The organism is Plantactinospora sp. CNZ321 (assembly GCF_004217235.1).
In genome coordinates this window covers 5182425-5412591 of record NZ_SHKQ01000001.1, presented here as the reverse complement: position 1 = coordinate 5412591, position 230167 = coordinate 5182425, and the positions used below count along the sequence as shown (strand labels likewise).

Sequence of the window (230167 nt, the reverse complement as noted above, 5' to 3'; positions counted from 1 at the left end):
CCGGTCGTCGGACGAGGCGTCCCAGAGCAGGGTGAGGGTCTGGCTCCCGAACACGCTGCGCGGGTGTGCCGGGATGGTCGGCGGGCTGACGTCCGGCCCGCCGTCGGAGCCCGGCACATCCATGGCCGCCCGGGCGGACGTGGGAGGCGGCAGCATCGCGCCGCCGAGCGTCAGTGCCGCCGCCAGGGCCACCGCACCCGCCCGGCGTCGCGTCAGGATCGTCATGGGAACACATTAATAATGTTCGATGTCAACGGCAACCGTCCCCCGTCCGCCGGGGCCGGAATCACCGTGACCACGCAGACCGGGCGGGCTACGGTTTCATCGATCGACAAGGCCGGGCACCGGCGGCGCGCCGGCACGGTGGCGGCACGAATCCGCCCGGGCGACGGGCCGGAAGAGGAGTGAACGTGGCACAGCGCAGGGCACTGGTGGTCCGCGGCGGGTGGGAGGGGCACCAACCGGTCAAGGCGACGGAGCTGTTCATCCCGTTCCTCGAACGCAACGACTACGCGGTGCGGGTCGAGGAGACGACCGAGATCTACGCCGACGCCGCCGAGCTGGCCGGCACCGACCTCGTCGTGCAGTGCGTGACGATGTCACAGATCACCCCGGAGCAGTTGGCCGGGCTGAGCACCGCCGTCGTCGCCGGCACCGGTTTCACCGGCTGGCACGGCGGCATCGCGGACTCGTTCCGGGCCTCCTCCGACTACCTGCACCTGGTCGGTGGCCAGTTCGCCACCCACCCGGGGAAGGAGCCCTGCGAGCGGCACGGCGGGGAGCAGGACAACTTCCTGCCGTACCGGGTGAACATCACCGAACTGGGCCGGGAGCATCCGGTCACCGCGGGGATCGAGGACTTCGACCTGGTCACCGAACAGTACTGGGTGCTGCACGACGACCTGATCGACGTGCTGGCCACCACGACACACCCGACCCGGGAGTGGCACCCGTGGCCCCGGCCGGTCACCTCGCCGGCGATCTGGACCCGTCACTGGGGTGCCGGGCGAATCGTCGTGACGACCCCCGGACACAGCCTCGACGTGCTGGAGCACCCGAGCGTGCGTACCGTCATCGAGAGGGGGATGCTGTGGGCGACCCGCACGGCGTCGGCATCGTAGGGCTCGGGGTCATCGCCCGGGCGTACCTGAGCACGCTGGCCGACCTTCCCGGGCTGCGCATCGTCGCGGTGGCCGACCTGGACGCCGCCCGGTCGGCGGCGGTCGCCGCCGCGCTGCCCGGCACCGAGGCGCTCGGCGTCGAGGCCCTTATCGACCATCCCGAGGTGCGGACGGTGCTCAACCTGACGATCCCCGCCGCGCACGCCGAGATCTCGCTCGCCGCGATCGACGCGGGTCGGAACGTCTACGTCGAGAAGCCGCTCGCCGTCACGTTTCCGGACGGTCGCTCGATCGTCGAGCGGGCCGGCTCGGCCGGGGTCCGCCTCGGGTGCGCGCCCGACACCGTGCTGGGCACGGGTACCCAGACCGCCCGCGCGGCGATCGACGACGGCCTCATCGGGCGCCCGCTCTCCGCCTCGGCCGTGATGGTCACGCCGGGGCACGAGCGCTGGCACCCGCACCCCGACTTCTACTACGCCCCCGGCGGCGGTCCACTGCTGGACATGGGCCCGTACTACATCTCCGCCCTGCTCCACCTGCTCGGGCCGGTACGCGCGGTGGTCGGCGCGGGCAGCCGGCTGCGCGCCGAGCGTGTGATCGGGGCCGGCCTGCGCGGCGGCCAGCGGATCCCGGTCGAGGTGGACAGTCACGTGACCGGCGTGCTCGAACACGTCAACGGCGTCCTCTCCACCATCACGACGAGCTTCGACGGGGTGGCGACGACGGCCGCGCCGATCGAGGTGCACGGTGAGACGGGCAGCCTCGCCGTACCCGACCCGAACCACTTCGACGGCGAGGTCCGGCTCTTCCCGCTCGGCGGCGCCGGATGGCGGACGCTCGAACCACGAGCCGGCTACGCCGACGGCTCCCGAGGACTGGGCCTGATCGACCTGGTCGGAGCCGACGACCGCCGTCCGCCACGGTCCGGCGGCGAGGTCGCGCTACACGTGCTGGAAACGATGACCGCGCTGCTGCGGTCGGCCGCCGAAGGCCGGCGCATCGAGCTGACGACGGTGGTGGAACGGCCGATACCGGTCGGCTACACCCGGGCCGAGGACTGGCGGGGACAGCCGGCGGTCGCGAACTGAGCCGGGCGGACGGCGGCGGCACGCCGGCCGACCAGGCTCCGGCGCCGGGACCGGCGCCGAAAACCGGTTGCCGTGGCCGGCGGGCGGCAGCAGGGTGGGGGCATGACGTTCTGACGGGCACTACCCCGGTCGAGTGAAGCTCCGTGCCCCCGCCGTGCCGTCGCACCCCGGGGAGCCGTAGCGCCGTCCGTCCCTCCCCGCTGGAAAGTGAGCGTCGTTGTCCCAGCAGAAGTCCCGGCCGGATTCCGCAGCGTCCGCCAGGCCCGCCACCGTCACCGTCTTCGCCTCCGCCCGCAGTTGGATCGAGTCGGACGCCGTCGACCAGTGCCACCAGGTGGCCGCGCTCGACGGAATGGTCTCCGTCGCCGGCATGCCCGACCTGCACCCCGGCAAGGGCGCCCCGATCGGCGCCGCGATGGCCTCGACCGTGCTCTACCCGTTCCTGGTCGGCTCCGACATCGGCTGCGGCATCGCCGTGTTCCCGGTCGGTCTGAAGCGGGTCGTACCCGAGCAGATCGCCCGCCGGTTTCCCGACCTCGACGTCCCGCTGGACCCGGACCGGGACGCCGACGACCCGGCCTGGGCCGCCGTGGACGCCGAGATTCCGGCCGGCTACCTCGACGGCCTGGGAACGGTGGGTCGGGGCAACCACTTCGTGGAGCTGGCGCGGATCCAGACCGTCCTCGACCCGGGCCACACGGCCCGGCTAGGGCTCGCCGCCGACGACCTCGTCCTGATCGTGCACAGCGGCTCGCGAGGGCTGGGCGAACGGATCCTGCGGGCACACACCGAGCGGCACGGCGCCGGCCCGGCCACCGACCCGGCCGACTACCTCGAACTGCACGACGCCGCCGTACGCTGGGGGTCGATCAACCGTCGACTTCTCGCCGCCCGGGTGCTGCACGCCCTCGGCGCCGAGCCGACCGACCCGATCGTCGACCAGTGCCACAACCTCGTCGAGTTCCGCGACGGGGCCTACCTGCACCGCAAGGGAGCCGCGCCGGGCGACGGCCGGGACGTGCTGATCGCCGGTACCCGGGGCACCTGCTCCTATCTGGTGGCCGCGCATGCCGGACCGCACGCCAACTTCTCCGTCGCGCACGGCGCCGGTCGCAAGATGTCCCGGGCCGACGCGCTGCGCCGGGGGCGGACCAAGCACACCGTCGCGGAACTCCGTCGTACCCCGGTCGGGTCGCTGGTGGTGTGCGGCGACCGTCAACTGCTGTTCGAGGAGGCGCCGACGGCCTACAAGCGGATCGAGCAGGTGATCGCCGACCTGGTCGAACACGGACTCGCCACCCCGGCCGCCACGACGGTTCCGCTGGTGACGTACAAGACGATCGACAGGGGTGGCGACGCCCGCCCCCGGCGGGACCGGAACGACCACCGCCGGGGCAGGGGGCGGTGGTGAGCGCGGCGGGGCACCGACACCATCTGCTGATATCGGCCGGACGAGGCCCGCAGGAGTGCACCTGGGCGGTCGCCCAGTTCCTGCACCGGTTGGAGGCGGACGCCGGCCGGCAGGGTCTGGACACGTCCCGGGTCGAGACCGTCCCCGGCGACCGACCCGGCACCTACCGGTCGGTGCTGCTGGGGATCTCCGGAGCCGGTGCCGGGCAGTTCGCCGGCTCGTGGACCGGCACCCTCTGCTGGCAGGCGCCGAGCCCCTACCGGGCGAGCACCGGCCGGAAGAACTGGTACGTGATCGCCCGCCCCTGCGAGGTCGACGTTCCCCGGACGTCGTTCGCGGAGACCGACGTCGACATCGTCGGCTGCCGCACCGGCGGCCCGGGCGGGCAGCACCGGAACAAGGCCAGCACCGCCGTACGGGCCACCCACCGTCCCTCCGGGATCGTCGTGGTGGTCGACACCGAGCGGCAGTTCAGTCAGAACCGTCGCATCGCCCTGGAGCTGATCCGGCAGCGCCTGGCGGACGGCGACCAGGCGGCGGGCCGGGCCGTCGACACCGCCCGCTGGCGCATCCACGACGAACTCGTCCGCGGCGACCCGGTCCGGGTCGAACGACCGGACTCCCGGGCCGGCGCGGTTGCCGGCGGACCGCACCGGCAACGCCGCCGCCGACCTCTTCGGCCAGGATGAGATCTTCGGCATTCCCGGCCTGGTGCTCGGTGACCGGACCGGTCAGGGTTGCGGTGGCGGCGACGTGCTCTCCCGGACGATGAGGGTGGTCGCCAGTTCGAGCCGGGTCTGCGCCGGCGGTACGCCCGAGGCCAGCGCCAGGACGAGTCGGGCCGCGGCGGCGCCCATCTCGGTGAGCGGCTGCCGGACGGTGGTCATCGGTGGACCGCACCACCGGGTGTAGGAGATGTCGTCGAAGCCGACGACGCTGAGGTCCTCCGGGATCCGGATCCGGGCCTGGCGGGCCGCCTCGTACACGCCGAGGGCCTGCAGGTCGTTGCCGCAGAGGACGGCGGTGGGCGGGTCGGGGAGCCGCAGCAGTTCCCGGCCGTGGTTGAGGCCGTCCTCGAAGGCGAACCACTGACCGGTGCGGACCAGCCGGTCGTCCAGCGGTACCCCGGCGGCGTCGGTCGCGGCCCTGGCACCCTCCAGGCGGGCCCGGGCGGAGAGGCGTTCGGTCGGTCCGGTGATCACGGCGATCCGCCGGTGACCGAGGTCGAGCAGATGCCGGGTGGCGGCGATGCCGCCGCTCCAGTTGGTCGCACCCACCGACGGGACCGGGTGTTCCGGCTCGCCGGTCGGGTCGAGAGCGACCAGCGGAATGCCGCTGGCGGCCAGCGTGGCGTGGTGTTCGGGGGTGAAGCCCAGGTGTACGGCGACCACGCCGGTGGGACGCCGGGCCAGCAGGTCCTGCGCCCAGGAGCGACCGGTCGACACCTGGTGGAACACGTCGCTGAAGACGACGGCCAGCCGGTGCGGGCCGGCCACCTCCTCGACGCCCTGCATGATCTGCACCGCCAGGTGGCTCTGCATGCCGTAGAAGAGCACCTCGATGCTGGCGGCCCGGACGCCGCTCTCCGGGCGGCGGTAGGGGTGCTCGCGCAGCACCGTCTCCACCCGGGCCCGAGTGGCCGGCGCGACGTCACGACGCCCGTTGAGCACCTTGGAGACGGTGGGTGCGGAGACCCCGGCGAGGGCCGCGATCGCGGCCACCGTCAACTCGCCCTGCCGGCGCCCGCGCTGCCGGCCCGGCGCCGGCTTGCCCCGCCCCGGCGGGACGGTTGGGATGGTGTCGGCGATCTCGGCGGCTGCCCGCCGGTCGGTGAGCCGATGGCTGGAACCGGCTTCGACCGGGTGATCCGGGCGGCCTGGAGCACCGCGCGGACGTCCGGACGCGGCTGGCCCGTCCGTGCCGGCCGGTGCCGGGCGGTGGCGGGATTCGTCGACCTTCGCGAGCAGTCGGGCCCGGACCGCCTCGGCGTCGCGTGCGGCGGTCGGGCCGGCGGGGACCGTCTCCACCAGGTAGCGCCGCTTCCTGGTGACCGGGTCGAGCCCGGCGTAGACCCGCACCCGGAGTGACCCACTGGGCAGCGTCTCGACTTCGCCGCGGGCGCGCCGTGGCGAGGAGGGGGCCGGCATGGAGCTAGGCTAGCAGAAATCCTGCTCCTCAATTGACGGATCTGGCTCCACGAATTGCTCCACCTGAACTGACGTGCGCGAATATCCGACGTCCTCGGGTGAGGCTGCGGCAGCGGGATTTCCCCCAGGTCAGTACGACATGCCTGGCGCGGGCGATCGCCGATACCTCGGCCGTCGACGCTCTGGTGTGCCGGCGGGTTTTGATCCGAACACTTTCGAATCGGATTCCTAAATGCTCAGACCACCGGGACGGACCATCCGGTCGGTGATCTCCGGAGGTGGCCGACCGGTAGCTCTGGCGTTTCCGCAATGGCATGCTTGGCGTCGGGAAGCAACCCGGAGGTGTGGGGTGAGCGGATCGGCACAACCGGACGGATCCGGCGACGGCCCGATGGCCGTACGGATCCTGGTCGGAGCCCAATTGCGACGACTGCGTGAGGAACGGGGACTGACCAGGGCGGAAGCGGCCGAGCCCATTCGCGCCTCGGAGTCGAAGATCAGCCGGATGGAGCTGGGCCGGGTCGGCCTCAAGGAGCGAGACGTCCTGGATCTGCTGTCGCTCTACGGCATACACGACGAGCGGGAACGGGCGACGCTGCTGGCCCGGGTCCGCGAGGCCAACACGTCGAGCTGGTGGCACCCGTACAGCGACGTCACGCCGAACTGGTTCCAGCGGTACCTCGGGCTGGAGGCGACGGCGACGCTGATCCGGACCTACGAGGTCCAGTTCGTTCCCGGGCTGCTGCAGACCGAGGAGTACGCCCGGGCGGTGGTGCGGCTCGGTCACGGCTCCGCCCGGAAGGACGAGGTCGCGCGCCGGGTGCGGCTGCGGATGGAGCGACAGCAGTTGCTGAGCCGGCCGGATCCGCCGATGCTCTGGGCGGTGGTGGACGAGGCCGCGCTGCGCCGCCCCGTCGGCGGCACGCGGGTGATGCGCGACCAGCTCGAGTCGCTGCTCTGCACCGTCACGAAGATGGCGAACGTGCGGCTGCAGGTGATCCCGCTCGCCGCCGGGGGGCACGCCGCCGCCGGTGGTGCCTTCACCATTCTCCGCTTCCCTCAGCAGGAACTGGCCGATCTCGTCTACATCGAACAGTTGACCAGTGCGCTCTACCTCGACAAGCGCGAGGACGTCGACCGCTACTTCGAGGCGGTGAACCGGTTGTTCGTCGAGGCCGCGCCCCTCAAGGACACATTCCAGATCCTGGATCGGATCATCCGCGACCTCGACGAGACGCCCCGGTGACCGCAGGTATCCTGGGCCACCGCCACATTGTTCGGCCGACCGGAGGGTTTCGCCCGTGACCGAGGAGATTTCCGTGCCCGGCGAGGACCAGACGTCCAAGCCGAATCTCGACGCCACCGTTCCGCAGACGGCTCGGGTGTGGAACTACTGGCTCGGCGGCAAGGACAACTACGCCGTCGACCGGGCGCTCGGCGACGAGATCGCCAAGGCGTTTCCGATCATCGTAGAGATCGCTCGGGCCGACCGCGCGGTACTCAACCGGGTGGTGCGCTACCTCGCCGGCGAGGCCGGGGTCCGGCAGTTCCTGGACGTCGGCACCGGGCTGCCCACCGCCAACAACACCCACGAGGTGGCGCAGGCGGTGGCCCCGCAGTCCCGGATCGTGTACGTCGACTACGACCCACTCGTCCTCGTGCACGCCCGGGCCCTGCTGACCAGCGGGCCGGAGGGTGCCACCGACTACATCGACGCCGACATCCGGGACACCGAGACGATCCTGCGTGAGGCGGGCCGGACCCTCGACTTCACCAAGCCGGTCGCGCTCATCCTCTCCGGGATCCTGGCCCACCTGTCCACCGTGGAGGAGGCGCGGGCGGTCGTGCGCCGGATCATGGACGCGCTGCCCGTCGGGAGTTACCTGGTGGCCGTTGACGGCGCCGACACCAACCCGGAACTCAACGAGGTCATGAAGATCTGGAACGAGTCGGCCAATCCGCCGTACGCGATGCGTACGCCCGAGGAGATCGCCAGCTACTTCGACGGTCTGGAACTGGTCGAGCCGGGGCTGGTCGACGTCACCCGCTGGCGGCCCGACCCCGGCACCGACGTACCGCCGCGCCCGCTGGACAACCTCGTCGGCGTCGGCCGCAAGCCGGGCTGACCCGGAACGTGACGGTGCACCGATCCGGGCCCGGTGGTGGGCCCGGGTCGCGGGTCCACCACCGGGCGACCCGGATCGTGGGCGTGCGGTCGGCGACGGCGGTGGCTATTACCCGGCCGTGACAATGCGCAGACCGCCTCCGGACATGGCGGTGGCAGCTTCGTCCGGGTGAGTTCGGAGCCTTGCCCGCCAGCCCGGCCGGGCGCCGTCCGGTCGGCGCCCCCGGGAACGCTGGGCCGACGTCGTACCGCCGGGGTGGCCCGGACGAGCACGCTGGCCGAGGCCGAGGTCGACCTGACGGCCGTCGCCGCCAACCTGGCCACGGTCGCGGACGTCGCCGGCACCGGGCTGATGGCGGTGGTGAAGGCCGACGGGTTCGGGCACGGCGCGGTTCCGGTCGCCCGGGCCGCGCTGGCGGCCGGCGCGAGCTGGCTCGGGGTGACCTCGACCGGCGAGGCGCTCGCGCTGCGCGCCGCGGGGCTCACCGCGCCCGTCCTGAGCTGGCTGCACCATCCGGACGACGACTTCGGCCGGCTGATCGCCGCCGATGTCGACCTGGGCGTCTCGACCGTGCCGCACCTGCACGCGATCGCCGATGCGGCGAGCCGGTCTGGCCGGCCGGCGACGGTGCAGCTCAAAGCCGATACTGGGCTGTCCCGCAACGGTGCCAACCGCGAGGACTGGCCCGATCTGGTCGGCTGGGCCCGCAGGTACGAGGTCGCGGGGAGCGTCCGGGTGCGGGGGATCTGGTCGCACCTGGCCGATGCCGAGACGCCGGACTGCCGGTGCGTCGGCCGACAGGTGACGGCCTTCGAAGAGGCGCTGCGGATCGCCCGGACGGCGGGACTTCGGCCGGATCTCGCGCACCTGGCGAACTCGGCGGCGGCGCTGGCCGCCCCGGCGACCCGGTACGACCTCTGCCGGATCGGACTGGCGCTGTACGGCGTCGACCCGTTCGGCGGTACCGGTGCCGGGGCGTACCGGCTGCGGGCCGCGATGACCCTGCGTTCGACGGTGGTGAACGTCAAGCGGGTGGCGGCCGGTACCGGCGTCTCCTACGGCCCGGACCGGGTCACCGAGCGGCCGACCACCCTGGCGCTGCTGCCGCTCGGCTATGCGGACGGGCTGCCCCGGGCAGCCGAGGGACGGGCCGAGGTGTGGCTGCACGGCACCCGGCGGCCGGTCGTCGGGCGGATCGCCATGGACCAGTGCGTGGTCGACGCCGGGGACCTGCCGGTGGCGATCGGCGATCCGGCGGTGGTCTTCGGTCCGCTCCGGGGGACCGACCTGGACGACGGCGCCGTCGACGGCGGCTCGGACCGGGCGGCCGATGCCGGCTGGCCGACGGTGGCGGAGTGGGCGGCGTGGGCCCGGACCAGCCCACACGAGATCTTGACCGGCATCGGTGCGCGGATCGCCCGGCGGTACCGGACGGCGGGGGAGGCAGCGGACCGACCGGGTGGGTCGGTGGCTCCGGTGCGATCGCGCCGGACGACCGCCGGGAGCGAAGGGGAGTGTCGGGGATGAGTGTCCGGCTGGCGGTGTTGTACGGCGGGCGCAGCGGTGAACACGAGGTGTCCCGCCGGTCGGCGGCGAGCATCCTCGCCCACCTGGACCGGGACGCCTACCGGGTGACCGAGGTACTCGTCGAACGGGACGGCCGGTGGCAGGTCGACGGCGTACCGGCCACACTGCCGGCGGCGCTGCGCGCCCTCGCCGCCCAGGACGTGGTCTTCCCGGCCCTGCACGGCCCGTACGGCGAGGACGGCACCGTCCAGTCGATGCTGGACTGGCTCGGCGTCCCGTACGTCGGTAACGGGGTCCTCGCCAGTGCGGCCGGAATGGACAAGGAGGTGACCAAGAAGCTGCTCGGTGCCGAAGGGTTGCGGGTTGCGCCGGGCGTGACGCTGCGGGCCGGCGAGTACCTGTCCCGGACCGAACAGCAGCGGTTGGGCCTGCCGGTCTTCGTCAAGCCGGCCCGGGCGGGCTCCAGCCTCGGCGTGTCCCGGGTCGACAAGTGGTGGCAACTGCCGACCGCGCTCCGACTGGCCCGCGACGCCGACCCGAAGGTCCTGGTCGAGCGGGCCGTACCCGGTCGGGAGATCGACGTCGGTGTGCTCCAGTACCCGGACGGGCGGGTCGAGGCCCGGCCGCCGCTGGAGATCGAAGTCCCGCCGACGGCCGCCTTCTTCGACCACACCGCCAAGTACGACGGCGGCGCCGTATTCCGGATTCCGGCTCCGCTCGACGCCGCCACGACCCTGGTGTTGCAGGACCGGGCGGTCCGGGCCTTCCACGCGCTCGGCTGTCGAGGGCTGCTCCGGGTCGACTTCTTCCTGCCCGACCCGGACCCGGCCGCGGGGTCACCCGGCACCCCGGCGACGGGGGGCGACGCGGTGACGGACGGCATGCCGGGAACGGACGGCATGCCGGGAACGGACGGCACCCCGGTGGAACCGGTGGTCAACGAGGTCAACACGTTTCCCGGTTTCACCAGTGTGTCGCAGTACCCGCAGATCTGGGCCCGGGCCGGGATCGCCTTCCCGAGCCTGCTCGACATCCTGATCGACGGGGCCCGGAGCAACCCGGTCACGCGCTGACGGGGCTCAGTTGTCCGAGGGAGTAATCCAGGGTATGGCGGGCCTGAGGCCGGGTGGCGGGCACCGGACCGGACCGGAGAGGTCCTGGGGGACCGCCTCGGGCTGATCCGGGCAGTCCATCGCGGCGCAGCCGTGCGACTCCCGGCTGCCGTCCGGGCCGGTGACGGTGACGGTGATGAAGGAGCGGTCCACCGGCCCGCCGACGGGCAGCGCGTACCGGACGGTGCAGACGATCTGGTCGACCGCCGCTGCCGACAGTCCCGTCACGTCGGTACCGAGCCGTACCGTCGTGCCCGACCGGTCGGACCTGGTCACTGTCGCCGGCCCGGCGTCCGCCGGAAGCTCGGTGCGGTAGCCCTGCTCCCGCTCCGTCGGGCTCGGGCCGGCCAGCAGCAGCGCCAGCGTGCTGGCGACCGAATCCGGCGACGTGGACGGGCGCAGCACCAGCGCGAGCCGGTCCTCCGCCACGAAGAAGAGGCCGACTCCCCGGACCGGCCCCACCGGGGCGGGGTTGCCGGAGATGACCACGCTCGGGCGTACGCCGCACCCGGCGACGAGCGTGCTCAGCAGCGCGACGGCGACGAGCGAGGTCAGCGTGACGGAGCGGAGTGGCACCCGCCGCCGGAAGCGGGTCACCTCCGTCCCCTCTCCGGCCGGTCCCCGCCGGGCGGCGCCGGATCGCCACAGCGGCGCGGCAGCCGGAGCGTGAAGACCGCGCCGCCGGCCGGATCGTTCGCCGCGACCAGGCTGCCCCAGCGCGCGCCGGCCCGGTGCAGCCGGGCGTTCTCCCAGGCGATAGCGAGGCCGAGGCCGCTGCCCTCGGAACGGCTCCGGGCGCTGTCCGCCTTGTAGAAGCGGTCGAAGACGTGCGGCAGCACCGATGGGTCCAGCCCCGGACCACGGTCGCCGATCGACAGCACGATCCAGTCCGGCTCGGCGCCCAGCCGTACCGACACCGGCGGGGCGCCGTGCCGGAGCGCGTTGCCGACCAGGTTCGCCACGATCACGTCCAGCCGGCGCGGGTCGAGCCGGGCCAGCACGCCCGGCGGCAGGTCGGCCACCACCCGTTCGGCCCAGCCCCGAGCCCGCAGGGTCGCCCGTACCGCCGCCGCCACGTCGACCTCGTCCAGGGTGAGCGCCGCCGTGCCGCTGTCGAACCTGGTCACCTCGATCAGGTCGTTGACCAGCCGGGTCAGGTTCTGCGTCTCCTGGCTGACCAGCCGGGCGGCCCGACCGGCGTCGCCGGGCAGCCGGGGCGCCTCCTCGTCCAGTACGTCGGTGACCGCGGTCATCGCGGCCAGCGGCGTACGCAGCTCGTGCGAGACGTCGGCCACGAAGCGCCGGGCGTCCGCCTCCATCCGGCGCAATTCGCCGACCTGCCGTTCCAGCCGTTCGGCGGTGTGGTTGAAGGTACGCGCGACCCCGGCGAGCTCGTCGGAACCGCGTACGGCCAGCCGGGTGCTCAGATCACCCTCACCAAGCCGGCGGGCCGCCCGGCCGAGGTCCCGGACCGGCCGCAACACGCCCCGGGCGGCGAGCAGCGCCAGCAGTACGGCGAGCACCAGCGACAGCCCACCGGTCAGCCAGGCAGCCATCGCGAGCTGGTCGATGCTGGCCTGCTCGGCGTGGAGGCCGTGCAGACGGTAGACCTCCAGACCGGACGGTCGCCGCGTCCCGTCCGGCTGGCTGAGCATCACCTGGGTCCCGATCACCAGGTACGGAAAACCCTGCGTGGCCTGCCGTTGCCAGACGACCCGGCCCCCAGCCACCGCGGTCCGCAACTCCGGGGTGAGTACGGCGGAGACCTGGTCGCGGCTGGAGCTGTACCCCTGGTACGTCGCGATCACAGCGTCGTCGTGGTCGGACAGTTCAGCGGCGATCGCGTCGAGGTCGGCCTGGCTCGGCGGCAGGTTCCGGATCGGGGTGAGTTGGGCGATCTGCTCCGTGAGCGTGAGGACGGCCGCGTCCTGGGCCTGTTGCAGGATGACGTTCCGGGCGTGCACGTAGCTGACCCCGGCCACCACCGCCGTGGTGGTCAGGCCGAGCGAGGCGAAGGCGAGCAGGAGCCGGACCCGCAGGCCGACCCGCCAGCGCAGCCGGTCCAGCAGTACCGGCCGCGTCACGAACCGGGCGCGGCTCACAGCGGGCCGAACCGGTAGCCGAAGCCGCGGACGGTCTGTACGTAGACCGGGCTGGCCGACTCGTCCTCGATCTTCGCCCGCAGCCGCTGCACGCAGGCGTCGACCAGCCGCGAGTCGCCGAGATAGCCGTGCTCCCAGACCGCCTCCAGCAGTTGTTGCCGGCTCAACACCCGGCCCGGGGCGCTGGAGAGTTCGAGCAGCAGGCGCAGTTCGGTCGGGGCGAGGCCGATCGGCGCCCCGGCCTTGCTGACCACCAGCGCCGACCGGTCGATGGTCAGCGCGCCGTACCGCTCCACCGCCGGCTCCGGGCCGGGTCGCCGGGAGTCGCCGCCGGCCCGCCGCAGCACCGCGCGGATCCGCGCCTCGAGTACCCGGGCCTGCACCGGCTTGACCACGTAGTCGTCGGCGCCGGCCTCCAGTCCGGCCACCACGTCGATGTCGTCGTTGCGGGCGGTGAGCATGATGATCGGCAGGTCGCCCGCCGATCGGATCCGGCGACACACCTCGAAGCCGTCCATACCGGGCAGCATGAGGTCGAGGACCACGACGTCGGCGCTGTCGGTAGCCAGCCGGGCCAGGCCCTGCTCGCCGGTTGGCACCGCGTCCACCGTGTGACCCTGGCGGGTCAGGGCCAGCTGGAGGCCCTCGCGCACGGTCTGGTGGTCCTCGATCAACAACACCCGAGACATGTCACCAACTATCGCATTCCCGCTCATGTTGCCCTGTCGATCATGGTGTTCGGCACGGATCGGGCCTCGGCTGGCGTACTGTCCGATTCCGTTACCGGCCGATAGCCCGGGACGGGGCCGGCAAAATCCGCCGAACGCACCAGGACCAGGATCGTGGCGACGACCAGGAGGACGAGCCCACTTCCGGCCGCGATCGCCACGAAGAGCCCGCGGGTATCGCCGAGCGTGGCGTGCGGGATGAGTGACGGCACGCCGACCAACAGCCCGAGCCCGAGCAGCCCGAACAGCCCGAACAGCGACACCCCGCCGGGTAACCCGGTGACCGGCCCGGTGACGCAACCGGCCGGAGCGGCAGCACCCGCGCCGGACCGGGCCAGCACGGCAGCGGCCAGGCAGAACAGCGCCGCCGCCAGCAGCACGCCGCCGAGCACGTCGCTGAACCGGTGCCAACCCGCGATCATCGTGGCGGCGGCGACCGTGCAGACGCCCACCGTGCCCGGGACGGCGCACCACGGGCGGGCCGGTGCGGGGACCACCAGCAGGACCGCGAGCAGCAGCGCCGTCGCCGCGGCGACGTGACCGCTGGGGAAACTGTTGTGCGTCGTCGAGGTGGCCACCCCGAGGTCCGGCCGCGGGATCAGCTGCTTGGCGACGCTCGCCCCGAGCACCGCGGCGCCGACCAGGCCGACACCGGCCACTCCTGCCCGGAGTCGCCGGCCGAGCACAGCGAGCAGCAGCACGGTGACCAGCAGCAGACCCAGTACGACCGGATCGCCGAACCAGGCCAGTACGCTCCTCGCCGGCTCGACCAGGGCGGTCGGCTGCTCGTATCCGCCGCCCCGCTCGGCCCGGGGCGGGAGCAGCTTGCCATCGAGGAACTGACCGGCGACGGTGCCGACGGATCCGGCGGCGGTCAGCACGAAGGCGAGCAGGTACCCGAGCCCGGCGCGGCGTAGCCGGCGGGCCGGCCCTCGGTCGACGGGCACCGACCGGCGGTCGGGCCGCCCCGCCGGCCGGAGCGGTGTCGTGGACGGGTACGGCGATACCGGATGCACGAGCCAAGGATGGATCGCCCCGGTCCGCAAACCATGCGGGTCCTGTCATGGTTCTGTCACGGTGCCGGTGCCGGTGCCGATGCCGGTGGCCGCGGGTGCGACCCCGTACACGATGCCCTGCGAGTCTGGCGGATGGACTCCCTTGCGGAACCGCATCCTGACCGCCTTCGGCCCGGGGAGCCGAGCGGGCGCCGGCGGACCGGTCAGGGGGCGCCGGCGCCGTCGACGCCCGGTGTGCCCGGGAGCGGAATCGCCGAGCCCGGACGTCAGGGCTTGCGTCCGACGCCGCCGTACCCGTCGACCGGTTCGGGGTCGGCGCTGTCCGATCGCCACTGCGAGATGGAGACGATGCCGGGCTCCAGCAGGGTCAGTCCGTCGAAGCAGCGCTCGATCTGCTCCGGGCTGCGTAACACGTACGGGACGGCGCCGGTGTCGTCGTAGCCCTGCTGGGCCGCGTCGAATCCCTCGGTGGTGTTGGTGCTGTCCCAGAGCACCAGGTAGCTGCCGCTGGGCACCGCCGCCACCATCCGGGCCACAATGGACTGTGCCTCGTCGTGCTCGGCGACGTGCCCGAGTACCCCCATGAACATGACCGCGATCGGCTGGGTGAAGTTCAGGATGTTCTTGGCGTCGGCGACGATCTGGTCAGGGTCGTGGAAGTCTCCGTCGACGTAGTCGGTGACCCCCTCCGGAGTGGTGTTGCTGAGCAGGGCGCGGGCGTGCGTCAGCACGAGCGGGTCGTTGTCGACGTAGACGACCCGGGACTCCGGAGCGGCTCGTTGGGCCACCTGGTGGGTGTTGTCCAGGACCGGCAGGCCGGTGCCGATGTCGAGGAAGTTGCGGACCCCCTCCTCGGTCGCGAGGTGGCGCACTGCCCGGATCAGAAACTGCCGGGACTGCTTGGCCAGCGGCACGATGCCCGGGAACTGTCGCCGGTAGGCGTCTCCGGCCTCGCGGTCGGCGGCGAAGTTGTCCTTGCCACCCATCCAGTAGTTCCAGATCCGGGCGGAGTGTGGCACGCCGGTGTCGAGTCCGTCCGGCCATGCACGGTGTGGCGGCGGGGCTTCCTTCGTCACCTGGCTCCCCAGGATTCCCGTAGTGAACGCGGCCGGTTCCACCGTAGGCTGTCGATGTTTCGTCCGCATCCTCCGGCCGAGCCGGGTACGGCTCAGGTGGCCAGGATGATGGTCATCCCGAGGTAGGTGGCGAGCAGCAGTACGCCCTCGAAGCCGAGCCGCCCCCAGCCGCAGGTCTGCCGGACGAGTAGCCCGGCGAGCAGGATCGCGGTCATGAACAGCCCGCTGGTGGTGATGAAGAGGTCCTCGCTGCCGGCGGCGTGATAGATGGAGCCCTGCCGGTACGCGATGTCGCCGACCACCAGCGTGATCACGTCAAGGATGTTCCCGCCGAGGACGGCGGCGATGGCGAGGGTGACCGCACCGCGCCGCACGGCGGCGATGGCGGTGACCGTCTCCGGCAGCCCGTTCACGATGCCGAGCAGGACACCACCGGTGAATCCGGTGGTGAGGCCGGTGGTCTCGACCACGCTCTCGGCGGCCAGCGACACCGCCCAGCCGCTGGCCGCGACGACGACTCCGACCAGCGCAAACCGCCCCCATAGCGTGCCCATGCGCTGCCTGTCGAGCGCACCGTGGTCCTGCGGTACGTCAGGTTGCGTCTCCTTGGTGCCGACGGCCTGCCACATCGGTCTGGTGCCGGCGGTCCGGATCAGCCGGAGCCCGCCGAGGTAGCAGGCGACGATCACCACCGAGATCGGATGGACGCCGCCGATGGTGACGTTCGGGCTGTAACTGCCCAGCAGGGCGAGGGCCAGCAGGGCGATCAGCAGACAGCCGAAGAGCAGGTTCGACGAGGAGGCGGCGGCGTGTTCGAGGTTGACCCGGCGGTGGAAGGCGTCGGCGACCGCGACCGCGGTGGTCTGGGCGGCGATCCCGCCGACCGCGTTGCTGTAGCCGAGTTGGGGATGGTTACCGGCCGCCGTGACGGCGGTCATCACGATTCCGGAGAGTCCGGTCGCGACGCCGAAGAAGACCACCCCGAAGACGGCCTCGCCCCAGCCGGTCCGGTCGGCCAGGGCGTCGCCCAGGGCGACGAGTCGGATGCTGCCGAGGATCGTGATCAGTCCGGCGACGGCGAAGACGCCGACGCTCGGTCCGAGCGGCCAGGGCGTGGCGGGGAGGAATCCCAGCATCGGGCGGGTATTCCCGGGTTACCGGCTCCGAAGCGTGCCGCCGGGGGACCGGTGTCTCGGTACCGGTTGGGGGTGGTCGGCGGCCGGACGGTGAACTCGGCGTCGGGCAGTTCGTCCTTGTTCGTCACGTACCGGTGCGCCAGGCTGCCGCCGCAGTCGCGCGGTCCGGCCGCCGGTCCGGCGACGCCGTACCGGCCGATTGCCGAGGGGACGAACCGGCGGCGCGGATTCGTCCGCGCCGCCGGTGAGCGGTCGATCGTCCGACAGGGCGTCGTTGCCCCGCCCTCGCGGGATGCGGTCCCCGGTGTAGTGGTCAGAAGGTCAGATCATCCTTACCGGGCGGCAGAGGGTCCGCCGAGCCGATGAACGTCTGCTGGGGCTCGTCGTCCACCGGAACGATCTCCCGGACGACCTGCCCGGTCAGGTCCAGCACCTGTAGTAGGTCCCGTTGCTCCGCGCCCTCCGGGGCGGAGTCGCCGTAGACCCGGACCAGCAGGTGGTCGTCGCCTACCCAGCCGATCAGCTGGGCCGGTCGGCCGGGGTCGACGGTTGCCTGCAGGGCCCCGGTCGCCGCGTCGGCGATCGTCACCACCGAAGCTCTGCGGCTCCGATCCACCAACGCCAGCCGGCTGCCGTCCGGGGAGATTCCGGTGGCGTCCACCAGCGATGCGCTCGCCGGGACGGAACCCACTCGCCGCCCGTTCAGGTCGTAAAAGCGGATCTCGGTGACCTGGTCCGGCACGGCCTCGCCGGCACTGTGGCTGACGGTCATGGCGAGTCCGGTACCGTCGGGCTTCCAGATCAGGCCCAGGCCCTGCGCGTTGTCGGTCGCGACGTCCGGCAGCGCCACCAGACGGGTCCGCAGCGTCGCCGCGTCGACCAGCAGGAATCCGTTCTGGTCGCCGAAGCGGGGCCGATAGGTGAAGAGAAGCTGCCGACCGTCCGGTGACCAGCTCCCCATGTCGGTGTAACCCCAGACGTTGGCCGCCTCGAGGTCGGGGTCGGGAATCCATCGCACGTCGCCGCTGGCCCGGTCCAGGATGCCGACCTGCGACGGATGGGCGGCGCTGTTGTCACCCCGTCGTACCAGGACTCGGTCCCCGGCCGGATCTGGCCTGGCGTAGCTGTAGGGAAGCCGGTCGTAGCTGCCCGTCGTCGGGTTCAACAGCAGGGAATAGTTGAACGCCGGGCTCGGGTCGTTGACCCGCACGTCCCGTATCCCGCTGTAGGACGTGACCACCGAGGTACGGCGGTAGCCGGCTGCCTGGTCGGGAGCTCCGTCGCCGGCCGGCACGATAGCGGCGACCACGCCGACCATCGCGGCACAGAGGACGGCGGCCAGTCCACCCCCGAGGCCGAGCCGGGCGATCCGCTGCCGCCGGGCCCGGGCGAGTGTGGCCCCGGCCAGCCCGTCCGGCGGTGGTGCCGAGTCGGCGAGTTCCTCGAACACATTCCGGATAGCTCCGGTGAGCTGGGAGTTCATCGCTTCACAACTTCCTTCGGCTGGAGGTTGGGCTCTTCCTTCGGCTGGAGGTTGAGCTCGGGGGAGAGCTCGCGGAGTCGGGTCAGGGCTCGGGCCGCCTGGCTGCGCACGGTCGACTCGGAGCAGCCGAGGATCTTGGCGATCTCGCTGTCCGGCCGGTCCTCGAGGTAGCGCAGCACCAGCACGGCGCGGCGTTTGGCCGGCAGTTGCGCCAATGCCTGCCGCAGCGCCAGCCGCAGGTCGACCCGAGCGGTGTCGTCGGCGGTGGCGGGTTCCGGCAACCGCTCCGCGCTCACCTCGGCCGGACGTCGCCGTATGCGGCGCCACCAACTCGTATGCTCGCGGTAGAGCGCCGTCCGCAGGTATGCCTCGGGGGCGCCGGTGCGGATCCGGGCCCAGTGCCGCACCCCGCGGACCAGCACCGTCTGCAACAGGTCCTCGGCCTGCTGGCGATGGCCGGTGAGGGCGAGCGCGGTGCGGAACAACGTGTGGGACCGGGCCTCGATGAACTCGCGGAACTCGCGTTCGAGATCAGCGTTCACGGTTGTGCCTGTCAGTCATACCGATTCCAACGCCAACCCGCCGACATCCGCTGCCCGTACCGCACCGGGAATTGTCGGCCGCGGGCCGGGGACGGCGCCAGGTCGCGGGCCCGGCCCCGCCGGAGGGTTGGGACGCCGGGTACTGATCGTCCCGGCCACCCCGCTCAGTGGCCTTCAGGTGTATGATCCGCCGGTTGAGCCCTACCCCTGCGGCGTGTGCCCCGGACGCCGGCACCGGGCTCGCGACCATATGGAGGATGGCGCATGTCCCAAGGCCAGGAGCTATTCGACCTGCACGAGGACAAGACTTCGCGACCCAGCTTCGAGACCACACTGCGCGGTTACGACAAGCGGCAGGTGGAGCAGTACGTGGCGCAGACTGCCAACGAGCTCTCGAAGCTGGTGTCCGAACGCGAGCAGGCGTTCAGCCACATTCAGGGGCTGACCGTCCATCTCCAGCAGGTGCAGACCGAGTTGACCGAGCTGCGGGACCGTCCGCCACAGGTCGACCGGGCGTCGTTCCGCGATCTCGGTCCGATGGTGGATCAGATCATGACGCTGGCCGAGAAGCAGGCCGGGGTGATCGTCGACGCCGCCGCGCAGCGGGCGACCGAACACCAGAACGAGGCGGAGCAGCTCCTCGCCGACGCCCGGGAGCAGGCCGAGAAGTTGGTGGCCGAGGGCGAGGCCAGCCGGGAACGGGCCGAGCAGGACGCGCAGCAGGTCCGTGAGCGGAGTGCCCAACAGGCCGAGCGGGCCCAGGCACAGGCCGAGTCGATGCTGGAGACGGCGCGCAACCAGATCCAGCAGGAGATCGAGGCGGCCCGGGCGCGTACCCAGCAGGAGCTGGGCCAGTGGCAGGCCAACGTGGAGCGGGAGCTGACCGAGCTGCGCAACACCACCGAGGCGGAGCTGACCCGGCAACAGAAGCAGGTCGAGGAGGAGAACGCGAACCTGCGGTCGGAGGCTCAGCAGTACGCCGCCGAACTGCGGCGGCGGGCGGACGAGCAGGCCACCGCGCAGCAGCAGCAGCTGACGGCCCTCCAGGAGGAGATCGAGACGCGACAGCAGTCGCTCAGCCAGTTGCAGGCCGCGCAGGAAACCGCGCAGCAGCGCCTGGCGCAGGCCCGCCAGGAGGGGGTTGCCGCAGAACAGGAGTTCGCCCAGTTGCAGCAGCGGCTCGGCGAGGTGCGCCAGGACCTGACCGCCGAACTCAACCGGCTGGACGAGGCCCGGCGGGCGGCGGAGCAGGCCGAGCGGCAGGCGGCCGAGGTACGGGCCCGGACGCGGCGTGAGGCGAAGCGGCTGGCCGACCGGGCCGCCGCCGCGGTGATGGCGGCAGCGGCGATCAGCGGCGAGACCGGCGAGTACCAGATGGTGGCCGTGCGCCAGGAGGCCGACCGAGGGCCGGCCGAGGTGCTCGCGGAACCGATCGAGCAGCCGGAGCAGCCCGAGCTGCGCGAGCCACCCGAGCCGCGCGAGTCACCCGAGCTGCGCGAGCCGCCCGAGCTGCGCGAGTCACCCGAGCAGCCGGAGCCGGCGGTGAACATGTTCGAGCCGCAGGACAAGGCAGAGCCCGCGGTGAACATGTTCGAGCCGCCGGAGCGGGCGGAGCCGGCGGTGAAGATGTTCGAGCCGCCCGAGCCGCCCGTGCACATGTTCGAGCCGCAGCAGCCACCGCACCACCCGCAACACGGGCACGCGCCGCCCGTGTACAGCCCGAACGGCGGCGACCCCACCCGCTACTAGTCAGCGGCAGCCCGCGTAGTCACCGGCCGGCCCTCGTCGGCCGGCCGGGCGCTCAGCCGCCGGCCTGGTCGGGCCACCGGCTGTCGGCCACCGCCGCAGGCGCGTCGGCGAGGGAGAACCGTTCCCGCAATCGGGAGTAGAACCGGGACGGGCGCAGCCGGACCAGGTGGGCCGGTTCGCGCGCCGGCAGCACCGTCACCCAGTCCCCGGGATCGAGTACGCCGCGCAACTGCCCGTCCACGCTGACCGCCACCTGCCCGGACTGGTCGAGGGCGCGTACCGTCACCGCCTCCTCGGCGGCGATCACCAGGCTGCGGTTGAAGACCATGTGTGGGGCGACCGGGGTGAAGACCAGCGCGGCGAGCCGGGGGGAGAGGATCGGGCCGCCGGCGGCGAAGTTGTAGGCGGTGGAGCCGGTCGGGCTGGCCACTACGAGGGCGTCGGCGGAGTAGGACGCGAAGAGCGTCTGATCCAGGTACACCCCGAGGCTGGCCTGTCGGTCGCGGGCCAGCTTCTCGAAGACGATGTCGTTCAACGCGGTGACGTCCAGCGCCACGCCCGGCTGGTCGACCGGTTCGGCGGTACGGGGCAGCGGCGGGGGCGGCGGCAGTAGCGGCCCGCGCCCGTAGCGCAGCAGCGCCGCCATCCCACCGGGGATCTCCAGCGGTCGCGAGGCGCAGAGCGTCAGCATCAGCCGCTCGTCGAGCTGGACCCGGCCGGAGAAGAACGCGTCCAGCGCGGTGTCGATCTCGGTGGGCTCGATCTCGGTGAGGAAGCCCACCCGGCCGACGTTGATGCCGAGCACCGGTACGCCGTCCTTGGCGGCGATCCGAGCGCCTCGCAGGAAGGTCCCGTCCCCGCCGATCGTCACCACCAGCGCCGGATGGCCGGCGGCCTCGGCCTCGTCACCCGCGTTGCGGCGCTGCCGCTGCCCCCAGGACGGCTCCCAGACGTCGATGTCGCTGACCCCGATCGAGTGGTCGGCCGCCCAGCGCCGGACGGTTCCGGCCGCCTCGACCGCCGCCGCCCGGCCCTCGTGCACCACCAAGCCGATCCGCTGATCCGTCATACTCTCGTCTCCCACCTGGCGCGCACGCCACCGGCCCGCGGGGGTAATCGTCTGGTCGCGGTCCCGGCCACTGCCTACCACGAACACCGTCGCCCAGCCCGGAGCGATTCCCCGTGTCGCGGGGCGTCCGGTAGGCCTGCCTGGCCGACTTTCCGGCGCCGATGTCCGGAGTGTCGTTCCTCCGCGGCGAACCGGCACCGTAGCCGCCCCGCACGGCCCACCCAGGCGTGGCTGACCCCGGTATGGAGTGCGAGCATGGCCGCCATGGAAATCTACGAGGACGAGCGTACGGTGCCGCGCGCGGACCTGGCCGGCTGGCTGCGTCATCTGGCGAACCAGCTCGAATCCGATGGAAAGATCTTCTTTGGTGCCGCCGGCGCGGTCACCGTCGCCGAGCAGGTCGACTGCGAACTGGAGATCGAGCGCGACGGCGCGGAGATCTCCGTCGAGATCGAGTTCTCCTGGCGGGACCCGGCCGCCGCCAGCGCCGACGACGAGAACGATGACGAGGAAGAAGACGAGGAGGAGGACGAGGAGGAGGACGAGGAGGAAGAAGACGAGGAAGAAGGAGGAGGAGAAGACGACGACGAGAAGGGCGGGTCCGTAGAGGACGAGGAGCCCAGCCGGGCGGCGGCGTCCACCGAGCCGGTGCAGGCCGGCGTGCCGGTGTCCGCCGAGTCGGGCGACGACCGGACGCAGCCGAGCCCGCCGGTGTCTGCCGAGTCGACGCACGCCCCGGCGACGGCCTCCTGGGCGGCGCAGGAGGCCAGCGAGCCGGCCAGCACGCCGGCCACCACCACGGCCGAGCTGACCAGCAGCACCGGGCCGTCGGACGGCGCCGGATCGTCCGAGAGCGCCGGGTCGTCGGACGGTGCCGGGTCGTCCGAGAGCGCCGGGTCGTCGGACGGTGCCGGGTCGTCCGAGAGCGCCGGGTCGTCGGACGGTGCCGGGTCGTCCGAGAGCGCCGGGTCGTCGGACGGTGCCGGGTCGTCCGAGAGCACCGGGTCGTCGGACGGCGCCGGGTCGTCCGAGAGCAGCGATCCGTCCGGCGACGCCGACTCCTCCGGCAACACCCGGCCGTCCGGCACCACCGACCCCTGGGGCTACGGTCGGACCGGCGGAGCGGCCTGACCCTCCCAGCGGGACGGCCGCCGGGTGGGTCACCCGGATCTCCGGACCGGCCCACCCGGCGGCGTCGAGCTGGAATTCCGGCCAGGAACTGACCGCAGTACTGCCTACCGTGGCCCCATGACCAACACCGCACACCATATCCGCCCTTTCCACATCGACATCGCCGAGGAGAAGCTCGACGACCTGCGTGCGAGGCTGGCCAACACGCGCTGGCCGGACGAACTCCCCGGGGTCGGCTGGAGTCGGGGCGTACCGCTGGGGTACCTGCGAGAGCTCGCGGAGTACTGGCGGACGACGTACGACTGGCGGGCACACGAGGCGGCGCTGAACGCGTACCCGCAGTGCGTCAGCGACGTGGACGGGCAGAACCTGCACTTCCTGCACGTACGCTCACCCGAGCCGGACGCCACCCCGCTGGTTCTGCTGCACGGCTGGCCGGGTTCGGTCGTGGATTTCCTCGACGTGATCGGGCCGCTGACCCAGCCGCGTTCCCACGGTGCCGATGCGACCGACGCGTTCCACCTGGTCATACCGTCGTTGCCCGGGTTCGGCTTCTCGACCCCGCTGGCCGGCCCGGGAATGGGTCCGGCCCGGATGGCCGGGGTGATCGCCGAGCTGATGTCCCGACTCGGCTACCAGCAATATGGCGTCCAGGGCTACGACACCGGCGCCTGGGTCGGTCCCGAGCTTGCCCGGCTGCACCCTGACCGGGTGATCGGGCTGCACGTCAACGCCCTGCTCACCTTTCCGGCCGGTGTCGACGGGGAGATGGACGGGCTCACCGAGGTCGAGCAGCGCCGTTGGCAGGCGATGCAGGACTTCAACGACGGGTACCTGCAGTGCAACTCCAAGCGCCCGCAGACGGTGACGTACGCGCTGCACGACTCACCGGTCGGCCAGCTCGCCTGGATCGTGGAGAAGTTCAAGGAGCTCACCGATCCAGCGGACGGCCTGCCGGAGCAGAGCATCGATCGGGACCGGATGCTGACCGAGGTCAGCCTCTACTGGCTGACCGGCACCGCTGGCTCGGCCGCGCAGGTCTACTACGAGGCGATCTCGGCGGGCGACTGGAGCGCCGTCGACAGCGCTGTCGACGGGAGCGCCGAGGACGGGAGCGCCGAGGACGGGAGCGCCGAGGACGGGAGCGCCGAGGACGGGAGCGCCGACGACGCTGCCGACTGGAGCGCCGGCTCCGGCGCCGAGGGCTGGGCAGCACCGGCGCGGGGTACCGTGCCGACCGGAGTCCTGGTCTCCACCCACGATGTCACCATCCGGCGTTGGGCGGAGCGGGACCACCACGTCGTACGCTGGACCGAACTCGACCGGGGCGGGCACTTCCTGGCGATGGAGGCACCGGAGCTACTGGTCGCCGACGTCCGGGAGTTCTTCCGGCAGCTGCGCTGACGGGCGCCTTCCGGCCCGGCGCGGCGGTCACTCCCGGAGCTTGTCGCGCAGGACCGCCGCGTCCGGCGCACCGAGTTCCTCGTAGCCGGCGAGGGCCTGTCGCCACACCGCCCGGGCATCCTGGCGGCGTCCGGCCGCGTGCAGGGCGTCGCCGAGCCGACCCAGGGTGGCGGCCTGGTACCAGCGGTCGCCGAGGTCCCGGTAGATCTCGACGGCCCGCCGGTAGTGCTCGATCGCCGCGCCGTGCCGGCCCAGCCGGCCGTGCGCGGTCGCGGCGGCCTGCAGCGCGCGGGCCTCCCCCCGTCGATGACCGAGCGACCGGAAGATCTCCAGCGACTCGGTGATCACCGGTACCGCCTCGGCGGGTCGCCCGGCGACGGTCAGCGTCCGGGCAATCTGGTACAGCGAGATCGACATGTTTCCGAGCTCGCCGTGCGCCCGTTCCAGCGCGTACGCCTGCCGGCTGCACCGCAGCGAGCGGTGGTGTTCACCGGTGTCCCGGTACGCGGCGCCGAGGTTGCTCAGCACCGTCGCGATGCCCGCCGGGTCGGCCACCTCCCGGAAGATCTCCAGCGCCCGCTGGTGGGTCTGCACCGCCAGCCCGGTCTGTCGAGTCGACCGATAGGCGGTGCCGATCCCGCTGAGCATGTGCGCCTGGCCGATCCGGTCACCGGTTCGCTCGGCCGCGCGCAATCCGGCCCGGTGGGTGCGGATCAGGTCATCCCAGGCGCGGGTCAGGTGCAGGTGGACCCAGGTGGCGTAGGCGAGGCGCCAGCAGAGGTCGTCGAAGCCGCGGACCTGCGCCAGTTCCACGGCGGCGATCAGATTGTGCCGCTCAATCTCGTACCACTCCCGGGCCTGGCGCTCGCCGGAGAAGGTCAGCGGCGTGACGTCCCGGGCCGGTTCCGGCACCGTCACCTCGGATTCACTCGGCTGGAGCAGCGGCCGGGCTCGCAGGGCGCTGCGGGTCAACCAGTCGACGAGCCGGCGCTGGCCGGCGATCCGCAGCTGTGACGTGTCCTGATCGGCGGTGAGTTCGGCGGCGTACGCGTGCAGCAGGTCGTGCACCGCGAACCGCCCCGGGACATGCTCGCTGACCAGGTGCGCGGCGGCGAGTTCGTCGAGCAGGACCCGGTTCTGCGGCTCGGTGGTCCCCACCAGGGTCGCGGCCGCCGGGGCGGACAGCTCTGGTGTGGGGTGCAGGCCGAGTCGCCGGAACAGCCGGGCGGCCGGTGTGCTGAGAGTGCGGTACGACCACGAGAAGACCGCCCGTACGTCGACGGCGGTGTCCGGGACGGCGAACCCGTCCAGCCCGTGCCCGGCGTCCGCGAGTTGCCGGTCCAGTGCCGCGAGTGGAAAGGCGGGACGGGCGGCGGCCCGGGCGGCGACGATGGCCAGCGCCAGCGGTAGTCGGCCGCACGCGTCGACGATCCGGCGCACCGCCTCGGGTTCGGCGTCGACCCGCGCCTGACCGAGCCGGGAGCCGAGCATCTGCCGGGCCTGGTCCGCGGTGAACGGTTCGAGCCGTACCGCCCGGGCTCCCTCCGTCACGATCAGCGCGGACAGCTCGCTGCGGCTGGTGACCAGCACGAGGCACCCGGTTCCGCCGGGCAGCAGCGGCCGGACCTGCTCGGTGTCGCCGGCGTTGTCCAGTACCACCAGCATCCGGCGACCGTCCGTCAGGGACCGGTACAGTCCGGTCTGCCCGTCCAGATCGGCGGGGATCTGCGCGGCGGGCAGCCCGAGCGCGCGCAGGAACAGCGTCAACGCGTGCTGCGGGGTCACCTTCGCCCGGTCGTCGTAGCCGCGCAGGTTCACCCAGAGCTGGCCGTCCGGGAAGTGCTCGGCGATCCGTCGGGACCAGTGCAGCGCCAGCGAGGTCTTCCCGACCCCGGCCGTGCCGATCAGGACCACGACGCCGGGCGCGCCTCCGGGGCGGAGGTCGCGGCGGTCCAGCAGGGTGTGCAGCCGCTCCACCTCGGCGGCCCGGCCGGTGAAGCCGGAGACCTCCGGCGGCAGCTGCCGGGGCACCGGCGGCAGCCGCACCCCGTCGCCGGGTGCGGTCGGGCTGCAGCCGAGCACCTGCGCGTGCAGCCGCTGGAGATCCTCGCCCGGATCGAGTCCGAGTTCCTCGGCCAGGTGCCGGCAACCCTCGTGGTAGGCGTCCAGTGCCTCCGCCCGGCGCCCGCTGCGGTGCAGTGCGGTGACCAGTTGCAGCCACAGCCGCTCCCGCAACCGGTCCCGGGCGGTCAGCCCGCGTAGTTCCTCGACGAGTTCGGCGTGCCGGCCGAGCCGGAGGTCCGCGTCGATCCGCCGCTCCAGCGTGCGGAGTCGCTGTTCACACAGGCCGGGGACGCTTTCTCGGTGCAGCAGTTCGGAGGGTACGTCGGAGAGCGCGTCACCGCGCCACTGTCGCAGCGCCGCGCGCAGCGCGGTCGACTCACCCTCCAGATCGGACCGCTGGGCCGCCCGGTCGGCTGCCAGCAACCAGTGCCGGAACCGCCCGAGGTCCACCACATCGGTGCCGACCTCGATCAGGTAGCCGTCGGAACCGGTGGCGATCAGCGGTGGCAGGCCTGCCTTGTCGAACAGCGCGCGCAGTCGGGTGACGTGCAGCTGTGCGGTCCGCCGGGGGTTGTCCGGCTGCGCGGTGTCCCAGATCGCCTCGGTCAGCCGTCCAACCGAGACGAGTCGGCCCGGTTCGAGCAGCAGCGTCGCCAGCAACACCCGGCACTTCGGCGACCGGACCGGCACCGACCGGCCCGCCACCCGCACGTCGATGGGCCCGAGCAGCCCGAATTCCACCCCGTTGGTCATCGCCCTCTCCGCCCCCGTGTCTTTCGTAGGTTGACACAGCGGCCGGCAACAGAAAATACGCAGCCTGAAGTACACATACAGGGCCGCGGAGAGAAAGGGTATCGATTTCCCGACGCGATAATGATCAATTGTTTGACCCATTGCGGATCAAGTTCTCGCGGCCGCTACACCCGGCCAGCGCATCCACCTCGCCCCGGGCACCTACCGTGGCTCGTTCGTGACCCAGCGGCCCGGCACCGCCGCCGTGACCGCTGCCTGATCTGCATTCCGACCGTTCCGCCGCCGAGCGGTGATGCCCGTCATCCCGTGGTCAAAGCCGCGTGGTCGTCGGTGCCAGCTTCCGGGCGACCCCGGCGGCGACCTTGAGCATGGTCGGCGGGGACTTCTCGTCCGGCCACCAGTCCTGGATGTCGACGACGCCGGGCGGGAGCAACTCGAAGCCGTCGAAGAACCGCTCGATGTCATCCCGGCGCCGGAACGTCATCGGCGCGGGGGAGTTCACCGAGATCTCCTCCAGCTTCGCCCTGGCCGCCGGGTCGCTGCCGTCGAGGCAGAACTGCGAGATGCAGACGTAGCTGCCCGGGGCCAGTCGGTCGCGGAACCGCGCGATCAGCGTCGCCGGATCCTCGGCGTCGGTGACCAGGTGAAACAGGCCGATGAAGAGCAGCAGCACCGGTTCATCGAAGTTGATCAGCCGCTGTACCTGCGGGTCGTCGAGGAGCGCGTCCGGCCGGCGGACGTCGGCCTGGATCGAGGCCACGTTCTCGTCGGTGGCCAGCAGGGCCCGGTTGTGGATGAAGACGATCGGGTCGCTGTCCACATAGATCACCCGGGCGTCCGGGATGATGGCTCGGGCGGTCTCGTGCACGTTCGGCGCGGTGGGAATGCCGGCGCCGACGTCGAGGAACTGCCTGATGCCGGCGTTGGCACACATCTGGGTGACCCGGAGCAGGAATTTCCGCTGCGCCTTCCCGAGGGCGGGCAGATCCGGGGCGAGTGCGATGACCTGCCTGGCCGCCTCCCGGTCCACCGCGAAGTTGTCCTTGCCGCCGAGCACGTAGTCGTAGGCGCGGGCGTGACTCATCTGCGAGGTGTCGATCCCGGACGAGATCGGGTCCTGATCGGTCACGGGCGCTCCCGGGTTCTGGGGGTTCGAGGACTGCGAACGGCGAGCAGGAGTAGTGCGGGTGGCGGGCCGATCCTAGCCAATCCGTCCGGTCGAGTCGCCCCGCGGATGGCCATGGAAAGGGGGTTGAACCGGCGACCGCCGCGCGGTACCTTCTTCTCGAAGTGAGAAAGACTCAGTCTGAGAATAACTTGGGGGGCGACGATGCGCGCGGAGTCCACGTTCCTGGCCGGCTACGACCCGACGGCGTTTCCCCCGGTCGCGGTCACCGTCGACATCGTGGTGCTGACCATCCGGGACGGTGCGCTGCACGTGCTGCTCGTCGAGCGGGCCGAACACCCCTACCGAGGGCGGTTGGCCCTGCCGGGCGGGTTCGTCCGGGACGAGACGCTGGCCGAGGCGGCCCGCCGCGAGCTGGCCGAGGAGACCGGGTTGCGCCCCGGCGAGGCGGCCCTGGCCAGGGTCCACCTCGAACAGTTGCGCACCTACGGCGACCCGGGGCGAGACCCGCGGATGCGGGTGATGTCAGTGGCATACCTCGGGTTCGCGCCGAGCCTGCCGGACCCCCTGGCCGGCGGCGATGCCGCCAGCGCCGCGTGGCGGCCCGTCGACGACGTTCGGGACCTGGCCTTCGACCACGACATCGTGCTCGCCGACGGACTGGAACGGGCCCGCGCCAAGCTGGAGTACACCCCGCTGGGCACGGCGTTTCTCGGGCCGGAGTTCACGATCGGGGAGCTGCGCGCCGTCTACACCGCGGTCTGGGGCGAGCCGCTGCACCCCGGCAACTTCCACCGCAAGGTGCTGTCGGTGCCCGGCTTCGTGGAGAGCACCGGCGGGACGACCAGCCGGGGCGGCGAGCGGGGCGGGCCACGGGCCCGGCTCTACCGGGCCGGCGACGCCACGCTGCTGCATCCGGCCCTGCTCCGGCCCACTCGGGAGGAGCAGGTCCGGTGAAACAGCCGCACGGTTCCGCAGCGGGGCGCCGACCCGACCGGGCGGCACCGCCGGGCCGCGACGGCGGCTGCCGGCACACCCGGCCTGGTCGGCGGAGCAGCCCCGCAAGCCGGCCGGAAGGGGAGGGCGGGATGGACTTCGACGAGGCGGTCGCCCTGGTCGAGCGGGCGCGAACCCCGGCCGAGATATTCGTCGACGGCGCGACGACGTACCGCGGATTGGTCAAGATCCTGCACCCCGACGTCGCGCCGGCCGGACGCACCGCGACCGCGACGGCGGCCCTGGCCCGGCTCGGCGCACTCTGGGCCGCGACCAACCTGGTCATCCGGACCCGGCGCCACCGCTGGGCCGTCGGCGCCGACTTCGCCAGCGGCGACATCGGCACCCTCCGGGAGGTCACCGACGGGCCGCTGCGCGGCCTGCTGAAACTGCCCCGCGACCCGGCCGACGGCGACCTGGCACGCGCCGAGATCGACGCCCTCGACCGGCTCTGCCGCCGTGGCGAACACCGGTTCCGGCCCTACGCCCCGAAACTGCTGGACACCGTCAGTCACGAGGATCCGGCGACCGGGATCCGGCGCACCGGGCCGGTGCTGGAACGGCTGAACGGGTTCGTCAGCCTCGCCGAGGTGGCCCGCCGGTACCCCGGCGGGGTCGACCCGCGGGACGCCGCCTGGATGTGGCGCCGGCTGCTCGTCGGGCTCGGCTGGGCACACCGGGCCGGTCTCGTGCACGGCGCGGTACTCCCCGAGCACGTCCTGATCCACCCCGCCGAGCACGGCCTCGCCCTGGTCGACTGGTGCTACTCCGTACCGCCCGGCCAGCGGATACCCGCGCTCGTCGCCCGGCACCGCGACGCCTATCCGCCCGAGGTGCCCGGCCGCCGGCCCGCCACCCCGGCCACCGACATCTACGCCGCCGCCGAGCTGATGGCCCGGCTGATCGGCCCGCGGCTGCCGCCCGCGCTGCGCCGGTTCGCCGACGGCTGCCGCCTGGAGCGCCCGACGATGCGCCCCGACGACGCCTGGCGGCTCCTCGCCGAACTCGACGACCTCTACGGCCCCCGCCGATTCCGACCGTTCGCCATGCCGGCCTGACCCGTCAGGCCCGACCGAAGGGACACACCATGGGGAGTGGACGCTGGTCCACCGACGTGTACTCGGCCGCCGCGAGCTACCGCGCGGCCACCGGGGCGAGTCCGTTCGCCTACAGCGACGGCGGTGCCCGCACCGCGCATCCCGACCTCAGCCCCTACCGGGTGACCGCCCGGGAGAGCCGGGACAGCGACGAACACCCGCACTCGACCCCGATCGCCGTGCTCTTCGACGTCACCGGGTCGATGCGCAACGTGCCCCGGGTACTCCAGGCGAAGCTGCCGCAACTGCTGGGGCTGCTGCTGCGCAAGGGTTACGCCCGGGATCCGCAGATCCTGTTCGGAGCGGTCGGCGACGCCACCTGTGACCGGGTGCCGTTGCAGATCGGCCAGTTCGAGTCGGACAACCGGATGGACGACCAACTGGCCAACATCGTCCTGGAGGGCGGCGGCGGCGGTCAGCAGACCGAGTCGTACGAGCTGGCGATGTACTTCATGGCCCGGCACACCGAGCTGGACAGCGTACGCGGGCGCGGCCGGACCGGCTATCTCTTCCTGATCGGCGACGAGATGCCGTACGACCGGGTCAAGCCGGCGGAGGTCCGCCGGGTGATCGGGGACCAGCTCACCGAGCCGATCGCGGTCACCGAGATCGTCCGCGAGCTGCGGCGCAGCTTCGAGACCTACTACATCCTGCCGGGCGGGTCCAACTACGCCGGCGACCCCCGCACCCTGAACGCCTGGCGGAAGCTGCTCGGCCAGAACGTCCTGGAACTCGACGACCTCGACGCGGTCTGCGAGACCATCGCGCTCACCGTCGGGCTCGGCGAGCAGGCCATCGACCTCGACGCCGGGCTGCGGGATCTCGACGAGGTCGGCTCGGCGGTCGGCGCCAGCGTCGGCCGGGCGCTGGCCACGATCCGCCGCGACCCGGTCGACAGCTCGGTCGCGCTGACCGGCCTCGACCACGGCACCGGCGGGAACCTCCGGCTGTGAACCACACCGTCGTCGTCGACCTCGGCTACGGGGACGCGGGCAAGGGCAGCACGGTGGATTGGCTCTGCGCGCGGGCACCGGTCACCGCGGTGATCCGGTTCAACGGGGGCGCGCAGGCCGCGCACAACGTGGTGGCGCCGGACGGGCGGCACCACACCTTCGCCCAGTTCGGCTCCGGCACGCTGCGCGGCGTGCCCACCCACCTGTCGCGGTTCGTCGTGGTCGACCCGCTGGCCCTGGCGGCCGAGGCGGCGGCGCTGGCCCGGTCGGGGGTACCGGATCCGTTCGGGCTGCTGACCGTCGACGGCGACGCACTGCTGGCCACCCCGTGGCACCGCGCCGCGAACCAGCTCCGGGAGCTGCGGCGCGGCGCCGACCGGCACGGTTCGTGCGGGGTCGGGGTCGGCGAAACCATCCGGTACGCCCAACAGCACCCCGACGCCCCACGGGCGGCGGACGCCGGTGACCCGGTACGCCTGCGCCGGCGGCTCACCCGGCTGCGCGACCGGCTCACCGACGAACTCGGTCCGCTCGACGCCGCGCCGGGCGGGGCTCCGCCGGTCGACGACGTACTGGCGGCATTCCGGGCGTTCGGCGAGGCGGTCGAGGTGGTGGACGGGATTGCCGTCCGGCGGCGGCTGCTGCGCGACGGGCCGTGCGTCTTCGAGGGCGCCCAGGGGGTGCTGTTGGACGAGTGGCGGGGCTGGCACCCGTACACCACCTGGTCGACCACGACCTTCGACAACGCGGCGACGCTGCTGGCCGAGGCGGAACGGTCGGCGCTGCGGCTCGGCGTGGTACGGACGTACACCACCCGGCACGGGGCGGGGCCGTTCGTCACCGAGGATCCGACGCTGCGCCTGCCGGAGCCGCACAACGGCACGGGACCCTGGCAGGGCCCGTTCCGGGTCGGGCACTTCGACGCGGTCGCGCACCGGTACGCCGTCCAGGTCTGCGGCGGGGTCGACGCGCTGGCCGTCACCCACGCCGACGCGCCGGACCGGGAGCCGGCGCTGCGGGTCTGTACCGGTTACGAGGTGGACCGGGCGCCGCTGTTCCGGCTGGTTCCCGGGCCGGCGCGGAATCTGGCCCACCAGGCCGAGCTGACCGCCCTGCTGCGGCGGGCCCGGCCGGCGGTGCTGTTCCGGCCGGACGACTGGCCGACGACGATCGGTGCGCTGCTCGACCTGCCGGTCCTGGTGACCTCGTACGGTCCGCGGGCCACCGACAGGTCTCCCGGTCCGGGGCGGGCTGCCCGGTCGCCGTCGCCCGGCGGGCGGCTCCGCGGCCGGACGGTCCCGGCCGGCGTCACAGCTCGGTGACCACCAGGTCGAGCTGGCGGGGGCGGCCAACGGCCACCGACCGCTCCTCGACGGTGTACTTCAGGTCGCGCAGCGCCTCGACCAACCTGCCGGTGGACCGGGGCGCCGCGCCGGCCAGCAGCAGGTCGCGGACCAGGCGACCCTTGCTGGCCTTGTTGAAGTGGCTCACCACGGACCGCCGCACCTCGCCGCCGACCACCTGCTCGTGCAGCACCCGGACCGTCACGGTGCGCTCGGCCAGCCGGCCGGTGGGCCGCCACGTCGCCGCGTATCCGCTGGAGCGGAGGTCGAGCACCGGCCCGCCGCCGGCCGCCTCGGTGAGCACCGGGTCGAGCAGCCCGCGCCAGTACGCGGCCAGCCCGCCCACCCCGGGCAGGTTCACCCCGATCGCGCAGCGGTACGCCGGGATCCGGTCGTCCGTCCGGAGCACCCCCCAGAGCCCGGAGAGGACGAGTACGGAGCGCCGGGCCCGGGCCCGGGCCGGACCGGGCAGGGTAACCAGGCCGAGCGCGTCGTAGAGCACCCCGGTGTAGACCTTGGCGGCCGGCTGGGCCGGGGCGGTACGCAGCCGGGCGTTGCGGTCCACCTCCTCGTCCTGCCCGGGGCTGAGCCCGAGCACCTCCCGCGCCCGGTCCCGGTCCGGGACGGAGCAGAGCGTGACGAGCGCGTCGAGGACGCGTTCCCGGCCGGGAGCGAGCGCCGGCTGGCTCAGCGCGTCCGGGTCGACCGGCCGACCAGAGCGGGGCGCGGTCTTCCCCTCGGAGGGAGGCAGCAGGATCAGCACGACCAGCAAGCCTACGCAGCGGGCCGCGGTACGCGTACGGGGCGGGCCGGACGGCCGCCCCGGACGCGTACCGGTCGGCGCGGCAGTCAGGCCACCTTGTCGAGGGCGTGCTGGGCCAGCAGTTCGCCGTGCTTGTCGGCCGAGGCGTGGCCCGCTTCGAGGTGCTGCCGGGCCAGGTCACGCAGCGGCTCCATCGCCGGGATGACCTCGGCCAGGGTCAGCTCGACCTCGCAGAGATGCAGGTCCAGCCCGAGCAGGTCGCCGAAGATGCGGCGGTAGTACGGCGTGGCGTGGTCCCAGCCCTCCCGGGGCGTACCCGGGCCGTAGCCGCCGCCCCGGGTGACGATCAGTGCCGCCGGGCGGCCGCGCAGCGGCGACTCCTGGCCCGGAGCGAGCCGTGGGTCGGTGAGCAGCAGGTCGACCCAGGACTTGACGTGCTGGGAGACGCCGTAGTTGTAGAGCGGCACGGCGAGCAGGTATGCGTCGGCCGCGACGAGTTCGTCGACGTAGGTCGAGGCGAGGCCGACGGCCCGGGCCTGGGCCTCGGTGCGTTCGTCTGCCGGGACGAATCCGGCGGTCACCGCCGCGGGCCAGGCGTCGACCGGGACCGGCGAGGCGAACAGGTCGCGTCGGACGACCAGCCCGGACGGGTGGGTACGGGTCCACGCCGCTTCGGCGGTGTCGGCGACGGCCCGGCTGACGGACTGCTCGCCGCGGATGCTGGCGTCGAGTCGGAAGAGGCTCACTCTTACCTCCGAGAGAAGTTCTGCGATCGCGACCAAACTAATCGCAGACCAGCGACACAACAGCACAACTGTGACTTATATTATCTCCTGAAAAATATTTCGGTCTCACAGAACATCTCAGGAGCGATGATCTTTCCGGCGGGTATGCTGGTCAGGTGCCCGACGCCGCAGCTCCCGCACCATCCGCCGCCAGTCCCGGGGACGGCAGCGGACGGCTCGCGGCGGAGTTGCTCAAGGACGACTTCGCCTGGGCGCTCGGGGTGATCATGCGGCGCTACCTCCGTGCGGCAGAGGAGGTCGTCAAGGACGTGCCGGGCGGCCCCCGGGGCTACCAGGTCGTCGCCTCGGCGAGCCAGAACCTGGCCACCAACCAGGGGGCGATGGCCGCCCAGCTGGGCATCGACCGGACGGTCCTCACCTACCTGATCGACGACCTGGAGGACGCCGGACTCGTCTCCCGGCAACCCGACCCGGCCGACCGGCGCAGCCGCCGGGTGGTCGCGACCGACGCCGGAAAGGCGCTCTGGCAGGAGCGGCAGGCAGCCCTGGCCGGTGCCGAAGCCGAGATCCTCCGCGTACTCGGCAAAGACGAGTCGGCCTTCAAGGAGCTCCTGCAACGCGTCGCGATCCACGCGGACCGGCTCGACCCCATGTACAACGCCTGCCAGGTGGTCGAGGAACTGAACGAGCGGGACACCCGAAGCCGCCGTCGGCGCTGAGATCGACGGCCCGATCCGATCCGACCGGCGCCGGTCGTCACGGTCCGCATCGTGACCGTCACATCGACTTTCGTCAGATCGTGCTGGTCCAGCTAACCCATCTCGCAGAACGGTGGGTTGCCGGTAGTGATCCCCAGGTCCTCGCAGCGGTATCCGCTGCCCTGGCTGTGGTACCGCCAGCCCGTGCCGGCCCTGTACTGGAACAGGTAGATGCCGTCGCCGACGGTCGGACCCTCCGGGCTGGCCGTCGCCCAGTTCCGCCAGCACTGCACGCGTGAGGGAACGAAATGCCAGTCCTTCGGCAGGTCGGCGAGCCTCTCCAGGGCCTTCGCGGAGGGGCAGTCCGGATATCGAGGCCGATTACTGGTACGGGTGGACGGGTCCGGCGACGGTGACTGCGGTGTCCTGCTGGGGGCCGCGGGAGTCGGTGCGACGCTGGGCGCCGCCGAGGTCGGACCGACGCTCGGTGACGGTGCCTGGGTCGCCACCGGGGCCGGCGGATTCGGCCGGTTGGCGGTGGCGAGGGCGACCGCACCACCGATGGCGAACACCGCCACCCCGGCCGTGGCGGCCGTGGCGACCCGGGCGCGTCGTTGCACCTGCCGGGACCGGTGCAGGGACCGCTCGTACATGTCGGCGCTGCCACCGTGCTCGGCCAGATCGGACATGGCCTGACGCAGCGGCCCGAGGTTGTCGGTCATCAGGCTTCCTCCATTACGGCCGAAAGCAGTTCGGGCGCCATCTCCCGGATGCGGGCCAGCGCCTTGCTGGTCTGGCTCTTGATCGTGCCGACCGAGCACTGCAGCAGGTCCGCGGCCTCGGCCTCGCTGCGATCCTCGAAGAAGCGCAGCACCAGCACCGCACGTTGCCGCCGGGTGAGCCGGTCGAGGGCCTGATGCAGGGCGAGCTTGAGATCGGTACGGCGGGCGTGGTCACTGCCCGGCTGAATCACGTCGGTGAGGTCGCCGGGGAGGGACTCGGCCACCTTGCGGCGTCGCCACCAGCTCACGTGCTGGTGGTACATGGCCGTACGGGTGTAGGCCTCGAAATGGCCGGGGTCATCCAGCCGATGTCGGCCCCGATGGGTACGGGCCAGCGCATCCTGCACCAGGTCCTCGGCGAGGTGGCGGTCACCGGTCAGCAGGAACGCCGTCCGCAGCAGCGCGGGCGACCGGGTTCGAACAAACTCGCAAAAAAGGTCGTCTATGGAGTTGGACATCCTCGGCTCCTGCTCCCGATGCGCCGAATTTCGCCCAGGCGGCGGCGATGTCGGCACCTCCGGCTGCCCGTGCCGTACACCGTAGGCGGTGCGGACCATCGCGCTCCCCCTCGGTCGCCGAGCTCAGGGGTACTGGCAGAACGGCGCATCCTCGTGGATGCCGAGGTCCCGGCAGTGGTAACCGCTGCCCTCGCTGTGGAACCGCCAGCCCGTGCCGGCCTCGTACCGGAAGAGGTAGACGCCGTCGCCGACGCTCGGCCCCTCGGGGTCGGCCGTCGCCCAACCCTTCCAGCACTCCACACTCGACGGGACGAAGTGCCAGCCCTTCGGCAGGTCCACGAGCCGCTCGAGGGTCTTGGCCGAGGGGCACTTCCCGGCCCCGGCTCCGGCCGGCGACTCGGTGCCGGCGGGGCGCGCCGAGGCGGGAGCACGCTCCGCCGGAGCAGCCGAGGCCGGAGCTGCCACGGCGGAGGCGGGAGCCGCCGGGGGCGGGGTAGTCGAGATTGGAGCGGAAGCCGACGTCGAACCGCAGGCGGTGAGCCCGAGGGCGATGGCGGCGACGGGCAGCAGACCGTGACGTGCGGACATTTTCGAGCTCCCTGATGGTGATGGTGTTTGCTTACATCCGGGTACATGCGATCCGAGCCCCGCAGGTTGCCGCCGGCCGAGAAAATTCTCGATGACTCGTCGAGACGGTGCGGGATGCACGGAGGCGGCGTCCGTCCTACCGTGGGGTGATCGCCTACCGGAAGGTGCCGTGTGCCTGCTCAGGGCTGGTTTCTCACCGAGGCGGAGCGGGACAACCCCGACTCCGCCCTCCCCGTCTGGACCGAGGGCAACCTGGTCCAGCCGCTGATCCACGGTGCCACCTACTTCGACCGGCTCGTCACCGAGGTCGAGGCTCTCGACGAGGGTGACCACCTCTTCTTCACCGACTGGCGGGGCGATCCGGACGAGCGGCTGCGGGAGGGCGGTCCCACCATCGCCGAGCTGCTCTGCGCCGCCGCCCGGCGCGGCGTGGTCGTCAAGGGGCTGATCTGGCGCTCCCACCTCGACCGGTTCGCCTACAGCCACGAGGAGAACCGGAATCTCGGCGAGGCGGTCGAGGCGGCCGGTGGCGAGGTACTGCTCGACCATCGGGTCAGGCGTGGCGGCTCGCATCACCAGAAGCTGGTCGTACTCCGGCATCCGGCCGAGCCGGAGCGGGACGTCGCGTTCGTCGGCGGCATCGACCTGTGCCACAGCCGGCGCGACGACGCCGAGCATCGCGGCGACCCGCAGGCGGTGCGGATGGCCGGGGCGTACGGCGACCGTCCGCCCTGGCACGACGTGCAGCTCGCGCTGCGCGGCCCGGTCGTCGGCGCGCTCGACCTCACCTTCCGGGAGCGCTGGACCGACCCGGCGCCGCTGGACCAGCACGGGCCGGTCAGCACCGTACGCGACAGGCTGCGCGGCGCGGACCTGCATGCCGACCGGCTACCGCCGCAGCCGCCCGACCCGCCGCCCTGCGGCCCGCACCGGGTCCAGGTGCTCCGGACCTATCCGGCGATGCGCCCGGCCTACGAGTTCGCGAGGCTCGGCGAGCAGACCGTCGCCCGGGGCTACACCAAGGCGATCAAGCGGGCCCGCCGGCTGGTCTACCTGGAGGACCAGTACCTCTGGTCCCGGGAGGTGGCGAAGCTCTTCGCCGACGCGCTGCGCGACAACCCCGACCTGCACCTCGTCGCCGTCGTGCCCCGGCATCCGGACGTGGACGGCCGGCTCGCGCTGCCGCCCAACCAGGTCGGCCGGGAGCAGGCCATCGCGCTCTGCCGGGAGGCCGCCGCGGACCGGGTGCACGTGTACGACGTGGAGAACCACGCCGGCACTCCCGTCTACGTGCACGCCAAGGTCTGCGTGGTGGACGACGTCTGGTGCAGCGTCGGCAGCGACAACTTCAACCGGCGGTCCTGGACCCACGACAGCGAGCTCTCCTGCGCCGTTCTCGACGACACTCGGGACGAGCGGGAGCCCCGCGACCCGGCCGGCCTCGGCGACGGCGCCCGGCGTTTCCCACGTGACCTGCGGCTGGCTCTGCTCCGCGAGCACCTGGACCGGGCGTCCGGTGACGACCGGGATCTGCTCGACCCCGACTCGGCGATCCGCGCCATCGACGCCGCCGCGAACGCGCTGCGGGACTGGCACGCGGGTGGTCGGCACGGTTCCCGGCCGCCGGGCCGGCTGGTTCCGCACGAAACCAGCCGGCTACCGTGGCATCAGCGGCTCTGGGCCGTCCCGGCGTACCGGCTGGTCTACGACCCGGACGGGCGAGCCTGGCGGGACCGCCGCGCCGGCAACTGGTAGACCCGGAGCCCGGAAGCGGGCGGCCGGTGCCCGAAGACGGGCCGTCACGGTACGCGCTTTCTCGGCGTACGCCGGTGGAACCTTTCCAAAGGCTCACGTCTGCTGTGGACTAGCCGTCCCGTTCCCGCAGCGGGTACGGGATGAAGGTGCTCCGGTTCTCGTCGAGGTCGAGTTGCCGGCCGATCGGTTGGGCGGCCCGCTGTGGGCAGGTCATCCGCTCGCAGGTCTTGCAACCGGGCCCGATCGGGGTGGCCGCCTCGGTGGCGTGCAGGTCCATCCCGGCGGAGTAGACGAGCCGGCCGGCATGCCGGGTCTCGCAGCCCAGCCCGATCGCGAACGTCTTGCCGGGCTGGCCGTACCCGCCGTGGTGCCGGGTCACGGTGCGGGCGATCCACAGGTAGCGTTGGCCGTCGGGCATCGCCGCCACCTGCGTCATCACCTGGCCGGGCGCCCCGAACGCCTCGTAGACGTTCCAGAGTGGACACGTGCCGCCGGAGCGGGAGAACGGGAAGCCGGTCGCCGACTGGCGCTTGGACATGTTGCCGGCCCGGTCCACCCGGACGAACGAGAAGGGCACCCCGCGCGCCCTCGGCCGTTGCAGGGTGCTCAGCCGGTGGCAGACGCTTTCCCAGCCCATCGCGAAGTGGTCGGTCAGCAGCTCGATGTCGTAGCGCATCGTCTCGGCTGCGGTGAGGAATTCCCGGTACGGCAGAATCAGCGCGGCGGCGAAATAGTTCGCCAACCCGACCCGCATGAGAATCTGCGTCTGGAGGTCGGCGACGTTTTCCTCCTCGATGATTTCGTCGATGACGTCGGCGAATTCCAGCAGCGCGATCTGCGCACCCATCCGGATCGCCCGCTGGCCCGAGCGCAGCGATGTCGACAGGTGCAGGGTGCGGGTCTCCGGGCGGTAGCGGTGCAGGTCGCCGGCGAGTGAGTCCGGGTCCTGCCGGACGATCCGGATGTCGTGCCGGCCGGCCAGCCGGTCGCTCAGCGCGGCCCGGGTCTCGCCCCGGCGGATCCCGATCTGCCCGGCCAGCGCCTCGGCCGCCTCGTCCAGCTGGGGGACGTAGTTCTGCCGCCGGTAGAAGAAGTCGCTGACCTGGTCGTGCGGACTGCGACCGGGCATCAGCCCCCGGTCGCCGACCACCTCGGCGAGCTGGTCGTCGACCTGGCGGTAACGCCGGTAGAGGTCGATCACCGCCTCCGCCACCTCGGGCAACTTGCCGGCGAGTTCGGTGAGATCGGGCAGGCTGGCCCGGGTCGGCAGCGCCTCGCGCAGCTCGGCGACGAGCCGGGGCGTGTCGTGCGGTGCGAAGTATGTGGTGTCGACACCGAAGACCTCGGTGATCCGGATCAGCACCGGGACGGTCAGCGGGCGGGAGTCGTGCTCTATCTGGTTGAGATAGCTGGGCGAGATGGCGAGCTGCCGGGCGAGCTCGATCTGGTTGATCCCGTGCTCCTCGCGCAACCGACGCAGCCGCGCACCCGCGAACGTCTTGGCCACGGCATCTCCCTTCCCCGTCCCGTCCTGCCCTTCCTCCTCCTCCGGCGCCGCCGCCGGATCCAGTCACATTAACACACCTGTAAAGAAGCTCATTTGCAACTTCGCAAAATGCGGCCGGGACTTTTCAATAGTTGGCTGCTTCCGTGTCTCGACCCGTCAGTCACGCCCATGCCACAGTTTCGACAAGTCCTGGTGGACGGTGAGTCGTCGATTATCGACCGAACCTCGGAGGAGGCTTCCATGAGCACGCCGGCAGAGCGGTTGCGTACCGAATGGGCCACCGACCCGCGTTGGCGGGGCGTCGAACGCACCTATCGCGCCGAGGACGTCGTCCGGCTGCGCGGCGTGGTGCAGGAGCAGCACACCCTCGCCGACCGGGGCGCTCGGCGACTCTGGGAACTGCTGCACCGGGAGGACTTCGTCCCGGCGCTCGGTGCACTCACCGGCAACCAGGCGGTGCAGATGGTCCGGGCCGGACTCAAGTCGATCTACCTTTCCGGCTGGCAGGTCGCCGCCGACGCCAACCTCTCCGGGCAGACCTATCCGGACCAGAGTCTCTATCCGGCCAACTCGGTGCCGGCGGTGGTACGCCGGATCAACAACGCTCTGCTGCGCGCCGGCCAGATCGAGACCGTAGAGCGCCGGATCGGGACCGCAGAGGGCCGGATCGGGACCGCAGAGGGCCGGATCGGGACCGCAGAGGGCCGGATCGGGACCGCGGACGGTCGCGGCAGCGGGGGCGACGACGCCGGGATCGACTGGCTCGCCCCGATCGTCGCCGACGCCGAGGCCGGGTTCGGCGGCCCGCTGAACGCGTACGAGCTGATGAGCGCGATGATCGTCGCCGGCGCGGCCGGGGTGCACTGGGAGGACCAGCTCGCATCGGAGAAGAAGTGCGGGCACCTCGGCGGCAAGGTGCTGGTGCCGACCGGACAGCACATCCGGACCCTCAATGCCGCCCGGCTCGCCGCCGACGTGGCCGGGGTCCCCTCGGTGATCATCGCGCGTACCGACGCGCAGGCGGCGACGCTGCTCACCACCGACGTCGACGAGCGGGACCGCCCGTTCGTCACCGGCGAGCGGACCGCCGAGGGCTTCTACCGGGTCCGCAACGGATTCGACGCCTGCGTGGCCCGGGGACTCGCCTACGCCCCCCACGCCGACCTGCTCTGGATGGAGACCAGCACTCCGGACCTGGAGCTGGCCCGCCGGTTCGCCGAGGAGATCAGGGCGGTGTACCCGGACCAGTTGCTGGCCTACAACTGCTCGCCGTCGTTCAACTGGCGCAGGCATCTCGACGACGCCACCATCGCCAAGTTCCAGCGCGAGCTCGGGCACATGGGCTACCGCTTCCAGTTCATCACCCTGGCCGGCTTCCACGCGCTGAACTACTCGATGTTCGACCTGGCCCGGGGCTACGCCACCGACGGCATGCCGGCGTACGTGTCGTTGCAGGAGCGGGAGTTCGCCGCCGAGGCGTACGGCTACACGGCGGTCAAGCACCAGCGCGAGGTCGGCACCGGCTACTTCGACCTGGTCAGTACGGTGCTGAACCCGGCCGCCGAGACCACCGCCCTGCGCGGTTCCACCGAGGAGGAGCAGTTCTGATGCGGATCGTGGTGACCGGGCCGCTGCGGGAGCGGTACGACGAGATTCTCAGCCCGAAGGCGCTGGACTTCCTGGTCGCGCTCGACAGCGAGTTCGCGGCCCGCCGGGTGGCCCTGCTGGACACCCGCCGGGCCCGCCGGGCTCGCTACGCCGACGGCCAGCTCCCCGGCTTCCTGCCGGAGACCGAGGCGATCCGAGCCGACCCGAGCTGGCGGGTGGCGCCGCCGGCACCGGGCCTGCACGACCGGCGGGTCGAGATCACCGGGCCGACCGACCGGAAGATGACGGTCAACGCGCTGAACTCCGGCGCGAGGGTGTGGCTGGCCGACTTCGAGGACGCGCTCGCGCCGACCTGGGAGAACGTGATCGGCGGGCAGCTCAACCTGGTCGACGCGATCGACCGCCGGATCGACTTCACCGCGCCCGGCGGCAAGCGCTACGCCCTCGGCGAGGAGCTCGCCACCATCGTGGTCCGGCCGCGCGGCTGGCACCTGGTCGAGAAGCACATCGTGGTCGACGGGAGGGCCATCTCGGCCACCCTTGTCGACTTCGGGCTCTACCTCTTCCACTGCGCCGGTCGGCAACTCGACGCCGGCAGTGGCCCGTACTTCTACCTCCCGAAGCTGGAGAGCCACCGGGAGGCACGGCTGTGGAACGACGTCTTCCGGTTCGCGCAGAACTACCTCGGCATCCCGCAGGGAACCATCCGGGCCACCGTGCTGATCGAGACCATCACCGCCGCGTTCGAGATGGACGAGATCCTGTACGAACTCCGCGAGCACTGCGCCGGGCTGAACGCCGGGCGGTGGGACTACATCTTCAGCATCGTCAAGAACTTCGGCTGGCGGGACGACTTCGTACTGCCGGACCGGGCCGAGGTGACGATGACCGTGCCGTTCATGCGGGCGTACACCGAACTGCTGGTCCGAACCTGTCACCGGCGGGGCGCGCACGCGATCGGGGGGATGGCCGCCTTCATCCCGAGCCGGGATCCGCAGGTCAACGCCGTCGCACTCGGCAGGGTCCGGGCGGACAAGGAGCGGGAGGCCGCCGACGGGTTCGACGGCTCCTGGGTGGCCCACCCCGGGCTGGTCCCGATCTGCCGGGAGGCCTTCGACACCGTCCTCGGCGACCGTCCGCACCAGCTCGACCGGCGTCGCCCCGAGGTCACCGTCGGCGCGGACGATCTGCTGTCGGTCGACCGTACCCCGGGCCGGGTCACCGACGCGGGACTGCGCGGCAACGTCGCCGTGGCGCTGCGGTACTTCGACGCCTGGCTGGGCGGTACCGGCGCGGCGGCCATCTTCGACCTGATGGAGGACGCCGCCACGGCCGAGATCGCCCGCTGCCAGGTGTGGCAGTGGCTGCACCACGCGACACCGCTGGCCGAGGGCGGCCGGGTCACCGAGGAACTGGTCCGGTCGATCCTGGTCGAGGAGGTGACCCGGCTGGCCGCGGAGCGGTCGGTCACCGACCGGGACCGGCTGACCCGGGCGGCGGAGATCTTCGTCCGGACCGCGCTCGGCGAGGAGCTGCCGGCCTTCTTCACCACCGAGGCGTACGCCCGGCACCTGGTGACCCCGGCGGTGTCCGCCCGGTAGCGGATCGGCGCCCGCGACTGCTCCGGGTCGTCGGGTCAGGCGATCCGGGCGACGGCTCCGCCCGGCGGCTCGGGCACGGTGCCCGGGTGCAGGATCGCGGCGATCGCCTCGACCCCGTCCACCAGGCGCGGACCGGGGCGGACCACCAGGCCGTCCGCGTCGACCGCCCAGACCGCGACCCCGGGCAGCCGGCGCGCGACGACCTCGGCCTGCCGGGCGGCGCCGTCCAGGTGGAAGCCGCACGGGGTGACGAGCACGATCTCCGGCCCGGCGTCGGCGAACTCCTGCCAGGTGGTCTGCACCGACCGCGCCCCGGGGCGGGCGGCCACCGGCTCGCCGCCGGCCGCGCGTACCAGATCGGGCACCCAGTGTCCGGCGGTGAACGGCGGCTCGACCCACTCCACCACCGCGACCCGGGGGCGGGGCCGGCCCCGGACCGCCGAGGCGACCGCCGCGAGCCGGTCCCGCAGCGCGCCGACCAGCGCCTCGGCCCGATCGGGCACGCCGGCCCGCGCGCCCACCGCCAGGATCGTCCCCAGCACCTCCTCCAGCGAGTACGGGTCCAGCGACAGCACGTCGGCCCGGCAGCCGAGATGATCGAGGGCGTCCTCGACGTGCTCGGACGGCAGTGCGCAGACCCGGCAGAGGTCCTGGGTCAGGATCAGCTCCGGCTCCAGCCCGGCGAGGGCGTCGGCGTGCAGGGTGTAGAGGTCGCCCCCCGCCGACATCTGTGCCTTCACGTAGTCGTCGATCTCGGCGGGTGTCATCCCCCGGGTGTCCCGACCGCCGACCACGACCGCCTTGTCGGTCCGGGCCGACGGCGGCTCGTCGCACTCGAAGGTCACGCCGACGAGGTCGTCGCCGAGTCCGAGGGCGTAGACGATCTCCGTCGCGGAGGGCAGCAACGACACCATGCGCATACCGCCATCTTGACCGATGACCGGCCACCCGCGGCAAACCGATCTGCCCCGGCCGGATTGTCCGAATAGGTGGCTGACCCTCCGGAACTTTGCCACTACGTTTGGTGGACCGCATCGACGATGGGAGCGTTTTGATCCACTTGGCAGTCGAGGCCGTGCCCGGGCGAGGACCGATCAAGATCGAGGTGGCCGAGCCAGCCGGTGCGGCCGACCTGGCGGAGATCTACCACGACGTACCCACCAGGGACAGCGTCGGCGATCGGGTGATCAGTGCGAGCCGGCCGCTCTTCACCGAGGCGCTGGAGTTGGTGGAGTCCTGCGCGGCGGCGGTTTCCGAGCGCCTGGACCAGATGGCGGCGTGCCGGCCGGACGAGGTCGAACTCCAACTCGCCGTCAAGCTGGACGGCAAGGTGGGCGCCCGGATCGTCGAACTCACCGCCGGAGCCCAGCTCCAGGTCCTGCTCCGCTGGAAGACGGGCGGAGCCGATGCCTGACCGCTCCGCCATCCGGATCCTGCCGTTCAGCTACCTGGTGGGCCAGCATGCGCTGCGGACCGCGCTCGAGTTGGCGTACGTCAACCCGGCGGTCGGCGGCGTACTGCTCAGCGGCGAGCGCGGCACCGCGAAGTCGACCACCGTCCGGGCGTTCGCCCTGATGATGTACGGCTCGCTGCCGGTGACCCTGCCGGTCAACGCCACCGACGACCGGGTGCTCGGCGGCTGGGACGTCGAGGCACTGCTGCGCGGCGAGTCGCTGCGCAAGCCGGGCCTGCTGGAGCGGGCCAACGACACGAATCTGCTCTACATCGACGAGGTCAACCTGCTCGACGACCACCTGGTGAACATCATCCTCGACGTGGCCGCCATGAACGTCCTGGTCGTGCAGCAGGACGGGATCGACCAGCCGGAGCTGCCCGTCTCGTTCACCCTGGTCGGCACGATGAACCCGGAGGAGGGCGGTCTCCGGCCCCAACTCCTGGACCGGTTCGGGCTGATGGTCCCGGTGCAGACCGACGCCTCGGCCGCCGGACGCGCCGAGATCCTCCGCATGGTGCTGCGGTTCGACCAGGAGTGTGCAAAGGAGGAGTCGACCTGGCTGCGGGCGGGTGAGGCGGCGGACCAACGGCGGGCCGCGATACTGCGCGAGGCCCGGGCCCGCTTGCCGGACGTGATCGTCGACGACGCCATGCTCGAACTCTGCGCGCGGATCGCCATCGAGTTCGACATCGCCGGGCATCGCGGCGAGAAGGTGATGGTGGCCGCGGCCCGGGCCCGGGCGGCGCTCGACGCCCGGCCGATCGTCCGGCGCCAGGACATCGTCGCGGTCGCGCCGCACGCGATCATGCACCGACGGCGGGGACTCTTCCAGGGTGAGGACATCCCGTGGCAGGCCGACGACGACAAGCTCCTCGCCGCACTCACCGGGACGGATCGTGTCCGACCCGCTGGCTGACCCGGCCGTCGACCGGGCCACGGTCGCGCTGGCCTGCGCGGCGGTGAGCGCCGAACTCGGCGGGGTGCTGCTGGTCGGGGCCGAACCGGCGTATCTCGTCCAGTTGGCACGGTGGTGGTCGACACTCTGGACGGCGAGCGACCGGGGCGGGGCCACGATCATCCTGGCCGGGGCGGCCACCACGGAGGAGGAACTGTGGACGCGGCTGCGGGTGGGAACCTGGAACGGCCGCGCCGCGATCCGGGTCCAACCGGGTCCGCTGATCACCCCGGCCGGTCCCGGAGCGGCCAGCTCCGCCGACGGTGCCGGCCCGGGTGGCGGCCACGGCGTGATGTCCGGCGACTCCGGTCCGGCGGACCCGCCGGTCGTGGTCGTCGTCCCGGACCTGCCCAGTGCGAGCGTGGCGGTGAAGCAAGCTGCGGTGACGACCCTCGGCGCCCCCGTGGCGCACCTGGCCCGCAACGGTTTGGACGCCACCTGGCGACCGAGGGCCCGATGGATCGCGGCCTGCCCGCCGGTCCAGCTCGGCCAGCTTCCCCGGCACCTCGTCGACCGGTTCGGCGTGATCGTCCCGGCTCCGCTGGTGCGGCCCGGACCGGACGGCGGGCTGCCGTGGCCGGCGGCGCCGCCGGCCTGGCACGCGGCGGTACGACGGTCGACCGTGCCGCCACCGGCCGCCGGGACGATCGAGCGGGTGGTGGAACTCCTCGACCCACCCGACGGCGGCTGGCGCGATGTCGCGCTGGCCCGGCTGGCCGGCGCGTACGCGGCGCTGCACGGTGCCGCCGAGACGACCGCGGCACACGTCGACAGCGCCGCACGGTTGATCGGCCTGTCCGTCGGTTCGGCGCCGTCCGGCCCGGACCTCGACCGGCCGTCCCATCCCGACGCGGTGCTCCGGACGAAGGCACCCGCCGCCCCGGCCGATCTGGATGTCCCGGCCGGTGTGGATGGCCCGGCCGTCATCGGGGGCGGGATCGTCCGCGTCGCGGATACTCCCGAGGTGCTGCCACCGGTCCCGCTGGCCGCCCCGGATGCGCCGGTCGGGGAGTCCGGGACGTACCGGACGGAGCGCACCGACTCGGTGCTGCGCGCCCAGCCCGCCCCGCGCCGGCCACCGGCGCCCCGGCGCCGGGGCGGCCGGTCCATCGGGACCGGGACGCTCAGCCAACTGCGCGACGTCGCGATTTTCGCGACCCTCTGTGAGGCCGCGAAGTTCCAGGCGGTGCGCGCGGCTCCGGCCGGGACCGCCGCGTTCCGGATCGAGGCGTCCGACCTGCGCGTCCACCGCCGCGCCCGGCGCACCGAGCCGCTGTTGGTGCTGCTGCTGGACCACACCTGCCGGCGTGACTCGGCCTGGCTCGACGGACTCGCCCCCTACCTGCGCTGGGGCTACGCGGTACGGTCCCGGATCGGGGTGGTGGAGGTCGGTGCCGCCGCGCCCGATCCCGGATACGCCGCCCGGGCGTTCACCGTCCGTGGTGTCCTCGACCCCCGGGTGGCGGAAGCGCTCGACCGCCCCGCCGGGCCCGCCACCCCGCTCGCGCACGGGCTGTACCTGGCGCGCGACCTGCTACGCCGGGAAGAGCCCCGGCAGTTGGACAGCCGATCGGCGACCGTGCTGGTCGTCGTCACCGACGGCCGGGGCAACATTCCGCTGGCGTCCAGCCTCACCGGGGAACCGGCGACTTCGGTCGGGGTACGCGGCCTCACCGACGCGTACGCCGTGGCGCGGTCGATCAGGACACTGCGCCGGGCGCGTACCGTGTTGCTCGATCCCGGTGCCGAACGCGACGACCTGCGGCACCGGCTCGCCGTCGAACTCGGCGCGGAGGTGGCCGGCCGTGCCGGCGGGCCGACCCCCGCCGGCCCGGCCGGGGACGGGGGGACCAGGGTGGACCTGCGGTGAACGGCCCGCGCAGCCGGCTGTCCCAACTGCTCTTCGGCCGGGGCCGAAGCTGGGTCGGCACACCACCGCGGCCACCGACGGCCGGCGGTTCGGAGCGCCCGGCGCCGCGCGACGGCTCGGAGGCTCCGGCGGCCGGGCAGGCGGGGGTGCTGGACCTGCCCACCGGACCGTCGACCGGCCTCGGCGCCACCGAAGTGGACCCCACCGCCGCCTATCCGCCGGGCACCGCCGTGCTGGAGGTGACCCGGGTGTACGACCCGGCCGGCGGTGAACGGTTCGCGCTGACCGGCACCTGCTGCTGCGCCAGGCTGCCGTACACCGCGCCGGACCGGCACGGCCGACCGCCGATGATCGAGCTGGCCCGCCTGATCGCCCGGGACGGAGAATCGCCGGCTCGGACCTTTCTGCGCCTGATGGACTGGTCGAGCACCAAAGTGGAGTTGCGGCAGTGGCTCCAGACGGTGCACGCCGAGCATCCCGACTCGGTGAATCTGATCATCCGGGACAACACCGACTTCGGCATTCCGTGGGAGCTGTACTGGCTGCCGGGTGTGCGGCCCGGCGGCGTGCCGGCGCCCTCCCCGCCGAACGGGTCGGACCCGCCCTCGGCGTCGGACCCGCCCTCGGCGTCGGACCCGCCCTCGGCGTCGGACCCGCCCTCGGCGTCGGACCCGCCCTCGGGGGCGGAACCGGTGGAGGGCGACTGGCTGGGCAGCCTGGCTACGCTCAGCCGGTGGACCGCGATGGTCCGGGCCGACGAGCGCATCCGCTACCTGCCGAGACCGGCACTGGCGCCCCGGGGCGGGGTGCTGGCGTACGTCGCGACCGGGCCGATGTCGGCCGACTCCGAGGTGTTGGCGACGGTCGGCGCGTACCTCACCGGGTCGCTGTGGGAACTGCTGGACCGCCTCCGGCAGCCGGGCGATCCGCTGGCGCTGGTCTACGTCGCCTGCCACGGCGAGTACGGCCCGCACGGCGACTCGGTGTTCGACTTCCGGCTCGACGACGAGATCACCGTCGCCGACGTCGGCGCGGACGGCTTCCCGCTGCTCGGCGGCCACAGCCCGCTGGTCTTCGTCAACGCCTGCCACTCCGGACGGCTGCTCTACGACCGCCAGTACAACGACGCGACACTGCGGGGGTTCGCCGAGGCGTTCCTCCGGGCGGGCGCGGCGGGTTTCCTCGGCGCGATCGGCGCGGTTTCGGAGAGCCAGGCCCGGATCGTGCTGCGCGAACTCGTGGCCCGGTTGCGCCGCGAGCCGGACGTACCGGTCGCGGTCGCCCTGCGGGACCTCCGCCGGACGTACGCGGTGCGCCGGGTGCCCCGGTCCACCGACGTACGGGCCGCGAAGGCGCTGCTGCCATTCTTCCACACGTTCATGTACGCGTACTACGGCAGCGCCGACACCGCCGTACGGCTGCCGGGGGCTGGGTCGTGACCGGGGCGGCGCCGGGCACACTGCTGCTCGAACCGGTCGTCCGGTGGCCCCGCCGGATGGCGCCCCGCCAGCGGTACCTGGTGGAGGTCGACCTGCGGGTCGCCGACCCGCCCGGGGCGTGGCACCACGACCAGGAGGAGTTCGTCTTCTCCTGCCTGCTGGAGGGCGCACCGCAGTTGCGGGTCGAGGCCGGCGGAGACCATCGGGTGGTGGTGCACCGGTACGGCGGCAGCTACGGACCGGCCCGGTTCGTGGTCACGGCGCGGGGCCCCGCCGGGCCCCGGGCGCTCTGGCTGACCATCTGCACCCGGTCCGGGGTTCCGGTGCGCACGGCGGAGCTTCCGCTGCTCGTCGCGGCGCTCGACGAGCGGGCCGAGCCGACCGACACGGGTCTGCCGGAGCATGGCTCGGCCGGTGAACCGGAGTACGGAGCCCGGGTGGTGGTCCGGCTCCGCACCGACCCCATAGACCGGGATCTGGTCCAGTTGGACGTCTGGGGCTACCACAGCGACGGCTCGGGGGTCGCGCTTGTCCGCGGCGAGGAGCCGGTGACCCAGCGTGAGGCGGCGTCGCGGCTGCCCGGGATCCTCGGAGGCACTCCCTGGGCCGACGACGGTTCGGCGGTGGACTTCGTGTTGCCCCGGCGGATCCTCTCCTGGCCGGTGGACCAGTGGCACTGGCCGGCGACCGGTACGCCGGTCGGCGCGGTGCGCCCGGTGTGGGTACGCGCACTGAGCCGGATGCCTGGTCCCTACGAGCTGTGGCGGCGACGGGCGGTGCTCCGCGAGTACGGCTGGCGCGAGTCGCCGGCACTGGTGCACCGGTTCGATCCGCGCGGCGGACGGTCGCCGTCCGGCCCGGCCGACTGGTCCCGGGCGATCTCCGCCGAGGCGGTCTGCGTGCTGCTGCCGGCCCTGCCCGAGGCGTGGAGCGGCCGGTCGGATCCGCTCTCCGCACTGGTCGACGCCGGGGTCCCGGTGGTCCTGCGGGACCGGCGGTCCGGCGACGCGGGCGGTGCGGACCAGATTGGCCGGCTGGCGACCGGGCCACTGCTCGGGCTGCCCGACCGGGTCCTGGCGCTGCGCCGGGCCGCCCTGGCCAGCGGTGACCCCGGGCATCCCGGCCGGCATCTGACGTTCTACTGGGACGTCGGCGGCCCCGATCCGGACCCGCCGCTTGCGGCACCGTGACGGCGTGACTGGCACCGACCTGACCAAGTCCTCCCATCTCGCAGAACGGCATCCGGCATGGCACAGGCCAGCGACCCAGACCAGAACTGGTGGATCTACCGCGGCACCGGCAATCCGCACGACGGGATCTCCCGACTGCCGGCGCCGCCGCCGTGGCGCAGCTTCGACGGCGTGCCCTACCCGGAGGCGCCGATCACCACCACCGAGCGGGCCGGGTTCGGGCGTGGCCGCCAGGACCGGGCCCGCAACTACATGCCGACCGAGGACGTGATCGGGGCGGTGAATACGGCGCTGCTGCTGCGGCGCCCGCTGCTGGTGACCGGCCGGCCGGGTACCGGCAAGTCGACGCTGGCCTACGCGGTGGCGTACGAACTCGGGCTCGGCCCGGTGCTGTACTGGCCGATCACCACCCGTTCGACCCTGGGCGACGCCCTCTACCGCTACGACGCGATCGGCCGGCTGCACGACGTCAACCTGCGCGGGCTGTCGTCCGGCCGGAACGGCGGGCAGCCGCCGAGCATCGGCGACTACATCCAGTTGGGGCCGCTCGGCACGGCCATACTGCCCCGTCACCTGCCCCGGGTCCTGCTCATCGACGAGCTGGACAAGAGCGACGTGGACCTGCCCAACGATCTTCTGAACATCTTCGAGGAGGGGCAGTTCGAGATCCCCGAACTGGCCCGACACGGCGGGGAACCGGTCGTCCGGGTCCGGACGGCCGACGGTACAGCAGAGGTCGAGCACGGTTTGGTGCGCTGTCACGCCTTCCCGTTCGTGGTGATCACCAGCAACGGTGACCGGGAGTTTCCGGCGCCGTTCCTGCGGCGGTGCATCCGGTTGGAGATCGCACCTCCGGATGGGGAGCTGCTGGCCCAGATAGTCGCGGCACAGCTCGGTCCGGACGTGCTGCGTGAGGCCGCTCCGGTCCTGGAGCAGTTCCTCGATCTCAGGAATCGAGGCGAGCTGGCCACTGACCAGTTGCTGAACGCCGTCTACCTGGCGAGCTTCCGGCGCTGGTCCGATCCGGACCGCAGGGAGCTGGACCGGGTCCTGCGTCATCTCGGAGACCAGTGGTGAACATCGAACGGCTGGTCGAGGCGCTGCGGGCCGGGCTCCCCGAGCTGGACGCGGAGGAACTGGCCGAGGCGATCTGGTTGGCCAGGCTCCTGCCGGAAGAGAAGCCGTCCCGGCCGCCGGTTGGCCGGCCACCGACCGGGGAGCGGGCAAGGAGCGCCGCGGCGGCGGAACCGACGGAGCCGCGCTCGCTGCCGACCGTCGACGAGCAACCGGAGCCGGCCGCGCTCGGGCCGCCGGAGATCGGACCGGACGGCGTGCCGGAGCCGGTCACGACCATCCGGCCGGGCGGGCCGCGCCGGTCGGCCCGGACGCCGTTCGGCGGGCACCCGGCCGAGCTGGCCAGGGCGCTCCGGCCGCTGCGCCGGACCTCCAGGCCCGGCCGGACGGAGCTGGTGGACGAGGTCGAGACCGCGAACCAGATCGCCGCGCAGGATCTCTGGGTGCCGGTGATGCGGCCCGTCCGGGAGCACCGGTTCAACCTTGCGTTGCTCGTCGACCAGAGCCTGACCACGATCGCCTGGGAGCGCGAGGTCTCCTCGCTGCTGCGGGAGATCACCTCGGCCGGTGTGTTCGGTGACGTCCGCGTCTGGTGGCTGGAGAGCGACCTCCCGGACCGGACTCCGCGGTTGCGTGGCTCGGTCGACCCGGCGGGGACGTGGCAGGATCCCCGGGGCCTGATCGACCCGGTCGGGCGCCGGGTGGTCTGCGTGCTCAGCGACTGTACCGGAGCGACCTGGCGGACCGGCGGGATGCAGCGCCTGCTCGAACTGTGGGGCAGGGCCGGGCCGGTGATGGTCGCACAGCCGTTGCCGTACCGGATGTGGGCGAGCCTGCTGCCCGGGATCGTCGAGGTGCGCTGGCAGACCCGGGTACCGGGCGGCGTCGACCATCGACTCTCCGCCCGGCCGTACGCCGACCAGCCGGCCGAGCGACTGCCCGGGCTGCCCGTACCGATCCTGGAGCTGCGACCCAGGTGGTTGCGGCCCTGGGCCGAGCTGATCGCCGGGGCCCGGACCGCGGCCGACGGTGTCGCACTCTTCACCGGGGCGGTGGAGTCCGGTCCCGGCCGGCCCGATCCGGAGCCGGGCGGCCTGGCCGGACGGTTGGCACGCTTCCGGTGCACCGCCTCGCCCTGGGCCTACCGGCTCGCCACCCACCTCGCGGCGGCGCCGCTCGAGGTGCCGGTCATCCGCCGGGTCCAGCTGTGGATGCTTCCCGAGACCGGTCCGGCCGAACTGGGCGAGGTCCTGCTCGGCGGCCTGGTCCAGCGCTCCACCGGAGCGGACGGCGGTACCCCGGCCCGCCATCCCGGATACAGATTCGGAGCCGGCCTGCGGGAGCGGTTGGTGGCGTCGTTGCCGACCGACCGGCTGACCGAGGTGGTGTGCCTGGTCGTCGACTGGGCAGCCGAGCGGGCCGACCCGGCCGACCGGGGCGACAAGGCGGGCGCCGCCGCCGATCTGCTGATGGAACTCGACCCGGAGTACGCCTGGTTCGCGCGCGGCGTGCTGGAACAGTCGGACGGGTTCTACCGCGACGTCGCCGGAGCGCTGCGGACGCGCGGGTCCGGCACAGGGGATCGGAACCTCCCGACCGCCACCGGCGACCGGGACCCGGGCGGTCCGCCAGCGAGGGGACTGACCAGCGGGGCGACCGACCAGCGGGGCGACTGACCGCACCGGGGCGTCCCGCGTACGGTGGCATCTTCCACGCCGCCCACCCCAGACCGCTGGAGGATGTTCGATGCCATCCGACCCCGACCCGGCAATCAGGCAGCACCGGACCGCGCAGGTCACGCTGACCGTGACCGAGGACGGCGCGCCGCTCGCCGACCGCGAGGTGACGATCGCCCAGCGCGACCACGCGTTCCTGTTCGGCTGCACCGGATTCGAGTTCATCCCGCTGGCCAACGGCGAGCTGACGGCGGCTTCGGCGGGCGGCCCGGGCGGCGAGCCGGGCTCGCTGGGCGAGGCCGACATCACCCGGGTCGAACGGCTGGCGGAGCTCTGGCTCGACCTGTTCAACTTCGCCACCCTGCCGTTCTACTGGGGACGGTTCGAGCCCGAGCGCGGCCGGCCGGACACCCGGCGCCTCCAGGCGACGGCACGCTGGTTCGCCGACCGGGGCTGCCAGGTCAAGGGGCACCCGCTGGCCTGGCACACGGTCAGCGCGGAGTGGCTGACCGAGCTGACCAACCCGGAGATCGCCCGGGTGCAACTGGACCGGATCCGCCGGGAGGTGTCCGACTTCGCCGGGGTGATCGACACCTGGGACGTGATCAACGAGGTCGTGATCATGCCGATCTTCGACAAGTACGACAACGGGCTCACCCGGATCTGCCGGGAGCTGGGGCGGATCCCCCTGGTCCGGATGGTCTTCGACGCGGCCCGCGAGGCGAATCCCGGCGCCACCCTGCTGCTCAACGACTTCGACATGTCGGCCGCGTACGAGTGCCTGATCGAGGGGGTGCTGGAGGCGGGGATCCGGATCGACGCGCTCGGCCTGCAGAGCCACATGCACCAGGGCTACTGGGGCGAGGAGAAGACGCTCGGCATCATCGACCGGTTCGCCCGGTACGGCCTGCCGATCCACTTCACCGAGACGACCCTGCTCTCCGGGCAGCTCATGCCGGCCGAGATCGTCGACCTGAACGACTACCAGGTCCCGGAGTGGCCCAGTACCCCGGAGGGGGAGCAGCGGCAGGCCGACGAGATCGTCCGGCACTACAAGACCCTGCTCGCACACCCGGCGGTGCGGGCCAGCACCTACTGGGGAATGGTGGACGGCGGCTGGCTCGGCGCGCCGGGCGGCTTCGTCCGGGCCGACGGTACGCCGAAGCCCTCCTACGAGGCGCTGCGCGCGCTGGTCAGGGGGGAGTGGTGGCTCCCGCCGACGCGGCTGGGCACCGACCCGCAGGGGCGGGTCGGGTTCACCGGCTTCCTCGGCGAGTACGAGGTGACGGCCGGCGGCCGTACCGCGACGTTCCGGCTCGACGAGCCGGGGGCGACAGCACTGGAGGTGGCGCTCTGACCGTCCGGCCGCGAATCCGCCCGGACCGGTGCCGGTGCCCGGGGAACCGACGGACGGCGTCGGTTCCCCGGGCGGGTCGCCCGACTACTCGCCGGACGGTGCGGTGAGCTGCACGCCGAGCCGGACCGGGGTGCCGAAGTTCGGGGTGCCGTCGCTGTTCCAGGTGAACTTCTGGGCCCGGGTCGAGCGGTTCATGTCGCAGCCGCCGCCCGCCGAGTCGTTGGCGTGGTAGACGATCCAGTCCTCGGTGCCGTCCGGTGACTTGAAGAAGCCGTTGTGGCCGGGCGCGAAGACGCTGTTGGCGTCGCTGCGCTGGAAGACCGGGTTCGGGCTCTTGGTCCAGGACGACGCGTTCAGCGGGTTGCTGCCGGTCAGGGTGAGCAGGCCGAGCTTGTAGTCCGGTCCCCAGCAGGCGCTGGCGGAGTAGACGACCATCGTCCGGCCGTTGCGGTAGAGCGGCTCGGGACCTTCCGTCACCGGGTGGGTCTGCCGCTCCCAGCTCAGCGTCGGCGAGGTGAGCCGGACCCGCGACCCGCTGATCGTCCACGGGTTGCTCAGCGGGGTGATGAACAGACTCTGCCCGTAGCTGCCGCCGGCGTTGTAGGTGCCGAGCAGGTAGAGGCTGTTGTTCACCCGCAGCACGCTGGCGTCGAGCTGCCAGTCGCCGCCCAGGTCGGCCTTGAAGGTGTACGGGCCCATCGGGTCGGTGCCGGCGCTCTCCAGTACGTGCAGCCGCTGCGTCGGGTTGAAGTCGCTGACGTTCTGCCCGGCCACGTAGTACAGGTACCACCGGTTGCCGTTCGGTCCGTTGATCAGGTGGAACTCCGGCGCCCACATGTTGCAGCAGCCGTTCGGCCGGTTGGCGAGGTTGAAGACCACCTGGTCGGGGGCGCTGGCCAGGCCGGCGAGGGTGGCCGACCGGCGCATGGTGATCGTCGAGTTCCAGGTGGTGGTGGCGAGGTAGTAGTAGCCGTTGTGGTGCTGGAGCCAGGGGTCCGGCCCGTTCCGCTTGATCGGGTTGGTGAAGGTGCCGGGAGTTGGGTTGCCGCCGCCGACCGAGCCGACGTTGACCATCTGCCACTGCTGGTTGGCGCCGTCCAGGTCCTGGTACTGCGAGACCATCGCGCCGTCCGCGGTGGACCACTCCCAGACGTCCAGCGCCTTGCCGCTGGCCCGGTTGATCAGGCGTACGTAGCCACCGGCCGAGTCGGCGAGCCGGAAGTGCTGCCGGCTGCTGCCGCTGTCGGTGTTCTGCACCAACTGCACGCCGTCGTTCGAGTTCGGCAGTTCCAGCACCTTGCCGCTGTGCCGGGACTGCACCCGGTAGTAGCCGCCGCCGGCGTCCAGGAACCGCCACTGCTGCCAGTTGCCGTCGTTGCGGGCGTACTGGTTGATCGGGGCGCCGTCGTTGGTGGCCAGGTTGTAGACGTCGAGGGCCTTGCCGCTGTGTCGGTTGACCAACACGTAGTAGATGTTCGGGTCGGCGGTGGCCGCCGAGGCCGGTCCGGCGGCGACGAGGACTCCGGTGCCGGCGACCAGGGCGGTGACGCCGACGGCGAGCGCGGCCCGCCAGCGGACCCGACGCGGATGCGAGGGTGTCACGGGATGCTCCCTACGGTGGATGGGGATGCGGTCAGTAGACGTACGGCCAGCCGGCTCAGTAGACGTACGGCCAGCCGGCGGCGTCGTAGCCGATCCGGTTGATGCCGAGCAGCGAGGCACCGTTGTTCGCGTAGTAGTGGTAGACGAGGAGGTCGCCGTCGGTGTCGGAGAGCACCGTCTGGTGACCCGGCCCGTGGATGTCGCCGTGCGAGGCGAGCACCTGGGTGCCGCCGCCCGAGGTGAGCGCGGTGCCGTTCCGGTCGACGAAGGGTCCGGTCACGCTGGTGGAGCGCCCCACCATCACCCGGTAGGTGCTGGACGCGCCCTGACAGCAGCGGTCGAAGGAGACGTACAGGTAGTAGTAGCCACCCCGCCTGACCAGGGTCGGCGCCTCGATCGCGCCGCCGCCCCGGCCGGCGATGGCCCGGATGGTGCTGTCCGAGCGCTTGCCGGTGGCCGGGTCCAGGGCGACCAACTTGAGCCCGGACCAGAACGAGCCGAAGGCCAGCCACCAGCGGCCCTGGTCGTCCACGATCAGGTTCGGGTCGATCGCGTTGAAGTTGTCGGAGCTCTGTGACTCGATCACCAGCCCCCGGTCGGTCCAACTGCCGGAGTTGCCGGTGGGGCTGGTGGCCAGGAAGATCGCAGACCGGTTGGAGCCGAAGGTGGAGGCCGAGTAGTACAGGTAGTACTGGTTGTTCCGGTACGAGATGTCCGGCGCCCAGAGGTTGCGGCTGCCTCCGGTGTAGGCGGTGGTCCACGGCGCGCCGTTCGGGAAGACCGATCCGGCGTTGCGGTACGCGACCCGGTCGGTCGAGGTCTTCAGCGAGATGTTGTTTCCGGTGTGCGCCACCAGGTAGTCGCCGCCGGGGCGGCGGACGATGGTCGGGTCGTGCACCCCGACGTCCCCGGTCACCCGCATCGGTGCCGGGTACCCGGCCGGCGGCGTGCCGGGGGTGGGGGTCGGGGTCCCGGGCCCGCCGTCCGAGCCGACCCGGACCAACTGCCACTGCTGGTTGGCGCCGCCGGAGTCGGTGTACTGGCTGATCCGGCCGCCGTCGGCGGTGGACCACTCCCACACGTCGAGGGCCTTGTTGCTGTTCCGGTTGATCAACCGGACGTACCCGCCGTCCGAGTCGGCGAGCCGGAACTGCTGGTCGGTGCTGCCCTGGTCGGTCCACTGGATCACCTCGGCGCCGTCGGCGGTGGAGGAGTCCCGGATGTCGAGGACCTTGCCGCTGTGCCGGGACCGGAGCCGGTGGTAGCCGGCGCCGGAGTCGACGAACTGCCACTGCTGCCAGGCACCGTCGTTGCGGGCCCACTGCACGATCCGGCCACCGTCGGCGGTGGACCGGTCGTAGACGTCGAGGGCCTTGCCGCTGTGCCGGGAGACCAGGACGTACCAGGCGTTCGGGTCGACGGTCGCGGCCGAGGCGGACCGGACCGGTAGGGCGATGGCGGCGCCGACGAGGGTGGCGGCGACCGCGGTCACGAGGGCGGTACGGACGAGCCGGGTACGACCCGGCGTTGCGGTTCGGGGGGAAGCAGGTGTTCCCATCGTCTTCCTTCCGTCGGTCCGGTCCGGGATCCGTCAGGTGGATGGTGCCGAGAGCCCACGGTGCGGTGGGACGACGGTCCCGCGGGTTGACAGTGCGGTCGTGGTGCTGGATCGGCCTGCGTTCGGTGGGGTAGCGCTGGCCGCCGGCTCGGAACAGCGTGCCGGCGGGCGTCTGCCGCAGGGCCCGGATGCCCGGTACGCGCGGCCGGCGTTGTGCGGGTGGCTCGGCCCGGACGTATCGATGATGTTTACGCTAACATCGGTCGATGTCAAGGTGGAATACGCTTTCCTCATCCACCGGACAAGTCTTGACGAGCATCTATGTTAACGATCACACTGTGCTTCTAGCACCTGTTCGTGACCGACACGGACCGGCCGCTGTCGACCGCCGTAACCGCTGACGCCCGTTGGGATCGACGAAGGGTCGCAGGTAATGAAGCCGATGCCGCGCAGGATGTTCCGCCAGTCGCTCCGGATGCCCGGCATCGGCCCGGCCGAGGGCGCCGGGTCGACCGCCCGCCGCCCCGATCGAGGGCTGGCCGCGCCGGCCTTCGCCGCGCTGGCCACGGTCTTCGCGCTGCTGGCCGGCCTGCTGCCGGCGGTGCCGGCCGTTGCCGCCTCGCCAGCGGTCAACTACAGCAACCCGCTGGCGAACCAGCGCGCCGACCCGCACATCTTCAAACACACCGACGGCTACTACTACTTCACCGCCACCGTGCCGCAGTACGACCGGATCGTGCTGCGCCGGGCGACCACGCTGGCCGGGCTGGCCAGCGCCGCCGAGACGACGATCTGGCGCCGGCACACCAGCGGCGAGATGGGCGCGCACATCTGGGCACCCGAGATCCACTTCATAAACAACCGCTGGTACGTCTACTTCGCCGCCGGCCGCACCGACGACATCTGGCGGATCCGGATGTACGTACTGGAGAACGCCAGCGCCAACCCGCTGACCGGATCGTGGACCGAACGCGGCCGGATCAGCACCCCGTGGGACACCTTCGCGCTGGACGCCTCCACCTTCGTCGCCAACGGCGTCCGCTATCTCGTCTGGGCCCAGTCCGAACCGGGAATCTCGACGAACTCCAACCTCTACCTGGCCCGGATGGGTGCCAACCCGTGGCAGATCACCGGCACGGTGACCCGGCTGACCGTGCCGACGTACGACTGGGAGACCCGGGGTTACCGGGTGGCCGAGGGACCCGCGGTGATCCAGCGCAACGGCCGGATCTTTCTGACCTACTCGGCCAGCGCCACCGACGCCAACTACTGCCTCGGCATGCTGACCGCCTCGGCGACCGCGAATCTGCTCTCCGCCTCCGCCTGGACCAAGAGCCCGACCCCGATCTTCACCAGCAACGCCGCGACCGGCCAGTACGGCCCCGGGCACAACTCCTTCACCGTCTCCGAGGACGGCCAGAGCGACATCCTCGTCTACCACGACCGCAACTACCGGGACATCAACGGCGATCCGCTGAACGACCCCAACCGGCGTACCCGGATCCAGAAGCTGTACTGGAACTCCGACGGCACCCCGAACCTCGGCATCCCGGTGCCGGACGGCGCGACCCCGGTCCGGCTCCGCCCGCACGACCTGACCGCCTCCTACCTGCGGCACTACGACTACCGGGTCCGGGTCGACGCCGACGTGGCACCGCTGGCCGACTCGCAGTTCCGGATCGTGACCGGCCTGGCCGGCTCCGGCACGGTGTCGCTGGAGTCGACCAACTTCCCCGGCTACTACCTCCGGCACCGCAACTACGAGGTCTACGTCGAGCGCAGCGACGGCTCGGCGCAGTTCCGGGCCGACGCCAGCTTCCTGCGGCGTACCGGCCTGGCCGCCAGCGCCGGCATCTCGCTGGAGGCGCAGAACTTTCCCGGCCGGTACCTGCGGCACCGCTCCGGTCTGCTCTACATCGAGCCGGTGACCTCCACCGCCGAGCAGGCGTCCGCCACCCTCCACCTCGAATGAGACACCACCTCGGTCCCTGGCCCCAACGCATTGCCGTCGACGTCGATCAGGTGCGTCGGCTTGTTGCCGACCGGTTCCCGCAGTGGGCTGGCCTCTCGGTCCAGCCCGTAGCCAACGGTGGCTGGACCAACTGGACCTTCCACCTCGGCCCACGGATGTCGGTTGGAGCGGAGGGCGGTGTTATCTGCGGACGAACCGGGCACGCAGCCCGGCCGGTACCAACAGCGCCTCCGGCCGCATGACCACCGTCTCCCGATCGACCACCGAGACGTCGTAGTCGCGTGCCAGCGCGGCGACGGCGAGCACCAGTTGGAGCAGACCGAGCTGGTTGCCCAGGCAGATCCGAGGTCCGGCCCCGAACGGCAGGTACGCGAACCGGGCGTGCGGCTGCTGCGTTCCGAGCCATCGGTCGGGCAGGAACTCCTCCGGACTCTCCCACCACCTCGGGTCCCGGTGCATCAGATAGACGGGCATCATGATCTGTTGGCCGGGCTGGAAGGTCCACCGGCCGAGCGTCGCGTGGGTACGCACCTCTCGGCCCAGGAGCCAGGTCGGGATGTACGCGCGCAGCAGTTCCTTCACCACCGCTTCGGTGTAGGGCAGGTCGTCGACGGTGATCGCGCGGTGCGCCCGCTCCGCCAGCACCTCCGCCTCGACGCGGATCCGGGCGGCGATTCCCGGTTCCCGCGCGAGCACCAGTACCGCCCAGGCGAGGGCCGTGCCTGGTACGCCGTGCGAGGTCCGCAGCATCACCGAGAGGGTCCGGTAGACGGCCTCGTCGTCAAGCGGTTCGACGTCGCCGTCGAGCATGGTGTCGAGCAGATCGTCGACCGTGTCCCGGCGTTGGGCGCGCCGCTGCCGGATGAGGTGATGGAGCAGTTCGGCGAGCCGCCGATTGGCCGCCTTCGCCGAGCGGACCGCGCGGACCGGCAGCCAACTCGGCAGGGACAGCGAACTCGACATCAGGGCGGTCGAGCGCTCCGCTGCCGCCGCGACCGCAGCGGCAACCTCCTCGGCGGCGGCTACCGCGTCGACGTCGGCGCTCTCCTCGGCGCTGACCTTTCTGACCTCGCCGCCGAGGCAGTAGTCCGTGGTCGCGTGGATGATGAAGGACCTCATCACCGCCGCGACGTCGACCTCATGGTCGAGTATCCGGCCCAGCTGGGCATGGAAAATGTCCACCAGGCGCTGGCTGTGCGCGTCGACCGCCGCCCGGCTCACCCCTGGTCGGCTCTTCTTCCGCCCGGCCATCGCCGTCGGGGTCTGCCGCGCGATCTCCTCCGGCGGGGCGTCGTCGAAGAGGGCGACCTCGATACCGAAGTCGGTGTTCGTGCGTACCAGGATCTCGTGCACGAGGACGGGGTCGGCCACCACGCTCGCCCGAGGGCTGAACGCGAACACGTCACCGTAGTCGTGCTGGCACCGTCGGAGAAACCCGATCCGGTCCTGCTCGTAGTCGTACCGGTTGCCGACCAGGCGCCGCCCGCGCGGGCCGGCCGGATACCCGCCTGTGGACATGTTCGTGATCCCTCGCGCCTGGACAACCCGGACTGTCTGGGCGGCGGCGGACCGGCCGCCGCGGTGCTGGCCCGCGCCACACGGCGCGCCCGCGACGGTGGCCGCCTGGCTGGCCGGCCACCGTCCTCCTTGGATCAGGGCTCCCACGGGTAGCGTCCGCCCATCCGGCCGCGGTCGAGCCGCACCAGGCGGGCAAGACTCATCAGAGCGAGCTTCGCCATCGCACTTCACCTCCCCCGGTCGTAGTCACGTCGCGAGTGACATTCACGTTGCCATCCGGATCAGGTCCGAGTGATCGATTTACCGTTCGGATCTGTGCGGATTCGTTCGGAACAGGGGGCGTGGCGTGACTCAGCGACACCGGTGGGCCGGGCGTGGCGTACGCCGACGCGCGGCAAAGTCGTGATCCTGACTAACCGGCAGCTTGCCGAACGAGTTTCGCCTGGTGAGCGCCGGTGTCGGTAAGGATGGAGGCATGCCTTCGCCACTGTCCAAGCCCCGTCATGCCGTGGTCATCGGAGGGAGCTTCGCCGGCCTCTGTATCGCGCGTACCCTTGCCGGTTTCGTCGAGCGGGTGACCGTCCTCGACCGGGACCGTTTTCCGGACGGGCCGGTGCTGCGTACGGGCATTCCACAGGCACGCCACCTGCACGTCCTGGTCACCTCGGGACAGCGGGCCCTCGACCGGCTCTTTCCCGGCCTGATGGCCGAGCTGTACGACCGCGGCGCCGTCCCGGTCGCCGCCCCGACCGACCTGCTGTCGCTGAGTCCGAACGGCTGGCGGGAGCGTTTCCCGGCCACCCACACCCTGGTCGGGGCCAGCCGGGAGCTGTTGGACTGGACGATCCGGCAGCGGCTCGCCGCCGACGGGCGGATCCGGTTCGAGACCGCCCGGGAGGTGGTCGGACTCTGCTCCGGTGCGGACGGCGCCTCGGTCGCCGGGGTGCAACTGCGGGTCCGCAACGGCGGGAGCGAGATCCACCGGTGTGCGGCCGACCTGGTCGTCGACGCGAGCGGGCGCGGCTCGCGTACCCCGGAGTGGCTGGCCGCGCTCGGCTACGGCCGGCCGGAGGAGACCAGGATCGATGCCGGGCTGGGCTATGCGAGCCGGCGGTACCGGCTGGCGCCGGGCGTCGCCGACGGCTGGAAGAACATCATGGTGATGCCGAAGCCGCCGCAGGTCTCCCGGGCCGGGGTGCTCTATCCGATCGAGAACGGCCGCTGGATGGTCACCCTCGGCGGGTTCGGCGACGAGACCCCGCCCACCGACGAGGCGGGCTTCCTGGAGTTCACCCGCAGCCTGCGCAGCCCGTTGATCTACGAGGCGATCCGGGACGCCGAGCCGGACGGGCCGATTCACGGGTTCCGGCGGACCGGCAACCACCGCCGGCACTACGAGACGATGCCGCGCTGGCCGGAGGGATTCCTGGTGGTCGGGGACGCCGCCTGCGCCTTCAACCCGGTCTACGGCCAAGGGATGAGCGTCGCCGCGCAGACCGCGGTGGTGCTCGGCGAGCACCTGCGGGCCCACCGGGGGCGGTTCGGCCGGGCCGCCCAGGCCGCCGTGGCCGGGTGCAGCGCCACCGCCTGGACCATCGCCACCGGTAGCGACCTGCGATTCTCGGCCGACGCCGTCCGGCCGGGGCGGCGTGGCCGGCTCTCCCACTGGTATCTGGACCGGGCCTCCGACGTGGCCGACCGTGACCCGTACGTGCTGCGGGTGTTGACCGACGTGCAGCACCTGGTCCGGCCACCGGCCGCGCTGGCGCATCCGAGGGTGGCGCTGCGGGTGCTGCGCGGCCCGACCCGCCCGCCACTGTCGGCCCCGCCCGTCACGGTGCCGGATCGGCCGGCATCCGGAGGGTGAGCGGCCTGGCCGTCACCGTGCCGGGTCGGCCGGAGCCCGGACGGTGAGCACACCGGCCAGGTCGATGTCGTCGGCGCGGCCGTCGAAGCCGGACTCCGAGATCAGCCGGGCGCCGAGGACGGTGCTCCAGAAGGTGCGGGCCTCGACGTCGGCGGGACGGTCGATCACCCAGCCGTGCCGGTCGAGGATCGCGACGAGATAGCTCTGCGCCTTGCGGAACAGCACGGTGAGGCTCTGCTCGGCCACCGGTCGCAGCTCCGGGCGGCGTCGGGTGATCGACATCGCCTGCACCGCGATCGGCACCGCGGGCAGGGTCAGCGCGCTCCGGGCCAGTGCGGTTCGGAATGCGGTGGGGGTGCGCCGGCGCCGGCCGACCGGCTCCAGCCGTTCGGCGTCCCGGAGCAGCAGCATGAACGCGGCATGCACGAACAGCCCGTCCTTGGAGCCGAAGTAGTAGGTGATCTGGTGCGGGTGGGCCGAGGCGGCGGCGGCGATCTCGGCCACGCTCACCGCGTCGAAGCCGCGCTCGGCGAAGAGCGCCGCGGCGTGATCGAGGATCTGTGCCCGGGTGCGCCGGCCACGGGCCCGGGGCGGCTCGGTGGCCATGTCATAGTTGTATGGGATACAACTAACGGCAGGCAAGCCGGCACACCGCGACGACGAGGAGGAGTCAGCATGAGCGGCCGGGAGGCGGTCGTCACCGGACTCGGCGCCACCACCCCGCTCGGTGGGGACGTCGACTCCCTCTGGCAGGGCATGCTCGACGGGCGTTCCGGCGTACGCCGGATCGACGACCTGGTGGCGTCGTTCGCGCACAGCGACGACCTGCCGACCAGGATCGCCGCTCCGATGACCGTCTCGCCGGACTCGGCGCTGACCCGGGTGCAGGCACGCCGGATGGACCGCTGTCAGCAGGCCGCGCTGGTCGCCGCCCGGCAGGCCTGGGCCGACGCCGGCAGTCCGGAGGTCGATCCGCTCCGCCTGGCCGTGGTGATCGGCACCGGGATCGGTGGCGTCAACACCCTGCTCGACCAGGATGACCTGCTGGAGCAGAGAGGTCCGGCCCGGATCTCCCCGCTCACCGTGCCGATGCTGATGCCGAACGGGCCGGCGGCCTGGGTCAGCCTGGAGTTCCGCGCCCGGGCCGGCGTCTACACCACCGTCTCGGCCTGTGCGTCCGGCGCCGAGGCCCTGGCGCTGGCCGTCCGGCTGATCCGCTCCGGCGAGGCCGACGTGGTGATCGCCGGTGGTGCGGAGGCGGCGATCACCCCACTGACCATCGCCGGCTTCGCCCAGGCGCGCACCCTGTCCAAGCGCAACGACGAGCCGGAACGGGCCTCCCGACCGTTCGACGTGGACCGCGACGGCTTCGTGCTCGGCGAGGGGGCCGGAATGATGGTCCTGGAGCGGGCGGACTTCGCGGCGGGCCGGAATGCCCGGGTGCTCGGCCGGCTCGCCGGCTACGGCATCACCGCCGACGCGCACCACATCACCGGTCCTGACCCGACCGGTGCCGGGCAGATCCGGGCGATCCGCAATGCGGTGGCCGACGCCGGGCTGCGACCGGGCGATGTGGGGCACGTCAACTGCCACGCCACCTCCACGGTCGTCGGCGATGTCGGGGAGGCGAGCGCGATCCAGCAGGCGCTCGGCGACGACGTGATCCTCACCGCGCCGAAGTCGAGCCTCGGTCACCTGGTCGGCGCGGCCGGCGCCGTGGAGGGCATCCTCACCCTGCTCTCGGTCGCCAACGGAGTGATCCCGCCGACGCTCAACCTGGACCGCAAGGATCCCGAGGTCCGGTTGGAGGTGGCCAGCGAGGGGCCGCGTGAGCAGCGGCTCGACGCGGCGATCTGCAACTCGTTCGGGTTCGGGGGACAGAACGTCTCGCTGCTGTTCACCGCCAACTGACCGTCGGCTCCGGCCGACGGGACATCGACCGTGCATGGCGAACCTGCCGTCTGACGGACACGCCCCCACGTCGAACGACGGCAACCACGCGACCCCGGAAGGTTGAAAAGTTTCACGGAGGTTGGTTGAATTCGGCAAGACTTTACCGTCGATCTTGGAGCGTTCGCCGTGCCAGTCTCCCGCCGCGCCGTCCTGTCGACGATCCCCGCCGCCGGCCTGCTGGCGCTGGTCACGCCGTTGCGGGCGAGAGCCGCGACCCCGCCGGATCGAGGGCCCGCCGCGGCCGAGCACGACGTACTGCTCGGCAACACGGTCGCGATCTTCGCCGGTACCGCCGATTCGAACACCCGGCCCGAGGTCGCCGCCAAGCTCGCGGCCATCGACTCGACGGCCCGGGCAAGGCTCGACGCCTGGGCGGGCGCCGGACCGGGGGAGCTGTTCCAGGGTGTACCGCTGGGCAGCAGCGATCCCAACCTGACCACGTCGTTCCGGTACCTCTACGAGATCGCCCTTGCCACCCGGGTCCCCGGCGGCAGCCTCGACGGTGACACCGCCCTGCGACGCCGGGTCGTCGACGGACTCGGCTGGCTGTACGAGCGCTACTACGGCGACCAGGCGGCCGGCTACTACGGCAACTGGTACAGCTGGGAGATCGGGATCTCCAACCACGTCAGCCGGACCCTCGTGCTGCTCGCCGACGAGATGGCGGCGTACCGGCCGGAGCTGGTCGAGGCCTACGTGACCGCCATGGACGCGTACCTGCGCAACGGGAAGGACGGTGACGTCGACCTCGACTCGCGGTTCCACACCGGCGCCAACCTCGCCGACATCACCACCAACCGGGTCCTCCAGGGCGCCGTCCTCGGCGACGACGCCCGGATCAGCAAGGCACTGGCCGACCAGTTCACCGTCTTCGCCACCATCGACCCGTACGCCCTGGTGCACGGCGTCACCGACGGCTACTACGCCGACGGGTCGTTCATCCAGCACGCCTCGGTCGCCTACACCGGCTCGTACGGCCGGAACCTGCTGGCCCGGGTGGTGCAGACCGTCAAGATCCTGCACGGGACCGGCTACGTCCAGGGTGCGGAGCTGGTCGACGTGGTCCGGGGCTGGGTGGTCGACGGGTTCGCCCCGCTGATCTTCGAGGGCTGGATGATGGAGATCGTCAAGGGCCGGGCGGTCTCCCGGACCACCACCGGCTACGCCGACGTGGCGGGCGTGCTGGAGGCGGTCGTCGACCTCTCCGGCCACGCCAGCGGTGCCGACGCCCGTGCGCTGGCCGGCTACGTCAAGTTCGTCCGGCAGACCTCGCGGGCCGCGCTCGACCCGAGCACCTTCGTCTCCCCGGTCAGCATCGCCCGGTACGCCGACATCATGGCCGACGCCGCGATCCCGGCGGCCGACCTGAACCCCGCCCGGCGCAGCGTCGCGTTCAACGCCATGGACCGGACCGTGCACCGCCGCCCCGGCTACGCCTTCGCGCTCGCCCGCAGCTCCGACCGGATCAGCAAGTACGAGTACATGAGCGGCGAGAACCTGAGGCCGTGGTTCCAGGGGGACGGGGCGTACTACCTCTACCTCGCCGGGCAGGACCAGACCCAGGCGTACGGGGTGGACTACTTCACCACCGTCTCGCCGTACCGGCTGGCCGGGGTCACCGCGCCGGTCGAGCACCGGCACACCGTCCCCGAGCTGTACGGCACCGCCTGGTACGACAACCCGGCGCGCGGCTTCACCGCGTCGTCGGAGTCGCAGAACACCTACGTCTACTTCCCGCGCGGCACCAACCGCTACTCCGGCGGCGCCACCCTGGACAGCTACGGGGCCGCCGGGCTGGTCCAGTCCGACGACGCCGCGTACGCCGCGAAGCGGGCCGGTCAGCTCCCGGACGACTTCGTCGCGTACCGCAACGCCAGTGCCACCAAGTCGTGGTTCCTCTTCGACGACGAGATCGTGGTGCTCGCCGCCGGGGTCGGCGATCCGGCCGGCCGGGCGGTCAGCACGACGATCGACAGCCGGATCGCCGAGGAGTCCGATCCGGTGACGGTGAGCGGGCGGCTGCGCGACGGCCGGCCCTTCACCGGCACCGGTACCGCCCCGCTGGCCTGGCTGCGCTACGCAAACGCCGCCGGGCAGGCCTCGGTGGGCTACGTCTTCCTGGCCGGGCCGCCGCCGACGGTCAGCACCGAGGTGGTGACCCGCAGTCGCCGGGTGGTCCGGACCGCCAACCCGGACACGATGGTGCGCAAGCGGGTCTTCTCCGTCTCGGTGGAGCAGGCCGCCGGTGCGCCACTCGGCTCGCTGGCGTACGCCCTGGTGCCGAACGCCTCGGAGCACCGGCTGCGGGCGTACCGGGGCAGGCCGGTCCGGGTGCTGGCGAACGACACCCGATTCCAGGCGGTCCGGCACGCCGGGCTGGGACTGGTCGCCGCGAACGCCTTCACGCCCGGCCGGCACGCCGCCGACCGGCTGGTGGTCGACGGCCCGGCCTCGGTGCTGTTCCGGCAGGCCCGGGACGGCAGCGTCGCGGTCGCGGTCGCGGACCCGACCACGGACCGCGGCACGGTCTCGGTGACGCTGCGCGGTCGCTGGCGCCGGGTGGTCTCGGCAGACGACGGGATCCGGGTCCGCCGGGTTGCCGGCGGCACCCGGATCGAGGCCCACACCCGGCAGGCGTACGGCCGCAGCCTCCGGGTTGAGCTGCGCTGACCCACGTCGGGCGCGCTTGCCTCCGGGATCGGCCCCGTCCGGGCGCTCCGAGCGTCACCGGGCTTCGACATGGCCTAGCGGATCGGTGCGCTCGGTCAGCTTGGCACTTGCCACCGACCAGCTGGGGTCGGCGGGGTACAGCGCGCTGCGGAGGAAGGCCCAACTGAGCCGCTGGACCAGGGCGACCCGTTCGGGGCTCTCGTCCGTCGTCTCCGTCGAGTCGTACCCGGAGATTCCGCCCAGCGAGTGCTCCGCGCCGAAGAGGGTGAGCAGGCTCTTGGGGCCAGGGCTCAGGAAGTACGGATCGGTGAACCACTCGGGCCCCCGGACGGTCAGGGCGGACCGGTCCTTGTCGCCCGCGACCACCAGGGCCGGTGTGGTCATCCCGGTGAAGTCCGGGTTCATGAAGGAGAGGTGTTCGGCGGCGAACGGCGTCAGGTCGGCGCCACCGGTGCCGGGTGCGGCGAGCAGTACGCCCGCCCGGATCCTCGGGTCGGCCAGATCCTCGCCCGGCACGCCCCGGGCGTCCAGGACCCGTGCGCCCAGCAGCATGCTGGCCGTCTGGGCGCCCCACGAGTGGCCGGCTGCGGCGACGCGGCTGCGGTCGATGCGTCCGGCGAGGCCGGGAACGGCGGCTTCGATCCGGTCCAGGTGGTCGACGACGCGGATCAGGTCGTCGACCCGGAACCGCCAGATCAGCGGGTGGCGTGGGTCGTCCGGCGGGACGTCCAGGGTCCGCGAGTCGAGGTGGGTGGGCTGGACGACCACGAAACCGTGTGCGGCCCAGAAGTCGACCAGCGGGGCGTAGCTGTCCAGCGATCCGCCGAAGCCATGGGAGAAGACGATGACGGGCAGTCCGTCGCCGGTCGTGGGAGCCGAGACCCGCACCCGGAGGTCCTCGTCGCGGCCCGGGGCCGGCAGCGGTACCGGGCGGATCGAGACGACCGGAACGGGCGCGCTGACGAGTTCGTCGGGGTGGCACATGGGATTCTCCTTGCGAGCCGAGGTGCGGGGTGTGAGGTGCGGTTAGTGCGGTTCGAGGGGTGCGGTTCGAGGGGTGCGGTCGGTGGTGGCGCTGCGAGGCCCGGTTGGTCAGGGGAGGGCCGCTCTGGCAGCATGGGTACCGGATCCATGTTCCGTTTAGACGATACGGAACGGCGTTCCGGTTAGCAAGCCGAGTGACGGAGGCAACGGCGCAGTGACTGAGATCGGCAGCGGACCGGCATCGGCGGCCCGTCCGAAGCGGGCCGACGCCCGGCGCAACGAGGGGACCCTGCTCGAAGCGGCCGCCGCGGCCTTCGTCGCCTCCGGCGTCGACGTGCCCGTACGGGACATCGCGGCCAGGGCCGGCGTCGGCGTCGCCACGATCTACCGGCACTTCCCGACCAGGGCCGATCTCATCGTCGCCGTCTACCGGCACCAGGTCGAGGCATGCGTCCAGGCGGGCCCGGCCCTGCTGGCGAGCGGCGGCTCGGCGCACGGCGCCCTGGTCCGCTGGATCGATCTCTTCGTAGACTTCCTGGTCACCAAGCACGGGCTTGCCGAGGCGCTGCAGTCCGACGATGCCGCCTTCGCGGCCCTGCACGCCTACTTCCTCGACCGGCTGGTGCCGGTCTGCGCCGAGCTGCTCGACGCCGCGGTCAGGGCAGGGGAGATCGGTTCCGGCATCGAGGCCTTCGCCCTGATGCGGGGGGTCGGCAACCTCTGCATCGGCGCGGACCGGGACCCGCGGTACGACGCCCGTCGGATGGTCGAGGTTCTCCTCGCCGGGCTGCGCCTTACCTGACCGTCAGCCGCGGCTACGCGGCAGGCAGCACTTCTTGTACTTGCTGCCCGATCCACACCAGCACGCCTCGTTCCGTTCCGGCGGCCAGGGAAGCTCGTCACCCCGCCCGGCGAGTTCCGCCGCGTAGCCGGCCCGGGCCGGCTCGCTCGTCGGGTCCGCGCCGGTGCGTTCGGCGTATCCGGCCAGTCCCTCCGTCGAGCCGCGCAGCGGGCCGAGTCCGATCCGGCCCGATTCGGTCAGCCGGACCAGTTCCCGCTGGACCCGGGCCCGGTGCCCAGCCCAGTCCTGGCCGAGCCTCTCGGCCAGCTCGGGCCAGCGCGACCGAAGGAGGTCGAACTCGCCCTCGGGCAGGAAGAGCCGGGCCTCCGGGCCCGACTCCGCCGCCGTGGTCGCCTCGCGGAACAGTTCGTTCTCCAGCCGGTCGGCCAGGTTGTCGTTCTGGTCGTGCGGCAGGTCGAGTTCACGGCGTACCCGGTGGCGCTGTTGCAACAGGAAGAAGAGGAGCCCGGAGGCTTCCCGCATGCCCGGTTCGGCGGTCGCGGTGGTGTCGTCAGCCTCGGCGGTCGCGGTGGCGTTCGGGGTGGCCCGGTTGCGCAGCGCGGTTTCCACCGCCTCGGTCAGCCATTGCTCGGCCAGGTCGGTCCGGCCGCCGACGTCCAGCGCCGCGCTGAGGTACGCGGCCGCGTCGGGCTGGGAATCAAGGAGCGGCCGTAGCGAGGTGAGCTCGGCGAGCGCCTCGTCGGCACGGCCGGTCCGGAACAGGATCCGCGCGTGCAGCGCCCGGGCGAAACCGGCGTCCGGCTCGGTGTTGTCCCGGTACGCCGCGACGGCGCGGTCCGCGTACCGCCGCGCGGCGTCGAGCTTCGCCCGGGTCTCGGCGATTTCGGCGGCCAGCGTCAGCGCCCGACCGGCGTCCGCCGGATCCGCGAGCCGCCCCTGCTCGACCGCCTCGGCCAACTCGGCGGCGATGCCCAGCGGGTCGGCCGAGCCGAGCGCGGACCGTCGCAGATCGCTCAGGTCTGCACTGGTGAGAATGTCTTTCGTCGGCACGGCTTCACGGTACTGCGGCAGGACGCCACGACCGGCGTGGTCAGGGTGTAACCCGCCGCACGGGAGGCGGGCGGGGTGTCGGCGGGACGACCACCTCAGTCGAGGTCGGTGAGCCCCAGGAGGTCCCGCAGCGCGGCCCGGCCGCTCGGGGTGGGGCGCACCGCGCGGCCGGACCCGATCCGGGCTATCCAGCCGTTGCCGAGGAACGTCTCGCAGAGTCGCGCCCCGGCCGACCCGGCGAGGTGCTGCCGCCGTTCCGTCCAGTCCAGGCAGCCACGTGCGAGGGGCCGATTGCCGGACCTCAGCGCTGCCGGACGCACGCCGAGCGTTTCGGTGAGCCAGCCGAGCCCGGCCGGGGTCAGGGCGAAACCGCCGCGCTGGTCCAGCAGCCCGGCCCCGGTCATCGCGTCGGTCACCGCGACGCCGAGCCGTCCGGCGAGATGGTCGTAACAGGTCCGGCCGCGCCGCAGTGCGGCGCTCGCGGTCGCCGCCCGCAGACCTCGCGGCGGGGCCGGGCGGAGGTCGAGCCCGGCCACCAGACTCTCCAGCAGATGTGCGACCGAGGGATCGGCGAGCTGCACGTACCGGTGCCGTCCCTGGCGCCGTTGCACGAGCAGGCCGCCGTCGACGAGGCGGTGCAGGTGCCCGGTCGCGGTGGAGGGCGCGACCCGGGTGTGCGCGGCCAGCTCGCCGGCGGTCCACGCGCGGCCGTCGAGCAGCGCCAGGCAGATGGCGGCCCGGGTCTCGTCAGCCAGCAGTCCCGCCAGCGACGCCAGGTTCGAGGCCGAGATCACCCACCCAGTCTAGGCGGCGATACTTCGGCCGCCGCCGAACGATGGTGGCCGTAGGTTGCGGCTCATGCAGCGGATCAGCGGCCACGACGCCGCCCTCGCAGTCCTGACCGACCCGACCTTCGTGGTGCCACCGGTCCCGCCCGCCCGCACCGGAGTCGGCTGGCTCCGCGCCACGGTCGGCCGGTTCAGCACCGGCGAGGCACACCGGCGACGGCGGGCACTGGCCGTCGCCATCCTGGACGCGATCCCGCCCGAGATCCTCCGGGCCGCCGGCCCGGCGCATCCGGTTGCCATCCTCGCCCGTGGGATGGGCATCGAGGGGCCGGTGGTCGAGCTGGTTCGGGACGTCGCGCAGGCGTACCAGCCGGGCACCGGAGACGAGCCCCGGGCCGACGCCGCCGTCGACCGGCTGGTCACGTTGCTTGGCGGTCTCCGCGACGAGCCGACCGCGGCCCGCATCGGGGTGCTGGTGCAGGCGTGCGAGGCCACCGTCGCGCTGACCGAACGGGCCCGGCACCGCCGGGTCGAGGACGTACTGCGCGACGAGCCGCCGGTTCCGCAGACCAGGCGGCAGGCGTTGGTCACCACCACCGTCGGCGGCGTCACGATCGAAGCCGGCGAGGTGGTGTGGGTCGGCCTCGCCGGCGACCTGGCCTTCGGCGCCGGAGCGCGCCGCTGCCCCGGCCGGGCGCACGCCCTCGCCCTCGTCGAGGCGGCCCTGCGGTGACCGGCTTCGCCGCACTCCACCGCAGGGGTGCCCCGCTCGTGCTGCCGAACGCCTGGGACGTGGCCTCGGCCCGTACCCTGGTCACCGCCGGCTTTTCCGCGATCGGCACCACGAGTCTCGGCGTCGCGGCGGCGGCCGGCCTGCCGGACGGGCTCGGTGCCACCGAGGCCGGGACGCTGCGCCTCGCCCGCAGCCTGGCGGCGCTTCCCGTACTGCTCAGCGTCGACCTCGAGGGAGGCTCGGTCGGTGCCGCGGCCGCGGTGGCCGAGGCCGGGGCGGTCGGGGTCAACCTGGAGGACGCCATGGGCCCGGTGGCGGACCACGCCGCGTTGATCCGGTCGGTGAAGCGGGAGGTGCCGCACCTGTTCGTCAACGCCCGGACCGACACGTTCTGGCAGCGGCCCGGAGACCTGGCCGAGACGCTGCGCCGGGTGCGGCGGTACGCGGACAGCGGCGCCGACGGCGTCTTCGTTCCCGGCCTCGCCGAGCCGGCCGACATCGCCGCCGTGGTGGCCGCGGTCGACGTGCCGGTCAACGTCCTCTTCCTGCCCGGCCGGCACACCGTCACCGCCCTGGCCGATCTGGGGGTACGGCGGATCAGTACCGGTTCGCTGATCTTCCGGGCCGCCCTGGCCGCCTCCGCGCAGACCGCGGTGGCGGTTCGCGACGGCCTCGCCGTCCGATCGGACCTGCCGTCGTACGCGGCGGTGAACGCCGGGCCGGCGGCGGGGTGAACGCCGGGCCGGCGGCGGGGTGACGGACGCCGACGGCTCGGGGCCGGAGCGGTCGGAAAAGGCTCGACATTAAGTTAGGTTCAGATCGTAGGGTCGTCCGCATGAGCGCGATCCGGGGGGACCGAACCACCTTCTACCAGCTACTCGGCAACACGCTGCTGGTGTCGGTGGTCAACTACACCGTCTGGTTCGCGATCACCTTCTACGTCTACCTGGAGACCCGATCGGTCTTCGCCACCGGGGTGATCTCCGGGATCTTCCTGGTACTGACGGCGCTGACCGGCATCTGGTTTGGCAGCCTGGTCGACCATCACCGGAAGAAGACGGTGATGCAGGCGTCGGCGGTGGTGTCGCTCGCGCTGTACGCCGTGGCCATGGTGGTGTACCGGCTCGCCCCGCACGGCTCGTTCGGCGACCCGGCGAGCGTGCCGCTCTGGATCCTGGTCGTGCTGGTGATGATCGGGGTCATCGCGGGCAACATCCGGACCATCGCCCTGCCGACCCTGGTCACCGTGTTGATCGAGGAGGAGACCAGGGACCGGGCCAACGGCCTGGTCGGCAGTACCACCGGGGTGGGTTTCCTGGTGACGTCGGTGATCAGCGGCGTACTGGTGGCGATCGGCGGGATGTTCTGGGTGCTGGTCCTGGCACTGACGGTGATCGGGCTCGCCGTGCTGCACCTGGCCCTCGTCCCGGTACCGGACCGGCCGTCGGCGCCGGCCCCCGCCGTCGGGCCGGCGGTACCCGGGGAACCGCTGGTCACCGCCGAGCCGGCGGCCGCGCCGAAGCGCGCGGTGGACCTGCGCGGCACCGTCCGGGTGGTCCGCGAGGTGCCGGGGCTGACCGCCCTGATTCTCTTCTCGGCCTTCAACAACCTGCTGGGTGGCGTCTTCATGGCGCTGATGGACGCTTACGGGCTGTCGCTGGTCTCGGTGCAGACCTGGGGGCTGCTCTGGGGGCTGTTGAGCACGGGCTTCATCGTCGGCGGGCTGCTCATCGCCCGGACCGGCCTGGGCCGGAACCCGCTCCGGCTGCTGTTGCTGGTCAACCTGGTGCTGTGGGCGGTCACCATGCTGTTCCCACTGCGATCCTCGATCGTGCTGCTCGTCGTCGGGCTCTACGTCTACATGCTGGTCGTCCCGTACGCGGAGGCCGCCGAGCAGACGATCCTGCAGAAGGTGGTGCCGTACGAGCGGCAGGGTCGGGTCTTCGGCTTCGCGCAGAGCGTCGAGCAGGCCGCCTCGCCGCTGACCGCGTTCCTGATCTCTCCGATCGCACAGTTCGTCTTCATCCCGTTCATGACCGACGGGTCCGGTGCCCGACTGATCGGCGACTGGTTCGGCACCGGGGCCGACCGTGGACTCGCCCTGGTGTTCGTGCTGACCGGCATCGTCGGCCTGGTCGCCACCGGACTGGCGCTGCGCAGTGGCCCGTACCGGCGGTTGAGCCGGCGGTTCATGGCGGGGCCGGCGACCGGGACGCGGTCGGGCGAGCCGGAGCTGAATCCGTCCGGCGTCGCCCCGTAGCGGCGACCGGCCACCCGGAGGCCGTGGCTGACCCCGGGGCGACCGGTCGCGTCGTCGCCGTGCGCGCATCTCAGAGCACGCGCCGCACCGCGCCGTTGGTGTTACCCGTCGACGAGTGAGCAGCATCGAACCACACCGGCCGTGGACGCGACGTGGAAGATCAACAGCGGTCACCCGCCAGACCGGCCGGCCAGGCGGTGGCTGGATTCCCGGACGACGAGTTCGGGTTCGAAGACGACCTGCTGGTGCCGGTGTGCGGCCGCCTCGTCGACCTCGCCGAGCAGCAGCGCGGCGGCGGTCTGGCCGAGCCGCTGCCGAGGTTGGCGTACCGAGGTCAGCGGTATGGCCGCCGCGGCGGCGAACTCGATGTCGTCGTAGCCGACCAGGGCGATGTCCTCGGGGACCCGAATGCGCTGCCGGGTCAGCTCCTGGAGGACGCCGAGCGCCAGCAGGTCGTTGGCGCAGAACACCGCCGTGGCCCGGTTCTCCCTGGGTGCGCCGAGCAGCCGGGCCGCGGCGTCCCGGCCGGCGGTGACGGTCGAGGCCGAGGTGTCGAGCCAGAGCAGGCTGTCGTGGTCGAGTCCGCCGTCGGTCATCGCCCGGATCGCACCGGCGTGCCGGTCGCGTACCTGTTGCAGCCGGACCGGGCCGCCCACGAAGGCGATGCGTCGGTGCCCCGCCTCCAGCAGGTGACGTACCGCAAGTTCGCCGCCGAGCCGGTCGTCCACCGAGACGGAGCAGAGGTCGGCGTTGCGGGACCGCCGGTCCAGCAGTACGACGTGGACGCCACGGTCGCGCAGCCGGAGCAGCCGGGCGCTGGCGTCGTCGACCGGGGTGATGAGTACGCCCCGCACCCGCTGCTCCCTGAGCAGGTCGAGGTAGGCGTCCTCCCGGGTCTGGTCGCCGTCGCTGTTGCAGAAGATCAGTGCCATCCCGGCGGTGCCGATGGTGTCCTCGACGCCCTTGGCGAGGTCGGTGAAGAACGGGTTCGCCACGTCCAGTACGACGAGGCCGACGGTCCGACTCCGGCCCCGGCGCAGTTGCCGGGCGGCGTGGTTGGGTACGAAGCCGAGTTCGTCGATCGTCGCGAGGACCCGGGCCCGGGTCGCGCTCGACACCAGGTCGGGTTGGTTGAGCACGTTGGAGACGGTGCCCATCGAGACCCCCGCGTGGCTGGCGACGTCGCGGATGCTCACCACGAGGTCTCCCGCACGGCTGTCCTCCTCCGCGTCGACGCGCTCGACTGAATCGTGTCAAGGACTCCTGGCGGCTCTGGCGGCGGGGGGTACCTGACCAAATCTGGCCTGTCCGGCGCCGACGTTCGACGCCGACCGGGAGTTCGGGGTCGGCGCTCGTGGCATCGGTGCAGTCCAGGGCGGTGTTTCGGTGCAAGGAAAGGCCTTACCTCGGAGTAACGATTCGGTAACCGCCTTCAGGGACTTGACCGGCCGGGAAGTCGGCCCTTAGCGTCTTCATCACATTGGAGATGAAACGTTTCATGGCTGGAGGGCCGGATGCCCGAGCGCGCAGATCCGGGTACGGCGAGACTGGCCCTGTCCGGCGTACGGAAGTCGTTCGGCGCCGTGCAGGCGCTCGCCGACGGACGCCTCGAACTGCGGGCCGGCGAGGTGCACGCGCTGGTCGGGGAGAACGGCGCGGGCAAGTCGACCCTGGTGAAGATCCTGGCCGGGGTGCACGCCCCGGACGCCGGAGAGGTGACGATGGACGGTGCACCGCTGGCCCTGACCGGTCCGGCCGATGCCCGGACGGCCGGGATCGCGGTGATCTACCAGGAGCCGACGCTCTTTCCGGACCTGTCCGTGGCGGAGAACATCTTCATGGGTCGGCAACCGCTGCGCGGTCTGCGCCGGATCGACTCCGCGGCGATGCGCCGACGCGCGGCGGAGCTGTTCGCCCGGCTCGGCGTACCGCTGGATCCGGACCGGCCGGCGCGCGGGCTCTCCATCGCCGACCAGCAGCTCGTGGAGATCGCCAAAGCGCTCTCATTCGAGGCCCGGGTGCTGGTGATGGACGAGCCGACAGCGGCGCTGTCGGGGATCGAGGTGGAGCGACTCTTCGCGGTCGTCCGGTCGTTGCGGGAGGCAGGCGCGGCGATCCTGTTCATCTCGCACCGCTTCGACGAGGTCTTCGCGCTCAGCCAGCGGATCACCGTGATGCGGGACGGGCGCTGGGTCTCGACCGACCCGACCGGGGACCTCGACGTGGCCAGAGTGGTGCGCCGGATGGTCGGCCGGGAGATCTCGCAGCTCTACCCGAAACAGCCGACCGAGGCCGGCGAGGTCATCCTCCGGGTGCGCGGGCTGACCCGGCGCGGCGTCTTCGCCGATGTCGGCTTTGAGGTACGCCGGGGCGAGATCGTGGTGCTGGCCGGCCTGGTCGGGGCGGGGCGTAGCGAGGTGGTCCGGGCGGTCTTCGGCATCGATCCGTACGACGCGGGCGAGGTGCTTGTCGACGGCGTACGGCTGCCCCGGAGCCGGCCGGCGGCGGCGATGGCCGCCGGGGTGGCGCTGGTGCCCGAGGACCGCCGCCAGCACGGGCTGGTGATGGAGCTGTCGATCGAACGGAACGCCACGCTGACCCGGCGCTGGCCGCTGGCCCGGTGCGGTCTGCTCGGCCGGGGCGCGGAACGAACCGCCGCGCGGACCTGGACGCGGCGGTTGCGGGTGAAGGCGGGACGGCTCGACGACCCGGTCTCCACGCTCTCCGGCGGCAACCAGCAGAAGGTGGTACTGGCGAAGTGGCTCGCCACGATGCCGAAGGTGTTGATCGTCGACGAGCCGACCCGGGGGATCGACGTCGGTACCAAGGCGGAGGTGCACCGGCTGATGTCGCAGCTCGCGAGCGAGGGGGTCGCGGTGTTGATGGTCTCCAGCGAGCTGCCCGAGGTGCTCGGCATGGCGGACCGGGTGCTGGTGATGCACGAGGGCCGGGTGGTCGGCGAGATTGCCCGGGACGCGGCGACCGAGGAGTCGGTGATGCTGGCCGCGACCGGGCAGGGAGGGACGCCGTGACGACCACGACCCGCCCGGACCCGGGGCCGGACGCCGCGGTCGGGGCCCGCGGTGGCGGGCCCGGGACCCGGCTCGGCCACCGGCTCTTCGTGGCCCGCGAGGTCGGCATCGGACTCGCGCTGATCCTGCTGATCGCGGTGACCACGGCGGTGAACCCGAGATTCCTCTCCGGACAGGGCCGCCGGGACCTGATGCTCGGCGCCACCATCCTGGTGGTGCTCGCGGTCGGCCAGGCGATCGTCATCATCACCCGCAACGTCGACCTCTCGGTCGGGTCGGTGCTCGGCTTGGCCGCGTTCGCGACCGGAAAGCTGTTCCTGGCGATGCCGGACGCGCCGATCGCGCTCGCCGTGCTGGTCGGGGTCGGACTCGGCGTGCTCTGCGGCGTGGTCAACGGGGCGCTGATCGCGGTGGCCCGGGTGCCGGCCCTGGTGGTCACCCTCGGTACCCTCTACGTCTTCCGGGGCGTCGACTACTCGTGGGCGGCGGGACAGCAGATCAACGCCGCCGACATGCCCGACGGCTTCAAGTCGATGGGCACCGCCGACCTGCTCGGAATCCCCCTGCTCGCCCTCTTCGCGGTGGCGGTGCTGGTCGTCGCCGGCTTCTACCTGAGGTCCTACCGCAGCGGCCGGGAACTGTACGCGATCGGCTCCGACCCGGTGGCGGCCCGGCTGCACGGGATCCCGGTCGGCCGGCGGGTGTTCGGGGCGCTGGTGGTCAGCGGCGGGCTCGCCGGCCTGGCCGGGGTGCTCTACGCGGCCCGGTACGGCACACTCGACGCGGCCGCCGGCAGCGGCATCGAGCTGAACGTGGTCGCGGCGGTGGTGGTCGGCGGAGTGGCGATCTTCGGCGGCAGCGGCTCGGTGTACGGGGCGGCGCTCGGCGCCGTACTGCTGAGCACCATCGGCAGCGCCCTGCCGGTGCTGAAGGTGAATCCGTTCTGGCAGCAGGCGGTGGTCGGGGCGCTGATCCTGGCCGCGATCGGATTGGACCGGGCGCTCGCCGCACGGGTGGCCCGCCGGCTACGAGGAAGGAAGGCCCGTGGCGCCTGAGAGAACGGGCCGGCCGGCCCGCTGGGTTTCCACGTTCGGCACCTGGGACGTGCTGGTGATCGTCGTGCTGGCCGTGGTGGTGATCGGCGCATCGGTACTGGTCGAGGGCTTCGCCACCGCCCGGTTCTGGGGCTTCCTGCTGCTGGATGTCGTCCCGATCGCGCTGATCGCGCTGCCGATGACGCTTGTTGTGATCACCGGCGAGATCGACCTGTCGGTAGCCAGCACGCTGGGACTGGCCAGCGCGGTGCTCGGCCAGCTCTGGGTGACCGGCCTGCCGCTGGCGCTGACCGTACCGCTGGTGGTGCTGCTCGGCGCCCTGCTCGGCGCGGTGAACGGGCTCTTCGTCGCCGGGTTCGGGCTGCCGTCCCTGGCGGTGACGATCGGCACCCTCGCGCTGTACCGGGGACTGGCGTACGTGGTGCTCGGCGACCGGGCGGTCGCGGACTTCCCGATCGGCTGGACCGGCAAGTCCATCGAGGCGCTGCCCGGCACGACGGTGCCGTGGGTGGTGGTGCCGCTCGCCGTCCTGGCGATCGGGTTCGGGGTACTGCTGCACGCCACCCCGATCGGTCGCGGCCTCTACGCGATGGGCAACAACGACCAGGCCGCCACCTTCGCCGGCATCGCGGTGGCCCGGACCAAGTTCTGGCTCTTCGTCGTCACCGGCGCGGTCGCCGCCCTCGCCGGAGTCTTCTGGACCATGCGGTACGCCAGCGCCCGCGCCGACAACGGAGCCGGGCTCGAACTGTCGGTGGTGGCGGCGGTGTTGCTCGGCGGCGTCTCCATCTTCGGCGGCCGGGGCACCCTGATGGGCGTCCTCGCCGGGGTACTGCTGCTGATGACCCTGCGCAACGCCCTGCAACTCGCCGACGTGCCGGCCGACACCCTGACCGTGGTCACCGGCACCCTGCTGATCATCTCCGTCGTCGGGCCGAACGCGGCCGGCATGCTCCGGGCGCGGATGCGACGGCGACGACCTGCCGCACCGCCGGTGGCGGGCGCCGATGGCGCCTGACCACTTCCCACCCCTGTAACCACCCCGATTCCCACCGGCCCGCGAGATGGGCAGTTCTATCCGAAGGAGGACCGGTCATGACCGTCACGAGATCCAGAGGCGTACGGGTGGCTGCCGCCGCCGCGACGCTCACCGCGTTGTTGCTCGGCGCCGGTTGCGCGAGCGACGACGACGGCACCCCGTCGGGCGGTTCCTCCGCCGGTGGCGGCGGCTCGATCAAGGAGGGGCTGAGCGTCGCCTTCCTGCCCAAGCAGGTGAACAACCCGTACTTCACCGTCGCGGACAACGGTGGCAAGGCGGCGGTGCAGGAGTTCAAGGGCGAGTACAAGGAGGTCGGTCCCTCCGAGGCGAGCGCGTCCTCACAGGTCAGCTACCTCAACACCCTGACCCAGCAGGGTAGCGACGTGATCGTCGTGTCGGCCAACGACCCGAACGCGATCTGCGGCGCGGTCAACCAGGCCCGGCAGGGCGGTGCCAAGGTGGTCACCTTCGACTCCGACACCAACCCCGACTGCCGGGACCTCTTCGTCAACCAGGTGACCGGGCAGGGGATCGCGGAGAACCAGGTGAAGCTGATCTCGGACGCGATCGGCGGGCAGGGCAAGATCGCGATTCTGTCGGCGACCGCCAACGCGACCAACCAGAACGCCTGGATCGAGCTGATGAAGGCCGAGCTGAAGAAGCCGGAGTACAGCGGGATCCAGTTGGTGGCCACGGTCTACGGCGACGACAAGGACGAGAAGTCGTTCCAGGAGACCCAGGGTCTGCTCTCCGCCCACCCCGACCTGAAGGGCATCGTCTCGCCCACCACCGTCGGTGTCGCGGCGGCCGCCCGCTACCTCTCCGGCTCCCAGTACAAGGGCAAGGTGGCGCTGACCGGGTTGGGCACCCCGAATCAGATGCGCGAGTTCGTCAAGAACGGCACGGTGCAGAGCTTCGCGCTCTGGAACCCGGCGGACCTCGGCTACCTGGCCGCGTACGCCGGTGCCGCCCTCGCCTCCGGGATGATCACCGGTAAGGAGGGCGACACCTTCACCGCAGGCAAGCTCGGTGAGTACACCGTCGGCGCCGACGGTGTGGTGGTGCTCGGTCCGCCGACCGTCTTCGACGCGTCCAACATCGACCAGTTCGACTTCTAGGCGGTACCGTCCCGGCACCGCCGTCGGCCGCCGGCGGTCCACCCGCCCAGCCGGCCGGCGGCGGCGCCGGCTTCGGCACGGATCGACGCGGCGCCGGCTTCGGCACCGATGGACGCGGCGCCGGGTCAGCCGGGGACGCCGGGCGCGTCCTCCGGCACGACGACGTACTGCCGCAGGTAGAGGTCCTGGAAGGTGACCGGGCCGCGCGGGCCCGGCACATGGTCCACGTTGATCCCGGTCTCCGGTACGCCGTGCAGCTTGAAGCCGTCGAGCAGCCGGGTCGAGGCGTTCCAGAAGACGCCGGTGCCGATCGCGGTGGCGATGAACCGCTCGGCGGCGGCACGGTCCTCGGTCACGATCGTCGCGGCGAGCCCCGAGGTCTCGGTGTTGGCGATCGTCACCGCCTCGGCCAGGTCGGCCACCTCGGCGATGGTCACCGTCGCCTCCCGGCCGCCGTCCAGCGCCCACTCGTAACCGAGCGGATGGTCGTACGGCGGCAGCGAGGCGCGTACGCCCCGCTCCGTCAGGGCGGTCTCGAAGCGGGGGAGCGCCGTTCCGGCGACGTCCCGGTGCACCAGCAGCAGGTTCACCCGGTTGCAGACGCCCAGCCGGTCCAGCCCGGCGACCAGCAGTTCGGTCGCCCGGTCCAGGTCGGCGGCCGCGTCGACGTAGAGCACTCCGCCGCCGTCGGCGTGTGCCAGCGTACGGACACCGTGCCGGGCCGCCTCGGCGCCGAGCGAGCGGGTGGCGTCGCCGCTGCCCCGGAGGATCACCAGGGGAATCAGGTCGGTCTGCCGGACCAGGGCGACGGCGCTCGCCCGGCTCGCGTCCGGCAGCAGTTGGATCGCGTCCGAATCGAGGCCGACGTCGCGCAGCCCTGCGGTGATGACGTGCTGGTGGAGGGCGTTGGCCGAGGTGAGCGCGGCGGACCCGGTTCGCAGCACGCCGGCGTTACGGGACTTGACCAGTTGGGAGGCGACGTCGACGGTCACGTTCGGCCGGGCCTCGAAGTTCGCCCCGATCACCCCGACCGGCCGGCGGCGCTCGGAGAGCCGCAGCCCACCCGGCAGCGACCGCAGCGGGGTCTCGCGGGCCGGAAACGGCGCCTCGGCGAGCAGCCGCAGCTGGTCGGCCATCCCCTTCAACCGGGCCGCGTCGAGCCGGAGCCGGTCCTGTAGCGCCGGGCTCATCCCGGCGGCCCTGGCCGCCTCGACGTCCTGCTGGTTGGCGGCGAGGATCTCGCTCTCGGCGGCGACCAGACGGTCGGCCATCGCGGTCAGCGCGGCGTCGATCACCGAGTCCGGTGCCTCGGTCAACCCGGTGGATCCGGCCCGCGCTCGCCGGCCGCACTCGGCGACCAGGGCATGCACGCGGTCGTCCGGCCCGTCCGGAACTGCGTCGGTCGCCTCGATCGAAACCATCTGCCGGTCTCCTTCGCCGTTCTCGTCCGCCGCCATCGTATGCCGGGTGCCGGTGGCAGCGGCCACCGAGTCTGGCACGTTTGTTCAACGAGTGAGCAATGGTGTCCGCTATTCAGGACCGCTCGGGGTCGTACGCCCGCGTCCCGGGCGGCCGGGTCTGGCGTGCAGGCCCGTCGACGCCGCCCGGCCGGCTGCCGAGGGGCTCCGGCCGAGCATGGTCGGCGTACGGATAGGGTCCCGCCATGTCGAAGAAACGGGTGCGGGTCGCCTTCCTCGACGCCGACACCGGAGCCCGGATCGGCGGGAGCGAACTGCCGCTCGGGCAACTTCCGGACAGCTTCCAGCCGACGACAACGCTGGAAATGTCCGGCGCCACCTGGTCGGTCGAACGGGCCGAGCCGCCGACGGCGGCGCAGTTCGGCGCGACCGGCACCCTCACCCTGACGCTGCGGCGGATCGAGTCCGTTCCGCCCGGCGGCATCCTCTACTCGTTGCCGACGCTCTGTGCCGCCCTGCCCGCGGTCGCCCCGGCACCGGCCGGTGCCGACCGCGTCGAACTGCACGAGGACGACTGGCGCCAGGTGGAGCTGGTCAGTGCCGACCTCGCGGACGAGGTCCAGGCCGAACTCCGGGCGGTACGCCGCAGCTTCGAGCAGCACGCCCGCCGTGACGAGCACGGCCGGGTCTACGGCTTCCAGGGCATCCACGTCCGCAGCCAGCCGGTCCGACCGCTGTCCGGGCCGGTGTCCCGGAGCCGGTTGCTCGGCCTGCTGCCGCCCGGCGCCCGGAACCGGGGCGGGATCGGCCTCCGAGGCCAGCGCGGGATCGTGCCCAGCTCGTTCGCGGTGACGGTCGGACGGGTGCTGCTGTATGGCCTGGCCGACGGTGACGCGCTCGCCGTACTGGCCGTGCTGGCCGTGCAGGGTGAGCCGGGACCGGACACCGAGCCGGAGCCGCGGCTGGCGGCCGCGCTGGAGCAGGCGATGCGGGAGGCGGACCTGCTGCTCGTCGACTGGTGCCGGATCGCCCTCGTCGCACCGGCCTCGATCGGTGACTACCTGGCCGCCACCGGGGTGGCCGGCCGGACCTGACCCCGGGCCCCGGCGACCCCTTCCCGAGCGGTGACGCAGCGGCCCGGGTCGGGGCAACCACGGCTGGCCCGTCATCGCGCCGTCGCTGTCCACCGATCGGTGGACAGCCGGATTCCGTCCTGTGGTCGTCCCCGGCCGATCCGGCCGGCGGAAGCATCGAGGCATGACAGTCATCAGTGCGCACGGGCTGCGCAAGACGTACGGCGCCCGGGTGGCGGTGGACGGTATCGATCTGACCGTCAACCGTGGCGAGGTGTTCGCGCTGCTGGGACCGAACGGCGCGGGCAAGACGTCCACGATCGAGATCCTGGAGGGGCACCGGCGCCGCGACGGCGGCACGGTCTCGGTGCTCGGCGAGGACCCGGGTACGGCCGGCCGGCGGTGGCGGGCCCGGCTCGGCATCGTGTTGCAGACCGCGACCGACGCCGCCGAGTTGACCGTGCGGGAGATGGTGCGGCACCTCGCCGGCTACTACCCGGATCCCCGTGACCCGGACGAGGTGATCGAGGTGTGCGGGCTGACCGGGAAGGCCGGCGCCCGGATCCGTACCCTCTCCGGCGGCCAGCGACGCCGGCTCGACGTGGCCCTCGGCATCGTCGGTCGGCCCGAACTGCTCTTCCTGGACGAGCCGACCACCGGATTCGACCCCGAGGCGCGCCGGCAGTTCTGGACGCTGATCCGCCGGCTCGCCGACGAGGGCGGCACGATCCTGCTCACCACCCATTACCTGGACGAGGCCGAGGCGCTGGCTGGCCGGCTCGCGGTGCTCGCCGCCGGCCGGATCATCGCCGAGGGCACCCCGGAGACCATCGGCGGCCGGGCGAGTGTGGCGGCCACCGTCAGCTGGCGGGACGCCGACGGCGACCACCGGGAGCAGACCGCCGACCCGGTCGCCCTGGTGGCCCGGCTGACCGCCCGGGCCGGCGGGACCCTGACCGACCTCCGGGTGCACCGGCCCAGCCTCGAAGACATCTATCTCGACCTGATCGGAGAAGACCGATGACCGCCACCACCGGCGCACCGACCTCGGCGGTACGGCTGCCGTCCACCCTCCGGGTCGGCCTTGCGCGCGGAGCCGTCGAGCTGAAGCAGTTCTTCCGGCAACGCGACGCCGTGGTCTTCACCTTCGCCTTCCCGGCCTTCATCGCGCTGATGCTCGGGCTGATCTTCGACGAGCCGGTGCACGACGCACCGGGGGTCGTCATCAGCCAGGTCTTCGTGGTCGGGATGATCGCGTACGGGATCGTCTCCACCGCCTTCATCAGTGTCGGCGTGGGGATCGCGCTCGACCGCGAGGACGGCACGCTGAAGCGGCTGCGCGGCACGCCGGCCACCTCGGTCGGGTACTTCCTCGGCAAGATCTTGCTGGTCGCGGTCTCCACCGCCGGCGGGATCGCCCTGCTGCTGGCGGTCGGGGTACTCCTGTTCGACCTGCGGCTGCCGACCGATCCCGGGCGGTGGCTCACCTTCGGCTGGTTGCTGGTGCTCTCCGTCGTCGCCTGTACGCTGCTCGGCATCGCGGCCAGTTCGCTGGCCCGCTCGGCGAAAAGCGCCCCGGCGGTCCTGAACCTGCCGGCCATCGCGCTCCAGTTCGTCTCCGGGATCTTCGTGTTGAACGACGCGTTGCCGGACCGGATGGTGACGGTGGCATCGTTCTTTCCGGTGAAGTGGATGGGGCAGGGGTTCCGGTCGGTGTTCCTGCCGGACAGCATGATGGCGCGGGAGCCGGCGGGTTCGTGGGAGCACGGGACGACGGCCCTGGTGCTCGGTGCCTGGTGCGTGGGAGGGTTGCTGCTCTGCCTGCTCACGTTTCGGTGGAGCGGACGCGAAGGCCGCTGACCGTGCGGTCCGGAGACCCCCGCGGGGTGCCGGCACCCTCGGCGGGCCCGCGCGACGGGAACCGGCGTCCGGTGCGGGTGGTGGACGGTGGCTCGGGAGGTGGACCGGTGATCAGGGTGCTGCTGGTCGACGACCATCCGGTGGTCCGGGACGGGTTGCGCGGCATGCTGCACACCGAGCCCGACCTGGAGGTGGTCGGCGAGGCCGGGTCGGGCCAGGAGGCCGTCGCGCTGGCCCGGGTGCACCGGCCGGACGTGGTCCTGATGGACCTGCGCATGCCCGGCATGGACGGGGTACAGGCCACCGGGGAGATTCTGCGCGAGTCGCGGTCCAGCCGGGTGGTGGTGCTGACGACGTACGAGAGCGACGCCGACATCCTGCGGGCGGTGGAGGCCGGCGCCATCGGCTACCTGCTGAAGGACGCCACCAGGGTGGAACTCGCCGCGGCGATCCGGGCCGCCTCCCGGGGCGAGACGACGCTCGCGCCGTCGGTCGCCGGTCGGCTGGTCCGGCGGGTCCGGGCTCCGGCCACCCCGGCGCTCTCCGCCCGGGAGGTGCAGGTGCTCGGCCTGGTCGCCGAGGGACGGACGAACGCCGAGATCGGCCGGGCACTGCACATCAGCGAGGCGACGGTCAAGACGCACCTGCTGCGCACCTTCAGCAAGCTCGACGTCTCCGACCGGACCGCCGCGGTGACCACCGCGATGGGTCTGGGGCTGCTCGGGTAGCTGTACCGCCCGCCGTGGTCAACGGTCCGCACTCAGTACATTCGATTCTGGGCGGTCGAGGGATGATTGACCGCATGAGGCGCTTCCCTGACAGCTTCCTGTTCGGTGTCGCCACCTCCGGTCACCAGACGGAGGGGGACAACACCAGCAGCGACACCTGGTTCCTGGAGAACGTCCGGCCGACGGTCTTCGCCGAACGCTCCGGTCGTGCCTGCGACAGTTGGACCCGGTGGCGGGAGGACCTTGATCTGGTTGAGTCCATGCGACTTGGCGCCTTCCGGTTCTCCGTGGAGTGGGCCAGGGTCGAGCCGCGGGAGGGCAGCTTCTCCACCGAGGCGTTGGATCACTATGCGGCGGTTGTCGACAGCTGTTCGCAACGGGGTGTGGCTCCGGTCGTGACCGTCAACCACATGACCTGTCCACATTGGGTCGCCAAGCGTGGTGGCTGGCTCGATGCCGCCGCACCCGCGCTGTTCGCCCGGTACTGCGCCAAGATGATGGACCACTTCGGTGACCGGATCACCGCAGTCGTCACGCTCAACGAACCGAACCTGCCGCAGCTACTGTCCTGGGCAGGCACGCCGGCATCCGTCAGGGAGTTGGAGCGGACCATGCTGGAGGCGGCGAGCGCCGCCGCGGGCGTGCCCCGCTACCGCGTCAGCAACATCATGCTGCCGGAAGAGTTTGACGCCATGCGGGATGGCATGACGGCGGGCCACCTTGCCGCCCGGGCAGCGCTCAAGGCTGAGCGGCCCGACCTGCCCGTGGGCCTGTCCATCGCCATCGTGGACGACCGTGTGGCCGGCGGCAACGCGACGCTGCGCGACCGCAAGCGCGCCGAGGTGTACGACCACTGGCTGCGGCTGGCACGCGGGGACGACTTCATCGGCATCCAGAACTACGAGAGCGCGGTCTACGACGCCGAGGGGCTGTTGCCGCCGCCGCAGGGGGCCACCCTCAACCAGTTGGGCTCGACGATCGACGCGGAGTCGCTCGGCGGCGCCGTGCGGTACGCACACGAGATCAGCGGTGTGCCGGTCTTCGTGACCGAGCACGGCATCGGCACCGACGACGACGCCCTACGGGCGGCCTTCATCGAATCGTCGCTGGCCGGCCTGCTCGACGCGATCGACGACGGCGTACCGGTGCTCGGCTACTGCCACTGGACCCTGCTGGACAACTTCGAGTGGGCCGCCGGCTACGATGCCTTCCGCTTCGGGCTACACACGGTGGACAGGAAGACGTTCGCTCGTACCCCGAAACCGAGCACGAGCAGGTACGCCGCCATCGCGGCCAGCCGGAGCCTGAACTGAGTCGGCTCCCGCCCGCAACGAGCGCGGAGCCAGGCAGGGCTGCGCGATGGCGGTGCCGAGGCCGTGATGCGGGTTGACGGTTGGGTGGCCGATATACGCCTGGGCGAGTCCCACGAAGTCCATGCCGGCGTGCTCGGCCGCGTACCCGAGCGCTTCGTCCTCGGCCAGGGCACGCCTGATCGAAGCAAGGTCGAGCAGAGGTGCCCATTACCCGGAGAACGGCGGTTGGCACCCGGCTCCCGCCTCGCCCGCGGTGGTGCCCAGCGGTGCCGCCCCTGGTCAGGATGCCGGATCGCCGTCCGCGGCGAGAAGCTCCCGGACCCGGGGGACCACCCGGGTGGCGTACCGCTCGATCGTCTCCATCAGGTGCTCGTGCGGCAGCGTGCCGGCCGAGTACTTCAGGTCGAAGCGCTGCACCCCGAGCACCCGTACCGTTCGGGCGACCTTGCGGGCGACGGTCTCGACGGAGCCGACATGCCAGGCGCCGTTGGCGATGTCGGCGTCGAAGCGGCTCCGGGTCATCGGCGGCCAGCCGCGCTCGGCACCGATCCGGTTGAACAGGACCCGGACGTGCGGCCAGAGCAGGTCGGCCGCCGCCTGGTCGGTCTCGCCGACGAAGCCGGGCGCGTGCACCGCGACCGGCAGCGGCTGCCGGCCGAATTCGGCGAGCGCGCGGTGGTAGAGCTGCACGTACGGGGCGAACCGGGCCGGCTCGCCGCCGATCACGGCCAGCACCAGCGGAAAGCCGTACCGGGCGGCGCGGACCACCGACTCCGGGCTGCCACCGACACCGATCCGGGTCCGGATCCGACCCGATTCCGTCTTCGGATAGACGTGCTGCTTCTCCAGCGATGCGCGTACCGTGCCCTGCCAGGTGACCGCGTCCTCGGTGAGCAGGTGCGACATCAGCTCGGTCTTCTCCTCGAAGAGCCGGTCGTAGTCGGTCAGGTCGTACCCGAAGAGCGGGAAGGACTCGATGAACGAGCCGCGGCCCAGGGTGATCTCCGTCCGGCCCCGGGCCAGCGCGTCGAGGGTGGCGAAGCGCTCGAAGACGCGTACCGGGTCGTCGGAGCTGAGCACCGTGACCGCGGTGCCGAGCCGGATCCGCTCGGTCCGGGCGGCGATGGCGGCCAGTACGATCTCGGGGGCCGAGACCGCGTAGTCGTCCCGGTGGTGCTCGCCGAGCCCGAAAGCGTCGATGCCGAGCCGGTCGGCGAGGACGGCCTCCTCGACCACGTCGCGGATCACCTGGGCGTACGGCACCGGGTTGCCCTCGGCGTCGGCGGTCACGTCGCCGAAGCTGTCCAGACCGAATTCCACGGCGGTCGCCATGTCGTCCTCCTTCACCGGTTGCCGGTCGTCGTACCCGTGCGACCGGCTCTCCGGGCGGTAACGGCGCTGCCGAGGGCGGCATTCCCGCCCGCGCGGGTGCGAAACGCCACCGCTGACCGGTACGCCGGTCGCTCGGACGGGCTTATCAGGTCCGCTGCTGCTCCGGGTACGGTGACGCGGCCCGCCGCGGGACTCAGGTACGACTTCCGGTCGTGGGTTGCCGGCCGGGATCCGTGCCATCCGTTGACCCCGGTTCGGGTGCGTGATCTGATGCCCGAACGCGAAGAAGCTTCGATATTTCGATCAGACCTTGGGGGTCGGAGATGGTCGGATTCCGTCGACCCGCGTTCGCCGCGGCGCTGGCGCTCACCCTCGCCGCCGCCGGCACGCTGTCGGGCATTGCCACCGCACCGGGTACGGCTACCGCCGCGCTGCCGACGGCCGCGGTCGCGCTCGGGGACAGTTTCGTCAGCGGTGAGGGCGCCGGCGGATACCAGCCGGTGGTGGACGTCAACGGTACCCCGCAGAGCTTCCCCGGCTGGTCCGCGCCGAACAGCAACGCCTTCTTCTGCCACCGGTCGGCGAACGCCTCGCTGCACCAGGCGAACCTGCCCGGCATCTCGGCCCGGTTCAACCTCGCCTGCTCCGGCGGCCAGCCGTACGACATCGCCAACGCCTCCGCCAGCCGGGCCAAGGGGCGTACGGTGGCGGCCCAGCTCGACCAGCTCCGGGCGGTGGCGCAGACCCACGACATCGACCTGGTACTGCTCGGGCTCGGCTCCAACAACAGCTCGTTCACGTTCGGCGACGTCGCCTCGGACTGTGCCAACCGGTTCATCGCGGACGCCTGGACCGGCTGGTGGGAGTTCTGGGCGTACCTCGGCGGGCCGGTCGAGCAGTCGCCGTGTGCCGGTGACGACCTCGGCACCCAGGCCGAGTTCGCGGCGGCGACGGCCGAGACCACCAGCGCGGTGCGGCAACTGCTGACCACCCTGGACCAGGTCGACGCCGACGGGCAGCACCGGATCGTCTTCCAGGACTACACCAACCCGCTGCCGTTCGACTTCGAGTCCCGGTTCCACGAGGAGGACAACCGCAACGACAGCCGGGACAAGTTCCGGGCCCTGGGCGCCGAGCGGTACGCCGCCGGTTGTCCCGTGCACCGGGCCAGCCTGGCGGCCGGGCATCTCTTCTCCGCCAATCTTGGCACCCTGGTCCGGTCGGTGCACGGCACCATGCGGGCCGAGTTCCCCGGAGACGACCTGGTCTACCTGAACGTGCAGCGGGCCTTCGACGGCGCCCGGCTCTGCGAGACGGGGTCCAGCCCGACCGGCGCGCTCGCCACCCCGATCCGCCTGCAGGACGGCCCGACCGGGGTCCCGGTGACCAGCCTCTCCGGCTACGACAAGATTGCCATTCAGCGGATCGCCAACGCCTGCGTCACGTACTTCCAGACCTGCCAGGAGTCCTGGCACCCGAACGCGGCCGGGCACGCGGTGCTCGGACGGTGCCTCGCGGGGGCGGCGGCCACCTCGAACCGGGCCGTGGCGTGCGTCCGCTCCGGCACCGGTGTGATCACCGTCAGCTGAGTCGGGCCGCCCATCCGGCAGGTCGGGTCCGCACCGGCGTCGGGATCCCGGTGCGGACCCGACCGTCGTCTCACCGGCGGCCGGGGCAGCGCGGTTGTCGGCACCGGCTCAGCAGCAGTCGCAACAGTCGCAGCAACTGCAGCAGTCGCAGTCGCAGTGCCTGGTGCACCAGCAGCGGTCGCCGCGGCTGCTGCGGCGGTACCTGCTCCAGCGCGGCTGCCACAGCCCGCAGGTGCAGGTGGTGAGGACGCAGGCACCGCCGATCACCAGCCGTCCGCCGCAGCCGTCCGGCCTCGACTCCGGATGCCACACCGGCTGTGCCGCCCGATTCTGCGGGACGAGCGGCACCCCGTGTTCGGTGGCCGGACGGTCCATCGGCGCACCCGCCAGCGCGAAGGTCCGCTCGATGGCGTCGGAGACCTCACGGTCGAGCAGTGCCCGGACCAGCCTCCGGTCCCGCAACTCCAGGTCGGCCAGGGCCAGTCGCAGGCCGTGGTGCGCGTCCTCGCACAACCGGCGCGCCTGCGCCAGGTCGGTGCCGCTGGCCCGCAGCGGGTTGAACGCCTCCCGCGCGACGTCGTCGGCGTAGTCCTCGACCGCGTCGAGCAGGTGCGCGATCCGGCCGAAGTACCGGCCGACCTCGGCCAGCCCGGCGGCGTTGCCGGGCCGGCCGGCCAGCGTCGCGGTGTGCGCGAACGCGGCCGCCACGGCGGTCTCGGTCGGCTCGGTGGCGAGCAGCACCGGCACGCCCGGCACGATCCTGGACTCCAGCTCGGACTGCCGGGCCACCGCGGCCAACAGCACGCCGGTGTCGAAGCCGACGCCGTCACCGGTCCGGGCGCCGGCCTCGGCCCAACCGTCGGCCAGCCGGCCGGCGACTCCGGCCAGGGCGGGGACCCGCAACGCGCCGTCCCGGTCGGCGACGTGGTCGAGGGTCTTGCCGGCGGCGAGGACCAGCGAGACCGCGGCCGCCAGCCGGGCGCCGGGATCGTCCGAGGAGAGCACCGAGCCGCGCCGGAAGCCACGCAGTGCGCACGGCGCCGCCGGGCGGTACGAGGCCGGGGCCGGGCGCTGCGCATCCAGGAGTACGGAGACCAGCAGGCCGTCGTAGTTGGTGGCCAGCCGGGCCCGATGTCCGTGCTCGTCGCGCAGGGTCAGACAGAGCCCGCAGAGGTGGCCGAGCCAGGCTGCGTGCAGCTTCCCGCACATCCGGTGCCGGCACGGCCGTACGATCCCGAACAACACGTCCCCCCAGATCGATCCGGCTGCTGCGTCAGCCTAGCGGCCCGGTGCACCTGCCAGCGGGGACGGAACGGGAGCGTTCCGCTCGGTCACGACGTACGCTGACCCGCCTGCCGGTCCAGGTCGAGGCCCTCGACCGCTGCCTCGACCAGCTCCTCCGGGGTCGCCGCGACGTCGAGGGTGAGGACCCGCTCGTCCGGTGCCGGCCGTTCCAGCGTGGCGATCTGCGAGTCGAGCAGGCTGGCCGGCATGTAGTGCCCGGCCCGCTGGGAAAGCCGTTCCCGGATCACCTCCGCCGCCCCGTCCAGGAAGACGAAGTCGACGCTCGGCGGCCCCTGCCGGAGTACGTCCCGATAGGAGCGCCGCAGCGCCGAGCAGGCCAGTACCGTGGAAACCCCCTCGGCGGCGCGCTCGGCCATCCAGCCGGCGAGTTCGCGCAGCCAGGGCCAGCGGTGCGTGTCGTCGAGCGGCACCCCGGCCCGCATCAGCTCCACGTTGGACTCAGGGTGGAACTCGTCCGCCTCGGCGAAGGTCAGCCCGGTCAGCTCGCTGATCCCCACCGCCACGGTGGTCTTGCCCGATCCGGAGACTCCCATCACCACCACGTGCCGGGTGGACCGAATCGGCCCGGCGCCGCGCGACGGGCCGGAGCCGCCCTCACCAGTCATGGACGGTGCCGTCCTTGAGCCGGTTGAACGGCAGGTACGCCGGCTGGTACGGGAACCGGGCGGCCGCCTCCTCGTCGAGTTCCACCCCCAGGCCGGGCTGCTCTCCAGGGTGCAGGTAGCCGTCGGTGAAGGTGAAGGACTGCCGGAACACCTCGTCGGTCAACGGACCGTGTCGCATGTACTCCTGGATGCCGAAGTTGTGGATCGCCAGGTCCAGGTGGAGCGCGGCGGCCATCCCGACCGGGGAGATGTCGGTCGGCCCGTGTATCCCGGACTTGATCTGGTACTGCGCGGCGAAGTCGAGCAGCTTGCGCATCGCGGTGATCCCGCCGGTGTGTGTCACCGCGGAGCGGACGTAGTCGATGAGCTGTTCCCGGATCAGCGTCTGGTAGTCCCAGACCGTGTTGAAGACCTCGCCGATCGCCAGCGGGGTGGTGGTGTGCTGCCGGACCAGCCGCAGCGCCTCCTGGTTCTCCGCCGGGGTGCAGTCCTCCAGCCAGAACAGGTCGTACGGCTCCAGCGCCTTGCCGAGCTTGGCGGCCTGGATCGGGGTCATCCGGTGGTGCCCGTCGTGCAGCAGCGGCAGCTCGGGGCCGAACTCGTTGCGGACCGCTTCGAAGACCTCCGGCAGGTGCCGCAGGTAGGCCCGGGTGTCCCAGTCCTCCTCGGCGGGCAGTGGTGCGCGCTGCGCCGGCTCGTAGTCGTAACGCTTCCCGTCCACACTGGGCTGGGTGGCGACCCCGTAGACCGCGTTGATGCCGGGGACGGAGGTCTGCACCCGGATCGACCTGAAGCCGAGTTCCAGGTGGCGGCGGATCGAGTCGAACAGCTCCGGGACGTCCCGGCCGGACGCGTGCCCGTAGGCCATGATGCCGGTCCGGGACGCCCCGCCGAGGAGCTGGTAGAGCGGCATCCCGGCGGCCTTCGCCTTGATGTCCCAGAGTGCCACGTCGACGGCGGCGATCGCGGCCATGGTGACCGGGCCGCGCCGCCAGTACGCCGATCGGTAGAGGAACTGCCAGGTGTCCTCGATCCGGTGCGGGTCCCGTCCGATCAGCAGCGGTACGACGTGGTCGGCCAGGTAGGAGGCGACCGAGAGTTCCCGCCCGTTCAGGGTGCCGTCGCCGAGCCCGGTGATCCCGTCGTCAGTGGTGATCTTCAGTGTGACGAAGTTGCGGTCGGGGCTGGCGACGATCACGTCTGCCGCGACGATCTTCACGACATGCCTTTCTGCGCTGGGGTGGTGGACGGGAGCGGCGGACCGAGGGGCCGGCTCACCACTCCGCGAAGGAGCCGTCGGGGTGCCGCCAGACGGGTCCGCGCCAGCTGTGCCCGCGCTCGTCCGCCCGGCGTACGGCATTCTCGTCGATCTCGATGCCGAGCCCGGGACCGGTGAGCCGGTGAATGTACCCGTCGGCGAATCCGAACGGGGTCCGGTCGACCAGGTAGTCCAGCACCTCGGCGTCGGCGTTGTAGTGGATTCCGATGCTCTGCTCCTGAATCAGGTAGTTCGGGGTCGCGAAACCGACCTGGAGGCAGGCGGCCAGCGCGATCGGTCCGAGCGGGCAGTGCGGTGCGAGTTGTACGTCGTACACCTCGGCCAACGCGGCGATCTTACGGACCTCGGTGATCCCACCGGCGTGCGACAGGTCAGGCTGGGCGACCGCGATGCCGGCCTGGAGCGCCGGCAGGAACTCCTGCCGGCTGTAGAGCCGCTCTCCGGTGGAGACCGGGGTGCTGGTCGACCGGACGAACTCGCCGAGCAGGTGCGAGTTCTCCGGTACGACCGGCTCCTCCAGGAAGAACGGCCGGAACGGCTCCAGCAGCGGGGCGACCCGGCGGGCGTTGGCCAGGGTGAACCGGCCGTGGAAGTCGACGGCGACGTCCCGGTGCTCGCCGAGCACCTCTCGGGCGGCGGCGACCCGGCGGACCACCCCGTCGAGTTCGGCGACCGAGGCGACCGGGCTCATCCGGCCGGAGGCGTTCATCTTGACCGCGGTCAGCCCCGCCGCCACCTGCGCGGCAATGTGGTCGGCGACCTCGGCCGGCTCGTCGCCGCCGACCCAGCCGTACATCCGGATCCGGTCCCGGACCGGGCCGCCGAGCAACTGGTGCACCGGAGCGGCGAAGTGCCTCCCGGCGATGTCCCAGAGCGCCTGGTCGAGGCCGGAGACGGCGCTGGCCAGGATCGGCCCGCCCCGGTAGAACGACCCCTTGGTCATCACCTGCCAGTGGTCCTCGATCCGCAGCGCGTCCTGGCCGATCAGCAACTCGCTGAGCTGGTGCACGGCGGTGCGTACGGTCTCCGACCGGCCCTCGCAGGTCGCCTCGCCCCAGCCGACGGTCCCGTCCGCGGTCTCGATGCGCACGAACAGCCACCGGGGTGGCACGAGGAAGGTCTCCACCCGCTCGATCTTCGTCACGCCGCCCGCCTCAGCATCTCTGTCACGGTCTCCGTCCTCGGCATCTCCGGCACGCCGTCCGTCCTCAGCCCTTGGTCGCGCCGGCGGTGAGGCCGGAGACGACGTACTTCTGCACGAACAGGGCGATCAGCATGATCGGCAGGGTGACCACGGTGGACGCGGCCATCAGGCCACCCCAGTCGATGCTGGCGTAGCCGACGAAGTCGAAGATCGCCACCGGCAGGGTCTTGGTGTCGGCGCCGGAGAGCACCAGGGCGAACATGAAGTTGTTCCAGGAGAAGATGAACGACAGGATGCCGGCGGTCGCGATGCCCGGCGCGGAGAGCGGCAGGGTGATCCGCCGGAAAGCACCGATCGGGGTGAGCCCGTCCACCTGCGCCGACTCCTCCAACTCCAGCGGCAGGCTGTCGAAGAAGCCCATCAGGATGTAGACCACCAGCGGCAGCGACACGAACATGTGGCTGAGGATCAGCACGGTGAAACCGCCGACCAGCCGCAGGTTGGAGAAGACGTAGTACCAGGGCACCAGCAGCGAGACGCCGGGGATGACCCGGGCCATCAGCACCACCAGCGCCGACTTGCGCATGTTGAACCGGCTCATCGAGTACGCGGCCGGCACGCCCAGGATCAGCGACAGTACGGTGGCCGCGAACGCCACCCAGAGGCTGTTGCCGACGAACTGGAGGTAGTTCGCCTGGTCGAGGACCTTGGAGTAGTTCTCCAGCACCGGCGTGAACACGAACGCCCTGCCGGAGTCGTAGATGTCGACGTTGGTCTTGAACGAGGCGGCGACCATCCAGAGCAGCGGGGCGATCAGCGAGACCACCACCACGGCCAGGGCCACCGCCCGGAAGACCTGGTACGGGGTGCGACGCTTGCGGCGGGCCATCACTGTGCGCCCTTCTTGCGGCGGGACGTCAACGCCCACATCGAACCGATGATGATCAGGAAGAAGATGATGAGCACGGTCGACGAGACGCCGTACTCGTTGTAGTCGAAGCTCAGCCCGTACGCGTAGACGTTCAGCGTCTCGACCTCGTGGAACGAGCCGCCGCCGCGCCCCTTGGTCGCGTACAGGATGTCGAAGGTCTTCAGGGCGTCGATGCCGCGCAACAGGATCGCCACGATCACCGTCGGCATCAGCAGCGGCAGGGTGACGTGCCGGAACCGCTGCCAGGCGCTCGCCCCGTCGACCCGGGCCGCCTCGTCCGGCTCGTTCGACAGCGAGGTGAGCCCGGCCAGCAGGATCAGCGTCACCATCGGGGTCCACTGCCAGACGTCGATGAAGATGGTCGTCGGCAGCGCGCTGTGCTGACCGGCCAGCCAGGGCTGCGGTCCGATCCCGACCCAGCCGAGGATCTGGTTGGCCATCCCGATGTTCGGGTCGAAGATGAGCCGCCACATCATGCCGACGGCGACCGGGGTGGCGACCAGCGGCAGCAGGATCGCCACCCGGACCCAGCGTTCCCCGCGGAACGGCCGCCACAGCAGCAGCGCGATCGCCATGCCGAGGACGACCTCGAAGAGCAGCGCGACCCCGGTGAAGCCGACCGTACGCAGCACGGCGGGCCAGAACCGGCTGGTGTCGGAGAGCACCTCGAGGTAGTTCGCGAAGCCGATGAACTCGGACTCGGCCCGTACCGATCCCTCGGCGTCGGTGAGGCTGAGGTAGATCGTCCAGGCCAGCGGAAAGATGATCAGCGCACCGACGAACGTCATGGCCGGTGCGGCGAAGAGCCACTTGCGGTGGTTGTTCGCCCAGCGGGTCCAGCCGGTCAGTTCGCCGGACGGCTGGGGGGATGCCAGAGATGCCATGGGGTGGTCTTTCCGGTCGGCGGATCCGCCGCGCGGGGTGACGGATCGCTCCGTCACCCCGCGCGATGGCCTACTTCTCGTCGTCGAGGAGCTTCTGGAACGCCTCGTTCGCCGCCGCGGCCGAGCCGGCCACGTCCTTGCCGGTGATCGCGTCGACGATCGGCTGACCGACGAGCTCCCGGGCCTCGGCGACCTTCACGACCAGCGGCCGGTCGTGGCCGACGCCGTTCTCGGTGCTGACCTTGATGGCCTCCGCGAGGTCCGTCGGGTAGGTCGCGACACCCTCCGGGTTGGCCCAGACCGAGGTACGGGCCCCCGGCACGCCACCCTTCTGCTGCGCCAGCGTCTGGTCCTTGCCGGCCGCCCACTGGATGAACTTCCAGGCGTTGCTCTGGTTCTTCGAGCCCTCGTTGATGCCGAGCGCCCAGGACGGGATGTTGTACGGCTTGGAGCCGGCCGGGCCGGCCGGGAACGGCGCGAACCCGACGGTGTCGGAGACCTTGGACTTGGCCGGGTCGGTGGCGTTCTTGTAGAGCGAGTTGGCCTCGGTGTAGAAGGCCGCCTTGCCCTGGGTGAAGATCGCCATCGCCTCGGACCAGCTCATGTCGGTGCTGATGTTCGCCGGCCCGTGCTCGCGCAGCAGTCCGCCGTAGTACTCGTACGCCTGCCGGGCCTGCTCGGTGTTGACGCTGGCCTTGCCGCTGCCGTCGACGAAGTCGCCGCCGAAGCTGTACAGGAAGCTGGAGAACTGGGTGACCGCGGCGGCCTTGCCGGTCCGGGCCACGAAGCCGGCGGTGCCCGGGTTGTCGGCCTCGAGCTTGGCAGCCATCGTCTTCAGCTCGTCCAGGGTCTTCGGCGGTGCGCTGAAGCCCGACTTCTCCAGCAGGTCCTTGCGGTAGTAGAGGACCTCCTGTTCGGTGATGATCGGGATGCCGACCAGCTTCTCCTCGTAGGTGGTGGCCTGCACCGGCGGCGCCTGGAAGTCGGCCATGTCGAACGCCGAGTCCTCCTTGGCCTTGTCGGTGAGATCGGTCAGGTAGCCGTTCTTCGCGAAGAGCTTCCCCTCCTGGAGGGGCCGGTACATCATCACGTCGATGTCGCTGGAGCCAGCGTTCAGCTTGACGTTGTACTGGTCGGAGAGCTGGTCCTCGCCGAGCTGGGTGACCTCGACCTTCAGGCCGCTCTGCTGCTCGAACTCCGACAGGACCTGCTTTATGTTGTCTGTCCAGACGTGGTTCACCAGGGTCACCCGCAGGGTGTCCGACCCGCTGTCATCGCCGCCGCCTCCGCAGGCGGACAGGCCGAGGGCAGCCACCACGGCCAGAGATGTTCCGATCACTGAGCGACGTAACACGTCCATCTCCCCTTCCCTCGCGACGACCCGCCGTTGGGGCGCCGCCCGCGGACTCCTACGTCCGCCTAATGCCGGATGCTAGGCCGATAAACCTGACTTAAGCAATACCAGGCTACTCACTGATAGGCTTTATTTATGGCCATGCCGTCACCCGAGGTCACGTCTGTCCGGCTCGACGCCGGCGAGTCCGGGCTGCACGCCCAGCTGCTCGATCAACTGGGCACGGCCGTCTGCGCCGGCCAGCTCGCGCCCGGCTCCGTGCTCTACATCGACGATCTTGTCGAGCAGTACGCCGTCTCCCGGTCGGTGGTCCGCGAGGTGCTGCGGGTGCTGGCATCGATGGGACTCGTCGAGTCCCGTCGGCGGGTCGGCACCCTGATCCGGGCAGCGGGCGACTGGAACGTCTTCGACCCCCAGGTGATCCGCTGGCGACTCGCCTCGGCCGGCCGGATCGCCCAGCTCCGCTCCATCACCGAACTGCGTACCGCCGTCGAGCCGCAGGCCGCCTCGCTCGCCGCGCTGCGGGCAACCCCGCAGGAGGCCAGCGAGCTGGTCGGCCTCGCCGCGAAGATGTGGGCCGCGGGCAAGGCCGGCGACGAGCCGGAGTTCCTCCGGCTCGACATCGAGTTCCACCGGCAGGTGCTGGTCGACTCCGGCAACGAGATGTTCGTCAAGCTGCACGAGTTGGTCGCCGAGGTGCTGGCCGGCCGGCACCACTACGACCTGATGCCGCACTATCCGCACGAGGAGGCGCTGCAACTGCACGCCGACGTCGCCCAGGCGATCCAGCGGCGCGACGGCGAGCGGGCCAAGACCGCCATGGTGCAGATCATGGAGCAGGCGATGACGGAGATGAGCGCCATCTGGGCGCAGACCGGCCCCGATCCGGCCTCCTGAGACCGATTTCCGTCAATGGACGGTCAGCCCGGGCGGCGGTGTCGTTCCTAGATCATCGGGCCGGGCCGGCGGACTATCGTTGGCCGGGACCGCGCCGTGGCGGTACCGACGGCGGCGCGTGCCGACCGAGCGCCCGTACCAGGAACAGAGGGGACCACCATGGACACACCATCCCGTCCGCCGTTCCGCGCCGACCACGTCGGCAGCCTGCTGCGCCCCGCGCGGCTGCTGACCGCCCGGGCGGACCGGGCCGCCGGGCGGATCTCCGCCGAGGAGCTGCGCGCCGTCGAGGACGACGCGATCCGCGAGGTGGTACGCCTGCAGGAGAGCATCGGACTGCGAACCGTCACCGACGGCGAGTTCCGGCGTACCTCCTGGCACATGGACTTCATCTACCAGCTCGGCGGGATCGACCCGGCCGACGAGAAGCTGACCGTGCAGTTCTTCAACGCCTCCGGCAAGCTGGAGTTCCAGTCGGCGGCGCTGCGGGTGCACGACCGGGTGAAGCTGACCGACACCATCTTCGGTGACGCGTTCACCTTCCTGAAGCAACAGGTCACGACGGGCACGCCGAAGCTGACCATCCCGTCGCCCAGCATGGTGCACTACCGGGGCGGCCGGGCTGCCATCGACACCGCCGTCTACCCCGAGCTGGACCAGTTCTGGACCGACCTCAGCGCCGCCTACGCCGAGCAGGTGCGCCGGCTCGCCGACCTCGGCTGCGGCTACCTCCAGTTCGACGACACCAGCCTGGCGTACCTGAACGATCCCCGGCAGCGGGAGATGGTGGCCGCCCAGGGCGGCGACCCGGAGCACCAGCACGAGCGTTACATCCGGCAGATCAACGCCGCACTGGCCGGCCGGCCGGCGGATCTGTCGGTGACCACCCACATGTGCCGGGGCAACTTCCGGTCCTCCTGGGCAGCCGAGGGTGGCTACGACTTCGTCGCCGAGGCGCTCTTCGGCCAGCTCGACGTCGACGGGTTCTTCCTGGAGTACGACGATGAGCGCTCCGGCGACTTCGCGCCGCTGCGGTTCGTCCCGCCGGGCAAGAGGGTGGTGCTCGGACTGGTCACCACCAAGCGGGGTGAGCTGGAGAGCAAGGACACGCTCAAGCGCCGGATCGACGAGGCGGCCCGCTACGTACCGTTGGAACAGCTCTGCCTCTCGCCGCAGTGCGGCTTCTCCTCGACCGTGGAGGGCAACGCGCTGACCCGGGAGGAGCAGATGGCGAAGCTGCGGCTGATCGTGGAGACCGCGCAGGAGGTCTGGGGCGACTGACCACCGGCGCACCGAGGTCCGCGCCGGGGCCGGTCGGTCAGTGAACCTTTTTCAACCTGAACCGCGCGGCGCTCATGCACCGCGTCCGACCTTGCAGTCCGTCGGACCGCAAGGGGAGGTTGAAAAAGGTTCAGTGGAACACCTTGAGGCCGACCACCCCGGCCAGCAGCAGCACCAGCGACAGCATCCGCGGCACGCTGGCCGACTCGCCGAACAGGAGGATGCCGGCCAGCGCGGTGCCGGCAACCCCGATGCCGACCCACACCGCATAGCCGGTACCGACCGGGATGCTCCGCAGCGCGTAGGCGAGGCCCGCCATGCTGAGCACCAGGGCGACGGTGAAGACCACGGACGGGCCGACCCGGGTGAAGCCCGCGGAGCGGCTCAGCGCGAGCGCCCAGACCGACTCCAGGAGTCCGGAGAGAATGAGGACCAACCACGCCACGACGATCGACCGCCTTCCACATCGGTCGTCTTTGCAGGCCGGGTACGACACGTCCTCGTCCGGGATGTCCGCTTCGGCGCGGCATCGTCCTAGAGGTTAGCTCACGGATGTGGCGGGCGGCATGCACCGCACAGGATTCACGGCGCGCCTGCGACTGCCGCGCCGATCACCGGCGATCACAGCCAGTCGCGGCGTTTGAAGATCACGAAGAGGGTGGTGCAGACCACCAGCATCAGGAAGAGCGCGAAGGGATAGCCGAGGACCCAGTGCAGCTCGGGCATGTAGTCGAAGTTCATCCCGTACACCGTGCCGATCAGGGTCGGCGCGAACAGGATCGCCGCCCAGGCGGAGATCTTCTTGATCTCCTCGTTCTGCGTGTAGCTGGCCACGGTCAGGTTCTTGACCTCCTCGTTCTGCGCCTGTGACACCAGGGTGGCGTTCAGGGTGAGGATGTCCGCCAGGATCTGCCGGAACTCGTTGACCCGCTCCGAGGCGGTGGTGGCGTGGTCGGCCACGTCGCCGAGATAGCGCCGCAGTTCCTCGTCGGTGCCGTACTTCTCGAACCCGGCGGTGAGCCCCTGGAGGATGTCCAGCAGCGGCCGGGTGGCCCGCTGGAACTCGATCACCTCACGGGAGAGTTCGTAGATCCGCCGGCTCACCCGGGGATCACCGCGGAAGACCTCGGTCTCGATCTCGTCGATGTCGTTCTGCAGCCCGCCGACGACCGGGGCGTACCCGTCGACCACGCTGTCCAGGATCGCGTACAGCACCGCCTCCGGGCCGCGCCGCAGCAGGTCGGGGTCGTTCTCCATCCGGCGACGTACGGCATTCAGGTCGGGCGCCTGCCCGTGCCGTACGGTCAGCACGAAGTTGGCCCCGACGAAGACGTGTACCTCGCCGAAGTCGACCTCCTCGACATCGTCCAGGTAACGGGCGGCCCGGAGCACCACGAAGAGCGTGTCGCCGTACCGTTCGAGCTTCGGCCGTTGGTGCGCGACGATGGCGTCCTCGACGGCCAGCTCATGCAGCCCGAACTCCTCGGCGACGGTGAGCAGTTGCCCCTCGGTCGGCCGGTACAGGCCGATCCACGCCATCGTGCCGGGGTGCTCCCGCAGCCGCTGACAGGTCTCGGCGAGGTTCGGCGAGCCGTCGACCCGGTGACCGTCCCGGTAGATCGCGGAGGTCACCACACTCTCCTCCGCCGGAGGCGGCACGCTGGGCTCCTCGGCCGCCCTCGGGTCCATCGACAACTCCGGCGGCGACTGCGGGTACCGGTCCTGGGAGCGGCGCAGGGCCCGCTTCGCCGGACGGAGGGCGCGCGAACGCCAGTCGGACATGGGCAGCCTCCACAGCGAAACCGTCGAGCGACACGTGCGGGGCCCCACGAAACAGTGGATCGCACAACCGGTCGACGGGACCCTCGGGCCGTCGTCCCATCCCACGCCCGCCCCCGGCCGAGCACGACCGACCGCTGGCCAACAGCACGGAAATGTTGACCAACCCCCACGGTAGGCGTCCGCGCGACCCTTCGCACCCCGAGTCGCGGACAACGCCGGGCCGGCCGGCCAACCGGGTCGACCGAGCGGGAACGGCGGGGCGGCTGGTCAGCCTCCGGCGACGGAGGGGATGACCCGGATTTCCGCCCGCTCCGGTACCGGCGTGTCGAGGCCGCCGGTACCGGAGCGGGCGGTCCTTGCCGTCGACGTACACGTTGACGTATCGGCGTAGCTGTCCCTGCTCGTCCCGAATCCGCCGGATCAACCGGGGCCACTCGGCGGCCACCTCGTCGAAGACGGCTCGGAGGGTGCCCGCCGCGGCGACGTCGAGCCGACTGGCACCGGCCGTCTCGCCGCGCAGCGCGGCGGGCACGATGACGGTGACCATCCGCTCAGACCTCCGCGGCCCGGACGCAGTGATCACTTCTCCGATCGGACGTACGCCGTTGATCTCCGCCGGCCAGTATGCCGAGCGGCACCGACAAAACCCGCAGTTCGGACGCGGGTGGCGAGGGATCGCCTCGGTCACGACAAGGACTCCGTACGGTGTCGGTCGATCTCCCGCCGGAGCCCGGCTGTCTAGACTCGCCCGATGGGCAGTCGCAGGGGGACGATCGCGCTCTGGGGAGTCTTCGCCGCCATCGCCGCGGTCTCGTCGATGCTCGTGCTCCGCCGGCCGCCCTGGGAGCGCCTGTCGGACCTGCACATCTACTACGGCGCCATCCGGCACCTGCACGCCGGCCAGCCGCTCTACGAATTCGTCGCCGAGAACGGCGGACCGTTCACGTACCCGCCCTTCGCCGCACTGGTCCTCTCGCCGATCGGCCTGCTGCCCGAGGGCGTACTCCAACTCTGCTGGCTGGCGCTGACCTGCGCGGCGGTCGCCGCCATCGCCGTCGCGGTGGGCGGCGCCGTCACCCCGGCGCGGCACCGGCGGCCGCTGGTGGTCGCCGCCATCGCCTGCGCGCTGATGCTCTCCGCGCCGGCGCAGAGCAACCTGCGGTTCGGCCAGGTCAGCATCTTCATCGTGCTGTTGGCCCTGGTCGACGGGATGGGCCTGACCCCGGCCCGGTACCGGGGCGTCCTGGTCGGGATCGCCGCCGCCGTCAAGCTGACCCCGCTGCTGTTCGTGGTCTTCTTCCTCGTCTCCCGCCGCTGGCGCGACGCCGGTCGGTCGGTCGGCGCCTTCCTGGCCGCCGCCCTGGTCGGCGCGGTCGTGCTGCCGGCCGACAGCTGGGCCTTCTGGACCGGCACCTTCCTCGACACCTCCCGGGTCGGCAACCTCGCCTCCCTCGGCAACCAGTCGCTGCACGGCATGCTGCTGCGGGTCGGCGCGGACGGCGACACCTTCCCGCTGCTCTGGGCCGGCCTGGTGCTGGTCGTCTGCGGCGTGGCGCTGTTGCGGGCACGGCAGCTCCAGCTCTCCGGGCAGCCGGCACCCGCCGCCGTGCTGATCGGCTGCGCCACCGTGGCGGCCTCGCCGGTCTCCTGGACCCACCACCAGATCTGGCCGGTACTGGCCGCGATGTTCCTGGTCGGAGCGTACGGAGTGGCGCGCCGGGTGGCTGGCGTCGCGGTGCTGGCCGCGATGGTGCTGTCGCTGGGCGCGCTGCTCAGTTCGGTCTCGATGACCCCGGGACTCCAGTTCCTCTTCGAGAACTCCCGTTCCCTCGCCACCATCGCGCTGTGCCTGGCCGGGTTCGGCGGGGCCACGGTCGCGGCGGTCGCCGCCGGTCGGCGTACCTCCACCGCCCGGGGCTGGTTGCGGGTGGGCACCGCCGCCGTGGCCGTGGTCGCCTTCTTCGCCGTACAGCCGCTGCCGGCGGGGGCGGACCCGACGTTCAAGGCGTACTCGATGTCGGACGTGCACAACCCGCGCTACTTTTTCGTCTGCCGCAGCGCGGCCGAGTGTGCGGCATTCGGCGCGGGCGCGCCGATCACCTTCGAGGTCGCCGCCGAGAAGACCAAGGTACGCGTCAACGGGGTCGTCGACGCCACCGTGGCCCGGCTGGCATACCAGTCCGCGCCCGGGGGCGCCGCCCGGACGATTCCGCTGCTGAAGGTCTATCCGGGGCAGTGGCTCTTCTCGTTCCGTTCGGCCAACCTCTCGCACGGCCGGCTGACCGCATACCGCGCGGACGGCAGCCCGATCGCCACGTACAGCGAGGAACTCGCCGTCGGGTGACGCCGCCGATCCGGATCGGGGTTCATCGCCCCCTCGGCCGGCGGCCGAGGCCGGTCCGGGATGTTAACGTGGCGCCCGGATCGCGACGGGGCACGGAGAGCCGGTCACCGCCTCGACCCTCGCCGGCCGGCCGTACGGGGTTGGCGACGACCGCCCGCGCGCGACCGTGCGGGTCGGTCACCACAGTGGCGAGCGGGCGTCACCAGGCTTCACGGGAAAGGGCCCTTGGATTGTCGGCTTTCACGCCCCGTCGTCGAACCCCGACCGATGCCGTGCCGGAGCCGCCGGGCGTCCCGACCACGGACGACGGCCCTGCGCGGCCCGAACCGGCCGACCGGGCCAGACCCGCGTCCGACGCGCCGGCCGACGTCCGCGCCGATCAGGCGTCCGGCGTCGCCGGGGCCGATGACGGTGGGACCGGCGTGGCCGGCGACGGTACCGCCGCGCCGGGCGCCCGTGACGACGCGAGCGCCGCTCCCGCCCGGCCGGGCGGCCGGGCGCGAACCGTGGCGGCCGGGCTGGCCAGCGGCCTGGCCCTGCTGCTGGTCGTCTTCGCCATGCTCGCGCCGAACCAGCTCACCCTCTTCACCCCGGCCGCGTTCCTGCGGCTGCCGCTGGAAGCCCTGCTGGTGGTCTCGCTGGTGCTGCTCCTGCCGGCCCGGGGACGCCGGATGGTGGCGGTACCCGTCGGGGTGGCCCTCGGGTTGCTGGCCATCGTGAAGGTCATCGACCTGGGCTTCTTCGCCGTGCTGGCCCGGCCGTTCAACCCGGTCTTCGACTGGATCTCGTTCGAGGCCGGAACGGACTACGTGGCGGAGTCGTACGGCCAGTTCGGTGCCGTCGTCGCGGTGGTCGCCGCCGGACTGCTCGCGGTCGGCCTGCTCGTCCTGATGACCTGGGCGGTGCTCCGGCTGACCCGGTTGGTGGTCCGGAACCGCAGGGCGGCGACGCACATCGTGTCGGCCCTCGGCGCCACCTGTGTCGTCGGTGCCGTACTCGGCGTGCAGATCATCCCGGATGTGCCGATCAGTACGCTCAGCTACGACCGGGCCCTCCAGGTGCGCGCGGCCCTGCGCGACCAGGAGGTGTTCGCGGCCGAGGCCCGGGTCGACGCGTTCGGCGACACTCCCGGTGACCAGCTGTTGACCGCGTTGCGGGGCAAGGACGTGGTCCTCGCCTTCGTCGAGAGCTACGGCCGGTCGGCGATCGAGGACCCGGCCCTCGCCCCGGGGGTCGGTGCCACCCTCGACACGGGCTACGCCCGGCTGCGCGCCGCCGGCTATGCGGCGCGCAGCGGCTGGCTGACCTCGCCGACCTACGGCGGCGGGAGCTGGCTGGCCCACGGCACGCTGCTCTCCGGACTCTGGATCAACAACCAGCAGCGCTACACCCACCTCGTCGCCAGCGACCGGATGACCCTTAACCGGGCCTTCCAGCGCGCCGAATGGCGGACGGTCGGGGTGATGCCGGGCATCACCCAGGCATGGCCGGAGGGGAAGTTCTTCGGCTACGACGAGGTGCACGCCTCGAAGGAACTCGGCTACCGTGGCCCGCAGTTCAGCTGGGCGCAGATGCCGGACCAGTACACGCTGTCGGTCTTCGAGCAGCGCGAGCATGCCGACCCGGACCACCCGCCGGTGATGGCGACGATCCCGCTGGTGTCCAGCCACGCACCCTGGGCGCCGCTCCCGGAGCTCATCGGCTGGGACGAGCTCGGCGACGGATCGATCTTCGGCCCGATGGCGGAGGCGGGCGAGTCGCCGGAGGACGTGTGGCGGGACACCGGCAAGGTGCGGACGCAGTACGGCCGCGCCGTCGAGTACTCGCTGAACGCCATCGTCTCCTATCTGGAGCGGTACGGCGACGACGAGATCGTCTTCGTCTACCTCGGCGACCACCAGCCGGCACCGATGGTGACCGGGGAGAACGCCAGTCACGACGTACCGATCACCATCGTGGCCAAGGACCCCGCCGTGCTGGACCGGATCTCCGGCTGGAACTGGCAGGAGGGCCTGAAGCCCGGTCCGGACGCTCCGGTCTGGCCGATGAGCGACTTCCGGGACCGGTTCCTCACCGCCTTCGGCCCCTAGGCGCCGGCCCGGCCCGCCTCGGTGTCATCGGGGGTCGTCTCGGTGTCGCCGGGGGTCGTCTCGGTGTTGTCGGTGGTCGTCTCGGTGTTGTCGGTGGTCGCCGGTAGGATCTGCGAACTCCGGCCGTGGTGATGGCCGGCGCCCGGACCCTGTCCGACTCCAAGGCTCTGACCAGCGTTCGGAGGTTCCGAATCATGCGCGACGGCACCGGTCTGACCCTGACCACCGTCAACCTGAGCGCACCGGACCCGGTGGCTCTCGCCCGTTTCTACCAGCGCCTCCTCGGGTTCGAGATCATCGAGGAGGAGCCGGACTGGGTGCTGATGCGCGATCCGGCCGGAGGAGTCAGGCTGGCCTTCCAGACCGAGTCGCCCTACCGCAGGCCAAGCTGGCCGGCGGGCGCCGACGACCAGCAGATGATGATGCACCTGGAGATCCAGGTCGACGACCTGGCGAGCGCCGCCGCGCACGCGGTGGCGTGTGGCGCCACCCGCGCCGACTTCCAGCCGCAGCAGGACGTCCTCGTCCACCTCGACCCGGCCGGTCACCCGTTCTGCCTCTACCTGGGCTGATTGCCACCCTGCCGGGACGGCCCGCTGTCCCGCCGCCCCGGATATGCACCCCGGTGCTCGGGGACCATCGTCGAGGTGGGCGGCCGATGACGCTCCCGACAGGCCCGGGTCCGGTGGATCAGTCGGCGAGGCGGGCCGGGAAGCCGCCGGTGGCGACCGGGCCCCAACTGTCGATGGTGACCCGGATCAGCGACTTGTCCTGCCGCCGCATGGCCTCGCGGTACTCGTCCCAGTCCGGGTGTTCGCCGGAGATGCACCGGAAGTACTCGACCAGCGGCTCCAGCGCCTCCGGCAGGTCGAGCACCTCGGCCGTGCCGTCGACCTGGACCCACGGTCCGTTCCACTCGTCGGAGAGGACACAGGCGGAGACCCGGGGATCCCGGCGGGCGTTGGTCGCCTTCGCCCGCTCGGGATAGGTCGAGACCACGATCCGGCCCTCGGCGTCGACCCCACAGGTCACCGGCGAGGACTGGGGTCGACCGTCCGGGCGGGTCGTCATCAGGATGGCGCGGTGTCGGGGCCGGAGGAAGGCGAGCAGTTCGGCGCGGTCGACACGGGTGTTGGTCGCGATGCTTCGGCTCATCGAAGTTTTCTATCAGGCTGCCGCCGCTGCTGCGCGGGCGCGGTCGGCCGGGGAACGGGTCGGGGTCCGCCTCCCGGCCGACCGCCGCGCGCGTTACGGGCACCGCGCAGCGGTTCAGGCCGTGGATGCGGAGCCGTCGTCAGCGCTCGCGGCCTTGAGGGCACGGAGCACCGACAGTTCAGAGTCGCCCGGCTGCTCGGTGGTACGCAGGTCGTCGGCGACCCGCAACCGCCATCCGGTCGCCGCGCGGGCCTGTTCCACGGTGGCGCCCGGATGCAGTCGGGTCAGCACCAGTTCCCGGGTGGACGGATCGGGCTGGAGGATACCGAGGTCCGTGATCACCACCTGCGGCCCGGCCCCGCGCAACCCGAGCCGCTCCCGGTCACCGGCACCGGTGCCGTAGCCGAACGAGGTGACGAAGTCGACCCGCTCGACGAACGTACGCCGACTCTGCCGCATGATGACGACGACCTCGCGGCAGGAGGCGGCGATCTCGGGCGCGCCACCGGCCCCGGGCAGCCGCACCTTCGGGTCGCGGTAGTCGCCGCCGATGGCGGTGGTGTTGATGTTGCCGTACCGGTCGAGCTGGGCGCCGCCGAGGAATCCGATGTCGATCCTGCCCGGCTGGAGCCAGTAGTTGAAGACCTCCGGGACGCTGACCACCGCGTCGGCGGTGTCGGCGAGGATGCCGTCGCCGATCGACAGTGGCAGCCGGTCGGGCTTGGCGCCGAGGCATCCGGACTCGTAGATGAGCACCAGCCCGGGGGCGTGGGTGGCACGGGCGAGGTTGGCGGCGGTACTCGGCAGGCCGATGCCGACGAAACACGAGGTGCCGTCCCGCAGTTGCCGGGCGGCGGCGATGGTCATCATCTCGTCGGCGGTCCAATTGCTCACGTGTCCCTCCGGGCGCCGAGGACGTGCTGCCGCATCCAGCCGGTGAACGTGTCCCGGTCGCGGCTGATCGCGTCCCACGACTGGTAGAAGGTGTTGTCCCGGACCGAGTAACCCTGGGTGTAGGACGGATGCGAGCCACCGGGCGCGAGCGCGACCGCGTTGACCGCCCAGGTCGGCAGGACCACCTGGGTGGGCACCGGTGCCAGCGAGTCGACGATCTCCTCGACGGTGACCAGGGACCGCCTGGCGGCGAGCACCGCCTCCTTCTGCACTCCGGTGATGCCCCACATCTGTACGTTGCCGGCCCGGTCGGCCCGCTGGGCGTGCACGATCGTGACGTCGGGGTTCAACGCCGGCACGGCGGTGAGCACATCGCCGGTGAACGGGCAGGTGACGGGCTTGATGGTGGCGGTGTGCCGGGCCAGGTCGGTGCCGGTGTAGCCGCTCAGCACCGCGAACGGCAGCCCGGACGCTCCGGCCACGTAGCGGTTCGCCATCCCGGCGTGGCTGTGCTCCTCGATTTCCAGCGGGGCGGGCCAGCCGTGCTCGACCGCGTCCCGGAACCGGTGCAACGAGCCGACGCCCGGGTTGCCGCCCCAGGAGAAGACCAGCCGTCGGGCGCAGCCCATCCCGATGAGCTGGTCGTAGATGACGTCCGGGGTCATCCGGACCAGTTCCAGGTCGCGCCGCCGCTGCCGGACGATCTCGTGGCCGGCGGCGAACGGAATCAGATGGGTGAATCCCTCCAGCGCCACCGTGTCACCGTCGTTGACCAGTTCGGCCACACCTTCGGCCAACGAGACGATCTCGGCCATCCGTCTCCATTCTCCTGATCGCGCGTCGTCGCCCTGCCGAGCGGTGGCGGCAGACGGGCGCGCCGCCGGGCCGGGCGCCCGGCCCGGCGGCCGGTCACTCGTTCGTTGGGCGTACGTCTGTTCTTAGAACGAACGTAGCGTGACGTATCCGCCCCGTCAACGGCCGGCGGCGCGGCCCGGAGATTTTCCGTCGCCGCCGTGGCCGCGCCGGGATTCGCGCCGGGACAGTTGCGATCTTCACTGCCCCGGGAGTAGCGTGGCGGAATAATTCACCAGCTGTTGAATAAGGTGATCGCGGTGGAGAAGGGTACGACCTGCGTCGTCGTCGGCGGCGGACCGGCCGGAATGGTGCTCGGCCTGCTGCTGGCCCGGGCCGGCGTCGACGTCACCGTGCTGGAAAAGCATGGTGACTTCCTGCGCGACTTCCGGGGCGACACCGTGCACCCGTCGACCCTGCAACTCCTCGACGAGCTGGGCCTCGGCGAGCGGTTCGCCGCCCTGCCGCAGAGCCGGCTGGACGAGGTCGCCTTTCCGGTGGCGCCGGGGCAGCAGGTCGTCATCGCCGACTTCCGTCGGCTGAGGAGCCGGTATCGGTACATCGCGATGGTGCCGCAGTGGGACCTGCTCAATCTGCTCGCCGAGGCGGGGGCCGCCGAGCCCTCGTTCACGCTCCGGATGCGCACCGAGGTGACCGAGTTGATCCGCGAGGACGGCCGGGTCCGGGGCGTGCGCTACCGGGGGCCGCAGGGCGAGGCCGGTGAGCTGCGCGCCGACCTGACCGTCGCCTGCGACGGCCGGTGGTCACTGGCCCGGGCGCAGGCCGACCTGCCGGTCCGGGAGTTTCCGGTACCGATCGACGCCTGGTGGTTCCGGTTGCCCCGCGACCCGCACGACGACCCGGCCGGGCTCACCCCCAGGGTCGCTCCGGGCCGGTTCGCCGTGGTCATCCCCCGGGAGGGCTACCTCCAGATCGCCTACATCGGGGCCAAGGGCAGCGATGCGCGACTGCGGGCCAGGGGAGTCGAACAGTTCCGCCGCGACATCGCGGAACTGGCTCCCAACTTCGCCGACCGGGTCGACGCGATCGCCTCGATGGACGACGTCAAGCACCTCGACGTACGGCTGAACCGGCTCGACCGCTGGCACGTGCCCGGGCTGCTGTGCCTGGGTGACGCGGCGCACGCGATGTCACCGGTCGGCGGGGTCGGGATCAACCTCGCCGTGCAGGATGCGGTCGCCGCCGCCACGCTGCTCGCCGAGCCGCTCCAGCGCGGCGCGGTGACCGAGGCCGACCTGGCAGCCGTCCGGTCCCGGCGGCTGCTGCCGACCATCCTGGTGCAGCGGTTGCAACAGCTCATGCACCGGAATCTGGTCTCCCCGATCCTGTCGGAGCGCCGGGCCGGGCCGCCCTGGCCGGTGCTGGCCCTGCTCCGGCGGTTCCCGTTCGTGTCCCTCGGCCCGGCCTACCTGATCGGCATCGGCGTACGCCCCGAGCACGCACCGCCGTTCGCCCGCCGGCCAGCAGCACCGGCTGCCGACGCCGACGGAGAAGGCGGCTGAGCAGCACCACCGCGCCACGAACGTGCACGAAGCCTGTGCGCCCACAGGTCCGACCTGCCGCTGGATCGACTCGGTCCTCGACGCCCGCAGGTCCGGCCGGGGCATAGGGTGGTGCCGTGTCGGCAGGGCCACCCGGATTCCAGTGGGACGAGACGCTCTACGCCGGAAGCGCGGACTACTACGCGGTCGGCCGGATGCCGTACCCGGCGGCGCTCGCCGACGCCCTGGCCGCCGAACTTCAGCTCGACGGCAGCGGCCGGCTGCTCGACGTGGGCTGCGGACCCGGCTCGCTGACCCTGCCGCTGGCACGGCTCTTCTCGACGGCGGTCGGGATCGACGCGGACAGGGACATGGTGCGGCGGGCCGAGCGGGCGGCCCGCGAGACCGGGGTCGACAACGTGCGCTGGCAGCGGTTGCGGGCTGAGGAACTGCCCGCCGGGCTCGGCGCGTTCCGGGTCGTCACGTTCGCGCAGTCGTTCCACTGGGTCGACCGCCCCCGGGTGGCCCACGCGGTACGCCCGATGCTCGGCAGCGACGGTGTCTGGGTGCATGTGGCCGCCACCACCCACCGGGGGGTGGACGGCGCCGACCCGCTCCCGTTTCCCCGCCCGCCGCACGACGAGATCGACGCGCTGGTCGCCCGCTACCTCGGTCCGGTGCGCCGGGCCGGTCGGGGCGTGCTGCCCGGCGGCACGGCGGGCGGGGAGGAGGAGGTGATGCGCGCCGCCGGCTACCGGGGCCCGCGCCGGTTGGCGGTCGGCGGCGGCACCGTGCGGGAACGTACCGAGGACGAGGTGGTGGCGGCGGTCTTCTCGCTCTCCTCCGCCGCACCACACCTCTTCGCCGGCCGCCGACCCGAGTTCGAACGGGACCTGCGACGGCTGCTGCGTACGGCGTCGCCGGCCGGGCGCTTCTCCGAGCGGGTCAGGGAGACCGAGCTGGTGCTGTGGCGGCCTTAGCACCGGCGGGGCCGGCCGACGCAAGGTGGCTGAAGTGCTGACTTGTCCCGCTTTCCGGAGTGGATTTGGCGACATCGACGGATAGGACTACGGTCAGGGCCGGTTGATGCCGTGAAATGGGGCCAACACGACCGACGGGATCAAGGTGACTGTCCTGCACTTTCGGCGTACCCGAGCAGGTTTCGTGCTCGCCGCGGCCTGCACGTCCGTGCTGTCTCTCGCGGCGGCCTGCGGGGGCGAAGGGCCTCAGCGTCCGCAGTGGTCGGAGGGCCTGACGGCCGCCGGGTCCCCGTCTGCCGCGCCCACCACGACCGGCGCGAGCCCGACCCCGACCCCCGCGCCGAGGCCCACGGTGGCTCGCACCACCCGGCCGCCGGCCGGCACGGTGCCGCCCCGCCGAGCCCGCACCATCGGCGAGCAGACGACGGTGACCGTCAGGGTGACCGGCGGGTTCGGCCGGTCGCAGAACGTCACCGGTCTGCACCAGGAGGGCTGCGGCAATCCCAGTTTCGGGCTGGTGCAGGTGCGGGTGGGTGCGGCCCGGGACGTCTCGTCGGTGTCGTTCCGCTACCGGGTCGACACGGTGGTGCCGTTCAACGGCAGCGGAGCCGCCCGGACGATCGGCAACGACCGGGGGACCTGGCTGGCCAGCCTGGGGCCGTTCCGGGCCGAGCCGCGCAACTCGGCCGGCGGCACCATCGCGATCACCGCGACGGCGAAGTTCAGGGACGGCTCGACCCGGGCCGCCCGGACCAGCACCCCGCTGAGGGCCTGTCAACGCTGACGGCGCCCGACCGTGGCCGCCGGTCGGTCCGTGGCCGCCGGTCCGGTTCACCCGTGGCTGCCGGTCGGTCCGTGGCTGCCGGTCCGGTTCACCCGTGGCTGCCGGTCCGGTGACCGACGCGTTCGGACACCTTGCCGGGCGCGTCGAGGACGCCTGCCGGCCTGGCTTCGGGTGACAGAGTGGGCGGGCCGGACCGGATTGCGGGATGATCGGGGCGATGTCCTTCGTTCCGCACGGGCCGGCCCGGCTCGACATCTGTTACGACAGCCTGCACGGGTTGTCCGTCGGTGACGCGCTCGGCGCGCAGTTCTTCATGGTTGGCCGGTCGCCGGCCGACCTGGCGGCGGGTCGACCGCCGGCCGGCCCCTGGGAGTGGACCGACGACACCGAGATGGCGTGCTCGGTGGTTGCCGAGCTGCGCGCGCATGGCGAGATCGAGCAGGACCGGCTCGCCGCCGCGTTCGCGGAGCGCTGCGAGCCGTACCGGGGCTACGGGGCGGGCGCGGTGGTGATCCTGCACCGGATCCGGGACGGGGTGCCGTGGCGGGCGGCGGCCCGTGACGCGTTCGGCGGAGAGGGCTCCTGCGGTAACGGCGCCGCGATGCGGGTCGCTCCGGTCGGTGCCTACCATGCCGACCGGCCGCGCCGGGCTGCGGAGCAGGCGATCCGATCCGCCGAGGTGACCCACGCCCACCCCGAGGGGATCGCCGGGGCGGTACTGGTCGCGGTCGCTGCCGCGCACGCCGGGCAGGCCCGGCTCACCGGGGTACGCCCGTCCGCGTCCGAGTTCCTCGACCGGCTGGAGCCGTACCTGATCGACGGCAGTTGCGCCGAGGGCGTCGCGCGGGCCCGTCGACTGCTCAGCGGAACGGCGGTGACCGTGGAGGAGGCGGCGTACGAGTTGGGTAACGGTTCACGGGTGACCGCCCAGGACACCGTCCCGTTCGCGCTCTGGGTCGCCGCGACCCATCTCGGCGACTTTCCGGCGGCGATCACCGCCTGTGTGGCCGCCGGCGGGGACGTCGACACCACCGGGGCGATCGTCGGCGGCGTGCTGGCCGCGTACACCGGGATCGGCGACCGGCCCGACGCGGTCGGCGTGCCGGCGACCTGGTTGGCCGCCCGGGAGGCGTTGCCCGACTGGGTCGAGCGCGATCCGGACGCCGGCCCGGACGCCGGCCGGCGGTAGCCGGGGTCCGGCGGTGGCCAGTCAGCGGTGGCTGCTGGCCTGTGGGGGTTGCTGGTCCGCAGCGGTCGTCGGTTCGCGGGCTGTCCCGGGATGGCTCGGGCGAGGCAGGATCAACGGGAAGGATTGCCGGCGGCTTCCCGGCCGGGCGGCCTACCGGGCGGATCGGGCGTGGCGCCCTTGCCCGGCGGCCGGCGCGGCTCGTCGTTGCCCGGCTCCGTGGCGTTGGCCAGCAGGCGTCGGCAGTAGTCGACGACCTTGTCCCGGCCGCCGGCCGCCCGGATCAGGGCGGCCGACGGCCGAGGGCCGGCGGCCGGGCCGGAACCAGAGTTACCCGTGGTCAGCAGGGAGCGACACTGCGCCACGAGCGCCTGCGGCGGGGGAGTCCGGCGGGGCCGGCCCGGCTCGGTCGGCGGCGGCTCGGTGCCGGGCAGGGCCTGCGGCCGCGCCGGTGTGCTGGTGGGCGGCGCGGGCGTCCCTACCACCGTCGGGTCGGCCTCGGCACTCGGCGCCCGGGGTGGTGGCCCGGCGGGACGCAGCGCGGGGATCTCCGCCGCCAGCGCCACGCCCGCGGTGAGCGTGGCGACGACCACGGTGATCCAGCCGAAGGCACCGGCTGTCAGCCGGCGCGGCCGGGCGGGCGGTCGGGCGGGCGTACCGGGCACGACATCGCGGGTACCGGTCGTCCGGGACGTCGTGGTCGGATCGGCCATGGCCTGGGCGTCGCGGACCGCCCGGAATGCCGCCACCGCGGCGTCCTCGCCGCCGAGTTCTCCCGGTCGGGTGGGCGCCGCCGCGACGGCGAGCAGCCGGGCGAGTGGATCCGGGACGTCCCCGGGCGCCGGCCGGGACTCGGGGACGACACCTGCCGCGACAGCATCCAGCAGCCGCTCTGCCGCCACCGCGTCGAGCAGCCGCTCTGCCGCCTCCGGGCGGGGCGGGCGCTCTGCCGCCTTCGGGTCGGGCCGACCGCGTCGGCGGAAAGCCGATCTCATCTCTCTCAGCGCCATCCCTGTCCAGCCTCGACATCCTCGCCGGACCGTACGTCGGCGACCTGCTTCGCCGCCGGTCCGCCGTCGGCCGACCGCAGCGCACCATCCGGGCCGCTCTCGGCCAGGACCCGCGCCAGCCGGCGCAACCCCCGGTGGGCGGCGGTGCGGACGGCTCCCGGCCGCTTGCCGAGCACCCGCGCGGTGCTTTCGGCGTCCAAGCCGATCACGGTACGCAGCAGTACCGCCTCGGCCTCGGTACGGGGCAGCGTGGCGATCAGCGCGACGGCGCTGTCGGTGCCCAGCCATTCGGCGGCGATCGCGGCGGTGTCCTCGGCACCGGGCAGCTCGGTGAGTGTCTCGACCGGTACCGGCACGGTCGGCCGGCGACGCTGGTGGCGGAGGTGGTCCAGCGCACGGTTGCGGGCGACCCGGGTGGCCCAGGCCCGGAAGCCCGGCCCACCGGTGAACGTCGCCAGGTCGCGGGCGATCTGCAACCAGGTCTCCGAGGCCACGTCCTCGGCGTCCGGCCCGACCAGCACGGTGAGGTACCGCAGCAGTCCGGGCTGAAGTTCCCGATAGAGCATCCGGAACGCGTACTCGTCTCCCCGCTGCGCCGCGCGGACCAGGGCGGTCAGCTCGGCCGGCACGGCTCAACCCCACTTCGGACCGCTCCGGCCCCGCCCGACCGGGGTGCCGTCCGGACGTGATGACGGGATACCGGAGCGGTTTCCGCAGCGACTCGTCCTACCGTGCGTTGTCGTCGTATCCCGATCCGCACCGGTTGTCCCCCGTCCACGTGATCGCCGTCCCACGCTAGGTGCGGGTCGACTCCGTAGGCAAGACGTGACACCCGCGGAACGAGTGAGATATCTCCGCGACCGGTACGGTGCGTCCCGGTAACGCGAACGCGTCGTCCGGCGCTTTCGGGGCCGGCTCGGCAGCCGCCTTCGACGATGGTCACGGTGGAGATGCCCGCGGGGTGCCACCGGAAGCGGCCGGCTTCCGGCTTCCGGTGACACCCCGCGCTGTCCGGGACTACGGTCGCTGTCCCCGACTACGGGTTGACGGTGATGGTGAAGGTGGAGGTGGTGTTCCGGATGTTCTGGTGGTTGTTGCTCAGCCGCAGGTTGTTGAAGACCGCAGAGCCGACCGCCGGACCCTGACCGGCCTCCGGCATCTCGTTCGCCCAGATGCCGAACCCGGACTTCGCGTCGTACGCGTCGCCGCTGCGCTGGGCGCCGCTGATGGAGATGTTGGTGAGGACGGTGTCGGTCACCGGGTTCTCCGGAGTGCTGCCGTTGTACTTGGTCTGGAACATGATGCCGTGGTAGGTCGGGTCCACGATGTCGACGTCACTGACCCGGATTCCGCGCATCTCCTTCGACGCGGAGAAGACCCATATTCCGGGGAACGTCTGCGCGCCCCAGAAGTGGCCGCCGGATCGGACTATCGAGGCGTTCTCCACCCGGGTGAGCCCGGGCCCGAACCCGACGAACGGATATCCGAAGTCGAGCGAGCTGATGGTGATCCCGGAGTAGACGAGCTGGTCGGCGATGTACATGTTGCGGAAGGTGTTGTTCTGGCCGCCGTAGACCGCCACCCCGGCGGCCCGCCAGGTCAACGTCGCCGTCAGGTTCTCGAAGACGTTGCCGCTGTTCGCCCCGCCGCCGGCGTCGGTGGCGGAGAAGAGCGCGAACGCGTCGTCCCCGTTGCCGCGCCCCTCGACGTTGCTGACCAGGTTGTTCGTACTGCCGTTGGTCATGTTGACCGCGTCGGCGAAGGTGTTGCGGATCCGCGAGTCCCTGATGGTGATGTTGCTGACGTGCACGCCCCAGAACATGCAGACGGTGTGCTCGACCCAGACGTTGTCGAAGGTCAGGTTGGAGACGTTCTGCAACTCGCCCCAGACCTTGCCGGGCCCGTCGATCCGGGACGTGTAGTTGCCGAAGAAGGCGAGGTGCTCGAAGGTCGAGCCGTTCGCCGTGCCCTCGACCCGGAAGCCGGCGTCCGTGTTCTCCTGGCCGGGCGGGGTCTGGAACCGGGTGTACCACATGCCGGCGCCGACCACCCGGACCGCCTTGCCGTACACCTGGAACTTGTTCGAGGTGTGGTAGGTGCCGGCGGGCAGGTAGACGCCGATCAGGTTGCCGGTGGTGTCCATCCTCACCCGGTCCAACGCGTTCTGTACGTCCGAGTGGCTGGTACCGGCCGGCGTGGTGTAGCGGGCCGGGTCCGGGTTCGGTCGCGGCGAGACCTGCTCGGTGTTGACGAAGTCGATCGCGTACGTGGTGCTGTTGGCCGGGTCCTTCTGCAACCTGATCCGGCTGCCGGCCGGGATCGACGAGTCGAGCAGCACGTTCGCCTCGTCGTAGATGTGCCGGGGCCCGCCCGAGCCGGGTGAGTTGTTGGGGCTCGCCTCGTTGCCGTACAGCCAGGCGTACCGGCTGGTCAGGTCGATGGCTTTGTGGAAGCTGCCGTTGACGTAGATGTTCAGCGTCGAGTTGATCCCGCCGCCGCCGGAGGAGTCCGGGATGGAGAAGCGGGTGACCAGCGTGTTGGTCGGGGCCCTGGTGGTCCACTCGACGTAGGCACCGGTGTTGTTCAGGGTCACCGCGCGACGGCCGGAGGCCTCACCGGCGAGGTCGCCGACGGTCCGGTTCGGCCCGACGACCGCCGCGCCGCCGCCGAGCGTGCCGTCCTCGGCCTCGTACATCTCGTACGGCAGGTTGGCGCCCCGCCCGACGAAGAACGGAGTCTCGCTGGTGTTGTTGCCCTGCTTCACCGGCAGCTCGTTGGCGTCCGCCGCCAGCACGGTCCGGACCGTGTACCGGCCGTTCACCGCCGTCCAGGTGCCGAGGTTCACCGGGCCGGTGCTCGCCCCGGCGCCGATGGTGCCGGTGTACGAGCCGGTCAGCGTGCGTACTGCCGTACCGCCGGCGTTCGACAGAGTCACCGTGATGGCGTGCGCGCCGCCGGCCGAGGCGATGGTGCCCTGGTTGCGGATCGCCACCGAGAAGGTGACCGGCTGGCCGTTCGCCGGGGTGCCCGGCGACCAGGTCGGAATCGCCACCAGGTCGGAGCTGGCCACCGGGGCGACGGTCAGCGGGGACGGGTTGGTGAGGCCGTTGTTCGTGTCGTCCTGCTCGACGACCGTGTTGGACTCGTCGACCCTGGCGGTCAACCGGTAGCTGCCGGCGTTGCGCGGTCCCGCGTTCGCGGTGACGGTGCTGCTGGCCCCGGCGGCGAGCCCGCCGACCGCGGCGGTGCCGACGAGGGTCGTACCCAGGTAGAAGTTGACAGTCGTGGCACCGGACGCGGCGGTGCCGGCGTTGCGGACGGTGGCCGAGACGGTGATCGCGGTGGTCTCGACCGGTGCGGCCGGGCTCCAGGTGGCGGCGGTGACGGTCAGGTCAGGGTTCGGCGCCGGTACCCCGAAGACCTGGAACTCGGCGACCTGCCCGGCCGGCGCCCCGCTGTTCGAGGTGATCGAGAGCCGGACGTCGGCGACATCGCCACTGACCGGGATGGTCACGCTGTTGCCGCTGCCCGGGTTGAAGTTGTACGGCGTCGCCGCCGACAGGCTGCGGAACGACGAAGCGCTCTGCTCGCGGCCCAGCACCGCGATGGTCTGGCTGCGCGGGCCCCACACCGGGTCCGGGTTCAGCCGGATCACCACCGAGCTGACCGTGGCGTTCGCGCCGAGCTGCACGGTGAGCACGCTCGGGTAGGCCCCACCGGCCCCCTCCCAGTACGTCGCCACGTTGTCGTCGTTGGCGTTGGCGGCGACGAAGGTGTGCACGGTCGACGAGGCGGTGATCGGCCTGCCGACCGCCAGGTTCGTCCCGGGCGGCGGATCGCCGGAGCCGACCCGGGTCACCGTGTTGCTGTTCGGCGACACGTTCCCGGCGGCGTCCCGGGCCCGCACCTGGTACGAGACCGTCGCGCTGGCCGGCTGGCTGTCGGTGTACGTCAGCACGTTGCCGACGTTGGCCCGCAGCGCGCCGTTGGCGTAGACGTCGTACCCGACGACGCCGACGTTGTCGCTGGCGGCGTTCCAGGTCAGCCGGATCTGCCCGCTGACCGGCTGGGTGTAGGCCAGGTTGGTCGGCGCGGTCGGGACCTGGTTGTCCGGGCCGCCGGCCGGGCCGTGCACCTCCAGTTCCGAGAGCTGGCCCGCCGGCCAGCCGTTGTTGGCGGTGATGTGCAGCCGCAGGTAGCGGGTGTTGGTGGTCGGCAGGTCGACGGTGACGGTGTTGCCGCTGGCCGGGTCGAAGGAGTAGCCGGTGGCGGCGACGAGGGTGCTGAACGTGCTGCCGTTGGTGCTGTTCTGCACGGAGAGGGTCTGGGTCCGGGTACCCCAGCCGGGTGGCAGCTTGAGCACCAGCCGGTTCACCTCGGAGGCGGCGCCGAGGTCGGCCTGGATCCACTGCGGGAACGCGTTGTTGGCGCTCTCCCAGTAGGTCGCCGGGTTGCCGTCGCCGGCGTTGCCGGCCGGGTACTCCGGATGCGAGCTGCTGGCACTGAGGCTGGCGGCGACCGCGGTCTCGGCCCGCTGCGCCCCGATGTCGGGCCGGGCCGCGGCCGGCGTGGGTAGCAGCGATCCCGCCGCCGCGAGTAGGCCGGTGGTGAGCGTCGCCGCGATCAGGCGGGGTCGTGGTGGTGGCTGTCTCATCAGGCTTCCTTGGCGCTCGTCGGAACCGACCTGGGTGCTGCGAGCGACCGGGCCTGGTCGGCGGCGGGCCCGGCTTGCCCGCCCGCCGTCGGAGGGCGGGCGGTGGCGCCGTCCGTCCGCCTGTCCGCCGCCGCCGCGGACCCCGCCGAAGGGCCGCTCCCCGAGGGCAGCCGGGGAAGGAGCACAGAGGACGCCTGTCTAGAAATTCCGGCCTGAAGAAGGCTATTTAGCAGTCGACAGCCCGAAATTTGCGTGGTGTCGTCGTAATGTTGCAGGCGCGCTACGGCTGCGTCAACACCCCACCGGATCAGCCCGGATCGATCTGAGCAAGATGCGACGACTTATCCGGATCAATCTTGTTTGCGGGGCGGTGGACACCGACCGGCGCACCCGGGTTCCGGCTATGCCAGCTACGGCGGTGGGGACAGCGGCAGCGGCGGTGGGGAGAGCGGCTGCGGGTCCGGGGGAGGCTGCGGCGGTGGCGGTGGCGGTGGCTAGGATCCGGACGACCCGGGTATGCCCCGGCCGCGCGGTCTCCGGCCCGGGCCGGCCACAGGGCTGATCAGCGAAGGGACACGGGATGCCGGAGACGACCGTCGCGGATTTCTGGTTCGACCCCTCGTGCCCGTACACCTGGACGGCCTCGCGCTGGCTGTTGGAGGTGGCGAAGGTCCGGCCCGTCGAGCCGCGGTGGCACCTGATGAGCCTGTCGGTGCTCAACGAGGGGCGCGACGACGACCCGGAGGGTGACCCCGAGGGCTATCTCTGGGTGCCGGTCCGGATCTGCGCGGCGGCGCGCCAGCGGTACGGCCCCGAGGCGATGGCCCGGCTCTACACGGCGATGTGGACCACCGCCCGGAGCGGCGAGGACTGGCTCGGCGACCTGCACGCCGCGCTGGCCACCGCCGGCCTGCCGCGCGAACTGGTCGACGCCGGCACGTCGAGCGCGTACGACGACGCGGTGCGCGCCTCGCACGCCGAGGCGATCGGCCTGGTCGGCCCGCACGTCGGCACCCCGATCATCGCGACGACCGGCACCGACGGCGCTCGGGTCGCCTTCTTCGGCCCGGTCATCTCCCGGATTCCCACCGGTGAGCAGGCCGGACGGCTCTGGGACGGGACGCTGCTGGTGGCCGGCGTACCCGGCTTCCACGAGCTGAAGGGTCGGCCGCACGCCGAGCCCCAGCTCGACCAGGGTCCCGCCTAATCCCGACGCGACCAGGGTCTTGTGGAGCCCTGACTCGACTATGGTCTCGTGGAGCCGATCACGGGCGGCGCCGGCTGCTCGGCCAGCCGGGCGCGCAGCCCTTCGGCGCGAGGGTGGTCCAGCGTGTCGAAGATGTCCAGCGCCTGTCGCCAGTACTCCCGGGCCTGGGCCGGCTCGCCGGAGCAGACCAGGACGTCCCCGATCACCTCCAGGGTCTCGGCCTCGAGCCCGTGGCAGTGCTTCCGGTGGTACAGGTCGCGTGCCTCGTGCAGCGGTACCAGGGCCTGCCGGTGCTGCCCGGCGCTCAGCAGCGCCTCGCCGAGGTTGTGGAGCGCCGAGGCGATGCCCACCGGGTCGGCGAGCCGCCGCCGGACCTCGAGCGCCTGCGACAGGCAGCGGATCGCTTCCTCGTGCTGCCCGAGCCCGGCGTATGCCCGCCCGAGGTTGCCCAACGTCATGCTCTGGTCGTACTGGGAGCTGACCTCGCGGCGGACCTCCAGGGCCGCGGTCAGGTGGTCGATGGCCTTCTGGAACCTGCCCTGCCGGCCGTACGCGGTACCGAGGTTGTTGAGTGTCCGGCCCTCGCCGCGCCGGTCGCCGACGGCACGGCGGATCTCCAGCGATCGGGTGAGGTGGTCGATGGACTTCTCGATCTGACCGAGCTGACCGAGGCCGAGGCCGAGTCCGCTGAGGATCAGCGCCTCGGCTTCCCGGTTACCCGTCCGACGTGCCGCCTCCAGCGCGATCCGGCTGGTACCGAGCCAGTCGTGCCAGTTGCTGCGACGGTCGAAGTGCAGCCGGAGCACGGCCGGCAGCCGCCAGGCGATGTCGTAGCGGCCGTGGTTGAAGGCGGTGGTCACGGCCGCGACCAGGGTGCTCTGCTCCGCAGTGATCCATCGGAACGCCCGTTCATCCGTGTCGAACGAGGGCAGGTGTGCCGGTCGGGTCCGCTCGTCCAGTACGACCTCGGTGTTGTACGGGAAGAGCCGGTGGATGGCCGCGTCGGCGGCGTACAGGTACCAGGTGAGGATCCGGTCGACGGCGGTGTCGGTGCTGTCGTGCGTATCGTCGTCCTCGACGGCGGCCCGCGCGGCGGCATACTCGCGGAGCAGGTCGTGCAACCGGTAGCGGTCGACGGTGATCGGGGTGACGAGGTGCTCGTCGCTCAGCCGCTCCAGCGTCTGCCGGGCCGCCGTCGGCGGGACGCCCAGCAGCGCGGCGGCCGAGTCGACGGTGAAGTCGTCGCCGGGGTGGAGCCCGAGCAGCCGGAACAGCCGCTGCCCGGCCGGATCGAGAGCCCGGAAGGAGAAATCGAAGACGGCGCGGATCTGCCTTTTCCCGACCGCCAGCTCGCCGAGTCGGTCGCCCTCCGCTTCGAGCCGGGCGGCGAGGTCGCCGAAGGTCCAGGCCGGCCGGGACCGCAGCCGGTGCGCGGCCAGTACGACCGCGAGCGGTAGCCGCCCGCACAGGTCGACGACCCGGCGAGCGCCGACCGGATCGGCGGCGACCCGGTGCTTCCCGGCGACCCGTTCGAGCAGGGCGTGGGCGTCCCGAGCGGTGAACACGTTCAGGTTCAAGGTGTGGGCGCCGTCGAGGGCGAGCACCCGCCGGCTGGTGACCAGGACCAGGCTGGTCGCACTGGCCGGCAACAGCGGCAGCACCTGGTCGTCACCGGCGGCGTTGTCCAGCAGGACCAGGGCGTGCCGGTCGTGCAACCGGTCCCGGTACAGCGCCGCCCGGGCATCCAGACCGTCGGGGATCTGGGCACCGGGCACACCCAGCAGGTGGAGGAACGAGGCGAGCACGGTCGCCGGGTCGGCGGGTGGCTCGTCGGCGTGGCCGTGCAGGTCCACGTAGAGCTGGACGTCGGCGTACCGTCCAGATCGGACCAGTTGGTGGGCGAGGTGGACGGCGAGCCGCGTCTTGCCGACCCCGGCCATCCCCTCGATCGCGGAGATCACCACGGTGCTGCCGGTGTCCCCGGCCGACGGCAGGGCCGACGACAGGATGGCCAGCTCGGCCTCCCGGCCCGTGAAGTCGGCGATGTCCGGCGGCAGTTGGCGATGCGCGCTCACCGCGATGCCGGTTTCCACGATGCCGGTTTCCGCGATGCCGGTCCCCGCCGGCTCCGGCAGTTCCTGACGCAGCACCCGCCGGTGCGCGGCGGCCAGCTCGGGGCCGGGGTCCGCGCCCAGTTCGTCGGCGAGCCGCCGGCGCAGCGCCTCGAACACCCGCAACGCCTCGGCCTGCTGACCACTGCCGGCCAGCGCGAGGATCAACTGCGCGTGCGCGGCCTCGTCCAGCGGATCGGCCTCGCCGACCTGCCGCAGCAGCGGCAGCACCCGCTCGTGCTGGCCGAGTGCAGCGGCCACCTGTGCGTACTCCACGACCACCGTCCGGCGTTCCCGGTCCAGCGCGGCCACCTCGGGCAGGATCCGCAGGCCGGCGAGGTCGGCCAGCGGCGCCGCGCGCCACAGACCGGCCGCCTGCCCGTACCACTCGTACGCGGATGTCAGGTCCCGGTCCCGCTGGGCATGCCGTGCCCGCCCGACGAGGCGACGGAAGTCGAGCAGGTCAAGCTGGTCGTCGGTGACGGTGAGCTGGTAGCCGCCCCCGGTGGCGACCAGCAGGCGGTCTGCACGGGGGGCCGGTTGCACCGCCCGCAGCCGCTGGCGTAGCCGGGAGACGTGGTTCTGCACCGAGGTCGCGGCGCTGTCCGGCGGATGCTCTCCCCAGATCAGCTCGACGAGCGTGTCCAGCCGGACCGGCTCGTTCGGGTGCAGCGCCAGCAGGGCCAGCAGCGTGCGCTGCTTGGCCGACCCGAGATCCACGCCGGCTCCGTCGACGACGACGGCGAGCGGGCCCAACACCTGCAACCGCAGGCCGTGCGCTGGTGGCTGGGCGGCTCGGCCGAGGCGGACGAGCCCGGCCGCCTCCCCGGCGGACAGACCCAGGGCGTCGGCGAGTCGGCGTAAGGTGGTGGACCGGGGCGCGGCGACGCGCCCCTGCTCCAGATCCCGCAACCCGCCGACGCTCAGCCCGGCCCGGTCGGCCAGCTCCTGTTGGGTCAGACCGGCCCGTTCCCGGAACTCCCGAAGGGTGCTGGGGAGTCTTGACTCACGAGGGATGCTGGAGAGCCCTGCCCTATCCACTGGCCGTCACCGTCCGACCGCACCTCGTGATCGTCGCCTCCCGGCGATCCCGGGCAACCATACATCGGCCCCCGCCGCCCGTACCCAACCCGTAGTCGGCCCGTGGGCGGCGCCCCGACACGCCGCTGACCAGCGCCGCGAGCGTCCGGCCGAGGTCGGCGGAACGCCAGGGTTCGGCGAGCGTGGTCTGCCAGCGTGGAGGGCGTGACCACTCCCCATCACCCGCGACGCCCTCGACGGTGTCCGGGCCGTTCCGCCGACAACCGGATTGGTTACGGGCGCGGGGTGCGCGATGGATAGCCGACTGCTGGGGCGCCTGCGCGATCCGGTCGAGCAGCGGCTGCTGCGTGAGGCCCTGGAAGCACGGGCCAGGGACGACGGTGACCCGCTGGCCCGCGACATGGCCCGGGGCGTACTGGCGGGCAACATCACGCTCTACGAGGCGGTCGGCTTCAGCGTGTACCGCGAGGTGTTCGCCAAGCGTGCGGCGGAGCAGGTGAGGTGGTGGCAGGACCTGCCTGACGACGAACGCGGGCGGCTCGATGACGAGGGCGGGGAGGCCGACGCGGATTAGACGGCGGACCACCAGGTGTGGTCGGGGTCACGTAGCGGAACCTGAACAGCGGCGCCGGCGCCGACAGCCCGGAGACCCCGCTCCCCCGTACGCCTGCGCCGTGTGGCGGGTACAACAGCTGACGTTGTCACGTCAGGGCCGGCCGGATCCGTCGTTGCAGTATGAGTCAACGAATGTCCTGGCCGGAGCTGGTGCCGGCGGGCTACGCCGCCATGTCGCAGCTGGAGAAGTACACGCGGTCGACGGTCGATCCGACCGTGCTGCACCTGATCAAGGTGCGCGCCTCGATGCTCAACGGATGCACGTTTTGTGTGGATATGCACACCCAGGAGGCCCTCGCCGACGGCGAACACCAGCGTCGGCTGTTCGCGGTGGCGGCCTGGCGGGAGGCGCCGTACTTCGACGATCGGGAACGGGCCGCGCTCGCGCTGACCGATGCGGTGACCCGGCTCGACGACCACGGGGTGCCCGACGACGTGTGGGACGAGGCCGTCAAGCACTGGTCGGAGGAGGAGGTCGCCAACCTCCTCCTGGCGATTGGCACTATCAACGTATGGAACCGGATCGCCATCACCAACCGAACACAGCCGCCACCCTTGGCGTGACCGGGAGCCGCTGGTGACCGCGCCGGACGTGGACGAGTTCGTCCGGCACCGGCCGATGCTGTTCGGGCTGGCGTACCGACTGCTGGGCAGCGCACACGACGCCGACGACATCCTGCAGGAGGCCTACCTGCGCTGGGCCGGCGCCGATCGGGCGGCTGTGGCACAGCCGCGCCGCTACCTGACCAGGGTGGTGGGGCGGCTCGCCCTCGACCAGCTACGGGCCCGTCGGGCGCGGCGGGAGAGCTACGTCGGTGAGTGGCTGCCGGAGCCGGTCGGCACCGATCCGTCCCCGTTCGGCGCGGTGGACACCTCGGATCTCTCGATCGCCGTGCTGCATCTCATGGAGCAGCTGACTCCGCCGCAGCGCGCCGTTTTCGTGCTGCGCAGCGCCTTCGACCTGCCGTACGACGAGATAGCCGCCATCGTCGAGCGGACCGTCGAGGACTGCCGGCAGCTGTACCACCGGGCGGAACGGGCGCTGCGCGACGGGCGGGTCCGGTTCGCGCCCACACCGGCCGAGCACCGACGGCTACTCGCCGACTTCGTCACCGCCGCCCGCGAGGGTGACATGACCCGGCTGCACGGCCTGCTGCACGCGGACGTGGTTGCCTGGTCCGACGGCGGCGGCCGCGCCCGTGCCGCGCTGCGGCCGATCCGCTCGGCGGCGAAGGTGGCCCGGTTCTTCGCAGCGATCTACTCACGGCCGCCAGCGCTGCGGGCCGTGTCGCTGGAGGTCAATGCCGCGCCGGCCATGCTGATCGGGTACTCCCGGACCCCGCACCTGCTGGTGCTCGACGTGGACGACGACGCGGTACGGCGGATCTTCCTGCTGGCCAACCCGGACAAGCTCGGCGCTGTGCCGTTCCACGTCCTCAGCCCGGCCACCGCCACTGGGCGACCATCGGATGGTCCTCGCCGTACCGCCGGGTGTGGTCGCGGCACTCCTGCCGGGCGTCGACCATCGCCTGGCGCAGGTGGGCGGCTCGGACCGCTAGCCCGGGTACCCGGTCGACCACATCCATGACCAGGTGGAACCGGTCGAGGTCGTTCAGCATCACCATGTCGAACGGCGTGGTGGTGGTGCCCTCCTCCCGGTAGCCCCGCACGTGCAGGTTGGCGTGGTTCGTTCGGCGGTAGCTGAGCCGGTGGATCAGCCAGGGGTAGCCGTGGTAGGCGAAGACGACCGGACGGTCCGGGGTGAAGAGGGCGTCGAACTGCGCGTCCGTCAGCCCGTGCGGATGGCTTCCGGCGGGTTGCAGGCGCATCAGGTCCACGACGTTCACCACCCGGACCCTCAGCTCCGGCAGGTGCCGGCGCAGCAGGTCGGCGGCGGCCAGGGTCTCCAGCGTCGGTACGTCGCCGGCGCACCCGAGCACCACGTCCGGCTCGGTCCCGGCGTCGGTACTGGCCCAGTCCCAGATCCCGATCCCGCGCCGGCAGTGCAGCTCCGCCTCTTCCATCGGCAGCCAGGTCGGCGCCGCCTGCTTGCCGGAGATCACCACGTTGATGCGGTGTCGGCTGCGCAGGCAGTGGTCCATCGTGCAGAGCAGTGTGTTGCCGTCCGGCGGCAGGAAGACCCGGACGATCTCGGCCTTCTTGTTGGTGACGTGGTCGATGAAGCCCGGGTCCTGGTGGGAGAAGCCGTTGTGGTCCTGCCGCCAGACGTGGCTGGAGAGCAGGTAGTTGAGCGAGGCGACCGGGCGGCGCCAGGGGATGTCCCGGGTGGTCTTGAGCCACTTGGCGTGCTGGTTGACCATGGAGTCGACGATGTGGATGAACGCCTCGTAGCTGGTGAAGACGCCGTGCCGGCCGGTCAGCAGATAGCCCTCCAGCCAGCCCTGGCAGAGGTGCTCGGAGAGCACCTCCATCACCCGGCCGCCGGGGGAGAGGTGGGCGTCGCCCGGCCCACCCGGGCCAGGGAAGGCCCGGTCGGTGACCTCGAAGACCGCGGCCAGCCCGTTCGACTCCACCTCGTCCGGCCCGAAGAGCCGGAACCGGTCCGGATTGGCCGCGATGACGTCCCGGAGCCAACCGCCGAGGATCCCGGTCGCCCCGGTGATCGGGCTGCCGGGCCGGTCCACCGCGACGGCGTGGGCCCGGAAGTCGGGCAGGACCAGGTCCCGGAGTACGACGCCGCCGTTGGTGCGCGGGTTCGCGCTCATCCGGCGGTCACCGCGCGGAGCCAGCTCGGCCAGCGCCGGCAGCGGCGCGCCGGTCGCGTCGAAGAGCTCCTCCGGCCGGTACGACCGCAGCCAGTGCTCCAGCCGGGCCAGGTGCTCGGGATTGTCGCGTACCTCCTCCAGCGGTACCTGGTGGGCCCGCCACGTCCCGGCGACCTGCTCGCCGTCCACCTCGCCCGGCCCGGTCCAGCCCTTCGGGGTCCGCAGCACCAGCATCGGCCAGCGTGGCCGCCCAGCCGGCCCGCCATCCCGGGCCCGCCGCTGGATCTCGGTGATCTCGTCCAGTGCCCGGTCCAGGCAGGCCGCCAGTTCCCGGTGCACCCGGGCCGGCTCGTCCCCGGCCACCACGTACGGTCGGTAGCCGTAGCCGCGCAGGATGCCGACCAGGTCGTCCTGGGGCATCCGGTCCAGTACCGTCGGGTTGGCAATCTTGTAGCCGTTGAGGTGCAGGATCGGCAGCACCGCGCCGTCCCGGGCCGGATCGATGAACATGGTGGAGAGCCAGCTTCCGGCCAGCGGGCCGGTCTCCGCCTCGCCGTCCCCGATCACGCAGGCCACCAGCAGGTCCGGGTTGTCGAACGCGGCCCCGTAGGCGTGCGCGAGCGAGTAACCCAGCTCGCCGCCCTCGTGGATCGACCCCGGGACCTCCGCCGCGACGTGGCTCGGCAGCCCACCGGGGAAGGAGAACTGCCGGAACAGTCGAGCCATCCCGGCCTCGTCCCGGCTCACCGACGGGTACAGCTCGGTGAAGGTTCCCTCGAGCCAGGTGTTCGCGATGATGGCCGGAGCCCCGTGCCCCGGGCCGGTGACCAGCATGGCGTTCAGGTCGCGGTGCACGATCAGCCGGTTCAGGTGTGCGTAGACCAGGTTCAGCCCCGGGTCCGTACCCCAGTGGCCCAGCAGGCGCGGCTTGATGTGCTCCGGTCGCAGCGGCTCGCGCAGCAGTGGGTTCGCCAGCAGGTAGATCTGTCCGGTGCTGAGATAGTTGGCGGCCCGCCAGTACGCGTCGATCCGGCCCAGTTCCTCCTCGGAGAGCCGGGGCTGCGGGTCGAGCGCGGTCTCCATCACCCGAGCCTGCCCCGAGTCGGGCCGACCCGCGACCGGAACGGCGATCTCGGCACGCTCACTCCTGGATGTACACGCCGTGCGCGCCGCGTACCACGACGACCGGCGCGATCGAGTGGTAGAGCATCGCCTGGCTGACCGAGCCGAGCATGCCGCGCCAGGGTTCGTCACCGCGCGCGCTGACCACCACCAGTTCGGCCCGGCGCGCCTCCTGGGCCAGCGTCGACTCCGGGTCACCGGTCCGGACCCGCTGGTTCACCTGCACCGAGGGGAATTTCCGCTGCCACGGCGCGACCGCCTCGGCGAGTTGCTCGACGACCTCGGGCGGCGGGGTGCCGTCCGCATCCGCCGGGTCGCAGACCTGCACCACGACCAGGTCGGTGCAGTGCCGGCTGGCGGTGTCGAAGGCGAATTCGAGCGCGCTCAGTGAGCTGGCCGAGCCGTCCACCCCGACCAGCACCGGCCCGGTCAACGGCACCTGTTCCCGGGCGACCAGCACGCTGCACCCGGCCCGGGCCGCGAGCTGTACGGCGGTGGCGTCGGAGGCCGTCGGCACGTCGGTACCGGCGGACAGCCCGCCGTCGCCGATCACCAGCAGCGCGGCGGAACCCGACTCGCGCAGCAGGGTGGTGATCACCGGTCCCTCGATGAGCGCACTGGAGACGTCGAGGGTCGGCTGCGCCTGGTTGGCGGTGGCGGTGGCCCGGCACAGCAGTTCCTCGGCGGGGCGGCGGGGCTCCTCCGGCATCGGCTCCGCCGGGTCCGCGACCCAGTTGAACGCATGCACCACCCGCAGCGGGCGGGAGTGCAGGACCGCCTCGCGGGCCGCCAGTCGGACCGCCGTCATGCTCAGCCGGGAGTCGTCGACCCCGACCACGACGAAGGCGTCCTGTGGAGCGCTCACGGTCGCCCCGCGGTCACTGCCACCATCCCGCCGCCGATTACGTGGCGTATATCCTGCACCAGCCGAGAGTATCCGGTGCGGTGGCGGTCGTCGGCGTATTCGGCCGGCACGGCCGCACATCGGAGGGTTCGCTCAGTGCTCGACCCGCAGTACGGCCATGGTCGCGTTGTCCCGACCGCCCGCGACCAGCGTGTCGGCGAGCGCACCGCGGACCACCTCGACAAGGCTGCCGGCCGCGCCGAGCCGGCGGGTCAGCCGCTGGTAGTCGAGCTGCTCGGCGACCCCGTCGGTGCAGAGGCAGTAGACGTCGCCGGGGCGCAACGAGACGTTGAGCAGGTCCGGCTCGGGCATCGCCGGGTGGCCGACGTAGCGGGTCAGCTGGTAGCGGGCGGCGGCGGCCGCCGGGGAGTCCGCCGGGTACCAGCCGTAGACGGCGCCGAGCCAGGCGGCCGTGTGGTCGACGGTGAGCAGTTCGAGCAGTCCGTCCCGGAGCCGGTAGGCGCGGGAGTCACCGATCTGCACGATCCAGCCGGATAGGTCGGTCGAGCCGGATAGGTCGGTCGCGCCGGTCGGACCCGCGGCCGCCCCGCCCGGTGCCGGCCGGGCGATCGGCGCGGTACGCCGCGATCCCGCACCCCCGTCGGCGCGATCCGGCCGGGCCGGCAACTGCGCCTCGGCACCCGCTGACGTCGGCGCCGGGCCGGCGGCACCCGGTGCGGTTTCCGGCGCTACGACGACCAGGCCGGTGAAGGTGCAGCCGCTCAGCTCGTTGAGGTCGGTGCCGGCAGCCCGGACCCGGGACTGTGCCCGGGCCATCGCGGCGCGGAGCCGACCGGGGCCGATGTCGGGACCTGCCGCGCGTACCTCGGCGACCATGGTCTCCATGGTGGTGCCGCCGGCGACGGTGCTGCCCCGGCCGTCGCCCATCCCGTCGGCGACCGCCAGGAACGGCAGCACCGGATCGACGTGCAGCACGTCGAAGTTCGCCGAGTAGCGCTGGCCCACCCGGCTGCCCCCGGCGACGCTGAGCCGGTGGCCGGCGAGCGGGTAGGTGCGGCTGACGTCGCCCTCGGCGGGCATCCGGTCCGGACCCGTCACAGGGCTTCGGTGCATGGCGGGCAGGTTAGCAGGATTGCCGAACCGCCCGGGCGGTATATGCGAATCCCCGCAAATCTCCGCACTGTCGGTTCTGTGTCGGCTTGACCCGGGCCCGTTGTGCCGCGTGAGGGCGGATCGGGCTGCGAGGATGGGACGGTGAACCTGCCCGACGTGCTGCGCCGGCACCGGCTGCTCGCCGTCGTGCGGGGCGACGATCCGGACGCTGCCCTGGCCAGCGTACTGGCATTGGCAGAGGCCGGGGTCGCCCTCGTCGAGGTGTCGCTGACCTCCCGGGACGAGGCCGGGGTGCTGGTCCGGGCCCGGGCGGCGCTCGGTCCGGACGCGCCGCTGGGCGCCGGTACGGTGCTCACCGAGGCCGACGTGGTGCAGGCGGAGCAGGCTGGGGCGTCGTTCGTGGTGACCCCGGGACTGGTGCCGGCGGTTGCCGAGGCGGTACGACTCGGGCTGCCCGCCCTGGTCGGCGCGCTGACCCCGACCGAGGTGGTCGCGGCCAGCCTGGCCGGGGCGGCCGCGGTGAAGCTGTTTCCCGCGTCGCTCGGCGGCCCGGCCTACCTCCGGACACTGCGGGAACCCTTTCCAGACGTCCCGTTCGTGCCCTTCGGTGGGGTGGACCTCGAATCCGCTCCGGAGTACCTCGCGGCGGGTGCCGTCGCGGTCGGTGCCGCCGAGTCCCTACTCGGTGCGGCGCCGCAGGGCGGGGACCTGACCGCGCTGCGGCTGCGGGCCACGGCGTTCCGCGCAGCCGTCTCCTGAGCGGGCTCGGTACCGGCCGTCGGATTCCTCAGGTACGAGGTCCCCGGAAGGTGCTTCGGTAGGCCAGCGGTGTGGTGGCGTACGCCCGACGGAAGTGCAGCCGAAGGTTTGCGGCGCTGCCCAGGCCGCTGTGCCGGGCGATCTGTTCGACGGTGAGCTCGCCGGTCTCCAGCAGAGTGCATGCCTTGCGCAGCCGCGCGGCCGTCAACCAGGCATGCGGACTGGTGCCGAACTCCGCGACGAAGGCCCGCCGAAGCGTCCGGGTGGACTGCATCGCCTGCCGTGCGAGATCCGCCACGGTGATGTGTCGATGCAGGTTGGCCAGCGCCCACTCGGTCACGGGCCCGAGTCGTTCACTCGTCTCCGTCCTGGCCGCGATCGTGTACTGGGCCTGCCCCCCGGCACGATGCAGCGCCGTGACCATGCGTCGGGCGCGGTGGATCGCGGCCGACTGCCCGTGATCGAGGCCGAGCATGTAGAGGCACAGATCGAGGCCTGCGGCGAGTCCGGCGCTGGTCAGCACATCACCTTCGTCGACGTAGAGGACCGCCGGATCGACCCGCACGGCGGGGTGCTCCCGCGCGAGATCGGCGGCATGGGCCCAGTGGGTGGTGGCCCGACGGCCGTCGAGCAGGCCGGCCTGCGCCAGAGCGAAGGCGCCGATGCAGATGGATGCGATCCGGGCCCCGCCCCGATGTGCGGTACGGAGGGCGTCGAGAGCCGCCTGGGGTGCCGGACCTCGTCCGAAGCCCGGCACGATGACGGTGTCCGCGGTGGTGACGGCTTCGAGGCCGGCGGCGACGGTGATGCCGAAACCTGGTGTGGTCGTGGTGACCGACCCCGCATCGAGCGCGCAGAGCGTGACCTCGTATCGGCCGTGGCGCTCGTGGCCGAAGACCTGCGTGGCGATGGCTACGTCGAACGCCACCACCGGGTCCAGGGCCAGGACGGCGACACGATGGATGGCCGATCCCTCACGCATGACGGCAAGGATGTCACTGGTATGCCAGGACGCAGAAGGCGAACCTGTGTGAGTGCGAGTGGAGATCGTAGTTTTCGATGGGTTCGACGAGTTGGACGCCTTCGGGCCGTTCGAGGTCCTCTCCATGGCCGGATTCGACGTCGATCTGGTTGTCGCCGCCGAGCCGGGTTCGGTGCGCAGCATGCGAGGCGTCCAGCTGGCCGTGCCCAGAGTGCTGGGCAGCCCGGACGGGTTGATCGTGGTCGGCGGGGGATGGATGAACCGTGCCGAGCAGGGCTCGTGGGCCGAGGCCCGGCGCGGTGTGCTGCCCGACGCGCTGGCCAGGGCGGCCGGTACCGCGCGGTGGGCAGCGTCGGTGTGCACCGGCGGCATGCTGCTCGCGGCGGCGGGCCTGCTCACCGGGCGCAACGCGACCACCAACCGCAATGCCTACCAGGAACTCCGGGCGTACGGTGTCAACGTCATCGAGGAGCGGGTGGTCGACGACGGCGATCGCATCACCGCCGGCGCGCTGAGCGCCGGCCTGGATCTGGGGCTGTGGCTGACAGAGCGGGAAATGGGCGCCGAGCGTGCCGCCACCGTGGCCGCCACCGTCGACTTCTCCCGGCGCTCGCCGGTCTGGACGAGGCCGGAATGACGACACCGTCGACTCGACGCTCCCGCTGAACCTGATCGAACACTAGGCCGTACCGGCGGCTGTGTGGCTGGCCGGGCGCCTGGTGTCGACGTTGCCGGTCATGGCGTTGAGGATGGCGGGTAGTTCGGTCACGGTCTGGGCGGGCAGGCCGGCCACGGTCTCCTCCGCGAGAGCGTGCCACAGCTGCTTGACCCGATCGGCGAGGGCCCTACCGCTGTCGGTGAGTTCGACGATGCTGGCGCGCTTGTCGGAGGGGGCGGGTTCGCGGCGGATGTGGCCGGAGGCCTCGAGCTTGCGGGTCATCAGAGTGACGCTGGGCGGCTCGCAGCCGAGGGCCTCGCTGAGCTGGGCCTGGATTCTCGGTCCGGTCCGGTCGAGTTCGAGCAGGAGTGCCTCCTGGCCGGGGTGTAGGCCGAGCGGGGCCAGCAACGCGGCGGCCCTGGCCCGGTGGCGCAGGCTCAGCAGCCGGATGGCCTGGTTGAGGGCGTCGGCGTACTCGAAGTCCACGGGCTCTCCTTGACAGAAAGGTTATGCGCATAACATTATGCGGATAACTAATTCTAGCAGCATCGAGGAGCCGGACATGACCGTGAAGGTCGCTGTCATCTACTACAGCGCGACCGGCGCTGTGCACGCGCTCGCGCAGGCCGTCGCCGAGGGGGCGGCCTCGGCCGGGGCCGCCGTACGGCTGCGACGGGTCGCCGAGCTGGCCCCCGACAGTGCGATCGACCAGAACCCGCAGTGGCGGCGGCACGCCGACGCGACCGCGTCGATCGTTCGGGCCGGACTCGAGGACCTGGCGTGGGCCGACGCGTACGCGTTCGGGACACCGACGCGGTTCGGTGCGCCGGCCGCGCAGCTCAAGCAGTTCATCGACCAGGCCGGCGGTCTGTGGCAGGAGGGGAGGCTGGCCAACAAGCCCGTGACGACCTTCACCTCGGCGTTCAACCGGCACGGCGGCAGCGAGGCCACGATCCTGTCGCTGAGCAACGTCTTCTACCACTGGGGGTCGTTGATCGTCCCGCCCGGATTCACCGATCCGGTCGTCTACGCCGCCGGCGGCAACCCGTACGGCACGTCGCACGTGACCAGCCCGAACGGAGACGGCCCCGGCGCCGCGGCGCTGGACGCGGCTCGATACCAAGGACTCCGGCTGGCCAGGATCACCCTCCAGCTGCTGGGCGACCAGGTCGTCCCCGATGTCGCCGTGGGCACCGGAAACGGCCACGAGGCCCTGGCCGCGGCGGCCTCTCGGACCGCGGAGGCGGCGGGTTGAGCTCAGGGAGAGTCCTCATGACAAGCACCAGCACCACAACTCGGCGGGCCAGGCCGCCAGCCACATCCTCCTGGATGGTTCTGGCGCTGGCGTGTGCCTGCCAGTTCATGGTGATCCTGGACGTGTCCATCGTCAACGTCGCGCTGCCCTCGATCCAGCGGGATCTCGGCTTCACCGCCATCGGCCTGGCCTGGGTGGTGAATGGCTACGTGCTCACCCTGGCCGGCTTCATGCTGCTCAGTGGCCGCGCCGTCGACCTGTTCGGCCCGCGCCGGATGCTGGTCGCCGGACTGTTCCTGTTCTCCGCATCGAGCCTGGTCGGCGGCGTGGCAACCGGGCCGGAGATCCTGGTGGGAGCCCGCGTCGCGCAGGGCGTGGGCGCCGCCATGCTGGCTCCGGCGACACTGGCCGTGATCAACACCTACTTCACCGAGCCGCAGCCGCGGGCGCGGGCGTTCGGCGCCTGGTCCGCCTCGGGCGGTGTGGGCGGGATGGCCGGCGCGCTCGCCGGCGGCGCCATCACGACCGGCCTGTCATGGCGGTGGGTCTTCCTCATCAACGTGCCGATCTGCGCCGTGTTGATCGTACTGGCCATGATGTCGCTGGCCGCCACCCGAGCCAACCGGCGGGAATCGCTTGACCTCACCGGCGCGGCCACCGGAACGGCTGGACTGGCCGCACTGATCTACGGGGTCATGCAGAGCGCCGAGCACGGCTGGACGTCCTCGCGGTTCCTCGGGCCAGCCGTGGCAGGCCTGCTGCTGCTCAGCATCTTCATCGTGGTGGAGGCGCGGTTCGCCACCCGGCCGATGATGCCCCTGCGGCTGTTCAGAATCCGGACCGTCGCCGTCAGCAACGGCATGCTGCTGCTCTTCGGCGGCATCGCCGTCGCGATGTGGTATTTCACGTCGCTGTTCATGCAGAACGCCCTCGGATACAGCGCACTCGAGGCCGGGCTCGGACAGACACCCGCGGCGGTGACCTTCGTGGTGATCGCGCGGATCGCCGCCAACCTGTTGCCCCGAACCGGTGCACGCCCACTGGTACTGGCCGGCAGCGCCTGTTTCCTGGCCGGGTTCGGCTGGCTCGCCCAGGCCGGAACCGACAGCGGCTACGTCACCGGCGTGCTCGGGCCCACGCTGCTCATCGCCGTCGGCATCGGCCTGACCTTCCCCACCCTCATGGCCGCGGCCACCGCCGACGTACCCGAACGCGACGCGGGCATCGTCGGCGGCCTGGCCAACACCGCCAACCAGGCAGGCGGCTCGGTAGCCCTAGCCGTACTCGCCACAGCCGCCAGCGTCAAGGCCGGAACAGGCGCCGCCGCCGGCTCTCCGGCCGCCCTCGCTGCCGGCTACGACCTGGTCTTCCTCATCGCGGCCGGAATCGGCCTGGCTATCGCGGCGGTCAGCCTGCTGCTACCACAACATCGGCCCGGCTGACGACGGCATTCAGCCGGGTCATGTCAACTTAGGTTGACACAAGGGGCGGCGTCAACCTAAGTTGACAGTATGAGTCAGGCAACGGATCTGGCGGCGGCGGCCGGCAGCACCGATCCACGGGTCGGGCTGCGTGCGGTGGTGGCCCTGCGTCGGCTGTTGGAACGCCTGGAGGTCGTCCAGGTCGACAACGCCCGGCGCCAGGGCTGGTCATGGCAGGAGATCGCCGACGCGCTAGAGGTCAGCAGGCAGGGAGTACACAAGAAGCACGCCGGCCGGGCGTCGGCGCGTACCCAGGGAGGGGCATGATGTTCGAGCGGTTCACGGTGCAGGCCCGGGACGTCGTCCGTGGGGCCGTGGCGGCGCGCGAGCGGCTGGGGCACCGCAACGTCGGCACCGAACACCTCCTGCTCGCCCTGCTCGACCCGGCGCGGAGCTCCGTCGCGGAACTGCTCGACCAGGCTGGCGTGGACGCCGCCCGGGTGGCCGAGGCGATCGACCGCAAGCTCGGCCGCGGCACCGAGGAGTTCGGCGACCGCGACGCGGAGGCGCTCCGCTCGATCGGCATCGACCTGGCGGCGGTTCGCTCCAAGCTGGAGGAGTCGTTCGGTGCGGGTGCTCTGGAGCCGCCGCCGTCCCGGTCTTCGCGGCGTGGCCTCTTCGGCGGCTGGGACTTCTCCAGCCGGTTCTCCGCCCGGGCCAAGAAGGTGCTGGAGCTGGCCCTGCGCGAGGCGATCCAGCTCCGGCACCGGGAGATCGGCGCCGAGCACATCCTGCTCGGGTTGCTCCGCGAGGGGCAGGGGCTGGCGGCGCTGCTGCTGACCGAGGCCGGGGTGGACCTCGCCGACCTGCGTCGCCGTACTCTCGACTCCCTCCGCAGCGCAGCCTGACCGCCCCCGGGTCGCTGTCGGCGGCAAGCTGCTGCACACTGGCGGCCGTGAAGGCGCACGAGCAGAGCACGGACGGCGTACCGGCGGGTACCCGGGCAGGTGGTGCCGGCGGTCTCCGGTCGGCGGTGGTGGTCAACCCGGTGAAGCAGACCGACCTCGACGGGCTGCGCCGGACCGTCACCGAGACACTGGCCGCCGCCGGCTGGCCGGAACCCGCCTGGTTCACCACCACCGTCGACGACCCGGGCCGGGGCCAGGCCCGGCGGGCGGTCGAGGACGGCGCCGAGGTGGTCTTCGTCTGCGGCGGCGACGGCACCGTGATGTCCTGCGTCGGGGCCCTGGTCGGCACCGACGCGGCGATGGCCATCCTGCCGTCGGGCACCGGCAACCTGCTCGCCGCCAACCTCGGGCTCTCGAACGACCTGGCCGCCGGGCTCGAGGTGGCGCTCGAACAGGACCGGCGGCGCATCGACGTCGGCAGCTGCGGTGACCAGTACTTCACCGTGATGGCCGGAATGGGCTTCGACGCCCAGATGCTGCAGGCCACCTCCGAGACCACCAAGGCCCGGGTTGGCTGGCCCGCCTACCTGGTGGGGGCGCTGCGGCACCTGCGGGACCGGCCGATGCGGGTGTCGATCCGGATCGACGACCAGCCGCCCCTTCGGCGCCGGGCCCGTACGGTCCTGGTGGCCAACGTCGGGCGGTTGCAGGGCGGGGTACGACTGCTCGCCGACGCCGAGCCGGACGATGGTTACCTGGACGTCGCGGTCCTCACGCCCCGGACGCTGAACCACTGGCTCTCGCTCGGCTGGGCGGTGCTGCGGCGCCGTCGCCGGGTGCCCCGGATGGAGGTGCTGCGCGGCCGGCGGGTCATCATCACCAGCAACCGGGCCCAGCCCCGTGAGCTGGACGGGGACGTCATCCCCGCCGGCCGCTCCCTGAAGGTGTCGGTACGCCCCGCGGCGCTCTGGCTCTGCGTACCGAAGCCGGCGACCGAGCCGGACCTGGCGGTGGACGCCGACGCGGTCGCCGAACGGGGGGAGCGCCGGGTGGAGGAGGCCCGGTGAGCAGTACCCGGTTGGTCCCCGAGACCCGGTGCATGCCCGACGAGGAACTATCCGCCGACGACGCCTGGCACACCCTGCGCCGGCACGGCGGCTGGCACCTGGTCCGGGACGCCTTCATCCGGTTCCGCTACGGCGACGCGTTCAGCCACTCCCGGGCGTTCGCCCTGCAACTCTGCCTCGCCGTGGTGCCGTTCCTGATCGCGCTGACCGGCCTGATCAGTGACCTCGGGGTGGACGAGGGCGGCCGGGTCGTCGCCGACACGGTGATCGCGCTGACCCCGGGCGCCAGCGACGGGGTGGTCAGGGAGCTGCTTGTCGACTCGGAACAGACCGAGGACGCCGGCGAACTGGCCCTGGCTCTCGGCCTGATCACCGGGCTGGTCGCGCTGACCACCACGATGGCCCAGGTGGAGCGCGGGGCGAACCGGATCTACGGGGTGGAGCGGGACCGTCCGGCGCTCTGGAAGTACGTCCGGGCCGCCGTACTCGCGCTCACCGCCGGGGCACCCGCGCTGGCCGGCTTCTTCATCCTGGTCGGCGGCGGTGAACTGGGCCGCTCGATGGGGCGGCACTACGACTGGTGGGGGCCGGCCGCCGGCCTCGGCTGGGACGTGCTGCGCTGGCCGCTGAGCCTCGGACTGACCGTCTTCGCCGTCGCGGTGCTGTTCCGGCACGCGCCGCGCCGCCGGCAACCGGGGCTGTCCTGGCTGCTGTTCGGCGCAGGCTTCAGTATCGCGCTGTGGTGGCTGGCCAGCGTGCTGCTCGCCGGCTACGTGTCCTACAGCGACGCGTTCGGCGCCACCTACGGCGCGCTGACCGGGATGATGGCGCTGCTGCTCTGGGCCAACCTCACCGGGATCGCGCTCTTCGGTGGGCTGGCCTTCGCCGCCCAACTGGAGGCGCTGCGGATCGGCGAGCACGAGCCGGCCGAGCCGGACCGCTGGGATCCGGACCGGGCTGACCCGGGACGCGCCGACATGCTGGACATCGATCCGGCGGGGACGCTCGGCCGGGCCGTACCCGGGCCCCGGCGCAGCGCGGAGCGGGTCGCCGACGCCGTCGGCCCCGGGGCGGAGCCGCGCGACGACTGACGGGTGTACGCCGTCCGCAGCGCGGGTACCGGGCAGGCCAGAGACGAGAAGGGGGCTCTGGCGTGGCTATGGTCAGCGACCTGTTGCGGCGACCTCTCGGGCATTTCGCCGAACGCAGCCTGGCCGGGCTCGCCCTGGTCGCCGGCACCGGCGTCGGCTTCGGCGTGCTGTTGCTGCTGGTCCGGGTCCACTGGGGGCCGCTGTACCGGGCCGACCACGAGACGGCGGCCTGGTTCAACGAGCTGGTCTCGGCCAACGACGGCCTGGTCACCGTTCTCCGGGCGGTAACCTCGCTGGGCGGCCGACCGATCATGATCTGGTTGGTCACCATCGCGGTGGTGGGCCTGCTGATCCGCCGGCAGGGCCGGCTCGCGGTCTACCTGATCGTCACCGGTCTCGGCGCGCTGGTACTCGACCCGTCGCTCAAGGAGCTGGTGGGCCGGCTCCGCCCGGTCGTCGACATCCCGGTGGCGTCGGCGCCGGGCAACAGCTTCCCCAGTGGCCACGCCCTCGGATCGATGGTCGCCTACGGCGCGCTGCTGCTGGTCTTCCTACCCGCGATGCGACCCCGGTGGCGCCGGCTGGCGACCGGGTTGGTGATCGCGGTGGTGGTGGCGGTCGGGGTGACCCGGATCGCGCTCGGCGTGCACTACCTCTCCGACGTCCTCGCCGGCTGGCTGCTCGGCCTCGCCTGGCTGGGCATCACCGCGTACGCCTTCCGGTTGTGGCGCCGCGAGCGGGGACGCCCGGTCCGGCCGCTGGGCGAGGGGCTGGAGCCGGAGGCGGGCCGGGAGATCACTCCGGCACCGGCGGAGGACCGCGTGTTGCCGCACCCCCGGGCGGCCGTCGCCGAGGTCATCACCGGCTGGGTGCTGGTCTTCGGCGCGCTGTACGCCTTCGGCATGCTGGTCAGCTACCACGTCGAGGGCACCTTCGTGGCGACACTCGACCGGAAGGTGCCGGAATGGTTCGCCGCGCAGCGGACCGACACCCTCAACGACGTCAGCCACCTGGCGAGCAAGGCCGGCGACACCCACGCCATCCTGCTGGTCTCGCTGGTCTTCTGCCCGCTGGCGGTGGCCTTCTGGCGGCGCTGGCGGCCGGTGCTCTTCCTCGCCCTGACCATGTTCGGCGAGCTGACCCTCTTCCTCGCCTCGTCGCACGCGGTGAACCGGCCCCGCCCGCAGGTCGAACACCTGGACGGACCGCTGCCGACCGCGTCGTTCCCGTCCGGGCACATCGCGGCGACGATGTGCCTGTGGGTGGCGATCGCACTGCTGGTGGTGCCGCGCACCGACCGCTGGTGGCGCTGGCTGGCCGTGCTGGCCGCGGTCGTGATGCCGCTGCTGGTGGCCACCTCCCGGATGTACCGGGGGATGCACCACCCGAGCGACTTCGCCGGGGCCATGCTGCTCACCGCGCTCTGGATCGGCCTGCTCTGGCTGGTGGTACGTCCCAACGAGGAACTCTCCGCCGGCGGCGGGCAGGACAGCGGCGGGGCCGACGCGGAATCGTGGGACTCCACCCGCCCGAGCGGCTCCACCCGCCCGAGCGGCTCCACCCGCCCGAGCGGCTCCACCCGCCCGAGCGGCTCCGCCCGCCCGAACGGTTCTGCGGGGACGGTGGAGACCGCGCCGAGCAGGTCGGCCCAACTGTCGGAACTCGACGACGAACTGGCCAGGGCGGCCCGACCAGACTGAGACCCGAGGGTGCCGCGGTCGGGGCTGCGGGGACCGGGCGGAGGAACCTGCGGCGGTGACCGGTGGGCCTGCCGGACGGAGGACGGGGTGGTGTCGGGTGCGGGTGATGACCTACAACATCAAGAACGGCGGGCGGGACGGCGCAGACCCGGGCCGGCTGGACCTGGTACTCCAGGTTGTCGCCGAGCAGCGCCCGGACGTGCTGGCACTACAGGAACTTCGGGGACTCCGCCGCGACCGCGACCGGTTCGACACCCTCGCCCGGCGGCTCGGCATGCGCGGGTACCTGGCCGGCGGGTGGTTCGGTCAACCGGTGGCGGTCCTGGTCCGGCCCCCGGTCGCGCCGGTTGTGGTCGCACCGGTCCGTCGGCCGTTCCACCACGGGGCTCAGCGGGTCGTGCTGGACACCGACCGGGGGCCGCTGACCGTGCTCAGCACGCACCTTCACCCGTACTCCGGGTGGCGCCGGCTGCGTGAGGCCGGCTGGCTGGTCGGTGCGGCCAGCCGGGGCGGGGCGGACCGGAGGCGGCTGCCGGAGCGGCTGGTCCTGTTGGCCGGTGACCTGAACACGCTCGATCCGGGCGGCCGGCACGACGAGCGGATCGGCCGGCTGCCGCCGGAGTACCGGAAACGGCACCTGATGCCGGACGGGGTGACCGTGGACACCCGGGCGGTCGCCGCGCTGTACCGGGCCGGCTTCGTGGACCTGTTCCGGCCGGCGGGTCCGGCCGGGTCGGCGGAACCGCCGCACACCGTGCCGACCAGCGCGGGCGGTGGGGTCGAGTTCACCGCGATGCGACTCGACTACCTGCTCGGCACGCCGCCGCTCGCCCGGCTGGCCCACCCGCCCCGGGTCGTCACCGGTGGGGCGGCGGAGTCCGCGTCCGACCACTATCCGCTGGTCGTCGAGTTCGACCTACGCCCGGGCTGAGCACCGGGACGGCTCAGGTGCCGAGCCCGACGTCGCGGGCGAGCAGGGCCGCCTGAACCCGGTCCGCGACACCCAGCTTGGCGAAGATGGCGGAGAGCTGGTTGCGGACGGTCTTCTCGCTCAGCCCGAAGTGTCGGGCGATCTTGGCGTTGGTGTCGCCGAACGCGAGCCGGCCGAGGATGTCCCGCTCCCTGGCGGTGAGTTGGTTGAGCGGGGCGGGCAGTTCGGCCGGTCCCCGGTTGAGCGCGGTGAGCACCGACGTCCCGATCCCCGGCCCCAGCACGACCCCGCCCTGGGCGACCGTACGCAGCGCGTCGATGACGGCGTCCGGATCGGTGTCCTTGAGCACGTAGCCCCGGGCACCGGCCCGCAGCGCCCGGGCCACGATCTCCTCGTCGTTGGCCATGGTGAGCATCAGCACCTTGGTCTCCGGGCGGGACTGGATGATCCGCGCGGTGGCGTCGACACCGTCACCGTCCGGCAGCGTCACGTCCATCGCGATCACCTCGACCCGTTCGCCGACCGCGGTGCTGATCGCCTCGGCGGTGGTAGCCGCCTCGAACACCTCGCTCACCCACGACTCGCCCTCGAGCATGGTGCGCAGCCCCCGGCGCACCACCGGGTGGTCGTCGACGATGAGGATCCGTCCACCGTGCACCATGCTCGTCGCCGCCTCTGCCCGCGCATCACGTCATGTGCGCCGCCATCGGCCGGAAGGGCATTGCCGGGGCCCGGCTGCGCATCGCGGGTTCAGCGTAGCGGGCTAGCCGATCCGGCCCGCGTCGCTGTCCGGACTCTGGCTCCCGGTGGCGGGCGGGGCGGTGCTGGCGGGCTGTGCGGCTCCGCTGCGCGGCTGCGGCAACTGCGATTCCGGGCCGGCGTCGACGGACCGGTGGGCGATCCCCCAGCAGCCGTCCGGGTTGCCGGCTTCCGGATCGGTTCCGCTGGCGCCGCCCGTACGGCCGGCGGTACCGGTATCCCCGGTCGGTGCGTCGGTGGCCGCTCGGTCGAGGGTGACTGGGCCGCCCTGCCCTGGCACCGCCGTCGCCGGGTCGGGGAGGGTCGGCTGGAAGGGTAGTCGCACCCGGATGGACGTACCGTGCGGACTCGTCGGGGTGATGTCGAAGTCACCGCCGAGTTCGGTGGCCCGTTCCCGCATCGAGTCGAGGCCGACCCCGCCGGGCCGGCGCGGGCCGAGTCCCACCCCGTCGTCCACGACCTCCACCGTCAGCGCCCGGTCCCGGTGCACGTGCACCCGGCAGGTGCTGGCCTGGGAGTGCCGGGTCACGTTGTTCAGCGCCTCGGCGACGATCCGGTACGCGGCCACCTCGATCGCCGCCGGCAACCCCTGGAGGTTTCCGTCGACCTGCAACCGGACCGCGAGGTTCGGGCTGTCGAACCGGGCACACTCGTTGCGCAGCGCGGCGGCGAGTCCCCGGTCCAGCGCCGGTGGCCGAAGCTGGTCGACGAGCTGGCGTACCTCGGCGGTGCAGGTCTGGAGGTCCGTAGCGAGCGCGTCGAGGATCCGACCGGTGCGCGGCTGCCCGGCGACGAGCTTGTGCGCGGCCCGGACCTGCATGGCCATCCCGGCCAGCGTCGGACCGAGCCCGTCGTGCAGGTCGCGGCGAAGTCGACGGCGCTCCTCCTCGCGGGCGGTGATCAGCCGTTCCCGGGACTCCTGGAGGTCGTGGATGAGCCGGACGGCCTCGGCCGCCACCGCCGCGTGCACCGCCAGGTCGCCCAGCAACCGCCGTTCGACCGGGGTGAACCGGCTCGCCGCGCTCCGGTTGGCGACCAGCAGCCGGCCGACCCGTTCCCCCCGGGTCACCATGTCGAACGCCTCGATCGGTGTGTTCGCGGTACCGTGCGCGGCGAGGACGCGCGGCCCCTCCCGCCCCTCGACCTCCACCGCGACGTGCGGCACCCGCAGCGACCGCGCGATGGTGTCGGTCAGCAGCGGCAGCACCGCGCCCGGCTCGACGGTACGGCCCAACAGCTCGCCGAGCCGCGCCATCACCTGGTACGGGTCGTCCCGGTCGCCGTAGAGCAGCCGGTTCACCCCCCGCTGCACCCGGCCCCGGGCCGGCTCGAACGCGACCGCGATCAGCCCGGTCGCCACCAGCGATGCGTTCGAGGTGCTGCCCGCCATCAGCAGGTCGCGCAGCAGGGTGATCAGTCCGACGAAGGCGGCGATCACCAGCAGGCTCATCACCAGCCAGACGATGGTCCGGTTGATGACCTGGTCCAGCCCGTACAGCCGGTAGCGCAGCACCGCGACGGCCATCCCGATCGGTAGCGCCACCACCATGATCAGCCAGGCTCCGGGCAGATTGATGGCCTCGAGCACCAGCCCGAGTAGCAGCAGAATCCCCGACGCCAGCAGGCAGGCCAACTGTGCACGGGTCTCGCTGTCGGCCCGCCGCCAGCGCAGCACCAGCGAGACCAGCACGGCGATCAGCCCGAGTACGGTTACCCCGATGGCGACGAGTGCCACCAGGACGAGTGTCCGGGCCCGCTGTGTCGGGGCCGGATCCGGGTCGCTGACCAAGCCGTAGGGGTCGTCCAGCGCGGCGACCGCGTAGGCGAGGGCGGCGAGGACCGTACCGCCGATGATCACCACGGCGACCGGGAGCCACCGCCGCGAGGGCAGCCGCCCGTCCGGGAAGACCAGCAGAGTGAGGAAGATCAGGCCGTACGGGACGAACCACGCCCACTGGCTCAGCCAGGCCAGCGGCAGCCAGGTGTTCCAACTCTCCGCGAGTACGGCCACGCTCGCCGCCCCCCCGGCGGCGAGCGTGAGCCGGCCCACAGGATGCCCGGGTACCCCGATCAGGACCAGCACGCCCATCACGGTGAACGCGACCGCGATCACCGCGGTCTCGCCGGTCTGTTCGATCCAGATATCACGGGCGCTGACGTACTGCCCGGCCACCACGAGCGCGACGACGATGGCTGCTCCGACCAGTGCGACGAGCCTGCCTGTGGGCCAGCGCCTGGTGTCCTCGGTGGACGTCACCCCTGCTACCCCTGTCCGATCAAGTTCTCAGTGTGTCCAGCCGGCGGCGTGCAGCGAGTTGTGGAACCATCCGCCCCGATCCATCAGCCGGACACCACCGGAGGGCGAGTCGCCACCCGGGAAGTGCGCGGCGTCCTCGGCGAGCGTGCCGGCGCCGAGTTGCGGCAGCGCGTCGATCGCCTCGTCTGCGGTCAGGCCGGAGTCGGCGACGATCTCCGGATGCCGGCGGATGTAGTCGCCGACGTGCTGCACGACGGCCTGCAACCGCCCCTGGATCAGCTCCGGGTCGGGATCCTCCAGCGTCGGTACCAGCCCCTCCAGCTCCCAGGCGTGGCTGAGTACCGGCGCGAGCCGACGGCCCGCCTTGTCGAAGAACTCCAGGCCCCCCTGGGCCTTGGCGCCGATGTCCTTCTCGCTCAGCATTTCCGCGACGCTGCCGTAGGCGTGCGCGAAGCTGTTGTCGCTGGCGATGACGATCGGTTCGATCTCCGTACGGCGAACCGGGCGGATCGGCTTAGCGGTCATGACGCTCCCCTCGTAATCCAGTCTCGACGGTCCTCGGCGCTGGTGGGCGACGGTTCCTTCGCAGCCTAGGCCCGCTCATCAACGGGGTGTGGAAAGGTCCGTCGGCTGAGCATCATGTCCCCTGCGACGTCCCGCTGGCCCGGGACCGGTGTCCCAGTCCACTCGGGAAAATCCGGCCTGTCTCCGTACGGTCCGGTACCCGACCCGGGCCTGGTCGACGGCTGTCCGACCAGAGCCTCCGGTCCGGGCCCGACCGGAGGTACTCGATGCCGGGTCGATGCCCACTCGATGCGCCGTACCGGCACTCTCGTCGGCGGTGCCAGCTGCCACTCACCACGGCCGGTACCTCACCGATCGTCAACCGGGGAGACCAATGACGCCCGAGTCGTCGGCAACCGCGAGCCGGAGTTCCGGCCTCGCCATGCCGCTGGGCAGGCGAAACTCGGCTCCCGCCCGCCCTGCGGTGCGGTCCGGGCAACCTGAGCCGGCCGACCTGATCCGCGAGCTGCTCGACCGGATCAGCCTCGCCGGCTGGACCGTGCGGCAACGGGCCGGGCGGACCATGGTCACCCCGGCGTCGCCGGTCGACCGCTTGCAGGGTTGGAAGCTGCACGTCTCGGCAACGCCCGCGAACGCGCCGCTGGTGCTCGCGGCGTGCGCGCCGGTGCTGGTCGAGGCGGGTACGGAATTCGGCTTCGTCGCCACCACGGCGGGACTGGCCGAGCTCAACGCTCCGCGGGCACCGAGGGCCGGGGCCGGAAAGTTCCTCACCGTGCACCCCGCGACCGACGAACTCTTCCGGGAACTGGCGAGACGTCTCGACGAGGTGACCGCCGGCTACGTGGGACCGGCAGTCCTCTCCGACCGGCCGTACCAGTGGGGCGGGGTGGTGCACTACCGGTACGGCGCTTTCCGCGGGGTCGACGTACTGGACGACGACGGCCGGTACCGGCGCTGCCTGGTCGATCCGGAGGGCAACCTGGTCGAGGACCACTGCGAGCCGCTCTTTCGGCCACCGGCCTGGGTCGAGCCGCCGTTCGACGCCGCGCCGGGGCGACCGGCCCCGGCGGTGCCCGGGGGACCGGCGTGCCCGACCGGCCCGGTCGGGCCGAGTTGGTCGGTGGCGTCGATGCAGGTCCTCGGGACCTCCACTGCCGAACCGGTCACCGGGTCGACGGGGAGGACCGGGTCCGTGGGGGACGGACCGGCGGGCCAGGCACTTCCCGCAGTACCTGCTCGGTCGGGGGGCTCGACCGAGGCGGGGGGCCCGGCCGGGTCGGGGGGCCCGGCCGGGTCGGCGGGGGCGGTCGGGGCAACGGGGGCGGTCGGGTCGACAGGGCTGTGGGGGCCTGTCGACCCGACCGGACCGGCCGAGGTTTTGATCGGCGGCAGGTATGCGGTCACCGGCGCGATCCGGCAGGCGAACAAGGGTGGCGTCTACCGGGCTCGGGACCTGCGTACCGGAGTCGGGGTCCTGATCAAGGAGGCCCGACCCTATGTCGGGGTTGACGCGTACGACCGGGACGTCCGGGACCTGCTCGGGCACGAGGCGCGGGTGTTGCGGCACCTGCTCCCGCTCGGCGTGACGCCCCGTCCACTGCGCGAGTTCGTGCAGGGCGACCACCGGTTCCTCGTCGAGGAACTGCTCCCGGGGTCGGCACTCTCCGCTGACGTGCCGGACCTTTCGGCGGTCGATCCGCACCGGCCGGCCTGGCAGCACCTGCTCGGCCGGCTGGCCCGGCTGCTCGGCGCGGTGCACGCGGTCGGCGTGGTACTCCGGGACCTGGCGCCGGAAAACGTGCTGCTGCTGCCGGACGGGGAACTCCGGCTGGTCGACCTGGAACTGGCCGCGTTGCGTACCGGCGGGCCGGACGACTGGTCCTACTTCGACCTGCGGCTCTCCGGCGCTGTCGGGTTCGTCGCGCCGGAGCTGTGGCGGGGCGCGGCGCCGGACCCGGCAGCCGACCTGTTCAGCCTCGGCGTGCTGGCCCTGTGGCTGGCCGGCCGGGTCTCGCCGGCCGGCCTCGACGTGGCGGGTACCGGCTCGTGGGCCGGATCGGCCGGGCGGCCGGTGCGGTGGCCGGAGGAGTGGGGGGCGACGTTGCTCCAGCCGTCGCTCAACGGGCCACCGGTCCCGGCGCCGTTGCGCCGGATCGTCATCGGTCTGCTCCGGGCGGAGCCGGCCGGAAGGATCGGGCTGGACGAGGTGGTCGCGCTCTGCGCCGAGGCCTCCGGTCCGGCCGCTCCGCCGATCTCCGCTCCGGTCGGGTGCCGACCTGCCGTGCAGCCGTAGCCGTGTCGGGGACGATCAGGATCGGTGGGTCGCGCCGCGCCAGTGCCCGGCCGTAATCAGTCGGTTCATGACGTCGCGTAGCTGGGAGGGGGTCACGGCCGTGGCGTCGTCGGTCGGCCCGAGGCGTGCCACGTCCAGACCTGCGTTCTCATCTGCAGCCGGCCTCGCCTCAGCGTCCGGGTTGGTGCGGGTCCGTAACCGTGCCAGATCGACCCGGCCGGCGTTCAACCCGTCGTATCAGCCCTTACGACATCCGGCGGGCGCCGAGCTTGACCTAACCCTGGCGCCGGCGCGGCAATGGCCGGCCGGCGTGCCGGCGGCTCGGGCTGGTCGGCGGAGCAGAGGATCGGGGTGGCCCGGGGCGCGATCCCGATCCGTCGGATCACCCCGCGCAGCGTTCCCGTCCGCCGTAGCGAGGCCGGCTCGTCGACGCCGCACCGCACCCCCACACCGACCGGTTTCGCGCCGACCGGTTTCGCGCCGACCGGCTTCGCGCCGACCGGCTTCGCCGCCGGACCGGGATGCTGCCCGGCCAGCCACTGGCCAGGATGCTGCCCGGCCAGCCACTGGACGGCCGCGCAGGCCGCCGCCCGGTCCGGATCGTCCAGCTCGTCGAAGAGCCGCCGGGCGGCCCGCGCCGCCGTCCAGGCAGCGGCGGATTCGGCCCGGGAGAGCAGCAGCAGGGCGTTGCCGAGCGACAGCAGCGCCTGGCCGCGATCGACACCTCGCCGGTCACGTAGCGCGGCACGACCGTGCTCGACCGCGCGCTGCCACAGCTCGGTCAGGCCGCGCTGGTGCAGGAAGTTCGTCGGTGCCACCGCCAGCCGCCAGGCCAACTCGGTGTCGCCGAGTCCGGCGGCCTGCCCGGCGGCGCCGACCAGCAGGTGCCGTTCGGCACCGAGCCAGCCGAGTGGGTCGGCGTCGACGGCGCGCAGGAGTTCCTCGGCCGGCCCGAATCCGGGCGGCTGGCCGATCGCACCGGCCGGGAAGACCTGGTCGGGTACCTGCCTATCGGCGCGCAGCGCCAGGTCCAGCAGCCACCAGTACGCCCGGCGGTGCGCCGTCGCCCGGGTCGGCGGTGGATCGTCGACGCCGACCCGTTCCGCCGCGTACAGCCGGACGAGCTCCGGCATCCGGTAACGGGGCAGCCCTGTGCGACGGTCCGGTACCGGCCGCACCAGACCAGCATCGGTCAGGGCGGCGAGCGCCTGCTCGGCACTACTCTCGTCGGTGTCCAGCAGCGGGACAGCGAGCCAGCCGGGGAATTCGGCCACCGGCAGCGCGCCGAGCCGCCGCAGCAGTGTCGCAGGTTCCGTTCCCAGCAGCTGGTACGCCTCGGCCAGCCCGCGCCGCACGTCCCGGTCGCCCTCGGCGAGCCGGTCGAGCCGCCGGGTGCTGTCGGCGAGCCGGTCGACGGCCTGGGCCAGCGACCGGTCGGCCCGGACCGCGAGTCGGCTTCCGGTGACCCGGATCGCCAGCGGGAGCCGGTCGCAGAGCTGCACCGTCCGGTGCACGGCCGGTAGATCGCCGACCGCCCGTTCCGGCAGCATCCCGGTGAGCAGCCGGACCGCCGGCTCGACCGGCAGCACGTCGAGGGTGACCCGGTGGGCGCCCTCCAGGCCGGTCAGCGGGCGTCGGCCGGTCACCAGCGCCGCCGAGGCCGGCCCGGTGGGCAGCAGCGGGCGTACCTGCGCCTCGTCGGCGGCGCCGTCGAGCAGGACCAGGATCCGGCGCCGCGCCACCATCGACCGGTAGAGGTCACGCCGCTCGGTACGGCCGTCCGGAACGGCTTCCCCAGGTACGCCGAGCGCACGGAGAAACCCGCCGAGCACCTGGTACGGGTCCACCGGCACCCCCTGGCCGTCGACGAGTTCGGCGTACAGGCAGCCGTCCGGGTGCGCGGGGCCGGCGTCCCAGCCGGCTCGGACCGCCAGCGCCGTCTTGCCGACCCCGGGCAGGCCGGAGACGACCACCACCGCCGGTCCGGTCCGCTCGGTGGCGTCGTCGAGGGCGCGGCGGATTCGGGTCAGTTCGGCTTCCCGCCCGACGAAGTCGGCGACGGCGGGCGGCAGTTGCCACGGGGCGTCCCCGGTGCGTCCGGCCGTACCGTCCCGGCCGCTTGGCCGACGGCGGTCCGGGCCGCCCGGTTGCCCGCCGGGCCGCCGACCGGGCAGCCCACCCCGGCGTCGACCCGGTCGTCCGGCCACCCGACGACGGGCCGGCGGCCCGCCCGGTCGCCGTCCCGGCCGGTTCGCGTTGGTGCAGCCGGAGTCGACAGCGGTCACCAACGACGCTCCCGGCACCGCCGACACACCTTCGAACCCCGCTCCCACATCTCCGGGCGTCGTCTCCGCACAAGCGCACACCGGACCGGACACCGGAGCGGGGTACCGGATGGAGGCCGGTACCGCCGCCGTGGGCATCCCGGGCGCCGTACCGGTCGACATCGGAGCGGGTTCTCGGCCGGCGCTCCCGGGGACGGTCGTCGGCACCCGGTGGCGCGGCCCGGGTGCGGTGGTCGGGAGGTCGAGCGCGGGATCGCGGTTGAGGATCCGGTGCTGCAGCTCGGTGAGGCGCGGACCGGGCTCGATGCCGACCTCGTCGGCGAGTCGCCGCCGGAAGTCCTGCAAGGCCGTGAGCGCGTCGGTGACCCGGCCACAGCGGTAGAGCGCGAGCACCAGGTTCTCCCGGAAACGTTCGTTGAACGGATCCGCGGCAACCACCCCGACCAGTTCGGTGACCAGGTCGGCGTGTCGGCCGAGGGCGAGTTCGAGTTCGATGCGGCGGGCCCGGATCGCGGCCCGCCGCTCGGTGAGCAGGGTGGCCGCCGTGCCGACCAGTTGCCCGGGCACTCCGGCCAGCGCGGATCCGCGCCACAGGTCGAGTGCGGACCTCAGCCGAGCGACGGCCTCGTCGGGTCGGCCGGTCGAGGCGGCCCGCTCCGCCTCGGCGACGTACCGTTCGAACAGCAGCGCGTCGAGTTCGTCGGTCGTGACGGCGAGCCGGTAACCGGCCGTCTCGGTGTGCACCACGGGCCGCTGCGCGCCGTCCCGGGCGAGCAGCCGGCGCAGTTGGGACACCACGATGGTCAGTTGGCTGCGGGCAGTCGGCGGCGCGTGCCAGCCCCACACCGCCTCGATCAGCCGGTCGGTCGGCACCGTCCGGTTGGCCTCCAGGAGCAGGGTCGCGAGCAGGGTCGAGACCCGGGCGCTCCGGATCCGGAGTGGAGCACCGGCAACCTCGACCGACAGTGGACCCAGGATTCTGAACCGCATGATCGTCTCCGTCGCGTCGCCGCGCGACAGCCGTACGACTGCCTGGGGCCGAGCCTGGTGCACCGCCTGGGGCCGAGCCAGGGACAGCTGACCCGGCCGTCCGGGAGGAATGCCCGACACGCCGGGCACGCCCCGAGACGTCGGCCGGTCGGTCGAGCGCCGGCCGGCCGATCAGAGGAGCAGATTGACGAGTACGGTCAGCAGGATCGAGCCGATGATCGAGATCAGGATCATCAGCAGGCAGCCCAGTCCGCCACCGAGCGGGCGTACCTCGACGCGGCCGAATCGCATCGGATCACATCTCCCGGAGCCGGGGCAGCAGCTCGCGCTCGGCCCAGTCCAGGAACGTCGGCTGGCCGTCGACGCCGACCTGTACGAACGCCACATCGGTGAAACCGGCGTCGACGTACTTCCGGAACGCCTCCACGTGCGAGTCCAGGTCCGGTCCGCAGGGTACGAGCTCTGCGACGTCCTCGGGCCGGATCGCCGCGGTGGCGCTGACGAAGGACTCCGGCCCGGGCAACTCGGCCTTGACGGTCCAGTTCAGCGCGGCCCACCGCCACTGGTCGTGCACCGTCTTGCGGCAGTCGTCGGCGTCCGGGCCGTAGCAGATCGCCGCCTGTCCGTACCGGGGCTTGCCGGTGCCGCCGCGTTCGTCGTACATCCGGACCACGGCCGCGTCCGGGGTGTCGCAGACCAGCGCGTCGGCGTACTCGACGGCCAGCTCGACCGAGTGCGGCCCCGAGGCCGCGAGGGCGATCGGAATGGGGTCGGCCGGCCGGTCCCAGAGGTACGCCTCGGGCACCTCGAAGTGGTTGCCGGAGTAGGAGAGGTTGTCCCCGTCGAGCAGCGGCCGGATGATCTGCAACGCCTCCTCCAGCATCTCGTGCCGTTGGTACACGTACGGCCAGGCGCCCGCCACGTGCTCGTTGAGGTTCTCGCCGGCACCGAGCGAGAGGGTGAACCGGCCGTCCGACATCACCCCGATCGTCGCCGCCTTCTGCGCCACCACGGCCGGGTGGTACCGCCGGATCGGGCAGGTGACGTAGGTCATCAGCTTGACCCGGGAGGTGGCGTGGGCAACCGCGCCGAGCACCGACCAGGCGTAGGGAGAGTGGCCCTGTGAGGCCAACCAGGGGTAGTAGTGGTCGGAGATGACCAGGTAGTCGAAGCCGGCCCGTTCCGCCCGGACCGCCTGGTCGACCAGCTCCTTGGGTCCGGTCTGTTCACACATCAACGTGTAGCCCACTCCGACCATGCCGACCTCCTCCGTCGTCCGATTCCGGTTGTTACCCCGCCTGTCGTCGGTCAACCCCGCCCCTCCGGCTCGGCGTGCAGCGATGTCCTTGACTGTCCGGCGGTGACCGGAGTAAGTTGCCTGAACCGGTTAAGACTCGCCGGTGCATCATCCTTGTGGTGGGGATGACGGCGTCCGCGGCGGTCGGTCACCGCATCGCCCGGGCGCCGCCCGGCGTGCGTGTGGCGCTTCCCCGGGGTCGACGGCTACTCCGGACGACCCGGCGAGGGCACGGTGGCGCACGAGCTGGCCGGAGGCGGTGAGCTTCTGGCGACCACCGCCGACCTGACCCGGCTCGCCGAGAAGGTGCGCGGCCCGGGCGGCGGTTACTTAACCGGTTGCGTTAATCGGTTCATCGTCCTACCCTGATCGTGCCGGCGCAGGGAGTTGGGCGGCGACTGTCGGGCTGCAGTTGCCAATTCCCCCACACCTGTCCCCGTCCCGGGGTCCTCCCTGAGGTAGGTCATGAAAAGACGAATCTACGCCGTCGCATCGTCGCTGCTCACGCTCGTTGTCGCCGCAACCGTCTCGCTGTTCGTGGCGGCCCCGCCGGCACAGGCGGCGGCCGGCTTCACCGTGAGCGGCGGCCGGCTCATCGACGCGCGCGGCAACCAGTTCATCATGCGCGGCGTCAGCCACGCGCACACCTGGTACACCAGCCAAACCGGTTCATTTGCGAACATCAAGTCCTTGGGTGCGAACACCGTACGGGTGGTGCTGAGCAGTGGTGCCCGGTGGACCCAGAACAGCGCCAGCGACGTCGCCAACGTCATCTCGCTGTGCAAGGCCAACCGGCTGATCTGCGTACTGGAGGTGCACGACACCACCGGGTACGGCGAGGAGGGCGCGGCGATCAGCCTCGACCAGGCGGTCAACTACTGGATCAGCATCCAGAGCGCGCTGACCGGCCAGGAGAACTACGTCATCCTCAACATCGGCAACGAGCCGTTCGGCAACAACGAGAGCGTCAGCGCGACCTGGCCGACCGCCACCAGCAACGCGATCAACCGGCTGCGCGACGCCGGCTTCGACCACACCATCATGGTCGACGCGCCGATGTGGGGCCAGGACTGGCGCTTCATCATGCGGGACAACGCCCAGAGCGTCTTCGCCTCGGACCCGGACCGGAACACCGTCTTCTCGATCCACATGTACGGCGTCTTCGACACCGCCGCCGAGATCACCGACTACCTCGGCCGGTTCCGCAGCGCCGACCTGCCGATCGTGGTGGGGGAGTTCGGGCACGACCACTCGGACGGGAACCCGGACGAGGACACCATCATGTCGTACACCCAACAGCACGGGATCGGCTACATCGGCTGGTCCTGGAGCGGCAACGGGGGCGGCGTCGAATACCTCGACATGGTGACCAACTTCAACCCGAGCCAGTTGACCTCCTGGGGGCAGCGGATCTTCAACGGGGCTAACGGGATCCGGCAGACCGCCCGGCAGGCGACGGTCTACGACAGCAGCACCCCGACGATCTCGCCGACCACCCGCCCGCCGACGACTCCGCCCACCACCCGCCCGCCGACGACTCCGCCGACGACCACGCCTCCGGTCGGCAGCCGGGGCTGCACCGCCAGCTACGCCATCACCGGCCAGTGGCAGGGCGGCTTCCAGGCCGACGTCCGGGTGACCGCCGGCAGCGCGGCGATCAGCGGCTGGACCGTCAGTTGGACCTTCGCCAACGGGCAGCGGATCAACCAGTCGTGGAACGTGACGATCACCAGCAGCGGGTCGGCGGTGACCGCCCGGAACGTCTCGTACAACGGCAGCCTCGGGGCCGGGGCCAGCACCGCGTTCGGCTTCATCGGCACCTGGAACGGCACCAACAGCGCACCGACGCTGAGCTGCGCCGCCAGCTGACCACCAGGTGCAGGCCGGCCCCGACGGCCAGTGCCGGCAACCGGTGGCCGGGTCCTTACCGCGGGCCCGGCCACCGGGCCGGGGACGGTCAGCTCCGGCCGGGCAGCCGGGGCAGCACCTCGGCGGCAACCTCCGCGAGGATCGCCTCGTCTCCGGCGTACCAGCTCGACTCGCGCGGCCAGTGCGTGACGACGTCGGTGAAGCCCAGCTCGGCGGCCCGACCGACGGCCTCGGTGAAGTACCCGACGCTGCGCAGTGAGAAGACGGGCGCGGAGTCGAGGGAGAGATAGCGGTCCAGGGTGCCGGGATCACGGCCGGCGGCGGCCAGGATCTCGTCCATCCGGCCGGCGAGGTCGGCTACGGAGCGCCACCACGCCGCCAGGTCGTCGCCGTCCGGTACGCCGGTGGTCACCCAGCCCTGGCCCTGCCGGGCGGCGAGCCGCAGCGAGCGTGGCCCGTTCGCGGCGACGACGAACGGGACCCGGGGCGTCTGGACACAGCCCGGGTTGCTCCGCGCGTCGACAGCCGCGTAGTACTCGCCCCGCCAGGTGACGCCGTCCTTCCGGAGCAGCCGGTCGAGCAGATCGGTGAACTCGGTGAACCGGTCGACCCGGTGCCGGGCAGAGAGTGCCCCGGCGCCGAGTACGGCGGCGTCGAAGCCGATCCCGCCGGCGCCGAGCCCCAGCAGCAGCCGCCCGTCCGAGACGTCGTCCAGCGCGGTGATCTGTCGGGCGAAGTGCACCGGATGCCGGAAGTTGGGCGAGGCGACCAGGGTGCCCAACCGGATCCGGGAGGTCACCATCGCGGCCGAGGTGAGGGTGCCCATCGCGTCGAACCACGGCCCGTCGACCAGGTCGCGCCAGCCCAGGTGGTCGTACGTCCAGGCGTGGTCGAAGCCCCACTCGTCGGCCTGGCGCCACCGGCGCTCGGCCACGGACCACCGTCGGTCGGGAAGGATCACGATGCCTACGCGCATGATCCCAGAGCCTACGGCTGTCGCGCCGCGGCTCCGGCCGGGTCACCCGAACCGGTGACCGGCGGACGCTCACAGCCACCTCACAGCTACGGTGAATACTGTCACCAAGGTGGTGTGTTGATCCATCGTGGAATCTGCCTGCCGAACCCGCGGCACACATCCGCCGTAAACAGGAGTATCTCTATGGTCTTCAAGAAGATGTTGAGCGCCCTCGGCGTCGGCGGTCCCAGTGTGGACACTGTGCTGACGAATCCCAACACCCGGCCCGGCCTGATGCTGGAGGGGCAGGTCAACCTGCGCGGCGGGGAGTCCGCAGCCGACATCGAGCAGATCACCGTCGCGCTGGTCACCCGGGTCGAGATGGAGGCCGGTGACAGCGAGTACGCCGGCACCATGGAGTTCTACCGCCTTCCGGTGAGCGGCGCGATGCGCCTGGACGCCAAGCAGGAACTGGCGATTCCGTTCCAGCTCCCGGTCCCCTGGGAGACCCCGATCACCGACGTTTACGGTCAGCGCCTGCGCGGCATGACGATGGGGCTGCGCACCGAACTCGCGGTGGCCCGGGCGGTGGACAAGGGTGACCTGGACGCCATCGCGGTCCACCCGCTGCCGGTGCAGGAGAAGATCCTGGAGGCGTTCGCCCAACTCGGCTTCCAGTTCAAGAGCGCTGACCTGGAGCGCGGGCACATCTACGGCGTGCAGCAGACGCTGCCGTTCTACCAGGAGATCGAGTTCCTCGCCGCCCCGCAGTACGCGCACACGATCCGGGAGGTCGAGCTGACCTTCGTCACCAGCCAGCAGGGTGTGGACGTCATCATCGAGTGCGACAAGCGTGGCGGAATGTTCAGCGGCGGGCACGACAGCGTCGGGCGGTACACGGCCGAGCACGCCGGGGTCGACCAGGTCGACTGGCGGCAGCGGGTGGAGGGCTGGCTGGCGCAGACGGTGCAGAGCTACGCCCGGCACGGCGGGCTGCAGCAGCACTACGGGCATCCCGGCAAGCAGGGTCACCACGGCGGTCACGGCATCGGTGGCGTCGTCGCCGGTGCCGCCCTCGGGATGGCCGGTGGCATGATCGCCGGCGAGATGCTGGAGGACGCCTTCGAGGGCGACTTCGGCGACTTCGGCGAGTAAACAGCAGGCGAAAGGTCGCGGTCCCCGCCGCACTTCGGCGGGGACCGCGACCCGTGGCAGTCGCCACTGCTCGGGACGTTCCGGCGCGCCCGACGCATCAGGCACGCACAGCGTCGTTACCTGTTCGCCCGGTCCGCCCGGTCGGCCCGTCGCCAGGCGCTACCGAGCTTCGCCAGACCACGGCTACCCAGGTAGGCGATGGTCAGCAGGGTGATGAAGAACCACGCGTTGTCCGCGCGGAACACGTCCACGCCGACGGAGTTCCGGCCGACCAACTCGGAGGCGAGCAGAACGCCACCCACCGCGGCCAGATAGATATAGAACTCCGTCGTCTTGTACGCCGGCTTGGTCTCGCTACCCGGGTTCCGGCGCGCCGGCTCGTCCATCCGGCGCTGCATCTCCGACAGGGTCTGCTGTATCTGCTGGTTGGAGATGTGCTGGGCACCCATCTCCCGGGTCGGTGCCGACTGCATGTCCGTCACCTGCTGGCCCATCGGCTGCCTGGAAGGGGTCTGCGTGCTCATCTTTTCCTCCTCGGATTCGATGAGATCTCTTCCGACCGCCGCCGGTCACGGCACTGCCGCGCCGGTGGCACCGGTTGGCTACCCGGCGGGTCCGGCCACAAACAGCCGCTGACCGGCTAACCGTTGGCTGCGCGGGCGGTGGTGCGGGGCGGCGACTGTGCCGGTGGCGTTTGCCGACCCGGGCACCGGGGACACCTCGGACAACGACAACTCGGCGAGGTGGTGGACCGTGGCGGACGTGCGCGGCGGGGACGAACAGCGGGAGTCGGCGCGGCGGAGCGAAGACCGGATCGGGGGCGGCAAGTACCGCCCCGGCGCGGTGGAGGAGGTCAGCCTGCCGGTCGACGGGGTACGGGAGGCGCACGAACGCGACATCGAGGATTCGACGGACCGGGCGGCCGATCCGGACGTACTGCGCGACGGCGGTCCGACCCGGAACCGGGGCGTGAGCACCACCACCGGTACCGACCGGCGGGCCGGCTCGGCGAACGTACGCCGTCAACCCCGCCGACCCGGCGGAAAGGTGGCACCCACCACCACCGGGGACGCGACCACCGGCGGAACCAATCCGCCGGCGGCCGGCTCCACCAGTGACGCCTCCGGACCCACGCCGCAGATCGGCAACTTCACGGACAGGTGAGCCCGTCTGACCTGAACCGCGCACGGACAGGTCAGCCCGTCCGACCTGAACCGCGCCGCGACGGTTCGCCACGACGGAGCGCAAGGCGGTTCGGCTCGCCTGACCGGCCGTCGTCTCCGGCTCAGCCGACCCGGAGGATGCCCAGTCGCTGGGTAGCCCGGGTGAGCGCCACGTAGAGGTCGCTGCGCCCGCGCGGGGACTCGGCGACGATCCGGTCCGGATCGACCACCAGGACCGAGTCGAACTCCAGCCCCTTGGCCTGGGCGACCGTCAACAGCACCACCCGGCTGGTCAGCTCCGGATCGTCCCCGAGCGCCACCTCGGGCTCCGCCTCGGTGGCCGCCCGGCCCAACTCGTCGACCCGGCCGGCCGGCACGATCACTCCGACCCGGCCGGAGCCGACACCGGCCACCTCGGCCCGGACCGCCTCGACCAGCCGTCCGGGCAGCTCACCGGCACCGACCCCGACGTCCCAGGGCTGCTCGCCGGTGTCGCGTACCGCGCGGGGTGGGGTCAGCGTCGGGTCGATCTCCGTTAGCACCTTCGCGGCCACCGCCAGGATCTCCGACGGGGTCCGGTAGCTGACCGTCAGCTCCTCCAGCCGCCACCGGTCACCGACGTACGGCTCCAGCACCGGCCACCAGGACGAGGTGCCGGCCAGGGCACCCGTCTGGGCCACGTCACCGACCAGCGTCATCGAGCGGCTCGGGCAGCGGCGCATCAGCACCCGCCAGGCCATCGGGGAAAGTTCCTGCGCCTCGTCCACGATCACGTGCCCGAAGGCCCAGTTCCGGTCCGCCGCAGCCCGCTCGGCGGTGCTCAACTGCTCCCCGTTGGCCTGCCGCTCGGCCAGCCGGTCGGCCACGAGCAGGTCGGTGACGTCGAGCATCCCGTCCTCGGCGTCGGGCTCGTCCTCGAAGTCGATCGACTTGGAACCGGCGGCGATCTCCAGCACGCCCTCGGCGTACTCGAGCTCGGCCTGCCGCTGCCGGGCTGCGCGGGTCCGGGCCGCGCGATCGTCCTCGCCGAGCAGTTCCGCCGCCTCGTCCAGCAGCGGTACGTCGGCCGGGCTCCAGCCGCCCCACGGCTCGCGCCGCAGCGCCGCCCGCTGTGCCTCGTCGAGGTTCGCCGCCGCGACCGCGAGCCGCTGCTCCGAGGCGAACAGCCCGGCCACCACCTGTTGCGGGGTGAGTACCGGCCAGAGCCAGTCCAGCACCGCCTGCACCTCCGGCTCGGCCCGCAGCTCGCGCCGGAACTCGGCGAGGTCGGCCTCGTCGAGCAGGTTCTCCCCGCCCAGCGGGTCGGCGCCGATCCGCTCGGCGAGCTGGTCGGCGAGGGCGTGGATGATCTCGATGTCGAAGAGTGGCCGGGCCAGGTTGTGCGGCCGGTCCGCGCGGCGGACCCGGTCCCGGGCGGCGGCGACCGTGGCCGGATCGAGCGCCAGCCGGTCCCGCTCGATGTTGATCTCGATCGGCTCGTCCGGCACCCGCTGCCGGTCCCGGATCGCGGCGGCCAGCACCTCGACCATGTCGAGCCGGCCCTTGAGTTCGGCGACCTCGGCCGGTTCGGGCCGGGTCGCGGTGATCCCGGGGAAGAGCTCGCCGACGGTACGCAGCAGCACGCCGGTCTCGGCGAGGGTCGGCAACACCTGCGAGATGTAGCGCAGGAAGGTCGCGTTCGGACCGACCAGCAGCACGCCCCGGGTGGAGAGGATCCGGCGGTGCGTGTAGAGCAGGTACGCCGCCCGGTGCAGCGCCACCGCCGTTTTCCCGGTGCCGGGACCGCCCTGCACCACGAGCACCCCGTCGAGGTCGGCCCGGATCACCCGGTCCTGCTCGGCCTGGATGGTCCGGACGATGTCGGTCATCCGGCCGGTACGGCTGGCGTTGACCGCCGCCAGCAGCGCCGCCTCGCCGGTCAACCCGCCCCGGTCACCGGCCTGTCCGGCGGCATCCAGATCCAGCACCTCGTCGTCGAGGCCGACCACCTCGCGGTCCCGGGTCCGGATGTGCCGGCGTCGGCGCACCCCGTCCGGGGCGGCGGCGGTGGCGAGATAGAACGGTCGGGCCGCCGGGGCGCGCCAGTCCAGCAGCACCGGCTCGTACTCGCCGTCGCCGTCGAAGACGCCGATCCGGCCGATGTAGCGGCGGGTGCCGTCGTCGAGGTCCAGCCGGCCGAAACAGAGGCCCTGCTCGACCGCGCCGAGCCGGTCGATCTGCTCGGCGTACATCCGTACCGTGCCGTCGCGCTGCGAGCGCTCCTGCTGGGTACCGCCGGTGTTGCGCAGTGCGTTGCGCAGTCGCCGGCTGGCCTGGGTACGCAGTTCGTCGAGGCGGCCGTAGAGCATGGAGACGTACCGCTGTTCGGCGGGGATGTCATCCTGGGTCCGGTCGGTGGGCCCGGGCTGCCCGCCCGCCACCGACTCGTCCGCGCGGGAGTGCGCGGTGCGTCCGATCGGCTCGTCGACCGGCTCTTCGAGACGCTGGTCGGGCGAAAAACCGGATTGCTTTGACAAACCGTCTCCCCATTGCTAGCCTTTGCAGGGAACGGCATTCTGCCGTTCTTTTTTGTTTCCGAACTGAGAAACGATAGCGCGTTTCCGCGCCGGCATCCATCGGTCGCCCCATCCCGCGGCCCCGTCACCTGGCGGGGTGTGCCGGCGTCGCCTCAACCGAGGTGGCAGGCACCCGGCGGGCACGGGAGACCGCCAGGTCGACGGCGTCCACCGCGACCTGGCGGTCGAATTGCTCGATCAGGCCCCCGGCCCGGCGGTGCCGGGAACCGCTCACCTGGCGTTCAGGGCGACCTCCTCACCTGTCCTGGGCGACCTCGTAGAGCCGTTCCGGCCGCACCGCACCGACGAGTACCCGCCCGTCATCGGTGAGCAGGGCGGTGAAGAGCTTGCCGGTGACCAGCCGACCACTGCCCCATTCGCCGGTCACCTCGGGCAGCCCGCCCAGCAGGCCCCGCAGCAGGCCGGCCTCCGTGCCGTCGGTCTCCGTGTCGTCGGTCTGCGACTCCGCGATCCCGGCGAGTTGCGGAACCTTGGCCACCAGTACGCTCGTCCACCCGCTGCCGACCACCGTCGGCCGCTCCACCCCGATCGGCAGCGCCGGCCGACCCTCCGGTCGGGCCGCCTCGGTCACCACCGTTCCGGGCGGGGGGTTGAAGGCGAACTGGGCCGGGTCCGGTCGCTCGAAGTCGATCCGGGTGAACGCCACCTCGAAGGCGGGCTTGCTGGTGCCCTCCGGTACGACCTGGAAGCGCAGCGGCACGTGTTCGACGGCGTCGATCGCGATCGTTATCCGGTCCACCAGCGAGGTGGCGTCCCGGGGTTCGAGCACCAGTTCGTACGCGTCCCGACCGGCGATCGAGGCCGACCGTCCGACCCGGACCCGGGTGCTCGGATCCACCGCCGCCAGCGCCTGCTCGGCGGCCTCCTGCGGGGTTACCGGCAGGTGGCCGGGCCCGGCGGTCGGGCCGGCGTGGTCCAGGTCGCTGTGGTCCAGGGTGCTGTGCTCGGCCCGGTTGGCCTGGCTGTCCCAGACCCATACGTCCTTTCCGTTGCGGATGACGTCGGTCTCGCCGAGCGTGCCGAGCAGCGCGATCCGGGTCCGGTCCGGACCGGCGTGCCAGACCCGCAGGGTGTGCGTGCCGGAGACCAGCGAGGTCAGCTCGGCGCTGCCGCGTCCGCCGATGCCGGGCAGGCTCGGCAGCCCGAGGTCGGCGCGCTTGATGACCGTGCCCGAGAGCCCGTCGAGGCGGGCGGTCTGCAGGTCGACGAGGAGCTGTGCGGCGCTGCGCTCGGGCAGGTTCGGCTCGGCGGCCGAGGCGAACGTGCCGACCGCCGCACCTCCGCCGAGAATCGCCAGGGCCGCCCCGGTCGGGACCAGCCACCGCAGCGCGGGCCGGGTTTGCAAAACGGACATGTTCGTACCTCCTGACCACCATGCTGCGCCTGCCGCGCTGTGAAACCACTGAGAACCGCCGTCGGCTCACTCAGCCGGGTGTGGTTGCCCCGGCCGGGATGGCACGCTTGTCCGGTGCGATTGCTGGTGGTGGAGGACGAGGCCCGACTGGCCACGGCGCTGCAACGCGGCCTCTCGGCGGAGGGCTTCGTCGTCGACGTGGCCGGTACCGGGCCGGACGGGCTGGACCTGGCCCGGCACGGCGGGTACGACGCGATGATCCTGGACGTGATGCTGCCCGGGCTCTCCGGTTACCGGGTGGTTCGGCAACTGCGGGCCGAGAAGCACTGGCTGCCGGTGCTGATGCTCTCCGCCAAGGACGGCGAGTACGACCAGGCCGACGGGCTGGACTGCGGTGCGGACGACTACCTGACCAAACCCTTCTCCTACGTGGTGCTGCTGGCCCGGTTGAGAGCCCTGCTCCGCAGGGGCGCGCCGCGCCGCCCGGTGATACTGGTCGCCGGTGACCTGAGCCTGGATCCGGCCCGCCGCCGGGTCACCCGGGACGGGGTCGGGGTGGATCTCACCGCTCGGGAGTACGCCCTGCTGGAGTACCTGCTCCGCCGGGCCGGTGAGGTGGTCTCCAAGACCGAGCTGCTGGACCACGTCTGGGACGCGAGCCTGCGTACCGCGCCGAACGCCGTCGAGGTCTACGTCGGCTACCTACGTCGCAAGATCGGCCGGGACCGGCTGGAGACGATCCGCGGCGCCGGCTACCGGCTGGTGACATGACTCGCTCGGCGCTAGGTCACCCGGGGGCGCTTCTCCGCGTGGAGCGTGAAGCGCTCGCCGACGTCGGGACCGGAGCCCTCCGGTGATCCGGCTCCGGGGCGGCCGGCGCGGCTGGCGACGGCCGTGGCGGAAACTGAGCCTGCGCGCCCGACTCACCATCATCAGCGCGGCGGGGCTTGCCGCCGGCCTTGCCGTCGGCGGGCTGGTGCTGCTCGGCGCGCTCGGCTACGCGCTTCAGCGCACCGTCGACACCGAGGCGCTGAAGACCGCCGAGGCGGTGGCCCGGCTCGCCGGTCAGAACGCGCTGCCGGACCCGCTGCCGGTCGCCGGCGGTCAGGTACGCGTCCAGGTGCTCGACGGGCAGGGCCGAATCCGGGCCGCCTCGATCGACGCCGACCGGCTGGTCCCGATGCTCTACCCGGACGAGCTGCGGCGATTCCAGGCCGGGGAACGGGACCGGTTCTACCTGCCCGGCCGACGGCTCGGCCTGGACGGTCCGATCCGGGTCGTCGCGGTGCCCGCCGGACCGGCCGCCGATCCGCACACCGTGCTCGTGGCCAAGTCCACCGCGGACGTGCGGCACAGCGTGACCGTGGTCCGGACCATCCTGCTGGTCAGCTTTCCGCTTCTTCTGGTCGCGCTCGCCGCGGTCGCCTGGCGGGTGGTCGGCGCCACCCTCCGACCGGTCGAGGCGTTGCGGGCCGGCGCCGAGGAGATCACCGGCGGGACCCGGCCGGGTATGTTGCCGCTGCCCGCCTCACACGACGAGATCCGCCGGTTGGCGGTGACCCTGAACGGCATGCTGGGCCGGCTGGAGACGGCCCGGGCCCGGCAGCGCGCCTTCGTCGCCGACGCCGCGCACGAGCTACGCAGCCCGCTGGCCAACCTGCGGACCCAGCTCGAGGTCGCGCAGCGGCTCGGTCCGGCGACGCACTGGCCGGCGGTCGCCGACGACCTGCTCGCCGACACCCAGCGGCTCAGCCGGCTCGTCGACGACCTGCTGCTGCTCGCCCGCTTGGACGAGGCGGGTGCCCGGCCACCCCGGGCAGCCGAACCGGTCGAGCTGGGGGAGTTGCTGACCGAGGTCGCCGAGCGGTATCCGGCGCCGCCGCTGCGGGTGGTGGCACCGGGCTCGCCGCTCTGGGTGCTGGCCGAGCCGGACGCGCTGACCCGGATCCTCGGCAACCTGCTGCACAACGCGGTACGGCACACCACCAGCGAGGTGGTGCTGGAGGCCGGCCCTGGCGACCGGACCGCCGCGGCGTACCACCTGGTGACGGTTACCGACGACGGGCCCGGCATCCCCGCCCGGGACCGGGACCGGGTCTTCGGCCGGTTCACCCGGCTGGACGACGCCCGGGCCCGGGACGCGGGCGGCGCCGGGCTCGGACTGGCCATCGTCCGGGAACTGGTACGCCGCCAGGGCGGCACGGTGACCCTCGCCGACGCCGGACCGGGACTGCGGGTCGAGGTACGCCTGCCGGCCGAGCGTCCGGCGTCCGAGGGCCACGACGCCCCGATGTCGACACGGCCGCCGGTCGGTGTTCAGCGTGTCGACGGTGATCTGCCGGGCCGTTCGGTGCAGACCGGATCGGCCGCACCGATGACGCTCCCGGAGTAGACGACCGAGACCGAGAAGCAGTAGTTGTCCCGGGTGTCCAGCCCGTAGACCACGTAGCCGGTGGAGCCGGCCGGCAGTTCCTGGAACGGCCGGAGTTCCTGCCCGGCCCGCCCGCCAGCCAGTACCACCGGGCCCTCGGCGCCGTTCGGGTAGCTCCAGCCCAGCGTCACGCTGCTCCGGCTGTCGGCCAGGGTCACCGAACCGGGCGGGGTGCCGGGGGAGGCAGGCGGCGGCGTGCGCGGTGATGCGGCCGGAGTGCTGGTCGCCGGCCCGGGAGCCGGCGGCGCTGGCTCGTCGTCCCCGGTGGGCCCGAACCCGAGCACCACGGCGGCCGTGCCGAGCAGGACCAGGACCACCAGGCCGGCGACGACCATCATCGGCAGCCGGCGGCTCGCGGGTTGCGGCCGGTGGATCCGTACCGGCAACCGGGGCGACCGTCTCTCCGGCAGGTTCCGGATCTCGGGTACCTGCCCGGCGGCGAGGCCGGCGGCGTGACCGTCCGGGAGTTCCGGGTAGGTCTGCTCGCCGCCCGGCGGGGTGGGTCCGGAAGGGCCCTCCGGTCGCCACGGCTCGGTGGGGGCAGGTTCGGGGTGCCGACCGACCGGGTGGTCGTCGCCGTCGGGGCTACTGCGGGTTACGTCCGGCGGCCACCAGCCGTACTCCGGATCGTCCTCGTCGGCGACCGGCCCCACAGCGGGGGAGACGCCCGGCCCGGACCGGTCCGCCGCGCTGCGGGGTGGCGGCACCGGTGGCCCGGCCGGCGGCGGGGTGCTCCACCGGGGTGGTGGTTCGACGAGCGGCGCGGGCGGCAGTCGGGGCGGCGGCACCTGCGGGATGTCGGTGCCGGCACCGGCGGGCCGGGTCGGCGGAGGGGGCCGGAAGCGTAGTGGTGGCGGCTCCTCACGCGGCGGCAGCTCGACGTCCGGCGGATGCTCCCCGCCGTGCTGGGGAGGTGCCGTCGGGTACGACGACGCCGCATGCTGCGGGCCACCCTGCCGCGGAGCGGCGTGCTGCGGGTGGTGCGGCTGCTCCGGATGGTGCGCGTGCTGCGGGGACCCGGCGTGCTCCTGGCGCACGGCGTACGGTGCTGGCTGCTCGTCGTACGGTGCTGGCTCGGCGTGCCGGGGTTCGGGGCGCCACGGCTCGGCGTACCCCCCGCCGGGCCGGCCGGTCGGCGTGTGCGGATCGTCCTCGGGCTCCGGCGGCGGGTCGGCGCAGACGTGGTCGGGATCGGCTGCCGCCCGGGCGAGGGCCGCGACCTGGGTCGCCAGCGGATGGTCGGCCGGCAGGTGCTCCCGGCACAGTTCGCGGGCCAGGGCCAGGTGTTCGTGCGCCCGGGTGAAGAGCCCACAGTCCCGTTGCATCGCGCCGAGCCGGGCCAGCATCCGAATCCCGCCCGGATGGCCGTCGCCGTAGACCTCCCGGTGCAGCTCCCAGGCGTCCTCCAGCCTGTTCCGGGCCAGCGTGCACTCGCCCTGGGCGTACTCGACGGTGGCCAGGTCGGCGTGCGCGGCGAGTACCCGCAACGACTCCGGACCGTCGGTCGCGGTGAGTTCGATGATCACGTCTCGGTACAGTCGGGCGGCCCGGACGTGGCTGCCGACCCGGTGAAGTACGGCGGCGAGGGTCGCCGCGGTCGCCACGGTCCGCTGGTCGGCGGCGCCGTACAGCCGGGTTGCCGCGGAGTGGGCGAACATGGCCCAGCCCTGCGCCGCGTGCGGGTCCCCGAGCGCCACCAGTATCCGGGCCTGGAGGCCGGCTGCCTCGGCCAACTCGACGGAGGCGTGCCCGGGACTCGGGTCGACGGCGTCCAGTGGGGGGCCGAGCAGATTCCGGGCCCCGGCCAGGTCACCGGCTGCCACGAGCGCGTTCGCGTGCTGGATGAGTTCCCCGAAGCCGGAAGCCACGCCCCATCGTGCTCGCCCGGCGACGTTCAGTACAAGAGGGCAGGTGGTGGCAGTTTCGTCGTCATGTCGGGCAATCCGTGGCCGAGCCTGTGCCCGATATCCCGACGGTCGACGGCTCGCCGAGCAGACTCGGGGCGGCGGGGCGGCCGTCGAGATGACAGGGGCGGGCCGGGCGGAGTAGAACCGCAGCATGTCCAGTGACCCGATCGGCGTCGTCAAACGGGAACTGCTGGTACGCCAGCTCGACTCCTGGGCGCCTGCCGCGCTGCACCGGTCCCGCCGGGCCACCTTCGCGCAGGCGTACGCCGGAGCGGACGGCGGCGTCGCGGACGCCGCGCTACGGGTCTTCGGTGAGTTCGCCGACCTGCTGCACGGTCGGCGGATGACGGCACTGACGTGCGGTCGGGCCGACGATCAGGACCTCGCCGCACGGCACGCGGCGGTGCAGTCGGAACTGCCCGGCGGACTGGCCGCACACCTGGTGCCGGGCGGTGTCGACCGGTTGCCGGTGGCGCTGAAGGCGGCCGCCGCGAACGGCGCTCCGATCCTCGCCTACCTGGACGTTACCGGCGCCTACCTGGACGGTGCCGGCGGTCCGGAGCCCGCCGCGCAGGTCCTCGCCGCGGTGGCCGGTGGCCGGCCCGCCGAACTGTTGCTGGTGCTCGATCCTCCGGCCTGGTCCCGTGCTGACCACCGGAGTCGGTTGACCGAGGCCGGACTGCCGTTGGTGACCGAGGTCGAGCTGGTCGCCGACGACCGGGCCGAGGTGCTGATCTTCGCTACCGCCGCCGGTAGGCGGCTGGACGCGTTCAAGAACGCGCTCTGGGCGGTGGACGAGTACGCCGGGGTGTGCTACCGGGATCCCGGCGATCCGCAGGGGCATCTGCTCGACATCTCGCTGACGCCGCATCCCGGGCCGCTGCGGCGGGAACTGCTGGCCCGCCTGGCGTCCGTCGGCCCGGCGTCCGTCACCGAACTGCGCCAGTTCACCGCCGAGCGGACCGTCTACCGTCCGGCGGACACCAACCGGGTACTCGGCGCGTTGCTGGCCGCCGGGTTGGTGAGTCGGGAACCCGAGGCGGGTCGGCTCGGCGGTGACGTCACCATCACCGCCAGGCCGCCGGCCTGAGCATCGGCCGCTGGACCGGTCCCGGGCGCTGAGCCGCAGGCGTGCGCGCCGTGGAACCGGGGTGCGGTGGCGGCGCTGGCCGCCACCGCCTCATCGCGACCGCGACTTGTCCTGCTTCCAGGAAAGCGGCCCGGGCAGGTCGACCCGGTGCGCGCGGGCCCGGGAGTTCCACGACCAGCGTCCGATCTTGATACTCCAGGACGAGAAGCCGTTCTCGGTGAAGTTGAGGATCAACGGACCGAACTTCTTCCGCTTGCGGAACATCAGACCCACGACCAGGCTCCCTTCGGGACAACACTCTCGGAGTGGCCGGGAAGTTCCCCATACGGGTGTTCGGCAAACTCGCGCCGGCATCGGTGGCGGTCACGACGTTGCGCACCGGACGGTCCGCGTTCCGCACCGGACGGTCCGCCGATGGTCGATGCCACGCACCCGGCGGGTCACCGGCGGGCGGTGGGGTTCCGGCCGGTCACGGGTGGACGGTGGTGCTTCGCCCGGTCACGGGTGGACGGTGGTGCTTCGCCCGGTCACCGGTGGACGGTGGGGTTCCGGCCGGGCAGTCCGGCCCGGAAGGCACCGGGACTGTGCCCGACCGCGCGCTGGAAGAACCGCCCGAAGTTGGTCGGCTCCGGAAAGCCGAGCCGGCGGCCGACCTCGGCCACCGGCAGGTCGGTCGCGGCGAGCAGCCGCCGGGCCTCCAGCGCCACCCGCTCGTCGATCACCTGCTTGGCGCTGCGTCCGGTGGCGGCCAGGCAGGCCCGGGTCAGGGTACGCACCGAGCAGTCCAGCCGCCCGGCGTAGTCCTCGACCCGGCGGGTCCGCCCGTACGAGCGCTCGACCTCCTGCCACAGCCGCCCGAACATGCCGGTCGGATCCGTGCCGTCCAGGGTGCCGCCGTTCGCCGAGTTCCGGCTGCGCGCTGCGACGCCGGGCGCCACCGGATCGGGAACGGCGGTCTCGCGCGGGAGCAGGGCCAACCGCAGCAGCAGTACGGCGAGCTGGTGCCGCAGCAGGTCGGCGGCGAGTACGCCGCCACCGTGCCGCTGGCAGTCCACCACCAGTTGGCTGACCTCGTTGATCACCGCGTCCTCGTCCTCACCGGCGAGTTGCCAGTAGCCGGCCGCGTACGGCGGGCCGACCGGCGGGACACCGAGGTGGCGCATGGTCTCCGGGGTCCAGCAGACCATCACCGCATCGAGTCCGCTCTGCCCGCCGTGCTGGACGACCTGCCCGGGCCGTACCCAGAGCAGCGACCCCGGCCGGCACGGGTACGCCCGGAAGTCGATCTCCTGCGTGCCGTGTCCGACGGTGACCAGGATGAGCAGGTGTCGATCGACCAGCAGCGGACCTCGACGGGCTGGATTGAGCAGATAGTCGCGCAGGGTGAGAGTGCGGATACCCGCCCAGGCCGGCTGGGCCGGCACCTCGCCCGGTTCACCGGGAAGCTGACCGAATCGGACCATCACCTGCGACGTTAGCCGCCGTCTGCCCGCCACGCACCCCTCGGCCGGGCCCGCGTCCGGAACCCGACCGTGGCGGCCGGGCGCCCGCCGACCGACCTGTCGGGGTGCTGGTGCTCCCGGGCTGGTAGCAATCTCGGGGAGATCGCCCGGAAGGCGGACCAGCGGATCCCGGGTGCCGCCGAGCCGTCATCCCCGGGCGTCCGGTTGGGCTCGCCGACACCGAGCGGATGATCGCGGGCGTCGGTCGGGCTCGCCGGGACCGGGGCGCAGCGCGCCCTGCCGGGCCGAGTTGTCCGGTCGGGGTGATCGGGATTAGGTTGCCGGACAGTACGCCAACCGGGTCGGGCGACATCCGACCGACCCACGGCCTCCAGAGGTGCGCATGCCAGGGCTGTTCTCGGTCGAGGACAAGGCGGTGCTGGTCACCGGCGGTACCCGGGGGATCGGTCTGATGATCGCCCGAGGATTTGTCGAGGCCGGCGCTCAGGTGATCATCTCGTCCCGCAAGGCGGACGTCTGCGCCGAGGTCGCCGAGCAGCTCTCCGAGGTCGGACGCTGCGTGGCGATCCCGGCGGATCTCTCCAGCGCGGCCGGGGCGGCCCGGCTCGCCGAGCAGGTCCTGGCCCGGGTGCCCGCGCTGGACGTTCTGGTCAACAACGCCGGTGCGACCTGGGGGGCACCGCTGGAGGCGTACCCGGAGAGCGCCTTCGACAAGCTCTGGGCGGTGAACGTCAAGGCGGTGTTCCAGCTGACCACCGCCCTGCTGCCCGCGCTGCGCGCCTCGGCCAGCGCCGACGACCCGGCCCGCGTGATCAACATCGGCTCGATCGACGGCATCCGGGTGCCCTGGATGGAGGTGTACGCCTACTCGGCCACCAAGGCGGCGGTGCACATGCTGACCCGGAGCCTGGCCCACCAGCTGTCTCCGGAGCACATCACGGTGAACGCGATCGCGCCCGGCCCGTTCGAGAGCAAGATGATGGCGTTCGCGCTGGACGACCCGGCGACCCGGGCGACGATCGAGCATCAGGTGCCGCTCGGCCGGATCGGTCGGCCCGACGACATGGCAGGTGCCGCGATCTATCTGGCGTCCCGGGCCGGGGCGTACCTCACCGGAGCGGTCATTCCGGTCGACGGCGGCATCACCACGCATGGTTGACCACTGCGGGGTCGATCAGCACAGACCCGCGCATACGCCGCGCGGACCTCGGCAGGGTCCGCGCGGCGTGGCGTTCCGGCGACGTGACGTGCCCGCGAGGCCGTCGCGGGGACGATCAGCGACCGGCCAGCAGTCGGTTGACCGCCGTGTCGACGTCGAGGTGGTCTCCTTCCCTGCCCCGGGGGACCACCACGTACGTCCGGCGCAGGAACCTGACCAGGACGCTGCGCGGCACCTCGAACAGTGCGTTACCGTCCGGTGATGAGAGCGCGAGCGCGACGAAGTCGCCTCGGGGCGTGGCCCAGGGCCAGACCCGGACGTCGCCGATCCCGGCCGGCTCATCGAGACCGGTGACGAGCAGTTCCCGCGCGAAGGACCAGCTGACCGCTTCGCCCCCGGCGGATTCCGCATGGAACAGGACATGGACCGCATACGGGTCGGCTGGGTCGTAGCGCAGGCTGGCGCGCACGGGCAGAGCCGTGGCGTCAGGTGCAACGAGCCTTAACGACGTCTCGACCTCGACCGTGGTCGGTCGGATGACACTCATGGACGTTCTCCCCCCGGCACCGCTGCGGGACGTATGTGTCCCGCCTTTCCCATCCTCAGCTGCTACTCATGGTTACGCTCCGCCATACGCTGATATCACCCAGTAGTGGGAGATGGCTTCCTAGTCACCGATCGAAATCGAATCTTTATGTAGGATGTCCAGTTCTGCCCAGGTACTCGATCCCACCCGACGCCGGATGGTTCAGCCGTCGACTCACTCCGGTAACGTCCAGTCGTCCTGTTGAGTGACGGGCGGGGCGACACTGGGGGTTGAAATGGCTACGAATCCATCCTCAATGGAGAAATCGGCTCTGCTCGGCGCGTCAGGGATGAACGGGGTCGGCGCCGGAGTCCGCTCCGGTGTTTCGGGGGCGGTCGAAGAGCGGAGGTACGACGTGCCGGAGAACGAGCGCGTCTCACCGGGGGAGCGGCCCGGACCTGCGACGGAGTCATCTACCTGCACCAGCGCGGCGGTGCCGCTCGAGCCGTTGGTGACGCAGACCCGGTGGCAACGGGTGCGCCGGACCCTGGAGATCATCCGGGCCAATCCGTCCGGCCGGATCGCGTTGAAGGTTTTCGTGGCGGTCGCGGGTGCGATCGTCGTCACACTCGGTCTCGTGTTGATTCCGCTACCGGGCCCCGGCTGGCTGATCGTGATCGGTGGGCTGGGTATCTGGGCGGTGGAGTTCCTCTGGGCCAAACGGCTACTCGGCTTCACCCGTCGACACGTACAGAGCTGGGCAAGTTGGGTACGGGAACAGTCCCTGTTGGTCCGGATCGTCCTCGGGTCGGTCGGGCTGGTGTTCGTGGCGATGGTGGTCTGGCTGTCGGTAAGGGCGAGCCTCGGCATCGACCTCGTCGCCGGGTTCCTGCACTACATCGCGACGCACTGACCCCGAAGTCGCGCAGGCTCCGGCCAATCGGGTACAGTCGTCCGCGCTGAGGGCGATTAGCTCAGCGGGAGAGCGCTTCGTTCACACCGAAGAGGTCACTGGTTCGATCCCAGTATCGCCCACGCACGTAGAGGCCCAGATCATATCGATGATCCGGGCCTCTCTCCATAGGTGGGTGACCAACTGAGTGACTACGGGTCCACCGACCCGAAGATCGCATCCATCGCTTGCGCTCCATCGAGAATCACCGGACGTAGCTGATGCCGATAGACCTTCTCGGTGACAGTCGTGCCGGCGTGGCCACACAGGTCCGCGATGGCCTCCAACGAGACGCCGCTGTCGGAGAGCAGAGAGACGAAGCTGTGCCGGAGTTCGCGCGGCGTCCAGACGGCCGGGTCCAAGCCGGCCAGCGCGACGACTCGGCGGAATGCCCGGCGGACGTTGGCCGCGTCGAGGGCGGTGCCGATGGTGGTCGTGAAGACCAGGCCGAGAGACTGCCAATCCTTGCCGGCTCTGGTCCGGTCTCGGCCTTGTTGCTCTTGATGTAGCCGCAAGGCGGTCACGCATCGCTGAGGAAGCGCGAGCGTTCGCCGCGATTTTCTGGTCTTGGTGTCGCCTCCGGCTCGGACGGAGCGCCAAACCTGCACGGAGGGTGGTAGCGGCGGATCAAGATCGGGCTGGCCGTCAAGGTCGACGTGGGTCCAGGTGAGGGCGCGTAGCTCCTCGGTACGCGCTCCGGTGAGGAGTGACAGCACCACGTAGGCATACAGGGGTGTGCTCTCGGCGGCGGCCAGGAGTGCCCGTGCCTGGGCAAGCGTGAGTGATTTGGAAGGCCGGCCCTGCTGCCCGCGCGGGATCGTGCATAGCGCGACGACGTTGCGCTTTACCTTGTCCCGGGCCATGGCTCGGTTGACCGAGCGGTTGAGGCAGCCGTAGAGGTCGCCGAGAGTACGGGTGCTTAGGGTGGTGGCCTTGTCGGCAAGCCACCGGTCGACGTCCTGGGCGCGAAGCTCACGCAGCTTCCGAGCGCCCAACGCCGGGATAATGTGAGTACGGCACAGGATCTCGCACTTGGTCTTGGTGCGGTCGGATCGGCCGTTGAGCCCGTAGGTCAGCCAGTCGGTGACGGCCTCGGTCACGGTGTAGTGGTGCTCGGCGATGGCGAGCCCGTCTTCGTAGTCGCGGATCTTCTCGCGGAGCTTGGTGCGGGCCTCGGTCTTGGTCTTGCCGCTGCCTTTGCGGACGATGCGTTTGCCGGCCGGGGTGTAGCCGACGGTGACTGTGGCGATCCAGCGCTGTCGGGATTCGTCCCAGTGCAGGCCGCCGTCTCCACGAGCACGGCGTTTGGTCATCGGGTGCCTCCTTCCTCGGTCTCGTGTTCGAGCAATGTCACGTAGTCAGTTATGGCGGCGGCGGGGACGAGGCGGGTTCGTCCCTGCCGGACGGTGCGGAGTCGGCCGGAGCGGATCTGTTCGTAGATGACGCTGCGGCTCAGGCTGAGCAGTGCCATGGCCTCGGGGATGCGGTAGAGCGCCTTTCTCTCTGGAGCGGTCAGGACGGTCGGCAAGGGGTTGTCTCCTGTTCCTTCGCGGGTTGAGAGCGGTCACGCCGCTACAGGGGTGGCGGTAACGGTGCCGAGTTCGTGGGCGATTTCCTCGCGGCCGGTGGTTTGTCGTTCGCGGGCGAGGGCGGCGGCGGTGTTGGCGAGGAGGGCGTCGCCGGTGGTGTGCCAGCCGGTGCCGGCGAAGGTGAGGGTGCCGATGATGAGGGTGGTTTCCTCGTCCTGGTGGTCGACGGCCCGGACGGTGCCGGAGTCTGTGCCGGCCGGTTCTCGATCCTCGTGACGTCGGAACGCGATACGGGTGTCGCGCAGGAGTTGGAAGGTGACGGAGTAGCGGCGGGCTTTGGTGAGGAAGTGGCCGCCGAATCCGAGCATGTGTGCCCAGCGGCGCAGCCGGGCGTATGGGTTGGCAGTCGCCGGGTTCGTCGATTCGGTGTCAACGGTGGCTTGACGGTTGGCGACGCAGCCGGGACAGGCGGGGTAGCGGGTGTGGGTGCCGCAGTCGGGACATGTCCACGGGGCGACAAGGCCGGGTGTGGGTCGGTGATCGCGGGGTCGGTCGCGCAGGGCCCGGGGTGTGATGGTGGGGCGGCCGAGCCGCCAGCAGGCGTCGATGAGGCGGGCGGTGTGGTCGCCGTCGGGGTCGGCGTAGTCGTCGATGCTGTCGGCGTCGAGCCTGACGGAGCGGTGCCCGGTTACCTCGGTGCTTTTGGTGGCGTACTTGGCAAGGTATCCGGCGACCATGCTGTCGGTGACGTCGCCATGCCCGGTCAGGGTGATCGGGCGGATGTCGAGTTGTTCGCCCCAGGCGATCGACCAGCCGACGGGCCGGTCCGGGTGGGCCGGGGTGGTGAAGGCGATCTGTGCGACGGCGTGCCGGATGGCTTGGTCGAGGTCGTCGGTGGTGAACCCGGCCGGTGGTGGGACGACGGCGCTCGGGTTGGTGGGGTGGACACCGTCGAGGCGGAGCAGGGCGTGGAAGTGCACCGCCGCACGGGCTTGGAACTCGGCCGCCTTCCCGTGCGAGATCCGCACGGGCGGGACTTTGCGGACCTTCCCGGAGCCGGTGACGACGTCGACGCGGGGGATGCCTCGCTGGCGGGCGAGTTGGGCGAGGTGGCGTTCCGCGGCTTGCTTGGTGCGGTGCCACAACTCGCCCGCGTAGAGGTTCCACACGACCTGGTGGTCGTGGTCGTAGCAGTCCAGGCACAGCGGCCGGCCGAGCACGATGTCGCCGGGGTCGTGGCGTGCCCAGCACACGGCGGGTCGGCCGTGCTCGCACACGGTCGCGGTGGGGTCGGTGGTGCGGCGGGCGTGGCAGGGGTCGGGGCGGCAGTCGCAACGTTTCCGGTCGCGGCAAGTATGCCGGCCGATTCTGCGGGTGTGGACGGTGCCGAAGGATGGTGCGGTGAAGGTGGCGAAGACGGCCGGGTGGCGGGTGACGGTGTCGGGGACGCCTTTGCCGCCGATGAGGCCGGCGCGCAGGAGCTGGTAGGCGTCGCGTTGGTAGGTGCGGGCGCAGGAGGGGCAGACGGTGGCGCGTCGGTTGCCGCAGCCGGTGTAGATGGCGGCGTCGGGCATTGTGTCGGTGTGCCGGGCGTCGAGGATTCGGCCGGTACCAGCCTCGATGGTGCGGATGCTGCCGGCCAGGCGGATGGGGCGGGTACAGCCGGCGGCCGGGCGAACGTGGTCAAGCCAGGCGAAGTAGCCGGGCTGTTGTGCGCGGGTGAAGGCTTGTCCGGCGGCGGTGTACGAGTACAAGGGTGGGATGGTGTCGGCGTTCGAGCCCACACCCCGGGCCGTAGCGCGGGGTGTGAGGTCCAGCGTCGATGCCATCAGCCGGCTACCTCGGTGAGGTGTCGGGTGGTGATGGTGTGTTGGGTGACGATGATGCGGCAGGCGCCGCATTGCCGGTCAGGCGGCTCGTGCCGGTGACACGGGATCGTGGCGGTTGTGGTGCCGCAGCGGATGGTGACCGGTGCACGGCAGGGGCCGCCGGGGATGACGTGGACGAGTGTCCGACGGGTGTCGTAGACGTGCGGGCCGGGCTGTGCCGGGCAGGTGTGGGTGACCTGCTCGATGTCGACGACGTGGATGGTCATCGACCGTCCCGGATGACGGTCAGGAGGTTCCGGGCGGTGGCCGGGTCGACGTCGAGTCGGTGGGACAGCTCGTCGACGGTGATCGGTTGTCCGGTGGTCTGCTCGTGCTGGACGACGGCGAACCGGGCGGTAGGAATCATGTGTGTGGGGACGTCGACCGGTTCGGGTGCCGGGCTGATAGCCGGCGGTTCCGTATCGACGGTGACCGGTTCGGTGACCTGGACCCGGATCGGGTCGACAGCCGACATGGTGTCGGCGGTGCCGGCCTGGTTGTTGACGGGGTTGAGGACGAGTTTGACCAGGGCCATGAAGGCCAGGGCAGGGACGGCGGCCAGGAGCCAGCCGGACGGGCTGGGTTTGGCGACGGCCAACTGTGCGGCCAGGGACAGGCTGGCGGCGGCGATGAGCAGGATTACCGGGTAGCCGATCGGGGCACCCGTCCGGCGGCGGCGTCGGATGGTGAGCAACGCGGCGATAGGAACGAGTTCGGAGATGACGGCGTTGGCCCAGCCGAACCAGCCCGGGGTGTGAGTCGGGCTGTTGTCCATCGTCCAGTCGTGGACGTGGGTGAAGGACGCGGCACCGGCAGCGCCACCGACGGTCAACAGGATGAGGACCAGGACCACGCCTTCCATGCGGTCGGCCGCACGGGGAGATGGGTTAGTGGTCGGCATGGGGGGTCACCTCCGGGAGGGTGTCGGTGAGGATGAGGTAGGCGACGCCGGAGCAGCCGGGGCAGAACGCCGGGACGAGGCCGAGGGTGGCCATCTGGCCTTGGAAGCAGCCGATGCAGATGAAGTCGGCGGGGAAGACGGCGGTGCCGTCGCACTCGGTGCAGATGGGTAGGCAAGCGGGGCAGGGCTTGTAGACGGGGCCGAGGATGTGGTGGATGCCGGCGGGGCTGCTGCCTTCGATGCACCACAGGCACGGGTCGGCGAGGTGGAAACTCATGACGGCCTCCCTTGATGGCAGTCGAGGCATTCGCCGTAGCGGCGGGGGATGTAGTAGGGCTTGACCTGCTCGCAGGCCGGGCAGGTACGGCGGGCCAGCAGCGCGGCGGCGATAGCCACACGCTGTGCGGGGGTGGCGGTGCGTTTCGGTTTGGCGAGGCGCCGGTCGTAGAGGTAGGCGACCCTGCGCTGACGGCGGTGCCGCCACAGGATTTGAGCGATCGGGTCGTGTCCACCGGGACGGAGCCCGTCGGCACGGAGCTGGCGGACGGTGGCGAGGTGTTCGGGTGCTCCCCGGTAGGGGAAGGTCGGGAACCCGTACCGGTCCCCGGCAGGGTCGTAGAACTCGACGTAGATGCCGGTCCGGTCGCCGAGCTGATCCAGGTATGGGCTGCGTAGCTCGGTCATCGGCGTTCACCCCGGCGTTGACGCGGATTCCAGGGCAAGGAGAGCCGGTCGGTGCTGGTGCGGGGTACGAGGTGAAGGTGAAGGTGGTAGACGGTCTGGGTGGCTTCCGGACCGGCTGAGGTGATGATGTTGCAGGGCGGTACCGCGAGTTCGCTGGCAGCCCGCATGGTCACGGCGGATACCGCCGGGTCCTCCGTGACGTCCTTGACGTGCCGGAGCGGGATGATGAGGGTGTGGCCCGGGGTGACGGGACGGCGTGGTGTGATCGCGACCGCGTCAGACCAGCGGCGGATGATCGTGGCGGGTTCCTGCCCACGCACGATGGCGCAGAAGATGCAGGTCATCGCAGGTCACCGGCCTTCGTCTGCTGAGCGGCTTGTTCGGCCTCGAAGTCGGTGAGGAGCTGACGGATCTCGTTCAGCGCTTGAATCCTGGAGGCCAGGGTGATGCCGTCGGTTCTGACGGGGGCGTTGGCCCAGAAGCGGATTGCGCCGATCAGTTCCGCCTGTCGGCAGGCCAGTTCAAGCCACCGTTGGTAGCCGTTGAGTACGAGGTCGGTCATTGGGTGTCACCGCCCCAGCGTTGTTGGGCGGCTTGGCGGGAGATGCCGAGACGGTTACCGATCTCGGCCCAGGAGTAGCCGAAGGCACGCAGGCCGATCACGGCTTGGCCGATGGCGGTGTCGAGGTCGGCGGAGAGGGCGACGAGGTCGCGGAGTGCTTCGACGTCGCCGGTGGCGACGCGGCGGCCGTGGGCGCGGATGATGCGCCGGGCGAAGGCGGCGAACTCGTCGTTCTCGACGACATTCCTGCGCCGGGGCCGGGGAACTGGTGTCAACGGGTGCTTGACGGTGTTCATGCGGTTTCACCGCCTGCCGGGTGTTGCTGGTCCCATTCGGTGGCGGCGTCGTTGAGGGCGTCGATGACCTCGGTGGCGGTGCGGCTGGTTTCGTCGTTCCAGTCGCCGATGAAGTTGACGGCGTCGGGTCGGTTGTTGGGGTCGCCAAAGTTGTTGAGGTAGTCGGCGAAGAACGCCAACGCCTGGTAGGCGGCGGACCGATCGGTCGATGACAAATCGGCGGGCACGGTCGAACGGCCGACGGTGGCGGCGCAGATGGCGCCAGCGGCGCAGGCCGACGGGAACGGCACAGAGGTCAGGGGGTTGAAGAAGTTGCCCCGGGTCCAGCCGCGCGTCTTCAGGTAGACGGCGGCGCAGCGGAGGATGTCGGCCGGTGTCAGGTCGACGACCGGCCGGGTGGGTGGGTTGTGGGTAGCCTTCATGGCAGCCACGTCCTTTCGGATGGGTGAAGGTCGGCAGGACCGGGGTTGCTTGCAGGCGTGTTCCGGTCCTGTCGGCCGTGCTAGCGGTTGCGGTGTACGCGTAGCCGGAGGTAGCGGCGGATGCGCGGGTCGTCACCACCCATCGATGCGGGCGGGGAGACATAGGCGAGCAGGCCGCTACGGCTGGCGGTGTTGACCAGGGCGGCGACGTCGGCGGGGTGGCCGACGATCCACAGTTCGGTGAACTGGGCCATCCGTTGGGTGTTGGCCTTGGCGCGGGCGCGTTCCCGGGTGGTCATGCCGCTGCCCTCAACAGGTCATGCGCCAGGCGGTGGGCTTGGTGTTCGTCGGTCTGTAAGCCGGCCGGGCGGCGGATCCAGGCGGCGTAGTCGGCGATCCCGGCGATCTGGGCGTCGGTGAGGTAGGCGACCTTGATCCGGCGGGGCGTACCGCCCTCGGCGATCAGGTAGGCGGCGCCCTGGTTGGTGGGCTGGATGTCGGTGGCGGTGTGGCCCTGCTCGGCCCAGCCGTGGCCAAGTACGATGTTCGAGCTGTTCGGGGTGGTGCACCGGAACGCGGCACGGTAGCCGAACAGGTCCCGCAGGCTGGTGGGGATGATGTCGAACGACGGCCGCTGGGTGGCGGCGACGACCGGGATGCCTGCGGCCCGTCCCCGGGCGACCAGGTCACGCAGCAGCGCGACGAACTCCTCTTGTTCCTGCTTCGCACCGACGGTCGCCGAGTAGAAGGCGATCTCGTCGACCAGGACGGTGATGACCGACAGGCTGTCGGCCGGGGTGACCTTCCGCCGGCCGTGGGCCCGTAGCCAGGCGTAGCGGTTGTTCATTACGGTCTGGAGCCGTCGGAGGACGGCCAGGGCGGCGGTGATGTCCGGGCCGATGAACGCGTCGGCGACGTCTTCCCACTGGCCGAGTTCGACGAGCTTGCCGTCAAGGAGGACCAGGCGGGAATCGACAGACAGGGCCGCGTGCGCGGCGATGGTGTTGAGTAGGCCGGACTTGCCACCTCCGGGTTCACCTCCGGCAAGGAGGTTGCGGTAGGCGAGGGTGATGTAGACAGGCTGGCCGAACTCGTCGATACCAATGAAGATCGGGTCGAACATCGACAGGCCAGGACCCACCGGCACACCGGCCGGGGCGGATGTGGTGGTCATGATTGCCTCCTTGGGCGGATGTGGGGCGCGAGAAGCCACACAGGCGAAAGCCCTGCAGGGCTTCCCGCGTCCCGAAATCGGGTAGGTCAGATCCAGTCGGAAACGTCGTTCTCGGCGGTGGCGCCGTTCGGCGACGTGGAGGCCGCGGGCTTGCTGCCGTTGGCGGCGGGTGCCGGCCTGGCCGTCGGGACATTGATGGGTTCGGTCGGCACGTCAGGTAGGTCCAGCGCGGTCGGCGCCAGTCCCGGCGTGCGGTCGGTGGCCGGGGTGTTCGGGTCGACGACGTCGACCAGCGGGGAGCCGACGGTGGCGGTCAGCACCTCCCGGCGCTTGATGTCGAACCGCAGATAGGCGGCGGTACGCTCCGACGCCCGCTCGATCAGGACGGTGGAGGCGTGGCAGGTGACCGCGATGCGGTCAAGCCGGCCCTCCAGGTCGGCCATGGCCAGGCCGGGCCGTAGGTAGACCCAGACACGTTCACCCACCGGGGTGGGACGTGCCCACAGGATCAGCGGCAGGGAGCCGGACTGGTTGGCGACGATGAACTGTGCGAAGCACACCCGCAGCCGATGCCGCACGACCAGGCACCAGGCCCAGGCGACGACCTGCCGACGGACAGGCGGGATGGCGGCCGGTACGCCGACGACGACGGCAACCACAAGCAGGGTCACCACAGCAGGGGTGTGGTTGGCGAGCTGGACCCAGCCGGTCAGCACCAGGACCGACAGCACAATTTCGGGGGTCCACCACCACAGCAGCCGGATGACCGGCCACACCCGCACCAGCACCCACGCCAGGGCGCCACAGACGACGCCAATAGCCGCGCCGGTGAACAGGGCCAGGATCGGATGCCAGTAGGAGGCGGTGACCACGGCGGCCAGGAGGCCGACGATGACGGCGGTCAGGACGAACGCCAGCCGGGCGTTACGGGCCGAGGAACGGTGGACCCTGGCCTCGATGACCGTGACCGTTCCGGACGATTTCCCGCCGAAGAGGCGGGCGGTAGGCTTGGACATGACACGTCCTCCCAGATGATGGGGTGGATGGGTTGGAGGGCGTGGGGTCGGCAGGTGTAGGAGCCAGTACCGACCCCGCGCCTGTATCACGGGGTTGCCGAAGCCCTAGAGGGCGGCGACCAGCAGAGCGGATACCCACAGGCATCCCGCGTGCAGGGATTGATCAGCCAGGTACATGCCGCAGATCGGCGTCTGACGGTCAGCGAAGTCCGCGCCGCCGGTATGGGTCAGGATCCACCGCACCGGCCAACGCCGGTCCAGGATCGCGTGCGTGACGGCGGAGAACGCCATCCCGGCGCAGAAACCGGCGACGGTCACCGGCAGGCCGAGCACGGCGATCGTGACAGCCAACATCACGACCAGCACACCGTGATAGGCGGCGACGTGGGCCAGCAGATGACGCCAGCCATGCCAGCCAGGAGCAGCCTTGTGCGCGGCCTGCTTGTCGGTCTGACCGAACACGTGATCGGCCACCTGGTGGCCGGCGTAGAGCACCGCCGCGACGACAGCGAACACAATGGCGGATTCGAGCATGACAACCTCTCCCAACATGACGGGGAATGGATAGGTTGGAAGCGCGGACCGGCAGGTGTAGGAGCCAGTACCGGCCCGACGCTCATCAACAGGGCGACCACACAGGTGGTCAGGAACGGTTCGGACGGGCGAGCTTGCGCGACCCGATGATGGAACCGTTGAGGTCCCGGACGGTGTCATGCGACACCAGCAGGTCAGTCCGATCGGACGCGGCCAGGCCGACGACCAGCGACACCAGGAAATAGGTGCCGTCGACCGGTTCCGGCAGCGCCGTGACACCACTGGTGTCCGCACCGAACGCGACCCGCTCGACCGGGACGCCGATACCCAGGTCATCGTCACCGATGACGGTCTGCCCCAGCCTCGCCGGCCGGTAATCCGCAGACGGCTCGATCACGCACAACGGCGCGACGCTGCCCGACTCGATCCGGTCCGGAGTGTCGACCGGGAAGATGGAAATGGGATGCGGGGTCAGGTTGACAATCATCTGAGTACTCCCATCCTGGGGACAGACGGATTGGACGGCTACGGGGTCGGCAGGTGTAGGAGCCAGTACCGACCCCGCGCCACAATCGAGACGGCAACCATGGGTTGCCGGGCCGGGAGCGTAGGAGCAAAAAACGCTCCCGGACAGATGCGGTAGATCAGCGGACCATCAGGCCGCTACGGATGCCACGGACACCTGTGGCTGATACAGCAAGATGTGCGAGGAACTTACTTCGCCGGAGCGCCAGCCTTCGACTTCAGCGACACCGCACGGAACGCGACGCCGTTACGCCCGTTGGTCGCCCACGGGATGGCCTCCAACTGCTCGACCGCGATGAACTCTCCCACCTTCACGCTCGGCTTCTCACCCGCCGTGGTGATGGTGATGACCTCACCGCCCGTCTCGTCGAGAACGAAGACCTGGGTGGACCACATGAGCCGGCCCGTTCCCTTCTCGGACCGCTGGTTGCCGTTCTGGTCGTTCTTCGGCTCCGGGTCCCTCGACACCGTCACCTGCTTGCTCGTGGTGTCCACGTACAACTTCACTAGAACCTCCTGTGTCTCGGGCCAGTCGTTGAGCGTGTCCCCGGTGGACTCTTGCTCGTGGCCTCTGGGAAAAAGGTTCGTCGATTTCCGGTGACAACCCATCCGATGGGCTGGACAACTAAAGGACGTCTTGGTTAACATGCAAGCGTCCCTAGTCGTCCCTTGAGGAGGGTTCGATGGCGAACGAACGGCTACGCGATGCCATCCTGCGAAACGGCCTCACCCCGGTCGCAGTAGCCGAGCGCATCGGCGTCGACCCGAAAACGGTGGAGCGGTGGATCACGCAGGACCGCACCCCGTACCCTCGCCATCAACACGCCATCGCGGCGATGGTGAGGATGGACGTGCCTTACCTGTGGCCGAAAGCCGTGACCCCGGAGAAGGCGTCGAGGATCGGCCAGAGCGAGATGGTTCAGCTTTACACCCGTCGCTCATCGGTGCCGTACGACCTGTGGCATCAACTGATCGACCGAGCAGAGAAGCGGATTGACATACTCGCCTACGCCGGACTCTTCCTTGTGGAGCAGGATCCGAGACTGGCCGACACCCTGCGTCAAAAGGCTGTTGCCGGAGTCAAGGTGACCATCTTGCTCGGTGACCCGACCAGCGCCGCGATTGAGCGGAGAAGCGTCGAGGAGGGCGGCCCCGGAGTCATGGCCGCAAAGATCCGTCAGGTTGAGCAGTACTACAACCAGATCAAGGGCGTAGACGGGATTAAGGTGCTCTACCACGACACAACGCTGTACAACTCGATCTACCGCTTCGATGACGAGATGCTCGTGAACATGCACGTACTCGGGTTCCCGGCACCACACGCGCCCGTGATGCACCTGCGCAAGCTCAACGGCGGAGACCTGTTCCGCACCTACTCCGACAGCTTTGACAGGGTGCTCCGCGCATCGACGGCGCGGCCGGCTCGGGAAGTGGCACCCTAGGCACATGGCGAGAATCGAGCACTACCACGACCCGAACGCGCCGAAGGCCAACAGCATCGTCGTGGCCGTCTCCGTCTTCGTTCAAGACGAGCAAGGACGGGTGCTGCTCATCCAGCGCACCGACAACGGCCTGTGGTCCCTTCCCGGTGGTGGCCAGGAAATTGGGGAGTCGGTCGCAGAAACAGCGGTCCGAGAGACCCACGAGGAGACCGGCATCACGGTAAAGGTGACCGGCATTGTCGGCGTCTATTCCGACCCAGGCCACGTAATCGCCTACTCTGACGGCGAGATACGACAGCAGTTCTCGCTCTGCTTCCGCGCCACACCGGTCGGCGGCACCCCGACCCCGAGCGGCGAGTCAAGCGAAGTCCAGTGGGTGACCCGTGACGAGCTGGTCACGTACGACATCCACCCGTCGACCCTCCTTCGCATCAAGAACGGGTACGAGGACCGCCCGCAGCCCTATATCGGCTGACGCTGACCGCTGCTGGCGAGCCGGCCCTGAGTCCGCTGAACAGCGGCGACTATCTCCGGCTCTGCCCGACCGATGAACCGGGTCACCAGGTGCTCCGGCCCGTACCGCGACCGAATTTCCGCCAGCCGCTCCAAGACCTCAAAGCTTTGCCCGTCCGGCCCGGTCGTCATGTCCGAAAAGCAAAGCGCATCCGTCACTGCCGTCTCTTCCCGAGGGAACTCGGCGGCCAGGACTTCACCGAGCCCGCGTTCCTCGGCTTCCAGCCACGCGCAGGAGTGATGTGCTACCAGAGCGGCAATCCGCTCGTCATGTCCCTCACGCCGCAGCCAGCGGCCACCATCAAGGGAGTGAAATCCAGTGTCGACCAGCTCGGGGTTGTAGCCCACGTCATGCAGCCACGCCGACGCCACCAGCACGTCATGATCCTCGACCGGTACCGCCGCACTGATCCGTTCCGCCTTGGCAGCGACCGCCTGGACGTGACCCCAACGACGGGGCAACGGCGTCTCAAGCAGGTGGCGCGCTACTTCCCGTGCAGCATCGACGAGGGCAACCATGCCGCCCAGCGTACGGAGCGACGCCAGACCACACCATCCCGTGTCAGCCAGGCGACGACACGAGGCCGGCCGGCAGCCGGCGAAATCGTTCAAACTTTCTGTACGTCTTCAAGGCGGCCCTGAACGGGCCGCACGCGCCAGACGCCTGGGCGCGCGCCGGCCGCTGCCGCTGTCGCTCTGCGACCGTCACGCCTGACGCCCGGCGGCTGGCGCGGACAGCGGGAAGCCCGGTGGGCCGCCGCAGAACGACAGACGGTTTGACCGGTGAGGGGTGGGCCGGCAGCCGGCCGGGTCGTGCGGTCACGAGCCCGCGCGGGATGGGAAAGCGCACGCCGGCCGCGTCGGCGAGCTGGCGGCGGTCGCGGGGTTACGGTTAGAGCGCCTCCGGCGGGGGCGCTCGGGCTCCAGGATGGCCGGGGCTCCGTCGGCGCGTTGCGGTCCGTGGGTCGTTGCGGTAGGCCATCCCGCCTGCCCTCGACCCGGGCCAAGCCGAGCAGACCACCGCCCGACCCGCCAGCGCCTGTACGAGCCGTCAAGGTCCGCTTGACGTGGCGGGCCGGGCGGCGGCCCGCTCCCCAGGGGGCGGGCCGACGGCAGACGGGATGAACTCAATCTCGAGCGGGAGCCATTCCGGGGCCAGCATACGGAATTCCTCGAAAGCCGATTGTTGAGCGGAGTTGATGGATATGCACGTATGCGAGATCAACGCTTGTGGGCATTACGCTGCGTGCCAGTGCGAGCTTTTCGGCGACGTGGCCCGCCTCATCGTAAAGTCGATAGCCAAACTCCTCGAAGATTTCGCTGATCGTTGCGTAGTAATAAAGAGCTACACCCAACTGTACAGACACTCGGCTCTTCGGTTCTGGCTTCTGCTCTGCGGCGAGGAGTTCGGCGGCTGCCCGAAGCAGGCCGGTCGAGTCGTGTTCGGGCCACTCGGCGTCAGCGAGGAAACGAAGGAGTGTTAGCGCGTCGGGCTCCGCTGGCCGGGTATTAACTCGGCCGACAAGCCCGGATTTGAGCCGTGCGATTTCGGCGCGTACAACCTCCTGTGCCAGAGGAACCAAGCTGTCTTGCCCGGTTATCTGTCGAGCATCAATAAGCGCGCGAGCAGTTCGAATCAGGTCACGCGGAATTCCTCCGCTCAGGGCATGGCATAACGCGATGAACGCCTGTGGGAACCCTACTAGCCGCCGCGCTAGTATCTCTCGAGATTGAGCATAGTTCAAGATGGGAAGACGTATAACCTCATCAAACGTGCTATCAAGGACTGGCCTGATGCCGACCATGCGCCGCTCGAATTGTGAGAGTGCGTCTTCGGATACCGTAACAAGATAAGTACAATGTTTAATTCCGAAGATGCCCTTGACGTCATTGATGAAGCGCTCGGCCGCGTTCACGTCTGTGACCCTGTCTAGCTCATCAATTACTACAATCAGGTGTCCCTCTCCGTGTCCCGCCCCTTGCCGCCACCAAGCGATGGCGTCTGCCGCCAGTGTTCGATAGCCATGTACGAGATCCGGCATCGAGGCGGCTTGCTCCAGAAGTTGTCTAGTATGCTTTATTCCCAAGCCGAAGCCGAAGGATGCCTTGACTGTGCCACTGTTTTCAAGAGAAATGTTTTGTAGGAATCTCAGCCTATTTGATTCCGACGTTGCTCTTCGCACTAACTGCGTGGCGCCTTCCCGGCCTTTTCGTGGTCGAATAGACCCCAAAAACGTTCGGAAAACTACCGCGAAAGCTGCGTACGAAGCAGCCTGCCAGCCGTTCGCTGGTACCATGCTGGGAGGGACCGTACTATTCAACCACTGCTCAATAGGAGTCCACTGACTTACTGATGCAGCAAGGGCGGCTAGCAGAGCTAGAAATCGGATGAGACTAATTATTTTATTAAGGAGTCGTCTCGTGGTAGAGTACGTGAGAGATGATGCTTCGCGCATTATGCATTCGCAAAGGCGCCGGTAAAGCATTATCACAAACTCCTTCGGTTGATAAGAAGAAGGAGCTTCCAGTGTTATGAACAGGTCGTGGGGTGAGCCGTAATGCTGTGCAAGACTCTTCAGTAGCGTGCTTTTGCCTGCTCCGCGAGGGCCACTGACTGCCACAGCTGAAGCGCCAAGTTCTCGAACAAGAGATTGGATACGCCTAGCCTCATCTCGTTCGATTAGATATCTGTCATCTGTATTTGAACTGAGAGCCGGTGCTTCTTCAAAACGTAGCTCGCCTGGCGACTTCTCGTCGGACCATTCATTAAGTGCAACACGGACATGAGGGGTTAGGGCTTCCGCAACAGCCGCCCGTCCTTCGATGACGCGCCACATCCGATATTTGAAGGTGAGAACGAATTCGGTAAGCACAAAAAGGGTAACGATTCCAGTGGTTATTCCTACTGCCCAAAAGCCTGAATCCCCTAATAGCTCGTGAGCATCGCTAACCCACTGAGGAGAGAGAAAGTCCCGCTTGTGATGTTCGGCGTTTTTTGGTCCAGGCAGATCGTGCTCTATCGGTCATAACTAGAATGAAAACCAGGAATAACGTGGCCATTCCAACTGTCTTTAGAAGTTCTTTGATGACGATGTTGTAGGCGGCCCATTGCTCGCTACAGATCTCATTTTCGTTCTCTTGAACATACTCAATCACGTGCGCTCGCGAGCCATGAACGCGTACCGAGTGAGAAAACTCCTGCTGCGCAAGAATTTCATCCACGGATTCGGAGAGAAGTTTCTCGCGGCGCTCCTTCTGGTAGTCGCGATTTGCAGCCCTAAAATCGGCAAGAAGCTCGCCGAAAAATTGAGCAATCAGAGCGGCTGTGATGCCGACAATAACTCCTGCTTTATATGCGACGCTATGTTCGGTTTCCTCTGTTTTGGGTTGTTGGGTGCGACCGTTCTCGCTGGGCGGCGACGATGGCATTGACACACTTAATAACTACTCCCTCCTTGCCTCTAGGCGAGACTGTCAATCAGGAACGCGACAGGCCGAGGGGGAGGAACAGGCAATAGCTGTATTCCAGATACCGGGTGACGGCTGGGGCATGTGTGCAGCAGAGAAGTACAGCCCACTTACCCATCAGACGACGTCAAGCAGGTATTGATCAGGCCAGGCGACAGCCAACCGAGACGGACTGCCAATCGTAGAGGGTGAAGGGCTGACCGGTTGCCGGGTGACGAACTGGGTGACGACGGAGGTCCACGCGGACGGACGCCGGTGGACGCTGATGGACTGTTTTGGCAGGTCAGATGCCATTACCGGCCAGCTCAGTCGCCTCCGATCGTTCCTTCACACCGAAGAGGTCACTGGTTCGATCCCAGTATCGCCCACCACAGTTGGCAGTGCGCGAACGGCGTGTTCGCTGTCGGAGAGGGCTGGTCCGTCGAGGGCCAGCCCTTGTGGTTGCTGGTAGTAGGGAGTTCGAAGATCGGCCGCAGGGCGTCGGCGCTGGCCCGGTGGATGTCGCAGCCGGCACCGGTGCCGTACCGGACGCGGCTCCAGCAGGTGTAATAGGGCGGTAGCTGGTGCTGCGGTCGGACGCGTACGCCGCCCGCCTTGCCAAACCGTCGCAGACGAACATGAGCACGTCGGCGACCTCCACGAGTTGGAAATGCCGTGGGGCAGTCCCCCCGAGCCTGGCCCCGCGATACCGCTCACCTCAGCGTGCTTGCCGCCCCGGCCGAACGCGGACAAGGGCTCACGCGTCGTCGCCACCACAGCCGTCGCCGCCGCACCAGAAGCGTCTGCTACCCCCGTGCGGGGCTCGCCCAGCGGCATCACGACGAGTGGCCCGAGCACGTCCACTTCAGCGAATTGGCTCCCTGGCGGCCAGCCGCTCGGCCTCAGAACTCGGCGATCAGGTCGACCAGTTCCTCGTACCCGGAGGGCGTCGGCATGACCACTGGGCGGCCGAGGCGGGCGGCGAGGTCGGCGCGTCTCCGGGCGGCCTGGTCCGGCGTCATGCCACCGGCCATCGCGACCACGCCGACCACGACGGCGCGGCGTTGGTGGCTGGAGAGCCGTTCCAGCAGGTCGATCTCGTCGGCGACATCGGCGATGCGGCGGTCGAAGTAGGCCATCCGGCTCCGCTCCAGGTCGTGGCAGAAGACCAGGAGGTTCGGTGCGGCGCCGTGCAACAGGGCCAGGCTGACCCCGGAGTACGCGGGATGCAGTATCGAGCCCTGTCCCTCCACCAGGATGTACCGGGCGCCGCCTCGGGCCGCCTCGAGCACCATGCTCTCGGTGACTCCGGCGGCGAAGTCGGACTTGACCGCATCGACCGCCGCCCCGTCGCCGGCGATGTACATCGCGGTCTGGCCGGTGGCGACGAAGCTGGCCGCCGCCCCGCGCGTACGCAGGCCCCGCCACAGCTCCAGCGCGGTGGTCATCTTGCCTGCGGCGCAGTCCGAGCCGACGGTGAGCAGGACCGTGGTCTCCAGCTTGGCCGCCGCCCCGGTGGCGACCAGCTCCGGCACCTGCCGGTGGCGGAGCTCGACGATGCGGTGGGCGCTCCCGGTCAGTTCGGGGTGCTCGGTGAGCCGGGTGTGCAGGCCACTGACGATCCACATGTCACGCTTCGCGGCGTCGGCGATGACGGAGACCATGTGGGACGTGGCCTCGCCGCCGGGCGGTGCCGCACCGATGACCAGCTCCCGAGCGCCGATCTGGTATGCCTCCGCGACGGTGGGCACTATGGGCAGGTTCCGGCCCGCGTAGGGCAGCAGGTCCGTCAGGCGCCGGCCGGCGTACCGGTCGTCGACCACGGCGACGATGTTGTCGCAGAACCGCAGGATTCCGTGCCCCGTCTTGGCGTCCAGCTCAACGAGGCGACCGAACGTGGCCACGGCGGCCGGCGCACGGTTCATCGAGTCGCTCCCGGCTGACCCGCCCGGTCGGGGCAGCGCACCAAACGGCGGTTCAGTTCGCGCGCCTGCGCCTCGGCCGCCGGTGTCACGACCGCGTGCTCGCCGACCAGGAGGTCGCCCGGGCCGGACCGCGTGGCCTCGCGGACGATCGGCGCGGTCACCACGCGGAGCCGGGAGAGGTCCACGCCGTCGGTCGCCGGCGCCGCGGACGCGGCAGGTCCGCTCGGGGTGAGGGGCGCCGGCTGCCGCGCGGCGAAGTGCCAGCGGCGCCACGCCTCGAACGGGTCGGCCACCGTGCCCGCAGGCCCGCCGGGGTGCGACGTCGACGGGTCAGGGGTCGTCGGCAGGGCTCGCAACGACCGGGCGATGGCCGAATCCGGGGAGTCGGAATCCTCCATGGTGCCCCGGTTGAACTTGTCGTAGGCCGCCAGGTCGAAGAATCCGTGCCCGGTCAGGCAGAACACGAGCACCCGCTCCTCGCTGCGGTGGGTGCGGGCCAACTCGACCACCGCCGCGATCGAATGGGCCGCCTCCGGCGCCGGCACGAGGCCCTCGGCCCGCGCGAAGAGCGCGGCCGAACGGAAGACCTCCAGCTGCGGGTAGGCGACAGCGCGCCCCAGCCCCAGGTTGATGAGCTTGCTCACCTGCGGTGCCAGCCCGTGGTATCGCAGGCCGCCGGAGTGGATGCCGGGGGCCGCGAACTCGTGACCAAGCGTGTACATCTTGGACAGGGGAGTCAGCTTCGCGCTGTCGCCGTGGTCGTAGGCGTACACACCGCGGGTCACCTTGGGCACGGCGTTGGACTCGACCGCCACCAGGTCCAGGCTGCGCCCACCGGGCCGCACCTGGTCCACGAAGGGAAAGACCAGACCGGCGTAGCTGCTGCCACCGCCGATACAAGACACGAGCACGTCCGGCTGGATTCCCTCGGCGTCGAGCTGGGCGCGCAGCTCCTGCCCAATCACCGTCTGGTGCAGGCAGACGAAGTTGAACGCGCTGCCGATGCCATACGCGGCCGCCTCGTCCTGCCGCGCGGCCTCGACCGCCTCGCCGATCGCCAGGCCCAGGCTGCCTGTCGCCGCCGTGTCGTCGGCGCCGTTCGCACGGCCGACCTCGGTCAGCCGAGAGGGGCTGCGGTGCACCCGCGAGCCGAACGTCTCCATCAGGGTCCGGCGGGCGGGCTTCGAGTCGTAGCTGCCACCGACCATGAACACCGAGCAGTTCAGCCCGAAGAAGGACGAGCCCATGCTGATCGCACTGCCCCACTGGCCGGCGCCGGTCTCCGCGAAGACCCGCTTCCGTCCGGCCCGGTGGGTGTAGTACGCCTGGGCGACGCCGGAGTTCGCTTTGTGGCTACCGATCGGCGAGCTGCCCTCGTACTTGTAGTAGATCCGGCACCGGGTGTTCAGCGCCTGCTCCAGTCCGCGCGCCCGGACCAGGGGTGTGGGCCGCCAGCGCGCGTACATCTCGAGGATCGGTTCGGGTATCGGCACCAGCCGGCGTGGATGGTGCAGCTCCTGCTCCACCAGCTCCGGCGCGAACAACTCGGTCAGGGCCGAGGTGCCGACCCGCTGGCCGCTCGCCGAATCGACGTACGACTCGTCCAGCTCCGGCAGGTCCGCGACGACGTCGTACCAGTGCTGCGGGATGCTGACCGCGCCGGTCATTCGCCCGACCGGGTGAAGCCGATGGCCTGCGCGGTCGCCCGGTGCGGGCTGGCGATCACGTTGACGCTGATCACTTCCCCGTGCCGCGCAGCGGCCTCCGCGCCCGCGTCCACCGCGGCCTTCACCGAGGCGACGTCGCCCCGGAGGATCACCGTGATGTACGCCGATCCGATCTGTTCCAGCTTCACCACCTCGACCTCCGCGGCCTTGACCATGGCGTCCATGCCCGCGATCGCGGCGGTGAGTCCCTTTGTCTCCAGCGTTCCCAATGCGTTGTCCATCTGGTCTGCTAGCTCCTCTGCTCGATGATCCCGACGATGACCGCGTCGGTCGGTGTGTCCGGTCGGACGACTGCGGCGGGGTGGTCGCCGAACGCCACGATCACCTTGTCGCCGACGCCCGCGCCCACCGCGTCAACGGCGAGCACTGGAGCGTCGTCCGGGAACGCCACATGCAGCAGCTTGGATCCGGTCAGCGCCGGGTGCCGGGTGGCGGCCACGACCGACTCGGTCACTGTCCCGATGCGCACGGCCCGTCCCCGCTCTGCGTCGCGTCCATCCCGCTGGGGGCGACCTGGCCCCCGGCCCGCAAGGTGAAGTCCGAGCGTGCTGACCACAGGTACGGGAAGAACCGGCTGTAGACGCGCCTGGTCAGGTACGACGAGTCACTGCCCGCCGTACCGAGCGCCGCACCGCCGAGCATCCGCAGGACGAGTGCGACGTGTTCGCTGCGCCACCGCCGCCACATGTCGTCGTAGTCCACCAGCGCGGCAGTAAGGTGGTAGAGCTCCTTGTCTCGCACGGGGTCGGCGTAGAACTGGGCCCAGTCCACCACGCCGCGGCGGGCTGCGGCTCCCTGGTGTGCCTCGGCGAGATTCCGCTCGACCAGCGCCAGGTCGAGGCGTTCGGGCAGGACGCCGCCGTAGACGGAGCGCAGCCGCGACTGGTACTCCGGCGAGCGCAGCCCGGAAAGGATCTCCAGCTCGCGGAACTGCAGCGACTCCAGGCCGCTCGCGGTGCCGAGGTAGGGCCGGAACCGGTGGAAGGACTCCGGTGGCAGGAACTCCAGGGTGCCGACCTGGGTGACCGTCGCACCGACCATCGCGCACGCACGCCGGACGACCGTGACCGCCTCGATCAGCTCGTCACGGTCGATCAGGTCGCGGGCCCGCCGGACATCGACCACCAGGACCTTGAACCACAGCTCGATCGCCTGATGCGTAACGATAAAGTGCAACTCATCCGGATGCTCGGGCTCGCTGCGCGGCGACTGCGCCGCCAGCACCTCGGGCAGCCGCAGGTACGTGTGGTAGTCCAGCTCGATCGAATGTGGCTCGGACTTCATCATCGCTGTCCCCCATGGAAAATGCGCTGCGGTTCGCTTTCCGGCAGGCCCAACCGGCGCAGCAGGGTCGCCACCGACCCTTCCGGATCGCGGATGTCGAACAGATGGGTAGCCATCCCGGTACGCGCCGCACCGTCCAGGTTGGTTTGGTGGTCGTCCACGAGCAGGCACCGCGACGGCGTTTCGCCGACGGCGGCCGCCGCCCGCCGGAACGCCTCCGGGTCGGGCTTGGCGACTCCCAACGCGGTGGCTTCGATGACCGCGTCGAGCGCCTTGAGCTCGGCGAACCGCTCGATCCAGTCGGCGCCGAAGAAGTGCGCCATGTCGTTGGTGAAGACCGCCACCGGAAGCCGGGAGAGCATGACGGCCACCGCCGACGCCATCACCGGGCGGGTGGCGCTGCACGCCCGCCACAGCTGGCCGATGTCCCAGCCGCCGTTGCGGGCCACGCCGGCCCAGTACTCCCGCTCGCCCATGGCGCCGGTGACCACCGGCCGGTAGCCCGGATCGTCGACCAGCGGCCCGCGCGGGAAGGACGGCAGCGCCACCGACTCGAAGAGGGACGGTATGACCACGCCCCCGATGTCCAGCAGCACGGTGGTGACCCCGCAACGGGCCAGCAGCCCGGGCCGCCAGATCGCCCGCCGCCGGCGGACCGCCCAGGACCGGTGGTCCGGGAGGAGAACCGGCTCCGCCGCGGTGGTACGGCAGGCGGTGGTCCGATCAGACTCGGCCAGGCCCGGGCCGGCACCACGCGACTCAGTCGAGGATGGTGACCACACCGCTCGTGCCATCCACTCGGATCCGCTGGCCGTTCCGGATGGTCGCCACCGCGCTCCCCGTGCCGACGACCGCCGGCAGCCTGTACTCGCGGCAGACGATCGCGGTGTGGCTCATGATCCCGCCCACGTCGGAGACGGTCGCCACGACCCGGCCGAACACCGTCGACCAGGACGGGGAGGTCGCCGGGCACACCAGCACGTCACCGTCGCAGACGGTCTCGAGCTCGCGCACGTGGCGTATCACCCGCGCCGGGCCCTCCGCCACGCCCGGGGATCCAGCCACGCCGCGCAGCCGGGTCAGGCTCGTGTCGTCGGCACCACCGGACCGCTGGGACAGCCACTCGCCCACAGTGCCGGTCGTGATGCCCCACAGCATGACGGTGAACGGCTCGTTGATCTCGCTCGGTGGCGGGCCGAGCGCCGGCACGGGGGGTTGTGCGCTCAGCGCCTCGTAGATCGCCTTACGCCGGGCCACGATCGGGCGCCAGTACGAGCTCCCGCGCGGACTGCTCCCCACCGACCAGGCGGCCACGATGTCGTAGATCGCCTCGCTCACCTCGGTGCGGCGCAGGAAGAACATGTCCTCCGGCTCGTCGAAGGCCCCCATCTCGCTGAGCACCCCGGCCAGCTGCTTCGACTTGGCCCAGAAGGTGGCCCACATCCAGTGCTCGATGTAGAGCACGTGCTCCTCGATGTACGCGAAGACCATCCGGGCCAGCCCGACGATCTCGTCGAAAGCTGGGCGGCTGGCCTCGGGCAACAGCTCCCGGTACTCCGCCGAGATGCGGTCCCGCTCGGCGAGCACCTCCGCCGTCGGCCGGTCGATCGACTCGCCGACCGCCAGCCGCCGCAGGTACTCCTTCACCGACGCCAACGGGATCGCCGGCTCGTCCTTCCAGGTCGGCGAGGTGTGGTACCCGCCGGGATGGCCCGCGTCGGTGTTGATGACGAACCACGGGTCCGCCGTCTTGTGCCAGTCCGCAACCCACTCCCGGCCGCTGTAACTCCGGTCGAGCTGGGCGAAGAGCTCGTCAGGGGCGGTCGCGGCGAGGATCTGGTCGGCGATGTCGAGCCGCCGGGCCTCCTTCGCCAGCCGCTTGAGCTCGTCGTCGGGACGGTACAGGTCGACGCGGAGCCCGCCGACCATACGAGAGATCGTCTGGTCGGTGATGTCCGGGAACGCGTCGCGCATGAACTGGAAGAACGTCAGGTACGCGGCGTAGCCGATGTTCAGCAGCTCGAAGTGGTACTGGTACGTCTCGTACATGGTCAGGACGAGCTCGTCGAAGTCCCGGAGCATCCGGTAGCCCGAGGAGTGCCCGACCCGATCGAACACCACGGACTCCGGCTCGACCTCCGGCAGCGGCCGGAACTGGATCGCCTTGATCCGATCGAGGCAGGCGAGAACCTTCTGCTTCCACTGCGCGTAGATGCCATCCCAGTTGTCGTAGTAGTAGCCGGCGCGCCGGCCGAACAGTTCGGCGCGCGCCGCGAGTTGCTCGGGCGGCGCGGGCACCGGCGTGACGTACAGGTAACCGTTCAGGATCCGCTGGTCGACGCCGAAGGCCGGGGGCATGGCGAAGATGCGGGTGTTGAAGGCGCCCAGGGCCTGCCACCAGCACTCGCACTGGATCTCGTCGTACGGGTGCATCACCGCCGGATGGTGCAGCCCGTCCTGGAACCAGAACCGCTCCTCATCCTGGGCACGGCGGTCGTCACCAAAGAGGTGGTACCAGTTGTAGAGGTCCTGCCAACCATCCGCGCCCGGTGGCGCGGGAACGTCGAACGGACTGGGGAATCGGTCGGACTCGGGCACGGTGGCCTCCACTTCAGGCGTGAGGGTGCGTCGGAGGGCCCACGGCGCCGGGGGTCACGGGCGAGGTGAGGGTCGCCAGCACGAGTTGGACGGCACTGGACGCCCCTGGTGCGGCGACGGCGGCGCGACCGGACCAGGTCGTCTCGGGCCGCGCCTGCACCAGCAGTACACGGTCGGCGACGACGAACTCGATGTCGACCGGACGGCCGAACGCGCCTTCGACCAACCGGCCGAGCCGCCACAGCTCGGCGAGGTGCGCGTCGGAGAGGGAGGCGGTCGAGGCCTGCGCTTCGGGAACCGGATGCCATCCGACGCCCTGCCCTCCACCCGCGGCGCGGGCCATCCGCCGTGGCTTGGCCGCGATGTCGCGCCGGCAGCACTGACCGGTGACCTTCTCCAGGACGAACCGGTCGGGGGTGACCTCACCGGAGACGAGCGGCTCACCCAGCCCCCACACGCTCTCCACGACGATCGAGGACCGGTCGCCGTTGGCCGGGTTGAGCGTCATGAGCACCCCGGCAGCGTCCGCGTCCACCATCTGCTGGACGACCACAGCCATCGTCGCCGCGGCCGTGCCCACCTGCCGCCGGTACGCCACTGCACGGTCGTTGTAGAGGCTGGCCCAGCACCGGCGCACCGCCTCGGTCACCGCATCCGGCCCGTCGACCCACAGATAGGTGTCGTGCTCTCCGGCGAAGCTGGCCGTCGCAGAGTCCTCTGTCGACGAACTGGAGCGGACCGCCACCGCGGCGCCGCCCTCTCCGGCCAGGCGCCGATGGTCCTCGACCACCTCGTCGAGCACCGGGTGCCCCTCCGTCGCCTCGTATACTTCCTGCCGGGCGGCGGCACAGTGTGCGGCGAACTCGTTCGCCGTCACCGGGACGCCGGCCAGCTCCGTGTCGAGGCGGCCGGCCCGCTCGCCCACCGCAGCGCGGAAGGCGTCCGTCGTGACCACGAATGCCGATGGCACCGGCGCCCCCGCGGCCACGAGCCGGACGAGCCCGGCGCCTTTGCCACCGACCCCCGGCACCGGCGTGCCGTCGATCCGCCGGGTCCACGCCTCTGCGCTGTCCACTATGGTCACTCCTATCGGCGCTCGGTGAGGTCGCCGGAACCGCCCAACAGGCCCGTCATCTCGTCCGTAGGGCGGGGATACACCCGGGCGTTGCGCAGCTCCCCGTAGCCGGGGACCGCCTGCGCACCGGCGTCGACCCCGTGCTGCACCGAAGCGAGGTCACCCTCGACCACGACCACGATGACGCCGCCGCTGACCCGCTCCACGAGGGTGCAGGTCACGTCCGCCGCCTTGCACATCGCCTCCAGCGCCACCATCGCGGCCACCATCCCCCGGCACTCGACCATCCCGACAGCCGTCCTCGTCATCGGACGGCTCAGCCGACCAGGGCTGGTCGGTGGGCGATGGCGGCGACGGCCGCGCAGGGACTGGGGAATACCGCCGACCGGACCACCACCCCGTGCTGCGCCCGGATCGTCTCCTCGCCGACCTCGACGGCCTCGATCACCTGCGCGAGCTCGCCGATGACGGAGACCGAGACCAGACCACCGCCGATGCGGCTGACTCCGCCCAACCGCACGCGGGCGGTCTTGCTCATCGCGTCGACCGCGTCGTACACGGGCACGAATCCCTCGGCCTCGACAAAGGCCACAGCGGCGCGCGCGGACCTATCCGGCTCATCCGGCACCATGATTCCCCCGTAATGGCGTCAACGGTTGATCTTAAGGAGGTATAGATCAACGCCGGCAACGTCGTGGATCGATGTCCGAACCATACATTCGCAGCCTTGGGACGACAAGCGGTAGCCTCGCTGCCAACGACCATCGGGGGAGCGATCATGCAACTCGACGTCTTTTGTAGCGTTGCTCCAACGCCCGTCGGGGGTGTACTACCGTCAGAATCGTTGATCCTGCAGAATTTTCTCGCGCAATGTGTTGCCGCCGACGAGCTCGGCTACGGTGCCGTCTGGGTCGCCGAAAGCCATTACAGCAACGAATCACAGAAGCGCCATCGCCACCCCATTCTCACTCACTGGGACGGCGAAGTCGGTTTGAATTCCGACATCTGCCAGCTCGCCCACCAGGTCTTCTGCCGGACGCGACGGATCGAGGTGGGGTCGGCCATCATGAACATCGTTTGCAACGGCGGCCCACTCGCCGCCGCCGAGCGCGTCGTGACGGCGCTGACCTGGCACGGGCTGGACCCGGCCGAGCGCCGCACCCTCCACATCGGGTTCGGGGCAGGGCGGTTCGACTACGTCAACCGGATGACCGGCGTCCGTCCCCGCGCCCAGTGGGAGGAGCTAGCGTGGTCGCAGGTGCGGTCGGCGGTGATGTGGGAGGCGGCCGAGCTCTTCGTCCGGCTGGTGAACGGCGAGGAATTGCGCGCCGAGGACGTGCCGGAGTTCGTGCTCCATCGCGACGACGTTCCCGAACCCGGACAATGGGAGCGGGTGGTTGCCCTGGCCGGTGATGCTCGGGTCGACGACGGCGTACGGGTGCCGCGGCGCTGGCCGTTCGAGCTCACCCGCATCGTGCCCACACAGCCCCGTCGCGAGCTGCTCTCGCTCGTCGTGGGTTCACATGATCCCCGGCTGCAGGAGCACCTCAACAGGTTCGCGCCGGTGCGAGTCTTCAACCTCAGCATCACCAGGCCAGCGGTCATCGAGCAGACCCACGAGCGGATGCGTGGAGCGTTCCATCCCGCCGGCGGCGCGTGGCGCCGAGAGTACATGCCCCGCACGACGTTCGTCTTCCTCGACGCCTCGCCCGGCCGTTCGCCCGAAGACCAACGGGCCGAGGCGCAGACGCGGGCGCGTGCCGCGCTCGCCGCGTACTGGCGGGCGATGGACGGGACGGTCGATCCCGCCAAGGTGGCGAACGCCGCGGACAACGCGCTCGTCGGCAGCCCTGAGGATGTCGCAGCCCAGATCCAGGCCCGGTTTCATCCCGACGACCGGATCATGCTCTGGTTCGACTTTTTCGATCACGACAACGACCGTGTCGTGGCGAATATGACGGCGATGATGACCGAGGTCGTGCCACGCCTACGCGATCTAGGCATTCATGTCGAGGTGCCGACACCGCGTCACATCGACGCCGGTAGGGGCTTGCGGGCCGAACCCGACATCGTTTAGCTTCGTGTGCAGACTCGCAGCGGGTTCTGTCGATTCCCAATTTGTGATACGGCATTGCGTCAACTGACACGGGGGAGTGAGATGACGCCTTCGCCCAATACGACGCGGGCCAACGCTGACGATGCCACGCGCGTATTCCGATCCGTTCTCGCGGAGCTTCCCAAGGGAGTCACCATCGTGGCCACCCGCAGTGCCGCCGGCCCCGTCGGCGCCACCGCGAGCGCGGTGTCCTCGCTGTCCCTGGAGCCGCCGTTGGTCCTGGTCAGCCTCGCCCGGGAGTCCCGCACGTTGCGCCATGTGCGGCAACACGGGGCGTTTTCCATCAATGTGCTCCGGGACCGGCACCGCGAAATCGCCGAGGCGTTCGCGATCGGGACACACCATGACCGGTTCGCCGCCGTCCCGCACCACATCCGGCACGACGCCCCGGTGCTCGATGACGCCCTCGCATGGGTCACCTGCCGACTGCACGCGACCTACCCGGGCGGCGACCACGTCATCGTCGTGGGAGAGGTCACCCACATGTCGCGCGACGGCGGCGATCCGCTCGTCTGGCACCGGGGCGGCTACCACCGTCTCATCGGCCTGGCCGACCCCGCCGGTGCGTGCCTCCGATGACGAACGTCATGGACGCCGCCCCGCCGGTGGTCGTCGAGGTGGTGCGCTGCGGCGTCGTCGAGAGCAGGCACCGCGGTCACGTCGCCGTGCTGGACCAGACCGGCCAGTTGGTCGAGCACCGCGGCGATGTGACCACAGCGCGGTTCGCCCGGTCGGTCCTCAAGCCGGTGCAGGCCACCGCGATGGTCGGCGCCGGCCTGGACCTGCCCGATCCGCTGCTGGCGCTCGTGGCCGCTTCGCACGCGGGCGCACCACACCACGTCGATGGCGTGCGCGAGATCCTGGCCGGGGCAGGGCTGGACGAGTCCGCTCTGCGAAACGCGGCCGGGTTGCCACTCGGTGCCGAGGAGGCCGCCGATTACCTCCGCGCCGGGCACAGGCCGGCCCCCGTCGCGACGTGCTGCTCCGGCAAGCACGCCGGCACGCTGGCGACCTGCGTTGTCAACGGCTGGAGCCGGTCCGGCTACTGCGAGAGCAACCATCCGGCCCAGCGCGCGGTGCACGACCGGCTGATCCGGCTGACCAGCGAGCAGCCGAGAGCGACCGGTGTCGACGGCTGTGGTGCACCGACGTTCGCGGTGAGCCTCGCCGGGGTCGCGCGGGCCTTCCGCCACCTGGTCCTGTCCCCGCCCGGCAGCCCGGAGCGACGGGTCGTCGAGGCGATGCGCGCGCAGGGAGCCTGGGCCTCCGGTGACGACCGGATAGACGCGCGCCTGATGCGCGGGGCGCCCGGCCTCGTCGCGAAGGACGGCGCGGAAGGCTTCTGTGCCGCCGCCCTGCCCGACGGCCGGGCGGTCGCGGTGAAGGTCGAGGATGGCAGCCAGCGCGCGCTCGGGCCGCTGATGGCGACGGCCCTGCGGATTGTCGGTCTCGACGAGACCGCGCTCTTCGGCCTCCACAGCACCCCGATCTTCGGCGGCACGGCGCCCGTCGGCGAGGTCCGGGCCACACAGCTCACGAGCCAGGCAGGAGAGGCCCATGGATGAACCGACCAAGGTGATGCTGGACGAGTCCGAGATCCCGCGCCAGTGGTACAACATCATGCCCGACCTTCCGGCGCCACCGCCGCCGCCGCTGAATCCCGCCACGATGCGGCCGGCCGCGCCGGAGGACTTCGCCGCGATCTTTCCGATGGCTCTGATCGAGCAGGAGATGACGACCGAGCGGCATGTGGACATCCCCGACGAGGTCCTCGACGTGTACCGACTGTGGCGGCCCAGCCCGCTGTACCGGGCTCGCCGGCTCGAGCGGGTGCTCGGCACCCCTGCCAAGATCTACTACAAGTACGAGGGCGTTTCCCCCGCCGGCTCGCACAAGGTCAACACCGCCGTCCCGCAGGCCTACTACAACGCGCGGGCGGGCGTCCGGCGGCTCACCACGGAGACCGGCGCCGGACAGTGGGGCACGGCGCTGGCCTTCGCCTGCGCCCAGTTCGGCCTCACGTGTGAGATCTGGCAGGTCCGGGCCTCCTACGACCAGAAGCCGTACCGGAAGATAATGATCGAAACACTCGGCGGGACGATTCACCCTTCACCGTCCGAACTGACCGAGGCGGGTCGCGCGGTCCTGGAAAGGGATCCGGAGTCGCCCGGCTCGCTCGGCATCGCGATCTCCGAGGCGGTGGAGGTGGCCGCCCAGGATCCGCACAGCAAGTACGCCCTTGGCAGCGTGCTCAACCACGTGCTGCTGCACCAGACGGTGATCGGCGAGGAGGCGCTCCGCCAGTTCGCGAAGATCGGCGTCACTCCCGATGTGATCGTGGGCTGCGCTGGCGGAGGCTCCAACCTCGCCGGCCTGACGTTCCCGTTCCTCCGCGAAAAGCTCGCCGGCCGCATGGCGCCGGTCATCCGGGCCGTCGAGCCGGCCTCGTGTCCGTCCCTCACCAGAGGCGTGTACGCCTACGACTTCGGAGACAACGCCGGCACGACGCCGTTGTTGAAGATGCACACCCTCGGGCACGGCTTCGTGCCGGACCCGATCCATGCCGGTGGCCTGCGCTATCACGGCATGTCGCCGCTGGTGTCGCACATCTACGACCTCGGCTTGATGGAGGCGGTTGCAAAGACCCAGCGGGAGTGCTTCGCCGCGGGCGTGATGTTCGCCCGCGCGGAAGGCATCGTGCCGGCCCCCGAGCCGACGCACGCGCTCGCCGCGTGCGTCGACGAAGCCCTGCGCTGCAAGGAGACCGGCGAGAAGAAGGTGATCCTCACCGCCTTGTGTGGCCATGGTCACCTCGACCTCGCGGCCTACGGCGCGTACCTGTCGGGCTCGCTCGTCGACCACGAGTTCCCGGACGAGGAGGCCCGCAGGTCGACCGCCCTGCTGCCCGCGGTGCCCGCCTGACCGAGCAGCCCTCATCGTTCGCTGGGAGGATGTGATGTCGTGACGTCGACTGGACGTCCGTACTGGATCGAGCTGTCAAGTCCCGACCCGGCCGCCGGTGCCACGTTCTACCGTGATCTGCTCGGTTGGGATGGTGTGTCGACCGAGCATCGTGTGGACGGTCCCCTGCACGTCCAGACCGCCGCGTCGCGGCCGGTCGCGGGTGTACGGGCGGAGCCGGCAGCCGACGTCGGCGAGTGGCGGGTGTGTATGGCGACCGGCACCGTCGAGGACACGATCGCTGCCGTCGCCCGTGCAGGTGGCAAGGTCGAGCGCTCCGCCACCGCCGAGGATGGTCGCGTCGTCACGGCGGCGTGCGTCGACGGGCGGGGTGCGGCGTTCACGGTCTGCCTGCCCGAGGGTCGGCCGGCGTCGGCCGACGGCGACAACGGCATGTTCTGCCACGCCGAGCTGCTCAGCCTGGACCGCGTGGCCGCCGAGAAGTTCTACGGCGCGGTCTTCGGATGGACGGTCGATCCTCGGCCCCGACCCGACTACACCTATTACGAGTTGACGCTCGACGGCGTCGACATCGCCGGGATCATGCCGCTGATCCAGCCGTCCTGGCCGGCTGACCTCGCCGAGCAGTGGATGGTGTATTTCCAGGTCGACGACTGTGACACCGCCGCACGGCGGGTCACCGAGCTCGGCGGCACGGTCGAGGCACCACGCGACCGCATCTCGCCCGGTTGGGTCCTGGTCTGCCGTGACCCGCAGGGAGTCCTGTTCAACATCATCGAGTTCGCGCCGACTATCCACAGCGGCGCCCCGAGCCCGACGTGAGGTGATTTTCGATGAGCAACGTCAAGACCGACCTCGCCCTCTCGCCCCTATCCGGGACGTTGGGTGCCTTCTCCGAGTTTCCCATCCTCGACAGGCACGGATCCGACGTCATGGACGCCTTGATCGAGGGAATGGCCAGGTACCAGGTGCTCTTCTTCCGCGGCCAGCCCAACGAGCCGCGCAAGCTCTACGACCTGGCCGAGCGGCTCGGTCCGCTGCGGGTGGAAAACCAGGGCGTGGGCGGCACGACGTACGTGCCGGACTGGCCCGACATGCCAGCGCTGGCCTGGGTCGATGTCCGGGCGAGCGAGTGGCACACGGACCAGTCCATCATGGAGCCCAACCGCTACACGATTCTGCAGTGCGCGACAACGCCTGACGTGGGCGGGGACACCCTGTGGGCGAGCCTGATCGCCGCGTACGCCGGACTCTCCGATCGCATGAAGACCTACCTGCACGGGCTCGACGCCGTGCACAACGGCTGGCGGGTCGGCGCTCCGGCCCTGTCGAACACCCACCCGCTGGTCCGCCGCCACCCGGTGACCGGCGAGCCCAGCCTGTACCTCAACCGCACCTACACCGACCACATCGTCGACCTTCCCTGGCGGGAGAGTCGGGCGGTGCTGGACATGCTCTTCGCGTACTGCGAGCAGCCCCGCTTCGCCTGCCGGTGGCGCTGGCGGCCGGGAGACGTGGTCGTGTGGGACAACAGCTGCACCATCCACGTGGCCTCCGACGACTACCCGGCCGGCACGCAGCGCGACATGTACCACATCAACATCCTGGGCGACGCGCCCGCCGCCTACTGATGGCCCAGACCCCGCCTCACCCGGTCATCGAGGCGCGCGACCTCGTCAAGCGCCACGGCGACTTCACCGCAGTCGACGGCATCGACCTCACCGTCGCCGCCGGCGAGACCTTCGGCTTCCTCGGCCCCAACGGCGCTGGAAAGACCACCACCATGCGGATGGTCAGTTGCATGTCCCCGCGCACCTCCGGCAGCCTGTCGGTCCTGGGGATGGACCCGGCCACGCACGGTACGCGGATCAAGGCGAAGCTCGGCGTCGTGCCGCAACAGGATCTCCTCGACGAGGAGTTCACCGTCGAGGAGATCCTGTGGATACATGGCCGGTACTTCTCCCTGCCCTGGGCCGAGTGCCGCCGGCGCGCCGCCGAGCTGCTCGAGTTCTTCCAGCTCGCCGAGCGCGCCGGCAGCACGGTGGAGCCGCTGTCCGGAGGCATGAAGCGCCGGCTCACCATCGCGCGGTCGCTCATCAACGACCCGCGCCTGGTCCTTCTGGACGAGCCGACGACCGGCCTCGATCCCCAGGCCCGGCACGTCGTGTGGGATCGCCTGAAGCAACTCCGGGAGCGGGGCGTCACCATCGTCCTGACGACGCACTACATGGACGAGGCGGAGCAGCTGTGTGACCGGCTGGTGGTGATGGACCAGGGCAAGATCATCGCTTCCGGTTCACCGCGCGAGCTGATCGCGACGTACAGCACCGTCGAGGTTGTCGAGCTCACGTACGGCTTCAACGTCGCCATGGACGCGGCGCAGATGCTGGCCGGCATCGCGAAACGCGTCGAGGTGATCTCCGACCGGGTGCTCCTGTACGCGGACGACGGCGACGAGGCGCTGGCCAAGGCGAGGCTGACCCGCCCCGATGCGGTCAGCGCGATCGTGCGACGGAGCACGCTGGAAGACGTGTTCCTGCGACTCACCGGCCGAAAGCTGGTCGAATGACCGCCGCGCTGCATGTCCTCGAATGGAAGCTGATGGGTTTCCGGCGGCAGTGGCGGGCCACCCTGCCAACGGCGGTGCTCAACCCGCTGCTCCTGTTGGTGGCGATGGGCATCGGCGTCGGCAGCATCATCGACGACTCCACCGGCGCGAGCCGGGCGGCGTTCGGCGGCGCGAGCTACCTCGCCTTCGTGGGCACCGGCCTGCTCGCGACCACGGCGATGACGGTGACCAGCATGGAGTGCTGCTGGCCAGTGCTCTACGGGTTCGTCCGCTTCCGGTCGTTCCAGGTGATGGCCAGCACTCCCACGCGTCCGATCGACATCGTCGTCGGGATCGCGCTCTTCGTGTGGCTGCGGGCGGCAGTGGCGGCCTGCGGGGTCGCCATGGTGTTGCTGTTCGTCGCCGAGACGCGGTCCACCGGGCTGGTACTCGCGGTCGTCTTCGCCGCCACGTCCGCCTTGGCGCTCGGCATGCCGATGGTCGCATTCGCGGCCACCCGCCGCGGCCAGGACAGCTTCCCGCTCATCCAACGGTTCGTCGTCACTCCATTGCTGCTCTTCGGCGGCGCGCTGTTTCCGGTTGACGATCTTCCCGTCTGGGTCGCCGCGGTGGTTCAGGCCACGCCGCTGTGGCACGGTATCGAGCTGTGCCGGGGCGCGGTGCTCTCCACGCTGGGTGGCTGGGCGACTGCTGGACACCTGGCGTACCTGTCGGCGTGGGTTGGGGCCGGCATCCTCGCCAGCGCGCAAACGTTCAGACGGCGATTGGAAGCGTGATGGGCGTCCAAGCTCTGCACCTGCTAGAGCGCAAGGGCTTGTGGGTCCGTCACGCCTGGCCGATTGTCGTCAGCGGCGCCACCGAGCCGCTGTTGTACCTCGCCGCCGCCGCTGTCGGGATTGGGCAGTTTGTCGGCGACATCAGCGTGGACGGGCAGGTGATGCCCTACATCGACTTCGTCGGTCCGGGACTGCTGGCGGCGACGGCCATGAGTGGCGCGGTCTTCGACACGACCATCGACGTCCTGTGGCGGCTGCGCTTCAGCCGCACGTACGATTCCATCCTGAGCGCGCCCATGTCCCCGACCGACGTCGTGGTCGGCGAGGTGAGCGCGGGTGCCCTGCGCGGCACCCTCAATGCCGTCCTCTTCCTTGTCGTACTGGCCGCTTTCGGCGCGGTCCCCTCGGCATGGGGTCTCATGGCCATCCCGGTCGGGGCGCTGACGGCGCTGATGTTCGCGTCTCTGGGCATGGCTTTCACGACCTTTCTCCGCAGCTTCTCGGCGTTCGAGTGGCTGCCGACCGTCACCACGACGCTGTTCCTGTTCTCTGCCACCTTCTTCCCGGTGTCCGCATACGGCTCCGCGAGCAGCCTGGTCCAGCTCTCACCGCTCTACCACGCGGTCGCCCTCATGCGGTCGTCGATGGCCGGCACGATACGGCTCGCGGATGCCGGCCACACCGCGGTGCTGGTGTCGCTCACGGCCGCCGGGCTGTGGATCGCGTCGCGCCGGTTGGCCTCGCTGCTTCTCCGCTGACGTCGGAGCACTCTCCTGGTGCGAGTGCCCGACGGTCAGCGTCCGCTGCTATGACCGGGCCTTCTCCAGATAGACCAGCTCAACCGACTCGCTGACCCTGCGCCTGGCAAACGCGGCGTAGCCAAGATGCTCGTACAGTGCGAGGTTGCGGGTGCTCGCGGCGCCGGTGAAGAGCTCGAACCTGGCCACCCCCGGCGGCGCGGCCTGCTCCGCGGCCCGAAGCAGCATCGTGCCGATCCCTCTGCCCTGGACGTCCGGCGCGACGATCAAGCGACCGATATGTCCGGTCTCCCGCTCGACCGTCAGTCTCACCGCCCCGACGATGCGCTGCATGCGGGTTGCCACGAGCACTGCCTTGGCGGCGACCACAGCAGCCAACTCGGCCAACGACTCGACCAACGGTGGGAGGAAGGGATCCTGATAGGTCTGCGCCTCCGCCAGGTACGCCGCTCGCTGCAGTGTCAGGATCTCGCCCGCGTCATCGACATTCGCCAAGCGGACGCGCGCCGCCGCGATACCCTCGCGGGGCTCTCGTATATCGGTCACAACCCATAGGATACCGCCAATACGACGCCATTGTGCCGTTTCAGGAGAGGGCGGAGACGTGTTCGCCCGGCGTTGCCGCCCATGCGCGTACAGCACCGGGGCGTACCACATGAAAGATCTTCCATGCCATCATGACGGCGCCTCGTGGGGGAAGATCGCGTTAGAGTGCGCGCCGTGGAAGGAATGGTGTGGTTGCTGCTGTGCCCGTGTTTGTTCTTCGTTCTGCTCCTCTTCGTCGCGGTCGTGATCCTCTGGTTCCAGACCAAGCCGGGGCGCCGGTAACCGCCGGTGACAGGTCGAGCAGGGCGTGTGCCGCCCAGCGAACCGGTGTTCCGGCTCGGCGGTCAGCCGGTAGGGCCACCACCGCGCCCGCCGCGGGCCGGGCTGGTCCACCGGCCGCCGTGCCGGTGGTCGCCGGCGACCCGCAGCGGTACGGTGACCGGCGCCGGACCGTCCGGCCAACTCACCGCCTCGCTCACCCGCTCAGCCGTTCACCGCTCCGCGCACCCGTTCACCACTTCGCTCACCCGCTCACCACTTCGGTCACCACTCGGCGAAGGTGCCGTCGTCGTGTCGCCAGATCGGATTGCGCCAGGCGTGCCCGTGCCGGTCGGCGGCGCGCACGGCCCGCTCGTCGACGGTGATGCCGAGTCCGGGAGCCTCCGGCCGGCGCAGGTGACCGTCGACGAACCGGAACGGCTCCCGGTCCAGCACGTAGTCGAGCAGTTCCGAGCCGGAGTGGTAGTGGATGCCGATGCTCTGCTCCTGGATCAGGAAGTTCGGCGTCGCGAAGGCGACCTGGAGGCTGGCGGCGAGCGAGATCGGCCCGAGTGGGCAGTGCGGGGCCAACACCGCGCCGTACGTCTCGGCCATTGTGGCGATCCGGCGTACCTCGGAGATGCCCCCGGCGTGTGAGAGGTCGGGCTGCACCACCGCGACGCCCGCGCGCAGCGGGCCGAGGAACTCGTGCCGGGCGAAGAGTCGCTCGCCGGTCGCGATCGGCACCGGCGAGGCGGCGACGAGATCGCCGAGCAGGTGGTGGTGCTCGGGCAGCACCGGTTCCTCCACGAAGAGCGGCCGCAGCGGTGCGAGTTCCGGCAGGATGCGGCGGGCCGCCGCCGGGCTCGCCCGGCCGTGCAGGTCCAGCGCGATGTCCCGGTCGTCGCCGAGCACCTCCCGGGCGGCGGCGACCCGGCGCAGCATGGCGGCCACCTCGGCGGCACTGGGAATGGCGGCGAGTACGCCGGAGGCGTTCATCTTGATCGCTGTCATGCCGGCCTCGATCTGCGCGGCGGCGGCGTCGGCGAGTTCGGCTGGCTCGTCGCCACCGATCCAGGAGTAGATCCGGACCCGCTCCCGGACCGGCCCGCCGAGCAGCGCATGCACCGGGGCCCCGTACGCCTGGCCGGCGATGTCCCAGAGTGCCTGGTCGAGGCCGGCGACGGCACTGGAGAGCACGGGGCCGCCCCGGTAGAAACCGCCCTTGGTGAGGATCTGCCAGTGCTGTTCGATCCGCAGTGGATCCTCGCCGAGCAGATACTCGGAGAGCACCTCGACGGCGGCGCGGACCACCTCGGCCCGCCCCTCCACCACCGGCTCACCCCAGCCGACCAGCCCTTCGTCGGTCTCCACCCGGCAGAAGAGCCACCGGGGCGGGACAAGGAAGGTCTCGATTCGGACGATCTTCACTGGACGCCTCCCTGTGATGGCTCGGCCGGTACGCCACCCGCTAGCGGCCCGGCCGGTGCCCGCGCGCCGGAACCGGTGGCGCTCACCCGCGCTCGTCCGGGTGCCGGCGTAGTTTCTGGACGTCCCGGATGGCCTTCTCCAGCAGGTCGCGCATGGCCTGCTCGGCGCCGGTCGCGTCGGTTCGCCGGATCGCTTCCACCACCGCACGGTGGCTGGGTACGGGATCGTCGTCGGGTGCCCCGCCGTGCACCAGGCGGTCCCGTTCGGCGAGTCCGGTCTCCATCACCACCTCCATGCGCTGCAGCAGCTCGTTGTGGGTGGCGGCCAGCAGTGCACGGTGGAAGGCCAGGTCGGCGCGGACGGCGGTGACCGGGTCGGTGGCGGCGGACATCTCGGCCAGCGCCTCGTCGAGGGCGGCCAGGTCGGCTCCGGTGGCGCGGGTGGCGGCGAGCCGCGCGGCGGCCGGCTCGACGATGGTACGGACCTCGTGCAGCTGGTCGAGGAGGTGCTGGCCGGCGCCCTCGGCGAACCGCCAGCGGATCATGTCACCGTCGAGCAGGTGCCAGTCCGCCCGGGGGCGCACGAACGTGCCCCGCTTCTGCCGGGCGTCCACGATGCCCTTTGCGGTGAGGACCTTTAGCGCCTCGCGCAACGCGGTGAGGCTGACGTCGAGCTCCTGCTGCAGCGCGGCCAGGTTCAGGGTGGCACCCTCGGGGATCTCCCCGGCGAGGATGCGCCGGGCGAGGACGTCGACGGTCTGACCGTGAACGCCGCGGCGTGCGAAGTGTGCCAATGCTTCCCGTGCCTTCTCTTTGGTTCGACCTCGTTGGTTCGACGGTGCTCTGGGTCAGGCGGAGGCTTTCACCGCGCTCCAACCGCCATCCACCACCAGGGTGGTACCGGTGACATAGCCGGCGTCCGGCGAGGCGAGAAAGGCGATGGCCGCCGCCACCTCCTCCGGGGTGCCGAACCGACCGGCCACGGTCTCCGCGACGCTGCGCTGCCGGTCCACCTCGGACACCCTGTCCCAGGCGGCGGTGAGGATCGGGCCGGGCAGGACGGTGTTGACCCGCACCTCGGGGCCGTACTCGACGGCGAGCTGGCGGCCGAGCGCGACCAGACCGCCCTTGGCGGCGGCGTAGGCGGGGTGCCCGGGCAGCCCGACCATCGCGTGCACGGAGGAGACCAGGACGGCCGCGCCACCGCCGGCGCGCAGGTCGGCCAGGCAGGCCTTGAGGCCGAGGAAGGTCCCGGTGAGGCTCACCGCGAGCTGCCGGTCCCAGGACTGTCGGCTGGTCTCGTGGGCCGGGGCGACCTCGCTGAAGTAGGCGTTGCTGACCAGGATGTCCACCGGGCCGTACCGATCACGGAGTGTGGTTACCGCGCCGGCCCAGTCGGTCTCGTCGGAGACGTCGGCGACGATCGGGTGGGCCCGGCCACCGGCCTCGACGATCTCCTCGGCGACCTGGTCCGCCGACCGTACGTCGACCAGTCCGATCGTCGCGCCCTCGTCGGCAAGCCGCCGGGCAGTGGCCGCGCCGATGCCGCCGTAGGCCCCGGTGACCAGGGCAACCTTGCCGTCCAGTCGGCCCGTTCGCTGACTCGCCATCCGTCACCGTCCCGCCGATGAAAACATTAATTACGAAGAAATCTTGGCAGCCGCGATCCCCGGGTGCAACCTTCTGGATCGACCCGTTCAGCTGAGTTGATACACCCGGGACCTACCCGAGGGATACACCCGGGATCCGCCACCGGCTCGATGAGGGGAGGGACGAGCAGGGTGCCCCGCTCGGCGGGACGCCCAGCCCGGCGCTCAAGATCTGGATCAGCTGCCGGTCCAGGTCGGTGCGTGGCGGCACGTACTCCGGCGCCGTCCCCGTCGCGTCCCGGGAGACGTCGCGGTCACCGTGCCGTCTCCATCGCGACCCGGGCGGCCCGGACGCTGATCTGCGGTGTGGTGACCAGCAACCCGAGAGCCCGCTCGAAGTCGTCGGCCAGCCGGGCGACGCCGTGCGCCGTGAACATCCGGGGGTTGTACATCACCCGGACCACGAACGAGGTGTACGGCTCCATCGTCCAGAGGAAGTCCACCGGCATCACCGGCTGCTCCGCGACCACCTCCGGCGGCAGCACCATCCGCTGGTAGCGCACGGTCGCGCGGTCGTCGGCGAACTCCGGGATCGGCTGGCAGAGCTGGATCGGTGTCGGTACCACGACGCTGCTGTCGAAGGCCGAGGCGGCGATGTTCGGCAGCGCCCCCAGCACCCGGATCAGGGGTACGTCGTTGGTCTGCGCGGCGATTCCCGCCCGGTGCACCCGGGCGACCACCGTCGCGAGGGTCTGCTCGGCCGGCATCCCGAGCCGGAGCACGTGGCCGTTGACGAAGAACCCGGCGGTGTCCCACTGCTGCCGGCCCCGACCCGCCCCGAGCACCGGAATGGCGATCTCGCTGCCGCCGGTCCGCGCGGTGAGGCTGAGCGCGTACGCGGTGAGCAGCAGGGTGAAGAAGGAGGTCCGGGCGGTACGGGCGGCCCGGCGTACCTCCTGCACCATCCGGTCTGGCAGCTCGAAGGTGTGCAGGGCGCGTACCCCGCCGGTGCCGTCGACCGGGCGGGGGTGGTCCGCCGGGATGCCTACCACCGGCAGATCGCCGAGGGTCCGTTCCCAGTACGGCAGCGCCGCCCGGATCTGCTTCTCCCGCTCGGCGGAGCGGTCGGCGAGCGCGCACTCGACGTACTGCGGCAGCGGTGTGCGGTCCGGGGGCTCGCCGCGCAGCCGGCGCTCGTACCCGGCCATCACGTCCCGGATGGCGAGCTGCATCGTCCAGCCGTCGGCCGCGGTACGGTGGATCACCAGCACCAGCGCCGAGACGTCGTACCCGAACCGGACCAGGTACGCCGAGAGCAGCGGCACCCGGTCGCTGGGCTGCCCGTCGGCCAGGGCCTTGGCGGTGATCCGGGCCACCTCCGCGTTCCGGTCCTGCGGGTCGATCCCGTTCCGGTCGAGGACCGTGAGCGGTACGCCAGCGGGCGGGCGTACCCGCTGGAACGGAAAGCCCTCCTCGCGCACCACGACGGTACGCAGCGCGCCCTGCCGCCGCACCACGTCGTCGAGCGCCTGGCGCAGCACGTCGACGTCGACCGGTCCGGTGAGCCGGTGTGCGCACCAGTTGACGGAGCTCGGGCCGAACACGCTGCCGCCCCCGCGCATGGCGAACGCGGCCAGCAGCTGCTGCGGGTACGACATCGGGGCCTGGGTGGCGGCACCGTCGCGTTCGCTCGGTGGAGCCACCACCACGTTCCGCGAGGTCATGCCGGACCCGCCGTCAACACCATCGGCTTCCCATCGTCGGGACCCCTCGCTGCGGGATCTGCGCTGCGGAAATCAGGCACTCGGTCCGCGCCTGGTGGCCGACGGAGGCCAGATCGAGTCGGGCCGCGAACGTGGTCGAGGCGGCGACCCGGTGCCCGGCGAGCCAGTGCGGCAGCGCGGCACCGACCACCCCGGACGCGCCGGTGAGCAGGATCGACGTCATCCGGTACCTCCTGGGGTGGGCGACATCGCGGGTGGGCGTCGGAGCGTGCCACCGCGCAGACCGGCGCCGACGCGGACCCGCGGTGTGCGGCCGGAGGGCCCGCCCAGGCGCCGTCGCCCCGATCGCGCCCCGTCCGCCTCACCTAGCAAAGGACGGTGCGGCCGGAGGCACCAGGTCTGACGCCGTTCGGAGCTGTTCGGACCAGTGCCGAATGGGTTTGAACGGGTAGGTCGGGCTTCGGTGGACGCCGCGCCCGCCGGTCCGCGGTCTGACCGGCTTGACGTCGGAGGAGGGAGTCAGCGCAGCGGTGCGGGCCGGATCTCCGGCGGTGCCGGTTCGACCAGGAAGACCTGACCGACGTGCTTCGGATCGCATGGCAACTGGAGCAGCTCGGCCCACTCGGTCCGCACGTCGTCGACCGTGACGCAGAGTCCGCTGTGTACCAGCCGGAGCCGGAAACCCGGCCGGGGCGTCTCGACCGGGTCCAGGTGGAACTGCTCCCCGGCCCCGTCCTGGCCGCAGTAGTCGTCCTCGACCCGGGCGCCCACCTCTCGGCTGCCCTCCCGGATGCCCATGCAACCGGGCCCGAACTCCGGGTGGTTGGTCCGGATCAGATAGCGGGTGCCGTCGGTGGCGGCAATCGGGGCACCCAGGCTCCGTGCCGGGAACGCCTCGGCGCAGCTCGCCTGGAAGATCTGTCCGCTGTCGCGATCGACCCGTTCCGAGAGGCAGAGCCCGGATTGCGCCACCCGGATCCGGGTCGGGCCCTGCCCGCCGGCCATCTGGGTACCCGGATCGGCACTGCCGGCCGGAACGGATCGCTCGGTCACGGTCGGATCGGGCCGGGCGGTAGCCTCCCGGTCGGCCGCTCGGGACAGCCACCATCCGGCGAGGACGGCGACGATCGCGACCACCGCACCGGTCGTGGCGGCCAGCAGCAGCGGGCCGAGCCGGGGTCGCCGGTCGGGCGGCCCGGCCGGCTCCGGCTCGACCGCCGGTGGCGCCGCGGCGGCGTCCACGAGACGCCGACGTGCCGCCAGCCACCGGTCCACGGACTCCGGGCTCTCGCCGCAGGCCCGGGTCAACGCCCGGACCAACTCCTCGCGCGGCAGGGTGTTGCGGCCCAGCATGGTGGCGACGGTGCTCGCCGGCAGGTTGTCACCGGCGGACCGGGCCAACCGCTCGATCCGCCGGAAGCTCAACCCTGACCGGTCGCGCAGCTGTCGGAGCAGTCCGACGAGGTCGGCCGGCGTCTCGGCAGCGTCGGGGTTGACGTCGTCGGTGCCATCGGGCATCGGAAGTTACCTCCGGCGGACGGTCCCATGCGGTCACCGGCCGGACGGGTGACCGGTGCGGAACGGATGCGGACCGGAGCCTCGACACAGCACCGATCGGCGACATGTTAGCGCGCAGCGACCGCCTCGCCTTGCCGTGCCGCGACTCCCCGCGCCGTTGTGGCCCGCACCGGCGAGCGGCCATACTGACAGCCTTCCGGGGTCGGGGGATCGCCGACTCCCGAAGGCGGCCAGCACGGCGAGGTCCAGGGAAAGCCGGGCCCCGGAAAGACGTGGGGCTCCGGAGAGGTCGGCGACGAGCACAGGAGGTGACGGCATCAGCGCCCGCAGGGTTCTCTTCGTCGGCGGCAGCGGGATCATCAGCTCCGCCTCCACCCGGCTCGCCGTCGAGCGAGGGATCGAGCTCACGGTGCTCAACCGGGGGACCACCACCCGACGACCACTGCCGGCCGGGGTCACCGTGCTCCGGGCCGACATCCGCGACCCGGACTCGGTCCGGGCCGCGCTGGGCACCCGGGAGTTCGACGCGGTGGTCGACTGGATCGCCTTCACCGCGGCACAGGTGCGGACCAGCATGGAGCTGTTCCGGGACCGGACCGGCCAGTACGTCTTCATCAGCTCCGCGTCGGCCTACCAGACCCCGCCGGCCCGGCTGCCGATCGTGGAGTCGACTCCGCTGCGCAACCCGTACTGGCGGTATTCGCGGGACAAGATCGCCTGCGAGGACCTGCTCGTCCGGGCGTACCGCGAGGATGGGTTCCCGGCCACGATCGTGCGCCCGTCGCACACCTACGATCGGACGCTGGTGCCGTTCGACGGCGGCTGGACGGTGGTCGACCGGATGCGTCGGGGCAGGGAGATCGTCGTACACGGCGACGGCACGTCACTGTGGACACTCACCCACCATGCGGATTTCGCCCGGGGCTTCGTGCCGTTGCTCGGGCATCCCGCCGCGATCGGGGACGCCTTCCACATCACCTCCGACGAGGTACTCAGCTGGAACCAGATCGCCGATGCGCTGGCGGCGGCGGCCGGGGTACGGGCCCGGATCGTGCACGTGCCGTCGGACGCGATCGCGGCGGCGGATCCGGAGTGGGGTGCCGCGTTGCTCGGCGACAAGACGCACTCGATGGTCTTCGACAACAGCAAGCTGCGCCGGCTGGTGCCGGACTTCGTGGCGACCGTTCCGTTCGCACAGGGCGCCCGGGAAATCGTGGACTGGCACGACGCCGACCCGACCCGACAGCGGGTCGACGCCCGCCTCGACGCGCTGTACGACCGCCTGGTCGCGCGGTACCGGATCCGCGACCTGGTCCCAGCCGGCTCGGAGGACTAACCGCGGAGCCCCGGGGGCTCGGGGAAATGAGGTGCTCGGTGCTCCCGGCGCCTGCCAGGCTGCGCGGCATGGACGTTCGTCTTGAGCCTTGGTCGGAAGCCGCGCTCGATTTCCTGCGCCGGATCAACACACCCCAGATGCGTCGACACGTCGGCGGTCCCGAGCCGGAGGAACAACTGCTTGCCCGGCACCGGCGATACCTTGCCATGCCGGCAACCGGCCGCGGCTGCATGTTCGCCGTACTGCTCGGCGACGAGATGGTCGGCAGCATCGCCTACCACCGGCGTGAGTGGCAGGGCGAGCAGATCTACGAGACCGGCTGGAACGTCCTTCCGTCCTACCAGGGCCGAGGCATCGCCACCGCGGCCGGCACGGCCCTGATCACGACTGTCCGGGAGGCTGCCCGTCAGTCCGACGCGCCCCACAGCCTGCACGCTTTCCCCTCAATCGAGAACGTGGCCTCCAACGCACTCTGCCGCCGCCTTGGCTTCACTCTCCTCGGCCCCTGCAACTTCGAGTACCCGCCGGGCAGCGGCTCCCTGATGCACAGCAACAACTGGCGCATCGACCTCGCCAACCCCGATCCGCCGGCCGTCACGCGCCGGTGACTCCGCCACCGGCCCTAGCCGCGGGGCACGGTGGCCAGCCGGATCCGGACCAGCAGGTCGTGCAGGGCAGGTTCCGCGGTCGGCCGCTCGGGCAGCCGGGACTCCTGCTGCGCCTCGTCCAGCGCGGCGTGCAGCGCCGTGATGTCGGTGTCCAGCCGATCGGCTGCGGGCGCGTCGGTGACCCCGGTGAGCAGATCGTGCTCGGCGGCCGCCTTGGCCGCTCGGCCACGACGTCGCGCAGGCTGGCCGGCTCCAACCGGGTCAGGTCGGCTACCCGGGCGCTCCGCGTTGCGCCGGCGTTACCGAGAGGTTCGGAGCGGGTCAACGGAGTGCCTCCCGGGCGCTGCGGGCGCGTACCGAGTAGAGCCAGGCGTCGACCCGGGCCGTGTCGGGCATCGCCGGCAGCGGGGTGTGCGTCAGGGCGTCGTCCAGGTCGGCGTGCAGGACCAGCCGCCAGCGCTCCACCTCGGACCACGGGATCTCGCCCCGGCGTACCGCCAGCAGCCGTTCGCGGTGCGGCCCGACGTCGAGGTCCAGCCGGCCGTGCCGGAGCAGGTCACCGGCGGCGATCAGCAGCCGGAGCAGGTGCATGACGTGTTTCCATCGGGGCTCGCCCCGCTGCCGCAGGTCCGCCTCCAGCTTCTTGAACTGGCTGAGCACATATCCGGAATAGGTCTGGTAGGTGAGCTGGGACAGGAACGCCGGGCGCAGTTCGAGGAGTTCCGCGCCGACCGGGGTGACGGTGAGCACCGTGCGGGAGTGCAGCACCTCCAGCAGGTTGGGGTTCGCCTTCAGGGCCAGCTCGCAGAAGCGCTCCACCTCCCAGGAGAACCGCTCCGGCCCGGGCCCGTCCAGGTGGCTCGGCGGCTTGGTCAGCGACCAGAAGGCGGCCGACGGCGCGGCGTAGACGCCCCGGACGTCAGTGTCGGACTCCTCGGTGGCCAGGCCGAAGGCGCGGGAGCCGACCACGGCGGCGTAGATGGTGTGCCGGGCGACCAGGCCGGGGCCGTCGACGGCCGCCGTCCCCGCCTCGACCGCCAGGTTCTGCTGGTACGCCCTGCGCAGCGTGAGCCGCCCGCGCGGGCAGTGCAGCCGCCGCCCGTCGCTGAGCTGGACCAGGTAGTCGTCGCGGGCCGGGTCGTAGCCGAGCACCCGGCCAGTGGCGCCGCGCTGCACCCGGGTTCCCGCCAGGTCGGTGGCGCTCTCCCGCAGCACCACCTGGGTCCCGTCGGGTAACCGGGGGGCCGTCGGTCGCCTGGACATGAGGGACATCCTTCCGTACCGCCAGGGTGGCCCGGCCCGGCGGCCCGCAGGTTCCACCCGCACCGCGGTGCACGCCGGCACCGACCGCCCCAGCCGGGCCGGCGGCGGTGGGCCCCGGATCCGGACTGTCGTACCCGGCGGCGACAATCGGGTGATGTTCCTCGCCACGCGGCCCGGCAGGGCCGGACGCTGCCGGCCTCCGACCGGCCCAGTGGGTACGCTCGCTACCGGCGTGGGGCCCGCCCCGGCGCCCAGCCCCGCCGACCAGCGGCGCACGACCGGCAACTCTGGGAGTTCACCCCGTTGACTGCACAGCCTGAGATCCTGTACGGGGCCGACGACCTGACCCACCTCGAGGGTCTGGACGCGGTCCGGAAGCGGCCCGGCATGTACATCGGGTCGACCGACAGCCGTGGCGTGGGTCACCTGTTCAACGAGATCGTGGACAACTCCACCGACGAGGGCGTCGCCGGCCACGCGACGCGGGTGGAGGTCACCCTGCACGCCGACGGCTCGGTGCAGGTCGACGACGACGGCCGGGGAATCCCGACAGACGTGCACGCCAAGTCCGGGCTTTCCGGGGTCGAGCTGGTGCTGACCCGGCTGCACGCGGGCGGCAAGTTCGGCAACTCCGGCTACAAGACCTCCGGCGGCCTGCACGGGGTGGGCGCCTCGGCGGTCAACGCCCTCTCCCGGCGGTTCGACGTGACGGTGCGCCGGGACGGCAAGATCCACCAGATGTCGTTCCAGCACGGCGTGCCGGGAATGTTCGACGGTCCCGGTGCCGGCGCGTCCTTCGCCGCCCACCCCGGGCTGCGCCTGCTGGGCAAGATGAAGCGGGGCGAGCGGACCGGCACCTCGATCCGTTACTGGCACGACGGGCGCTACTTCGAGAGCGGTGCCGCCCTCGACGTCGAGGCGGTCCGCACCAAGCTGCGGCACACCGCGTTCCTGGTGCCGGGCGTGACCTACGTGCTGCGGGACGCCACCGGCGGGGCGATCAGCGCCGAGACGTTCCACTTCCCGAACGGCCTGGCCGACATGGTCGACTACCTGGCTCCGGCCGCCGAGAAGCCGGTCTCCGGCACCCTGCTGATCACCGGTGAGGGCACCTACCGGGAGAACGCCGCCGACGCCAACGGGGTGATGCGCAGCAACGTCGAGCGCCGGGCCGAGGTCGAGGTGGCGTTTCGCTGGGGCACCGGCTACGAGCGGACCGTCGAGTGCTTCACCAACACCATTCGGAACGTGCACGGCGGCACCCACCGCCGGGGCTTCGAGCGGGGCGCCACCCGGGCGCTGGTCGACGCGGTCCGCAACGCACGCGGCCTGCTCAAGGCGAAGGAGGACGCGCCGGTCCTGGACGACATCCTCGAGGGCCTCACCGCCGTCGTGCACGTCCGGATCCCGGAGCCGCAGTTCACCTCGCAGACCAAGGACGAGCTCTCCACCGCCCCGGTGACCAGGGTGGTGCAGACCGTCGTCGAGCAGCACATTCGGGCCTGGCTGGAGGACCGCCGGACCCGGACCGAGGCGCGTACGGTGCTGCAGAAGATCGTCGACGCGGCCCGGGTGCGGCTGACCCAGAAGCAGCAGAAGGACGCCGCCCGGCGCAAGACCGCGCTGGAGGGCGCGGCGATGCCGCCGAAGCTGGTCGACTGTCGCTCCACCGGGGTCGAGCGCAGCGAGCTGTTCATCGTCGAGGGGGACAGTGCGCTCGGCACCGCCCGGATGGCCCGCTCCTCGGAATACCAGGCGCTGCTGCCGATCCGGGGCAAGATCCTCAACGTGCAGAAGGCCAGCCTCCAGCAGGTGCTGGACAACGCCGAGTGCTCGGCGATCATCCAGGTGCTCGGGGCGGGTTCCGGGCGTACCTTCGACCTGGCCTCGCTGCGGTACGGCCGCGTCCTGATCATGGCGGACGCGGACGTGGACGGTTCGCACATCCGTACCCTGCTGATCACGCTCTTCGCCAAGTACATGCGGCCGGTGATCGAAGCGGGCCGGCTCTACGCCGCCGTGCCGCCGCTGCACAAGATCGGCACCAGGGGCAAGAACCCGGAGACCCACTACACCTACACCCAGGCCGAGATGGTCGCCACGGTGGCCCGGCTGGAGAAGGCGAGGAAGCAGGTGGTGACGCCGATTCCCCGGTTCAAGGGGCTCGGCGAGATGGACGCCGACGAGCTGTGGGACACCACGATGAACCCGGCCAGCCGGATCGTCCGGCGGATCACCATGGACGACGCCGAGGCGGCCGAGCAGGTTCTCGAACTGCTGATGGGCGAGAAGGTCGAGCCCCGGAAGAACTGGCTGATCGACTCGGCGAACCGGGTCGACCAGGAGGCGATCGACGCCTGAGCCGCCGGGCGCGGACAGGCACGCGGAATCGACAGCGGCCGGGGCACCGGCCGGGCGAGGGAAGAGAGCGCGGTACGTCATGGCACGCCGTACGGGTAAGGGACCCAAGGTCGACCTGTCCGCCTTCGACCAGGCGGGGGCCCGGGTCCTCGACAACCCACTGGCCACCGAGGTCGAGGACTCCTACCTGGAGTACGCCTTCTCGGTGATCCACTCCCGTGCGCTGCCCGACGCCCGGGACGGGCTCAAGCCGGTGCACCGGCGGATTCTCTACTCGATGAACGAGCAGGGGCACCGGCCCGACCGGGCACACGTGAAGTCGGCCCGGGTCATTGGTGATTGTTTCGTCCGAGGCACCCTGGTATCCACTCCGACGGGCCTTCGTCCGATCGAAAGTATCGATGTTGGTGACGATGTCCTGGACGGGCAGGGACAGCCTGTGCCGGTGACGGCGGTCTACGAGAATCCAGGCTCGGGTTTGGTACGGGTCACCTGGACCAACGGTCATTCGATGCTCGTTACGCCGGGGCAGCGATTTCGGACGGTCGACGAGGATGACCTGTTCGCCAGGTGGACAGATGCCCGGGATCTGACAGGCCGACTGACCGTCGCGTACGGCAGGAGTCGCCACGAGCACCTGGCGGCGGAGGGTGGCGACTTCTACGACTATGTCCGTGGCCTTGTCGTGGCCGAGGGGTTTCCCGTCGACCGGTCCCGGCCCGGCGACGGCAGAGTCCGGATGCACATGTGTGACGTCGAGCCATTGGACGCCGCTCACGGTTGGGCAATCGCGAACGGACTGAACGCCTCGCGTGGTAAGCGCGAGGCAAAAAAAGCCAACCACCGCGATCAACACATCCTGACCTTCAGTCGGCACGAGGGGCTGCTGGACGTCGCGATGCCGCTAAGTAACGAGAAGAGGGTTCCAGCGGACGTGCTTGACAGGCGCCTCGCCTGGATACCGTTCCTCGCGGGCCTGTTCGACGGCGACGGATATGTACGTAAGCGTCATCGCGAGATCGTTCTCGTCAGCACCAGTGAGGTGCTGATACGGCAGGTCTATTCGATGCTTGCCGACTTTGGGCTGCATGGGCATCACTGGTCGTCGGGCGGTCGGGGCCGGCAGAGGTACCTCTTCGGGCTGTCCGTCTCCGGGCGGGACGCCGCAGTGCTCGCTTCGGCGATGCTGCGCTGGGTGCGAATCGGATACAAGCAGGAAGAACTGCGGCGCGTTACGGCCGTTTCATACGCATACGGCGGGAAGCGGGGGAATGACCGCCTGCCGCTCCGCGCTGTCATGGCTGAGTTCTCCGCAGCGCACCTTGGCGGCGGATGGTTCCGGGACGAAAATGGGGTCGCGTTCCGTTCGTCTCTGTCGTCGGGCGGTGGCACCCGGGTGCGATACGGCAGGGATAGTCGAGGCGTTCCGCTCGAAGAGCGTTTCGTTCCGCTCTGGCGGGCGGAACGGGACGGCTGGGTTCGGCGACTCCACCGTATAGGATCGCCGCTTGCGCAACGCCTTGATGCCCTCTCTGGTTCGTCGTTCATGAGGGTCGAGTCGGTCGAGCCAGTTTCTTCCGACACAACGTACGATATTCAGGTCGGCAGCGCTGCGCATGCCTTTGTGGCCGAGGGTTACGTGGTACATAACTGTATGGGTAAGTACCATCCTCACGGCGACACTGCGATTTACGATGCGATGGTTCGCCTGGCCCAGAATTTCTCGTTGAACGCTCCACTCATCGACGGACACGGAAACTTTGGATCCCCAGACGATGGACCGGCAGCGGCGCGTTACACCGAAGCGCGAATGTCCCGGGAGGCGATGCTGCTCGTCGCCGAGCTGGGCGAGGGGACCGTCGACTTCAAGCCCAACTACGACGGTTCGCTGACCGAGCCGACGGTGCTGCCAGCCGCGTTCCCGAACCTGCTGGTCAACGGCACCTCCGGGATCGCGGTCGGGATGGCCACCAACATGATCCCGCACAACCTCGGCGAGGTGGTCGCGGCGGCCCGTTGGCTGATCGACCACCCGGACGCCGACCTGGACAAGCTGATGGAGTTCGTCCCCGGCCCGGACCTACCCACCGGCGGCCTGCTGCTCGGGCTGGACGAGGTGCGCAGGGCCTACGAGACGGGTCGGGGCGTGGTGCGGATGCGGGCCCGGGTCGAGACCGGTCCGCTGGAGGGGAGCCGGGGCCGGCAGGCGATCACCGTGGTGGAGCTGCCCTACGGCGTCGGTGCCGAGAAGGTCATCGAGGCGATCACCGACGAGGTACGCGGCAAGCTGATCACCTCCGGTCCGCGCAAGGGACAGCGACAGGCGGCCCGGCTCCAGGGCATCGCCGACGTCAAGGACCTGACCGACCGGGAGAACGGCACCCGGCTGGTGATCGAGTGCAAGGTCGGGGTCAACCCGCAGGCCCTGCTGGCCGACCTCTACCGGCTCACACCGCTGGAGCAGTCCTTCGGGGTCAACAACCTCGTCCTGGTGGACGGCCAGCCGCAGACCCTTGGGCTCAAGCGGCTGCTGGAGGTCTTCCTGGCCCACCGCTACGAGGTGGTGACCCGGCGTACGACGTTCCGCCGGCAGAAGCGGGCCGACCGGCTGCACCTGGTCGACGGCCTGCTGATGGCGCTGCTCGACATCGACGAGGTGGTCCGGCTGATCCGGGCCAGCGAGAACGCCCAGGCGGCCAAGGACGGCCTGATGAGCCAGTTCGGGCTCTCCGAGATCCAGGCCACCTACATCCTGGACACCCCGCTGCGCCGGCTGACCAAGTTCGACCGGATCGAGCTGGAGGTGGAGCGGGAGCGGCTGCGCGACGAGATCGCCGCGCTGACCGAGATCCTCGACGACGACCGTGTGCTCCGGAAGGTCGTCTCCGACGAGTTGGCCACGGTGGTGGACGAGTTCGCCACGCGACGGCGTACCACGCTGATCGACGGTGACCTCAAGGAGGTGCTGGCGGCGTCGGCGCCGGCCGGGCCGCTGGAGGTTGCCGACGACCCGTGCCAGGTGATCCTCTCCGCCACCGGGTTGGTCGCCCGGACCGCCGCCGAGTCGGAGGAGGCCGCCGAGGGGCGGCGGCGCAACGGCCGGACCAAGCACGACGCGGTACGCGCCGTCGTGCACACCACCGCGCGGGGTCAGGTGCTCCTGGTCACCAGCGCGGGGCGGGCGTTCAAGACCGACGTGCTGCCGCTGCCGGTGCTGCCCGAGCAGGCCGGTACCGTCTCGCTCTCCGGCGGGATGTCCACCGCCGAACTGGTGCCGCTGGAGCCGGGCGAGACGGTCGTCGGGCTGGCGCCGCTCGGTGAGCGCGGTGCCGGTTCGCCCGGCCTGGCGCTCGGCACCCGGCAGGGCGTGGTCAAGGTCTGCGCCCCCGACTGGCCGGTCCGGTCCGACGAGTTCGAGGTGATCGGGCTGCGCGACGGCGACGAGGTGGTCGGGGCGACCTGGCTCACCGACGGCGCGGAGACGCTCGCCTTCGTCACCTCGGACGCCTCGCTGCTGCGTTTCCCGGCCATGCTGGTCCGGCCGCAGGGCGTCAAGGGCGGCGGAATGGCCGGGATCAACCTCGGCTCCGACGCCGAGGTGGTCTTCTTCGGCGCGGTCCGCACCGACGAGGCGGAGCAGGGCGAGCCGATGGTGGTCACCTCCACCGGCAGTGGTGTGAAGGTGACCCCGTTCGCGCTCTATCCGGCGAAGGGCCGGGCCACCGGCGGGGTGCGCGCACAGCGTTTCCTCAAGGGCGAGTCCAGGCTGGTCGTCGCCTGGATCGGGCCGCGACCGGTGGGCATCAGCAAGCGCGGGGAGCCGATGGCGCTGCCCGAGCCGGACCAGCGCCGGGACGGTTCCGGCGCGGCGATGTTCGGTCCGGACAAGGTGGGCCGGCTGATCGAACGCGGCTGACCGCCCTGCCCGGCCGCCCCCGCCGGGTCAGCGCGGCGGTTCCGGGTCGGTGACGTCGGCGAGCCGGCCGTCCAGGGCGGCCACCGCCGCGTCGGCGTCCAGCGCCACGGCGGTACCCCGCTCGCCGGTGCCGAGCGTGATGGTGCGCCCCCGGATCCATTCGTCGGCCACCACCGGCCACGCCGTGCGGGACCCGAACGGGGTGATGGTGCCCCGGACACCGGTGTGCGGAGAGCGCGCCCCGCGGCGGGTTGTACGTGGCTGCTCAGGGTCGTCCGCCGCCGCCAGGCGCGTCACCGTTAGGCTCTCCGCGAGCCTCGGAGGATTGCCAGGTCGGAATACAGGTGAGCGGTGAGCGGACTGCCGGACGACAGCACAGACATGTCACACCCGGCCCGTGTGCTCAGGTACGGCGACGTGTCCACCTCGTTGGCCCTACTCAACGATCACCAGCTCGGTCAGCTCGTCGCCACGGCACAGGAAAACGGGTCCGGCATCGGCGGCACCTGGGCGCTGCTGGACGTCGCGGGTGTTCCGGTCTTCGTGAAGCGGATCGCCCTGACCGACCTGGAACGCCAGCCGCGGAACATCATGTCCACCGCGAACCTGTTCGAGCTGCCCATGTTCTACCAGTACGGAGTCGCGGCGTACGGCAGTAGCGGCGTCGGCGCCTGGCGGGAAGTCGCTGCCAACACGATGACGACGAACTGGGTGCTCGCCAAGCGAACCGAGGCGTTCCCACTGATGTATCACTGGCGTGTGCTGCCCGGCGCGGTGCCGCTGGCCGACGAGCTTGCCGAGATCGATCGTGTCGTCGCGTACTGGGACGGATCGGCGGCGGTGCGACGGCGGCTACATGCGCTCGCCGAGGCATCGGCGAGCGTTGTGCTGTGCCTTGAATACATCCCGGGCAAACTGGACGCCTGGCTGGCTGACCAGCTCGCCTCCGGCCCAGACATCGTCGCCGACGCCTGCGCTAGGGCGCAGCGATGCCTGAGCGCCGACATCGCCTTCATGAACGCCAATGGCCTGCTGCACTTCGACGCTCACCTCGGCAACATCCTTACTGACGGTCGCCGCCTCTACCTGGCGGATCTCGGCCTGGCCATCTCGTCCCGGTTCGACCTGTCGCCGGACGAGCGGAACTTCGTCGCACAGCACACGAGCCACGACGCCGGCTATCTCGTGCGGGACCTGCTCAACTGGATGGTCGCCAATGTCGTCGGGATAGCCGTTCCCGACACCGGTGGACCCGTCGAACACCACGACTACATTCGCCGCTGTGCGGCGGGAGCCCGACCCGTCGGCGTCCCCGAGTCGGTGGCGGAGCTGATCACCCGTTACGCGCCCGTCGCGGCGGTCATGAACGGCTTCTACTGGAAGTTCTTCGGCGAGACGCGGACAGCGCCATACCCGACCCAGGAGATCACCCAGGAGTTGAGCCGGATTCCCGGTGCCGGGGTACGTAGGTCGAGCAACAATCGCGCACGTACGAATCGCGCAGCTTCGAGCGGCACCGGAGGGAACGGCCAACCTGTCGACTGATACCTGTTCAACCCGTCGCCGTGAGGCGGTTCACCAGTTGGTCGAGGTGACCCATCACCTGAATCCGATCGTAGCCGCGCAACCGAACGGTAAGCACAGGCCGGCGAAGCTGCTCCGCGACTGCGGCACGCTCCGCCGGGGTGCCCGACACAAGCGCGTCGTTGCCCCGACGGATCAGTTCGTTCACCTCGTCCCGGTCATACCCACGCAGGCTCACGGCGAAGTCAGGATTCTGGGTCATCCCGGCAGTGTGCCAGGCCGTACCCGGAGACGCCGCTGGCCGGGTCCCCGGTGGTGGGGACCCGGCCAGCGGGTTGGTGTTGGTGTGGTGTGTCAGCTGTTGGTCCAGGCGTCGGCGACGAGGTCGGCGGCCTGGTCCTCCCACTGTGCGTAGGCGTCGGGGTACGCGGAGACCTGTACCTTCTGCGCGGCCACGGTCAGTGGCAGGTTCTGCCAGCCGTCAACCTGCTTCAGTCCGGTGAGGAACGCGGTGGTGGAGTACTCCGGATCGGTGATCTGTTCCACCGAGCCCCAGCCCGAGGACGGGCGCTGCTGGAACAGGCCCTGCGAGTCGTGGTCGTTACGGGCACCGAGGTGACCCAGGTTCTCCAGCTTCGACTCCTGCAGGCTGGTACCGACCGCGATCACCGCGGCGCGTTCGTCCAGGCCGGCCTTCTTGGTGGCCTTCACGATCGCCCTGACGTTGTCGGACTGCTCACCCGACAGCGGGATCCTCGACTGCTTGCCCTGCACACCGTGCGGTACCAGCTTGTCCCGCGACGGCTTACGATCCTTACTCTTGCGGTCCTTGTCCCGCTTGTCGTGCTTGAGGATGTCCTTGCCACCCTTGTCGTCCTTGTCGGCCAGGACCGATTGCGACACCGGGGTGCCGACATGCTCGGGGGCGGCCTGCGCGGCGACGGCCGGGCCGGCGACGGTACCGCCGACGAAGGCCAGACCAGCCACACCCAGGGCGGTCCTACGGATCAGGGAGGTCTGCTCGATGGCCGGGAGCCATCGGCTGAACATGGTGGTGTTCATGATGGTCTTCCTTCCAATCGGGGATGAACACCCCACCGGGGGGATGGGGTGTCATTGGAGGAGAGAGGGGTACGCCCACACACGGCTCCAGGGGGTGCCGGTACTCGGGCGAACACAGTATGTAACGACCGGTGGCCCGGGATCATTCCCGAAGGCTCGGCCACCAGTCCAGGTCACGGGGGGTGGTACTCAGCCGTACGCGTAATGTAACGATCCGCTGGCCGCCAACATTCCGCGCCCGGGAAGTCGATCATTACTCCCGCCCGGGCCCCGGTGGGGTCGAGGTAGGCCCTGCCGATCCCGGGCAATCAGGCACTGACCGTATATGCCGACCGGACCGTGACACCTGGCGGCGGTCAGAGCAGCGGCGCGACGTCCCGGGTGATCGGCACGGCCAGCACGGTCGGGCTCTCGATGCCGAGGGCGGCCCGGAATGCCGTCCGGAACTCGTCCACCGACTCCACCTGGTGAGCGGTGCAGCCGTAGCCGCGGGCGATGCCCGGAATGTCCAGTCCGGGGAGTTCCAGCCCCGGGACTCCCGGTGCGTCCTCCAGGTCGGCGAAGGCCTTCAGCACGCCGTACTCGTGGTTGACCGGCACCACGAAGACGATCGGCAGCCGATGCTGCGCGGCGGTCCAGAGCGCCTGCGGGGAGTACTGGAACGAGCCGTCACCGATCACCGCCACCACCGGCCGGTGCTGTCGGATGTCCCGCTGGGCGAGCGCGATGCCGACCGCCGCCGGCAGCGCGAAGCCCAGGCCGCCGCTGGCCATCTTGAAGTACGAACCCGGCCGGGTGATGGTCAGTTGCCGGTGCAGCACGCTGAGGTTGGAGGGGGATTCGGGGACCACGATGCCGTCTGCCGGCCACTCGGCGGCGAGTGCGCCGAAGAGCGCCGCCGGGTCGAGCGGGGGGCCCGTGGCAGCTCCGTCCGGCGCGGCGGCCCGGGGCGGTGGCATCGGTCGGTCGCTTGCTGGCAGCCGCTCGGCCAGCCCGGCGCAGGCGAGCGCGACGTCCCCGAGCAGGCTGTCGCCGACCGGTGCCCGGGCGGCCTCGGCCGGGTCGTCGGTGATGTGCAGCAGCCGGGTGCCGCCCGGCAGGTAACCCCGTCGACCGGGGACGTATGGGTAGTAACGGAACACCGGGGCACCGATCACCAGTACGGTGTCGTGGCCGACCAGCTTCTCGGCCAGTGGCCCGATGGCCGGCGGCAGCAGCCCCTGAAACTGAGGGTGGTCCTGCGGAAAGCCGACCCGGTCCGCGAATGGTGGCTGCCAGACGGGTGCTCGGCTCCGTTCGGCGAGGGCGATCGCCTCGGCCCAGCCACCGGTCCGGTCCACCGCGGGCCCGATCACCAGCATGGGGTGCCGACTGGCCGCCAGGATCTCGGCGAACCGGTCCAGCTCCGCTGGGTCGGGGGCGACCCGGGTGCTCACCCGGCGCACCTGCGCGGTGCCGGTGGCAGGCTCGTCCCAGTCGTCCAGCGGCAGGGAGAGGTACACCGGGCCGGCCGGCGGAGCTACGGCGGTGGCGAATGCCCGCATGAACGCCTCCGGGATGTCCTGGGCGCGCAGCGGCTCGTGGCTCCATTTGACGTACGGCTCGGGGAGTTGGGTCGGACGCACATTCGTCAGCATCGGCTCGGACAGGTTCATCGTCCGGGTCTGCTGGCCGGCGGTCACGATCATTGGTGTCTTGTTGTGCCAGGCGGTGACCAGGCTCCCCATGCCGTTTCCGGTGCCGGGCGCGGTGTGCAGGTTGACGTGCACCGGCCGGCCGCTGGACTGGGAGTAGCCGTCCGCCATCGCTACCGCGGAGGCCTCCTGAAGGGCCAGAACGTAGGCGAAGTCGGCCGGAAAGTTCTTCAGGAATGGCTCCTCGGTGGAGCCCGGGTTGCCGAACAGGGTGGTCAGGCCGAGGGAACGGAGCAGGTCGTAGGTCGCTTCGTGCACCGTTGTCATCGGAAGGAGCCTCCTGGAGTCCTCGTCCCATCCTCGGACCACCGGGCTAAGCCGGTCATTTCCGTCATACCGCACCCGTACATGATCATGCTGGTTTATCTGGCTGGTCGCTCGGGGCCCGGCGGCCGGCCGCGCGATGTCCCAATCGCGTTCTGGGTCACTGTTTTCGCTGTTCAGCAGGGTTGGCAACGGCAGAAGGCGGCCAGTAATCTCGGCGCGTCTGGTCCGGCCCCTTGGTCACCATCTGGTGACACCGGAGCAGACCCGCCGAGTCGTTAGGTAACGAGCCGGGGACCCACAGTTATCTGGGGTGAATCCGCGAGCCGCTGGCCCGTGGTAGGGCGGCCTTCCCGCCCGAATCCGTCAGCTAACCCGGTAGGCGGTGTCGGAAGGAGTACGTGTTCGTGCCGCACCACCCGGGCCCTGGCCCGTCCCCCCGGTTCCCTCGCTGCGTCGCGGTCCCGCGCCCGGCCGCCGCGACCGTCCCGGACCACTCGGTCCCCGGGCGGCACCCGAACCTGACCCGATAGCGGTCTGTGCCGCCGAAGTCGTCGACGCGCGGGCACCGCGGGGCCGCCGGCCAGCTGGCCGAGAGTTCCCGCTGAGGCCGTCAGCCGGCGGCGACGGATCGTGGTGCCGCTGATTCCACAGGTACGCCGAAAGCGGCGCTACCGCCGGTCGGCGTGCCACCGGTCCGCTCGCACCATCGGTCCGTTCCGCCGAACGTTTCTCGGCGGGCCGTCCCGTGCGACTCCGTGCGATTTCACGGCACATTCCGGCAGCGACAGAAACGCCACGTCATTCCTTGCCCCCCGGTGTGGGTGACGCGCATTTCCCCTGGAGGAAACGTTGAAGCACGCGATTAACGGACGGTTCAGGACCGCCATGTCGGGCCGGCGCAACCGGCTCGCGCTCGCCTCGGCCGCGGTGCTCGCCGCAGCCGCGTCCACCGGAGTCGTCCTGACCTCGACCGGCTCGACGGAGAGCCCGCAGACCTCGACCGTCGCCGTCGCCGATCACGGCAGCCCGGCGGCGGGACAGGCCGGAGCCGCCACCGCCGCCCCGGGCGGCACCAGCCCGGACAGCACCGCCCCGGCAACCACCAAGCCGGCGACCCCGTCGCAGCCGGCGACCACCGAGCCCGCCCCGGCGGCCAGCAAGGCGACCAGGGCCGCCCCGGTCAGCAGCCCGAGCAAGCCACCGGCGCCACCCGAGTCGAAGCTGCTGGACTACCGGTTCCAGGCCCAGATCAACGGCTGGTACTGCGGCCCGGCCGCCACCCGGATCGCGCTGACCGTCCGGGACAAGCAGCCGAGCCAGGACGCGGTCGCCGCCGACCTCGGCACCACGATGAGCGGCACGAACTCGGCCCATGACACCACCCGGGTGCTGAACAAGATCATTGGGACCGATGTCTACCGCACCACCGCGATCCCCGGTGGCGCCGCCACCCCGGCCCAGATGGACCAACTCCAGGCGGACGTGGTGCGCGCCGTCACCAGCGGGCACGCCGTGGTCGTCAACATCGCCGGCTCGGCCACCGACCTCGCGGGCGGCTGGCACAGCTACCCCGGCGGGCACTACGTGACCGTGGTCGGCTACCGCGACGACGGTCGTACCGTGAAGATCGCCGACCCGGCCATCCCGGGCGCGGACAGCCACTACTGGATGACCACCATCGACCTGGCGAACTGGGTGGCCACCCGGGGCTACTCGTCCTGACCCCCCGCCCGCCGGTAGCGACAACCCAGACGCCGGCCCGCCCCACCCACCCGGACGACCCGTGCCGACCGGGATGTGGGGCGGGCCGGCGTCCTCTTCGGGGCGCGACCAGGCCCGCGATCAGGGGTTGATCACTGGCCCTCCCACACCGCCTGGGCGCCCGTGTCGCCGGTGCGGAACACGTAGTAGAGGGCGATCCCCGCCGCCGCCAGGGACAGCACAGCGAGCACCAGCGTCAGCAGCATCGGCGCCCCCTTGGCAGTCGTGCCGGCTGCGCCGTCCCCGTCCGCCCCACCGGTCGGCGCCGCGGCGGCGCCGCGGGGCTTGACGAGGACGACCAGCGCCAGGGCCAGCACCCCGAGCGCGATCGTCGCGAACAGGGTGTTGGTACCGAGGTCCTGGTGCTCCGCCAGCCGCGGGACGTACTCCGGGCTGACCCGGTTGCGGGACTCCAGCCGGGCGAGGAACCGGTCACCGGAGAGCTTGGCCATCAGCGCGGCCAGCGGGGTGGCGACGGCGAGCAGTCCCAGCACCCAACGCAGGTGCGGACGGACGAACGGGACGAACGCGTACCCGACCGTGGTCAGGGCGAGCAGTGGCACGAACACCACCGCGAGATGGACCAGGAAGGGGTGGGCGGGAATGCCCATGAACTCCTCAAGCACCGGCGCTCCTCGGCGACAGATCGGCTGCGAAGACAGGGATGGACGGCAGACGTATGGACGGGGCGGACAGCCGGCCCGGATGCCTGGCGGCCCGGCGTCTGGCGGACTGGCGGCTTTCGAGAACGTTGACATGGTGCCCGCGGTGTCGACCCTTGACAAGGGTCGGACCGCTACGTGCCGGGGTCCGGTTCATCGCCGGTTCGGTTCACAGCGGACGGACATCCGCCTCGGGGGTGGGTGCCGGCTCGCCGACGGTGTACTCGGCGTACTCGGCGATCGGGCTGAAGCCGAGCCGGTCGTACAGCTTGTAGGCGGCGGTGTTCTCCGCGACGACGTTCAACGCCACCGTGTCGACGGTTTCCAGCAGCCGCCGGCAGAGTGTCGCCACCACCGTGCTGGCCAACCCCTGCCCCCGGTACGCCGGAGCCGTCGTCACGTTGCCCAGCGCGGCCACCCGGTAACGGGGCGACCAGACGTGCACCCCGGCGACGGCAATCAGTTCGCCGTCGCGGCGCAGCCCCACGTAGTGCCCGGTCTCGACCATCCGGGGGTCGAACCAGTTCCCCGGGTAGGCCGCCCGGTAGAGCGCGGTCAGCTCCGGTAGGTCGGCCTCGGTGAGCACCTCGCCGCCGGGCGCCATCCGAGCCAGCCGGTCCGGGTCGGTGAGCGCCATCTTCAGGTGCAACCCGCGCGACCTGACCGGGTACTTCCGGGACAGCACCGCCGCGCCGCCGGGGGAGAGGTGTGCCTCGAAGTGCCGGGGCAGCAGCGGGAGGAGACCGGTGAGCAGTTCGGTCAGCACCGCCGGCGAGCGGTGCAGCGCCAGCAGTACCGGGGTGGGCCCGCCCTGGTAGAGCAGCGCCACCGCGTCGTCGTACCGGTACCAGGTGGTGTACGGCCAGTAGAAGTCGTCGAGGTCGCCGAGTTCGTACGCGTGCAGGTGGGGATCGCGGCGCAGCAGGTCGGCCAGTTCGTTCCGGTCCTGACTGGTCCTGATCGTCGTCACCGACGCATCATGGCACAGCCGTCGATCGACCTCAGGAGACCGGTGCGGGGCGGGGCGACGGCACCGGGCGGGCCGCCCTGGCGCCGGCCACCTGCCGGCGGGCCTCCTCCAGGAACCCGTCGGCGTAGCGCTGCTCGGGGAAGTCGCCGAGATAGCGGGTACGGGTCTGCCACCGGACCTCGGCCAGCGGATCGCTGCCCAGCAGCCGGTCCAGTACGTCGTCCAGGTTGGACATCTGCGAGTCCAGCACGTACCCCGAGCCGGCCAGCGGGAACCCCTCGACGAACCGGTCACCCTCACCGACCCGGTCCGTGACCGCGTACGGCTTGCCGGAGTAGAGGTAGTCGGAGATCACCGCGGAGACGTCCGAAACCAGCGCGTCGGAGGCGTTGACGCAGTCGACCAGGGTCATCTTCTTCGCCGCGTCGGCGCCGAAGACGTGCTGCCGCCCCGTGCTGGTCCGGTGCTCGGCGAGGAGTTGCTCGATCCGGGCGAGTTGCCGGGCCGAGGCCGGGTTCTGCGAGGTGTAGGGGTGGGCCCGCAGGATCACCGTCACACCCCGGTCCAGCAGCCCGCGAACCAGGGTCTCGCCGACCGGCAGCGAGCAGTGGTCGACGTCGGCGTTGTGACCGGTCCAGGTGGGCGTGTAGAGCACCACCTTGTCGGCCCGGTCCCGGATCGGTTCCCGGCGCACCGCGATCGACTCCACCTGCGGCCGGCCGACGATGGCGAACTTCTCCCGGGGGATGGTCACGCCGTTGCGGGCGTACCGGTCGATCGCCGCCTGCCCGGCCACGAAGATCCGATCGAAGATCGCGGAGACCGGGTTGGCGCTCGGCGCCTTGTCGCTGTCGCCGTGGTGCAACTGGATGTGCGTGAGATGCGCGAAGCGGATGCAGTGGCTGTTCTTGGCGCCGTGGTTGACATAGAACGCCACTCGCAGGCTCGGCACGATCGCCTCGTCGATCGAGCGTGGTGTCGGGCAGACCACCACCGGCGCACTGGTGGCGGCGGAGATCGCCGGCAGGAAGTTCGGCTCCCGGAGCAGCACCATGAACGGCCGCCCGATCCGCTCCAGGTACGGCAGCCACATCATGACCTGGTATTCCGAGCCGGGCGGCGCGGAGAAGTAGAGCAGGAACTCCGGCTGGTGCCGGCGGAGCGCGTGGGTGACCGCGCTCTGCCCGCCGGAGGGACGCAGCCGGCGCAGTGCGATCGGCCCCACCGCACCGACCGTGGCGGCCGCGCCGACCAGCACGGTGAGGACCAGAGCGGGCCAGACCGGCAGGGTCAGCGCCGCCATTCCGGCGAGTACCACCAGTAGGACCAGGACCGCCGGCCCGAGCCGGTCGGCGACGAGCAGCGGCGACGACCGTACGCCGAGGTTGGCCGAGCGCACCTCCAGCTCGGCGGCGTCCCGCAGCGGCCGCTCGGTCAGGGTCAGCCCGAGCAGGGCCGCCCCGGTGAGCGCCAACGCCACGGAGTTCCATCCGGCCTCGGGGACCCGGTGGGCGTACCCGACCAGGATCCCGGCGATCAGCAGGACCGGCTCGGCGACCAGGTCGGCGCGCGGGTTGACCCGGCGCTCCAGCCAGACCGCGACGGCACCGGCCGCCGCCAGGGCGAGGCCCGGCAGCTCGGCCGAGGTGAGGGCGAGGACCAGGAAGGACAGCACGGCCAGGCCGGCGCTCAGACACCGGACGGTCAGTTTCCTGACCAGATCGCCACGCATGCGCTTCCTTCCTGGGACGGACCGCCGGAGGGGTGATCGTCGCCGGACGGTGATCTCGGAGGTGCGGACCCGGCTAGGCGGTGCCGACCCGGGGCGGCGGCACCAGTTCCGTGGAGCGTTGTCGGCCGATCCGGTCGGGTCCGGGCTCCCGGCCCGAACCGTCCGACCGGCGGCCGGAGTCACTGCCGTCGGGTGCGGCGGACCGGCCGCCGGAGTCGCTGCCGTCCGGCCCGGCGGACCGGCGGCCGGTCTCGACGCCGCCCGGCTCGACAGACTGTCCCGCGGCCTCCGCCGGGGGGTCGCCGGGGGAGCGGCGGACGTCGACCACCTGGCCGGTCAGCCCGGAGAGCAGCACGTCCAGCGAGACCCGTGCCACCGTGTCGGCCGCCAGCAGGGTGTGCTCCGGTTCCTCCCCGAACGCCCGGGTCCGCATCGGGGTCGCGGTCCGCTCCGGGTTGACGCAGTTCACCCGTACGCCGAACTCGGACCACTCGTCGGCGAGCGCCTGGGTGAGGTTGACCACGGCCGCCTTGGTGGCGGAGTAGAGGGCGTACCGGGCCCGGCCCCGGGTGTAGGAGCTGGAGGTGTAAAGCAGCAGTTGGCCCCGGGTCTGTCGCAGGTAGGGCAGCGCCTGCCGGGCGATGTCCACCGGGGCGACCAGGTTGACCTGGAGCATCTGCGCGATGGTCGCCTCGTCCATCTCGGCGAGCGCGCCCATCCGGAGCACCCCGGCGGTCACCACCACGTGGTCGATCCGGCCGGTGGCCTCGAAGGCGTCGCGCAGTGCGGCGGCGACGTCCTCGCCCCGCTCCACGTGGGTGCCGGTGCTCGACCGGCTGACCGGGAAGACGTTCGCGCCGTAGCCCCGGGCGACCTCGGCCAGCCGCGCGCCGATCCCCTCGCTGCCGCCGAAGACCACCACCGTGCGGCCGCTGAGCTCCTCGACGTACGCCCGCTCGTCGCGCAGTCGGGGCGCCTGGGCGGCGGCGAGCTGGAACAGCTTGTCGGCAAGGTGTACGTCGACCGGGTGCGTCACCTTGATGTTCTCGTCCGAGCCCTCGATGACCTTGATCGGCACCTCGGGCAGGTAACGGAGCACCACCCCGCAGTCGTCGGTGGCGCTGAAGTCCGGATCCTGCGCGGCCAGCGCGTACGCGGCTCGGATGGTGCCGGACCGGAACGCCTGCGGTGTCTGCCCCCGGCGCAGCCGGGAACGGACCGGGATGTCGGTGATGCAGTCGTCGTCGTCCACCTGGATGATCGTGTCGGCCGACGGGATGGCCACGTCGACGGCGGAGTACGTCCAGAGTGCGTTGACGCACTCCCGGACGATCCGGGGGCTCAGCAGCGGCCGGACGGCGTCGTGGAAGAGCAGGTTGCAGTCGTCCGGTCCGATCGCGGCCAGCGCCAGCCGGGTGGTGGCGTTGCGCGTGTCCCCGCCCTCGATCACCTGGCTGACCTTGCGGAAGCCGGCCTTGTCCACGATCTGCCGTGCCTCGTCCAGGAAGCCGGGCGCCATCAGCACGATGATCTCGTCGATCTCGGGTGCGGACTCGAAGACCGTGATGGTGTGTTCGAGGATCGGCTTTCCGGCGATCTTGAGAAGCTGCTTGGGAATGCCGAGGCCGACCCGGGTCCCGGTGCCTCCGGCCAGAACCACCGCCACGGTCCGGGTGGGCCGCCACCGGGCGGCGTCCGGCTGGCCGGCCGGCCGCGTTGCCGGGTCAAGCACCATGCCGATCCCTCACTGACTACCCGCTGTTCCGATGGATGCTGCGTTGCCGATGACTGCTGCTGTTGCGGTAGGTGCTGCTGTTGCGGTGGGCGCCGTCGCCGCCTGCCGGGCGATCGGGTCGCGCCGGGCCGCGTGGCCCCTAGGACCCTAGCGCGGTGCGATGGCTCGCCGGTGCCGAGGCCGAGTGGTCCGATCGACACCGGCAAGCCGTCCGGATCACTTCTTCATGAACTTCTCGTACTCCGGCACCACCTCGTCGGTGGGGCCGTCGGCCCGGATCAGCCCGGATTCCAGCCAGATGGTGCGTTCGCAGGTGGTGCGGATCGTCCCGATCGCGTGGCTGACCAGGAACACCGTGCCCGCCTCGGCACGCAGTTCGCGCACCCGGGCCTCGCTGCGGCGCCGGAAGCGGGCGTCGCCGGTGGCCAGCGCCTCGTCGACCAGCAGTACGTCGTGCTTCTTCGCCGCCGCGATCGAGAACCGCAGCCGGGCCGCCATGCCGGAGGAGTACGTCCGCATGGGCAGCGAGGCGAAGTCACCCCGCTCGTTGATCCCGGAGAACTCGACGATCTCCGGCGTGACCTTGCGGACCTGCTCCGGCGACATGCCCATGGCGAGGCAGCCCAGCGCCACGTTCCGCTCGCCGGAGAGGTCGTTGAGCAGGGCGGCGTTGACGCCCAGCAGCGACGGCTGCCCCTGGGTGTAGATCGCCCCACGGCTCGTCGGCATCAGCCCGGCGATCGCCCGGAGCAGGGTGGACTTGCCGGAGCCGTTGCTCCCGATCAGCCCGATCGCCTCGCCCCGGTACGCGGTGAAGCTGACTCCCTTGACCGCGTGCACCTCCCGGACGTTGGCCTGCGGGGCCCGGGAGATGATCCGCTTGAGCGTCGCGGCCGGGCTGCTGCTGGAGGCGCCCCCGT

General features: G+C 71.3%; 203 protein-coding genes, 1 tRNA gene, 6 pseudogenes and 1 riboswitch (2 of these 211 only partly in view). Of the genes and pseudogenes, 98 read left to right on the top strand and 112 right to left on the bottom strand.

Annotated elements, in window-relative coordinates:
• A protein-coding gene (locus tag EV371_RS23420; RefSeq protein WP_130463957.1) for a fibronectin type III domain-containing protein crosses the window boundary here: on the bottom strand, nucleotides 1-225 show its beginning. 471 nt of this gene lie to the left of the window's left edge; only the first 225 of its 696 coding nucleotides appear in the window; its start codon is at nucleotides 223-225; the stop codon falls past the left edge of the window.
• Nucleotides 226-410: 185 nt separating this feature from the next.
• Between EV371_RS23420 and EV371_RS23415 the strand changes: the two genes are divergently transcribed.
• From EV371_RS23415 to prfH, 4 genes are all read left to right on the top strand, one after another.
• Nucleotides 411-1121 (top strand): ThuA domain-containing protein, encoded by a 711-nt coding sequence (locus EV371_RS23415; protein ID WP_130463956.1) that lies wholly within the window; start codon nucleotides 411-413, stop codon nucleotides 1119-1121.
• Nucleotides 1091-2209, top strand: coding sequence for a Gfo/Idh/MocA family protein (locus tag EV371_RS23410; RefSeq protein WP_130463955.1), 1119 nt, complete (start codon nucleotides 1091-1093; stop codon nucleotides 2207-2209). The genes EV371_RS23415 and EV371_RS23410 overlap by 31 nt, the downstream gene beginning before the upstream one ends.
• Before the next feature lie 217 nt (nucleotides 2210-2426).
• Nucleotides 2427-3620, top strand: a complete 1194-nt coding sequence (locus tag EV371_RS23405; protein WP_130463954.1) for an RNA ligase RtcB family protein — start codon at nucleotides 2427-2429, stop codon at nucleotides 3618-3620.
• The gene (gene prfH / locus EV371_RS23400; protein ID WP_130463953.1) at nucleotides 3617-4309 is read left to right on the top strand and encodes a peptide chain release factor H; all 693 of its coding nucleotides are present in this window, start codon (nucleotides 3617-3619) and stop codon (nucleotides 4307-4309) included. The genes EV371_RS23405 and prfH overlap by 4 nt, the downstream gene beginning before the upstream one ends.
• A 42-nt stretch (nucleotides 4310-4351) precedes the next feature.
• Here prfH and EV371_RS23395 read toward each other — a convergent pair whose 3' ends face one another.
• Complete coding sequence (locus tag EV371_RS23395; protein WP_130463952.1) at nucleotides 4352-5767, bottom strand: substrate-binding domain-containing protein; 1416 nt, start codon at nucleotides 5765-5767, stop codon at nucleotides 4352-4354.
• Nucleotides 5768-6158: 391 nt separating this feature from the next.
• Here EV371_RS23395 and EV371_RS23390 point away from each other — a divergent pair, with 391 nt between their 5' ends.
• The 4 genes from EV371_RS23390 (at nucleotide 6159) to EV371_RS23375 (ending at nucleotide 10493) form a co-directional block, all read left to right on the top strand.
• The gene (locus tag EV371_RS23390) at nucleotides 6159-7013 is read left to right on the top strand and encodes a Scr1 family TA system antitoxin-like transcriptional regulator (protein ID WP_130466159.1); all 855 of its coding nucleotides are present in this window, start codon (nucleotides 6159-6161) and stop codon (nucleotides 7011-7013) included.
• A 55-nt stretch (nucleotides 7014-7068) separates the two neighbouring features.
• A complete protein-coding gene (locus tag EV371_RS23385) occupies nucleotides 7069-7893 on the top strand; it encodes an SAM-dependent methyltransferase (protein WP_349339627.1) in 825 nt (274 codons plus the stop codon).
• 168 nt (nucleotides 7894-8061) lie between these two features.
• Nucleotides 8062-9420: an alanine racemase gene (alr, locus tag EV371_RS23380; protein ID WP_349339628.1), complete on the top strand. Its 1359-nt coding sequence runs from the start codon at nucleotides 8062-8064 to the stop codon at nucleotides 9418-9420.
• Nucleotides 9417-10493: a D-alanine--D-alanine ligase family protein gene (locus EV371_RS23375; protein ID WP_130463951.1), complete on the top strand. Its 1077-nt coding sequence runs from the start codon at nucleotides 9417-9419 to the stop codon at nucleotides 10491-10493. Before alr ends, EV371_RS23375 begins: the two co-directional genes overlap by 4 nt.
• A gap of 6 nt (nucleotides 10494-10499) precedes the next feature.
• Here EV371_RS23375 and EV371_RS23370 read toward each other — a convergent pair whose 3' ends face one another.
• From EV371_RS23370 to EV371_RS23335, 8 genes are all read right to left on the bottom strand, one after another.
• Nucleotides 10500-11129, bottom strand: coding sequence for a hypothetical protein (locus tag EV371_RS23370; RefSeq protein WP_130463950.1), 630 nt, complete (start codon nucleotides 11127-11129; stop codon nucleotides 10500-10502).
• On the bottom strand, nucleotides 11126-12634 hold the full coding sequence (locus EV371_RS23365; protein ID WP_349339631.1) for an ATP-binding protein: 1509 nt from the start codon (nucleotides 12632-12634) through the stop codon (nucleotides 11126-11128). Before EV371_RS23365 ends, EV371_RS23370 begins: the two co-directional genes overlap by 4 nt.
• The gene (locus tag EV371_RS23360) at nucleotides 12631-13323 is read right to left on the bottom strand and encodes a response regulator (RefSeq protein WP_130463949.1); all 693 of its coding nucleotides are present in this window, start codon (nucleotides 13321-13323) and stop codon (nucleotides 12631-12633) included. Before EV371_RS23360 ends, EV371_RS23365 begins: the two co-directional genes overlap by 4 nt.
• Nucleotides 13324-13346: 23 nt before the next feature.
• Entirely contained in the window at nucleotides 13347-14309 is a 963-nt protein-coding gene (locus EV371_RS23355) for a phosphatase PAP2 family protein (protein WP_165436818.1), read from the bottom strand.
• A 335-nt stretch (nucleotides 14310-14644) separates the two neighbouring features.
• On the bottom strand, nucleotides 14645-15454 hold the full coding sequence (locus EV371_RS23350; RefSeq protein WP_349339634.1) for an SAM-dependent methyltransferase: 810 nt from the start codon (nucleotides 15452-15454) through the stop codon (nucleotides 14645-14647).
• 92 nt (nucleotides 15455-15546) lie between these two features.
• Complete coding sequence (locus tag EV371_RS23345) at nucleotides 15547-16590, bottom strand: cation transporter (RefSeq protein ID WP_130463946.1); 1044 nt, start codon at nucleotides 16588-16590, stop codon at nucleotides 15547-15549.
• A gap of 313 nt (nucleotides 16591-16903) precedes the next feature.
• Complete coding sequence (locus tag EV371_RS23340; protein WP_130463945.1) at nucleotides 16904-18073, bottom strand: PD40 domain-containing protein; 1170 nt, start codon at nucleotides 18071-18073, stop codon at nucleotides 16904-16906.
• Complete coding sequence (locus tag EV371_RS23335) at nucleotides 18070-18615, bottom strand: SigE family RNA polymerase sigma factor (protein ID WP_130463944.1); 546 nt, start codon at nucleotides 18613-18615, stop codon at nucleotides 18070-18072. The genes EV371_RS23340 and EV371_RS23335 overlap by 4 nt, the downstream gene beginning before the upstream one ends.
• Before the next feature lie 264 nt (nucleotides 18616-18879).
• Between EV371_RS23335 and EV371_RS23330 the strand changes: the two genes are divergently transcribed.
• Entirely contained in the window at nucleotides 18880-20364 is a 1485-nt protein-coding gene (locus EV371_RS23330) for a DivIVA domain-containing protein (RefSeq protein WP_130463943.1), read from the top strand.
• A gap of 52 nt (nucleotides 20365-20416) precedes the next feature.
• Here the strand turns inward: EV371_RS23330 and EV371_RS23325 are convergent, their stop codons facing one another.
• Nucleotides 20417-21433 (bottom strand): NAD(+)/NADH kinase, encoded by a 1017-nt coding sequence (locus tag EV371_RS23325; protein ID WP_130463942.1) that lies wholly within the window; start codon nucleotides 21431-21433, stop codon nucleotides 20417-20419.
• 255 nt (nucleotides 21434-21688) lie between these two features.
• Between EV371_RS23325 and EV371_RS23320 the strand changes: the two genes are divergently transcribed.
• Both EV371_RS23320 and EV371_RS23315 read left to right on the top strand, forming a co-directional pair.
• Nucleotides 21689-22564 carry an amphi-Trp domain-containing protein gene (locus EV371_RS23320; RefSeq protein WP_130463941.1) on the top strand — a complete coding sequence of 292 codons (876 nt, stop codon included), beginning with the start codon at nucleotides 21689-21691 and terminating at the stop codon, nucleotides 22562-22564.
• A gap of 117 nt (nucleotides 22565-22681) precedes the next feature.
• Nucleotides 22682-23968 carry an epoxide hydrolase family protein gene (locus tag EV371_RS23315; RefSeq protein ID WP_130463940.1) on the top strand — a complete coding sequence of 429 codons (1287 nt, stop codon included), beginning with the start codon at nucleotides 22682-22684 and terminating at the stop codon, nucleotides 23966-23968.
• A 27-nt stretch (nucleotides 23969-23995) separates the two neighbouring features.
• Here EV371_RS23315 and EV371_RS23310 read toward each other — a convergent pair whose 3' ends face one another.
• A complete protein-coding gene (locus tag EV371_RS23310) occupies nucleotides 23996-26785 on the bottom strand; it encodes an AfsR/SARP family transcriptional regulator (RefSeq protein ID WP_165436817.1) in 2790 nt (929 codons plus the stop codon).
• Between the two features lie 310 nt (nucleotides 26786-27095).
• Nucleotides 27096-27914: an SAM-dependent methyltransferase gene (locus EV371_RS23305; RefSeq protein WP_130463938.1), complete on the bottom strand. Its 819-nt coding sequence runs from the start codon at nucleotides 27912-27914 to the stop codon at nucleotides 27096-27098.
• 201 nt (nucleotides 27915-28115) lie between these two features.
• Between EV371_RS23305 and EV371_RS23300 the strand changes: the two genes are divergently transcribed.
• The 4 genes from EV371_RS23300 to EV371_RS23285 all read left to right on the top strand — a co-directional run bounded on the left by EV371_RS23300 (nucleotide 28116) and on the right by EV371_RS23285 (nucleotide 32279).
• Nucleotides 28116-28868, top strand: a complete 753-nt coding sequence (locus EV371_RS23300; protein WP_130463937.1) for an NUDIX domain-containing protein — start codon at nucleotides 28116-28118, stop codon at nucleotides 28866-28868.
• Nucleotides 28869-28999: 131 nt separating this feature from the next.
• Entirely contained in the window at nucleotides 29000-29965 is a 966-nt protein-coding gene (locus EV371_RS23295) for a protein kinase family protein (protein WP_130463936.1), read from the top strand.
• Between the two features lie 29 nt (nucleotides 29966-29994).
• Nucleotides 29995-30957, top strand: a complete 963-nt coding sequence (locus tag EV371_RS23290) for a hypothetical protein (RefSeq protein WP_130463935.1) — start codon at nucleotides 29995-29997, stop codon at nucleotides 30955-30957.
• Nucleotides 30954-32279, top strand: coding sequence for an adenylosuccinate synthetase (locus EV371_RS23285; RefSeq protein ID WP_130463934.1), 1326 nt, complete (start codon nucleotides 30954-30956; stop codon nucleotides 32277-32279). Before EV371_RS23290 ends, EV371_RS23285 begins: the two co-directional genes overlap by 4 nt.
• Here EV371_RS23285 and yaaA read toward each other — a convergent pair.
• The gene (gene yaaA, locus EV371_RS23280) at nucleotides 32266-33063 is read right to left on the bottom strand and encodes a peroxide stress protein YaaA (RefSeq protein WP_130463933.1); all 798 of its coding nucleotides are present in this window, start codon (nucleotides 33061-33063) and stop codon (nucleotides 32266-32268) included. The genes EV371_RS23285 and yaaA overlap by 14 nt on opposite strands.
• Before the next feature lie 86 nt (nucleotides 33064-33149).
• A complete protein-coding gene (locus EV371_RS23275; RefSeq protein ID WP_130463932.1) occupies nucleotides 33150-33809 on the bottom strand; it encodes an NAD(P)H-dependent oxidoreductase in 660 nt (219 codons plus the stop codon).
• Between the two features lie 155 nt (nucleotides 33810-33964).
• Here EV371_RS23275 and EV371_RS23270 point away from each other — a divergent pair, with 155 nt between their 5' ends.
• Nucleotides 33965-34528 carry a MarR family winged helix-turn-helix transcriptional regulator gene (locus EV371_RS23270; protein WP_349339644.1) on the top strand — a complete coding sequence of 188 codons (564 nt, stop codon included), beginning with the start codon at nucleotides 33965-33967 and terminating at the stop codon, nucleotides 34526-34528.
• Between the two features lie 92 nt (nucleotides 34529-34620).
• Here EV371_RS23270 and EV371_RS23265 read toward each other — a convergent pair whose 3' ends face one another.
• The 3 genes from EV371_RS23265 to EV371_RS33530 all read right to left on the bottom strand — a co-directional run bounded on the left by EV371_RS23265 (nucleotide 34621) and on the right by EV371_RS33530 (nucleotide 36335).
• On the bottom strand, nucleotides 34621-35229 hold the full coding sequence (locus tag EV371_RS23265; RefSeq protein ID WP_130463931.1) for a hypothetical protein: 609 nt from the start codon (nucleotides 35227-35229) through the stop codon (nucleotides 34621-34623).
• Nucleotides 35229-35747 carry a SigE family RNA polymerase sigma factor gene (locus EV371_RS23260; RefSeq protein ID WP_130463930.1) on the bottom strand — a complete coding sequence of 173 codons (519 nt, stop codon included), beginning with the start codon at nucleotides 35745-35747 and terminating at the stop codon, nucleotides 35229-35231. Before EV371_RS23260 ends, EV371_RS23265 begins: the two co-directional genes overlap by 1 nt.
• Nucleotides 35748-35870: 123 nt before the next feature.
• Nucleotides 35871-36335 (bottom strand): hypothetical protein, encoded by a 465-nt coding sequence (locus tag EV371_RS33530; RefSeq protein ID WP_165436816.1) that lies wholly within the window; start codon nucleotides 36333-36335, stop codon nucleotides 35871-35873.
• Nucleotides 36336-36506: 171 nt separating this feature from the next.
• Here EV371_RS33530 and EV371_RS23245 point away from each other — a divergent pair, with 171 nt between their 5' ends.
• Nucleotides 36507-38090 carry a phospholipase D-like domain-containing protein gene (locus EV371_RS23245; protein WP_130463927.1) on the top strand — a complete coding sequence of 528 codons (1584 nt, stop codon included), beginning with the start codon at nucleotides 36507-36509 and terminating at the stop codon, nucleotides 38088-38090.
• Between the two features lie 109 nt (nucleotides 38091-38199).
• On the opposite strand, the gene EV371_RS23240 is transcribed toward EV371_RS23245, so the two are convergent.
• Complete coding sequence (locus EV371_RS23240) at nucleotides 38200-39597, bottom strand: helix-turn-helix transcriptional regulator (protein ID WP_130463926.1); 1398 nt, start codon at nucleotides 39595-39597, stop codon at nucleotides 38200-38202.
• Nucleotides 39598-39837: 240 nt separating this feature from the next.
• On the opposite strand from EV371_RS23240, the gene aceA reads away from it, so the two are divergent.
• Together aceA and aceB are read left to right on the top strand one after the other, a co-directional pair.
• On the top strand, nucleotides 39838-41205 hold the full coding sequence (gene aceA / locus EV371_RS23235) for an isocitrate lyase (protein ID WP_130463925.1): 1368 nt from the start codon (nucleotides 39838-39840) through the stop codon (nucleotides 41203-41205).
• Nucleotides 41205-42806 (top strand): malate synthase A, encoded by a 1602-nt coding sequence (gene aceB, locus EV371_RS23230; protein WP_130463924.1) that lies wholly within the window; start codon nucleotides 41205-41207, stop codon nucleotides 42804-42806. The genes aceA and aceB overlap by 1 nt, the downstream gene beginning before the upstream one ends.
• Before the next feature lie 35 nt (nucleotides 42807-42841).
• Here the strand turns inward: aceB and EV371_RS23225 are convergent, their stop codons facing one another.
• Complete coding sequence (locus EV371_RS23225) at nucleotides 42842-43726, bottom strand: ABC transporter substrate-binding protein (protein ID WP_130463923.1); 885 nt, start codon at nucleotides 43724-43726, stop codon at nucleotides 42842-42844.
• Between the two features lie 155 nt (nucleotides 43727-43881).
• Here EV371_RS23225 and EV371_RS23220 point away from each other — a divergent pair, with 155 nt between their 5' ends.
• The 8 genes from EV371_RS23220 (at nucleotide 43882) to EV371_RS23185 (ending at nucleotide 53823) form a co-directional block, all read left to right on the top strand.
• Nucleotides 43882-44220, top strand: a complete 339-nt coding sequence (locus EV371_RS23220; protein WP_165436815.1) for a CU044_2847 family protein — start codon at nucleotides 43882-43884, stop codon at nucleotides 44218-44220.
• Nucleotides 44213-45178 (top strand): AAA family ATPase, encoded by a 966-nt coding sequence (locus EV371_RS23215; RefSeq protein ID WP_130463921.1) that lies wholly within the window; start codon nucleotides 44213-44215, stop codon nucleotides 45176-45178. Before EV371_RS23220 ends, EV371_RS23215 begins: the two co-directional genes overlap by 8 nt.
• On the top strand, nucleotides 45159-47087 hold the full coding sequence (locus EV371_RS23210) for a hypothetical protein (RefSeq protein WP_130463920.1): 1929 nt from the start codon (nucleotides 45159-45161) through the stop codon (nucleotides 47085-47087). The genes EV371_RS23215 and EV371_RS23210 overlap by 20 nt, the downstream gene beginning before the upstream one ends.
• Nucleotides 47084-48526: a CHAT domain-containing protein gene (locus EV371_RS23205; protein WP_130463919.1), complete on the top strand. Its 1443-nt coding sequence runs from the start codon at nucleotides 47084-47086 to the stop codon at nucleotides 48524-48526. The genes EV371_RS23210 and EV371_RS23205 overlap by 4 nt, the downstream gene beginning before the upstream one ends.
• Entirely contained in the window at nucleotides 48523-49716 is a 1194-nt protein-coding gene (locus EV371_RS23200) for a VMAP-C domain-containing protein (RefSeq protein WP_130463918.1), read from the top strand. Before EV371_RS23205 ends, EV371_RS23200 begins: the two co-directional genes overlap by 4 nt.
• 57 nt (nucleotides 49717-49773) lie before the next feature.
• Nucleotides 49774-50793, top strand: coding sequence for an AAA family ATPase (locus tag EV371_RS23195; RefSeq protein ID WP_130463917.1), 1020 nt, complete (start codon nucleotides 49774-49776; stop codon nucleotides 50791-50793).
• Nucleotides 50790-52466, top strand: coding sequence for an SAV_2336 N-terminal domain-related protein (locus EV371_RS23190; protein ID WP_130463916.1), 1677 nt, complete (start codon nucleotides 50790-50792; stop codon nucleotides 52464-52466). Before EV371_RS23195 ends, EV371_RS23190 begins: the two co-directional genes overlap by 4 nt.
• A gap of 70 nt (nucleotides 52467-52536) precedes the next feature.
• A complete protein-coding gene (locus EV371_RS23185) occupies nucleotides 52537-53823 on the top strand; it encodes an endo-1,4-beta-xylanase (protein ID WP_130463915.1) in 1287 nt (428 codons plus the stop codon).
• An 84-nt stretch (nucleotides 53824-53907) separates the two neighbouring features.
• Here the strand turns inward: EV371_RS23185 and EV371_RS23180 are convergent, their stop codons facing one another.
• Entirely contained in the window at nucleotides 53908-55425 is a 1518-nt protein-coding gene (locus EV371_RS23180) for a family 43 glycosylhydrolase (protein ID WP_165436814.1), read from the bottom strand.
• A 55-nt stretch (nucleotides 55426-55480) separates the two neighbouring features.
• On the bottom strand, nucleotides 55481-56983 hold the full coding sequence (locus EV371_RS23175; protein WP_130463914.1) for a family 43 glycosylhydrolase: 1503 nt from the start codon (nucleotides 56981-56983) through the stop codon (nucleotides 55481-55483).
• A gap of 442 nt (nucleotides 56984-57425) precedes the next feature.
• On the opposite strand from EV371_RS23175, the gene EV371_RS23170 reads away from it, so the two are divergent.
• A complete protein-coding gene (locus EV371_RS23170) occupies nucleotides 57426-58955 on the top strand; it encodes a family 43 glycosylhydrolase (RefSeq protein ID WP_486484761.1) in 1530 nt (509 codons plus the stop codon).
• A gap of 180 nt (nucleotides 58956-59135) precedes the next feature.
• Here the strand turns inward: EV371_RS23170 and EV371_RS23160 are convergent, their stop codons facing one another.
• Entirely contained in the window at nucleotides 59136-60473 is a 1338-nt protein-coding gene (locus tag EV371_RS23160; protein WP_130463913.1) for a cytochrome P450, read from the bottom strand.
• A 475-nt stretch (nucleotides 60474-60948) separates the two neighbouring features.
• Here EV371_RS23160 and EV371_RS23155 point away from each other — a divergent pair, with 475 nt between their 5' ends.
• Entirely contained in the window at nucleotides 60949-62340 is a 1392-nt protein-coding gene (locus tag EV371_RS23155; RefSeq protein WP_130463912.1) for an FAD-dependent monooxygenase, read from the top strand.
• Between the two features lie 12 nt (nucleotides 62341-62352).
• Here EV371_RS23155 and EV371_RS23150 read toward each other — a convergent pair whose 3' ends face one another.
• Nucleotides 62353-62946 (bottom strand): TetR/AcrR family transcriptional regulator C-terminal domain-containing protein, encoded by a 594-nt coding sequence (locus tag EV371_RS23150; protein WP_130463911.1) that lies wholly within the window; start codon nucleotides 62944-62946, stop codon nucleotides 62353-62355.
• Between the two features lie 69 nt (nucleotides 62947-63015).
• On the opposite strand from EV371_RS23150, the gene EV371_RS23145 reads away from it, so the two are divergent.
• Together EV371_RS23145 and EV371_RS23140 are read left to right on the top strand one after the other, a co-directional pair.
• Complete coding sequence (locus EV371_RS23145; RefSeq protein ID WP_130463910.1) at nucleotides 63016-64251, top strand: beta-ketoacyl-ACP synthase II; 1236 nt, start codon at nucleotides 63016-63018, stop codon at nucleotides 64249-64251.
• Between the two features lie 168 nt (nucleotides 64252-64419).
• Entirely contained in the window at nucleotides 64420-66963 is a 2544-nt protein-coding gene (locus EV371_RS23140) for a polysaccharide lyase family 8 super-sandwich domain-containing protein (protein WP_130463909.1), read from the top strand.
• 54 nt (nucleotides 66964-67017) lie between these two features.
• Here EV371_RS23140 and EV371_RS23135 read toward each other — a convergent pair whose 3' ends face one another.
• Nucleotides 67018-67947: an alpha/beta hydrolase gene (locus EV371_RS23135; protein ID WP_130463908.1), complete on the bottom strand. Its 930-nt coding sequence runs from the start codon at nucleotides 67945-67947 to the stop codon at nucleotides 67018-67020.
• 223 nt (nucleotides 67948-68170) lie between these two features.
• Here EV371_RS23135 and EV371_RS23130 point away from each other — a divergent pair, with 223 nt between their 5' ends.
• Complete coding sequence (locus EV371_RS23130) at nucleotides 68171-68749, top strand: TetR/AcrR family transcriptional regulator (RefSeq protein WP_130466152.1); 579 nt, start codon at nucleotides 68171-68173, stop codon at nucleotides 68747-68749.
• A gap of 3 nt (nucleotides 68750-68752) precedes the next feature.
• Here the strand turns inward: EV371_RS23130 and EV371_RS23125 are convergent, their stop codons facing one another.
• Entirely contained in the window at nucleotides 68753-69799 is a 1047-nt protein-coding gene (locus EV371_RS23125) for an SEC-C metal-binding domain-containing protein (RefSeq protein ID WP_130463907.1), read from the bottom strand.
• Between the two features lie 95 nt (nucleotides 69800-69894).
• Nucleotides 69895-70593 (bottom strand): helix-turn-helix domain-containing protein, encoded by a 699-nt coding sequence (locus EV371_RS23120; RefSeq protein ID WP_130463906.1) that lies wholly within the window; start codon nucleotides 70591-70593, stop codon nucleotides 69895-69897.
• A 64-nt stretch (nucleotides 70594-70657) separates the two neighbouring features.
• Between EV371_RS23120 and EV371_RS23115 the strand changes: the two genes are divergently transcribed.
• The 3 genes from EV371_RS23115 to EV371_RS23105 all read left to right on the top strand — a co-directional run bounded on the left by EV371_RS23115 (nucleotide 70658) and on the right by EV371_RS23105 (nucleotide 73580).
• On the top strand, nucleotides 70658-71320 hold the full coding sequence (locus EV371_RS23115) for a hypothetical protein (RefSeq protein ID WP_130463905.1): 663 nt from the start codon (nucleotides 70658-70660) through the stop codon (nucleotides 71318-71320).
• Nucleotides 71317-72054 (top strand): isocitrate lyase/PEP mutase family protein, encoded by a 738-nt coding sequence (locus EV371_RS23110; RefSeq protein WP_130463904.1) that lies wholly within the window; start codon nucleotides 71317-71319, stop codon nucleotides 72052-72054. The genes EV371_RS23115 and EV371_RS23110 overlap by 4 nt, the downstream gene beginning before the upstream one ends.
• A 101-nt stretch (nucleotides 72055-72155) precedes the next feature.
• Nucleotides 72156-73580, top strand: a complete 1425-nt coding sequence (locus tag EV371_RS23105) for an MFS transporter (protein ID WP_130463903.1) — start codon at nucleotides 72156-72158, stop codon at nucleotides 73578-73580.
• A gap of 170 nt (nucleotides 73581-73750) precedes the next feature.
• Here the strand turns inward: EV371_RS23105 and EV371_RS23100 are convergent, their stop codons facing one another.
• Entirely contained in the window at nucleotides 73751-74779 is a 1029-nt protein-coding gene (locus tag EV371_RS23100) for a LacI family DNA-binding transcriptional regulator (protein ID WP_207230580.1), read from the bottom strand.
• A gap of 315 nt (nucleotides 74780-75094) precedes the next feature.
• On the opposite strand from EV371_RS23100, the gene EV371_RS23095 reads away from it, so the two are divergent.
• From EV371_RS23095 to rhaS, 4 genes are all read left to right on the top strand, one after another.
• Entirely contained in the window at nucleotides 75095-76612 is a 1518-nt protein-coding gene (locus EV371_RS23095; protein ID WP_130463902.1) for an ATP-binding cassette domain-containing protein, read from the top strand.
• Nucleotides 76609-77667, top strand: a complete 1059-nt coding sequence (locus EV371_RS23090) for an ABC transporter permease (protein ID WP_349339660.1) — start codon at nucleotides 76609-76611, stop codon at nucleotides 77665-77667. The genes EV371_RS23095 and EV371_RS23090 overlap by 4 nt, the downstream gene beginning before the upstream one ends.
• Nucleotides 77657-78685, top strand: coding sequence for an ABC transporter permease (locus tag EV371_RS23085; RefSeq protein WP_130463901.1), 1029 nt, complete (start codon nucleotides 77657-77659; stop codon nucleotides 78683-78685). Before EV371_RS23090 ends, EV371_RS23085 begins: the two co-directional genes overlap by 11 nt.
• Before the next feature lie 77 nt (nucleotides 78686-78762).
• Complete coding sequence (gene rhaS, locus EV371_RS23080; RefSeq protein WP_130463900.1) at nucleotides 78763-79824, top strand: rhamnose ABC transporter substrate-binding protein; 1062 nt, start codon at nucleotides 78763-78765, stop codon at nucleotides 79822-79824.
• Between the two features lie 125 nt (nucleotides 79825-79949).
• On the opposite strand, the gene EV371_RS23075 is transcribed toward rhaS, so the two are convergent.
• Entirely contained in the window at nucleotides 79950-81245 is a 1296-nt protein-coding gene (locus tag EV371_RS23075) for an aldehyde dehydrogenase family protein (RefSeq protein WP_130463899.1), read from the bottom strand.
• A 242-nt stretch (nucleotides 81246-81487) separates the two neighbouring features.
• On the opposite strand from EV371_RS23075, the gene EV371_RS23070 reads away from it, so the two are divergent.
• The 5 genes from EV371_RS23070 to EV371_RS23050 all read left to right on the top strand — a co-directional run bounded on the left by EV371_RS23070 (nucleotide 81488) and on the right by EV371_RS23050 (nucleotide 86216).
• The gene (locus EV371_RS23070) at nucleotides 81488-82336 is read left to right on the top strand and encodes a hypothetical protein (protein WP_130463898.1); all 849 of its coding nucleotides are present in this window, start codon (nucleotides 81488-81490) and stop codon (nucleotides 82334-82336) included.
• Nucleotides 82337-82499: 163 nt separating this feature from the next.
• Nucleotides 82500-83339 carry an ATP-binding cassette domain-containing protein gene (locus tag EV371_RS23065; RefSeq protein WP_130463897.1) on the top strand — a complete coding sequence of 280 codons (840 nt, stop codon included), beginning with the start codon at nucleotides 82500-82502 and terminating at the stop codon, nucleotides 83337-83339.
• Complete coding sequence (locus EV371_RS23060; RefSeq protein ID WP_130463896.1) at nucleotides 83336-84175, top strand: ABC transporter permease; 840 nt, start codon at nucleotides 83336-83338, stop codon at nucleotides 84173-84175. The genes EV371_RS23065 and EV371_RS23060 overlap by 4 nt, the downstream gene beginning before the upstream one ends.
• A gap of 107 nt (nucleotides 84176-84282) precedes the next feature.
• Nucleotides 84283-84903 carry a response regulator gene (locus tag EV371_RS23055; RefSeq protein ID WP_130463895.1) on the top strand — a complete coding sequence of 207 codons (621 nt, stop codon included), beginning with the start codon at nucleotides 84283-84285 and terminating at the stop codon, nucleotides 84901-84903.
• A gap of 74 nt (nucleotides 84904-84977) precedes the next feature.
• Nucleotides 84978-86216: a family 1 glycosylhydrolase gene (locus EV371_RS23050; protein WP_130463894.1), complete on the top strand. Its 1239-nt coding sequence runs from the start codon at nucleotides 84978-84980 to the stop codon at nucleotides 86214-86216.
• A gap of 279 nt (nucleotides 86217-86495) precedes the next feature.
• Here the strand turns inward: EV371_RS23050 and EV371_RS23045 are convergent, their stop codons facing one another.
• The gene (locus EV371_RS23045) at nucleotides 86496-87548 is read right to left on the bottom strand and encodes an Atu2307/SP_0267 family LLM class monooxygenase (protein ID WP_130463893.1); all 1053 of its coding nucleotides are present in this window, start codon (nucleotides 87546-87548) and stop codon (nucleotides 86496-86498) included.
• A gap of 323 nt (nucleotides 87549-87871) precedes the next feature.
• Here EV371_RS23045 and EV371_RS23040 point away from each other — a divergent pair, with 323 nt between their 5' ends.
• Nucleotides 87872-89137, top strand: coding sequence for an SGNH/GDSL hydrolase family protein (locus EV371_RS23040; protein ID WP_130463892.1), 1266 nt, complete (start codon nucleotides 87872-87874; stop codon nucleotides 89135-89137).
• A gap of 108 nt (nucleotides 89138-89245) precedes the next feature.
• Here the strand turns inward: EV371_RS23040 and EV371_RS23035 are convergent, their stop codons facing one another.
• The 7 genes from EV371_RS23035 to EV371_RS23005 form a co-directional block, all read right to left on the bottom strand.
• On the bottom strand, nucleotides 89246-90382 hold the full coding sequence (locus EV371_RS23035) for a DUF5685 family protein (RefSeq protein ID WP_349339666.1): 1137 nt from the start codon (nucleotides 90380-90382) through the stop codon (nucleotides 89246-89248).
• 86 nt (nucleotides 90383-90468) lie between these two features.
• Entirely contained in the window at nucleotides 90469-91047 is a 579-nt protein-coding gene (locus EV371_RS23030) for a gluconokinase, GntK/IdnK-type (protein WP_130463891.1), read from the bottom strand.
• Nucleotides 91037-92266: a D-mannonate dehydratase ManD gene (gene manD / locus EV371_RS23025; protein ID WP_130463890.1), complete on the bottom strand. Its 1230-nt coding sequence runs from the start codon at nucleotides 92264-92266 to the stop codon at nucleotides 91037-91039. Before manD ends, EV371_RS23030 begins: the two co-directional genes overlap by 11 nt.
• A 55-nt stretch (nucleotides 92267-92321) precedes the next feature.
• Entirely contained in the window at nucleotides 92322-93470 is a 1149-nt protein-coding gene (gene dgoD / locus EV371_RS23020; protein WP_130463889.1) for a galactonate dehydratase, read from the bottom strand.
• 64 nt (nucleotides 93471-93534) lie between these two features.
• Nucleotides 93535-94359, bottom strand: coding sequence for an ABC transporter permease subunit (locus tag EV371_RS23015; protein WP_130463888.1), 825 nt, complete (start codon nucleotides 94357-94359; stop codon nucleotides 93535-93537).
• A complete protein-coding gene (locus tag EV371_RS23010; RefSeq protein WP_207230578.1) occupies nucleotides 94359-95285 on the bottom strand; it encodes a carbohydrate ABC transporter permease in 927 nt (308 codons plus the stop codon). Before EV371_RS23010 ends, EV371_RS23015 begins: the two co-directional genes overlap by 1 nt.
• 70 nt (nucleotides 95286-95355) lie before the next feature.
• Nucleotides 95356-96624: an ABC transporter substrate-binding protein gene (locus EV371_RS23005; RefSeq protein ID WP_349339668.1), complete on the bottom strand. Its 1269-nt coding sequence runs from the start codon at nucleotides 96622-96624 to the stop codon at nucleotides 95356-95358.
• A gap of 150 nt (nucleotides 96625-96774) precedes the next feature.
• On the opposite strand from EV371_RS23005, the gene EV371_RS23000 reads away from it, so the two are divergent.
• Complete coding sequence (locus EV371_RS23000) at nucleotides 96775-97536, top strand: FadR/GntR family transcriptional regulator (RefSeq protein ID WP_349339669.1); 762 nt, start codon at nucleotides 96775-96777, stop codon at nucleotides 97534-97536.
• Between the two features lie 159 nt (nucleotides 97537-97695).
• The gene (locus EV371_RS22995; protein WP_130463886.1) at nucleotides 97696-98817 is read left to right on the top strand and encodes a 5-methyltetrahydropteroyltriglutamate--homocysteine S-methyltransferase; all 1122 of its coding nucleotides are present in this window, start codon (nucleotides 97696-97698) and stop codon (nucleotides 98815-98817) included.
• A 130-nt stretch (nucleotides 98818-98947) separates the two neighbouring features.
• On the opposite strand, the gene EV371_RS22990 is transcribed toward EV371_RS22995, so the two are convergent.
• Complete coding sequence (locus EV371_RS22990) at nucleotides 98948-99262, bottom strand: SMR family transporter (RefSeq protein ID WP_130463885.1); 315 nt, start codon at nucleotides 99260-99262, stop codon at nucleotides 98948-98950.
• Between the two features lie 176 nt (nucleotides 99263-99438).
• Nucleotides 99439-100599, bottom strand: coding sequence for a CorA family divalent cation transporter (locus EV371_RS22985; protein ID WP_130463884.1), 1161 nt, complete (start codon nucleotides 100597-100599; stop codon nucleotides 99439-99441).
• 751 nt (nucleotides 100600-101350) lie between these two features.
• On the opposite strand from EV371_RS22985, the gene EV371_RS22975 reads away from it, so the two are divergent.
• The 3 genes from EV371_RS22975 (at nucleotide 101351) to EV371_RS22960 (ending at nucleotide 105605) form a co-directional block, all read left to right on the top strand.
• Nucleotides 101351-102943: a glycosyltransferase 87 family protein gene (locus tag EV371_RS22975; protein ID WP_130463883.1), complete on the top strand. Its 1593-nt coding sequence runs from the start codon at nucleotides 101351-101353 to the stop codon at nucleotides 102941-102943.
• A 422-nt stretch (nucleotides 102944-103365) separates the two neighbouring features.
• On the top strand, nucleotides 103366-105033 hold the full coding sequence (locus EV371_RS22970; RefSeq protein WP_130463882.1) for an alkaline phosphatase family protein: 1668 nt from the start codon (nucleotides 103366-103368) through the stop codon (nucleotides 105031-105033).
• 194 nt (nucleotides 105034-105227) lie between these two features.
• Nucleotides 105228-105605, top strand: coding sequence for a VOC family protein (locus EV371_RS22960; protein ID WP_130463880.1), 378 nt, complete (start codon nucleotides 105228-105230; stop codon nucleotides 105603-105605).
• Nucleotides 105606-105723: 118 nt separating this feature from the next.
• Here EV371_RS22960 and EV371_RS22955 read toward each other — a convergent pair whose 3' ends face one another.
• The 3 genes from EV371_RS22955 to EV371_RS22945 form a co-directional block, all read right to left on the bottom strand.
• Nucleotides 105724-106188, bottom strand: a complete 465-nt coding sequence (locus EV371_RS22955; RefSeq protein ID WP_130463879.1) for a TIGR03618 family F420-dependent PPOX class oxidoreductase — start codon at nucleotides 106186-106188, stop codon at nucleotides 105724-105726.
• 114 nt (nucleotides 106189-106302) lie between these two features.
• Nucleotides 106303-107082, bottom strand: coding sequence for a CoA-transferase subunit beta (locus EV371_RS22950; protein WP_130463878.1), 780 nt, complete (start codon nucleotides 107080-107082; stop codon nucleotides 106303-106305).
• Nucleotides 107079-107897 carry a CoA-transferase gene (locus EV371_RS22945; protein ID WP_130463877.1) on the bottom strand — a complete coding sequence of 273 codons (819 nt, stop codon included), beginning with the start codon at nucleotides 107895-107897 and terminating at the stop codon, nucleotides 107079-107081. The genes EV371_RS22950 and EV371_RS22945 overlap by 4 nt, the downstream gene beginning before the upstream one ends.
• A gap of 297 nt (nucleotides 107898-108194) precedes the next feature.
• Here EV371_RS22945 and EV371_RS22940 point away from each other — a divergent pair, with 297 nt between their 5' ends.
• The 4 genes from EV371_RS22940 (at nucleotide 108195) to EV371_RS22925 (ending at nucleotide 112389) form a co-directional block, all read left to right on the top strand.
• Nucleotides 108195-109457, top strand: a complete 1263-nt coding sequence (locus EV371_RS22940) for an FAD-dependent oxidoreductase (RefSeq protein ID WP_130463876.1) — start codon at nucleotides 108195-108197, stop codon at nucleotides 109455-109457.
• Between the two features lie 116 nt (nucleotides 109458-109573).
• On the top strand, nucleotides 109574-110416 hold the full coding sequence (locus tag EV371_RS22935; protein ID WP_486484760.1) for a class I SAM-dependent methyltransferase: 843 nt from the start codon (nucleotides 109574-109576) through the stop codon (nucleotides 110414-110416).
• A 352-nt stretch (nucleotides 110417-110768) separates the two neighbouring features.
• Entirely contained in the window at nucleotides 110769-111200 is a 432-nt protein-coding gene (locus EV371_RS22930) for a hypothetical protein (protein ID WP_130463875.1), read from the top strand.
• A 217-nt stretch (nucleotides 111201-111417) separates the two neighbouring features.
• Nucleotides 111418-112389, top strand: a complete 972-nt coding sequence (locus EV371_RS22925; RefSeq protein WP_130463874.1) for an ADP-ribosylglycohydrolase family protein — start codon at nucleotides 111418-111420, stop codon at nucleotides 112387-112389.
• Nucleotides 112390-112499: 110 nt separating this feature from the next.
• Here EV371_RS22925 and EV371_RS22920 read toward each other — a convergent pair whose 3' ends face one another.
• The 3 genes from EV371_RS22920 to EV371_RS22910 form a co-directional block, all read right to left on the bottom strand.
• Nucleotides 112500-113381: a hypothetical protein gene (locus tag EV371_RS22920; protein WP_130463873.1), complete on the bottom strand. Its 882-nt coding sequence runs from the start codon at nucleotides 113379-113381 to the stop codon at nucleotides 112500-112502.
• A gap of 5 nt (nucleotides 113382-113386) precedes the next feature.
• Nucleotides 113387-114025 (bottom strand): RNA polymerase sigma factor, encoded by a 639-nt coding sequence (locus EV371_RS22915; protein ID WP_349339676.1) that lies wholly within the window; start codon nucleotides 114023-114025, stop codon nucleotides 113387-113389.
• A 407-nt stretch (nucleotides 114026-114432) separates the two neighbouring features.
• Complete coding sequence (locus EV371_RS22910; RefSeq protein WP_130463872.1) at nucleotides 114433-118050, bottom strand: discoidin domain-containing protein; 3618 nt, start codon at nucleotides 118048-118050, stop codon at nucleotides 114433-114435.
• Nucleotides 118051-118630: 580 nt separating this feature from the next.
• On the opposite strand from EV371_RS22910, the gene EV371_RS22900 reads away from it, so the two are divergent.
• A complete protein-coding gene (locus EV371_RS22900) occupies nucleotides 118631-119257 on the top strand; it encodes a mycothiol-dependent nitroreductase Rv2466c family protein (RefSeq protein ID WP_130463871.1) in 627 nt (208 codons plus the stop codon).
• Nucleotides 119258-119295: 38 nt separating this feature from the next.
• Here EV371_RS22900 and EV371_RS22895 read toward each other — a convergent pair whose 3' ends face one another.
• Nucleotides 119296-122409, bottom strand: coding sequence for a BTAD domain-containing putative transcriptional regulator (locus EV371_RS22895; RefSeq protein ID WP_207230577.1), 3114 nt, complete (start codon nucleotides 122407-122409; stop codon nucleotides 119296-119298).
• A gap of 292 nt (nucleotides 122410-122701) precedes the next feature.
• On the opposite strand from EV371_RS22895, the gene EV371_RS22890 reads away from it, so the two are divergent.
• From EV371_RS22890 to EV371_RS22880, 3 genes and pseudogenes are all read left to right on the top strand, one after another.
• Nucleotides 122702-122983: a hypothetical protein gene (locus EV371_RS22890; RefSeq protein WP_130463870.1), complete on the top strand. Its 282-nt coding sequence runs from the start codon at nucleotides 122702-122704 to the stop codon at nucleotides 122981-122983.
• Nucleotides 122984-123144: 161 nt separating this feature from the next.
• Nucleotides 123145-123588 (top strand): carboxymuconolactone decarboxylase family protein, encoded by a 444-nt coding sequence (locus EV371_RS22885; protein WP_130463869.1) that lies wholly within the window; start codon nucleotides 123145-123147, stop codon nucleotides 123586-123588.
• A 13-nt stretch (nucleotides 123589-123601) separates the two neighbouring features.
• Nucleotides 123602-124390 (top strand): annotated as a pseudogene (locus tag EV371_RS22880) (sigma-70 family RNA polymerase sigma factor); the annotation flags it as partial.
• Between the two features lie 70 nt (nucleotides 124391-124460).
• Here EV371_RS22880 and EV371_RS22875 read toward each other — a convergent pair.
• The 3 genes from EV371_RS22875 to EV371_RS22865 form a co-directional block, all read right to left on the bottom strand.
• Complete coding sequence (locus tag EV371_RS22875; RefSeq protein ID WP_130463868.1) at nucleotides 124461-126833, bottom strand: phosphoketolase family protein; 2373 nt, start codon at nucleotides 126831-126833, stop codon at nucleotides 124461-124463.
• Between the two features lie 58 nt (nucleotides 126834-126891).
• A complete protein-coding gene (locus EV371_RS22870; protein WP_165436813.1) occupies nucleotides 126892-127737 on the bottom strand; it encodes a universal stress protein in 846 nt (281 codons plus the stop codon).
• A 132-nt stretch (nucleotides 127738-127869) separates the two neighbouring features.
• Nucleotides 127870-128850 (bottom strand): serine/threonine-protein phosphatase, encoded by a 981-nt coding sequence (locus tag EV371_RS22865; protein WP_130463866.1) that lies wholly within the window; start codon nucleotides 128848-128850, stop codon nucleotides 127870-127872.
• A gap of 141 nt (nucleotides 128851-128991) precedes the next feature.
• Between EV371_RS22865 and EV371_RS22860 the strand changes: the two genes are divergently transcribed.
• Nucleotides 128992-129609: a bifunctional 4-hydroxy-2-oxoglutarate aldolase/2-dehydro-3-deoxy-phosphogluconate aldolase gene (locus EV371_RS22860; protein ID WP_130463865.1), complete on the top strand. Its 618-nt coding sequence runs from the start codon at nucleotides 128992-128994 to the stop codon at nucleotides 129607-129609.
• Nucleotides 129610-129637: 28 nt separating this feature from the next.
• On the opposite strand, the gene EV371_RS22855 is transcribed toward EV371_RS22860, so the two are convergent.
• A complete protein-coding gene (locus EV371_RS22855) occupies nucleotides 129638-130591 on the bottom strand; it encodes a DJ-1/PfpI family protein (protein ID WP_130463864.1) in 954 nt (317 codons plus the stop codon).
• 58 nt (nucleotides 130592-130649) lie between these two features.
• Here EV371_RS22855 and EV371_RS22850 point away from each other — a divergent pair, with 58 nt between their 5' ends.
• On the top strand, nucleotides 130650-131228 hold the full coding sequence (locus EV371_RS22850; RefSeq protein WP_207230576.1) for a DJ-1/PfpI family protein: 579 nt from the start codon (nucleotides 130650-130652) through the stop codon (nucleotides 131226-131228).
• A 42-nt stretch (nucleotides 131229-131270) separates the two neighbouring features.
• Here EV371_RS22850 and EV371_RS22845 read toward each other — a convergent pair whose 3' ends face one another.
• Nucleotides 131271-131735 carry a MarR family transcriptional regulator gene (locus tag EV371_RS22845; protein WP_130463862.1) on the bottom strand — a complete coding sequence of 155 codons (465 nt, stop codon included), beginning with the start codon at nucleotides 131733-131735 and terminating at the stop codon, nucleotides 131271-131273.
• A 76-nt stretch (nucleotides 131736-131811) separates the two neighbouring features.
• On the opposite strand from EV371_RS22845, the gene wrbA reads away from it, so the two are divergent.
• The 8 genes from wrbA to EV371_RS22805 all read left to right on the top strand — a co-directional run bounded on the left by wrbA (nucleotide 131812) and on the right by EV371_RS22805 (nucleotide 139622).
• Entirely contained in the window at nucleotides 131812-132504 is a 693-nt protein-coding gene (gene wrbA, locus EV371_RS22840) for an NAD(P)H:quinone oxidoreductase (RefSeq protein ID WP_130463861.1), read from the top strand.
• A 74-nt stretch (nucleotides 132505-132578) separates the two neighbouring features.
• A complete protein-coding gene (locus EV371_RS22835) occupies nucleotides 132579-133946 on the top strand; it encodes an MFS transporter (RefSeq protein WP_349339684.1) in 1368 nt (455 codons plus the stop codon).
• 69 nt (nucleotides 133947-134015) lie between these two features.
• Nucleotides 134016-134252: a helix-turn-helix domain-containing protein gene (locus tag EV371_RS22830; RefSeq protein WP_130463859.1), complete on the top strand. Its 237-nt coding sequence runs from the start codon at nucleotides 134016-134018 to the stop codon at nucleotides 134250-134252.
• On the top strand, nucleotides 134249-134833 hold the full coding sequence (locus EV371_RS22825) for a Clp protease N-terminal domain-containing protein (protein WP_486484759.1): 585 nt from the start codon (nucleotides 134249-134251) through the stop codon (nucleotides 134831-134833). The genes EV371_RS22830 and EV371_RS22825 overlap by 4 nt, the downstream gene beginning before the upstream one ends.
• A 128-nt stretch (nucleotides 134834-134961) precedes the next feature.
• Nucleotides 134962-135900 carry a diacylglycerol kinase family protein gene (locus EV371_RS22820; protein WP_130466142.1) on the top strand — a complete coding sequence of 313 codons (939 nt, stop codon included), beginning with the start codon at nucleotides 134962-134964 and terminating at the stop codon, nucleotides 135898-135900.
• Nucleotides 135897-136991, top strand: a complete 1095-nt coding sequence (locus EV371_RS22815; RefSeq protein WP_130463858.1) for a YhjD/YihY/BrkB family envelope integrity protein — start codon at nucleotides 135897-135899, stop codon at nucleotides 136989-136991. Before EV371_RS22820 ends, EV371_RS22815 begins: the two co-directional genes overlap by 4 nt.
• A 68-nt stretch (nucleotides 136992-137059) precedes the next feature.
• Nucleotides 137060-138691, top strand: a complete 1632-nt coding sequence (locus tag EV371_RS22810; protein ID WP_130466141.1) for a phosphatase PAP2 family protein — start codon at nucleotides 137060-137062, stop codon at nucleotides 138689-138691.
• A 106-nt stretch (nucleotides 138692-138797) separates the two neighbouring features.
• On the top strand, nucleotides 138798-139622 hold the full coding sequence (locus tag EV371_RS22805) for an endonuclease/exonuclease/phosphatase family protein (RefSeq protein ID WP_130463857.1): 825 nt from the start codon (nucleotides 138798-138800) through the stop codon (nucleotides 139620-139622).
• Between the two features lie 13 nt (nucleotides 139623-139635).
• Here the strand turns inward: EV371_RS22805 and EV371_RS22800 are convergent, their stop codons facing one another.
• From EV371_RS22800 to EV371_RS22785, 3 genes are all read right to left on the bottom strand, one after another.
• Nucleotides 139636-140283, bottom strand: coding sequence for a response regulator (locus EV371_RS22800; protein WP_130463856.1), 648 nt, complete (start codon nucleotides 140281-140283; stop codon nucleotides 139636-139638).
• A 102-nt stretch (nucleotides 140284-140385) separates the two neighbouring features.
• The gene (locus EV371_RS22790; protein ID WP_349339685.1) at nucleotides 140386-142638 is read right to left on the bottom strand and encodes a sensor histidine kinase; all 2253 of its coding nucleotides are present in this window, start codon (nucleotides 142636-142638) and stop codon (nucleotides 140386-140388) included.
• Between the two features lie 27 nt (nucleotides 142639-142665).
• On the bottom strand, nucleotides 142666-143163 hold the full coding sequence (locus EV371_RS22785) for a hypothetical protein (RefSeq protein WP_130463855.1): 498 nt from the start codon (nucleotides 143161-143163) through the stop codon (nucleotides 142666-142668).
• Nucleotides 143164-143536: 373 nt separating this feature from the next.
• On the opposite strand from EV371_RS22785, the gene EV371_RS22780 reads away from it, so the two are divergent.
• Entirely contained in the window at nucleotides 143537-145456 is a 1920-nt protein-coding gene (locus EV371_RS22780) for a class III lanthionine synthetase LanKC N-terminal domain-containing protein (protein ID WP_165436812.1), read from the top strand.
• A gap of 224 nt (nucleotides 145457-145680) precedes the next feature.
• Here the strand turns inward: EV371_RS22780 and EV371_RS22775 are convergent, their stop codons facing one another.
• Both EV371_RS22775 and EV371_RS22770 read right to left on the bottom strand, forming a co-directional pair.
• Nucleotides 145681-148731 (bottom strand): AfsR/SARP family transcriptional regulator, encoded by a 3051-nt coding sequence (locus EV371_RS22775; RefSeq protein ID WP_130463853.1) that lies wholly within the window; start codon nucleotides 148729-148731, stop codon nucleotides 145681-145683.
• Nucleotides 148732-149026: 295 nt separating this feature from the next.
• Complete coding sequence (locus EV371_RS22770; protein WP_130463852.1) at nucleotides 149027-149989, bottom strand: TIGR03557 family F420-dependent LLM class oxidoreductase; 963 nt, start codon at nucleotides 149987-149989, stop codon at nucleotides 149027-149029.
• Nucleotides 149990-150262: 273 nt separating this feature from the next.
• Here EV371_RS22770 and EV371_RS34590 point away from each other — a divergent pair, with 273 nt between their 5' ends.
• Nucleotides 150263-150397: a hypothetical protein gene (locus EV371_RS34590; protein ID WP_486484758.1), complete on the top strand. Its 135-nt coding sequence runs from the start codon at nucleotides 150263-150265 to the stop codon at nucleotides 150395-150397.
• A gap of 96 nt (nucleotides 150398-150493) precedes the next feature.
• A complete protein-coding gene (locus EV371_RS22765; protein WP_130463851.1) occupies nucleotides 150494-151897 on the top strand; it encodes a cellulase family glycosylhydrolase in 1404 nt (467 codons plus the stop codon).
• A gap of 88 nt (nucleotides 151898-151985) precedes the next feature.
• Here EV371_RS22765 and EV371_RS22760 read toward each other — a convergent pair whose 3' ends face one another.
• The gene (locus tag EV371_RS22760) at nucleotides 151986-152873 is read right to left on the bottom strand and encodes an LLM class flavin-dependent oxidoreductase (RefSeq protein ID WP_130463850.1); all 888 of its coding nucleotides are present in this window, start codon (nucleotides 152871-152873) and stop codon (nucleotides 151986-151988) included.
• A 183-nt stretch (nucleotides 152874-153056) separates the two neighbouring features.
• Here EV371_RS22760 and EV371_RS22755 point away from each other — a divergent pair, with 183 nt between their 5' ends.
• Nucleotides 153057-154007 carry a sporulation protein gene (locus EV371_RS22755; protein WP_130463849.1) on the top strand — a complete coding sequence of 317 codons (951 nt, stop codon included), beginning with the start codon at nucleotides 153057-153059 and terminating at the stop codon, nucleotides 154005-154007.
• Nucleotides 154008-154123: 116 nt separating this feature from the next.
• On the opposite strand, the gene EV371_RS22750 is transcribed toward EV371_RS22755, so the two are convergent.
• On the bottom strand, nucleotides 154124-154531 hold the full coding sequence (locus tag EV371_RS22750; protein WP_207230575.1) for a hypothetical protein: 408 nt from the start codon (nucleotides 154529-154531) through the stop codon (nucleotides 154124-154126).
• A gap of 238 nt (nucleotides 154532-154769) precedes the next feature.
• Here EV371_RS22750 and EV371_RS22745 point away from each other — a divergent pair, with 238 nt between their 5' ends.
• Nucleotides 154770-155171, top strand: a complete 402-nt coding sequence (locus EV371_RS22745) for a hypothetical protein (protein ID WP_130466138.1) — start codon at nucleotides 154770-154772, stop codon at nucleotides 155169-155171.
• A gap of 121 nt (nucleotides 155172-155292) precedes the next feature.
• On the opposite strand, the gene EV371_RS22740 is transcribed toward EV371_RS22745, so the two are convergent.
• Nucleotides 155293-157518, bottom strand: a complete 2226-nt coding sequence (locus EV371_RS22740) for an AAA family ATPase (RefSeq protein ID WP_130466137.1) — start codon at nucleotides 157516-157518, stop codon at nucleotides 155293-155295.
• A gap of 463 nt (nucleotides 157519-157981) precedes the next feature.
• On the bottom strand, nucleotides 157982-159100 hold the full coding sequence (locus tag EV371_RS22735; RefSeq protein ID WP_130463848.1) for a LolA-like protein: 1119 nt from the start codon (nucleotides 159098-159100) through the stop codon (nucleotides 157982-157984).
• Nucleotides 159101-159214: 114 nt separating this feature from the next.
• Between EV371_RS22735 and EV371_RS22730 the strand changes: the two genes are divergently transcribed.
• A complete protein-coding gene (locus tag EV371_RS22730; RefSeq protein ID WP_130463847.1) occupies nucleotides 159215-159871 on the top strand; it encodes a response regulator transcription factor in 657 nt (218 codons plus the stop codon).
• A gap of 157 nt (nucleotides 159872-160028) precedes the next feature.
• Nucleotides 160029-161357: pseudogene (locus EV371_RS22725) on the top strand (HAMP domain-containing sensor histidine kinase); the annotation flags it as partial.
• Between the two features lie 1262 nt (nucleotides 161358-162619).
• Here the strand turns inward: EV371_RS22725 and EV371_RS34585 are convergent.
• Nucleotides 162620-163399, bottom strand: a pseudogene (locus EV371_RS34585) (tetratricopeptide repeat protein); the annotation flags it as partial.
• A gap of 190 nt (nucleotides 163400-163589) precedes the next feature.
• Between EV371_RS34585 and EV371_RS22715 the strand changes: the two are divergent.
• The gene (locus EV371_RS22715; RefSeq protein WP_130463845.1) at nucleotides 163590-164528 is read left to right on the top strand and encodes a hypothetical protein; all 939 of its coding nucleotides are present in this window, start codon (nucleotides 163590-163592) and stop codon (nucleotides 164526-164528) included.
• 90 nt (nucleotides 164529-164618) lie between these two features.
• Here the strand turns inward: EV371_RS22715 and EV371_RS22710 are convergent, their stop codons facing one another.
• A complete protein-coding gene (locus EV371_RS22710; RefSeq protein WP_130463844.1) occupies nucleotides 164619-164801 on the bottom strand; it encodes a DUF4236 domain-containing protein in 183 nt (60 codons plus the stop codon).
• Between the two features lie 254 nt (nucleotides 164802-165055).
• Nucleotides 165056-165994, bottom strand: coding sequence for an AraC family transcriptional regulator (locus EV371_RS22705; RefSeq protein ID WP_486484757.1), 939 nt, complete (start codon nucleotides 165992-165994; stop codon nucleotides 165056-165058).
• Between the two features lie 379 nt (nucleotides 165995-166373).
• On the opposite strand from EV371_RS22705, the gene EV371_RS22700 reads away from it, so the two are divergent.
• On the top strand, nucleotides 166374-167150 hold the full coding sequence (locus EV371_RS22700) for a glucose 1-dehydrogenase (protein ID WP_130463842.1): 777 nt from the start codon (nucleotides 166374-166376) through the stop codon (nucleotides 167148-167150).
• A 115-nt stretch (nucleotides 167151-167265) separates the two neighbouring features.
• Here EV371_RS22700 and EV371_RS22695 read toward each other — a convergent pair whose 3' ends face one another.
• On the bottom strand, nucleotides 167266-167697 hold the full coding sequence (locus tag EV371_RS22695) for an SsgA family sporulation/cell division regulator (RefSeq protein WP_101365276.1): 432 nt from the start codon (nucleotides 167695-167697) through the stop codon (nucleotides 167266-167268).
• A 328-nt stretch (nucleotides 167698-168025) separates the two neighbouring features.
• Between EV371_RS22695 and EV371_RS22690 the strand changes: the two genes are divergently transcribed.
• Together EV371_RS22690 and EV371_RS22685 are read left to right on the top strand one after the other, a co-directional pair.
• Nucleotides 168026-168589, top strand: a complete 564-nt coding sequence (locus EV371_RS22690; protein WP_130466135.1) for a TIGR02611 family protein — start codon at nucleotides 168026-168028, stop codon at nucleotides 168587-168589.
• A gap of 50 nt (nucleotides 168590-168639) precedes the next feature.
• Nucleotides 168640-168711, top strand: a tRNA-Val gene (locus EV371_RS22685).
• Between the two features lie 69 nt (nucleotides 168712-168780).
• On the opposite strand, the gene EV371_RS22680 is transcribed toward EV371_RS22685, so the two are convergent.
• From EV371_RS22680 to EV371_RS22600, 17 genes are all read right to left on the bottom strand, one after another.
• Nucleotides 168781-169941: a site-specific integrase gene (locus EV371_RS22680; protein ID WP_130463841.1), complete on the bottom strand. Its 1161-nt coding sequence runs from the start codon at nucleotides 169939-169941 to the stop codon at nucleotides 168781-168783.
• Nucleotides 169938-170156 carry a helix-turn-helix domain-containing protein gene (locus tag EV371_RS22675; protein ID WP_130463840.1) on the bottom strand — a complete coding sequence of 73 codons (219 nt, stop codon included), beginning with the start codon at nucleotides 170154-170156 and terminating at the stop codon, nucleotides 169938-169940. Before EV371_RS22675 ends, EV371_RS22680 begins: the two co-directional genes overlap by 4 nt.
• Nucleotides 170157-170192: 36 nt before the next feature.
• Nucleotides 170193-171986: a replication initiator gene (locus EV371_RS22670; protein WP_130463839.1), complete on the bottom strand. Its 1794-nt coding sequence runs from the start codon at nucleotides 171984-171986 to the stop codon at nucleotides 170193-170195.
• A complete protein-coding gene (locus EV371_RS22665; protein WP_130463838.1) occupies nucleotides 171986-172252 on the bottom strand; it encodes a hypothetical protein in 267 nt (88 codons plus the stop codon). The genes EV371_RS22670 and EV371_RS22665 overlap by 1 nt, the downstream gene beginning before the upstream one ends.
• Nucleotides 172249-172887 (bottom strand): hypothetical protein, encoded by a 639-nt coding sequence (locus EV371_RS22660; RefSeq protein ID WP_486484756.1) that lies wholly within the window; start codon nucleotides 172885-172887, stop codon nucleotides 172249-172251. The genes EV371_RS22665 and EV371_RS22660 overlap by 4 nt, the downstream gene beginning before the upstream one ends.
• Before the next feature lie 25 nt (nucleotides 172888-172912).
• Complete coding sequence (locus tag EV371_RS22655) at nucleotides 172913-173203, bottom strand: hypothetical protein (protein WP_130463836.1); 291 nt, start codon at nucleotides 173201-173203, stop codon at nucleotides 172913-172915.
• Nucleotides 173200-173610 (bottom strand): RRQRL motif-containing zinc-binding protein, encoded by a 411-nt coding sequence (locus EV371_RS22650; protein WP_130463835.1) that lies wholly within the window; start codon nucleotides 173608-173610, stop codon nucleotides 173200-173202. Before EV371_RS22650 ends, EV371_RS22655 begins: the two co-directional genes overlap by 4 nt.
• Complete coding sequence (locus tag EV371_RS22645; RefSeq protein ID WP_130463834.1) at nucleotides 173607-173954, bottom strand: HIT domain-containing protein; 348 nt, start codon at nucleotides 173952-173954, stop codon at nucleotides 173607-173609. Before EV371_RS22645 ends, EV371_RS22650 begins: the two co-directional genes overlap by 4 nt.
• Nucleotides 173951-174172, bottom strand: coding sequence for a hypothetical protein (locus EV371_RS22640; protein WP_130463833.1), 222 nt, complete (start codon nucleotides 174170-174172; stop codon nucleotides 173951-173953). Before EV371_RS22640 ends, EV371_RS22645 begins: the two co-directional genes overlap by 4 nt.
• A complete protein-coding gene (locus EV371_RS22635; RefSeq protein ID WP_130463832.1) occupies nucleotides 174169-174468 on the bottom strand; it encodes a hypothetical protein in 300 nt (99 codons plus the stop codon). The genes EV371_RS22640 and EV371_RS22635 overlap by 4 nt, the downstream gene beginning before the upstream one ends.
• Entirely contained in the window at nucleotides 174465-174890 is a 426-nt protein-coding gene (locus EV371_RS22630; RefSeq protein ID WP_130466134.1) for a DUF6197 family protein, read from the bottom strand. The genes EV371_RS22635 and EV371_RS22630 overlap by 4 nt, the downstream gene beginning before the upstream one ends.
• An 80-nt stretch (nucleotides 174891-174970) precedes the next feature.
• Entirely contained in the window at nucleotides 174971-175189 is a 219-nt protein-coding gene (locus tag EV371_RS22625; protein ID WP_130463831.1) for a hypothetical protein, read from the bottom strand.
• Nucleotides 175186-176064, bottom strand: coding sequence for an FtsK/SpoIIIE domain-containing protein (locus EV371_RS22620; protein ID WP_130463830.1), 879 nt, complete (start codon nucleotides 176062-176064; stop codon nucleotides 175186-175188). Before EV371_RS22620 ends, EV371_RS22625 begins: the two co-directional genes overlap by 4 nt.
• 86 nt (nucleotides 176065-176150) lie before the next feature.
• On the bottom strand, nucleotides 176151-177080 hold the full coding sequence (locus EV371_RS22615; RefSeq protein ID WP_130463829.1) for a hypothetical protein: 930 nt from the start codon (nucleotides 177078-177080) through the stop codon (nucleotides 176151-176153).
• A 105-nt stretch (nucleotides 177081-177185) separates the two neighbouring features.
• A complete protein-coding gene (locus EV371_RS22610) occupies nucleotides 177186-177614 on the bottom strand; it encodes a DUF3307 domain-containing protein (protein ID WP_130463828.1) in 429 nt (142 codons plus the stop codon).
• A gap of 109 nt (nucleotides 177615-177723) precedes the next feature.
• On the bottom strand, nucleotides 177724-178017 hold the full coding sequence (locus EV371_RS22605) for a hypothetical protein (protein WP_165436811.1): 294 nt from the start codon (nucleotides 178015-178017) through the stop codon (nucleotides 177724-177726).
• 311 nt (nucleotides 178018-178328) lie between these two features.
• The gene (locus tag EV371_RS22600; protein ID WP_130463826.1) at nucleotides 178329-178646 is read right to left on the bottom strand and encodes a hypothetical protein; all 318 of its coding nucleotides are present in this window, start codon (nucleotides 178644-178646) and stop codon (nucleotides 178329-178331) included.
• Between the two features lie 176 nt (nucleotides 178647-178822).
• On the opposite strand from EV371_RS22600, the gene EV371_RS22595 reads away from it, so the two are divergent.
• Together EV371_RS22595 and EV371_RS22590 are read left to right on the top strand one after the other, a co-directional pair.
• On the top strand, nucleotides 178823-179581 hold the full coding sequence (locus tag EV371_RS22595; protein WP_130463825.1) for an XRE family transcriptional regulator: 759 nt from the start codon (nucleotides 178823-178825) through the stop codon (nucleotides 179579-179581).
• Between the two features lie 4 nt (nucleotides 179582-179585).
• A complete protein-coding gene (locus tag EV371_RS22590) occupies nucleotides 179586-180056 on the top strand; it encodes an NUDIX hydrolase (RefSeq protein ID WP_130463824.1) in 471 nt (156 codons plus the stop codon).
• On the opposite strand, the gene EV371_RS22585 is transcribed toward EV371_RS22590, so the two are convergent.
• The 13 genes from EV371_RS22585 to EV371_RS22525 form a co-directional block, all read right to left on the bottom strand.
• The gene (locus EV371_RS22585; protein ID WP_130463823.1) at nucleotides 180044-180613 is read right to left on the bottom strand and encodes an HD domain-containing protein; all 570 of its coding nucleotides are present in this window, start codon (nucleotides 180611-180613) and stop codon (nucleotides 180044-180046) included. The genes EV371_RS22590 and EV371_RS22585 overlap by 13 nt on opposite strands.
• Nucleotides 180614-181221: 608 nt before the next feature.
• Entirely contained in the window at nucleotides 181222-182931 is a 1710-nt protein-coding gene (locus EV371_RS22580; protein WP_486484961.1) for an ATP-binding protein, read from the bottom strand.
• Between the two features lie 109 nt (nucleotides 182932-183040).
• Nucleotides 183041-183523, bottom strand: coding sequence for a hypothetical protein (locus EV371_RS22575; protein WP_130463821.1), 483 nt, complete (start codon nucleotides 183521-183523; stop codon nucleotides 183041-183043).
• A 920-nt stretch (nucleotides 183524-184443) separates the two neighbouring features.
• On the bottom strand, nucleotides 184444-185466 hold the full coding sequence (locus tag EV371_RS22570) for a DUF1611 domain-containing protein (protein ID WP_130463820.1): 1023 nt from the start codon (nucleotides 185464-185466) through the stop codon (nucleotides 184444-184446).
• A complete protein-coding gene (locus EV371_RS22565; RefSeq protein WP_130463819.1) occupies nucleotides 185463-187133 on the bottom strand; it encodes a TrpB-like pyridoxal phosphate-dependent enzyme in 1671 nt (556 codons plus the stop codon). The genes EV371_RS22570 and EV371_RS22565 overlap by 4 nt, the downstream gene beginning before the upstream one ends.
• Nucleotides 187130-187414, bottom strand: coding sequence for a BMC domain-containing protein (locus tag EV371_RS22560; RefSeq protein WP_130463818.1), 285 nt, complete (start codon nucleotides 187412-187414; stop codon nucleotides 187130-187132). The genes EV371_RS22565 and EV371_RS22560 overlap by 4 nt, the downstream gene beginning before the upstream one ends.
• Before the next feature lie 8 nt (nucleotides 187415-187422).
• Nucleotides 187423-187662: a EutN/CcmL family microcompartment protein gene (locus EV371_RS22555; protein ID WP_130463817.1), complete on the bottom strand. Its 240-nt coding sequence runs from the start codon at nucleotides 187660-187662 to the stop codon at nucleotides 187423-187425.
• Complete coding sequence (locus EV371_RS22550) at nucleotides 187644-188480, bottom strand: tryptophan 2,3-dioxygenase family protein (RefSeq protein ID WP_130463816.1); 837 nt, start codon at nucleotides 188478-188480, stop codon at nucleotides 187644-187646. Before EV371_RS22550 ends, EV371_RS22555 begins: the two co-directional genes overlap by 19 nt.
• Nucleotides 188477-189271 carry an HAD-IA family hydrolase gene (locus tag EV371_RS22545; RefSeq protein WP_130463815.1) on the bottom strand — a complete coding sequence of 265 codons (795 nt, stop codon included), beginning with the start codon at nucleotides 189269-189271 and terminating at the stop codon, nucleotides 188477-188479. Before EV371_RS22545 ends, EV371_RS22550 begins: the two co-directional genes overlap by 4 nt.
• Nucleotides 189237-191075: a PEP-utilizing enzyme gene (locus EV371_RS22540; RefSeq protein ID WP_165436810.1), complete on the bottom strand. Its 1839-nt coding sequence runs from the start codon at nucleotides 191073-191075 to the stop codon at nucleotides 189237-189239. Before EV371_RS22540 ends, EV371_RS22545 begins: the two co-directional genes overlap by 35 nt.
• Before the next feature lie 13 nt (nucleotides 191076-191088).
• Nucleotides 191089-192150, bottom strand: a complete 1062-nt coding sequence (locus EV371_RS22535; RefSeq protein WP_165436809.1) for a PEP/pyruvate-binding domain-containing protein — start codon at nucleotides 192148-192150, stop codon at nucleotides 191089-191091.
• A gap of 11 nt (nucleotides 192151-192161) precedes the next feature.
• Nucleotides 192162-192458 carry a BMC domain-containing protein gene (locus EV371_RS22530; protein ID WP_130463812.1) on the bottom strand — a complete coding sequence of 99 codons (297 nt, stop codon included), beginning with the start codon at nucleotides 192456-192458 and terminating at the stop codon, nucleotides 192162-192164.
• 8 nt (nucleotides 192459-192466) lie between these two features.
• The gene (locus EV371_RS22525) at nucleotides 192467-192781 is read right to left on the bottom strand and encodes a BMC domain-containing protein (protein WP_130463811.1); all 315 of its coding nucleotides are present in this window, start codon (nucleotides 192779-192781) and stop codon (nucleotides 192467-192469) included.
• Between the two features lie 147 nt (nucleotides 192782-192928).
• Here EV371_RS22525 and EV371_RS22520 point away from each other — a divergent pair, with 147 nt between their 5' ends.
• From EV371_RS22520 to EV371_RS22480, 9 genes are all read left to right on the top strand, one after another.
• Nucleotides 192929-194227, top strand: coding sequence for an LLM class flavin-dependent oxidoreductase (locus tag EV371_RS22520; RefSeq protein WP_130463810.1), 1299 nt, complete (start codon nucleotides 192929-192931; stop codon nucleotides 194225-194227).
• A gap of 81 nt (nucleotides 194228-194308) precedes the next feature.
• The gene (locus tag EV371_RS22515; protein WP_130463809.1) at nucleotides 194309-194845 is read left to right on the top strand and encodes a flavin reductase family protein; all 537 of its coding nucleotides are present in this window, start codon (nucleotides 194309-194311) and stop codon (nucleotides 194843-194845) included.
• Nucleotides 194842-195831 (top strand): asparaginase, encoded by a 990-nt coding sequence (locus EV371_RS22510; RefSeq protein WP_130463808.1) that lies wholly within the window; start codon nucleotides 194842-194844, stop codon nucleotides 195829-195831. Before EV371_RS22515 ends, EV371_RS22510 begins: the two co-directional genes overlap by 4 nt.
• A gap of 13 nt (nucleotides 195832-195844) precedes the next feature.
• Nucleotides 195845-197188: a TrpB-like pyridoxal phosphate-dependent enzyme gene (locus EV371_RS22505; protein ID WP_486484755.1), complete on the top strand. Its 1344-nt coding sequence runs from the start codon at nucleotides 195845-195847 to the stop codon at nucleotides 197186-197188.
• A gap of 39 nt (nucleotides 197189-197227) precedes the next feature.
• Nucleotides 197228-198010 (top strand): VOC family protein, encoded by a 783-nt coding sequence (locus tag EV371_RS22500; RefSeq protein WP_130463806.1) that lies wholly within the window; start codon nucleotides 197228-197230, stop codon nucleotides 198008-198010.
• An 11-nt stretch (nucleotides 198011-198021) separates the two neighbouring features.
• Nucleotides 198022-198819, top strand: a complete 798-nt coding sequence (locus EV371_RS22495; protein ID WP_130463805.1) for a TauD/TfdA family dioxygenase — start codon at nucleotides 198022-198024, stop codon at nucleotides 198817-198819.
• Complete coding sequence (locus tag EV371_RS22490) at nucleotides 198819-199757, top strand: ABC transporter ATP-binding protein (RefSeq protein ID WP_130463804.1); 939 nt, start codon at nucleotides 198819-198821, stop codon at nucleotides 199755-199757. The genes EV371_RS22495 and EV371_RS22490 overlap by 1 nt, the downstream gene beginning before the upstream one ends.
• A complete protein-coding gene (locus tag EV371_RS22485) occupies nucleotides 199754-200533 on the top strand; it encodes an ABC transporter permease (protein ID WP_130463803.1) in 780 nt (259 codons plus the stop codon). The genes EV371_RS22490 and EV371_RS22485 overlap by 4 nt, the downstream gene beginning before the upstream one ends.
• Complete coding sequence (locus tag EV371_RS22480) at nucleotides 200533-201291, top strand: ABC transporter permease (protein ID WP_130463802.1); 759 nt, start codon at nucleotides 200533-200535, stop codon at nucleotides 201289-201291. The genes EV371_RS22485 and EV371_RS22480 overlap by 1 nt, the downstream gene beginning before the upstream one ends.
• Before the next feature lie 48 nt (nucleotides 201292-201339).
• Here EV371_RS22480 and EV371_RS22475 read toward each other — a convergent pair whose 3' ends face one another.
• The 8 genes from EV371_RS22475 to EV371_RS22445 form a co-directional block, all read right to left on the bottom strand.
• Nucleotides 201340-201828 (bottom strand): GNAT family N-acetyltransferase, encoded by a 489-nt coding sequence (locus EV371_RS22475; RefSeq protein WP_486484960.1) that lies wholly within the window; start codon nucleotides 201826-201828, stop codon nucleotides 201340-201342.
• A 353-nt stretch (nucleotides 201829-202181) separates the two neighbouring features.
• A complete protein-coding gene (locus EV371_RS34580; protein ID WP_349339089.1) occupies nucleotides 202182-202316 on the bottom strand; it encodes a hypothetical protein in 135 nt (44 codons plus the stop codon).
• Nucleotides 202317-202380: 64 nt separating this feature from the next.
• Nucleotides 202381-203526, bottom strand: coding sequence for a galactonate dehydratase (gene dgoD, locus EV371_RS22470; protein WP_130463800.1), 1146 nt, complete (start codon nucleotides 203524-203526; stop codon nucleotides 202381-202383).
• 82 nt (nucleotides 203527-203608) lie between these two features.
• Nucleotides 203609-204319 (bottom strand): FCD domain-containing protein, encoded by a 711-nt coding sequence (locus EV371_RS22465; protein WP_130463799.1) that lies wholly within the window; start codon nucleotides 204317-204319, stop codon nucleotides 203609-203611.
• A gap of 54 nt (nucleotides 204320-204373) precedes the next feature.
• The gene (locus tag EV371_RS22460) at nucleotides 204374-205135 is read right to left on the bottom strand and encodes an SDR family oxidoreductase (protein ID WP_130463798.1); all 762 of its coding nucleotides are present in this window, start codon (nucleotides 205133-205135) and stop codon (nucleotides 204374-204376) included.
• A 293-nt stretch (nucleotides 205136-205428) separates the two neighbouring features.
• The gene (locus EV371_RS22455; RefSeq protein ID WP_130463797.1) at nucleotides 205429-206838 is read right to left on the bottom strand and encodes a condensation domain-containing protein; all 1410 of its coding nucleotides are present in this window, start codon (nucleotides 206836-206838) and stop codon (nucleotides 205429-205431) included.
• 13 nt (nucleotides 206839-206851) lie between these two features.
• Entirely contained in the window at nucleotides 206852-207061 is a 210-nt protein-coding gene (locus tag EV371_RS22450; RefSeq protein ID WP_130463796.1) for a hypothetical protein, read from the bottom strand.
• Between the two features lie 296 nt (nucleotides 207062-207357).
• On the bottom strand, nucleotides 207358-208356 hold the full coding sequence (locus EV371_RS22445) for a helix-turn-helix domain-containing protein (protein WP_130463795.1): 999 nt from the start codon (nucleotides 208354-208356) through the stop codon (nucleotides 207358-207360).
• Between the two features lie 316 nt (nucleotides 208357-208672).
• On the opposite strand from EV371_RS22445, the gene EV371_RS22440 reads away from it, so the two are divergent.
• Together EV371_RS22440 and EV371_RS22435 are read left to right on the top strand one after the other, a co-directional pair.
• Nucleotides 208673-209692 carry an NAD-dependent epimerase/dehydratase family protein gene (locus EV371_RS22440; protein ID WP_130466133.1) on the top strand — a complete coding sequence of 340 codons (1020 nt, stop codon included), beginning with the start codon at nucleotides 208673-208675 and terminating at the stop codon, nucleotides 209690-209692.
• A 68-nt stretch (nucleotides 209693-209760) separates the two neighbouring features.
• Complete coding sequence (locus tag EV371_RS22435; protein WP_130463794.1) at nucleotides 209761-210300, top strand: GNAT family N-acetyltransferase; 540 nt, start codon at nucleotides 209761-209763, stop codon at nucleotides 210298-210300.
• A 321-nt stretch (nucleotides 210301-210621) separates the two neighbouring features.
• On the opposite strand, the gene EV371_RS22430 is transcribed toward EV371_RS22435, so the two are convergent.
• The gene (locus EV371_RS22430; protein ID WP_130463793.1) at nucleotides 210622-211563 is read right to left on the bottom strand and encodes a DNA polymerase beta superfamily protein; all 942 of its coding nucleotides are present in this window, start codon (nucleotides 211561-211563) and stop codon (nucleotides 210622-210624) included.
• Between the two features lie 303 nt (nucleotides 211564-211866).
• Between EV371_RS22430 and EV371_RS22425 the strand changes: the two genes are divergently transcribed.
• The 4 genes and pseudogenes from EV371_RS22425 to EV371_RS34565 form a co-directional block, all read left to right on the top strand.
• On the top strand, nucleotides 211867-213924 hold the full coding sequence (locus EV371_RS22425) for a toprim domain-containing protein (protein ID WP_130463792.1): 2058 nt from the start codon (nucleotides 211867-211869) through the stop codon (nucleotides 213922-213924).
• A 79-nt stretch (nucleotides 213925-214003) separates the two neighbouring features.
• A pseudogene (locus tag EV371_RS34575) lies at nucleotides 214004-214264 on the top strand (DNA gyrase subunit A); the annotation flags it as partial.
• Nucleotides 214265-214435: 171 nt separating this feature from the next.
• Nucleotides 214436-215047, top strand: a pseudogene (locus EV371_RS34570) (LAGLIDADG family homing endonuclease); the annotation flags it as partial.
• A gap of 432 nt (nucleotides 215048-215479) precedes the next feature.
• Nucleotides 215480-217840 (top strand): annotated as a pseudogene (locus tag EV371_RS34565) (DNA topoisomerase (ATP-hydrolyzing)); the annotation flags it as partial.
• Nucleotides 217841-217867: 27 nt separating this feature from the next.
• Here EV371_RS34565 and EV371_RS22415 read toward each other — a convergent pair.
• Nucleotides 217868-218014, bottom strand: coding sequence for a hypothetical protein (locus tag EV371_RS22415; RefSeq protein ID WP_486484754.1), 147 nt, complete (start codon nucleotides 218012-218014; stop codon nucleotides 217868-217870).
• A gap of 369 nt (nucleotides 218015-218383) precedes the next feature.
• On the opposite strand from EV371_RS22415, the gene EV371_RS22410 reads away from it, so the two are divergent.
• Nucleotides 218384-219385: a serine/threonine protein phosphatase gene (locus tag EV371_RS22410; protein WP_207230574.1), complete on the top strand. Its 1002-nt coding sequence runs from the start codon at nucleotides 218384-218386 to the stop codon at nucleotides 219383-219385.
• Between the two features lie 7 nt (nucleotides 219386-219392).
• Here the strand turns inward: EV371_RS22410 and EV371_RS22405 are convergent, their stop codons facing one another.
• The 3 genes from EV371_RS22405 to mdlC form a co-directional block, all read right to left on the bottom strand.
• A complete protein-coding gene (locus EV371_RS22405) occupies nucleotides 219393-219626 on the bottom strand; it encodes a hypothetical protein (protein WP_130463790.1) in 234 nt (77 codons plus the stop codon).
• Nucleotides 219627-219718: 92 nt separating this feature from the next.
• On the bottom strand, nucleotides 219719-220426 hold the full coding sequence (locus EV371_RS22400; RefSeq protein WP_486484753.1) for a hypothetical protein: 708 nt from the start codon (nucleotides 220424-220426) through the stop codon (nucleotides 219719-219721).
• 356 nt (nucleotides 220427-220782) lie between these two features.
• On the bottom strand, nucleotides 220783-222387 hold the full coding sequence (mdlC, locus tag EV371_RS22395; RefSeq protein WP_130463789.1) for a benzoylformate decarboxylase: 1605 nt from the start codon (nucleotides 222385-222387) through the stop codon (nucleotides 220783-220785).
• Nucleotides 222388-222642: 255 nt separating this feature from the next.
• Nucleotides 222643-222784, top strand: a riboswitch (cyclic di-AMP (ydaO/yuaA leader).
• 452 nt (nucleotides 222785-223236) lie between these two features.
• Between mdlC and EV371_RS22390 the strand changes: the two genes are divergently transcribed.
• Nucleotides 223237-224109, top strand: coding sequence for a C39 family peptidase (locus tag EV371_RS22390; RefSeq protein ID WP_349339077.1), 873 nt, complete (start codon nucleotides 223237-223239; stop codon nucleotides 224107-224109).
• Between the two features lie 131 nt (nucleotides 224110-224240).
• On the opposite strand, the gene EV371_RS22385 is transcribed toward EV371_RS22390, so the two are convergent.
• The 5 genes from EV371_RS22385 to EV371_RS22365 all read right to left on the bottom strand — a co-directional run.
• Nucleotides 224241-224774, bottom strand: a complete 534-nt coding sequence (locus EV371_RS22385; RefSeq protein WP_130463787.1) for a DUF2231 domain-containing protein — start codon at nucleotides 224772-224774, stop codon at nucleotides 224241-224243.
• Nucleotides 224775-224979: 205 nt separating this feature from the next.
• A complete protein-coding gene (locus EV371_RS22380) occupies nucleotides 224980-225780 on the bottom strand; it encodes a GNAT family N-acetyltransferase (RefSeq protein WP_486484752.1) in 801 nt (266 codons plus the stop codon).
• Nucleotides 225781-225811: 31 nt separating this feature from the next.
• A complete protein-coding gene (locus EV371_RS22375) occupies nucleotides 225812-227512 on the bottom strand; it encodes a CDP-glycerol glycerophosphotransferase family protein (RefSeq protein WP_130463786.1) in 1701 nt (566 codons plus the stop codon).
• 73 nt (nucleotides 227513-227585) lie between these two features.
• Nucleotides 227586-229247 carry a bifunctional cytidylyltransferase/SDR family oxidoreductase gene (locus EV371_RS22370; RefSeq protein ID WP_486484751.1) on the bottom strand — a complete coding sequence of 554 codons (1662 nt, stop codon included), beginning with the start codon at nucleotides 229245-229247 and terminating at the stop codon, nucleotides 227586-227588.
• 216 nt (nucleotides 229248-229463) lie between these two features.
• Nucleotides 229464-230167: the 3' portion of an ATP-binding cassette domain-containing protein gene (locus tag EV371_RS22365; protein ID WP_130466130.1), read on the bottom strand. The gene runs 70 nt beyond the window's last position; only the last 704 of its 774 coding nucleotides appear in the window; its start codon lies off the right edge, out of view — the gene reads right to left on this strand; it ends in the stop codon at nucleotides 229464-229466.

Bases quoted from the DNA above. Each gene is read 5' to 3' on its own strand.
- EV371_RS23395 (WP_130463952.1), bottom strand. From the start codon at position 5,767: ATGCCGGCCCCCTCCTCGCCACGGCGCGCCCGCGGCGAAGTCGAGACG.
- EV371_RS23390 (WP_130466159.1), top strand. From the start codon at position 6,159: ATGGCCGTACGGATCCTGGTCGGAGCCCAATTGCGACGACTGCGTGAG.
- EV371_RS23375 (WP_130463951.1), top strand. From the start codon at position 9,417: ATGAGTGTCCGGCTGGCGGTGTTGTACGGCGGGCGCAGCGGTGAACAC.
- EV371_RS23360 (WP_130463949.1), bottom strand. From the start codon at position 13,323: ATGTCTCGGGTGTTGTTGATCGAGGACCACCAGACCGTGCGCGAGGGC.
- EV371_RS23345 (WP_130463946.1), bottom strand. From the start codon at position 16,590: ATGCTGGGATTCCTCCCCGCCACGCCCTGGCCGCTCGGACCGAGCGTC.
- EV371_RS23340 (WP_130463945.1), bottom strand. From the start codon at position 18,073: ATGAACTCCCAGCTCACCGGAGCTATCCGGAATGTGTTCGAGGAACTC.
- EV371_RS23330 (WP_130463943.1), top strand. From the start codon at position 18,880: ATGTCCCAAGGCCAGGAGCTATTCGACCTGCACGAGGACAAGACTTCG.
- EV371_RS23325 (WP_130463942.1), bottom strand. From the start codon at position 21,433: ATGACGGATCAGCGGATCGGCTTGGTGGTGCACGAGGGCCGGGCGGCG.
- EV371_RS23320 (WP_130463941.1), top strand. From the start codon at position 21,689: ATGGCCGCCATGGAAATCTACGAGGACGAGCGTACGGTGCCGCGCGCG.
- EV371_RS23315 (WP_130463940.1), top strand. From the start codon at position 22,682: ATGACCAACACCGCACACCATATCCGCCCTTTCCACATCGACATCGCC.
- EV371_RS23310 (WP_165436817.1), bottom strand. From the start codon at position 26,785: ATGACCAACGGGGTGGAATTCGGGCTGCTCGGGCCCATCGACGTGCGG.
- EV371_RS23300 (WP_130463937.1), top strand. From the start codon at position 28,116: ATGCGCGCGGAGTCCACGTTCCTGGCCGGCTACGACCCGACGGCGTTT.
- EV371_RS23295 (WP_130463936.1), top strand. From the start codon at position 29,000: ATGGACTTCGACGAGGCGGTCGCCCTGGTCGAGCGGGCGCGAACCCCG.
- EV371_RS23290 (WP_130463935.1), top strand. From the start codon at position 29,995: ATGGGGAGTGGACGCTGGTCCACCGACGTGTACTCGGCCGCCGCGAGC.
- EV371_RS23265 (WP_130463931.1), bottom strand. From the start codon at position 35,229: ATGACCGACAACCTCGGGCCGCTGCGTCAGGCCATGTCCGATCTGGCC.
- EV371_RS23260 (WP_130463930.1), bottom strand. From the start codon at position 35,747: ATGTCCAACTCCATAGACGACCTTTTTTGCGAGTTTGTTCGAACCCGG.
- EV371_RS33530 (WP_165436816.1), bottom strand. From the start codon at position 36,335: ATGTCCGCACGTCACGGTCTGCTGCCCGTCGCCGCCATCGCCCTCGGG.
- aceA (WP_130463925.1), top strand. From the start codon at position 39,838: ATGAGCACGCCGGCAGAGCGGTTGCGTACCGAATGGGCCACCGACCCG.
- aceB (WP_130463924.1), top strand. From the start codon at position 41,205: ATGCGGATCGTGGTGACCGGGCCGCTGCGGGAGCGGTACGACGAGATT.
- EV371_RS23225 (WP_130463923.1), bottom strand. From the start codon at position 43,726: ATGCGCATGGTGTCGTTGCTGCCCTCCGCGACGGAGATCGTCTACGCC.
- EV371_RS23215 (WP_130463921.1), top strand. From the start codon at position 44,213: ATGCCTGACCGCTCCGCCATCCGGATCCTGCCGTTCAGCTACCTGGTG.
- EV371_RS23195 (WP_130463917.1), top strand. From the start codon at position 49,774: ATGGCACAGGCCAGCGACCCAGACCAGAACTGGTGGATCTACCGCGGC.
- EV371_RS23185 (WP_130463915.1), top strand. From the start codon at position 52,537: ATGCCATCCGACCCCGACCCGGCAATCAGGCAGCACCGGACCGCGCAG.
- EV371_RS23175 (WP_130463914.1), bottom strand. From the start codon at position 56,983: ATGGGAACACCTGCTTCCCCCCGAACCGCAACGCCGGGTCGTACCCGG.
- EV371_RS23170 (WP_486484761.1), top strand. From the start codon at position 57,426: ATGCCGCGCAGGATGTTCCGCCAGTCGCTCCGGATGCCCGGCATCGGC.
- EV371_RS23160 (WP_130463913.1), bottom strand. From the start codon at position 60,473: ATGTCCACAGGCGGGTATCCGGCCGGCCCGCGCGGGCGGCGCCTGGTC.
- EV371_RS23155 (WP_130463912.1), top strand. From the start codon at position 60,949: ATGCCTTCGCCACTGTCCAAGCCCCGTCATGCCGTGGTCATCGGAGGG.
- EV371_RS23150 (WP_130463911.1), bottom strand. From the start codon at position 62,946: ATGGCCACCGAGCCGCCCCGGGCCCGTGGCCGGCGCACCCGGGCACAG.
- EV371_RS23145 (WP_130463910.1), top strand. From the start codon at position 63,016: ATGAGCGGCCGGGAGGCGGTCGTCACCGGACTCGGCGCCACCACCCCG.
- EV371_RS23135 (WP_130463908.1), bottom strand. From the start codon at position 67,947: ATGTGCCACCCCGACGAACTCGTCAGCGCGCCCGTTCCGGTCGTCTCG.
- EV371_RS23115 (WP_130463905.1), top strand. From the start codon at position 70,658: ATGCAGCGGATCAGCGGCCACGACGCCGCCCTCGCAGTCCTGACCGAC.
- EV371_RS23105 (WP_130463903.1), top strand. From the start codon at position 72,156: ATGAGCGCGATCCGGGGGGACCGAACCACCTTCTACCAGCTACTCGGC.
- EV371_RS23095 (WP_130463902.1), top strand. From the start codon at position 75,095: ATGCCCGAGCGCGCAGATCCGGGTACGGCGAGACTGGCCCTGTCCGGC.
- rhaS (WP_130463900.1), top strand. From the start codon at position 78,763: ATGACCGTCACGAGATCCAGAGGCGTACGGGTGGCTGCCGCCGCCGCG.
- EV371_RS23075 (WP_130463899.1), bottom strand. From the start codon at position 81,245: ATGGTTTCGATCGAGGCGACCGACGCAGTTCCGGACGGGCCGGACGAC.
- EV371_RS23070 (WP_130463898.1), top strand. From the start codon at position 81,488: ATGTCGAAGAAACGGGTGCGGGTCGCCTTCCTCGACGCCGACACCGGA.
- EV371_RS23065 (WP_130463897.1), top strand. From the start codon at position 82,500: ATGACAGTCATCAGTGCGCACGGGCTGCGCAAGACGTACGGCGCCCGG.
- EV371_RS23060 (WP_130463896.1), top strand. From the start codon at position 83,336: ATGACCGCCACCACCGGCGCACCGACCTCGGCGGTACGGCTGCCGTCC.
- EV371_RS23050 (WP_130463894.1), top strand. From the start codon at position 84,978: ATGAGGCGCTTCCCTGACAGCTTCCTGTTCGGTGTCGCCACCTCCGGT.
- EV371_RS23045 (WP_130463893.1), bottom strand. From the start codon at position 87,548: ATGGCGACCGCCGTGGAATTCGGTCTGGACAGCTTCGGCGACGTGACC.
- EV371_RS23040 (WP_130463892.1), top strand. From the start codon at position 87,872: ATGGTCGGATTCCGTCGACCCGCGTTCGCCGCGGCGCTGGCGCTCACC.
- EV371_RS23030 (WP_130463891.1), bottom strand. From the start codon at position 91,047: ATGACTGGTGAGGGCGGCTCCGGCCCGTCGCGCGGCGCCGGGCCGATT.
- EV371_RS23015 (WP_130463888.1), bottom strand. From the start codon at position 94,359: ATGGCCCGCCGCAAGCGTCGCACCCCGTACCAGGTCTTCCGGGCGGTG.
- EV371_RS23010 (WP_207230578.1), bottom strand. From the start codon at position 95,285: ATGGCATCTCTGGCATCCCCCCAGCCGTCCGGCGAACTGACCGGCTGG.
- EV371_RS23000 (WP_349339669.1), top strand. From the start codon at position 96,775: ATGGCCATGCCGTCACCCGAGGTCACGTCTGTCCGGCTCGACGCCGGC.
- EV371_RS22995 (WP_130463886.1), top strand. From the start codon at position 97,696: ATGGACACACCATCCCGTCCGCCGTTCCGCGCCGACCACGTCGGCAGC.
- EV371_RS22985 (WP_130463884.1), bottom strand. From the start codon at position 100,599: ATGTCCGACTGGCGTTCGCGCGCCCTCCGTCCGGCGAAGCGGGCCCTG.
- EV371_RS22975 (WP_130463883.1), top strand. From the start codon at position 101,351: ATGGGCAGTCGCAGGGGGACGATCGCGCTCTGGGGAGTCTTCGCCGCC.
- EV371_RS22960 (WP_130463880.1), top strand. From the start codon at position 105,228: ATGCGCGACGGCACCGGTCTGACCCTGACCACCGTCAACCTGAGCGCA.
- EV371_RS22955 (WP_130463879.1), bottom strand. From the start codon at position 106,188: ATGAGCCGAAGCATCGCGACCAACACCCGTGTCGACCGCGCCGAACTG.
- EV371_RS22945 (WP_130463877.1), bottom strand. From the start codon at position 107,897: ATGGCCGAGATCGTCTCGTTGGCCGAAGGTGTGGCCGAACTGGTCAAC.
- EV371_RS22925 (WP_130463874.1), top strand. From the start codon at position 111,418: ATGTCCTTCGTTCCGCACGGGCCGGCCCGGCTCGACATCTGTTACGAC.
- EV371_RS22920 (WP_130463873.1), bottom strand. From the start codon at position 113,381: ATGAGATCGGCTTTCCGCCGACGCGGTCGGCCCGACCCGAAGGCGGCA.
- EV371_RS22910 (WP_130463872.1), bottom strand. From the start codon at position 118,050: ATGAGACAGCCACCACCACGACCCCGCCTGATCGCGGCGACGCTCACC.
- EV371_RS22900 (WP_130463871.1), top strand. From the start codon at position 118,631: ATGCCGGAGACGACCGTCGCGGATTTCTGGTTCGACCCCTCGTGCCCG.
- EV371_RS22890 (WP_130463870.1), top strand. From the start codon at position 122,702: ATGGATAGCCGACTGCTGGGGCGCCTGCGCGATCCGGTCGAGCAGCGG.
- EV371_RS22885 (WP_130463869.1), top strand. From the start codon at position 123,145: ATGAGTCAACGAATGTCCTGGCCGGAGCTGGTGCCGGCGGGCTACGCC.
- EV371_RS22875 (WP_130463868.1), bottom strand. From the start codon at position 126,833: ATGGAGACCGCGCTCGACCCGCAGCCCCGGCTCTCCGAGGAGGAACTG.
- EV371_RS22865 (WP_130463866.1), bottom strand. From the start codon at position 128,850: ATGCACCGAAGCCCTGTGACGGGTCCGGACCGGATGCCCGCCGAGGGC.
- EV371_RS22855 (WP_130463864.1), bottom strand. From the start codon at position 130,591: ATGCGTGAGGGATCGGCCATCCATCGTGTCGCCGTCCTGGCCCTGGAC.
- wrbA (WP_130463861.1), top strand. From the start codon at position 131,812: ATGACCGTGAAGGTCGCTGTCATCTACTACAGCGCGACCGGCGCTGTG.
- EV371_RS22835 (WP_349339684.1), top strand. From the start codon at position 132,579: ATGGTTCTGGCGCTGGCGTGTGCCTGCCAGTTCATGGTGATCCTGGAC.
- EV371_RS22830 (WP_130463859.1), top strand. From the start codon at position 134,016: ATGAGTCAGGCAACGGATCTGGCGGCGGCGGCCGGCAGCACCGATCCA.
- EV371_RS22825 (WP_486484759.1), top strand. From the start codon at position 134,249: ATGATGTTCGAGCGGTTCACGGTGCAGGCCCGGGACGTCGTCCGTGGG.
- EV371_RS22810 (WP_130466141.1), top strand. From the start codon at position 137,060: ATGGTCAGCGACCTGTTGCGGCGACCTCTCGGGCATTTCGCCGAACGC.
- EV371_RS22805 (WP_130463857.1), top strand. From the start codon at position 138,798: ATGACCTACAACATCAAGAACGGCGGGCGGGACGGCGCAGACCCGGGC.
- EV371_RS22800 (WP_130463856.1), bottom strand. From the start codon at position 140,283: ATGGTGCACGGTGGACGGATCCTCATCGTCGACGACCACCCGGTGGTG.
- EV371_RS22785 (WP_130463855.1), bottom strand. From the start codon at position 143,163: ATGACCGCTAAGCCGATCCGCCCGGTTCGCCGTACGGAGATCGAACCG.
- EV371_RS22780 (WP_165436812.1), top strand. From the start codon at position 143,537: ATGACGCCCGAGTCGTCGGCAACCGCGAGCCGGAGTTCCGGCCTCGCC.
- EV371_RS22775 (WP_130463853.1), bottom strand. From the start codon at position 148,731: ATGCGGTTCAGAATCCTGGGTCCACTGTCGGTCGAGGTTGCCGGTGCT.
- EV371_RS22770 (WP_130463852.1), bottom strand. From the start codon at position 149,989: ATGGTCGGAGTGGGCTACACGTTGATGTGTGAACAGACCGGACCCAAG.
- EV371_RS22765 (WP_130463851.1), top strand. From the start codon at position 150,494: ATGAAAAGACGAATCTACGCCGTCGCATCGTCGCTGCTCACGCTCGTT.
- EV371_RS22760 (WP_130463850.1), bottom strand. From the start codon at position 152,873: ATGCGCGTAGGCATCGTGATCCTTCCCGACCGACGGTGGTCCGTGGCC.
- EV371_RS22755 (WP_130463849.1), top strand. From the start codon at position 153,057: ATGGTCTTCAAGAAGATGTTGAGCGCCCTCGGCGTCGGCGGTCCCAGT.
- EV371_RS22750 (WP_207230575.1), bottom strand. From the start codon at position 154,531: ATGAGCACGCAGACCCCTTCCAGGCAGCCGATGGGCCAGCAGGTGACG.
- EV371_RS22740 (WP_130466137.1), bottom strand. From the start codon at position 157,518: ATGCTCTACGGCCGCCTCGACGAACTGCGTACCCAGGCCAGCCGGCGA.
- EV371_RS22735 (WP_130463848.1), bottom strand. From the start codon at position 159,100: ATGTCCGTTTTGCAAACCCGGCCCGCGCTGCGGTGGCTGGTCCCGACC.
- EV371_RS22715 (WP_130463845.1), top strand. From the start codon at position 163,590: ATGTCCAGTGACCCGATCGGCGTCGTCAAACGGGAACTGCTGGTACGC.
- EV371_RS22700 (WP_130463842.1), top strand. From the start codon at position 166,374: ATGCCAGGGCTGTTCTCGGTCGAGGACAAGGCGGTGCTGGTCACCGGC.
- EV371_RS22695 (WP_101365276.1), bottom strand. From the start codon at position 167,697: ATGAGTGTCATCCGACCGACCACGGTCGAGGTCGAGACGTCGTTAAGG.
- EV371_RS22690 (WP_130466135.1), top strand. From the start codon at position 168,026: ATGAACGGGGTCGGCGCCGGAGTCCGCTCCGGTGTTTCGGGGGCGGTC.
- EV371_RS22680 (WP_130463841.1), bottom strand. From the start codon at position 169,941: ATGACCAAACGCCGTGCTCGTGGAGACGGCGGCCTGCACTGGGACGAA.
- EV371_RS22670 (WP_130463839.1), bottom strand. From the start codon at position 171,986: ATGGCATCGACGCTGGACCTCACACCCCGCGCTACGGCCCGGGGTGTG.
- EV371_RS22665 (WP_130463838.1), bottom strand. From the start codon at position 172,252: ATGACCATCCACGTCGTCGACATCGAGCAGGTCACCCACACCTGCCCG.
- EV371_RS22660 (WP_486484756.1), bottom strand. From the start codon at position 172,887: ATGGAAGGCGTGGTCCTGGTCCTCATCCTGTTGACCGTCGGTGGCGCT.
- EV371_RS22655 (WP_130463836.1), bottom strand. From the start codon at position 173,203: ATGAGTTTCCACCTCGCCGACCCGTGCCTGTGGTGCATCGAAGGCAGC.
- EV371_RS22650 (WP_130463835.1), bottom strand. From the start codon at position 173,610: ATGACCGAGCTACGCAGCCCATACCTGGATCAGCTCGGCGACCGGACC.
- EV371_RS22645 (WP_130463834.1), bottom strand. From the start codon at position 173,954: ATGACCTGCATCTTCTGCGCCATCGTGCGTGGGCAGGAACCCGCCACG.
- EV371_RS22640 (WP_130463833.1), bottom strand. From the start codon at position 174,172: ATGACCGACCTCGTACTCAACGGCTACCAACGGTGGCTTGAACTGGCC.
- EV371_RS22635 (WP_130463832.1), bottom strand. From the start codon at position 174,468: ATGAACACCGTCAAGCACCCGTTGACACCAGTTCCCCGGCCCCGGCGC.
- EV371_RS22630 (WP_130466134.1), bottom strand. From the start codon at position 174,890: ATGAAGGCTACCCACAACCCACCCACCCGGCCGGTCGTCGACCTGACA.
- EV371_RS22625 (WP_130463831.1), bottom strand. From the start codon at position 175,189: ATGACCACCCGGGAACGCGCCCGCGCCAAGGCCAACACCCAACGGATG.
- EV371_RS22620 (WP_130463830.1), bottom strand. From the start codon at position 176,064: ATGACCACCACATCCGCCCCGGCCGGTGTGCCGGTGGGTCCTGGCCTG.
- EV371_RS22615 (WP_130463829.1), bottom strand. From the start codon at position 177,080: ATGTCCAAGCCTACCGCCCGCCTCTTCGGCGGGAAATCGTCCGGAACG.
- EV371_RS22610 (WP_130463828.1), bottom strand. From the start codon at position 177,614: ATGCTCGAATCCGCCATTGTGTTCGCTGTCGTCGCGGCGGTGCTCTAC.
- EV371_RS22595 (WP_130463825.1), top strand. From the start codon at position 178,823: ATGGCGAACGAACGGCTACGCGATGCCATCCTGCGAAACGGCCTCACC.
- EV371_RS22590 (WP_130463824.1), top strand. From the start codon at position 179,586: ATGGCGAGAATCGAGCACTACCACGACCCGAACGCGCCGAAGGCCAAC.
- EV371_RS22585 (WP_130463823.1), bottom strand. From the start codon at position 180,613: ATGGTTGCCCTCGTCGATGCTGCACGGGAAGTAGCGCGCCACCTGCTT.
- EV371_RS22580 (WP_486484961.1), bottom strand. From the start codon at position 182,931: ATGTGGCGCGTCATCGAAGGACGGGCGGCTGTTGCGGAAGCCCTAACC.
- EV371_RS22575 (WP_130463821.1), bottom strand. From the start codon at position 183,523: ATGCCATCGTCGCCGCCCAGCGAGAACGGTCGCACCCAACAACCCAAA.
- EV371_RS22570 (WP_130463820.1), bottom strand. From the start codon at position 185,466: ATGAACCGTGCGCCGGCCGCCGTGGCCACGTTCGGTCGCCTCGTTGAG.
- EV371_RS22565 (WP_130463819.1), bottom strand. From the start codon at position 187,133: ATGACCGGCGCGGTCAGCATCCCGCAGCACTGGTACGACGTCGTCGCG.
- EV371_RS22560 (WP_130463818.1), bottom strand. From the start codon at position 187,414: ATGGACAACGCATTGGGAACGCTGGAGACAAAGGGACTCACCGCCGCG.
- EV371_RS22550 (WP_130463816.1), bottom strand. From the start codon at position 188,480: ATGATGAAGTCCGAGCCACATTCGATCGAGCTGGACTACCACACGTAC.
- EV371_RS22545 (WP_130463815.1), bottom strand. From the start codon at position 189,271: ATGGCACGAGCGGTGTGGTCACCATCCTCGACTGAGTCGCGTGGTGCC.
- EV371_RS22530 (WP_130463812.1), bottom strand. From the start codon at position 192,458: ATGACGAGGACGGCTGTCGGGATGGTCGAGTGCCGGGGGATGGTGGCC.
- EV371_RS22525 (WP_130463811.1), bottom strand. From the start codon at position 192,781: ATGGTGCCGGATGAGCCGGATAGGTCCGCGCGCGCCGCTGTGGCCTTT.
- EV371_RS22520 (WP_130463810.1), top strand. From the start codon at position 192,929: ATGCAACTCGACGTCTTTTGTAGCGTTGCTCCAACGCCCGTCGGGGGT.
- EV371_RS22515 (WP_130463809.1), top strand. From the start codon at position 194,309: ATGACGCCTTCGCCCAATACGACGCGGGCCAACGCTGACGATGCCACG.
- EV371_RS22510 (WP_130463808.1), top strand. From the start codon at position 194,842: ATGACGAACGTCATGGACGCCGCCCCGCCGGTGGTCGTCGAGGTGGTG.
- EV371_RS22505 (WP_486484755.1), top strand. From the start codon at position 195,845: ATGCTGGACGAGTCCGAGATCCCGCGCCAGTGGTACAACATCATGCCC.
- EV371_RS22495 (WP_130463805.1), top strand. From the start codon at position 198,022: ATGAGCAACGTCAAGACCGACCTCGCCCTCTCGCCCCTATCCGGGACG.
- EV371_RS22490 (WP_130463804.1), top strand. From the start codon at position 198,819: ATGGCCCAGACCCCGCCTCACCCGGTCATCGAGGCGCGCGACCTCGTC.
- EV371_RS22485 (WP_130463803.1), top strand. From the start codon at position 199,754: ATGACCGCCGCGCTGCATGTCCTCGAATGGAAGCTGATGGGTTTCCGG.
- EV371_RS22480 (WP_130463802.1), top strand. From the start codon at position 200,533: ATGGGCGTCCAAGCTCTGCACCTGCTAGAGCGCAAGGGCTTGTGGGTC.
- EV371_RS22460 (WP_130463798.1), bottom strand. From the start codon at position 205,135: ATGGCGAGTCAGCGAACGGGCCGACTGGACGGCAAGGTTGCCCTGGTC.
- EV371_RS22455 (WP_130463797.1), bottom strand. From the start codon at position 206,838: ATGACCTCGCGGAACGTGGTGGTGGCTCCACCGAGCGAACGCGACGGT.
- EV371_RS22450 (WP_130463796.1), bottom strand. From the start codon at position 207,061: ATGACGTCGATCCTGCTCACCGGCGCGTCCGGGGTGGTCGGTGCCGCG.
- EV371_RS22445 (WP_130463795.1), bottom strand. From the start codon at position 208,356: ATGCCCGATGGCACCGACGACGTCAACCCCGACGCTGCCGAGACGCCG.
- EV371_RS22435 (WP_130463794.1), top strand. From the start codon at position 209,761: ATGGACGTTCGTCTTGAGCCTTGGTCGGAAGCCGCGCTCGATTTCCTG.
- EV371_RS22430 (WP_130463793.1), bottom strand. From the start codon at position 211,563: ATGTCCAGGCGACCGACGGCCCCCCGGTTACCCGACGGGACCCAGGTG.
- EV371_RS22405 (WP_130463790.1), bottom strand. From the start codon at position 219,626: ATGACCCAGAATCCTGACTTCGCCGTGAGCCTGCGTGGGTATGACCGG.
- EV371_RS22400 (WP_486484753.1), bottom strand. From the start codon at position 220,426: ATGAACACCACCATGTTCAGCCGATGGCTCCCGGCCATCGAGCAGACC.
- mdlC (WP_130463789.1), bottom strand. From the start codon at position 222,387: ATGACAACGGTGCACGAAGCGACCTACGACCTGCTCCGTTCCCTCGGC.
- EV371_RS22375 (WP_130463786.1), bottom strand. From the start codon at position 227,512: ATGCGTGGCGATCTGGTCAGGAAACTGACCGTCCGGTGTCTGAGCGCC.
- EV371_RS22370 (WP_486484751.1), bottom strand. From the start codon at position 229,247: ATGGTGCTTGACCCGGCAACGCGGCCGGCCGGCCAGCCGGACGCCGCC.